This is a genomic window from Pigmentiphaga kullae (assembly GCF_004216695.1).
Classification (GTDB): domain Bacteria; phylum Pseudomonadota; class Gammaproteobacteria; order Burkholderiales; family Burkholderiaceae_B; genus Pigmentiphaga; species Pigmentiphaga kullae.
In genome coordinates this window covers 2,750,197-2,955,282 of the sequence record NZ_SGXC01000001.1, presented here as the reverse complement: position 1 = coordinate 2,955,282, position 205,086 = coordinate 2,750,197, and the positions used below count along the sequence as shown (strand labels likewise).

Annotated in this window: 185 protein-coding genes, 1 tRNA gene and 1 pseudogene; 69 read left to right on the top strand and 118 right to left on the bottom strand. The window is 66.5% G+C overall.

What is annotated here, in order from left to right; translation table 11 throughout:
• Positions 1-306 precede the first annotated feature (306 nt).
• The 7 genes from nadC to EV675_RS14190 all read right to left on the bottom strand — a co-directional run bounded on the left by nadC (position 307) and on the right by EV675_RS14190 (position 6,706).
• A complete protein-coding gene (gene nadC, locus EV675_RS14220; RefSeq protein ID WP_130357849.1) occupies positions 307-1,209 on the bottom strand; it encodes a carboxylating nicotinate-nucleotide diphosphorylase in 903 nt (300 codons plus the stop codon).
• Between the two features lie 110 nt (positions 1,210-1,319).
• The gene (locus tag EV675_RS14215; RefSeq protein ID WP_130357848.1) at positions 1,320-2,249 is read right to left on the bottom strand and encodes an NUDIX hydrolase; all 930 of its coding nucleotides are present in this window, start codon (positions 2,247-2,249) and stop codon (positions 1,320-1,322) included.
• 7 nt (positions 2,250-2,256) lie between these two features.
• Complete coding sequence (locus EV675_RS14210) at positions 2,257-2,478, bottom strand: hypothetical protein (RefSeq protein WP_087836870.1); 222 nt, start codon at positions 2,476-2,478, stop codon at positions 2,257-2,259.
• A gap of 81 nt (positions 2,479-2,559) precedes the next feature.
• Positions 2,560-4,074, bottom strand: a complete 1,515-nt coding sequence (locus tag EV675_RS14205; RefSeq protein WP_130357847.1) for a 3-hydroxyacyl-CoA dehydrogenase — start codon at positions 4,072-4,074, stop codon at positions 2,560-2,562.
• Positions 4,075-4,099: 25 nt separating this feature from the next.
• Positions 4,100-5,251, bottom strand: coding sequence for an acyl-CoA dehydrogenase family protein (locus EV675_RS14200; RefSeq protein ID WP_130357846.1), 1,152 nt, complete (start codon positions 5,249-5,251; stop codon positions 4,100-4,102).
• 11 nt (positions 5,252-5,262) lie between these two features.
• Entirely contained in the window at positions 5,263-5,904 is a 642-nt protein-coding gene (locus EV675_RS14195) for a TetR/AcrR family transcriptional regulator (RefSeq protein ID WP_130357845.1), read from the bottom strand.
• Positions 5,905-6,001: 97 nt separating this feature from the next.
• Positions 6,002-6,706 (bottom strand): riboflavin synthase subunit alpha, encoded by a 705-nt coding sequence (locus tag EV675_RS14190; protein ID WP_130357844.1) that lies wholly within the window; start codon positions 6,704-6,706, stop codon positions 6,002-6,004.
• Positions 6,707-7,015: 309 nt separating this feature from the next.
• Between EV675_RS14190 and kdpF the strand changes: the two genes are divergently transcribed.
• The 8 genes from kdpF to EV675_RS14150 all read left to right on the top strand — a co-directional run bounded on the left by kdpF (position 7,016) and on the right by EV675_RS14150 (position 16,904).
• A complete protein-coding gene (kdpF, locus tag EV675_RS14185; protein ID WP_130357843.1) occupies positions 7,016-7,105 on the top strand; it encodes a K(+)-transporting ATPase subunit F in 90 nt (29 codons plus the stop codon).
• Positions 7,105-8,814: a potassium-transporting ATPase subunit KdpA gene (gene kdpA, locus EV675_RS14180; protein WP_130357842.1), complete on the top strand. Its 1,710-nt coding sequence runs from the start codon at positions 7,105-7,107 to the stop codon at positions 8,812-8,814. Before kdpF ends, kdpA begins: the two co-directional genes overlap by 1 nt.
• 20 nt (positions 8,815-8,834) lie before the next feature.
• Positions 8,835-10,961: a potassium-transporting ATPase subunit KdpB gene (kdpB, locus tag EV675_RS14175; RefSeq protein WP_130357841.1), complete on the top strand. Its 2,127-nt coding sequence runs from the start codon at positions 8,835-8,837 to the stop codon at positions 10,959-10,961.
• A gap of 24 nt (positions 10,962-10,985) precedes the next feature.
• Positions 10,986-11,588, top strand: a complete 603-nt coding sequence (gene kdpC, locus EV675_RS14170) for a potassium-transporting ATPase subunit KdpC (RefSeq protein WP_130357840.1) — start codon at positions 10,986-10,988, stop codon at positions 11,586-11,588.
• Positions 11,589-11,615: 27 nt separating this feature from the next.
• Positions 11,616-14,405 carry a sensor histidine kinase gene (locus EV675_RS14165; protein ID WP_130357839.1) on the top strand — a complete coding sequence of 930 codons (2,790 nt, stop codon included), beginning with the start codon at positions 11,616-11,618 and terminating at the stop codon, positions 14,403-14,405.
• A complete protein-coding gene (gene kdpE, locus EV675_RS14160) occupies positions 14,378-15,070 on the top strand; it encodes a two-component system response regulator KdpE (RefSeq protein WP_130357838.1) in 693 nt (230 codons plus the stop codon). The genes EV675_RS14165 and kdpE overlap by 28 nt, the downstream gene beginning before the upstream one ends.
• Before the next feature lie 132 nt (positions 15,071-15,202).
• Positions 15,203-16,420 (top strand): GGDEF domain-containing protein, encoded by a 1,218-nt coding sequence (locus EV675_RS14155; protein ID WP_130357837.1) that lies wholly within the window; start codon positions 15,203-15,205, stop codon positions 16,418-16,420.
• 160 nt (positions 16,421-16,580) lie between these two features.
• The gene (locus tag EV675_RS14150) at positions 16,581-16,904 is read left to right on the top strand and encodes a DUF4148 domain-containing protein (protein WP_130357836.1); all 324 of its coding nucleotides are present in this window, start codon (positions 16,581-16,583) and stop codon (positions 16,902-16,904) included.
• Between the two features lie 54 nt (positions 16,905-16,958).
• On the opposite strand, the gene EV675_RS14145 is transcribed toward EV675_RS14150, so the two are convergent.
• Entirely contained in the window at positions 16,959-17,762 is an 804-nt protein-coding gene (locus EV675_RS14145) for an IclR family transcriptional regulator (RefSeq protein ID WP_165404598.1), read from the bottom strand.
• Positions 17,763-17,950: 188 nt separating this feature from the next.
• Between EV675_RS14145 and EV675_RS14140 the strand changes: the two genes are divergently transcribed.
• The 5 genes from EV675_RS14140 (at position 17,951) to EV675_RS14120 (ending at position 21,744) form a co-directional block, all read left to right on the top strand.
• On the top strand, positions 17,951-18,424 hold the full coding sequence (locus EV675_RS14140; protein ID WP_165404597.1) for a flavin reductase family protein: 474 nt from the start codon (positions 17,951-17,953) through the stop codon (positions 18,422-18,424).
• 22 nt (positions 18,425-18,446) lie between these two features.
• Entirely contained in the window at positions 18,447-18,794 is a 348-nt protein-coding gene (locus EV675_RS14135) for a VOC family protein (protein ID WP_130357833.1), read from the top strand.
• A 64-nt stretch (positions 18,795-18,858) separates the two neighbouring features.
• Positions 18,859-19,887 carry an LLM class flavin-dependent oxidoreductase gene (locus tag EV675_RS14130; RefSeq protein WP_165404596.1) on the top strand — a complete coding sequence of 343 codons (1,029 nt, stop codon included), beginning with the start codon at positions 18,859-18,861 and terminating at the stop codon, positions 19,885-19,887.
• Positions 19,888-19,891: 4 nt separating this feature from the next.
• Entirely contained in the window at positions 19,892-20,737 is an 846-nt protein-coding gene (locus EV675_RS14125; protein WP_130357831.1) for an alpha/beta fold hydrolase, read from the top strand.
• Positions 20,738-20,769: 32 nt separating this feature from the next.
• The gene (locus EV675_RS14120; protein ID WP_130357830.1) at positions 20,770-21,744 is read left to right on the top strand and encodes a tripartite tricarboxylate transporter substrate binding protein; all 975 of its coding nucleotides are present in this window, start codon (positions 20,770-20,772) and stop codon (positions 21,742-21,744) included.
• Positions 21,745-21,772: 28 nt separating this feature from the next.
• On the opposite strand, the gene EV675_RS14115 is transcribed toward EV675_RS14120, so the two are convergent.
• Together EV675_RS14115 and EV675_RS14110 are read right to left on the bottom strand one after the other, a co-directional pair.
• Entirely contained in the window at positions 21,773-23,044 is a 1,272-nt protein-coding gene (locus tag EV675_RS14115) for an MFS transporter (protein ID WP_130357829.1), read from the bottom strand.
• Between the two features lie 111 nt (positions 23,045-23,155).
• Positions 23,156-25,207 carry a putative bifunctional diguanylate cyclase/phosphodiesterase gene (locus EV675_RS14110; RefSeq protein WP_130357828.1) on the bottom strand — a complete coding sequence of 684 codons (2,052 nt, stop codon included), beginning with the start codon at positions 25,205-25,207 and terminating at the stop codon, positions 23,156-23,158.
• Positions 25,208-25,525: 318 nt separating this feature from the next.
• Between EV675_RS14110 and EV675_RS14105 the strand changes: the two genes are divergently transcribed.
• On the top strand, positions 25,526-26,602 hold the full coding sequence (locus EV675_RS14105; RefSeq protein WP_130357827.1) for a permease: 1,077 nt from the start codon (positions 25,526-25,528) through the stop codon (positions 26,600-26,602).
• Here the strand turns inward: EV675_RS14105 and EV675_RS14100 are convergent.
• The 23 genes from EV675_RS14100 to EV675_RS13990 all read right to left on the bottom strand — a co-directional run bounded on the left by EV675_RS14100 (position 26,599) and on the right by EV675_RS13990 (position 50,057).
• Complete coding sequence (locus EV675_RS14100; protein WP_130357826.1) at positions 26,599-27,507, bottom strand: LysR family transcriptional regulator; 909 nt, start codon at positions 27,505-27,507, stop codon at positions 26,599-26,601. The two genes, EV675_RS14105 and EV675_RS14100, sit on opposite strands and share 4 nt — an antisense overlap.
• Before the next feature lie 144 nt (positions 27,508-27,651).
• Entirely contained in the window at positions 27,652-28,383 is a 732-nt protein-coding gene (locus EV675_RS14095) for an ABC transporter ATP-binding protein (RefSeq protein WP_130357825.1), read from the bottom strand.
• A complete protein-coding gene (locus tag EV675_RS14090; protein WP_130357824.1) occupies positions 28,380-29,159 on the bottom strand; it encodes an ABC transporter ATP-binding protein in 780 nt (259 codons plus the stop codon). The genes EV675_RS14095 and EV675_RS14090 overlap by 4 nt, the downstream gene beginning before the upstream one ends.
• Positions 29,156-30,379, bottom strand: coding sequence for a branched-chain amino acid ABC transporter permease (locus EV675_RS14085; RefSeq protein WP_130357823.1), 1,224 nt, complete (start codon positions 30,377-30,379; stop codon positions 29,156-29,158). The genes EV675_RS14090 and EV675_RS14085 overlap by 4 nt, the downstream gene beginning before the upstream one ends.
• The gene (locus EV675_RS14080; RefSeq protein ID WP_341273600.1) at positions 30,376-31,293 is read right to left on the bottom strand and encodes a branched-chain amino acid ABC transporter permease; all 918 of its coding nucleotides are present in this window, start codon (positions 31,291-31,293) and stop codon (positions 30,376-30,378) included. Before EV675_RS14080 ends, EV675_RS14085 begins: the two co-directional genes overlap by 4 nt.
• 38 nt (positions 31,294-31,331) lie before the next feature.
• Positions 31,332-32,498 carry a branched-chain amino acid ABC transporter substrate-binding protein gene (locus EV675_RS14075; protein ID WP_130357822.1) on the bottom strand — a complete coding sequence of 389 codons (1,167 nt, stop codon included), beginning with the start codon at positions 32,496-32,498 and terminating at the stop codon, positions 31,332-31,334.
• A gap of 66 nt (positions 32,499-32,564) precedes the next feature.
• Positions 32,565-33,173 carry an amino acid synthesis family protein gene (locus tag EV675_RS14070; RefSeq protein WP_130357821.1) on the bottom strand — a complete coding sequence of 203 codons (609 nt, stop codon included), beginning with the start codon at positions 33,171-33,173 and terminating at the stop codon, positions 32,565-32,567.
• A gap of 128 nt (positions 33,174-33,301) precedes the next feature.
• A complete protein-coding gene (locus EV675_RS14065) occupies positions 33,302-34,252 on the bottom strand; it encodes a LysR family transcriptional regulator (protein WP_130357820.1) in 951 nt (316 codons plus the stop codon).
• 49 nt (positions 34,253-34,301) lie between these two features.
• Complete coding sequence (locus EV675_RS14060) at positions 34,302-35,474, bottom strand: acyl-CoA dehydrogenase family protein (RefSeq protein ID WP_130357819.1); 1,173 nt, start codon at positions 35,472-35,474, stop codon at positions 34,302-34,304.
• A gap of 13 nt (positions 35,475-35,487) precedes the next feature.
• Complete coding sequence (locus EV675_RS14055; RefSeq protein ID WP_130357818.1) at positions 35,488-36,465, bottom strand: Bug family tripartite tricarboxylate transporter substrate binding protein; 978 nt, start codon at positions 36,463-36,465, stop codon at positions 35,488-35,490.
• A gap of 23 nt (positions 36,466-36,488) precedes the next feature.
• Entirely contained in the window at positions 36,489-38,042 is a 1,554-nt protein-coding gene (locus EV675_RS14050) for a class I adenylate-forming enzyme family protein (protein ID WP_130357817.1), read from the bottom strand.
• Complete coding sequence (locus EV675_RS14045; RefSeq protein WP_130357816.1) at positions 38,039-38,521, bottom strand: MaoC/PaaZ C-terminal domain-containing protein; 483 nt, start codon at positions 38,519-38,521, stop codon at positions 38,039-38,041. Before EV675_RS14045 ends, EV675_RS14050 begins: the two co-directional genes overlap by 4 nt.
• A complete protein-coding gene (locus EV675_RS14040) occupies positions 38,518-39,630 on the bottom strand; it encodes a mandelate racemase/muconate lactonizing enzyme family protein (protein ID WP_130357815.1) in 1,113 nt (370 codons plus the stop codon). Before EV675_RS14040 ends, EV675_RS14045 begins: the two co-directional genes overlap by 4 nt.
• On the bottom strand, positions 39,630-40,604 hold the full coding sequence (locus tag EV675_RS14035) for a Bug family tripartite tricarboxylate transporter substrate binding protein (protein WP_165404595.1): 975 nt from the start codon (positions 40,602-40,604) through the stop codon (positions 39,630-39,632). Before EV675_RS14035 ends, EV675_RS14040 begins: the two co-directional genes overlap by 1 nt.
• Positions 40,605-40,634: 30 nt before the next feature.
• Entirely contained in the window at positions 40,635-41,798 is a 1,164-nt protein-coding gene (locus tag EV675_RS14030) for a CaiB/BaiF CoA transferase family protein (RefSeq protein WP_130357813.1), read from the bottom strand.
• The gene (locus tag EV675_RS14025) at positions 41,795-42,496 is read right to left on the bottom strand and encodes a dienelactone hydrolase family protein (protein WP_165404594.1); all 702 of its coding nucleotides are present in this window, start codon (positions 42,494-42,496) and stop codon (positions 41,795-41,797) included. Before EV675_RS14025 ends, EV675_RS14030 begins: the two co-directional genes overlap by 4 nt.
• Before the next feature lie 21 nt (positions 42,497-42,517).
• A complete protein-coding gene (locus EV675_RS14020) occupies positions 42,518-43,660 on the bottom strand; it encodes an acyl-CoA dehydrogenase family protein (RefSeq protein WP_165404593.1) in 1,143 nt (380 codons plus the stop codon).
• A gap of 5 nt (positions 43,661-43,665) precedes the next feature.
• On the bottom strand, positions 43,666-44,643 hold the full coding sequence (locus EV675_RS14015) for a Bug family tripartite tricarboxylate transporter substrate binding protein (protein WP_130357810.1): 978 nt from the start codon (positions 44,641-44,643) through the stop codon (positions 43,666-43,668).
• 1 nt (position 44,644) lies between these two features.
• Complete coding sequence (locus EV675_RS14010) at positions 44,645-45,445, bottom strand: citryl-CoA lyase (protein ID WP_130357809.1); 801 nt, start codon at positions 45,443-45,445, stop codon at positions 44,645-44,647.
• 161 nt (positions 45,446-45,606) lie between these two features.
• Positions 45,607-46,563, bottom strand: a complete 957-nt coding sequence (locus tag EV675_RS14005) for an ABC transporter substrate-binding protein (protein WP_130357808.1) — start codon at positions 46,561-46,563, stop codon at positions 45,607-45,609.
• A gap of 32 nt (positions 46,564-46,595) precedes the next feature.
• Positions 46,596-47,552, bottom strand: a complete 957-nt coding sequence (locus EV675_RS14000; protein WP_130357807.1) for a Bug family tripartite tricarboxylate transporter substrate binding protein — start codon at positions 47,550-47,552, stop codon at positions 46,596-46,598.
• Positions 47,553-47,589: 37 nt separating this feature from the next.
• Positions 47,590-49,044 carry an aldehyde dehydrogenase family protein gene (locus EV675_RS13995; protein WP_130357806.1) on the bottom strand — a complete coding sequence of 485 codons (1,455 nt, stop codon included), beginning with the start codon at positions 49,042-49,044 and terminating at the stop codon, positions 47,590-47,592.
• Between the two features lie 116 nt (positions 49,045-49,160).
• A complete protein-coding gene (locus EV675_RS13990; protein WP_130357805.1) occupies positions 49,161-50,057 on the bottom strand; it encodes a LysR family transcriptional regulator in 897 nt (298 codons plus the stop codon).
• A gap of 239 nt (positions 50,058-50,296) precedes the next feature.
• Between EV675_RS13990 and EV675_RS13985 the strand changes: the two genes are divergently transcribed.
• A complete protein-coding gene (locus EV675_RS13985; RefSeq protein ID WP_130357804.1) occupies positions 50,297-50,500 on the top strand; it encodes a cold-shock protein in 204 nt (67 codons plus the stop codon).
• A 100-nt stretch (positions 50,501-50,600) separates the two neighbouring features.
• On the opposite strand, the gene EV675_RS13980 is transcribed toward EV675_RS13985, so the two are convergent.
• Both EV675_RS13980 and EV675_RS13975 read right to left on the bottom strand, forming a co-directional pair.
• Positions 50,601-51,668 (bottom strand): linear amide C-N hydrolase, encoded by a 1,068-nt coding sequence (locus tag EV675_RS13980; RefSeq protein WP_130357803.1) that lies wholly within the window; start codon positions 51,666-51,668, stop codon positions 50,601-50,603.
• Between the two features lie 93 nt (positions 51,669-51,761).
• Positions 51,762-52,754 (bottom strand): Bug family tripartite tricarboxylate transporter substrate binding protein, encoded by a 993-nt coding sequence (locus EV675_RS13975; RefSeq protein ID WP_130357802.1) that lies wholly within the window; start codon positions 52,752-52,754, stop codon positions 51,762-51,764.
• A 157-nt stretch (positions 52,755-52,911) separates the two neighbouring features.
• Between EV675_RS13975 and EV675_RS13970 the strand changes: the two genes are divergently transcribed.
• Positions 52,912-54,462 carry a UbiD family decarboxylase gene (locus tag EV675_RS13970; RefSeq protein WP_130357801.1) on the top strand — a complete coding sequence of 517 codons (1,551 nt, stop codon included), beginning with the start codon at positions 52,912-52,914 and terminating at the stop codon, positions 54,460-54,462.
• Between the two features lie 81 nt (positions 54,463-54,543).
• Here the strand turns inward: EV675_RS13970 and EV675_RS13965 are convergent.
• The 5 genes from EV675_RS13965 to EV675_RS13945 form a co-directional block, all read right to left on the bottom strand.
• A tRNA-Ser gene (locus tag EV675_RS13965) sits at positions 54,544-54,634 on the bottom strand.
• Between the two features lie 91 nt (positions 54,635-54,725).
• Entirely contained in the window at positions 54,726-54,902 is a 177-nt protein-coding gene (locus tag EV675_RS13960) for a DUF1328 family protein (protein ID WP_124688512.1), read from the bottom strand.
• Positions 54,903-54,971: 69 nt separating this feature from the next.
• Complete coding sequence (gene serS, locus EV675_RS13955; protein ID WP_130357800.1) at positions 54,972-56,294, bottom strand: serine--tRNA ligase; 1,323 nt, start codon at positions 56,292-56,294, stop codon at positions 54,972-54,974.
• A gap of 101 nt (positions 56,295-56,395) precedes the next feature.
• Positions 56,396-58,147, bottom strand: coding sequence for an FAD-dependent oxidoreductase (locus EV675_RS13950; RefSeq protein WP_130357799.1), 1,752 nt, complete (start codon positions 58,145-58,147; stop codon positions 56,396-56,398).
• Positions 58,144-58,998, bottom strand: a complete 855-nt coding sequence (locus tag EV675_RS13945; protein WP_165404592.1) for a sulfurtransferase — start codon at positions 58,996-58,998, stop codon at positions 58,144-58,146. Before EV675_RS13945 ends, EV675_RS13950 begins: the two co-directional genes overlap by 4 nt.
• A 226-nt stretch (positions 58,999-59,224) precedes the next feature.
• Between EV675_RS13945 and EV675_RS13940 the strand changes: the two genes are divergently transcribed.
• A complete protein-coding gene (locus EV675_RS13940) occupies positions 59,225-60,208 on the top strand; it encodes a tripartite tricarboxylate transporter substrate binding protein (RefSeq protein ID WP_165404591.1) in 984 nt (327 codons plus the stop codon).
• A complete protein-coding gene (locus EV675_RS13935; protein WP_130357796.1) occupies positions 60,192-61,109 on the top strand; it encodes a helix-turn-helix transcriptional regulator in 918 nt (305 codons plus the stop codon). The genes EV675_RS13940 and EV675_RS13935 overlap by 17 nt, the downstream gene beginning before the upstream one ends.
• Here the strand turns inward: EV675_RS13935 and EV675_RS13930 are convergent.
• Genes EV675_RS13930 through EV675_RS13920 form a run of 3 tightly spaced genes read right to left on the bottom strand, consistent with a single transcriptional unit; the run spans position 61,106 to position 65,505 of the window.
• Positions 61,106-62,431 carry a replication-associated recombination protein A gene (locus EV675_RS13930; protein ID WP_130357795.1) on the bottom strand — a complete coding sequence of 442 codons (1,326 nt, stop codon included), beginning with the start codon at positions 62,429-62,431 and terminating at the stop codon, positions 61,106-61,108. The genes EV675_RS13935 and EV675_RS13930 overlap by 4 nt on opposite strands.
• Positions 62,432-62,449: 18 nt before the next feature.
• Complete coding sequence (gene lolA / locus EV675_RS13925; protein ID WP_242621406.1) at positions 62,450-63,127, bottom strand: outer membrane lipoprotein chaperone LolA; 678 nt, start codon at positions 63,125-63,127, stop codon at positions 62,450-62,452.
• 35 nt (positions 63,128-63,162) lie between these two features.
• A complete protein-coding gene (locus tag EV675_RS13920) occupies positions 63,163-65,505 on the bottom strand; it encodes a DNA translocase FtsK (RefSeq protein ID WP_130357794.1) in 2,343 nt (780 codons plus the stop codon).
• A 179-nt stretch (positions 65,506-65,684) separates the two neighbouring features.
• Here EV675_RS13920 and trxB point away from each other — a divergent pair, with 179 nt between their 5' ends.
• The gene (trxB, locus tag EV675_RS13915) at positions 65,685-66,641 is read left to right on the top strand and encodes a thioredoxin-disulfide reductase (protein ID WP_130357793.1); all 957 of its coding nucleotides are present in this window, start codon (positions 65,685-65,687) and stop codon (positions 66,639-66,641) included.
• 125 nt (positions 66,642-66,766) lie between these two features.
• Entirely contained in the window at positions 66,767-67,426 is a 660-nt protein-coding gene (locus EV675_RS13910) for a Smr/MutS family protein (RefSeq protein ID WP_130357792.1), read from the top strand.
• 12 nt (positions 67,427-67,438) lie between these two features.
• Here the strand turns inward: EV675_RS13910 and cysW are convergent, their stop codons facing one another.
• The 7 genes from cysW to EV675_RS13875 all read right to left on the bottom strand — a co-directional run bounded on the left by cysW (position 67,439) and on the right by EV675_RS13875 (position 74,844).
• A complete protein-coding gene (cysW, locus tag EV675_RS13905) occupies positions 67,439-68,299 on the bottom strand; it encodes a sulfate ABC transporter permease subunit CysW (RefSeq protein WP_087839845.1) in 861 nt (286 codons plus the stop codon).
• Between the two features lie 10 nt (positions 68,300-68,309).
• Positions 68,310-69,146: a sulfate ABC transporter permease subunit CysT gene (gene cysT / locus EV675_RS13900; protein WP_130357791.1), complete on the bottom strand. Its 837-nt coding sequence runs from the start codon at positions 69,144-69,146 to the stop codon at positions 68,310-68,312.
• 114 nt (positions 69,147-69,260) lie between these two features.
• Positions 69,261-70,277 carry a thiosulfate ABC transporter substrate-binding protein CysP gene (gene cysP, locus EV675_RS13895; RefSeq protein ID WP_130357790.1) on the bottom strand — a complete coding sequence of 339 codons (1,017 nt, stop codon included), beginning with the start codon at positions 70,275-70,277 and terminating at the stop codon, positions 69,261-69,263.
• Between the two features lie 148 nt (positions 70,278-70,425).
• Positions 70,426-70,764: a P-II family nitrogen regulator gene (locus EV675_RS13890; RefSeq protein ID WP_124688498.1), complete on the bottom strand. Its 339-nt coding sequence runs from the start codon at positions 70,762-70,764 to the stop codon at positions 70,426-70,428.
• Between the two features lie 78 nt (positions 70,765-70,842).
• Entirely contained in the window at positions 70,843-72,903 is a 2,061-nt protein-coding gene (locus EV675_RS13885; RefSeq protein ID WP_130358021.1) for an NAD(+) synthase, read from the bottom strand.
• Positions 72,904-72,982: 79 nt separating this feature from the next.
• Entirely contained in the window at positions 72,983-74,116 is a 1,134-nt protein-coding gene (locus tag EV675_RS13880; protein WP_130357789.1) for a GNAT family N-acetyltransferase, read from the bottom strand.
• Positions 74,113-74,844: a LytTR family transcriptional regulator DNA-binding domain-containing protein gene (locus EV675_RS13875; protein WP_165404590.1), complete on the bottom strand. Its 732-nt coding sequence runs from the start codon at positions 74,842-74,844 to the stop codon at positions 74,113-74,115. Before EV675_RS13875 ends, EV675_RS13880 begins: the two co-directional genes overlap by 4 nt.
• 67 nt (positions 74,845-74,911) lie before the next feature.
• Here EV675_RS13875 and argH point away from each other — a divergent pair, with 67 nt between their 5' ends.
• Entirely contained in the window at positions 74,912-76,333 is a 1,422-nt protein-coding gene (gene argH / locus EV675_RS13870) for an argininosuccinate lyase (RefSeq protein ID WP_130357787.1), read from the top strand.
• 32 nt (positions 76,334-76,365) lie between these two features.
• On the opposite strand, the gene EV675_RS13865 is transcribed toward argH, so the two are convergent.
• The 12 genes from EV675_RS13865 to EV675_RS13810 all read right to left on the bottom strand — a co-directional run bounded on the left by EV675_RS13865 (position 76,366) and on the right by EV675_RS13810 (position 86,370).
• Positions 76,366-76,695, bottom strand: a complete 330-nt coding sequence (locus EV675_RS13865) for a DUF192 domain-containing protein (RefSeq protein ID WP_130357786.1) — start codon at positions 76,693-76,695, stop codon at positions 76,366-76,368.
• Positions 76,696-76,699: 4 nt separating this feature from the next.
• Positions 76,700-77,563 (bottom strand): type II secretion system F family protein, encoded by an 864-nt coding sequence (locus tag EV675_RS13860; RefSeq protein ID WP_130357785.1) that lies wholly within the window; start codon positions 77,561-77,563, stop codon positions 76,700-76,702.
• Between the two features lie 55 nt (positions 77,564-77,618).
• Positions 77,619-78,473: a type II secretion system F family protein gene (locus EV675_RS13855; RefSeq protein WP_130357784.1), complete on the bottom strand. Its 855-nt coding sequence runs from the start codon at positions 78,471-78,473 to the stop codon at positions 77,619-77,621.
• The gene (locus tag EV675_RS13850; RefSeq protein WP_130357783.1) at positions 78,470-80,161 is read right to left on the bottom strand and encodes a TadA family conjugal transfer-associated ATPase; all 1,692 of its coding nucleotides are present in this window, start codon (positions 80,159-80,161) and stop codon (positions 78,470-78,472) included. Before EV675_RS13850 ends, EV675_RS13855 begins: the two co-directional genes overlap by 4 nt.
• Positions 80,161-81,582 (bottom strand): type II and III secretion system protein family protein, encoded by a 1,422-nt coding sequence (locus EV675_RS13845; RefSeq protein WP_130357782.1) that lies wholly within the window; start codon positions 81,580-81,582, stop codon positions 80,161-80,163. Before EV675_RS13845 ends, EV675_RS13850 begins: the two co-directional genes overlap by 1 nt.
• On the bottom strand, positions 81,579-82,445 hold the full coding sequence (cpaB, locus tag EV675_RS13840) for a Flp pilus assembly protein CpaB (RefSeq protein ID WP_130357781.1): 867 nt from the start codon (positions 82,443-82,445) through the stop codon (positions 81,579-81,581). The genes EV675_RS13845 and cpaB overlap by 4 nt, the downstream gene beginning before the upstream one ends.
• Positions 82,442-82,660 carry a hypothetical protein gene (locus tag EV675_RS13835; protein WP_130357780.1) on the bottom strand — a complete coding sequence of 73 codons (219 nt, stop codon included), beginning with the start codon at positions 82,658-82,660 and terminating at the stop codon, positions 82,442-82,444. Before EV675_RS13835 ends, cpaB begins: the two co-directional genes overlap by 4 nt.
• Positions 82,657-83,316 (bottom strand): hypothetical protein, encoded by a 660-nt coding sequence (locus EV675_RS13830; RefSeq protein WP_130357779.1) that lies wholly within the window; start codon positions 83,314-83,316, stop codon positions 82,657-82,659. The genes EV675_RS13835 and EV675_RS13830 overlap by 4 nt, the downstream gene beginning before the upstream one ends.
• Positions 83,313-84,053 carry a hypothetical protein gene (locus tag EV675_RS13825; RefSeq protein ID WP_130357778.1) on the bottom strand — a complete coding sequence of 247 codons (741 nt, stop codon included), beginning with the start codon at positions 84,051-84,053 and terminating at the stop codon, positions 83,313-83,315. The genes EV675_RS13830 and EV675_RS13825 overlap by 4 nt, the downstream gene beginning before the upstream one ends.
• A complete protein-coding gene (locus EV675_RS13820; RefSeq protein WP_130357777.1) occupies positions 84,026-85,357 on the bottom strand; it encodes a hypothetical protein in 1,332 nt (443 codons plus the stop codon). The genes EV675_RS13825 and EV675_RS13820 overlap by 28 nt, the downstream gene beginning before the upstream one ends.
• Complete coding sequence (locus tag EV675_RS13815; RefSeq protein ID WP_130357776.1) at positions 85,358-85,645, bottom strand: hypothetical protein; 288 nt, start codon at positions 85,643-85,645, stop codon at positions 85,358-85,360.
• Between the two features lie 146 nt (positions 85,646-85,791).
• Complete coding sequence (locus EV675_RS13810) at positions 85,792-86,370, bottom strand: BPSL1445 family SYLF domain-containing lipoprotein (protein WP_130357775.1); 579 nt, start codon at positions 86,368-86,370, stop codon at positions 85,792-85,794.
• 244 nt (positions 86,371-86,614) lie between these two features.
• Between EV675_RS13810 and EV675_RS13805 the strand changes: the two genes are divergently transcribed.
• The 5 genes from EV675_RS13805 (at position 86,615) to EV675_RS13785 (ending at position 90,649) form a co-directional block, all read left to right on the top strand.
• Entirely contained in the window at positions 86,615-87,430 is an 816-nt protein-coding gene (locus EV675_RS13805; RefSeq protein WP_130357774.1) for an alpha/beta hydrolase, read from the top strand.
• A 142-nt stretch (positions 87,431-87,572) separates the two neighbouring features.
• Positions 87,573-88,217, top strand: a complete 645-nt coding sequence (locus tag EV675_RS13800) for a YiaD family glycine zipper/OmpA-like lipoprotein (protein ID WP_130357773.1) — start codon at positions 87,573-87,575, stop codon at positions 88,215-88,217.
• Positions 88,218-88,314: 97 nt separating this feature from the next.
• A complete protein-coding gene (locus tag EV675_RS13795) occupies positions 88,315-88,872 on the top strand; it encodes a GNAT family N-acetyltransferase (protein ID WP_130357772.1) in 558 nt (185 codons plus the stop codon).
• 4 nt (positions 88,873-88,876) lie between these two features.
• Positions 88,877-89,677, top strand: a complete 801-nt coding sequence (locus tag EV675_RS13790) for a DUF72 domain-containing protein (RefSeq protein WP_130357771.1) — start codon at positions 88,877-88,879, stop codon at positions 89,675-89,677.
• An 18-nt stretch (positions 89,678-89,695) separates the two neighbouring features.
• On the top strand, positions 89,696-90,649 hold the full coding sequence (locus EV675_RS13785; protein ID WP_130357770.1) for a LysR family transcriptional regulator: 954 nt from the start codon (positions 89,696-89,698) through the stop codon (positions 90,647-90,649).
• Between the two features lie 7 nt (positions 90,650-90,656).
• Here EV675_RS13785 and EV675_RS13780 read toward each other — a convergent pair whose 3' ends face one another.
• From EV675_RS13780 to EV675_RS13770, 3 genes are all read right to left on the bottom strand, one after another.
• Entirely contained in the window at positions 90,657-91,748 is a 1,092-nt protein-coding gene (locus tag EV675_RS13780; protein ID WP_130357769.1) for a CaiB/BaiF CoA transferase family protein, read from the bottom strand.
• Between the two features lie 10 nt (positions 91,749-91,758).
• The gene (locus EV675_RS13775; RefSeq protein ID WP_130357768.1) at positions 91,759-92,736 is read right to left on the bottom strand and encodes a Bug family tripartite tricarboxylate transporter substrate binding protein; all 978 of its coding nucleotides are present in this window, start codon (positions 92,734-92,736) and stop codon (positions 91,759-91,761) included.
• Between the two features lie 132 nt (positions 92,737-92,868).
• Positions 92,869-93,438 (bottom strand): DNA-3-methyladenine glycosylase, encoded by a 570-nt coding sequence (locus tag EV675_RS13770; RefSeq protein WP_130357767.1) that lies wholly within the window; start codon positions 93,436-93,438, stop codon positions 92,869-92,871.
• Between the two features lie 147 nt (positions 93,439-93,585).
• Between EV675_RS13770 and EV675_RS13765 the strand changes: the two genes are divergently transcribed.
• Entirely contained in the window at positions 93,586-94,563 is a 978-nt protein-coding gene (locus tag EV675_RS13765; RefSeq protein WP_165404589.1) for a Bug family tripartite tricarboxylate transporter substrate binding protein, read from the top strand.
• Between the two features lie 8 nt (positions 94,564-94,571).
• Here EV675_RS13765 and EV675_RS13760 read toward each other — a convergent pair whose 3' ends face one another.
• The gene (locus EV675_RS13760; protein WP_130357765.1) at positions 94,572-95,471 is read right to left on the bottom strand and encodes a LysR family transcriptional regulator; all 900 of its coding nucleotides are present in this window, start codon (positions 95,469-95,471) and stop codon (positions 94,572-94,574) included.
• A gap of 122 nt (positions 95,472-95,593) precedes the next feature.
• On the opposite strand from EV675_RS13760, the gene EV675_RS13755 reads away from it, so the two are divergent.
• The 7 genes from EV675_RS13755 to EV675_RS13725 all read left to right on the top strand — a co-directional run bounded on the left by EV675_RS13755 (position 95,594) and on the right by EV675_RS13725 (position 101,540).
• A complete protein-coding gene (locus EV675_RS13755; protein ID WP_130357764.1) occupies positions 95,594-96,856 on the top strand; it encodes an alpha-hydroxy acid oxidase in 1,263 nt (420 codons plus the stop codon).
• An 84-nt stretch (positions 96,857-96,940) separates the two neighbouring features.
• Positions 96,941-97,327 (top strand): RidA family protein, encoded by a 387-nt coding sequence (locus EV675_RS13750; protein WP_124688473.1) that lies wholly within the window; start codon positions 96,941-96,943, stop codon positions 97,325-97,327.
• A 40-nt stretch (positions 97,328-97,367) separates the two neighbouring features.
• The gene (locus EV675_RS13745) at positions 97,368-98,252 is read left to right on the top strand and encodes a polysaccharide deacetylase family protein (protein ID WP_130357763.1); all 885 of its coding nucleotides are present in this window, start codon (positions 97,368-97,370) and stop codon (positions 98,250-98,252) included.
• A gap of 25 nt (positions 98,253-98,277) precedes the next feature.
• Entirely contained in the window at positions 98,278-99,270 is a 993-nt protein-coding gene (locus EV675_RS13740) for a Bug family tripartite tricarboxylate transporter substrate binding protein (protein WP_130357762.1), read from the top strand.
• Positions 99,271-99,286: 16 nt separating this feature from the next.
• On the top strand, positions 99,287-99,763 hold the full coding sequence (locus EV675_RS13735) for a RidA family protein (protein ID WP_124688470.1): 477 nt from the start codon (positions 99,287-99,289) through the stop codon (positions 99,761-99,763).
• 25 nt (positions 99,764-99,788) lie between these two features.
• Positions 99,789-100,757, top strand: coding sequence for a Bug family tripartite tricarboxylate transporter substrate binding protein (locus tag EV675_RS13730; RefSeq protein ID WP_130357761.1), 969 nt, complete (start codon positions 99,789-99,791; stop codon positions 100,755-100,757).
• Positions 100,758-100,766: 9 nt separating this feature from the next.
• Entirely contained in the window at positions 100,767-101,540 is a 774-nt protein-coding gene (locus tag EV675_RS13725; protein ID WP_207221953.1) for an SDR family NAD(P)-dependent oxidoreductase, read from the top strand.
• An 8-nt stretch (positions 101,541-101,548) separates the two neighbouring features.
• Here the strand turns inward: EV675_RS13725 and EV675_RS13720 are convergent, their stop codons facing one another.
• From EV675_RS13720 to EV675_RS13685, 8 genes are all read right to left on the bottom strand, one after another.
• Positions 101,549-107,824, bottom strand: coding sequence for an autotransporter outer membrane beta-barrel domain-containing protein (locus EV675_RS13720; protein ID WP_130357760.1), 6,276 nt, complete (start codon positions 107,822-107,824; stop codon positions 101,549-101,551).
• A gap of 147 nt (positions 107,825-107,971) precedes the next feature.
• A complete protein-coding gene (gene lon / locus EV675_RS13715; RefSeq protein WP_130357759.1) occupies positions 107,972-110,401 on the bottom strand; it encodes an endopeptidase La in 2,430 nt (809 codons plus the stop codon).
• A 44-nt stretch (positions 110,402-110,445) separates the two neighbouring features.
• Positions 110,446-110,850, bottom strand: a complete 405-nt coding sequence (locus EV675_RS13710; protein ID WP_130357758.1) for an Hsp20/alpha crystallin family protein — start codon at positions 110,848-110,850, stop codon at positions 110,446-110,448.
• Positions 110,851-110,998: 148 nt separating this feature from the next.
• Positions 110,999-112,513 (bottom strand): efflux transporter outer membrane subunit, encoded by a 1,515-nt coding sequence (locus EV675_RS13705; RefSeq protein WP_130357757.1) that lies wholly within the window; start codon positions 112,511-112,513, stop codon positions 110,999-111,001.
• A gap of 12 nt (positions 112,514-112,525) precedes the next feature.
• The gene (locus EV675_RS13700) at positions 112,526-113,641 is read right to left on the bottom strand and encodes an ABC transporter permease (protein WP_130357756.1); all 1,116 of its coding nucleotides are present in this window, start codon (positions 113,639-113,641) and stop codon (positions 112,526-112,528) included.
• A 2-nt stretch (positions 113,642-113,643) separates the two neighbouring features.
• Positions 113,644-114,783, bottom strand: a complete 1,140-nt coding sequence (locus tag EV675_RS13695; RefSeq protein WP_130357755.1) for an ABC transporter permease — start codon at positions 114,781-114,783, stop codon at positions 113,644-113,646.
• Positions 114,780-116,543 carry an ATP-binding cassette domain-containing protein gene (locus tag EV675_RS13690; RefSeq protein ID WP_130357754.1) on the bottom strand — a complete coding sequence of 588 codons (1,764 nt, stop codon included), beginning with the start codon at positions 116,541-116,543 and terminating at the stop codon, positions 114,780-114,782. Before EV675_RS13690 ends, EV675_RS13695 begins: the two co-directional genes overlap by 4 nt.
• Positions 116,540-117,556, bottom strand: a complete 1,017-nt coding sequence (locus EV675_RS13685; protein WP_130357753.1) for an HlyD family secretion protein — start codon at positions 117,554-117,556, stop codon at positions 116,540-116,542. Before EV675_RS13685 ends, EV675_RS13690 begins: the two co-directional genes overlap by 4 nt.
• A gap of 109 nt (positions 117,557-117,665) precedes the next feature.
• Between EV675_RS13685 and EV675_RS13680 the strand changes: the two genes are divergently transcribed.
• A complete protein-coding gene (locus EV675_RS13680) occupies positions 117,666-118,355 on the top strand; it encodes a TetR/AcrR family transcriptional regulator (protein ID WP_130357752.1) in 690 nt (229 codons plus the stop codon).
• A gap of 3 nt (positions 118,356-118,358) precedes the next feature.
• Here EV675_RS13680 and EV675_RS13675 read toward each other — a convergent pair whose 3' ends face one another.
• On the bottom strand, positions 118,359-119,351 hold the full coding sequence (locus tag EV675_RS13675; RefSeq protein ID WP_130357751.1) for a tripartite tricarboxylate transporter substrate binding protein: 993 nt from the start codon (positions 119,349-119,351) through the stop codon (positions 118,359-118,361).
• Between the two features lie 203 nt (positions 119,352-119,554).
• Here EV675_RS13675 and EV675_RS13670 point away from each other — a divergent pair, with 203 nt between their 5' ends.
• The 4 genes from EV675_RS13670 to EV675_RS13655 all read left to right on the top strand — a co-directional run bounded on the left by EV675_RS13670 (position 119,555) and on the right by EV675_RS13655 (position 127,142).
• Entirely contained in the window at positions 119,555-123,892 is a 4,338-nt protein-coding gene (locus tag EV675_RS13670; protein WP_130357750.1) for a DEAD/DEAH box helicase, read from the top strand.
• A 191-nt stretch (positions 123,893-124,083) separates the two neighbouring features.
• Entirely contained in the window at positions 124,084-125,106 is a 1,023-nt protein-coding gene (locus EV675_RS13665; RefSeq protein ID WP_130357749.1) for an amidohydrolase family protein, read from the top strand.
• Positions 125,107-125,329: 223 nt separating this feature from the next.
• Positions 125,330-126,166, top strand: coding sequence for a fumarylacetoacetate hydrolase family protein (locus tag EV675_RS13660; RefSeq protein WP_130357748.1), 837 nt, complete (start codon positions 125,330-125,332; stop codon positions 126,164-126,166).
• 34 nt (positions 126,167-126,200) lie between these two features.
• Positions 126,201-127,142: a VOC family protein gene (locus EV675_RS13655; RefSeq protein ID WP_130357747.1), complete on the top strand. Its 942-nt coding sequence runs from the start codon at positions 126,201-126,203 to the stop codon at positions 127,140-127,142.
• Positions 127,143-127,169: 27 nt separating this feature from the next.
• Here EV675_RS13655 and EV675_RS13650 read toward each other — a convergent pair whose 3' ends face one another.
• From EV675_RS13650 to EV675_RS13635, 4 genes are read right to left on the bottom strand one after another with little or no spacing between them, the layout of a single operon-like run.
• Entirely contained in the window at positions 127,170-128,582 is a 1,413-nt protein-coding gene (locus tag EV675_RS13650; protein WP_165404588.1) for an MmgE/PrpD family protein, read from the bottom strand.
• Complete coding sequence (locus EV675_RS29715; RefSeq protein WP_165404587.1) at positions 128,579-131,629, bottom strand: FAD-dependent oxidoreductase; 3,051 nt, start codon at positions 131,627-131,629, stop codon at positions 128,579-128,581. The genes EV675_RS13650 and EV675_RS29715 overlap by 4 nt, the downstream gene beginning before the upstream one ends.
• A 57-nt stretch (positions 131,630-131,686) precedes the next feature.
• Positions 131,687-132,595: an SMP-30/gluconolactonase/LRE family protein gene (locus EV675_RS13640; protein WP_130357745.1), complete on the bottom strand. Its 909-nt coding sequence runs from the start codon at positions 132,593-132,595 to the stop codon at positions 131,687-131,689.
• Positions 132,592-133,995, bottom strand: coding sequence for an MmgE/PrpD family protein (locus tag EV675_RS13635; protein WP_130357744.1), 1,404 nt, complete (start codon positions 133,993-133,995; stop codon positions 132,592-132,594). Before EV675_RS13635 ends, EV675_RS13640 begins: the two co-directional genes overlap by 4 nt.
• A gap of 260 nt (positions 133,996-134,255) precedes the next feature.
• Here EV675_RS13635 and EV675_RS13630 point away from each other — a divergent pair, with 260 nt between their 5' ends.
• The 3 genes from EV675_RS13630 to EV675_RS13620 are packed head-to-tail and all read left to right on the top strand — an operon-like array spanning position 134,256 to position 136,947.
• The gene (locus tag EV675_RS13630; protein ID WP_165404586.1) at positions 134,256-135,257 is read left to right on the top strand and encodes a Bug family tripartite tricarboxylate transporter substrate binding protein; all 1,002 of its coding nucleotides are present in this window, start codon (positions 134,256-134,258) and stop codon (positions 135,255-135,257) included.
• Positions 135,215-135,796, top strand: a complete 582-nt coding sequence (locus tag EV675_RS13625) for a Zn-ribbon domain-containing OB-fold protein (protein WP_242621405.1) — start codon at positions 135,215-135,217, stop codon at positions 135,794-135,796. Before EV675_RS13630 ends, EV675_RS13625 begins: the two co-directional genes overlap by 43 nt.
• A complete protein-coding gene (locus EV675_RS13620) occupies positions 135,793-136,947 on the top strand; it encodes an acetyl-CoA acetyltransferase (protein ID WP_130357742.1) in 1,155 nt (384 codons plus the stop codon). The genes EV675_RS13625 and EV675_RS13620 overlap by 4 nt, the downstream gene beginning before the upstream one ends.
• 31 nt (positions 136,948-136,978) lie before the next feature.
• Here EV675_RS13620 and EV675_RS13615 read toward each other — a convergent pair whose 3' ends face one another.
• The 11 genes from EV675_RS13615 to EV675_RS13565 form a co-directional block, all read right to left on the bottom strand.
• Positions 136,979-137,761: an IclR family transcriptional regulator gene (locus EV675_RS13615; protein ID WP_130357741.1), complete on the bottom strand. Its 783-nt coding sequence runs from the start codon at positions 137,759-137,761 to the stop codon at positions 136,979-136,981.
• 108 nt (positions 137,762-137,869) lie between these two features.
• The gene (pcaD, locus tag EV675_RS13610; RefSeq protein ID WP_130357740.1) at positions 137,870-138,670 is read right to left on the bottom strand and encodes a 3-oxoadipate enol-lactonase; all 801 of its coding nucleotides are present in this window, start codon (positions 138,668-138,670) and stop codon (positions 137,870-137,872) included.
• 42 nt (positions 138,671-138,712) lie between these two features.
• Complete coding sequence (locus EV675_RS13605; RefSeq protein ID WP_130357739.1) at positions 138,713-139,786, bottom strand: CobW family GTP-binding protein; 1,074 nt, start codon at positions 139,784-139,786, stop codon at positions 138,713-138,715.
• 4 nt (positions 139,787-139,790) lie between these two features.
• Complete coding sequence (locus EV675_RS13600) at positions 139,791-140,984, bottom strand: LVIVD repeat-containing protein (RefSeq protein ID WP_130357738.1); 1,194 nt, start codon at positions 140,982-140,984, stop codon at positions 139,791-139,793.
• 93 nt (positions 140,985-141,077) lie between these two features.
• Complete coding sequence (locus tag EV675_RS13595) at positions 141,078-142,094, bottom strand: Bug family tripartite tricarboxylate transporter substrate binding protein (protein ID WP_165404585.1); 1,017 nt, start codon at positions 142,092-142,094, stop codon at positions 141,078-141,080.
• Between the two features lie 129 nt (positions 142,095-142,223).
• The gene (locus EV675_RS13590; RefSeq protein WP_130357736.1) at positions 142,224-143,660 is read right to left on the bottom strand and encodes an amidase; all 1,437 of its coding nucleotides are present in this window, start codon (positions 143,658-143,660) and stop codon (positions 142,224-142,226) included.
• Complete coding sequence (locus tag EV675_RS13585) at positions 143,657-144,643, bottom strand: Bug family tripartite tricarboxylate transporter substrate binding protein (RefSeq protein WP_130357735.1); 987 nt, start codon at positions 144,641-144,643, stop codon at positions 143,657-143,659. The genes EV675_RS13590 and EV675_RS13585 overlap by 4 nt, the downstream gene beginning before the upstream one ends.
• A gap of 123 nt (positions 144,644-144,766) precedes the next feature.
• A complete protein-coding gene (locus EV675_RS13580; protein WP_165404584.1) occupies positions 144,767-145,780 on the bottom strand; it encodes a tripartite tricarboxylate transporter substrate-binding protein in 1,014 nt (337 codons plus the stop codon).
• An 83-nt stretch (positions 145,781-145,863) separates the two neighbouring features.
• Complete coding sequence (locus tag EV675_RS13575) at positions 145,864-147,198, bottom strand: MmgE/PrpD family protein (protein ID WP_130357733.1); 1,335 nt, start codon at positions 147,196-147,198, stop codon at positions 145,864-145,866.
• Between the two features lie 44 nt (positions 147,199-147,242).
• Positions 147,243-147,965 carry an alpha/beta fold hydrolase gene (locus tag EV675_RS13570; protein ID WP_207221952.1) on the bottom strand — a complete coding sequence of 241 codons (723 nt, stop codon included), beginning with the start codon at positions 147,963-147,965 and terminating at the stop codon, positions 147,243-147,245.
• 53 nt (positions 147,966-148,018) lie between these two features.
• On the bottom strand, positions 148,019-149,020 hold the full coding sequence (locus tag EV675_RS13565; RefSeq protein ID WP_130357731.1) for a Bug family tripartite tricarboxylate transporter substrate binding protein: 1,002 nt from the start codon (positions 149,018-149,020) through the stop codon (positions 148,019-148,021).
• 239 nt (positions 149,021-149,259) lie between these two features.
• On the opposite strand from EV675_RS13565, the gene EV675_RS13560 reads away from it, so the two are divergent.
• On the top strand, positions 149,260-149,961 hold the full coding sequence (locus EV675_RS13560; RefSeq protein WP_130357730.1) for a molybdate ABC transporter substrate-binding protein: 702 nt from the start codon (positions 149,260-149,262) through the stop codon (positions 149,959-149,961).
• A 9-nt stretch (positions 149,962-149,970) separates the two neighbouring features.
• Here the strand turns inward: EV675_RS13560 and EV675_RS13555 are convergent, their stop codons facing one another.
• Genes EV675_RS13555 through EV675_RS13540 form a run of 4 tightly spaced genes read right to left on the bottom strand, consistent with a single transcriptional unit; the run spans position 149,971 to position 154,898 of the window.
• Complete coding sequence (locus EV675_RS13555; RefSeq protein WP_242621404.1) at positions 149,971-150,933, bottom strand: tripartite tricarboxylate transporter substrate binding protein; 963 nt, start codon at positions 150,931-150,933, stop codon at positions 149,971-149,973.
• A 53-nt stretch (positions 150,934-150,986) separates the two neighbouring features.
• Positions 150,987-153,074 carry an acetate--CoA ligase family protein gene (locus tag EV675_RS13550; protein ID WP_242621403.1) on the bottom strand — a complete coding sequence of 696 codons (2,088 nt, stop codon included), beginning with the start codon at positions 153,072-153,074 and terminating at the stop codon, positions 150,987-150,989.
• Positions 153,074-153,877, bottom strand: a complete 804-nt coding sequence (locus EV675_RS13545) for an enoyl-CoA hydratase/isomerase family protein (protein ID WP_130357728.1) — start codon at positions 153,875-153,877, stop codon at positions 153,074-153,076. Before EV675_RS13545 ends, EV675_RS13550 begins: the two co-directional genes overlap by 1 nt.
• Before the next feature lie 37 nt (positions 153,878-153,914).
• Positions 153,915-154,898 carry a tripartite tricarboxylate transporter substrate binding protein gene (locus EV675_RS13540; protein ID WP_423213213.1) on the bottom strand — a complete coding sequence of 328 codons (984 nt, stop codon included), beginning with the start codon at positions 154,896-154,898 and terminating at the stop codon, positions 153,915-153,917.
• Between the two features lie 169 nt (positions 154,899-155,067).
• On the opposite strand from EV675_RS13540, the gene EV675_RS13535 reads away from it, so the two are divergent.
• On the top strand, positions 155,068-155,850 hold the full coding sequence (locus tag EV675_RS13535; protein WP_130357727.1) for an IclR family transcriptional regulator: 783 nt from the start codon (positions 155,068-155,070) through the stop codon (positions 155,848-155,850).
• Between the two features lie 20 nt (positions 155,851-155,870).
• Here the strand turns inward: EV675_RS13535 and EV675_RS13530 are convergent, their stop codons facing one another.
• Positions 155,871-156,752: an alpha/beta fold hydrolase gene (locus EV675_RS13530; RefSeq protein ID WP_130357726.1), complete on the bottom strand. Its 882-nt coding sequence runs from the start codon at positions 156,750-156,752 to the stop codon at positions 155,871-155,873.
• Between the two features lie 89 nt (positions 156,753-156,841).
• Between EV675_RS13530 and EV675_RS13525 the strand changes: the two genes are divergently transcribed.
• Positions 156,842-157,777: a LysR family transcriptional regulator gene (locus EV675_RS13525; RefSeq protein WP_130357725.1), complete on the top strand. Its 936-nt coding sequence runs from the start codon at positions 156,842-156,844 to the stop codon at positions 157,775-157,777.
• Here the strand turns inward: EV675_RS13525 and EV675_RS13520 are convergent.
• The 4 genes from EV675_RS13520 to EV675_RS13505 form a co-directional block, all read right to left on the bottom strand.
• Entirely contained in the window at positions 157,722-159,068 is a 1,347-nt protein-coding gene (locus EV675_RS13520; protein WP_130357724.1) for an MmgE/PrpD family protein, read from the bottom strand. The genes EV675_RS13525 and EV675_RS13520 overlap by 56 nt on opposite strands.
• A 25-nt stretch (positions 159,069-159,093) precedes the next feature.
• On the bottom strand, positions 159,094-160,089 hold the full coding sequence (locus EV675_RS13515; RefSeq protein ID WP_130357723.1) for a Bug family tripartite tricarboxylate transporter substrate binding protein: 996 nt from the start codon (positions 160,087-160,089) through the stop codon (positions 159,094-159,096).
• Between the two features lie 81 nt (positions 160,090-160,170).
• Positions 160,171-161,862: an FAD-dependent monooxygenase gene (locus tag EV675_RS13510; RefSeq protein ID WP_130357722.1), complete on the bottom strand. Its 1,692-nt coding sequence runs from the start codon at positions 161,860-161,862 to the stop codon at positions 160,171-160,173.
• 22 nt (positions 161,863-161,884) lie between these two features.
• Entirely contained in the window at positions 161,885-162,868 is a 984-nt protein-coding gene (locus EV675_RS13505; protein WP_130357721.1) for a Bug family tripartite tricarboxylate transporter substrate binding protein, read from the bottom strand.
• A 107-nt stretch (positions 162,869-162,975) separates the two neighbouring features.
• Here EV675_RS13505 and EV675_RS13500 point away from each other — a divergent pair, with 107 nt between their 5' ends.
• Positions 162,976-163,869, top strand: coding sequence for a LysR substrate-binding domain-containing protein (locus EV675_RS13500; protein WP_130357720.1), 894 nt, complete (start codon positions 162,976-162,978; stop codon positions 163,867-163,869).
• 9 nt (positions 163,870-163,878) lie between these two features.
• Here EV675_RS13500 and gtdA read toward each other — a convergent pair whose 3' ends face one another.
• Genes gtdA through EV675_RS13485 form a run of 3 tightly spaced genes read right to left on the bottom strand, consistent with a single transcriptional unit; the run spans position 163,879 to position 166,969 of the window.
• Entirely contained in the window at positions 163,879-164,910 is a 1,032-nt protein-coding gene (gtdA, locus tag EV675_RS13495) for a gentisate 1,2-dioxygenase (protein WP_130357719.1), read from the bottom strand.
• Positions 164,907-166,097, bottom strand: coding sequence for a 3-hydroxybenzoate 6-monooxygenase (locus tag EV675_RS13490; protein WP_130357718.1), 1,191 nt, complete (start codon positions 166,095-166,097; stop codon positions 164,907-164,909). Before EV675_RS13490 ends, gtdA begins: the two co-directional genes overlap by 4 nt.
• Positions 166,094-166,969, bottom strand: coding sequence for a fumarylacetoacetate hydrolase family protein (locus tag EV675_RS13485; RefSeq protein ID WP_130357717.1), 876 nt, complete (start codon positions 166,967-166,969; stop codon positions 166,094-166,096). The genes EV675_RS13490 and EV675_RS13485 overlap by 4 nt, the downstream gene beginning before the upstream one ends.
• Before the next feature lie 123 nt (positions 166,970-167,092).
• Here EV675_RS13485 and EV675_RS13480 point away from each other — a divergent pair, with 123 nt between their 5' ends.
• The 4 genes from EV675_RS13480 to EV675_RS13465 all read left to right on the top strand — a co-directional run bounded on the left by EV675_RS13480 (position 167,093) and on the right by EV675_RS13465 (position 171,067).
• Positions 167,093-167,986 carry a LysR family transcriptional regulator gene (locus EV675_RS13480; RefSeq protein WP_130357716.1) on the top strand — a complete coding sequence of 298 codons (894 nt, stop codon included), beginning with the start codon at positions 167,093-167,095 and terminating at the stop codon, positions 167,984-167,986.
• A gap of 62 nt (positions 167,987-168,048) precedes the next feature.
• Positions 168,049-168,525 (top strand): hemerythrin domain-containing protein, encoded by a 477-nt coding sequence (locus tag EV675_RS13475; protein WP_130357715.1) that lies wholly within the window; start codon positions 168,049-168,051, stop codon positions 168,523-168,525.
• A gap of 95 nt (positions 168,526-168,620) precedes the next feature.
• A complete protein-coding gene (locus tag EV675_RS13470; protein WP_130357714.1) occupies positions 168,621-169,100 on the top strand; it encodes a bacteriohemerythrin in 480 nt (159 codons plus the stop codon).
• Positions 169,101-169,123: 23 nt separating this feature from the next.
• A complete protein-coding gene (locus EV675_RS13465) occupies positions 169,124-171,067 on the top strand; it encodes an FAD-binding monooxygenase (protein ID WP_130357713.1) in 1,944 nt (647 codons plus the stop codon).
• 22 nt (positions 171,068-171,089) lie between these two features.
• On the opposite strand, the gene EV675_RS13460 is transcribed toward EV675_RS13465, so the two are convergent.
• Positions 171,090-171,833, bottom strand: coding sequence for a sulfite exporter TauE/SafE family protein (locus tag EV675_RS13460; protein ID WP_130357712.1), 744 nt, complete (start codon positions 171,831-171,833; stop codon positions 171,090-171,092).
• Between the two features lie 204 nt (positions 171,834-172,037).
• Between EV675_RS13460 and EV675_RS13455 the strand changes: the two genes are divergently transcribed.
• The 4 genes from EV675_RS13455 (at position 172,038) to EV675_RS13440 (ending at position 177,222) form a co-directional block, all read left to right on the top strand.
• Positions 172,038-172,523 carry a sigma-70 family RNA polymerase sigma factor gene (locus EV675_RS13455; RefSeq protein ID WP_130358016.1) on the top strand — a complete coding sequence of 162 codons (486 nt, stop codon included), beginning with the start codon at positions 172,038-172,040 and terminating at the stop codon, positions 172,521-172,523.
• Positions 172,520-173,473 carry a FecR domain-containing protein gene (locus tag EV675_RS13450; protein WP_130357711.1) on the top strand — a complete coding sequence of 318 codons (954 nt, stop codon included), beginning with the start codon at positions 172,520-172,522 and terminating at the stop codon, positions 173,471-173,473. Before EV675_RS13455 ends, EV675_RS13450 begins: the two co-directional genes overlap by 4 nt.
• 148 nt (positions 173,474-173,621) lie before the next feature.
• The gene (locus tag EV675_RS13445; RefSeq protein ID WP_242621445.1) at positions 173,622-176,039 is read left to right on the top strand and encodes a TonB-dependent receptor; all 2,418 of its coding nucleotides are present in this window, start codon (positions 173,622-173,624) and stop codon (positions 176,037-176,039) included.
• A 4-nt stretch (positions 176,040-176,043) separates the two neighbouring features.
• Positions 176,044-177,222, top strand: coding sequence for a PepSY-associated TM helix domain-containing protein (locus tag EV675_RS13440; protein WP_130357709.1), 1,179 nt, complete (start codon positions 176,044-176,046; stop codon positions 177,220-177,222).
• Between the two features lie 8 nt (positions 177,223-177,230).
• On the opposite strand, the gene EV675_RS13435 is transcribed toward EV675_RS13440, so the two are convergent.
• A complete protein-coding gene (locus EV675_RS13435) occupies positions 177,231-177,806 on the bottom strand; it encodes a c-type cytochrome (protein ID WP_130357708.1) in 576 nt (191 codons plus the stop codon).
• Complete coding sequence (soxC, locus tag EV675_RS13430; RefSeq protein WP_130357707.1) at positions 177,793-179,115, bottom strand: sulfite dehydrogenase; 1,323 nt, start codon at positions 179,113-179,115, stop codon at positions 177,793-177,795. Before soxC ends, EV675_RS13435 begins: the two co-directional genes overlap by 14 nt.
• A gap of 174 nt (positions 179,116-179,289) precedes the next feature.
• On the opposite strand from soxC, the gene EV675_RS13425 reads away from it, so the two are divergent.
• Positions 179,290-179,910: a TetR/AcrR family transcriptional regulator gene (locus EV675_RS13425; protein WP_165404583.1), complete on the top strand. Its 621-nt coding sequence runs from the start codon at positions 179,290-179,292 to the stop codon at positions 179,908-179,910.
• 46 nt (positions 179,911-179,956) lie between these two features.
• Here the strand turns inward: EV675_RS13425 and EV675_RS13420 are convergent, their stop codons facing one another.
• Together EV675_RS13420 and EV675_RS13415 are read right to left on the bottom strand one after the other, a co-directional pair.
• Complete coding sequence (locus tag EV675_RS13420; protein WP_165404582.1) at positions 179,957-181,129, bottom strand: FAD-dependent monooxygenase; 1,173 nt, start codon at positions 181,127-181,129, stop codon at positions 179,957-179,959.
• 68 nt (positions 181,130-181,197) lie between these two features.
• A complete protein-coding gene (locus EV675_RS13415; protein WP_130357704.1) occupies positions 181,198-182,169 on the bottom strand; it encodes a tripartite tricarboxylate transporter substrate binding protein in 972 nt (323 codons plus the stop codon).
• Positions 182,170-182,303: 134 nt separating this feature from the next.
• Here EV675_RS13415 and EV675_RS13410 point away from each other — a divergent pair, with 134 nt between their 5' ends.
• From EV675_RS13410 to EV675_RS13370, 9 genes and pseudogenes are all read left to right on the top strand, one after another.
• On the top strand, positions 182,304-183,095 hold the full coding sequence (locus EV675_RS13410; protein WP_165404581.1) for an IclR family transcriptional regulator: 792 nt from the start codon (positions 182,304-182,306) through the stop codon (positions 183,093-183,095).
• Positions 183,096-183,365: 270 nt separating this feature from the next.
• Positions 183,366-183,692, top strand: coding sequence for an ArsR/SmtB family transcription factor (locus EV675_RS13405; protein ID WP_087839902.1), 327 nt, complete (start codon positions 183,366-183,368; stop codon positions 183,690-183,692).
• Positions 183,693-183,723: 31 nt separating this feature from the next.
• Positions 183,724-184,215, top strand: coding sequence for an arsenate reductase ArsC (locus tag EV675_RS13400; protein ID WP_087839903.1), 492 nt, complete (start codon positions 183,724-183,726; stop codon positions 184,213-184,215).
• Positions 184,216-184,272: 57 nt separating this feature from the next.
• On the top strand, positions 184,273-185,292 hold the full coding sequence (gene arsB, locus EV675_RS13395; RefSeq protein WP_423213212.1) for an ACR3 family arsenite efflux transporter: 1,020 nt from the start codon (positions 184,273-184,275) through the stop codon (positions 185,290-185,292).
• Positions 185,293-185,313: 21 nt separating this feature from the next.
• Positions 185,314-185,736 (top strand): arsenate reductase (glutaredoxin), encoded by a 423-nt coding sequence (gene arsC / locus EV675_RS13390; RefSeq protein WP_130357701.1) that lies wholly within the window; start codon positions 185,314-185,316, stop codon positions 185,734-185,736.
• Positions 185,714-186,454: an arsenical resistance protein ArsH gene (gene arsH, locus EV675_RS13385; protein WP_165404580.1), complete on the top strand. Its 741-nt coding sequence runs from the start codon at positions 185,714-185,716 to the stop codon at positions 186,452-186,454. Before arsC ends, arsH begins: the two co-directional genes overlap by 23 nt.
• Before the next feature lie 299 nt (positions 186,455-186,753).
• Entirely contained in the window at positions 186,754-187,944 is a 1,191-nt protein-coding gene (locus tag EV675_RS13380; RefSeq protein WP_130357699.1) for a tyrosine-type recombinase/integrase, read from the top strand.
• A 345-nt stretch (positions 187,945-188,289) separates the two neighbouring features.
• A pseudogene (locus tag EV675_RS30290) lies at positions 188,290-188,592 on the top strand (JAB domain-containing protein); the annotation flags it as partial.
• Positions 188,593-188,642: 50 nt separating this feature from the next.
• Complete coding sequence (locus EV675_RS13370) at positions 188,643-189,281, top strand: hypothetical protein (protein ID WP_130357697.1); 639 nt, start codon at positions 188,643-188,645, stop codon at positions 189,279-189,281.
• A 500-nt stretch (positions 189,282-189,781) separates the two neighbouring features.
• Here the strand turns inward: EV675_RS13370 and EV675_RS13365 are convergent, their stop codons facing one another.
• A complete protein-coding gene (locus tag EV675_RS13365) occupies positions 189,782-190,228 on the bottom strand; it encodes an MgtC/SapB family protein (RefSeq protein ID WP_207221951.1) in 447 nt (148 codons plus the stop codon).
• Between the two features lie 289 nt (positions 190,229-190,517).
• Between EV675_RS13365 and EV675_RS30285 the strand changes: the two genes are divergently transcribed.
• On the top strand, positions 190,518-190,829 hold the full coding sequence (locus EV675_RS30285; protein ID WP_130357696.1) for a zinc-ribbon domain-containing protein: 312 nt from the start codon (positions 190,518-190,520) through the stop codon (positions 190,827-190,829).
• Between the two features lie 102 nt (positions 190,830-190,931).
• On the top strand, positions 190,932-191,858 hold the full coding sequence (locus EV675_RS13355; protein WP_130357695.1) for a cation diffusion facilitator family transporter: 927 nt from the start codon (positions 190,932-190,934) through the stop codon (positions 191,856-191,858).
• 134 nt (positions 191,859-191,992) lie between these two features.
• On the opposite strand, the gene EV675_RS13350 is transcribed toward EV675_RS13355, so the two are convergent.
• Positions 191,993-192,895 carry a LysR family transcriptional regulator gene (locus EV675_RS13350; protein WP_130357694.1) on the bottom strand — a complete coding sequence of 301 codons (903 nt, stop codon included), beginning with the start codon at positions 192,893-192,895 and terminating at the stop codon, positions 191,993-191,995.
• Positions 192,896-193,035: 140 nt separating this feature from the next.
• Between EV675_RS13350 and EV675_RS13345 the strand changes: the two genes are divergently transcribed.
• From EV675_RS13345 to EV675_RS13335, 3 genes are read left to right on the top strand one after another with little or no spacing between them, the layout of a single operon-like run.
• Positions 193,036-193,713: an RraA family protein gene (locus tag EV675_RS13345; protein WP_130357693.1), complete on the top strand. Its 678-nt coding sequence runs from the start codon at positions 193,036-193,038 to the stop codon at positions 193,711-193,713.
• Positions 193,714-193,730: 17 nt separating this feature from the next.
• Complete coding sequence (locus tag EV675_RS13340; RefSeq protein WP_130357692.1) at positions 193,731-194,384, top strand: RraA family protein; 654 nt, start codon at positions 193,731-193,733, stop codon at positions 194,382-194,384.
• Positions 194,384-195,067 (top strand): 4-carboxy-4-hydroxy-2-oxoadipate aldolase/oxaloacetate decarboxylase, encoded by a 684-nt coding sequence (locus tag EV675_RS13335; protein ID WP_130357691.1) that lies wholly within the window; start codon positions 194,384-194,386, stop codon positions 195,065-195,067. The genes EV675_RS13340 and EV675_RS13335 overlap by 1 nt, the downstream gene beginning before the upstream one ends.
• Positions 195,068-195,132: 65 nt before the next feature.
• Here EV675_RS13335 and EV675_RS13330 read toward each other — a convergent pair whose 3' ends face one another.
• The 9 genes from EV675_RS13330 to EV675_RS13290 all read right to left on the bottom strand — a co-directional run bounded on the left by EV675_RS13330 (position 195,133) and on the right by EV675_RS13290 (position 205,080).
• A complete protein-coding gene (locus EV675_RS13330) occupies positions 195,133-195,861 on the bottom strand; it encodes an IclR family transcriptional regulator (protein ID WP_130357690.1) in 729 nt (242 codons plus the stop codon).
• A 196-nt stretch (positions 195,862-196,057) separates the two neighbouring features.
• Positions 196,058-197,080: a porin gene (locus EV675_RS13325; RefSeq protein WP_165404579.1), complete on the bottom strand. Its 1,023-nt coding sequence runs from the start codon at positions 197,078-197,080 to the stop codon at positions 196,058-196,060.
• A 207-nt stretch (positions 197,081-197,287) separates the two neighbouring features.
• Positions 197,288-198,244: a PDR/VanB family oxidoreductase gene (locus tag EV675_RS13320; protein WP_130357688.1), complete on the bottom strand. Its 957-nt coding sequence runs from the start codon at positions 198,242-198,244 to the stop codon at positions 197,288-197,290.
• Between the two features lie 128 nt (positions 198,245-198,372).
• Positions 198,373-199,383, bottom strand: a complete 1,011-nt coding sequence (locus EV675_RS13315; protein ID WP_130357687.1) for a DODA-type extradiol aromatic ring-opening family dioxygenase — start codon at positions 199,381-199,383, stop codon at positions 198,373-198,375.
• 13 nt (positions 199,384-199,396) lie between these two features.
• Positions 199,397-200,488 carry an amidohydrolase family protein gene (locus EV675_RS13310; RefSeq protein ID WP_130357686.1) on the bottom strand — a complete coding sequence of 364 codons (1,092 nt, stop codon included), beginning with the start codon at positions 200,486-200,488 and terminating at the stop codon, positions 199,397-199,399.
• Between the two features lie 51 nt (positions 200,489-200,539).
• A complete protein-coding gene (locus tag EV675_RS13305; RefSeq protein ID WP_165404578.1) occupies positions 200,540-201,499 on the bottom strand; it encodes a Bug family tripartite tricarboxylate transporter substrate binding protein in 960 nt (319 codons plus the stop codon).
• A gap of 71 nt (positions 201,500-201,570) precedes the next feature.
• Positions 201,571-202,524, bottom strand: a complete 954-nt coding sequence (locus EV675_RS13300) for a Bug family tripartite tricarboxylate transporter substrate binding protein (protein WP_165404577.1) — start codon at positions 202,522-202,524, stop codon at positions 201,571-201,573.
• Positions 202,525-202,555: 31 nt separating this feature from the next.
• Complete coding sequence (locus EV675_RS13295) at positions 202,556-203,752, bottom strand: Gfo/Idh/MocA family protein (protein ID WP_130357683.1); 1,197 nt, start codon at positions 203,750-203,752, stop codon at positions 202,556-202,558.
• Entirely contained in the window at positions 203,749-205,080 is a 1,332-nt protein-coding gene (locus tag EV675_RS13290) for a Rieske 2Fe-2S domain-containing protein (RefSeq protein WP_130357682.1), read from the bottom strand. The genes EV675_RS13295 and EV675_RS13290 overlap by 4 nt, the downstream gene beginning before the upstream one ends.
• Between the last annotated feature and the right edge of the window lie 6 nt (positions 205,081-205,086).

Here is a 205,086-nt window from a genome sequence, read left to right as displayed (position 1 = left end):
TTTTACGTCTGTCAAATCGTCGTTAGCGCTGCTAATTTCGATTCGTCAGACCCCTGCTGCACTACCACCCTGCCGCAAGGCCCCTTCTTTTGGTCAACTGCTTCGCTGCGCCCGCTTATGCGTAACCGCCGCTGAAACTGCCTTCCTCACTCTTCGCACTTCCCGCTGCCCTGCGCCTGTTGCCGCTGCGGTTGCGTTGTTTGCGTCGAGAAAGAGACTATAGCACGGTTTTTCTGGCGTGTGCAACTCGGCCCCCGTGAAAGGGAAGAAAGCCGTCCCTGTGGCTTCCTTCCCTATATATAGCGACTACGCGGGCGTGTGATCCAGCCCGATGTCCAGCACGCCCACGCTGTGCGTCAGCCAGCCGATGGAGATCAGGTCCACGCCGGTGCGCGCCACGGCCGGCGCGGTCTGGGGCGTGATGCGCCCCGAGGCCTCGGTCACCGCGCGGCCGTCCACGCGGCGCACCGCCTCGGTCATGGTCTCGACGCTCATGTTGTCCAGCAGGATGGCGTCCACCTTCAGTTCCAGCGCCTCGTCCAGTTGTTCCAGCGTGTCGACTTCCAGTTCTATCATCACCAGGTGCCCCACGCCGGCCCGCGCACGCCGCACCGCCTCGGCGACACTGCCGGCGATCGCCACGTGGTTGTCCTTGATCAGCACCGCGTCGTCCAGGCCGAAGCGATGATTGGAGCCGCCGCCCACCCGGACCGCATATTTCTGCACGATGCGCATCCCCGGCATGGTCTTGCGGGTGCACACCACGCGCGACCGGGCATCGCCAATGGCGTCGACCACGGAGGCCGTCGCCGACGCAATGCCGCTCATATGGCACATGAAATTGAGCGCGGTACGTTCGGCCGTCAGCATGGCGCGCGAATTGCCCTCCACCACCGCAATGACGTCTCCCGGCTGGATACGGCTGCCGTCGGGCTTGCGCACGTCGACGCGTATGTCCGGATCGATCAGGCCGAACGCCAGGCGCGCCACGTCCGTGCCGGCGACCACGCCGGGCTGGCGGGCCACCATGGCGGTCCGGCCGCGATGTCCGGCGGGCACGATGGCGTTCGTGGTCAGGTCGCCCGCCCGGCCCAGGTCTTCCAGCAAGGTGGCGCGCACCAGGGGTTCGATCATGACCGAAGGCAACGGCGCGACGTCCCACGCTTCCTGGGCGCCTCTGCCGTGGGCGCCGGACTTATATATGCTCATTCTGAGTATTTTCCGTTGAAAAAAATCGCGGCTCTAGCCGTCTTCGTTATGCTAAGTATGAGCATAAGGGCTGTCAATACGTGGAAACCTGAAAGATACGTTCCGGTCGCTTAGTTTCCGCGAACCAGCGGGAGCTTGCTGCCGCTCAGTGCGCGCTCCAGCATCACGTCGCCGCGGAACCGGAAGAGTTTGGCCGGGCGCCCCGGCGTCTCGGTGGATTGGGCGCCGGTTTCCTCGACCAGTTGCTGCTGCTCGATGAAGCGGCGGAAGTTCTGCTTATGCAGCGACCGCCCGGCCAGCGCCTCGACGGCCTGCTGCAATTGCAGCAAGGTGAAGGCCGGCGGCATCAGTTCGAACACCACGGGGCGGTACTTGATCTTGGCCCGCAGGCGCGCGATGCCGGTAGCCAGGATGCGGCGATGGTCGTGCCGCATGGGCTGGCCCAGGTGCGGCAACCCGGTCCTGCCGGCGCGGCGGATGGCTTCGTGCACCAGCCCCGCCTCGAACAGGAGTTCGTAGCGTTGCAGGACCAGTTCCTCGTTCCAGGCACGGCCGTCCAGGCCGAAGCAGACCTCGGCCCGCTGCTGCCGGGTCCGGCGCTGGGCGGCATCGGCCCCCGCCCGGCACCATTCGCGCAAGGCACTATCGATCAGTTCTCCCAGCTCGGCCGACGGCGCGCGCCGGTCTTCCCAGGGGAAATAGCGGTACCAGCCGTGCCAGGCGGCATCGGCGCCGGAAACCGGCCCCTGCCGCGTCAGGGCCAGGTAGCTGATGGAAATGACGCGCTGCTCGGTTTTCTGCTCGGTGCGGTCGCGGTCGGCGAAGGTATAGAGCTGCTCGACGTAGCCCAGCGGGTGGTGCGTCTGCTCCTCCACCCAGGCGCGCAGGCCGGCCTGCAGCGAACGATGGCCTGATTCGAAGGGGCCGGACGGCAGCATGCGTCCATCGTGCGTGGTCAGGACCAGCGGCTCGGCATCGGTGGCGGCGACGAGCACCGCGACCAGCTCGGCCGCCAGGGGGTGTTGGCTGGCGACAGTCAAGGGCGTCTCATTTCCTGCGCAAGTCGCTCCAGTCGGCGGTGGTGATGGCCAGCACGGCCGCCACCCAGGTCACCATCATCGCCAGCCAGCCGGTATAGCTGGGGTAGCCCCTGGACAACACGTAGGCGCTGCAGCCGATCGCCACCAGCACCAGCCACGGCGCGCGACGGCGGGCATAGCTGCTGCGCGTGTCCTCGGGCTGCCGGCGGGGGTCCATGAAGAGTCCCATTACATCCTCCATCAAACAGCGCCGCATTTTAGAAGATATGGCGCCGTCCCCGCCGATCTCTTTCGTAGCCGCGCGCAGAACCTAGCGCTCGAGCAGCGACATCCCCAATTGGGCCCGGCGCTGCAGCCACAGGCTGGGTCGATAGCGCATGTCGCCGGTCACCCGCACGATGTTGCGCAGGATCTCGACGATGCGGGCGGCGCCCAGCGCGTCGCCCATGGCCAGCGGCCCCTTGGGGTAGCCCAGGCCCAGCGTGACGGCGCGGTCGATGTCCTCGGGCGTGGCGATGCCCTGCTGGGCGATCTCGCAGGCGATGTTGACGATGGTGGCGACGATGCGCTGGGCGACGAAGCCGGGCGAATCCTGCACCAGCGTCACCGGCGCGCCGTCGCTGGAGAAGCGCGCCACGGCGGCGTCCCGCCACGCCTGCGCGGTCAGCGGCGTGGCCATGAGCGTGCGGCGGCGCCCTTCCGGCAGGCCGTGCAGGATGTCCACGGCCACCGTGCGGCGGGCATCCAGGCCCTGGTCGCAGGCCGCCGTGGTGGCATCCTCGCCCAGGGGAGTGACCACGATCAGGGCATCGTCGCCAGGGCGGTCGCCCTGCTGCACCCGCGCGCCCAGGCGCTCCAGCAGCTCGACCACCTCGGCCCGGCCCTCGGGGCGCGCCGGCGACACCCAGACCTCGGGCATATGCGCGACCGACGGCGGCGGCGCCTCGGGCGCGATCTGCTTCTTGCCGTCGACATAGGCATAGAAGCCCTGGCCGGTCTTGCGGCCCAGCAGTCCGCCGGCCAGGCGCACCGTGGTCAGCGGCGACGGCCGAAAGCGCGGCTCGTCGAAGAACTGGCGGTAGATCGACTCCATCACGGGATGCGAGACGTCCAGGCCGGTCAGGTCCATCAGTTCGAAGGGCCCCATCCTGAACCCGGCCTGGCCGGTCATGATGGCATCGACCTGGGCGCAGTCGGCCACGCCCTCCTGCAGCAGCCGCAGTCCCTCGGTATTCAGGCCCCGGCCGGCGTGGTTGACGATGAAGCCGGGCATGTCCTTGGCGCGCACGGGCGTATGCCCCATGCGGCGCGCCAGCTCCGTCAGCGCGTCGCCCACCGCCGGGTCGCTGCGCAGGCCGTCGATGACTTCCACCACCTTCATCAACGGCACGGGGTTGAAGAAATGGTAGCCCGCCACGCGCGCCGGCAGCCGGCACGCCGCGGCGATCGCTGTGATGGACAGCGACGAGGTGTTCGAGGCCAGGATGCAGGCCTCGCCGACGATGTCCTCCAGTTGCCGGAACAGCCCCTGCTTGGCATCCAGCCGTTCGACGATGGCCTCGACCACGAGATCGCAGTCGCGCAGCTGCGCCAGGTCCTCGCACAGGGTCAGCGCCTGCAGCGCCGCCTCGGCCCGGGGCGCGTCCAGCCGGCCCTTCTGCACCAGCTTGTCCCAGGTGTCGCGCAGGCTGTCGCGCGCCGACGCGAGCGCCGCCTGGGCGGTGTCGTACAGATAGACGCTCAGCCCGGCCTGGGCGGCGATCTGGGCGATGCCCCGCCCCATGGCGCCCGCGCCCACTATCCCCACGCTATTGATCCGTGCCATTTATCCCTGCCTCCCTTGGCGGCCCTCAGGCCGTGTATGCCTTGATGGTTTCGCGCGCGATGACGAGCTGCTGTATTTGCGAGGTTCCCTCGTACAGGCGGAACAGGCGGACGTCGCGATAGAAGCGTTCGACCGCATACTCGGCAATGTAGCCCGATCCGCCGTGGATCTGCACGGCGCGGTCGGCCACCCGCCCCACCATCTCGGTGGAGAACAGCTTGCAGCAGGAGGCCTCCAGCGTCGTCGACTCGCCCCGGTCGCGCTTGCGGGCCGCGTCCAGCACCATGGTGCGGGCGGCGTAGGCTTCGGTCTGGCTGTCCGCGATCATGGCCTGGATCAACTGGAAGTCGGCGATGGCCTGGCCGAACTGCCTGCGTTCAGTGGCGTAGCGCACGGATTCGGCGATCAGCCGCTCGGCCATGCCGACGCAGACGGCCGAGATGTGCAGACGGCCCTTGTCCAGCACGCGCATGGCCGTGCGAAAGCCGTTTCCCTCTTCCCCGCCCAGCAAGGCGCTGGCGGGCACGCGGCAGTCGTCGAACACGATGTCGCAGGTCAAGGAACCGGCCTGGCCCATCTTGCGGTCCGGCTTGCCCAGCGTGATGCCGGGCGTGCCGGCCTCGACCAGGAAACACGAGATCGCGCCCGATCCGCGCCCTTCGCCCGTGCGGGCCATGACGGTGTACAAGCCGGCGATGGGGGCGTTGGTGATGAAGCGCTTGGTGCCGTTCAGGACGTAGTGATCGCCGTCGCGGCGCGCCGAGGTCCGCAGCGACAGGGCGTCCGACCCCGCGTCCGGTTCGGTCAGCGCGAACGATCCGACCAGTTCGCCGCTGGCCAGGCGCGGCAGGTAATGATTGCGCTGCTCGGCGGTGCCCGCCAGCACGATGGCCTGCGAGCCGATGCCGATGTTGGTGCCGGCCAGGGAACGGAAGGCGGGCGACGTGCGGCCCAGTTCCATCGCGATCAGCACTTCTTCTTCCATGTTCAGGCCCAGCCCGCCGTACTCCGGCGCGATGGACAGGCCGAACAGTCCCAGCGCCTGCATCTCCTCGCGCACCTGCGGCGGGATCACGCCGGTTTCGGCCACTTCGGCCTCGAGCGGAACCAGGCGCTCGGCCACGAACGTGCGCGTGGCCTCGATCAGCAACTTCAAGGTATCGGCATCCAACGACATGACAGTCCCCATTAGGAAGTGGCGGCCGGCCTGACGCACAGGCCGGCGGATAGAAGTTCGAAATAGTCGAGCGCGATCTGTTCGGCCGTGCTGCCGTGGCCGGGCTTGAACCAGCGCGCCATCCAGTTGAGCAGCGACAGCACGGCGCGGCCCGAGGTCACGACCTGCCCCGGCCGGAACACGCCTTCGCGCGCGCCCTGCTCCAGGATCCGGCGCAGCAGCCGCTCGTAGGCGTCGCGCAACCGCGCGGCGTCGTCGCGGTAGCTGGGGCTCATGCCGCTGAAGCCCACCAGCATGGCGACGAAGCTCCAGTAGTTGCGTTCCAGGTAGGCGGCATGCGCCGTCATGAAGACGCGCAGCTTGTCCAGCGGGGCCGGCTGGGCGTTCACCGCCGGCACGACGGCATCGGTCAGGCCTTGCAGCGCCTGGAGGATGATGGCGTCGTAGATGTCCTGCTTGGTGGCGAAGTAGTGATAGATGGCCGGCTTGGAGACACCGATGGCGGCGGCCAGCTCGCCGATGGAGCTGCTTTCGTAGCCGCTTTGCGCGAACAGCTTCGAGGCTTCCAGCAGGATGCGCTCGCGCGCGTCGGCCACCACGGGCGGGCGGCCCTGGCGGCGCCGGGGAGCGGGGCGGGAAGCGGGCGTGGACATGGCGATCGCATTTATTTACCGAACGGTAGGTAAATAATACCAGCCGCGAACAGGACCGCAACCCTCGCAAACCCGGGGGCGCGGCCCCGGGAACCGGCTACTTCAGCGACTTGGGCGCGGGGAACAGGTCTTCGAGCTCGATTCCGCGCTCTTTCAGCACGGCCTCCAGCAGCGGCTGGAGCTTGCCGAGGCTTTCCTGCACGGTCTCGCGCACGGTGTCGACCACCACCTGGGTGCCGCGCTCGATCTCGATGTTGAGGCGGTCGCCCACCTGCTTTTGCTCGAACGTGGTCATGCGCCGCGTCTCGGGAATCAGCCAGACCTCGAACCAGCCCTCGGTCCGGTTGACCTCGGCCACGGTCAGGCTGGCGCCATTGATGGCGATATAGCCCTTGGCGAAGATGTACTTGCGGAAGGCCTCGGGAATGGTGAAGCGCATGACGCGGTTCGTGTCGGAACTGCGAATGCCGGCGATGGTGGTGGTGAAGTCGACGTGGCCGGACAGCGGGTGGCCGCCGATCTCGGCGCCATCCTTGGCGGCGCGTTCGACGTTGATGCGCGAGCCCACGCCGTATTCGGACAGCGTGGTGATGTTCAGGCTCTGCAGCATGACGTCGAACGAGGCGGCCGTGGGGCTGGCGATGCCGGTAACCGTCAGGCAGACGCCGTCCACCGAGACGCTGGCGCCTATGGCCAGGTCCTGGCAGAAGCCCGGCGGGAACTCGAGCGTGAAGGTGCGCAGGCCCTCGCGGTCGTTCATGGCGGCGATCTGGGCGGTGCCCTGGATGATTCCGGTAAACACGATATTCCTCGGCGCGTGGGGATGGCGATCCCCGCATTGGTCATGGGCGATAGCTTAACGCGACCCCGCCCGCGGCGATTTTTACGCCATTTTTATACCCGCCCGCCCAAGCTATACCCCGTTTTTACGCCCGTCTCCTTACGCTGGCAGACGTCGGGCATGGGGACGAAAAGGCCGTCCCCGCCCATCGAGGAGTCCGCATCGGCGGGAAAAAATGGATCTCATCTACCTGTTGGGCCTGGTCGTCATCGCGCGCGCGACCATCGGGCTGATTCAGTTCTGCGCGGCGCTGTCGCCAGGAGAAACGCCATGACCTGGCTGCACCTGGCCGGCGCCGTGGCGGCCGCGGCCCTGTTCGTCTATCTGCTCGCCGCCCTGTTCAAGGCGGAGAAATTCTGATGGATACCAAGCTGCTTCTTCTGTTGGCGCTTTATCTCGCGGTCCTCCTGGCGATCGCGCCCTTCCTGGGCCGCTACATCCGCCTCGCCATGGATGGCGGCCCGTCGCGATGGACCGCCTGGGGCCGCCCGGCCGAACGCCTCATCTACCGGCTTGCCGGCATCGACCCGGCCCTGGAAACCGGCTGGAAGGCCTATGCCGTGGCCGCCGTGGCCTTCAACCTGGTCGGCCTGGTCGCCCTGTATGCCCTGCAACGCATGCAGGGATGGCTGCCGCTGAACCCCGCCGCGCTGGGAGCGGTGGCGCCGGACTCGGCCCTGAACACGGCGGTGAGCTTCGTCACCAACACGAACTGGCAAGGCTACGCGGGCGAGACGACCATGAGCTACCTGACCCAGATGCTGGGCCTGGGCGTGCAGAACTTCGTGTCCGCGGCCACCGGCATCGCCGTGCTGTTCGCGCTGATGCGCGGACTGGCGCGGCACAGCGCGGGCACGGTCGGCAACTTCTGGGCCGATCTGGTGCGCTCGACGCTGTACGTGCTGCTGCCCCTGTCGCTGCTGCTGGCGTTGTTCCTGGTCAGCCAGGGCGTGATCCAGAACTTCGACGCCTACCAGACCGTGCATACGCTGGAGGGCGCGTCGCAGACCCTGCCCATGGGGCCGGTGGCCTCGCAGGAAGCCATCAAGCTGCTGGGCACGAACGGCGGCGGCTTCTTCAACGCGAATTCGGCGCACCCCTTCGAAAACCCCACGGCGGCCAGCAATTTCCTGGAGATGCTGGCGATCTTCCTGATCCCCGCCGCGCTGTGCATGGCTTTCGGGGAACTGGTGGGCAGCCGCGCCCAGGGCGCGGCGATCCTGGCCGCGATGACGGTGCTGTTCGTGCTGTTCGTGCTCGCCACCGGCTACTTCGAACAACACGCCAACCCCATGCTGGCGCAGCCGGGCATCGACGCCGCGCCCTCCGCGCTGTCGGCCGGGGGGAACCTGGAAGGCAAGGAAAGCCGGTTCGGCATCGCCGCCAGCGCCCTGTTCGCGGTGGTCACGACGGCGGCCTCCTGCGGCGCGGTCAACACGATGCACGATTCGTTGACGGCGATGGGCGGTTTCTCGCCTCTGCTGCTGATGCAGTTGGGCGAAGTGGTGTTCGGCGGCGTCGGCTCCGGCCTGTACGGCATGCTGGTGTTCGCCATCACCGGCGTGTTCATCGCCGGCCTGATGATAGGCCGCACGCCCGAATACCTGGGCAAGAAGATCGAAAGCCACGACATGAAGATGGTGGCCATCGTGCTGCTGGCCACGCCGCTGCTGGTGCTGCTGGGCACGGCGGTGGCCGTGTCGCTGCCCGACGGGCAGGCGGGGATATTCAATCCGGGCGCCCACGGTTTCTCGGAAGTGCTGTACGCGCTGTCCTCGGCCGCCAACAACAACGGCAGCGCCTTCGCCGGCCTGTCCGCCAACACGCCCTTCTACAACGTGCTGCTGGCCCTGGCGATGTGGTGCGGCCGCTTCGGGATCATCGTGCCGGTGCTGGCCCTGGCCGGATCGCTGGCCTCCAAGCGGCGCATCCCCGCGGGCCCGGGCACCATGCCCACCACCGGGCCGCTGTTCGTCGTGCTGTTGATCGGCGCCGTGCTGATGGTGGGCGCGCTGACCTACATTCCCGCGCTGGCCCTGGGGCCGGTGGCGGAACACCTGCAACCCTGAACGCCTGGACGGGCATCGTCATGTCTACGCATCTGGAACCTTCCCTTCCCCACCCCGCCGCCGCGGCCCCCGCCCGGCGCGCGCTGTCGGGCATTCCGCTCGGCACGGCCCTGAAAGAGAGCCTGCTCAAGCTGCGGCCCTCGACCCAGGTCCGCAATCCGGTGATGTTCACCGTGTACGTGGGCAGCATGCTGACCACCCTGCTGTGGATCGCCGGCCTGTTCGGCCACGCGGATGCCGACACCGGCTTCATGTTCGCCGTCTCCGCCTGGCTGTGGTTCACCGTGCTGTTCGCCAACTTCGCCGAGGCGCTGGCCGAAGGGCGCGGCAAGCAGCAGGCGGCCGCGCTGCGCGGGCTGCGCACCACCGTGGTCGCGCGGGTCGTGCAGGGCGTGCCGGCCGGTACGCCCGCCACGGCCGAGGCCTATCGCGGCCACGTGACGGAACGTCCGTCCGGCAGCCTGCGCAAGGGCGACATCGTGCTGGTCGAGGCCGGCGGCACCATCCCGGGCGACGGCGAGATCATCGCCGGCATCGCCTCGGTGGACGAAAGCGCCATCACCGGCGAATCGGCGCCGGTCATACGCGAGGCCGGCGGCGACTTCTCGTCGGTGACGGGCGGCACGCGCGTGCTGTCGGACTGGATCATCGTGCAGGTCGCGGCCAACCCCGGCGAGAGCTTCCTGGACCGCATGATCGCGATGGTGGAAAGCGCGCGGCGCCAGAAGACGCCGAACGAGATCGCGCTGAACATCCTGCTGGTGGGCCTGACGCTGGTCTTCCTGCTGGTCGTCGCAACGCTGCTGCCCTTCTCGTTCTTCGCCATTTCCGCCGCCGGCCAGGGCACGGCCATCGCCATCACCGCGCTGGTCGCGCTGCTGGTCTGCCTGATCCCGACCACCATCGGCGGCCTGCTTTCGGCCATAGGCGTGGCCGGCATGAGCCGCATGATGCGCGCCAACGTGATCGCCACCTCGGGCCGGGCCGTGGAGGCGGCCGGCGACGTCGACGTGCTGCTGCTGGACAAGACCGGCACCATCACCTTCGGCAACCGCCAGGCCAGCGCCTTCCACCCGGCGCCCGGCGTGGCGGCCGACGTCCTGGCGCGCGCCGCCTGCCTGGCCTCGCAGGCCGACGAGACGCCCGAAGGCCGCAGCATCGCCGCGCTGGCGGCCCGCCAGTTGGGCCAGGCGCCCGAGGCGGCCGCCGGTGCAGTATTCGTGCCGTTCTCGGCCCATACCCGCATGAGCGGCGTGGACCTGGCGGACCGCCGCGTGCGCAAGGGCGCGGTCGACGCGATGCAGGCCTGGCTGGCCGAACAGGGCGCCACGCTGCCCGAAGCCGTGGCGCGCGCGGCGGACGACGCGGGCCGGCGCGGCAGCACGCCGCTGGTGGTGTGCGACGGCCGCGCCGCGCTGGGCGTGGTCGAGCTCAAGGACATCGTCAAGCCCGGCATGCGGGAACGGTTCGGAGAACTGCGCCGCATGGGCATCAAGACAGTGATGATCACCGGCGACAACAAGCTCACGGCGGCGGCCATCGCCGCCGAGGCCGGCGTGGACGATTTCCTGGCGCAGGCCACGCCCGAGGCCAAGCTGGCGCTGATCCGCCGCTACCAGGCCGACGGCCGGCTGGTGGCCATGACGGGAGACGGCACCAACGATGCCCCCGCGCTGGCGCAGGCCGACGTGGCGGTGGCGATGAATTCCGGCACCCAGGCCGCCAAGGAAGCCGGCAACATGGTCGACCTGGACTCGGATCCTACCAAGCTGATCGAAGTGGTCGAGACCGGCAAGCAGATGCTGATGACGCGCGGCGCGCTGACCACCTTCAGCATCGCCAACGACGTGGCCAAGTATTTCGCGATCATTCCGGCGGCCTTCGCCGGCGTCTACCCACAACTGGCGGCGCTGAACGTCATGCGGCTGGCTTCGCCGTCGTCGGCCATCCTGTCGGCCGTGGTCTTCAATGCGCTCATCATCATCGTGCTGATCCCGCTGGCCCTGAAGGGCGTGCGCTACCGGCCGCTGGGCGCGGCCGCGCTGTTGCGCCGCAACCTGCTGATCTACGGACTGGGCGGCCTGCTGGTGCCCTTCGCCGGCATCAAGCTGATCGACATGATCCTGGCCGCGGCCGGACTCGCCTGATCCTCCCGATTATCGGAGACTCTCATGACCCCTGCTACCTCTCCCGCCCGGCAACGCGTGCTGCGGCCCGCCCTGGCCGTGTTCGCGGCGCTCTCGGTCGTTACCGGCCTGCTCTATCCGCTGGCCACCACCGCCCTGGCCCGGCTGGCCTTCGCGGACCAGGCGGCCGGATCGCTCGTCCAGTCGGGGGAAACGACGGTCGGCTCGACACTGATCGGCCAGTCGTTCACCTCGCCCCGCTATTTCTGGGGCCGCCCCTCGGCCACCGCGGACCGCCCGTACAACGCGCAAGCTTCCGGCGGCTCCAACCTCGGACCGCGCAATCCCGAACTGGCGCGCCTGGCCAGCGAGCGCGCGCTGGCGCTGCGGCAGGCCGACCCCGGCAACGCCGCCCCCATTCCGGTGGACCTGGTCGCCGCCTCGGGCAGCGGCCTGGATCCCCACATCAGCGTGGCGGGGGCGCGCTACCAGGCAGGGCGCGTGGCGCGCGAGCGCGGCCTGCCCATGGACGAAGTGGAAAAACTGATCGCCGGGCATACGGAGCGGCCATTCATCGGCATACTGGGCGAACCCGTGGTAAACGTACTCCAGCTCAACCTCGCGCTGGACCGGCTGCCCCGCCCCTGATCCGCCGTCCACGCCCAGACCCCATACATGGCATCCGCCGCCCCCGGCCGTCCCGATCCCGATACCCTGCTCAGGAACCTCGATGCCGCCGGGCGGCCTGCCTCGCGCGGCAGGCTGCGCATCTATTTCGGCGCCTCGGCCGGCGTCGGCAAGACCTACGCCATGCTGGAGGCGGCGCGCCACCGGATGGAGCAAGGCGCCGACGTGGTGGCCGGCGTCGTCGAGACGCACGGGCGCAAGGAAACGATGGCCCTGCTGGCCGGCATCGCCACGCTGCCCCTGGCCGAGATCCGCTACCGCGAACGCACGCTGAAAGAGTTCGACCTGGACGGCGCGCTGGCACGGCGGCCCGCCCTGGTGCTGGTGGACGAGCTGGCCCACTCGAACGTCCCTGGCTCGCGCCACGACAAGCGATGGCAGGACGTGCACGAATTGCTCGCGGCCGGCATCGACGTCTGGACCACGCTGAACGTGCAGCATCTGGACAGCCTGAACGAGGCGGTGGGCGGCATCACCGGCGTGCGGATACGGGAGACCGTGCCCGACGCCGTGTTCGACGACGCCGACGAAATCATCCTGGTCGACACCTCGGCCGACGAGCTGCTGCGCCGCCTGCGCCAGGGCAAGGTGTACCTGCCCGAGCAGGCCCGGCACGCCGCCGGCCATTTCTTCCGCAAGGGCAACCTGATCGCGCTGCGCGAACTGGCCCTGCGGCGCACCGCGGAACATGTGGACGACGACGTGCAGGCCTACCGGCTGGACCGGGCCATCACGGATATCTGGCGCACCCGGGAGGCCGTCCTGGCCTGCGTCGCGGCCGACGACGCCGGCCACGTGGTGCGCAACGCGCATCGCCTTGCCCAGCAGCTCGATTGCGAATTGCACGTGGTCACCATCGAGAGCCTGCGCGTCCAGCCCCAGCCGGCCTCCCGGCACGACACCCTGCGGCGTGTGCTGGCGCATGCCGAGTCGCTGGGCGCACGCACCGAAGTCCTGGGCGGCACCGATCTGGTCGAGGCCGTGGTGCGCTATGCGCGGCGCCACAACATCACCAAGGTCGTGCTGGGCCGCACCGCGCCGGGCGGCCTGCGGCGCCTGCGCCTGTCGTTGTCGGGCCTGCTGTCGCGCCTGCTGGCGCCCGGCTGGATCTGGCACCGCCACAGCTTCGCCGACCTGCTGGCGGCCAATTGCCCGGAGATCGACGTGATTCGCATCGCCGCGCCGCCCCTGCCCGCGCCGGCGCGCTCGGCGGCAACGGCTCGGGCCGGCGAACGGGAGCCGCGCGGCGTCTCCCGCCTGCCGGCCTATCTCTGGGCGCTGGTGTATTGCGGCGCCGCGGCCGCGCTGTCCTCGCTCGCCTTCCCGGTACTGCACCAGACCAACATCGTCATGCTGTTCCTGCTGGCGGTGATCGGGGTGGCGCTGCGCCACGGTCGCGGGCCGGCCGCCCTGGCCTCGCTGGTCAGCGTCGGCCTGTTCGATTTCCTGTTCGTCCAGCCCCTGTGGTCCTTCGCGATCTCCGACATCCAATACGCGCTGACCTTCCTCGTCCTGCTGGCCGCGGGACTCGTGGTCGGGCAACTGACCGCAGGGCTGCGCCTGCAGGCCGAAACCTCGGTCCGCCGCGAGGCCGAGGCGCACGGGCTGTACGAATTCGCGCGCGAGCTGTCGTCGGCGCTGCAGCCGGAACAGATCGTCGAAGCCACGTCCTCGTATGTCCGCGCGGCCTTCGACACCCACTGCGTGCTGTACGTCCTGGACACCGCCGACCGTCTGCTGCCCGCGGCCGCGGCCGATGCCTCCACGGGGCTGGAGCCGGCCCTGGCGCAGTGGGCCTACGATCACGGGCAGCCCGCCGGCGCCGGCACGGCCACGCTGTCCACCAGCGCCTTCTACTACCTGCCCCTGCAGGCCTCGATGCGCACGCGGGGCGTGCTGGCGATCGCCTGCGGCGGCCGTCCCGATCTGGACGACGCGGAAAGCCGCCGGCAGATGGCGGCCTACGGCACGCTGGTGGCCATCGCGCTGGAACGCCTGCACTATGTGGAAGTCGCCCAGCACGCGCTGTTGAACGTCGAGTCCGAGAAGCTGCGCAACTCGCTGCTGGCCGCCGTCTCGCACGATCTGCGCACGCCGCTGACCAGCCTGGTCGGCACCTCCGAGACCTTGCAGCGGCAGCATCCGGAACTGCCGCGCGCGGTGCGCGACGCGCTGCACGGCCTGACGGTGCAGGCGCGCCGCATGCACGCCATGGTGGACAACATCCTCGACATGGCCCGGCTGCAAAGCGGCGATGCACCGCTGCACCGCGAATGGCAATCCATCGAGGAACTGGTCGGATCGGCGCTGGCCTACATGCGCGACGCCCTGGGCCAGCGGCGCGTCGCCGTGGGCCGCCTGTCCGACCTGCCGCTGGTGGAATGCGACGGCGTCCTGATCGAACGCGTGCTGTGCAACCTGCTCGAGAACGCCATCAAGTACACCCCCGAGTCCAGTACCCTGCGCATCGACGCCGAAATCCGCGGCGGCCAGCTTGCCACCCTGGTGACCGACGACGGCCCGGGCGTGCCGCCGGACGCCGCGGATCGCATCTTCGACAAGTTCGCCCGCGGCGAGCGCGAATCGTCCACCCCGGGCGTGGGCCTGGGCCTGGCCGTCTGCCAGGCCATCGTCCGCGCCCACGGCGGCGACATCCGGCTGGAAGCCGCGCCGGGCGGGCGCGGCGCGCGTTTCGCGTTCACCCTGCCCTTGGGCACGCCGCCGGCCATCCATCCCGAACCGGACACGCCATGTTCGACTACCGACCCAACATCCTGATCATCGAGGACGACGCGGCCATCCGCCGCTTCGTGCGCACCGCCCTGGAAGGCGAAGGCGCCGCGATATTCGAGGCCGAGACCGTGCAGCGCGGGCTGATCGAGGCCGGCACCCGGCACCCCGACCTGGTCATCCTGGACCTGGGCCTGCCCGATGCGGACGGCATGACATTGATCCGCGAACTGCGCGGCTGGACCGAGGTGCCGGTGCTGGTGCTGTCGGCCCGAGATGCCGAAAGCGACAAGATCGGCGCGCTGGACGCCGGCGCCGACGACTACCTGAGCAAGCCCTTCGGCGTGGGCGAACTCCTGGCGCGGGTGCGCGTCCTGCTGCGCCGGCACGGCCGCGGGGGAACCGGCCAGCCCGCGGAAATCCACTTCGGCGAGGTCACCCTGGACTTCGCCCGGCGCGCCGTGACCCGCCGCGGCGAGGCCGTGCACCTGACCAACCGCGAATATCGCCTGCTCGCCACCCTGGCGGCGCATCGCGGCAAGGTGCTGACGCACCGCGAACTCCTGCGCGAGGTGTGGGGGCCGGCCTACGTCGGCAACAACCATTACCTGCGCATCTACATGGGCCATCTCAGGCAGAAGCTCGAGGCCGACCCGGCCCAGCCCGCCTACCTGCTGACGGAGGTCGGCGTCGGTTACCGTTTCGCCGGCTGAACGCCTTGGCGCATCGCGCCCGCAAACGTGAACGATTCTTTACAAGCAGTTTCATTTCCGGACGCTGCTTCCTAAGATACGGCTACCTGTCCCGGCAAGGCTCCATAGACCGGGTCGTTCAGGAGTGCCAAATTGGACTCGTCCCTGCCACTTACCGCCAGCCAGGCCCTGGCGCTCGGCAATCCCGCGATGTGCCTGCTGTTCGCGCTGGGCTTCGCCTGCCTGTGGGCCCACGAGCGGCCGCGCGCCTATCTGCTGCTGTACGCCGCCGCCTTTGCCGTATACGCCGCCGGCACGCTGCTGCGCATCTTCGATCAGGCCGATGTGACGGGCGACGACCTGGCCGCCGCCGTGCTCTACGTGGGCAGCGCGCTGCTGCTTGCCCGCGGCCTGCTCGCACGCTGCGGCATCGATGCCGACGGATCGCCGCTGGGTGCGCTGGGCATCGCCATCCTGGTCCTGCTGCTGCATTTCCACATCATGCAGCACGACGTCCCCGCGTTCGCCTACACGCTGGGCGTCGGCCTGGGCGCGCTGCTGCTCCTGACCTGGATGCGGCTGGGCGCGCTGCGCCGGGGCGGCGCGGCCGACCAGGTCCTGTACTGGATGCTTCCGCTCGTTTCCGCCTGCCTGTTCCTGGGCATTTCGTGGGTCGCGGGCTCGACCGCGGTCCAGGCCGGCGCATTCGTGCAGCCCAACGCCTGGCTGCAGGCCCTTCCTCCAGCCGCTCTCGTCCTGACGCTGGGCGGGTCGCTTTTCGCCAGCGCGCTGTCCGACATCATCACGCCGCTCAAGCACGAACGCGTCACCGACCCGCTCACCCAGCTGAAGAACCGCCGCAACTTCGAAGACTTGAGCCTGGGCCGCCCGCAGCGGCATCCGGACTATCCGTTCAGCCTGGTGCTGCTGGACCTGGACACCTTCAAGGCCATCAACGACACCTATGGCCACGCCGCGGGCGACGCGACGCTGGCCGAGATGGGCAGGATCATCCGCGACTGCACCCGTACCGGCGACATGGCCTGGCGGCTGGGTGGCGACGAGTTCGCGATCCTGATGCCGGGCACCCCGGCGGCCGGGGCGGTCCAGGTGGCCGAACGCATACGCGCGCAACTGGCGACGACGCGGCTGGAAATACCCCGAGGCGATTTTTCCGTCACGGCCAGCTTCGGCATCGCCCAGTCCCGGGTGGACGAGCCGCTCTACGAACTTTTCGCCCGGACCGACATCCTGCTGTACGCCGCCAAGCGGCAGGGACGCGACCGGATCTCCTGTGCTTCCGCACCGGAACGGGGCGATCCCCGCGACACCGCGGCGCCGCGCAAGGGCGAAGAGATGCTGTCCCTCTAGCCGGCGGCCCGCCGGCCTTCGGCCCAGCCGATTGTTGGTGAAACTGGAAAAGTCATTTCCAGATCTTCGGTATTTAAAAGGATTCTTGCGCGCCCATCTTCAAAGCACGGCGGTTGACACGACGTCCAGCCGCCCGACCCCCATACTTTGGAGATATGCCATGAAAGCCATTGCCTACACCGCCGTGATCGCCGCTACTCTGTTCGGCGCCGCCGCCCATGCCGACCAGGGCAACAACTACGGCAACGATTTCCCGCCCCCCGCCATCTCGACCACGTCCCAGCTGACCCGCGCCCAGGTCCTTGAGGAACTGGCGCAGGCCAAGGCCAACGGCGGCATCGTCTACGGCCAGGAAGGCTTCCCCGACCAGACCTTCCAACAAGCCGGCAAGCCGGTCGACCGCGCGCAGGTCCGGCAGGAACGCAACGAATACAACGCGGCCAACCGCGCCGGCGGCCCGGGCGAATACCCCGCCAACCTGTAAGCGGCCACCCGTCGTTTCGCAAGCCGTGCCGGGGCGAGTCCCCGGCGCGCGCGTTCATTCGGCCCAGAGACTGGCCGGCGCGCCTAGAAGGCGCGACAACGCCCTTCCCTTTTCTCGCAGCGCCCGGACCTGGGCGCTGTCCCTGCTCGTGTCCAGCAGCGACATCGGCGACGTGATCGTCAAGCCGTAGGCAACCTCGCCGTGCACGTTCCACACGGGCACGCTGACGGCCAGATAAGTCGGCAAGGCACGCAACTCCACCACCGAATACCCTCGCTCCAGTACGGGGGCGCGAATGGCCGCCAGCCTGGCCTCGACCTCCTGCGGCGTGGGCGCCAGCCCACTCGCCTCCAACTCCCTCTTGAGCACGGGCAGCACCGCCCGGTCGGCCAGATGCGCCGCGAACACATGGCCGGCGGCCGTGTGCAGCATTTCGACCGGACCGTTGCGCAGTTCGAAGACCCGGCCGCGCACCGCCGACTGGTTGACCAGGATCACCGGACCGTTGCTCCAGATGACCACCGCCACCCCCAGGCCGGTTTCCTCGCTGAGCGCGACGGCGGCCTCGCGCACCAATTCGAAGTGATCGACGTCGCGGGCGGCGGTCATGCCGAGCGCCGCCAGGCTGGGACCCAGCCGGTACAGGCCGCGGCCGTCGCTCTTGACCATGCCGACCCGCACGAAGCTGGCGAGATAGTTGTGGGCCGCGCTGGCGGTGATGTCGGCGCGCGCCGCGATGTCTTTCAAGGCCACCGCGCCGGGGCCCATCTGGATCGCCACCAGGATGCGATAGCCGATTTCCAGGGATTGGATGCCCCGAGGCCCTGGGCCGGGTGCCGGGACGGTGCCTGCCTTCATGGGTGTCATGGATCCGATAGACCGATCAGGAAACGCGCGCCGCGTGGGGCCGAGCGTGGCGCGATTGTACCTGCCGCCCCCTCTGCCTCCGGTCCTCCTCTTGACAGGATACGGCCGCGCCCTCTACGATAAATTTAACAATATCAAATTATTCAATAATATTGAATATAGGAGCCGCCCTCATGGGTATGTCCGACTCAGTTGCCTTCAAGACGGCCATGCGGCGGGTTCCCGCCCCCGTCACGGTCATCAGCGCCGCCCATCGGGGCGAACGCCGGGGGCTGACCGCCACCGCCGTTTGCAGCGTCAGCGCCGAGCCTCCGCAATTGCTGGTATGCGTGAACAAACGGGTCCGGGCGCATGACGCCATCGGACTGGCGGGGTACTTCGGCGTCAATTACCTCAGCCATGGCCAGGCGGACGTCGCGCACGCCTTCTCCTCGCCGTCGGGCGCGCCGGGCGCGCGCTTCGAGACCGGCGACTGGACCGAGGGCGAGACCGGCGCGCCGCTGCTGCGCGATGCGCTGGCCACGTTCGAATGCAGGGTGGTCCAGGCCGTCGACGGCGGCACCCACACGCTCTATATCGGCGAGATCGTCGGCATGACCGACCGGGACGATCTGTCCCTGCTCTACAAAAGCGGCCTGTTCAGCGCCGCCTGATATCCATCTGGAGACAAGACCGATGACCGTTTCTTCCATACGCATGGGCTACCACGTCGCAAGCGACATGGCCACCCTGAGCGCCTTCTACCGCGATGCGCTGGGACTGGCTCCGCGTTTCGCCGACGGCTCCCGCTGGGCGGAGTTCCAGGCCGGCGCCTCCCGCTTCGCCCTGGCGGCGCCGCAGGAAGCCCCGCCCGATGCACGCGGCGCGGTACTCGTGTTCGCCTGCGACGACCTGGACGCAGTCCGCGCCCAGGTCCTGGCCCATGGCGGGCGGGTACTCGATCAACGCGACATGGGCAGCCATGGCCGGATCGTCACCGCCGCGGATCCCGCGGGCACCGTGTTCCAGCTGTACGCCCGCTAGGGCCCGTTCCCCCTCGCCGCCGGTTCGAGCCGGCCCCGCTTTCAACGCCTACAAGGGAAGTCCCATGAAGTTCGCCGTTTTCGACCATATGGACCGCGGTACCGTCCCCCTCGCCCAGCAGTACGAAGAAAGGCTGATCCTGACCGAAGCCTACGACCGGGGCGGTTTCCATGCCTATCATGTCGCCGAGCACCACTCGACGCCCCTGGGCATCGCGCCGTCGCCCAGCGTCTATCTGTCCGCCGTCGCCCAGCGCACCCGCAGGCTGCGCTTCGGCCCGCTGGTCTATACCCTGGGCATGCACCATCCCCTGCGGGTCATGGAAGAAATCTGCATGCTGGACCAGTTGAGCCGCGGCAGGCTCGAAGTCGGTTTCGGACGCGGCATCTCGCCCTACGAACTGGGCTACTACGGCGTCGACCCCGAACAGTCGCAGGGCATCTACCACGAGTCCTACCAGATCATCATGCAGGGGCTGACCCAGCCTGTCGTGAATTTCCAGGGCCGGCACTTCGACCTGCGCGACGTACCGGTGGAAATGCAGTGCCTGCAACGGCCCACGCCCCCGATCTGGTATGGCGCCGGCACGCCGGCCGCCACGCAGTGGACCGCGGCCAACGCGATCAACATCGTCTGCAACGGTCCCGCCACGCAGGTCCGCGCCATTACCGACCAATATCGCCTCCACTGGCAGGAACTGGGCCACGCCGCCGATGCCGTGCCCAGCCTGGGCATGAGCCGGCACGTGGTCGTGGCCGACACCGACGCGCAGGCGATGGACGCCGCCCGGCGCGCATACCGGCGCTGGTACACGCACCTGATGCATCTGTGGGTCAAGCACGGGACCCTGCCCCGGACACTGTCCTTCCCCGACAACTTCGACGACGCGCAGCGCGCCGGCCTGGGCATCGCCGGCTCGCCCGCCACGGTCCGGGACTGGATCGCCGAGGCGGCGGACCAGGCCGGCATCAACTATTTCGTCTGCCGTCTCGCCTTCGGCGACCTAACCCTTGCCGAATCCTTGCGCTCGACGGCACTGATGGCGGAGTCCGTGCTGCCCGCGCTGGCCACCCCTCTCGCCGCGGAGGCCTGATCCGATGCCCATCCTGTCAGCCGTGGACCGGCGCCTGCTCGAATCGGACCTGCCGCCGCTGCGGCACGCGCGTCTGTCTTCAGGAAGCACCCTGGAATACCGCGACACGGGACCCGGCGCCGATGCGGTCCTGCTGCTGCACGGCATCGGGTCGAGCTCGGCCGGCTATCGCGCGCAGCTGGCGGGCCTGTCCGCGCAGTGGCGGCTGCTTGCGTGGAATGCCCCCGGCTTCGGCGCCAGCACGCCGCTCGCCTTCCCGAAGCCGGACGTACACGCCTACGCCGCGGCGCTTGCCGAGCTGCTGGACGCCTTATCCCTGGACCGCGTGCATCTGGTCGCCAGTTCCTGGGGCACCTTGATCGCCCAGGCCTTCGCCGGGCGGTATCCGGCGCGGACGCGGGCAATGGTGCTTTCAGTGCCTACCCGGGGCTACGCCCATCTTCCCCCGGACGAACGCGCCCGGCGCATGGCCGAAAGGCTTGCGCCCGAGGCCAGGGCCCAGACACCCGAGGAACGCGCCCCCCGCTTGCTAGGCCCCGCCCCGGACCCGTTGGTGGTCCGGCGCTTCGGCGAACTGCAGGCGGCGGTGCATCCGGCGGGACTGGCACAGGCCACGCACATGCTGTTCGACTGCGATGCGCTTGCCCTGGCCGGCGCCGTCCATGTGCCCACGTTGATCCTGGCGGGCGGGGAAGACCGCGTCGCACCGCCCGGCGAACACGCCGAACGCCTGCGTGGCGCCCTGGATGGCGCGACGCTCGAAACGTTCGCGGGTTGCGGCCACCTGCTCAAGCTCGAAGCCCCGGACCGGTTCAACCGCAGCGTCCACGGCTTCCTGCGCCACCATTGATTGCACGACGAACACCACAGAGGAGACACCCCATGAAGCATCGCTGGTTCCACCTGACCTGGGCATGCGCCCTGGCCGTCGCCGCCGCTCCCGCCCAGGCCCAGGCTCAGTCCTGGCCCGACAAGGCGGTCCGCATCGTGCTGCCCGGACCGCCGGGCAGCAGCCCCGATCGGATCACCCGGCTGCTCGCGGACCATCTGAACAAGAAATGGAAACAGCCGGTCGTGGTCGAGAACCGCCCCGGCGGCACGACGCGGATAGGCGCGGAAATCGTCGCCCGCGCCGCCCCGGACGGCTATACCCTGCTGTCGACCTTCGTCTCGCACGGCATGGTCAAGCTGCTCTACCCCGAAACGCCCTACGACCCCATCAAGGACTTCACCCCCGTGGCGCAACTGGTCGACACGGAAACCGTCTTCGTGGTGCGCGCCGATTCCCCCTACAAGACGCTGGCGCAACTGGTCGAAGGCGTGAAGACGCGCGGCAAGCCGCTGGGCGTGGGCAACTTCGGCAACGGCTCGAGCTTTCATTTCTACAGCCTGATCCTCGGCCAGGGAGCCGGCATGGAAGTGCTGCCGGTGCCCTACAAGGGCGAAGCGCTGTCGCTGGGCGACCTGTTGGGAGGACACGTGGAATCGAGCTTCAATTCGGTCGGCACCGCCCTGCCGCATATCCGCGAAGGCAAGGTGCGCGCCCTGGCGTTGCTGGCGCCCAAGCGTTCGAAGGTCCTGCCGGAGGTCCCGACCTTCACCGAGCTGGGCTTCCCCCGCCTGCGCGAAGGCGGCTGGTTCGGCATCCTGGCGCCGGCCGGCACGCCGCGGCCGGTGATCGACAAGCTGCACGCCGACATCCAGACGGTCCTGCGCGACCCCGAGGTGACGGCATGGCTGCGCAACCAGGGGCTGGAGCCGGCCTTCGTGAGCGCGGATGCCTTCGGGCAGTCCATGCAGCGCGAGGCCGGCGAGTGGGCCAAGCTGATCAAGGAGTTCAACGTCTCGGTGAACTGACGCCCGATGCCGCCGGCGGCAAGCTTCCTCAGCCCGCCGGCACGGCGCGCGGCGCCATCAGCGTCGCGCGCCGGGGCAGGCGCATGGACAGCAGCGCGGCCGCCACCAGCAGCGTGCCGGCCGCGCCGAACGACACCCAGTGCGTGCCGAAGGTCTCGTAGCCCCAGCCGCCCAGCCACGAGCTGATCATGCCGCCGAACTGGTGCCCCAGATAGGCCCAGCCGTACAGGATGCCCACCAGCTTCACGCCGTAGACATCGGCCAGCAAGGCGGACGACAGGGCAATGCTGCCCGACCAGACGATGCCGCCCAGCGTAGCGGCGGTGTACAGCTCCCAATGCGTGCCGACCACGACCAGCGCGAAGAACCCCAGGCCGCGCACGAGATAGATCGTGGCCAGGATGTCGCGCCGGGGCAGCACGTCGGCCAGGCGTCCCAGCACCAGCGTGCTGAACACGGCCACCGCGCCGATCAGGCCGATGCCCAGCGCGCTGGTCATCGCGTCGAAGCCGTGGTCCATCAGCATGGGCACGCCGTGCGACCCCAGCAGGTTCATGCTGAAACCACAGGCGAACAGGCCCAGCGCAATCTGCCAGAAAGGCGCCGAGCGCAGCGCGTCGCCCACGCGCAGGCTGGCCGCGGCCGGTCCGGGCTGCGCGGCCTTGGCGGCGGCCCGGGCCGCCACGTCCTCGGGACGCAGGTCGGACTCGGGCGGGGCGTTGTCGCGGAAGATCAGCAGCGCGGCGGGCACCGTGAACAGGGCGAAGGCCGCCGCGAAGACCAGCATGGTCGTGCGCCAGCCCAGCCAGGCGATGAACGAGGTGAACACCGGCGTCATCAGCGCGATGCCCGCCATCGATCCGGTGGAAAGAAAGAACAGCGCCATGCCGCGCTGCCGCGTGAACCAGCGAGTCAGGATGGGCGTGAGCGCCACCGGACTGGTCAGCCCCAGCCCCACCGACTGCCCCACCCCGAACGCCAGGAAGAACGCCAGCGGATGGCGCGCCAGCACCGTGGCGATGGATGAAACCACCACCACCGCCATACCCGTCAGCAGCACGAAGCGCGTGCCGCGCGCGGCCACGAGATAGCCGGCCAGCGGCATGGCCAGGCCATAGCAGAGCATGCCGATGGCGACCATGCCGGCCAGCATGCTGCGGCTGAAGCCCAGGTCTTCGGTGATGGGAAGGAAGAACGGGCCGATGCCCATGCGCATGCCGACGGTCAGCAGCGTCAGCACCGTGGCCGCCGCCACGATGGTCCAGCCGAAATACCAGTTGCCGATGCGTTGCCCAGCCAATTGTGTCCCCTTGCCTTGATTCGTGCCGCCACGGCGCGCTGCCTGGCCTGCCGCAAGGATACCCGCAACCGCCGGGCATTGCCGTCCGCTGTCCGGTCAGCCGGTTCTTTCCTAAGGGTGCACCAGCTTGTCAGCCGCGGTGGCCAGGGATAGCTGGCCGCTGTCGACGATCTGGCGCAGCGGCGCGGGACGGCCGAGCAGGTAGCCCTGCGCTTCGTCGCAGCCCTCGTTGCGAAGCAGCGACAACTGGCCCTGGGTCTCGATGCCTTCGGCCAGCACCGGGATGTCCAGGCTCTTGCCCAGCGCCAGGACCGCGCGCACGATGGCGCGGGCCTGCGGGCTGGACTCGACCTCGCTCACGAACGAGCAGTCCAGCTTGATCTTGTCGAACGGGAAAGTGCGCAGCGTCTCGAGCGAAGAATAGCCGGTGCCGAAATCGTCCAGCGCGATGCTGACGCCCAGGGCCTTGATTTCGCGCAGCATGTGCAGCGAGCGCTCGCGGTCCGCGAACAGCGTGGACTCGGTCAGCTCGAGCTCCAGCCGCTCCGGCGGCAGCCCGGTGTCGGCCAGCACCTCCTGGATCAGCGTCGGCAGGTCGGCGTGGGCGAACTGCGCGCGCGACAGGTTGACCGCCACCTTGTAGGGCGGATCCCACGAAGCGGCGCGCGAGCACGCGTTCCTGAGCACCCATTCTCCCAGTTGCAGGATGAGGCCGTTTTCTTCGGCCAGGGGAATGAATTCGACGGGCGGAACGTAGCCGCGCCGGGGATGCAGCCAGCGCAGCAAGGCCTCGTAGCCTCGGATCTCGCGGCTCTCGACGGCGGTCTGCACCTGGTAGTGGATATCGAGCTGGCCGCTTTCGAGCGCCTCGCGCAGCTCGCTGGCCAGCGTGCGCCGGGCGCGGATCGCCTCGTCCATCGACGGCTCGTAGAAGCAGACGTTCTTCAGCATGTCCGACTTCGCGCGGTACATCGCCAGGTCGGTATTGCCGATCAGCATGCTCTTGTCGCGGGCGTCGTCGGGATAGATCGCCACGCCCAGGCTGGCGCCCGGCACGGCTTCCCAGTCCCCGACCTGGATGGGGGCGAACAGCGAGGTTTCCAGCCGCGACAGGAAATCGAGCAGTGAGCCCTCGCGCATGCGGTGGATGGCCACGAACTCGTCGCCGCCCAGCCGCGCGACGAACTCGCCTTCCTGCAGCAGGCTGCGCATCCGCTGGGCCAGCACCACCAGGACCCGGTCGCCCGCGGCGTGGCCGTGCAGGTCGTTGATTTCCTTGAAGCGATTCAGGTCGATGCCCACCAGCGCGATGCGTCCGCCCGTCTGGTCGGCCAGGTAGATCTCGTTGTCCAGGCGATCGTTGAAACTGCTGCGGTTGGGCAGTTCCGTCAGGCTGTCGGTCAGCGCCATGTGGCGCAACTGCTCCAGCGATTCCGAGCGCACGCTGTCGTCGATCAGATAGCTGGCCACGCCGGCGCCCACGATCACCAGCGCCACGCCGGCCACCGCCAGGCCCAGCGCCTGCAGCGCCTGGGGCTGCGAGAAGACGCCGTCGACCAGCATGGGCGAGACCCGGAACGCCGTCATGCCGGTGAAGTGCAGGCCGGCGATGGCCAGCCCCAGCAATCCGCCGGCGGCATACCGCATGCCGGGACGATCGAGGCGCGCCGCGGCTTGCAGCGCCAGCGCCGCGAAGACGACGGAGATCACGACCGACGCCACCAGATAGCCCATGTCCCACGACACGATGCCCTGCACCCGGTACGCCATCATGCCGGTGTAGTGCATGAGCACGATCGCAACGCCCACCACCGCGCCGCCCAGGGCGGGCGCGTACCTCAGGCGCCGGCTGCAGGCGAGCGCGAAGCCCGGCGCGGCGCCGACCACGGCCACCAGCAGCGACAGCACGGTCAGCACGGGATCGAAGGCGATCGGCACCCCAGGCTCGAAACCGATCATGGCGATGAAGTGCGTGCACCAGATTGCGGCGCCTGCCGCCACCGCCGTCAGGACATGCCATCCCAGGCGCTGCACGCCCGAGGTGCCCGCCGCGCGCTGGAACAGCCGGACCGTTACCCAGGAGCCCGCGCAGCAGATCAGGACCGCGAGGAGCACCAGCCAGGGATTGTGGCTGTAGACGATACATCCCAAGACGGTCATCATGGCGGGTCGCGTTTCCTGCGCGGTGATGGCCGCGCCCAATAAAAAAGCCCATGCGATCACGGGCTGGAACGACGTTGCGGCGCAAGGGTTGGCGGGGGCTTCCCCGGGGCTCGCACAGCCGGCGATTGTAAGTGATTTTGTCTACCGGACTGCATCGGTTCGCCCGTAACGTCAATAGTTGCAGTTCCGATGACTATTTGTAAAAATGGTAGGCCACCGACTCGATCGGGAATCGTGGCCGCCAAAAGGGAAGATTCGCGCAGCCACTAAAATAGTGCCTCTTCGCCAACATCGGCACCTTGCGCCCCCCCCCCCCTCATGAGTACCCACGCCTCCACACGCCCCGCCCCCCACCCCGCCTGGGCCATCGCGGTGTTCGCGCTGATCGCGATCGCCGGCCTCTTCTACGTGAAGTGGTCGCCCTATTACGACCGCGCTTTCGTGGCGGCCGACACGCACTCCATCGGCCAGTCCATCCTGATGGGCAAGCAGTCCGCCCCGCCCGCGCCGTCCATGCAGGCGGCGCTCGACTACGCGGTGGCCTACGGCCTGGCGATCTGGAAGGCCATGGTGCTGGGCCTGCTGCTGGGGTCGGGCGTGCAGGCCCTGCTGCCGCGCGCCTGGATATTGCGCATGCTGGGCGGCACCGGCCTGGGTAGCGTCGTGGCCGGCGGCCTGCTTTCCCTGCCCGGCATGATGTGCACCTGCTGCGCCGCGCCGGTTGTGGCCGGACTGCGCAAGTGCCAGGCCGCGCCCGGCAGCGCGGCCGCGTTCTGGCTGGGCAATACCGTGCTCAACCCCGCCACGCTGATCTTCATGGGCTTCGTGCTGGGCTGGCACTGGATGGGCCTGCGCCTGGGGCTGGGCGTGGTGATGGTGTTCGGCCTGGGCTGGCTGCTCAACCGCATGAGCCGGGGCCGCGCCGGCACCTTCGACGGCGCGCAGATGCAAGCCATGCAGGCCGCGGGCGGCGCGGACCTGGAAGACGCGCACGTCTTCCGGCGCTGGATGCGCATCCTGGCCCGCATGACGCTGCGCCTGCTGCCCGAGTACATCGTGCTGGTCCTGCTGCTGGGCGCCGCGCGCGCCTGGCTGTTCCCGGAAGTCGGCGCCGGCGTGGACAACAGCGTGCTGTGGATCGTCGGCCTGGCCGTGGCCGGCATGCTGTTCGTCATCCCCACCGCCGGCGAAGTCCCCATCGTGCAGGCGATGCTGTCGCTGGGCATGGCCGCCGGCCCCGCCGCCGCGCTGATCATGACCCTGCCGCCCATCAGCCTGCCGTCGCTGGCGATGGTGGCGAAGTCGTTCAGGCCGGTGGAACTGGCCGTGCTGGTCGCGGGCGTGGCGGGAATCGGAGTGGTGGGCGGGGGGCTGGCGGTGGCGCTGGGATTCTAGGCAGAGGCCGTCTCTATCCTGTCCTGCAGATACGCCGCGATCGTCTCGAACACCACCCGGATATGCGGCAGATACTGCATGTCGCGCTGCACGCTGGCGAACAGCGGCACCTCGGAATACCGGTCCTCGATGATCTTGACCAGCCCCAGCGACTCCGCGTTGGCGTAGGAAGGCAGCATCACGATGCCCAGCCCCTCCTGCGCAGCGAACATCTGCGAGAACATGCTGGTCGCCCGGAAGCCTATCCTGGGCTTCTCGATGATGCTCTCCAGCCAGCGCGCGGCGGGCAGGTACATCGGGTCGTCGATGTAGCCGATGAAGAGATCGTCGGCCAGATCTTCGGGACCGGCAATCACGCGCTCCCCCAGGTACGCGGGACTGGCGTAGAGATGGAACGGCACCTGGGCCACCCCGTGCGTGGTCAGGGACGCGGAAGGCGGTTCGAAGAAACTGACGAAGATGTCGGCTTCGCGCCGGGCGACATCGACGAAATTGGACGTGGTCACGAGATGGACCTCGAGCCCCGGGTGCCTGTCCAGCAGGGCCTTCGCGGCGCGGGCGATGAGCAGCGCGCCCACGCCTTCCATCGAGGCGATCAGGACGCGTCCGCTGACCGACTGCCCCTGCGCGGTGATGCCCTGGATCTCGTGGAGCATGGCTTCCATGCGTTCCAGCCGGACCAGCACGTCGCGCCCCATGGGAGTGAGCTGCAAGCCCTTGCGGTCGCGCTTGAACAGCGCGGAGCCGGCGCTGTACTCGACCTGCGCCAGCCGGCGGCTGACCGTGGACTGGTCCACGCCCAGGCGCCTGGCGGCCGACTCCAGCGAACCGCCCCGGGCGACCTCGAGCAGGGCACGCAGCTGATCCCAGCCGAGCTGCTCGAATGAGAAAGACTTGGTGGCCATGGTCTCATGCATAGCATTCCCGGATGCCTGGCAGCCACCAGGCAAACCGGCTCGTGTGCCTTGCGCTCGATGGAGGCGGCTGCAAGCACGAGGCACGACAGGAAGTAGCGGCCTCATGTTATCAGACGCCCTGCGGGACTCCTGTCAATGCGCCGCGGCCTCGGCCCCGAAATAGGCGTTGCCGACCTCGGCGCTGCCGCGCAGGCGCTCGCCCGTTCCCTCGACGGCGACGATGCCCTGGGAGATCACATAGCCATAGTGCGAAACCTCCAGCGTCTGCTTCACGTTCTGCTCCACCAGCAGGATCGCGCAGTCGTCGCAGCACAGCTCGCGGATCAGCCTGAAATTCTCCTTGACGAACAAGGGCGACAAACCCAGCGACGGTTCGTCGATGACCAGCAGCCGCGGATTGCTCATCAGGCCCCGCCCTATCGACAGCATCGAGCGTTCGCCCCCCGACAAGGTGCCGGCGAACTGATTGCGCCGTTCGGCCAGCCGGGGGAACAAGGCCATGACCCGCTCCAGGCGGGCGGCGATTTTCGCGGGAGACCGCTCCAGGTAGGCGCCGGCCATCAGGTTGTCGAGCACGGACATGCGCGGAAAGACGCGGTTGCCCTCCGGGATGGCCGCCAGCCCCTGGGCGACGATGCGGTGGGTGTCCCATCCCGTGATGTCGTGCCCGCGGAACCGGATCCTGCCCCGGCGGACCGGGACGAGTCCGAAGATGGCCTTGATCAGCGTGCTCTTGCCCACGCCATTGGCCCCGAGCAGGCAGGTGATCCGGCCTTCCCCGGCCCGGACCGAAACGCCGTCCAGGACGTTCGCGCTGCCGTATCCCACGACGAGGTCTTCCACCTCCAGGAGCTGGCCGTTCATGCATCCTCTCCAAGATACGCCTTGCGGACCTGGGGATCGGCGACCACGGTGCGATAGCTGCCCTCGCAGATCTTCTTCCCGAAGTTCAGGACCACGCACCGCTGGCTGACCCGCTCGATGACCTGCATCTCGTGCTCGATCAGCACGATGGACAGCTCCGGCGACTCTCGCTGGAAACCGGTGACGTCGTCCATCAGCCGGAAGGTCTCGTCGTGCGTCATCCCGGCCGAGGGTTCGTCCAGCAGCAGGAGCCTGGGTTCGCCCAGCAGCGCGCGGCACAGTTCGATGCGCCGCCGGTCGATCATGTTGAAGCTGCCCGCGGGCTCGAACAGGCGGTCGGCGATGTGGGGGTTGAAGCGGGCGCACAAATCCCGCGCCGCGCCCATGAAGGCGGCGATGGACCGCAGCGCCGCCTTGCGTCCGAACAACGTGCGGAACAAGCCGTTGGGCAGCCGGTTGTGCGCGCCCACCAACAGGTTGTCGAACACCGACAGTTCCAGCATCAGCCGGCAGCGCTGGAAGCTGCGCGCAATCCCGGCGTGATTGATCTCGCTGGGCGCCTTGCGGAACAGGTCCTGGTCGCCGAAGCGGATGGCGCCCGAGGCGGGTTTGTAGAGGCCGGTCACGACGTTGAAGAAGGTCGTCTTGCCGGATCCGTTCGGCCCCAGCAATCCCACCACCTCTCCCGGGCGCACCTCCAGGCTGAAGGCATCCAGGGCCACCAGGCCACCGAAGCGCATGGTCACGTCGCTGCAAACCAGGGTGCGGTCGTTCATGAGCGTTCCTTCATCACCGAGAAATCGCGCATCCGGCGCGGCACCAGGCCCTTGGGACGGAACAGCAGGACGGCGACGACGAACACCGAAAAGATCAGCACCCGGTACTCCTGCAGAGAGTGCAGCTTCTCGGGCAACAGGATCACGAGCACCGCGGCGATCAGCGATCCCCAGCTGTTGCCGATGCCGCCCAGGATAACGATCGAAATCAGCAGCAGCGACTGCTCGAAGGTCGCGCCGGCCGGACTGACGAAGCTGGTCAGCCCGGCATACACCGCGCCGGCGATGCCGATCAGGACATTGCCGAGCAGGAAGGCCGTGATCTTCCAGCGCTGCGGATTGATGCCGAAGGTCGAGCCGACCAGCTCGTCGCTGCGCGTGGCGTCCAGGTTCACGCCTATCGCCGACCACTCGATCGCATGGGCCACCAGCGACGACAGCAGGAAGACCGCCAGCGCGAGCAGGCCATAGGCGAAGTAGAAGGACACCTCGCGCCCCGCCACCTCGAAGCCGCTGCCCATGTCCCAGCCCAGTATCGTCAAGGGCGGAACCTGCAGGCCCTGCGCGCCGCCCAGTTGCTCGTTGACCTGCAGGAAGGAGCTGCACAGAATGCCGAAGGCGATCGTGACCAGGGCCGAGTAGTAGCCGCGTGTGCGAAGCACCGGCAGCAGCAGGACCGCGCCAATCGCGGCGGCCGCCACGCCGCCTGCCAGGATGGCCAGGAAATGCGGCAGCGCCGTGCTCTTGGCCAACACCGCCAGCGTATAGCCGCCACAGGCGAAAAAGGCCGCGCCCGCGAAATTGGCCAGACCGGCCAGGCCGGTCTGGATGTTGATGCCGGCGCAGGCCGCCGCGAACAGCAGCACGGTGGAGATCATCAGCAGCGCGTAGTGTTCGCCGTGGAAGGCGATCAAGAGAACCGTCGCGGCCCCGGCGACGACCATCCGGGCGGCCCATGGGCGCCGGTCCGAGAACGCCCCCGCCTCGGCGATGATCCCGGCGCGCAGGCCCCACCACCAGAGTCCCCCGGCCGCCACCAGCGTGCCGGCCAGGGCAAGCTCCGACTCCAGGGCCAGGATGCAGGCCAGCACGAACACGCCCGCGACGGCCATCAGGACAAACGCCCCGGCCCGGCGGTCGAACCGCGAGGCGAGCGCCTGGGAACCCGGCAGGGGCCAGTCGGTTTTCTCGACTTTCCGGGCCGAAAGCTGGTGGCTCATACCCGCTCCTCGAAGCGTTCCCGCAACAACCCCGTCGGGCGGACGGCGATGATGCAGATCATCATGGTGAAGGCGAAGACGTCCTTGTAGGCGCTGGGAATGGGCAGCGCCACCGTCGCGAAGATCTGCAGGCCGGAGAACAGGAAACCGCCGACCACCGCGCCCATCAGGCTGCCCAACCCGCCGACCACCGCCGCGCAGAAGCCGATCACGCCCAGCATCAGCCCCATGTTGAACATGACCTGGCGGTAGTAGAGGCCGGACATGATGCCGGCCAGCGCGCCCAGGCACGACCCCAGCACGAAGGTCAGAATCACCACCTGCTTGAAGTCGATGCCCATGAAGCGCGCGGTCTCTTCGTCCTGCGCAACGCCGCGCACCGCCAGCCCCAGCCGCGTGCGGCTCAGCAGGAAGTGCGTGCCGAATATGGCCAGCACGCCCGCGGCCATGATGATCAGGCTGCTGACGCGCAGGCTGACGCCGCCGAGCGTCAGCAGCTGGTCGGGCAGCACCATGGGGAACGGGCTGGGATTGGAGCCACCGGGCACGAACAGCCGCAGCGCCTCGCGGATCGCTGTGCCGGTCATCAGCGTGATGAGCAGGACGTTGATCGGCGACGCCTGCCGCAGCGGCATGACCAGGTAGCGCCCGATCAGCGCGCCGGCCGCGCCGGTGGCCAGCACCGCCAGCACGATCATGCCCAGGACGGGACCCAGGCCCGTGGCCCCCGCGGCAACGGCCAGCAGAATGCCGGCCAGGCCGGCGTACCCGCCCAAGGCCACCACGTCGCCGTGCGCGAACTGGACGACGTCGACCACGCCGAAGTACAGCGAGAAGCCCACGGCGACGATCGAGTAGATCAAGCCCAGCATCAGGAAATTGACCAGATGCTGGAAAGCGAACGAGATTTCCATGTCTTGCGCCTGCCTGTTCCGGTTGATCGGGGGACGCGCTACTTCGCCTCCTTGGCGTACTTGCTATCGGGCCAGTACACCCACTTCCCGTCCTGCACCACGTACTGGTGGGCGTTGGTGATGTTCTGGCGGTGGTCGTCGAAGTTGATGACGCCGACCAGGCTGTCGTAGTTGCGCGTGGCGTTCAGCGCCTCGCGCACCTTCGCGCGGTTCGGCCCCACCTTCTCGATCGCATCCATCAACAGCTGGGCCGCGCTGTAGGCGAAGGGGCCGTAGGCGTCCGGCTCCTCCTTGAAGCCCGCGGCGCGGTAGGCCGCCAGGAACTCCTTGCCCTTGGCGTACTTGTCGATCGGCGCGCCGTTGTGGAAGGACACGACCCCTTCGGCCACCTTGGGCCCCACGCCGGCGATGAAGCCTTCGTTCAGGATGCCCGACACGCCGATGAAGGGCGTCGAGATGCCGATGCGCTGCATCTGCGCCCGGATCGCCACACCCTGCGGCGTCAGCCCGCCGAACCAGATCACGTCCGGCTTGCCGCCGGCGGCCGCCGTCAGCTCCGCCGAGAAATCCTGCTGGGTCACGTCGACGCCGTAGGATCCGGTCACCGTCACGTCGGGGTACTGCTTCAGGAACTCCGTGAAGTGCACGCTCTGACCCTTGCCATAGTCGGTCGTGTCGTAGATGACCGCTACCCGCTTGAAGCCGGCCTTGTGCACGTACTCGGCCGCCAGCTTGCCTTCGTTGATCATCGTTCCGTTGACGCGATGGATTTCCTTGTGGTTGTTGCCGTAGGTGATCTCGGGCAGGACCGCGCCCCACACCACCATGGGCAGGCCGAAGCGATGAAAGGTGTCCACGGTCACGATCGCGACCGCCGAGCAATAGTGGGCGACGGCGCCGATGATGGAACGATCGGTGGCCGCCCGGGTCACGACCTGCACGCCCACGTTCGGCTTGCATTCATCGTCCAGCTTGACCAGTTCCACCCGGTACTTCCGGGACGGATCGGCGTTGTGCTGGTCCACCGCGAGCTGGGCGGAGTTCCTGCCGCCCAGGCCGGTGGACGACACGCCGCCGGTCAGCGGTCCGATGAAAGCGATCTTGACGGTGTCCTTGGCCAGGGCATGCCCCGTGCCCAGGACGAACAGCGCAGCCATGGCGCAGCGCGCCAGCCTGACGGTGATGCCGGATTCCTCGCGATTCATGTTGTCTCCTTTGGTGGTCCGGTGCCTGACCCGTCTGCGCGGGCTGCACCGGTGGGATACGCTCCTTTACTTCCTGATGTCGGCCACGAGCCTGGCGACCTGCTCGGCGCTGGCGCCCCTGACCCGGGCATTGATCCGGACCGTGCCGAAGCCGACGAAAAGCACCAGTTCGTCGGGCAGGGGCGCGCCCGGAACAGATACCACGATCCCGTCCATGGCGTCATAGTCCCAGGCATCCTCGGCACCGCCGAACACCACGTCGATCGACGCCCCGGCGGACGCGACCTTGGCGTTGCCGGGAATCAGCGCCGGGCCCGCGCCCAGCCCCTTGCGCATCGACAGCCCGAGCCGGGGGTGGATCATGGCAGCGCCGTGCTCGGACTCGCCGTTCATGCCGACGATGATGGCCTTGCCATAGGCGCGGGGTAGCTCCTGGCCCGCGAACCGCGCCAGCACCCGCTCGGTCAGCAGCGCGCCGATCTCGGTCGAGATGTCCACCAGGTGATCCAGGTCTTCCGTCGTGGCCGCGCCCCGTCCGGCATAGGGGTTCTTGAAGACCGCCGCCGCGACGACATGGCGGGAGGGCTGACTGGCGCCCTGCCCTGCCTCGCTCAGGATTTCTCGTTCGAATACGTGCAACTGCCGGATGGTCGGCAAGGCAGAGGGGTGCCCCATGTGTCTCTCCAATTCAGGTTCTGGTCATGGCCGGGAAGGCTGGACAGAACCTTATGCCTGGAGCGGCGAGGCGTCACGCTGCATAGATGCAAGGAAGCTTGCACTTTTCCGCGTACCCGATCGGACAATCACGGCAAGTGCGGGCCCTTCTCCAGGAACAACTCCGCGAAAACGCCGCGCAGCCAGCGGGTGCCGGCATCCTGGTGGCTGCGCTCATGCCAGAACTGCTTGACCTCGAATTCCGGCACTTCGAAAGGCAGCGGCAGCATCTTGACGTGACGCCAGGGCATCATGAGGCGCGCCACGGTACCGGGGATGACCACCAGCAGTTCGGTGGCGGCCAGGATCTCGGGCACGATGGTGAAATGCGGCACGCGCAGCGCGATGTGGCGGCGCAGCCCGTTCTTCTCCAGGTATTGCTCGATCAGCGTCGTGGTCGAGGAATGCAGCGAGGCGCGGCTGTACCGTGTCCCCGCCGGCTCGATCATGATGTGCGATTCATCGCTGAAGCTCTGGAGGCCGAGCGACGCGCCGATGCGAGGGTGGTCCGACCTCAACAGACAGACATGGCGATCGCTGAACAGGCGCTGCTGGTAGAAACCCGCGCTCAATCCAGGCAGAAACCCCACCGCGAGGTCGGCATCCCCGGATTCCAGCGCTTCACGGTAGCTCTCGCGCGGCAGTTGCAGGATGCGAAGTCCGACGCCCGGCGCCACCTTCTTCAGATGCTGCATCAGGCGCGGCAGGTAGACCACTTCGCCGATGTCGCTCAACAGGATCTGGAAGATCCGCTCGGACCGCGCCGGATCGAACGCCACGGCCTCTTCCAGTCCCGCGCGCATGATGGCCAGCCCCGCGCGCACGCTGGGGGCGATGCGCTGCGCGAACGGCGTGGGCTCCATTCCGGCCTTGACGCGGACGAACAGCGGATCGCCGCACAAGTGCCGCAAGCGAGTCAGGGCATGGCTCATCGATGGCTGGGACAAGCCCACCCGCAACCCGGCCCGGGTAACGTTGCGCTCCTGCATCATCGCGTCGAAAGCCACCAGCAGGTTCAGATCGATGCTTTCGATGTTCATTGCCGCCCTCCGTGAAACGCGATCGATCGCTGGCGGCAACACGGCCTGTTCAAGTCTCGAAGCGATTGACTCCGTACCGGCCGGACAGCGCTCCCGACGCAATGATCATCCTCTGCATTTCGGAAGAACCCTCGGTAATGGTGCGGCTGCGCGCATCTCGATACATGAGTTCCAGCGGCAATTCGCGGGACAACCCCAGGCCGCCGTGGATCTGGATGGCCCGGTCGACGACGCGTATCAACATTTCGTCCGCGTAGAGCTTCACCGCGGACGCCTCGAGATGATAGTCGAGTCCGCGGTCGGCCCTCCATGCCGCATGCAGCACCATGGACCTGGCGGCATGGAGCTCCACCAGGGAATCGGCGATCATCCACTGGATGGCCTGGCGCCGGGCCAGGGGCTGCCCGAACGTGCTGCGCTCATTGGCATAGGCGATCGCCATGTCCAGGGCCCGCTGCGCGCGGCCCAGCGCTTTCGGGCCGTGGACAAGGCGGCCCATGTCGAGAAACTCGCGCGCCAGCTCCCAGCCCTGGCCCGCCGCGCCCACCATCCGGCTTGCCGGGACCCGGACATTGTCGAACAGCAGTTCCCATGGCCGGTCCGGCGACATCAGCTCGAAGCTCTGGCCCAGCCGCATGCCCGGCGTGTCCCGATCGACCAGGAAGCAGCTGATGCCCAGCTCCTGTCCATCCTTGACGGTGCGCGCGAACACCTGCGCGAAATCCGCCTTGTCGGCGCCGGTGATGAAGATCTTGGCGCCGTTGATGACGAAGTGATCGCCGTCGGCGACCGCGGTCGTCCGCATGCCGGAAGGATCCGACCCCGCCCCCGGCTCGGTCAGCGCAAAGCAGGTGCGCTTCTCTCCCCGGGCGACGGGCAGCAGGTATTCCTCCTTCTGCTCCTGGCTGCCATGGAACAATACCGGCCCCAGATAAGGCGTCAGGACGGTGGGGGCGCGAAACGAGGGGACGTTGCACCGTGCCAGTTCCTCGAACACGACACACATGCCGACCACGCCAACCCCGCCGCCTCCCACCTCTTCAGGCAGGTCGAAGGCCCAGAAGCCCAGGTCCCTGGCCTTGTCCTGCAGCCGCTGCCGGATGTCGTCGGGAATGTCATGTTCGTTGGCGTAGCGGCCTTCCAGCGGCAACAACTCCCTTTCCACGAAACGGCGCACGGCGTCGCGCAGCATGCGCAGCTCCGGTTCCAGCTCGAAATCCATCGGTCTTCTCCAGCTAGTCCAGTTTCACCTTGGCGTTGCGGATGCTCGCCTCGTACTCGGCCCGGTCCCGCGCCAGGAAACGCCCGAACTCACGCGGCCCCTGGTTCCACGGCTCGAGCCCGACACCCGTCACGTACTTGTCCAGGAAGGCCGGCTGCGAAACCACGGCCGACACGTCGGCGGCGATCCTGCTCACGACGCCGTCGGGCGTCCCCCTGGGCGCGACCAGTCCGAACCAGGCTTGCGAGACCATTTTCGGAAACCCCAGCTCCGCGAAAGTCGGCGCGCCGGGAAAGGCTGCTATCCGCTGCGGCGCTGCGACCGCCAGCAGCCGGACCTTGTCGCCCTCGACCATGGGAATGGATGGCGGCACGCCCACCCACGCCACGTCGATCTGGCCGCCAACCAGGGCGGCCATGACGTCGGCGACGCCCTTGTAGGGCACGTGATTCATCCGGATGCCCGCCAGCGAGGAAAAGGTCTCGGCGTCCAGCTGAGCCTTGCTTCCCACGCCATACGAGCCGTAGGTCGTCTCTCCCGGACGCGCCTTGGCGCGCGCCACCAGTTCCTCCACGCTGGCGAGTCCGGACTTCCTGCTGGCCAGCAGAATCTCCCGCGTCTGCACGAGATTGATCACCGGCACGAAATCCTTGACCGGATCGTAGGAAAGCTTGCGGTAGAGATACTGATTGGAGGAGAGCGTCGGATCGTTGGCCATCAGCAGCGTGTAGCCATCGGGCGCCGCCCGGGCCACGTGCTCGGCGGCGATGATGGTGTTGGCGCCGGGCCTGTTCTCGACGATGACCGGCTGCGACCAGCGCGTCGTCAGTTCCTGCGCGACTCCCCGCGCCACGACATCCGCCAGGCCGCCGGCGGTGAAAGGCACGACGATGCGTACCATCCTGGCGGGAAACGCCTCTCCCTGTACAGCTCCGGCCGCCGCGCACCCTGCCAGCGCGGCAATGCCCGCAAGAATCCTGCGTACGTTCATGCTCGTCTCCTTGGTCTGTCTGCTCAGGCGACCTGCCTGGCCTTGTTTGCCCAGTACGGCGCGCGCAATGCCTTCTTGTCGATCTTGTTCGTGCTCGGCAGGCGCGGCAGCGCGGCCATGAATTCGATGCTGCGCGGCTTCTTGTAGCTGGCGAGCCACTGGCGGCAATGTTCGATCAGCGCGCGCTCGTCGGTCTGTCCGCCCGCCTTCAGGGCGACGAAAGCCTTGACCGATTCACCCCACTTCTCGTCGGGCACGCCGATCACCGCCGCCTCCAGGACCGCGGGATGAAGCAGCAAGGCCTCCTCCACTTCCCGCGAATAGATGTTCTCGCCGCCGGAGATGATCATGTCCTTCTTGCGGTCGACGATGAACAGGTAGTGGTCCTCGTCGAAGTAGCCCAGATCGCCCGTCTTCATCCATCCGCCGTCCAGCGCCGCCGCGGTCTCCGCCGGCTTGCCCCAGTAGCCCTGCATGATGGCGGCCGAGCGCATGGCGATTTCGCCGATCCGGCCCTGCTCCAGTTCCCGGCCCTGTTCGTCGACGATCCTGATCGCCACGCCCGGTATCGGCTGGCCGGCCGACGCCATGCGGGCGGCCTGCGCCGAGTCTCCCTCCGGTTCGTGCTGGTGCTTCAGAAGAGCGGTGCCGGGCCCGTGCTCGGTCATCCCGTAGACCTGCATGAAGATCCGGCCAAGCGCGCGATGCGCCCGCCGGGACAGCGCCACCGACATCGGCGCGGAGGCATAGCAGACCGTCTGCAGGCTGGACAGATCCACGGCCTGCCTTTCCTGCTCGTCCAACAGGGCCTGGATCATGATCGGCGCGAAGTGGGCGGCCGTCACGCGATGGCGCGCCATGCTCTCCAGGATCTCGCGCGCGTCGAACCGGCGGTGCAGAACGATCGTCGCGCCGCAGGCCAGGTAGCTGAGCAGTTCGGTGGTGCCCCCTATGTGGTAGGCGGGCATGACGATGAGCATGCGATCCGTGGGCTGCGCGCCGTGCGACAACGCCAGCATGCGGGCCTGCTCCACCTGGCCGGCATTGCCCAGCATGACCCCCTTGGCCGCTCCGGTGGTGCCGCTGGTATAGATCAGGAAAGCCGTGTCGTCGTCCCGCGCGCGCAATGGCGGCGGCGCGGCGTCCGCGCGAGCGATGGCGGCCTCGTAGCCCGCCTCGCCCGCATCGCCGCCCAGTTTCATGGTCCGGGCGTGCGCCGGCAATGCCGTGCGCAGTTCGCGCACCCGGTCCTCGTATTCCTGATCGTAGACCAGCAGGGCGGGAGCGCAATCGCGCAGGATGGCGGCCTGATCCGCCGCCGACAGCCGGTAGTTCATCCCGACCGCGATGAACCCGCACATCCCGGCCACACAATACAGCTCCATGTACTCGGGGCAATTCTGGGCCAGGATCGCGATGCGATCGCCCCGCTCCAGGCCCAGGGCGAGCAGCGCGTTGCCGAGCCGCCGCACCCTTTGCCCGAACTCTCCGTGCGTCACGGCGCGGCCTTCGAAGAGAAACGCCGGACGATCGCGCAGGCAGCGTGCGTTGTGGTCGACGATGTCGCCGAGAATCATGGTTGTTCCCCCCTGGATGCAAGCCGCAGCATGGTTCCTCCATATCCTTCCTGAAACAGCTCCCCATCCGGGCCGAGCAGCTCGAAGCGTCTGTCGACGATGGCCCGCTGTCCGTCGGATGTCATCCGCTTGCCATTGATCGTCGCCCTGACATGCACCGTGTCCCCCACCCGCAACGGCCGCCGGTATCGCCACTCGGCCACGCCGGTCGCGCCGACGACGGGATCCGCGAATACGGGCAGTTGCGTCGCCATGCCCATGGCCAGCAGGATGCCGTAGGGGCCCTGGAACATCGGTCCCGGCATGCCGGCGGCACGGCAGAACTCGACATCGGCGTGTATGGGGTGCCAGTCTCCGCTCAGCATGCAGGCCAGGGAAAGATCGGTCTGCGTCAACGTGCGGGCGCTTCCCTCGTAGCGCTCGCCCACGGCCAGCTCGTCATAGGCGATGGCGCGCATGCTCATCCGGACATGGCTCATGACGGCACCCTGAAATCCTTCATCGCGTCCCAATCCACGAGTTCGGCAACGGACGGTGTCTCGGGCAGGGCCACCACGCCATCGAGGATCGCCGGCACGTCTCCGACATACTGTTCCCGCATGGACAGGAACCAGCTCAGTTCGGCCGGCAGCGAACCCGGCGGCAGGGTCGCGGCGAACTGCAGGCCGCTCCATGTGCCCATCGCGCTCTCGCCCATGAGACCCGCTACCGTGCCGGCCTGCGCCCGGGCGGCAAGATCGCGCATCGCCTGCGCATCGGAAAGGCCGAAGCGTCCCGGCTTCGCGCTCAGCATGCCGGCGCCGCGCTCCAGGAAAAGCCGGGCGTCCCGCGTCGTGATCATGCCGAAATCGACCAGCAGCGGCAGGCCCGCCTCCCGTTGCAGGGCTTCGAACGCGCCATCCGGGGACAGCGGCGAAGGATCTTCCACGACCGCCACGCCTTCCTGCGCCATGGCCCGCACGTAGTCCGCGGCCTCTTCGAACGGATAGGCGCCATTGGCATCCACATACAGGCGCGTGGCATCGCCCAGTGCCCGGCGTACCGCCGCCAGGCTGGCCCGGTCCAGATGCAGCCCCTGCCCTCCCTTGATCTTCAGGGTCCGGAAGCCATGGGCCTCCACCATGTCGGCGGCCTCGCGCGCCATGGCGTCGGGCGCCTGCCGGGTAACGGCCCAGGACACTTCGACCTCGGACCGCCCTTGCCACATCCGCCACAATGGCCGGCCCTGGCGGGACGCTTCCCAGTCCCAGCATGCGTTGTCGATCAACGCCTTGGCGACGGTGTTTCCCGGGATGGAGTCGAGCACGCCGCGCAATGTCTGCGGGCCTGCCAATCCCGTTTGCCGGACCAAGGGCTCGAACACCTCGCGCAGCGTGGCGACGAGGCTGGCGGCCGTGGCGCCGACCCATGTCGGCTTGACGACGACCTCGGCCGCCCCCGCCGCGCCGGACTCGGTCTCGATGCGCAGGATCACGAACTGCGCGGCCGCCTCGGTCATGTCGCTCCAGCGGACTTCGCGTCCATAGGCAAGGCTGCGGACGAACACATCCCAGCGCACGATGCGCTCGGCCTGGCTGCTTTCGGCCATCAGTCCACCCGCGCGCCCGACGCCTCGATCAGCGTCTTCCACTTCGGGGATTCGGCCGCGACGTAGGCGGTCAGGTCTTTGGCATCGAGGTAGTGCGGTTCCGCGCCCAGTTGCTGGAGTCTTTCATGCACGTCGGCCTGGGCCAGGATGCGTTCGACCTGCGCACTCAGGCGGTCGACGATCTGCGCGGGCGTATCCTTGGGCGCGAACAGGGCGTACCAGCCCAGCACATCGAATCCCGGATAGCCAGCCTCGGCCACGGTCGGCAGATCGGGGGCGAGCGACGTCCGTGCGCTGGACGTCACGGCCAGCGCATGCAAGCGGCCCGCCTGCACCTGCTTCATCACAGCGGGCACGGTAAAGAAGGTCATGGACACGTCGCCGGCGATGACACTCGTCACCGCGTCCGGTCCGGTCTTGTACGGCACGTGCTTGAAGCGAACCCCGGCCATGCTCTGCAGCAGGGCTCCCGCCAGGTGTCCCGACGTGCCGTTGCCGGCCGACGAATAGGTCAGCGCATCGGGCTTCTCGCGCGCCAGCGCGACGAGTTCCGCCACCGATCGCACGGGCAGCTCGCGGTTGACGACCAGCAGGTTCGGCGCGATGGCCACCATGGCGGCGGGCGGCACGTCGCGCATCGGGTCATACGGAAGGTTCTTGTACAGGTGCGGCCCGACGGAGTGCGTCGGACTACCGCTCATCAGCCATACGTAGCCGTCCGCCGGCGAACGGGCCACCTGGGCCGCGCCCACATGCCCGCCCGCCCCCGGCCTGTTCTCGACGATGAACGGCTGGCCGAAGGCCGCCTCCAGTTTTTGCGCCAGCAGGCGGGCGACAATGTCGGCGGTTCCGCCCGCCCCCGACGAGACGACGATGCGTACCGGCCGATCCGGCCACCCCGCCGCGCCGGCCTGGCCGGCGGCAACCGCCAGGCCCAGCGCACACAGCGCTCCCGTCAAGCGTGCCAACTTCATCGCCATCTCCTTCGTGCGGAACAATCCGCATCAGATGATTCGGGCCTGCCTGAGCTCGGTCATGGCGGCTTCGGAAAAACCGGCCTCCCGCAAGACTTCCTCCGTGTGCTCGCCCAGGTCGGGCGGAGGCAGGAAATTGCTGTCGTGGTCGCCGTCGTAACGAATCGCGCGATGCGCGGCGCGCAACGTGCCGTGGCGCGGATGCTGCTGCGTGTAGAAGACGTCCAGGTGGCGCACCTGCGGATCCTCGTCCAGTTCGTCCAGCGTCCGTTCCGGCGTGAACGGAACGTCATGGGCCTCGAGCCGGGGCAGCCAGTGCTCCCGCTCCCTCTGTGCGAACGCCTCGGCCAGCGTGCGCGCCAGCTCGTCGTAGCGTTCCACGCGGTCGTGGCGCGCCGGATAGGCCGCGAGCAGGTCCGGGCGGTCGATCGCCTGGACCAGGCCGCGCCAGAACTTGTCGGGCGACGAAAGATGCAGCGCAATGCGGCGCCCGTCGCGGCAGGTCAGGATGTACGACTGCGACATGGCCGCCCGGCCGTACAGGCTGGGCGGCCGGCCGGTCGCCAGCATCGAACCCAGCGGCTCGCAGGCCATGGCGATCATGGCTTCGAGCATGTTGACCTCGACCTTGCGCCCCAGGCCGGTCGATGCCCGCTCCACCAGGGCGCCCAGGATCCCCAGGCAGGCGTAGATGCCCGTCACGGCATCGGATACCGCGGGGCCGGCCACCCGCGGGTCCTCGCCGCGGTGGAACATGGACAACCATCCCGAGACGGCCTGCCCCACGTTGTCGTAGGCCGGCCGGCCCGCATAGGGGCCGCTGGCGCCGAAGCCCGTGATGGCGCAATAGACCAGGCGGGGATTGAGCCGGCGCAGACGCTCGGCGCCCAGGCCCAGCCGCTCTTCCACCCCCGGACGCATGTTCAGGAGCAGCACGTCGGCATCCTCGACCAGCTTGTCCAGCACGGCCAGCCCCTCGGGGCGGGCGTAGTCCAGCGCCAGACTGCGCTTGTTCCGGTTGTGCGCCTGGAACTGGGGACTGTAGAGCCCCCCCTTGAATGCGCGAAACGGGTCGCCGCCGGGCCGCTCGACCTTGACGACATCCGCTCCCAGTTCGGCCAGCGACATGCCGGCCAGCGGAGCGGTAATGAAATTTCCCAGGTCGAGCACCCGGATCCCTTGAAGGACTTTCATCGATTGCCCGCCCCCAGCGCGGTCCGCAGGAATGCCGTGGTCCGCTCGTGGGCCAGCGCCGCCGCCTCCAGGTCGCCGCGCGTATAGAAACCGTGCCCGACCCCGGGATAGCGGTGAAAACCTCCGCCTGCCGCGGGCGGCAGCGCGGCCTCGATGCGGGCCTGCGCCTCGGCGGACGCGTAGCGGTCCTGGTCGCCGTAGTGCAGCACCACCGGGCAGCGCAAGGCGGCCGCCTCGTCCAGATGGTCCTCCACCCCCACGCCATAGAACACGGCCGCCGCATCGACCTCCAGTCTGGCGGCGCAGCGGAATGCCAGCTTTCCTCCCAGGCACAGGCCCACCACCGCCACGCGGCCCCGGAATCCCGGCATGGCACGGATGTGCGCCGCAACCCTGCCGATGTCGGCCAGGCCCGCCTCCTCGTCGAACCGCTCCAGATACTGGAACGCGCGCTCGATGTCGGCCTTCGAATGGCTCAGCTCGACGCCCGGCTCGATGCGCCAATAGAGATCGGGCGCCAGCGCGAGATAGCCTTCGGCCGCATAGCGATCGGCGACGCCGCGTATCGCGTCGGTCACGCCGAATATCTCCTGCAGCACGATCACAGCATGGCCGTTCGGTTTCCCCGGCCGACTGACATAGGCGGCGAAACCGCGCCCGTCGCCGGCGTCGATGGTGGTCTTTGCTTCTGACATCATGGTCCTCATGCGCCTCAGTCGTCAGACGAGGTAGCTGCCCTTGAGCAGTTCCCGCGCGATGGAATTTCTATGGATCTCGGTGGTTCCGTAGCCAATGGACATGCCGCGCGCGTCGCGGAAGTAGCGCTCGAAGGGATACTCCTCCGACAGCCCGTATGCGCCGGCAAGCTGCATGGCCTGGTTGGTCACGCGCACCGCCATCTCGTTGGCATAGATCTTGGCGATGGAAACCTGCGCCACCGACTGCCGCCCCTGGTCGATGGCCTGCGCGGCCCCGTACACCAGCGCGCGCGCCGCCTCGATATCCATCGCCATGTCGGCCAGCTTCCACTGCAACCCCTGGTTCTCCGCAAGCGGGCGGCCGAACTGGGCACGGTCCTTCAGATGCTGGACGGCATGGCCCAGCGCCGCCTGGGCCAGCCCCAGGCAGATGGGCGGGTTGCCGGTGATGCGGTCGGCATCCAGCACCTGCAGCAAGTCCTTCATCCGTCCCGCCGGCAGGAGCAGGTTCTCGGCCGGCACGCGGCAGTCCTGGAAGACCAGTTCGGCCATGCCCGTCCCGCGCAGCCCCAGCAGGTCCAGATGCTTGCCCACCGAAAACCCGGGCGTGCCGCGCTCGACCAGCACCGCCCCCACGCCCTTCATGCCGGGCTCGTCGGTCAGCCGCACCAGCACCAGGAACACGTCCGCCACCTGGGCGGCGGTGCACCAGAGCTTGCTGCCATTGATCACGTAATGCTGGCCATCGCCGACGGCGCGGGTCTGCACATTGCCCACGTCGGAGCCCGCATTCGCTTCCGACATGCTCCAGGCCGCATACCGCTCCGCCTTGGCGAAGGCAGGCAGGTAGCGCTGCCTGAGCGGTTCTGATCCGATGTGCAGGATGGCGCGCGGCGTCGCGCCGTCAGTGCAGGAATACAGCATGGCCGTATTGGCGCAGGACCGCGCCAGTTGCTCCACCACCAGCACGGTCTCGAGCAGCCCCAATCCTGTCCCGCCATAGCATTCGGGCAGGAAGATGCCGGTATAGCCGTGCCCGGCCAGCACCTTCAGATTGTCGAGCGGCGGCCGATACTGCCGGTCGGCCGCCGCCGCGCCCGGCGCGAACCGTTCGCTGGCCAGTGCATGGACGGTATCCCGGATCAGCCGTTGTTCCTGAGTCAATTCCACTATTCGCCCTTTGCGCCGGTCAACTTGATGATGTGCTGGTAGTGCGCCGATTCCCGTTGCAGGAAAGCACCGAACTCCTCCGGCGTGGACGGCGCCCCCTCCACGCCCAGCTTCACGAACTGGTCCTTGACCTCGGGGCTCTCCAGCGCCTTGCGGATCTCCTTGCTCAGGCGCCCCACGATCCCCGGCGGCGTGGACGCCGGCGCCACCACCCCGTACCAGGTCATGAAGGAGAACTCCTTCAGGCCCGACTCGGCCACGGTGGGGATCTCCGGCGCGATCGCCGACCGCTCCTTGCCCGAGACGGCCAGCCCCTTGAGCCGGCCCGAACGCACGTGCGGCACCCCCGAGGACATGCCGGTGAACATCACGTCCACCTGCCCGCCCACCACATCGGCCAGGGCCGGGGCGACCCCCTTGTAGGGAACATGGGTCAGATCGATGTCGGCCAGCGCCTTCACCCACTCCATGGCCAGATAGTGCGGCGTGCCGTTCCCGATGGAGGCATAGGTGATCTTCCCGGGCCGGGCCTTGGCGGCGGCGATCAACTCCTGCACGGTGGAGACCTGCGCCTTGGGATTGGCCACCAGGATGAAAGGCACGAAGACCAGTTGGCTGACCGGCGCGAAATCCTTGACCGAGTCGTAGGACAGCTTCTGGCCGAAGAAGATGGGATTCAACGCGTGGGAATCCGTCACCAGGCCGATCGTGTAGCCGTCCCCCTCGGCCCGGGCCACCGCCTCGGTCCCGATGATGGTGCTGGCCCCGGGCCGATTCTCGACGATGACGGGCTGGCCCAGGTTCTCCGCCATCTTCTTGCCGACGGCGCGCGCCACGATGTCGGTACCGCCCCCCGCCGGATAAGGCACGATGAAGCGGATGGGCTTGTCCGGCCACTCCGCATGCGCGGTGGACATCCCCAAGCAGGCCAGGCCCGCCACCGCAACCGCCAGCCATCGCATCGATAGTCGCCGCATGTCACCCTCCTTGTCGTCCGCCCGCGGGCGGCGTGTCGTGTTCGCCAGCCTCTTCCTCGGTGCGCAGCCAGATCTCGGCGGCTACCGGGTGCGCCTGCTCCTCGACCAGATGGCCGACCAGCCCCACCGCCCGGCCCATAACCGCGATGCCACGCGCCGCGCGCCAGGAGATCCCCAGCTCGCAGCACAGCGCGCCGATGGCGCCGGTGGCATTGACGGGCAGGCTTTTGCCGTAAACCGCCTCGGCTTCCTGGCCGATGGCGCGCATCAGGTCGACATACCGTCCGGAATAACCTTCTTCTGCCGCGACCTGGAACAGGCGGCCCGTGCGCGGATCAACGGGTTTGTGCAGGTTGTGGCCGATACCCGGGACGGACTGCCTGCGGTTCCGGAAATCCGCGACCACGCCACGCGCAAGCTCTTCTGGCGAGCCCTCCGGCGTAGCGGCCCAGGCGGATTCCAGCATCCGTGCCGCGCCTTCGGCTGTACCGGCGAAAGTGGTTCCCATCCCGCACAGCCCCGCGGCCACCGCGGACTGCAGGGACTCCGGCGCCCCCAGGTAGGTCAGCCGCGCGACGATGGCCATGGGCGTCATGCCATGTTCGACCAGGGTGACGAGAATGGCGTTGAATACCCGGGATTGCCGCGCGTCGGGCAGGCGCCCGGTCAGCTCCAGGTACGCCATGTCGCCGAAATTGAGAGTGCCGATGATGTCCCGGGCCAGATCCAGGCCCTGGACGAAAATGCGTTCGGGGGTGCTGCGGCCCATGCCGCTGCGTATCGGCCGCCGGTTCCGGCTCATGTCGTCTCCTGCTCCACTTCGGTGGATGCTTTTGGGGGCGGCATGCGCCGCCTGTTGGAGACGAAAGATAGGCGCTCCTATTGGCCGGCGTCCAATAGAAGGCGGTCATTCCCTGTATGCGGGAGACTAATAGTGGTGCGAGATCGTCGGCCGGCGAAGGTTTACCAGCCCGGGAACAACTCCTCGGCGGCCGGCCGGCGCGGGATCAGGCCCTGCTCGTGCGACCAGCGGATCTGCGTCTCGATCATGTCGCGGTTGGCCTCGAAACCGTAGGGCCAGAAGTCCTGTCCCATCAGCGCCTGCGTGCTTTCGGCCTCGGCCTGCATCCACGGCAGCATGATGGGCAGCGCCTGGTGGATGGCCAGGCGATCCTGCGCCACCCGCTTGGCCTGGTCGAAGGCGGCCAGCAGCGCCCTGGGCAGGTGCGGGTTGGCCTCGGCCACGTCGCGCCGCAGCGCGATCACGTGCATGATGGGAAAACGCCGCGTGCGCGCGTAGTAGTCCTTTTCCACGTCGCGCCAGTCGGGGAACAGGCGGCCCACGCCGGCGCGCCCGAAGGCCGTCGGCGGCGTGTAGGCGATCAGCGCATCGAGCTGGCCGGCCTCCATCATCGACGACAGCGTGCGGCCCTGCGCGGCCTGAATCCTCACCCCCTTGGGCCAGTTGCGCGAATCGATCGTGTCCCGCTCCACGTGGTCCACGTCGCCGGCGAACCACTCGCAGCTACCCGGATCGAAACCGTACTCGTCCGACAGCATGCCGCGCGCGACCAGCGCCACCGTGTTGGAATACTCGCGCAGGCCGATGCGCTTGCCGCCCAGGTCGGCCGGCGTGGCAATGCCGGCGCGCACGTAGATGGCCGAGTGGCGGAACGAGCGCGACGGGAAGATCGGCAGGGCCATATAAGGGCAGCCGCCGCGCACGCTGGCGATCAGGAAATTGCTGAACGACAGCTCGGTGACCTCGTACTCGGCGGTCTGGAAGGCCTGCGAGAAGATGGTCTCGAGGTCGCCGGTGGCGAACCGGGTCTCGAAGCCCTGGACGCCGACGCTGCCGTCGACCAGGGCGCGGGTACGGTCGTAGTCGCCGACGGCGATGCGGATGGAGGGTTGGGGCATGCGGGGCCTCGTGGCGCGGGTGGATCGATGGACTATATCTTGGCGCCGGACGCCTTGATGATCTTTTCCCATTTGACGATCTCGGACTTCGTGAAATCGCCCAGCGCTTGCGGCGTGCCTCCGGCCGGCACGGCGCCCTGCTCGGCCAGCGCGGCCTTCACATCGGGCATTTGCAGGATCTTCACCATGGCGGCGTTGAGCTTGTCGATCACCGGCTTGGGCGTGCCGGCGGGCGCGTAGAGGGCGGACCAGGCCGAGGTCTCGAAGCCCGGCAGGGTCTCGGCGATGGTGGGCACGTCCGGCACCTGCGGCGCGCGCTGCGCGCTGGTCACCGCCAGAATGCGCACCTTGCCGCCCTTGACCATGGGCAGCCCGGTGGGCATATTCACGAACATCATCTCGACCTGGCCGCCGGCCAGATCGACGATGGCCGGCGCCCCGCCCTTGTACGGCACGTGCAGCACGTCGATCCCCGCCACCGACTTGAACAGCTCGGACGACAACTGGCTGGAGGTGCCCAGGCCGGTGGACGCATACGACATCTTCTTGCCTGACTTGGCGTAGGCGATCAGTTCCTGCGTGGACTTGACCGGCAGCGAAGGGCTGACCAGCAGGATGTTGGGCACGGTACCCACCAGCACCACCGGCGCCAGGTCCTTCTCCGGGTCGTAGCCCAGCTTCTCGTACAGCGTGATGTTGATCGAGACGATCTCGGACCCCATCAACAGCGTGTAGCCATCGGCGGGCGACTTGGCCACCGCCTCGACGGCGATGTTGCCGCCCGCGCCCGAGCGGTTCTCGATCAGCACCGGCTGGCCCAGCGCCTCGGCCAGCCGAGGGCCCACCGTGCGGGCGAAGAAATCCACCGTGCCGCCAGCCGGGAACGGCACCAGCATCTTGATGGGCTTGGACGGATAGGTGTCGGCGCGGGCGGTGCCCGACAGCACGGAGAAGGCGGCGATCCAGCAGAATACGGTCAAGCGTTTCATGGACAGGCTCCTGGCGTCAGTGCGGCAAGGGAAAGGATCAGGCGTAGTTGATGACCATCAGGCGGATCTCGGACATCTCGTCCATGGCGTAGCGCGTACCTTCGCGGCCGGTGCCCGACTCCTTCCACCCGCCGAAGGGCATGTTGTCGATGCGGTAGATCGGCACGTCGTTGATCATCAGGCCGCCGACCTCCCAATCCTCGATCGCGCGGAAGGCGCGGCGCAGATCCTGCGTGAAGATGCCGCCCTGCAATCCGTACTTCGAATCGGCGGCACGCCGCACCGCCTGGTCGAAATCCCGGTAACGGTTCACAGTGACGACGGGCCCGAATATCTCCTCATCCTCCACCTTCATGCCGGGTCGGGTGTCGGTCAGCACCGTCGGCATCACCACCGCGCGTTCGCGCGACCCGCCCGCCAGCACGCGCGCGCCCTGGGCCACGGCCTCGTCCACCCACGACTGGATGCGCCGGGCCGAGTTTTCGTCGATGACAGGGCCGACGTCGACGCCCTCTTCCATCGGATTGCCCACGCGGCAGGCCTTGACCTTCGCGACCAGCTTCTCGATGAAGGCATCGGCCACCGACTCCTGCACCAGGATGCGCTGCACCCCTATGCAGTACTGGCCGCCATACACCACCCCGCCCCGCACGCAGCGCGCGGCGGCCAGGTCCAGGTCGGCATCCTCGGCCACGATCACCGTGCCGTTGCCGCCCAGCTCCAGCGCCACCTTCTTGCGGCCCGCGATAGCCTTGATGTGCCAACCCACTTTGGCGCTGCCGGTGAAAGTGACCATCGCGAAGCGCTCGTCACGCACCATGGTTTCGGCAACATCCACCGGGCAATGGACGACCTCCAGCGCGCCTTCGGGCAGCCCGGCGTCGGCCAGCAGCTTCTGCAGCAGCAGCGCGGTAAGCGGCGTCTGCGGCGCCGGCTTGAGCACCACGCTGTTGCCGACCGCGATCGCCGGGGCGACCTTGTGCATCACCAGATTCAGTGGGAAATTGAAGGGCGCAATGGCCAGAATGGTCCCGATCGGAAAGCGGCGCGCGATTCCCACACGGCGGCGCATCGACGCCAGCGCCGCGTGGTCCAGGTCCGCCAGCGAGGCCGGACGGCCATCGGCGTCCGTGGTCTGGTACTCGAACACCCCGGCATCCGCGTCCAGCGGCACCTCGTCGCCATGCTGGAGCCGGGCCTCCGCGGCCGCGTTGGTCAGGTTGAAGATCGCCCGCGACACCTCGCCGCGGGCGTCATACAGCGGCTTGCCCGCCTCGGCGGCGATGGTACGCACGAACTCGTCGCGCCGCGCCTTCAGCAACTCCGCCGCCCGCGCCAGGATGTCGGCGCGCGCGAAACGCGGCAGCTTGCGCATGATCTCGAAGGCGCGCTGCGCCCGGACCATGGCCCGCTCCACGTCGGCGGCGCTGGCAACCGGCATTTCGCCCACGACGCTGCCGTCATAGGGAGACAGGATTTTCTCTAAGGTCATGCGGCAGGCTCCAGGCGTTCCATGAAAGTGCTTTCATTAAACGCGGCAGGACTGACACACGGAAGCGAGTACCAGGTGATGGCAGCGTTCTGAAAAACAGAACACCTAGAATGAGATCACCGCCCTTTGCACATCTCGAGCAGCGGCTCCAGAAAGGCCCGCGCCGCAGCCGAGAGCTTGTGGTGCCGCGCCGTGATGATGTCCAGGCTGGCCTGCCGGCATGACTTGTCCGAAACCGGCACCCCCGCCAACAATCCGGCCGCTTCTTCGTGCGCGAACGTCAGCGGCGGCATGCACGAGATCACGTCCGAACCCGCCACCAGCGTCTTGAGCAATTGCAGCGAATTGGCCACGCAGTGCACCGACAGCGCGACGCCGGCGCGCGCGGCGGCGTGATCGATCAGATAGCGGGTGCCGAAGGTCTCGTCGGGCAACACCATCCGCTCGCCGGCAAGATCCGTCATGCGCAGCGATTTGCGGCGCGCCAGCGGATGGGACGGACGGCAGATCACCTGCAAGGGCTGCGCCAGCCGGCCCTGCAGCACCAGGTCCTCGCGGCTGAGCACGTCGAACGCCAGCCCGATCTCGGCCGATTCGTCGACCACCCGGTCGGCGATCTGGTGCGTGCCGCAGACTTCCACCTGGAAATCGATGCCCGGATACGCGGCACTGAAGCGCGTCATCAGCCCTGGCAGGAAGTCCCCGGTCACGGCCTCGATCACCGCCAGCCGGACCGTGCCTCGTCGCAGGTCGGTCAAGTCGTGGAGATCGGAGCGGATGCGCTCGATGCGGTGGTCGCTGTCGCAGACGAATTCGAACAGCATGCTGCCCGCCTCGGTGGGCAGCATGCCGCGCGGCGAGCGCTCGAACAGCGGCGCGCCCAGTTCCTGCTCCAGGTTCACGATCTGGCGACTGATGGCGCTGGGGGCGACGAAAAAGAGTTCGGACGCCCGGCGCAGGGAGCCGGTGCGGACGACCTCGGCGAAGTAGCGAAGAGCCTGGGGCTGGAGCATCGGAGCGAGGGAAAATGGCGGTTTCGGAAGAATAATTGCATATCCGCCCCCGTAGCCCCCTCCCTGTCACACAATACGCCTTGACGGCAAGCGCCGCAGGCCCGATAGTGTATGCAGATCTTCAAGCGTTGCGATTCCTGCGGTTGTGTGCGATCCACCAGTGCGCCATAAATTGTTCTAGTCCCTCCTTGATCGTCTCGTCCCGGGCATGAGCCCATCTCTCCATCAAGGAAACAATTATGGAAACCGGTATCGTCAAGTGGTTCAACTCGGAAAAGGGCTTCGGCTTCATCATGCCGGACAACGGCGGCAAGGACCTGTTCGCGCATTTCTCCGAAATCCAGGGCGACGGCTACAAGTCGCTGCAGGAAAACCAGCGCGTCAGCTTTATCGCCGGCCAAGGCCCCAAGGGTCCCCAGGCGACCAAGATCACCCCGCTGTGATTCTTGGCATACGCCGGTTGGTGACGGCGTAGGTTCAAAGACGACAAGCCCTCGCAAGAGGGCTTGTTTGTTATGGGCGGTCGAAATGAGGCTGATCGATTCAGATCCCGAGGAACTTGAAAGGCGCCGCCTGCTTGAATCCGCCGTTGGCCATGCCTGAATAGATGTTCGCCTGATTCGGGCCGAGGTCGAGCTTCATCACCCGTCCGGTTTCGCGCGAGAAATCCAGCTTCGTCAGATCGACCCAGAAGATATTGGGCGTCAGCGCCGACTCGAAGAAATAGCGCTTGTGCTTGTGGTCGGCGACGGTGCGCCAGCGGGTCGAGGAAATATTGGGCTGGTCCGGCGTGGTGATGCCCAGGGGCACCGAGACGTTGCGGATGACGCTGAAGACACTGGCGATCGTCTCCAGCGGATCTTCCGTCTTGGGAATCGCGTTGACGTAGAACGCCGCCCGGGCAAACCGGTCGGAAGCCCGGTTCGTGCCGGGCAGCATGACCGTCCCGCCGATCTGCTTCCAGTATTCCTCCATCGCCAGTTGTTTGTCGAAGGTCGGCGAGTTGGTCATGACCTGGTAGTCGCGGCTGTGGTGGATGACCTGCTTGCCGTCGATGTACTCGATGATGGCGCTGTCGCCGCTGGCGTCCGAGAGCGAGAGGTGCAAGGTCGCCAGGCGGGCCTCGCCGGGGACGTTGTCGGTCACGACGGTGAAAGGCTCTTTCGCCAAGGTGTCGACCGCCTCCTGGACGGTGGCGAAGTTGTCGAGCGCGTATTGCGCCCAGGCAGCGAGCGTCAGGCCGGGCGTCTTGCCGTCGTAGGCGGGGTAGGAGGACTCGACCAGCCACAGGACATTGGCCACCAGCCCCGCTTCGTTCATGCCGTCCGTTGTCGAGATGTCATAGCCCGAGGCGATGACGCTTCCGTACTTCGAGGTCCATTGAATGGAATTCGGGCCGGCTTCGCCGGATCGCCTCATGCCGCGCGGGAACACCCACAGGTTGGTACCGACGTCGACCTTCCAGTCCATCGAACGCGCCGTGACGACATGGCCGCCGGCGCCGAGATAGACAAAGCGGGTGCAGGCTTGCGCAGCCGAAACAGCCAGCATGCTTGCGCAGGCAAGCAAGGCGGCGCAGGCTGACGCGTAGCGGGACATTCTCGGGTTCATCAAACTCTCCATCCGAAGCATCGAGCGACTTTACCGCATCGGAACCGGAAGCAGGCTCGATGCGGCGGTCGGATGGCGTGTCAGGCGGGAGATCTACTGCGGTTCTATGCCCGCGTCCTGAACGATCTTGGACCAGGTCGGAATATCCGATTGGATCAACCTGGCGAAATCGGCTTGCGAGCCGGGCATCATTTCTATGCCAACGGGCGCGAACTTCTCGTGCGTGGAAGGCAGTTTCAGCATGGCCTGCACGGCGGCGTTCAGCTTGTCCGCGATCGGCTGGGGGATGCCGGTCGGCGCAACCAGGCCGATCCAGACCGTCATCGAGAACCCGGGAATGATTTCGTTCAGCGCCGGCAGATCGGGCATGGCTTCGCTGCGCGTTTTGCCGGTGGAGGCCAGGGCGCGCAGCCGGCCGGACTGGACGTAGGGAAGCGTCGAGGTGCCGCCCTCGAACATCATGTCGATCTGACCGCCCAACAAGTCGTTCATGGCCGGGGCGCTGCCCTTGTACGGCACGTGCAGGATATTCGTGCCGGTACGGCGCGTGAGCATTTCGCCCGCCAGATGGTGGGTGCCGCCGCGGCCCAAGGAACCGTAGGTGAGTTTGCCGGGTTTGGATTTCGCCAGCGCGATCAGTTCCTGGACGGTTTTCACCGGCACGGAACTGTTGACCACGAGATAGAAAGGGGTGGAGAACATCGTGGCGATGGGCGTGAAATCCTTCGCCGGATCCACGAGCAGCCCCTTGGTCGTCAGCGGGTTCAGGATCATGCCGGTTTGCGAGCTGACGAACAGGGTGTAGCCATCGGGCGCAGCGCGGGCGGCGGCGTTGGCCCCGATGGCCTGGTTGGCGCCGGGGCGGTTCTCCACGACGACGGGCTGCCCCAGCCGGCCGGCCATGTCTTCGGCCAGGGTGCGGGTGAACGTGTCCACCAGGCCGCCGGGCGTATAGGGCACGATGAGCTTGATCATGCGGTCCGGATACCGGCCGGCCTGGTCCTGGGCGGACGCGGCAGCCGGCGCCAGCACCGCGGCAGCCAGGGCCAGCCAGATCCTGGCTCTTGTTCCAAAGCGTGTCTTCATGTCGTCTCCTCCTAGGGGCAAAGCGGGCGCTTCATACGCGCCGCGGTTGCGCTGCCATCTGCGGATGGTCGTGGCGTTTCTCTGTTGTCGAGATTAATATAAGCATATTTTATATAAAGTAAATTTACAAATATTCATCGCGCCAAGGAGGAGAAATATGAACGCGCCCGTTTCCCGCTCAGAGAGCCGCCCCGATCTACAACGATTCGGCCTGCGTACCTTTCTTGCGTCGTTGTCCGGCGACGAGCTTGAACGGCATGCCGCGCCTGCCGCGCTTGCCGATGTCGCCGCCCGCCTGGACGGCAATCCGCGCGCGGCATGGTTCGAGAACATCGAAGGCAGCAGCTTCCCCTTGTGCGGCAACGTCGCGGGCAGCCGGGCCCGCCTGGCCGCCGCCTTCGGTACCACGGCGGACAAGGTGTTGTCCGAGGTGCTCGCGCGGCTGCGCAAGCCGGGCGAGCTGGTGGAAGTGCCGCGCGCGCACGCCCCGGTGCAGGAGGTCGTGCTGACCGGCGACGAATGCGACTTGACCGCCCTGCCGGTGCATCTGCAGCATGAGTTCGACGGCGCGCCGTACATATCGGCGTCGGTGGACTTCGTCCACGATCCCTCCGCCGGGCATACGAACGTGGGCATGCGCCGCCTCATGCTGCGCGGCCGCCGGTCGGCGGGCGTGGATCTGGTCGCGCCTTCCGATTTGCGCGCCATCTACATGGCACGCGCGGAACGCGGCGAGCGCACGCCGGTGGCGTTCGCCATCGGCAGCCATCCCATCGATCAACTCGCCGCCACGCTTCGCTTCCCCGGCGACGAGCTGGCGCTGATCGCGGCCTTGCGGGCCCAGCCTTTGGGCGTCGTCAAGTGCGTCACCAACGATCTGATGGTGCCCGCCGATGCCCAGTTCATCCTCGAAGGCTATTTCGACGAGCGCGGCCATGTGGAACCCGAAGGTCCGTTCGGCGAGTTCCTCGGCTACTACGGAGCGGTAAAACGCAATCCGCTCTTCCATTTGACCGCCATCACCCATCGCCGGGACGCCATCTTCCAAACCTCCTCCATCGGCGGACCGAGCATGCACTGCACGGATACGGCGCAGCTTTGCTCCCTGCGCACGGAGGTCCTCGTGTGGAAAGCGCTCGAGTCCGCCGTGCGCGAAGTGCGGGCGGTCTACGCGCCCCCCGCGGCGGGGGGATCGTTCAACGTCCGCATCGCGTTGCAGCAACGCGTCCCGGGCGAAGCGCGCAATGCCATCGCCGCCGCATTCGGCTGCCTGGGCAACGTCAAGAATGTGTTCGTCGTCGACCCGGACATCGATATCTATTCCGACGCCCAGATGGAGTGGGCGCTGGCGACGCGTTTTCAGGCGAGCAGGGACTTGGTCGTCCAAAGCGGGTTGAGGACGGTTCCATTGGATCCTTCGCTGGAAGGTTCTCGAACGACCGACAAGACCGGATTCGACTTGACGCTGCCGTGGCTGGCGCCTGGAGCCAGGCGTCCTATCGAGCATGAAGTTCCGCATCCCCCACGGTTCGGGGCTTCGAGCCATGCTTCCCTGGAGGCTGCGCTGGAGAGCGGCCCCAAGTTTTTCGCGGAGCTTATGACCGCGGTTGGAACTCGGGATGGGCGCGAGCTTGTCCGCGGTCTGGAAGACATCGCCTCCCGGCGCACGATTGCGCGTGATGATCAGGGGCGCTATCGGTTTGGTTGATAGCCGCTTGAAGCCGCGATTATCTTGATCGCGGCAACAAAAAACCCCTTGATCGGTGAAATCAAGGGGTCATTGCAAGACTGGCGGAGAGGGTGGGATTCGAACCCACGGTACGGGGTTACCGTACGCCTGATTTCGAGTCAGGTACATTCGACCACTCTGCCACCTCTCCGTGCACCTTTCAGTGCTTGCCTGGCCCGTGGCCGGAACCAGACAACAGCCCGCAACTATAGCACAGAAATTCGCGCTGTGTCCTGCCGTCGCTAATCCGTGATTTTCTTGTACACCGTGAGCCCCAGCACCAGGAAGATCACGAACAGGATCAGGAACAGGAAGAACAGGAACTTGGCGATGGCGGCGGCGCCGGCGGCGATGCCGGTGAATCCGAACAGCGCGGCGATGATGGAAACCACGAAAAAGATCAGTGCCCACTTCAACATGGCTGGCTCCTCCGGGATGTAGGTTTTTCAACCGTAACGCACCCCGGAGGATCAGGCAGGCGACGAATGTTACGGAGTGAGTCGCTCGACCCCGCCCATGTAGGGCCGCAGGGCCTCGGGCACCACGATGCTGCCGTCGGCCTGCTGGTAGTTCTCCAAAACCGCGACCAGCGCCCGCCCCACGGCCAGTCCGGAACCGTTGAGCGTATGCAGCAGTTCGGGCTTGCCCTGAGCGTTGCGGAAGCGCGCCTGGAGGCGGCGGGCCTGGAAGGCCTCACAGTTGGACACGGAAGAAATCTCGCGATACGCGGCCTGCGCCGGCAGCCAGACTTCCAGGTCGTAGGTCTTGGCGGCGCCGAAGCCCATGTCTCCGGTGCAGAGCAGGACGACGCGGTAGGGCAGGCCGAGCTTGCGCAGCACGGCTTCGGCGTGGCCGACCATTTCTTCCAGCGCGTCGTAGGAACGCTCGGGGTGGACGATCTGCACCATCTCGACCTTGTCGAACTGGTGCTGGCGGATCATGCCGCGGGTGTCGCGGCCGGCGCTGCCGGCCTCGGAGCGAAAGCACGGGGTGTGGGCGGTCAGCTTGATGGGCAGCGATTCGGCGTTGACGATCTCGCCGCGCACGGTGTTGGTCAGGGTGATCTCGGAGGTGGAGATCAGGTAGAGGTCTTCGCGCGGCACGGCTTCGCCGTTCTCGTCGACCGATTCCCCGCCCTTGGTGACCCAGAACATGTCGTCCTTGAACTTGGGCAACTGGCCGGTGCCGACCAGGGTGGCGGTGTTGACGATGTAGGGCGTGTAGCACTCGGTGTAGCCGTGCTCGCCGGTCTGGACGTCCAGCATGAATTGCGCCAGGGCGCGGTGCAGGCGGGCGATGGGGCCGCGCATCAGGGTGAAGCGCGAGCCGGACAGCTTGACCGCGGTCTCGAAGTCCAGGCCCAGCGGTTCGCCCAGGGCGACGTGGTCCCTGGCCTCGAAGGGCAGCGGCGCGGGGTCGTTGCCGTCGCGGCTCCAGCGGCGCACCTCGACGTTGTCGTCGCTGGAGGCGCCGTTGGGTACGCTGGCGTGCGGCAGGTTGGGCACGGCCAGCAGCAGGTCCTGCAGGTCGCGCTGGATGCCGGCCAGGTCTTCCTCGAGCGCCTTCAGGCGGGCGGGAATGGCCTGGGATTCGGCCAGCACGGCGGAGGCGTCCTCGCCCTTGGCCTTGAGCATGCCGATCTGCTTGGCCAGCGCGTTGCGGCGGGCCTGCAGGGTTTCGGTCTCCGTCTGCACCGACTTGCGCCGCGACTCGAGCGAGTTGAAGCCGTCGAGGTCTAGCGTGTAGCCCCGGTCCTTGAGCCGGGCGGCCACCGCCTGGGTGTCTTTGCGCAGCAGAGCGATATCGAGCATGGGAAAAAGCCGTGTTGAGAGGGGGAAAAAGGTCGCCCCGGCGGGCGGCGCAGGAGGCCGCCCGGCCGGGGTATTCCGATTTTAGCCTCCCCGGCCCGCCTTCACCCCACGGGGGCCTCCTGCCCGGGCAGGCTCGCTGCCGCCCGGGTGTCCGGCTCCAGGGTCAGCAGGCGCCGGAGAGTGTCGCGCAGCGCCGGCCCGGCGGCGCCCTCGGCCTGTGCCGGCAGGCGGCGCGCGACGAATCCGTCGGGCCGCACCAGCACGGCGCCGCCGTCGGCCACGGGATACAGCCGGCCGAACTTGGGCTCGTCGGCCCGGTAGTGGCCGCCGGCGCCGATGTGCACGACGCGCAGGGCCACGCCCAGTTCCCGGCCCACGGCGCGGGCAGCCTGGGTCCAGGCCTGGGCATCGCGCTGCACGACCAGCGAAAAGGCGGTGCCCCACAGGTCGACGGTGGACAGCCGGCGGCCGGCGGAGTCGTACAGCCAGACGTGGGGGGCGCGCACGCCGGGCACGGTGCTTTCCTCGTAGTGCTCGAGGGTGGCGCGCGGCGGCTCGTCGCCGTCGCGGATCACGGCGGCGGAGTCGTAGACCGTGCCCAGCTGGAAGCCGGTGTGCAGCACGCTGTTGTCGCCGTGCGGCGCGACGCATTCGCGCAGGAAGGCGACGGCTTGCGGGCTGAAGGTCCCGTGCAGGCTGACGCCGGGCTCGCCCACGGCGATGGCCGCCGCGATGGCCTGGAAGTTGAGCGAGTTGTAGGTGGCCGCCTTGACGGTAAGCAGCGCCTTGCCCTTGCGCTCGACCTCGTAGGTGTCGAGCAGCGTGTCGGGCGCGGCGCCGCGCAGCACCAGGCCCAGCTTCCACGCCAGATTGTTGGCGTCCTGCACGCCGGTGTTGGCGCCGAAGCCACCCCAGGGCGAATGCCAATGGGCCGCGTCGCCCGCGAACAGGACATTGCCCTCGCGCCACTTGCGCAGCAGGCCCGTGGTGTAGTCGAAGCGGTAGACGCGAACGATCTCGACGGGCAGGTCCGGCATGCCCAGCGCGCCGCGTATCCGTTCGAGCAGCGCGGCGGTGTCGGGCAGCGTATCCTCGTCGTGGCGGAAGCTGTAGCGCCACAGCCCGGTGTCCGGATGCTTGCTGCCGAACCAGCCGGCATGGCGCGGATCCAGCACGAAGGAGTGGAAGTAGCCGTCGCGCCCCAGGGTATCGTCCAGGTCGGCGCGAAACTCGGCCAGCACCTGGTTGCCGAAGGTCGGGCCATGGTCCTCGCCCCGGCCGATACGGTTGCGCACGAAGCTGCGGGCGCCGTCGCAGGCCACGAGGTAGCGCGCCCCCACCTCCCGCAATGCGCCCGACTCGAGCTCCTTGACGGCCAGCCGCACCGCGCTGCCCTGGTCCTCGACGTCCACCACCTGGGTGCCGAAGTGCAGCGCGACGCTTTGCCAGGCGGCCGCCTGGTGGCGCAGCGCGGCCTCGTAATCCGAAGCCGGGACCTTGCGCGGATAGACGGGCGCGAGCTGCGCCCATTTATGTTCGTATTCCGCATCGGTGCCCAGCGAGGACCGGACGTCGGCCACGGGCCCCTGGGCGATGCGCACGTAGAAGCCCTGGCCGTTGGAGCGGGGAATGGACCACCCCTTGCCTTCCAGCAGTTCCCAGACGCCCCATTGCCGGTAGAGCTCGGCAGTGGATGCATGGACGTACTGGCCCTTGGGCAACACGGTGGTGCTGGGGCGCTTCTCGAACAGCGCGACGCGCAGCCCTTCCCGGCCCAGCAGATAGGCCAGCGCGAGGCCGACGGGGCCACCGCCGCAGATGGCGACGTCGACCTGTGCCATGGCTCCGTTCATGCATCTTCTCCCACCGCGCTGCGGCGCATGCGTTCCGGATCCTTGTTCCACTCGGACCACGATCCGACGTACAGCCGGGGCCGGACGCCGGCCTCGGCCATGGCCATGGCGACCAGGGCCGACAGGACGCCGCCGCCGCAGTACACCACGGCCTCGCCGCCGGGCTCGACGCCGGCCTGGGCCAGCAGCCGCGCGCGTTCCCCGGCTGGCCTGAGCCGGCCCGACGGGGTCCAGAACTCGGACGCGGCCAGATGCCGCGCGCCGGGGATATGGCCGGCCAGATAGGACGCCTCGTCCCGTGCGTCGACCAGCACGGCATCGCCGGAAAGCCGCTCGACCTCGCCCACCTCGATCTGCGGCAGATGCCCGCCGGCCAGAGGCAGCTCGTCAGGCAACTGGCGCCGCCGGGGTTCGTCGCCGCGCGCCAGCGCGCCGCCGGCGGCAATCCAGGCCTTCAGTCCGCCATCGAGCAGGAGCACCCTGGCAAGCCCGGCCCAGCGCAGCACCCACCAGCCGCGGGCAGCCAGCGCCGGGGTCGGGCCGTAGACGACGATTTCGGTATCCGGACCCACCCCCCAGTTGCGCAGCGTGGCGGCCAGTTGCCCGAGGCCGGGCAGCGGCAGGTTCCCGCTGCCCGGCGTGGGCTCCGCCGCGAATGCATCGCGGATCTGCCCATGGACGGCACCGAAGATGTGGCCGTCGCGGTACGAGCGGTATTCGATGTCCGGGTCGCCCAGGCGGACATCGACGAACAGCCTGTCGTCGTTCGGGCGGGCCAGCAGTTCCTCGGCCTGCACGAAGTCCGGTTCGAATGCGTGTCCGCCGCGGACCGATACGTGAGTCATATCCATAGTTGGAAAAGTCATTGGCATGTTGTTGGAAACGGCCCGAGCATTGTTGGCGAGCGCCCGGCCTGGCGCGTTACCGCCCGCTGAACAGCCGGTCGGGACAACGAACTGGGGGTAAATGCTGCCCGCCTGTTCAGTCCAGGGTAAGCCCGCCGCGACAGCGGCTCCTAGAATGAAATCGCCCCATACGGCCCCGATCCGATCAACCGCCAGGAGACAACGACAAGTGGTGCCGCTCCGCCTTCTCCAGACCCGCCCTCACGCCTGGGTGGCCGCCGCCCTGCTTGCGCTGGGGCAGCCCCAGCCGGCCGCCGCCCAGCCCTATCCCAGCCGCCCCATCAAGGTGGTGATGGCCTGGAGCGACGGTTTCCCCGCCAACTCCACGCGCCTGTTCGCCAAGGAACTGTCGGAACGCCTGAAGCAGCCCGTCGTGGTCGAGATTCAGCAGGGCGCGGGCGGCGAAGTCGCGGCCCGGCACGTGAAGAACGCCGCCCGCGACGGCTACACGCTACTGGCCACGGGCACCTCGGTCACGACCTCCTGGGCGCTGCGTCCGGGCAACGTCGATCCGGGCACCGACCTGCAGCCCATCGCGCAATTGGTCGCCACGCCCTACGTCATCGTCTCGCGCGCGGGCGCCTACGCCGACTTCGACAAATTCCTGGAAGGCGCCCGCGACAGCCGGAAGAAACTCAACTACGCCTCCCCCGGCGTGGGCTCGGGCATGCACTTCCTGGGCGAGATGATCAAGACCTCGGCCGGCATCGACATGGTCCACATTCCCTACGCCTCGGGCGCGCGCCAGTTGCAGGCCCTGCTGGCGGGCGACGTGGACATCGCCATCATTTCGCTGGTGACGGCGCTGCCGCAGATCAGGATCGGCAAGCTGGACGCGCTGGCGGTCAGCACCGCGACGCGCAGTCCGGAGCTGCCGGCGGTACCGACCCTGACCGAGAAGAAGCTGCGCGGCGTACCCGCCATCTCTTCCTGGATCGCGCTGTTCGGCCCGGCCGGCCTGCCCGCCGATATACTGGATGCGCTGTCCTCGCAGATCACCGCCGCCGCGGGCGACGACGACCTGCGCAAGCTCGTCGCCTCGTGGGGCGCCGAAGTCCCGGACACGCGGCGGACCAGCCTCGAACACGTCGTGCAGACCGAGAAGGCCCTGTGGTCGAAGGTGGCGAAGGAGAAGAATATTGTCGATCCCAACTGACGCCCACGATTCGCCCCACCTTTGCTATTGCGGCGGGGACTACGGCCGGGTCTCGGTCATGGCGTCGGGCGTCGAACTGGCGGACCACGCCCGCGACTGCGTGCAGGTGCTGGTGAACATGCACCAGGAACCCTTGCCCGTTCGCCTGAACGGCGGCTCGCACCGCCTGGATCCGTTCCGCGCGCTGGTCATCCACCCCCGGCAGACCTATGCCATCCCTCCCGCGCCGGGGCGCGCGCGGCATCCTGGCCAGGTCGGGTCCATCCTGATCAAGGCCTCGCCGCTGTTGAACGACAGCGCCGGGCCCGTCGGCCATGCCGGGGACGACGATCCGGTCGACATGATCACCCTGCCCGGCCCGCTGCGCGCCGATGCCATGCAACTGGTGGCGGAACTGTTCCGCGCCGGCCCCGACCCGCGAGCGGTGTCGCAGGGCGTCCGGACGCTGTACCAGGCGGCCGTGGCCCGTTCGCTGGAGAACCGGACGCGCGACGTATCCCGCGACACGGCGGTCCAGGCCAGCAGCCTGGAGGAACGCGTGGGCCGCGACGCCCGTGCCGGCCAGTTGCGCGACCTGGAGGATTTCGCCGCGTTCCGGCGCGGCGCGGATACCTACGGCGTGTCCGAGCGCTATTTCTATACCCTGTTCCGGCGCGCGACGCGGATGACGCCCCGGGCCTACTACAACATGCGACGCCTGGACGCCGCCTTCGCGCTGCTGGCCGGCGAAGCGAAAAGCATCTTCGAGATCACCTACGATCTGGGCTTCAGCGCCCCGCCCCACTTCACGCGCTTCATGAAAAGCAACACGGGCTGGACGCCGTCGGAGTACCGGCGCCGGGTGCGGGGGATGCCGCCGTCGCTGCGGCCGCATTTCGCCTGCGGCGGCGCGGCCGCCTAACCCTTCTTCGCTTCCTTGTCGAGCTCGCGCAGGAAGGCGAGCTTCTGGCCGATCTTGGCTTCCAGCCCGCGGTCGGTGGGCTGGTAGAACTTGGCGCGCAGGCCGTCCGGGAAGTAATCGACCCCGGCCGCGTAGGCGTGCGGCTCGTCGTGCGCGTAGCGGTACTGCTTGCCGTGCCCCAGTTGCTTGAGCAGCTTGGTGGGCGCGTTGCGCAGGTGCATGGGCACGGGCGCGCTGCCGTTGTCGGCGGCAAAGCGCCTGGCCATGTTGTAGGCGTTGTAGACGGCGTTGGACTTGGCGGCGCAGGCCAGGTAGACCACGGCCTGGGCCAGCGCCAGTTCGCCTTCGGGCGATCCCAGGCGCTCGTACACGTCGGCCCCCGAGGTGGCGATGTCCAGCGCGCGCGGATCGGCCAGGCCGATGTCCTCGACCGCCATGCGGATCAGGCGGCGCGAGAGGTAGCGCGGATCCGCGCCGCCATCCAGCATGCGGCAGAACCAGTACAGCGACCCGTCCGGATCCGAGCCGCGCACGGCCTTGTGCAGGGCGCTGATCTGGTCGTAGAAGGCGTCGCCGCCCTTGTCGAAGCGGCGCAGGTTCTGCGACAGCGCGGTCTCCAGCCATTCGGCGTCGACCTGCGTGCGCCCCGCCCCGCGCGCCGAATCGGCCACCACCTCGACCGCGTTGATGACGCGGCGGGCATCGCCATCAGCCCAGGCCGCCAGTTGTTCCTGCGAGGCCTCGTCGAACTCGATGTCGCCCAGCATGGCGATGGCCTTGGCGATCAGCAGCCGCAGTTCCTCGGCGCTGAGCGATTGCAGCACGTAGACCCGTGCCCGCGACAGCAGGGCCGAATTGACCTCGAACGAGGGGTTCTCGGTGGTGGCGCCGATGAAGGTGAACAGCCCGCTTTCCACGTAAGGCAGGAAGGCATCCTGCTGGGCCTTGTTGAAGCGGTGTACTTCATCGACGAACAGGATGGTGCGGCGCCCCTTCAACTGCGCCGCCTGGGCCGCGACCACCGCGTCGCGGATGTCCTTGACTCCGCCCAGCACGGCCGATATCGCGATGAACTGGGCGTCGAAGGAGTTGGCCATCAGGCGCGCCAGCGTGGTCTTGCCCACGCCCGGCGGCCCCCAGAAGATCATCGAGTGCGGCCGCCCCGACTGGAAGGCCACGCGCAGCGGCTTGCCCGGCCCCAAGAGATGGCTCTGCCCGACGACCTCGTCCAGCGTGCGCGGCCGCAGCCGCTCGGCCAGCGGCGCGGCGGCGTCGGGCACCTTGGCGGCCGGGGGCGTATCGTCGGGGAACAGGTCGGACATGGGTGGAAAGAACGCGAATCAGCGGCCGCCGGCCGGCGCCTGTCCGCCCATGCGCACCACGTCCACGCCGGCGGGCGCCTTGAAGCGGAAGCTGTCCTGCGGCAGTTGCGGATTGCGGGCGATGCCGCTGAAGGTAATGGCGGTGGTCTGGCCAAAGGCGTCCAGCAATTCCAGGCGCGCCGGCAGGCCGTCCTTGAAGGCGATGTCCACGCGCGAGAAACCCGCGTCGGGCGTCCTGGGCGTGGCGCGCAGCCACTGCAGGCCGTCGCGCTCGGGCTGCTCGGCCACGTTGAAGGACTGCTCCAGCGATCCCGATCCGAACAGGATCTGCGCCGGCGAGGAACCGATGGCCTCGCCCACGTCGCGCACCGTGACCTGGCTCAGGTCGGGGTCGTACTGAAACAACTGCTTGCCATCCGAGACAATCAGTTGTTCATAGGGCTTGGCCACTTCCCAGCGGAAGCGCCCGGGGCGCTGGAACGAGAAGCTGCCGGACTGCGCCGGCGCCGCCTGCCCCGAGGACCCGCGCGTGACTTGCGAGAAGCTGCCGCGCGCGGACTGGGTGTTGCTTGCGAAGGCGTGCAACTGGTCGATGGCGCCCGCCAGCGCGGCGCCCGGCAGGGCCAGGGCCGCGGCCAGGCCGGCGCCGGCGGCGGCGCGGGCCAGGAAGGCGGTGGTCTTGGAAACGAACATCATGGGGGACTCTCCGTAGCGCAGCGCGGCAGGACCGGTCATTCGTCCTGGCTGGCGGGGGCAAGGATTTCCCGGTTGCCGTTGGACTGCATGGCGGAAACCATACCCGAACGCTCCATCTGTTCGAGTAAGCGGGCGGCACGGTTGTAACCGATGCGCAGGTGGCGCTGCACCAGGGATATCGAGGCGCGGCGGTGCTTGAGCACCACTTCCACCGCCTGGTCGTACATGGGGTCGGATTCGGCGTCCCCCATGCCGGTCACGCTGCTCAAGCCATCGCCGGTCTCGCCCTCGATGGAGCCTTCCAGGATGCCTTCCTCGTAGTTGGGTTCGCCCTGCGCCTTCAACTGCTCGACCACCCGGTGCACTTCGTCGTCGGTGACGAAGGCTCCGTGGACGCGGGTGGGCAGGCCCGAGCCCGGCGGCATATACAGCATGTCGCCCTGGCCCAGCAGGGCTTCGGCGCCCATCTGGTCGAGGATGGTGCGCGAATCGACCTTGGACGAGACCTGGAACGAGATCCGGGTCGGGATGTTGGCCTTGATCAGGCCGGTGATCACGTCCACGCTGGGCCGCTGGGTGGCCAGGATCAGGTGGATGCCGGCGGCGCGGGCCTTCTGCGCCAGGCGGGCGATCAGCTCCTCGATCTTCTTGCCCACCACCATCATCAGGTCGGCCAGCTCGTCGATGACCACCACCACCATGGGCAGCGGCTGGAGCGGCTCGGGCGAATCGGGCGTGAGCGAGAACGGATTGGGGATGGGTTCCTCGCGCTTGATGGCGTCGTGGATCTTGGTGTTGTAGCCGGCCAGGTTGCGCACGCCCATCTTGCTCATCAGCCGATAGCGCTTGTCCATCTCGGCCACGCACCAGTTCAGCGCGTTGGCGGCCTGGCGCATATCGGTCACGACCGGCGCCAGCAGGTGCGGGATACCCTCGTAGACGCTCATTTCGAGCATCTTCGGATCGATCAGGATCAGGCGCACCTGGGTGGGATCGGCCTTGTACAGCAGCGACAGGATCATGGCGTTGATCCCCACCGACTTGCCGGAACCGGTCGTGCCCGCCACCAGCAGGTGGGGCATCTTGGCCAGGTCGGCCACCACGGGCTTGCCGGCGATGTCCTTGCCCAGCGCCATGGTCAGCACCGACGAGCTGCCATGGTAGGTCTGCGACCCCAGGATCTCGGACAGCTTGACGGTCTGGCGCCGCAGGTTGGGCAGCTCCAGGCCCATCAGGTTCTTGCCGGGGATGGTCTCGACCACCCGGATGCTGACCAGGCTAAGCGCCCGCGCCAGGTCCTTGGCCAGGTTGACGATCTGGCTGCCCTTGACGCCCACCGCCGGCTCGATCTCGTAGCGGGTGATGACCGGGCCGGGCTGCGCGGTGACCACGGAAACCTGGACGCCGAAGTCGGCCAGCTTCTTCTCGATCAGGCGCGAGGTGAACTCCAGGGTCTCGGTGGAAACGGTTTCCTGGGCCGGCGGCGGCGGATCGAGCAGGCTGAGCGGCGGCAACTGGCTGTCGGTGATCTCGGCGAACAGTGCCTGCTGCTTTTCCTTCTCGACGCGTTCGGACTTGGGCACCACGGTAACCGCCGGCTCGATGCGCACGGGCTGTTCGTGGACCAGCTTTTCCTGCTTGGCCACCACGACCTCGGCGCGGGCCTGCACGGCCACCTCGCCCACCTTGCGGTCCTCGCGGGCCTGCCAGGAATTCCGGATGCCGCGCAGCCCCAGTTCCAGCCAGGAGCCGATCTTCTCGGCCACCACCAGCCACGAGAAGCCGAAGAACAGGCTGGCGCCGATGGCGAACAGGACCAGCAGCAGCAAGGTCGCGCCGGTATAGCCGAACGAGGACGAGGCGTACTTGGCGATGCTCTCGCCTATCATGCCGCCGCTGCCGTGCGGCAGGGATTCGCCGAAGGACCGCAGGCGCAGCGCCTCGAGGCCCACCGAGCCGACCATGAGGGCGAAAAAGCCCAGGCCCTGTTCCCAGCGCACCCGCTGGGGCACGTCGGATTCGGAGCCGCCGCGCAGGAACTGGTGGGCCAGGCGCAGGTAGCTGGCGTAGACGCGCTGCAACAACAGCACGACGAACCACCAGGCCGAGGCACCGATCAGGAACAGGATGAGGTCGGCCAGCCAGGCGCCGAAGCGGCCCCCGCTGTTGTGGACATGGTCGATCTGCACGGCGTGCGACCACCCCGGATCGCCCGAGTTGTAGGTGGCCAGCACCAGGGTCAGATAGACGGCCAGGGCGGCGAACAGGATCCAGCGCGCCTCGCGGAACAGGCGGGACAGGCGGCCGGGCAAGGCACCGGTCGAATTGCCGGTGTTCTGCGAATTGCGGGTATTCCCCGCGGTAGCGGTACGTGCCATGGGCTGATTATAAGTGGCCGGCGCCCGATCAAGCTCCCCGGGGCTATCGCAGCCATAGAAATATACAATTCCGTTCGCCCCGTCCCCGGCAGGCTCCAGGGTTGAAAACGCGAGGGGACGGGATCACCTATGATGACGGTTGCAAATCGGGCGCTCGGCGCCAGGAAATTGTTGAGATCATGAGCCAAGACAAACACGCCAAAGTCCTCGTCCTCGGGTCGGGGCCGGCCGGGTATACCGCCGCCGTCTACGCCGCCCGGGCCAACCTCTCGCCCATGCTGATCACCGGTGTCGAACAGGGTGGCCAGTTGATGACGACGACCGAGGTGGACAACTGGCCCGCCGACGTGAACGGCGTGCAGGGGCCGGAGCTGATGCAGCGCTTCCAGCAGCATGCCGAGCGTTTCAATACCGACATCGTCTTCGACCACATCCATACCGCGCACCTGGACCAGCGGCCGTTCAAGCTGGTCGGCGACTCGGGCACCTACACCTGCGACGCGCTGGTCATCGCCACCGGCGCCTCGGCCAAGTACCTGGGCCTGCCGTCGGAAGAAAACTACAAGGGCCGCGGCGTCTCGGGCTGCGCGACCTGCGACGGGTTCTTCTACAAGAACCAGGACGTCGCCGTGGTCGGCGGCGGCAACACCGCCGTGGAAGAAGCGTTGTACCTGGCCAACATCTGCCGCACCGTCACCCTGATCCACCGCCGCGACAAATTCCGCGCCGAGCCCATCATGGTCGACAAGCTCAACGAGAAGGTCCAGGAAGGCCGCGTGATCCTGAAGCTCTTCAACGAGCTGCAGGAAGTGCTGGGCGACGATTCGGGCGTGACCGGGGCGCGGCTGCGCGACAACCAGACCGGCCAGACCGAGGACATCGCCGTCACCGGCGTCTTCATCGCCATCGGCCACCAGCCCAACACCGGCATCTTCAAGGGCCAGGTGGAAATGAAGGACGACTACATCATCACCCGCAGCGGCCTGAACGGGCTGGCCACGATGACCTCGGTCCCCGGCGTGTTCGCCGCCGGCGACGTGCAGGACCACGTGTACCGCCAGGCCATCACCAGCGCCGGCACCGGGTGCATGGCGGCCCTGGACGCCCAGCGCTGGTTGGACGGCGAAATGGTGTAGTCAGCCCCCCCTACGCGCTTACGCGCGCCCCCCAGGGGGCGATGCGGGTGGACCGGCAAAGCCGGATCCACCGCATCCTGGAGTAAACATAGGCTGGCGGGCGATGGGACAGTAAAGGGGCTGAAATGGGCAAATCCAGTAGCAGTAGCGGCCTCTCAGGTCTGAAAGCGTTGCAGCGGGAGTTGCAGGAGCAGCGGCTGGCGGCGGAGGCCGCTGAGCGGGAGGCTCGGCGGCGGGCGGAGGAAGCCCGGCGGGCGGCGGTCGAGTTTCGGGCGCTGGTCGGCGGGGTGGTGCCGCTGAAGGACACGGGCAGGGTCGATCCCTCGCCGGTCGCGCCCGCTCCCCTGCCCTACAAGCGCTGGGAAGACGAATCCGAGGTGCTGCGGGAATCCATTTCCGACGACTACGGCGCCGACTGGCTGATCGATACCGACGACACGCTGTCCTACCGCCGCACCGGCCTGGGACAGGACATCGTGCGCAAGCTGCGGCGCGGCCAGTGGACGGTGCAGGCCCAGCTCGACCTGCACGGCCACCGGGTGGAAGAGGCCCGCGAGGCGCTGGGGGAATTCCTGCGCGCCTGCGTGAAACAGGAGATGCGCTGCGTGCGCATCATCCATGGCAAGGGGCTGGGATCGAAGAACCGCACGCCCATCCTGAAGGAAAAAGTGCGGCGCTGGCTGGTGCAGAAGGAAGAAGTGCTGGCCTTCGTCGAGGCCCGTGCCAACGACGGCGGTTCGGGCGTGGTGCTGGTGCTGCTGCGGGGCCCGGACCGGCCGGCCTGACCCCTTTTCCCGTCAGCGCTTGGTCATCGCCTCGGGCGAGAAATGCGCCGGCGTATCGTCGCGCCGCTTCTGGCGCCACTCCATGATGGTCTTGAGCAGCAGCGTCAGCATGGCCATGCAGGCCAGCAGCGCCGCGGCCGTGAAGGCGGCGGCGGTCTTGTAGTCGTTGTTGAGCTGTTCGACCAGCAAAGGCAGCGTCAGGGTCTGGTTCATGATGGTGCCGGACACCACCGACACCGCGCCGAACTCGCCCACCGCCCGGGCATTGGTGATGACGATGCCGTACAGCAGCGCCCACTTGATGTTGGGCAGGGTCACGCGCCGGAAGATCTGCCAGCCGGACGCGCCCAGCGACAGCGCCGCGATTTCCTCGTCGGCGCCCTGGGCCTGCATCAGCGGGATCAGGATGCGGGCCACGTAGGGCGAGGTCACGAACACCGTCACCATGATGATGCCGGGCCAGGCGAACATCAGCTGGATGTCGTGGCTGTACAGCCACTTGCCCAGCGTGCTTTCCAGCCCGTAGACGACCAGGTAACACAGGCCCGCCACCACGGGCGAGGTCGCGTAGGGGATGTCGACCAGGGTGGTCAGCAGCCGCCGGCCGAAGAAATCGTAGTGGGTCACGCACCAGGCCAGCAGGATGCCGAACACCAGGTTGATCGGCACCGTCGCCAGCGTGGTCAGCACGGTCAGGCCGATCGCGTGCTTCATGAAGTCTTCGTCCAGGTTCTGGGCCAGCAGGCTCCAGCCGCCCGACAGCGCCTGCGAGAAGATCAGCGCCAGCGGCACGACCAGGATCAGCACCGTCAGCACGATGCCCAGCGCGATCAGCAACCATTGATGGACGAGAGTGGGCCGTTTGTTGGTCATGGCAATCGTGTCAGGTGCGGCGGAGCAGTCGTCCCTGGACGACCTGCAAGAGGAACAGCAGCAGCAGCGAGGCGATCAGCACCACCGAGGCGATGGCGGCCGCGGCGGGATAGTCGAACTCCTGCAGGCGCACGAAGATCATCAGCGACGTGATCTCGGTCTGGAACGGGATGTTGCCGGCGATCATGATGACCGCTCCGAACTCGCCCAGGCTGCGGATGAAGGCCTGCGAGGCGCCGGAGATCAGCGCCGGCACCAGGCTGGGCAGCAGTACGCGCCAGAAGGTCTGCCAGCGCGTGGCGCCCAGCGTGGAAGCGGCTTCCTCGAACTCGGGCTCGAGGTCTTCCAGTACGGGCTGCAGCGAGCGCACGATGAACGGCAGGCTGGTGAAGATCATGGCCACCACCAGCCCGGGGTAGGCATACGAAATCTTGATGCCCAGCGGCTCGAACCAGCGCCCCAGCCAGCCGTTGGGCACGAACAGCGCCGATAGCGTGATGCCGGCCACCGCCGTGGGCAGGGCGAACGGCAGGTCGACCAGCGCATCGATCAGCCGCCGGCCGGGAAAATCGTAGCGCGAGACGATCCATGCCAGCACGAAGCCTATCCCGGTCACGATGACGGTCGAGTAGAACGCCCCCGACACCGTGACCTTGTAGCTCTGCACCACGCGGGGATCGGAGATGGCCCGCCAGTATTGGGCCCAGGTCATGTCGCCGACGTACAGCAGCAGGGCCGACACGGGCACCAGGATGACCAGGCTGAGGAACAGCACCGAGAAGCCAAAGCTCGGCACGAAGCCGGGCAGGACCGGCGGACGGCGGAAAAATCGGAAGGACGGATTCACGGCGTAGGCGGCGGGATCGGGGCGGAAGCGACGAAGCGCGGCCCCCCTGCGGGGTGGCCGCGCCTTGCCGGGAAGGATTGTACGGCACCGGCCCGGAGACCGGTGCCGCCACGATCAGCGCTTGGCCAGCAACTGGTCCAGCACGCCGTTGGAACCGAAGTGGTTTTTGGTGATGTCGTCCCAGGAACCCAGCACCTTGGTCGGATCGATCAGGCGCACCTTGGAATAGCGGTCGGCCACGACCTTGGCGACGTCGGGGTGGTTGACCCGGTAATTGAAGGTGGTCAGCAGCAGCTGGATCTCGCGGGTGTACTGGTAGTTCAGGTATTCGGTGGCGAGCTGGCGGGTGCCCTTCTCGTCCACGACCTTGTCCACCACGGCCACCGGGAACTCGGCCAGCACGGACACCGGCGGCACGACGACTTCATAGCCGCCCGCCTTGAATTCCTCGCCCTTGGCGATGTTGATCACTTCCGACTCGAAGGTCAGCAGCACGTCGCCCTGCCCGTTCTGCGCGAACGCCACGGTCGCGCCGCGCCCGCCGGTGGGAAAGTTGACGACGTTGTGCAGTACCTTGCCGACGAACTGCTTGATCTTCTCCTGGTCGCCGCCGAACTTCTCGTTGGCGTACAGCCAGGCGCCCAGGTAGGTGTAGCGCGCGTTGCCCGAGGTCTTGGGGTTCGGGAACACCAGCTTGACGTCGTCGCGCACCAGGTCGTCCCAGTTCTTGACGTTCTTGGGATTGCCCTTGCGCACCAGGAAGGCGATGGTGCTGTAGTACGGCGAGCTGTTGTTCGGGAAAGCCTTCTGCCAGTCCTTGCGCAGCAATCCGCGCTGGGCCAGGATGTCGACGTCGGGCACCTGGTTGAAGGTCACGACGTCGACCTTCTTGCCCTGGATGATGTCCTGCGCCTGGCGCGAGGTGCCGGCGAACGACTGGTCGATCTTGACGTCGTGGCCGCTCTTGGCCTTCCAATACGCCTGGAACTTGGGATTGACCGCGGCGAACACCTCGCGGGCAACGTCGTACGAGGCGTTCAGCAGCGGTTTGTCCTGGGCTTGCGCCGTCCCCGTCACTGCCGTGAGCAGCGCGGCCGACGTGGCCGCGAGCACGATGATCTTCTTGAACATGAAACGGCGTCCTTCTTCTGACTATGTGGATGCGAGAGACGTAAACGTAACAAATCCACATATGTCATCAAACCATATATTCATCATTTCTTTATTCTTGTGAGAAATATATGGCGGACGCAACGGGCGGCGGCCGCCGCCCGGCCGGTCAGACCGCGGCTTCGCCGGTCTCGCCGGTGCGGATGCGGATGACCTGTTCGACGGGCGTGACGAAGATCTTGCCGTCGCCGATCTTGCCCGTGCGCGCCACGCGGATGATGGCTTCCACGGCCTGGTCGACCAGTTCGTCGGCGATCACCAGTTCGATGCGGATCTTGGGCAGGAAGTCCACCACGTATTCGGCGCCGCGATAGAGCTCGGTATGGCCCTTCTGGCGGCCGAAGCCCTTGACCTCCGTCACGGTCAGACCATTGACGCCGACCTGGGCCAGCGCTTCGCGCACCTCGTCGAGCTTGAACGGTTTGATGATGGCGGTGACTTGCTTCATGGCTGGACCTTTGTGGAAACGCTGGCGGAAATGGCGAAGATGCGATGATCGGGATTGTAGCCGGCCGGGCGCCCGCCCTCAGCCGTGCGGTGGGGCATCGGGAATGTTCGCGAGGTCGGCCTTCCAGACGACCTCTTCCGAATCGCTGGGCGCGCGCCAGTCGCCGCGCGGCGACAGCGAGCCGCCCGAGCCGACCTTGGGCGCGTTGGGCACGCACGAACGCTTGAACTGGCTGGTCTTGAAGAACCGGTGCACGAAGATGCCCAGGTTGCGCTTGATGGCAGCCAGCTCGTACTGGTTGCGCGGCACGTGCGCTTCCTCGGGCCAGTCGCCGCGCTCGCGGTCGTGCCAGGCCGCCAGCGCCAGGAAAGCGACCTTCGAGGGCGCGAAGCCATAGCGCAGGATGTAGTACAGGTTGAAGTCCTGCAGCTCGTAGGGCCCGATGAACTGTTCGGTCCGCTGCGCGGGCGCGCCGTCGGTCTTGCCCGGCACCAGCTCGGGACTGATCTCGGTGCCCAGGATGTCCAGCAGCACCTGGCTGCCGTCGCCCACCTTGCCCGTCTCGGCCACCCAGCGCACCAGGTGGGTGATCAGGGTCTTGGGCACGCTGGCGTTGACGTTGTAGTGCGACATGTGGTCGCCCACGCCATAGGTGCACCAACCCAGCGCCAATTCGCTCAGGTCGCCGGTGCCGATCACGATGGCGTTGTGGAAATTGGCCAGCCGGAACAGGTGGCTGGTGCGCTCGCCGGCCTGCACGTTCTCGAAGGTGATGTCGTAGACCTCCTGGCCCGAGGCGTACGGGTGCCCGATGTCCTGGAGCATCTGCGCGCAGCTGGGCCGGATGTCGATCTCCATGGCCGTGCAGCCGACCACGCGCATCAGCGCGCGTGCCTGCTGCAGGGTACGTTCGCTGGTGGCGAAGCCCGGCATGGTCACGCCGATGATGTTCGCGCGCGGCAGGTTCAGGCGGTCCATGGCCTTGGCGCAGACCAGCAGCGCATGGGTCGAGTCCAGTCCCCCGGACACGCCGATCACCACCTTGTCCATGCCTATGGCCGAGAGCCGCTGCACCAGCGCCTGGACCTGGATGTTGTAGACCTCGTCGCAGCGTTCGTCGCGGCGCCGGCGGTCGGCCGGCACGTAGGGGAAGCGCTCGACCCGGCGCCGCAGCGCCAGGGGCTGGTCCGCGGCCAGGCCGATCTCGAAGGCCACGGTCTGGAAGCGCTCGGCCTCGGCCTTGTGGCGCAGCACCGACTGGCCGAACGTCGTCTGTCGCATGCGCTCGTGCGACAGGCGCTCGAGATCGACGTCGGCCAGGATCAGGTGCGAATCGTCCAGGAAACGGCCGGACTCGGCCAGCAGCTCGCCGTTCTCGTAGATGATGGACTGGCCGTCCCAGGCCAGGTCGGTGGACGATTCGCCCCGCCCCGCCGAGGTGTACAGGTAGGCGGCCAGGCAGCGCGCCGACTGCTGGCTGACCAGTTGGTGGCGGTATCCCGACTTGCCCACCACGATGTTCGACGCCGACAGGTTCACCAGCACGCTGGCCCCCGCCAGCGCCGCGAACGACGACGGCGGGATGGGCACCCACACGTCCTCGCAGATTTCCACGTGAAAGCGCAGCCCCGGCACGTCGGCCACCTCGAACAGCTGGGCCGGCCCGAAAGGCGCCCGCTGGCCGGCCAGTTCGACCTGGGTGGCCACCGTGCAGTCGCCGGAGGTGAACTGGCGCGCTTCGTAGAACTCGCCGTAGTTGGGCAGGTAGGTCTTGGGCACGACGCCCAGGATGCGTCCCCGCGCCACCACCACGGCGCAGTTGAACAGGGAATGGTTCACCCTTAGCGGCAGCCCCACGATGAGCGCGGCGGGCAGCGCGGCGGACCCGGCCACGATGTCGCCCAGCGCCCGTTCGCAGGCCTCCAGCAGCGCCCCCTGGTGGAACAGGTCGTCGCAGGTGTAGGCGGAAATACCCAGCTCGGGAAACGCCACCAGCGCCGCCCCCTGCGCCGCCGCCTGCCGCGCCAGGTCCAGCGTCTGCGCCGCGTTGAACGCGGGATCGGCCACCCGGCAGCGGGGCACGCCCACGGCCACCCGCGCGAATCCGTGCGCGTAGAGGTTGAAGAAATTGCCTTTCATCGTGTAAGTCAGTGCCAAGGAGTAGCTCACATCATAAGGCCGATGGCCCGCCGGCGTCCCGGCCACCGCCCTGCCCCGGTCAGCCGGCCGGAGCCTTGAAGGGCGTGTGCGACTCCAGTTCGTCCAGGTACCGGTTCATGCCGCGGGTCTCGCGGTCCAGGAAATCGGCGATGGCGGCGGCGAAGCGTTCGTCGGCCACCCAGTGCGCCGACCAGGTGGGCACCGGCAGGAGGCCGCGCGACATCTTGTGCACGCCCTGGGCGCCGCCCTCGAAATGGGCGATGCCGTGGGCGATGCAATAGTCGATCGCCTGCAGGTAGCAGGTCTCGAAGTGCAGGCCCGATACGAAGTCCACGCAGCCCCAGTAGCGGCCGTACAGGGTGTCGCCGGCGGCCACGTTCAACGCGCAGGCGACCGGTTCGCCCTGCCGTTCGGCCATGACCAGCAGCAGCGCCTCGGGCATGGCCGCGTGCAGTGCCTCGAAGAAGGCCGGCTTCAGGTAGGGCGAGGACCAATGATTGGCATAGGTGGCGGCGTAGCAGCGGTAGAAGAAAGCCAGGTCGTCGGCGGAGATGGCCGCGCCGCGCAGGTGCCGGAAGCGTATGCCCGCCTGCTCGACCTTCTTGCGGTCCTGGCGGATTTTCTTGCGCTTGTCGTGGTTCATGGCGCCCAGGAAGGCGTCGAAGCTGGCGTAGCCGTCGTTGCGCCAATGGAACTGGACTCCCTCGCGCAGCATGTAGCCCGCCTCGCGCAGCGCCCGCAGATCCTCGTCGCGGGGAAACAGCACGTGCAGCGACGAGACGCCCGCCTGCCGCGCGACCTCGATCGCGGCACGGGCCAGCAGCACCCGGTCCTCGTGGGCCGCCGCCAGCAGCCGCGGACCGCCCACGGGCGTGAACGGCACGGCGCACAGCAGCTTGGGGTAGTACGGCAGGCCATGGCGCTCGAAGGCTTCCGCCCAGGCCTGGTCGAACACGTATTCGCCGCGGGAATGGGACTTCACGTACAGCGGCATGGCACCCACCAGTTCGCCCGCCCGCCGCAGCACCAGGCAGGTGGGCTGCCAGCCCGTGCGCCGGACGGCGCAGCCGGTGGCCTGCAGGCCGTGCAGGTAGGCGTGGGAGACGAAGGGGTTGCCGGCGGCCAGGGCATCCCAGGCGGCCGGATCGAGGGTGCCCAGGTCGTCGATCAGTTCGACGGCGGTATCGGTCAAATCGCCTCCGGGGAAAAGGACGGGGCCGCCCGGCCTTGCGGCAGACAGCGCCGCACCAGCGGCCAGCGCCGGCGCGCCACCGCGATACGGTCGGGCACGCCATGCAGCAGCAGTTCCCAATAGGGATCGGCATCCCCCCCGGTAAGTTCCGGGGTGACAAGGCGCGCGCCGGCAATGGCCGAGCGGGCCACCAGCGCGTTGCGATGGACCTGGACGAAGCGTTCGGGGAAGGCGCGCGACAAGTCGGCCAGGGCGCGATCGGTCAGGAATTCGCCCTGGCGGGTGCGCAGGTTGACGTACTTGCCGTCGGCGCGCAGGTAGAGCACCTCGTCCACCGGCACCGCTACCGTGCCCTCGCGCCCCTGGGCCATCAGGGCGCCGGAGGTGTCTGCGGCGCCCAGCGCGCGCCGCAGCGCCTGTTCCAGCCGGTCGATGCGTATGGGCGGCACCAGCAGGTCGGCCGCACGCAGTTGCCGTGCCTGGGGAAGGCTGTCCAGCGAGGGCAGGAGCAGTACCAGCCGGGGACCCGACCGTTCCCAGGCCCGCGCCAGCGCGTATCCCTGGGCGTCTGGCAGGCCCAGGTCGAGCAGCGCCACGCCGGGAACCGGATCCGCCCGCCGCGCCGGGTCGGCGCCCACGGCGGGCGGCAAGAGATGCAGCGGCAAACGCCTGGCCAGCGCCCTGAGCTGCGCCGACAGGCGGCGGCAGAACGCCGCGTCCCGCCCCACGACCAACACTCCGGGCGAGCCCGTTCCCGATACAGTAACCGCCATAACCCGCTTTATAATCCGCGCCATGTCCAAATCGACCGACCCCCGCCCCCAAGACCAGTTCGCCAAGAAGGCCGAAGCCTGGTCAGCCCGGTTCTCCGAGCCGGTGTCCGACCTCGTCAAACGGTACACCGCTTCGGTGGACTTCGACAAACGCCTGGCCAAGTTCGACATCCAAGGTTCGCTGGCGCATGCCGACATGCTGCACGCCGTCGGCATCCTGACCCAGCAGGACCTTGCCGACATCCGCCGCGGCATGGCCGCCATCGAGACCGAGATCGACGCCGGCCGCTTCGAGTGGCTGCTCGACCTGGAAGACGTCCACCTGAACATCGAGCGCCGCCTGACCGAACTGGTGGGCGACGCCGGCAAGCGCCTGCACACCGGCCGCTCGCGCAACGACCAGGTCGCCACCGACATCCGGCTGTGGCTGCGCGCCGAGATCGACACGCTGACCGACCTGCTGCGCCAGCTGCGCCACGCGCTGGCCACGCTCGCGCTGCAGCACGCCGACACCATCCTGCCCGGCTTCACCCACCTGCAGGTCGCGCAGCCCGTCACCTTCGGCCACCACCTGCTGGCCTATGCCGAAATGTTCGGCCGCGACGCCGAGCGCCTGGCCGACTGCCGCAAGCGGGTCAACCGCCTGCCGCTGGGCGCCGCCGCGCTGGCCGGCACGTCCTACCCCATCGACCGCGAACGCGTGGCCCGCACGCTGGGCTTCGACGGCGTGTGCCGCAACTCGCTGGACGCCGTGTCCGACCGCGACTTCGCGATCGAGTTCTGCGCCGCCGGCGCGCTGGTCATGACGCACATCTCGCGCCTGTCGGAAGAACTGGTGCTGTGGATGAGCCCGCGCGTGGGCTTCATCGACCTGGCCGACCGCTTCTGCACCGGCAGTTCCATCATGCCGCAGAAGAAAAACCCCGACGTGCCGGAACTGGCGCGCGGCAAGACCGGCCGCGTCAACGGCCACCTGGTGGCGCTGCTGACCCTGATGAAGGGACAGCCCCTGGCCTACAACAAGGACAACCAGGAAGACAAGGAAGGCCTGTTCGACACCGCCGACACCGTGCGCGACACCCTGCGCATCTTCGTCGACATGGCCGGCGGCATCCAGGTCAAGCCGGACGCCATGCGCGCCGCCGCGCTGCAAGGCTTCTCCACCGCCACCGACCTGGCCGACTACCTGGTCAAGAAGGGCGTGCCCTTCCGCGACGCCCACGAAGCGGTCGCGCTGGCCGTGCGCGCCTGCGTGGAACGCGGCTGCGACCTGGCCGACCTGTCGGTGGACGAGCTGCGCGCCTTCCACCCCCTGGTGGGCGAGGACATCCATGCCGTGCTGACGCTGGAAGGCTCGGTGGCATCGCGGTCGCACATCGGCGGCACCGCCCCGGCCCGCGTGCGCGAGGAAGCGCAGCGCGTGCTGGACGAGACGCGCGGCTGACGCCCTAGGGTGCGGCACTCGCCGCACCCGTCTCATGCGCCGGACCGCTGGCGGGTCGATACGCGGTTCCGGCTCATTCTTTCCCCCTGCTTCCATCCCAGCCTTGCGGCTTCCCCGGCCGCCAGTTCCAACACGCCCCACGCGCGCCAGCAGCAGGCCGCCCTTCCCGGGCGCAATGCCGGCACGATGCGCAGTACCCGGCCCCGCTTGTCCACGAAAACGGCGTCGATGGGCCAGGCCATGCCGACGGTGTGTACGGCCCGGCAAGGCACGATCCACAGGCCGTCGCCCGGCCCGGGCGGGGCCTGCCCCAGCCATCCCCGCAAACGGTCCTGGCAAGAGGTCGCGCGGCGCCAGCCCATGCCGCTACCAGCCCGTGTCCATGAGCTTGACCGCGATCGGAAAACCGATCACGACGAAGGAACACGGGAAGATGCAGGCGATCAGGGGCAGCAGCATCCTGACCGGCGCCTCCAGCGCCAGGCGCTCGGCGCGCAGAAAGCGTTCGGCGCGCCGCTGGTCGGACTGCGCACGCAGGATGGGCGCGAGGTTCATGCCCAGCGCGTCGGCCTGGGCCAGCGTGCCGGTCCAGGCGCGTATCTCGGGGATATCCAGGCGGTCGGCCATGTCCTTGAGCGCGCGCGTGCGCGGCACGCCGGTGCGCACGTCGCCCAGCACGCGGCGCAGTTCGTCGCGCAGCGGTCCGGGCGGCCCCTTCTGAACCGCCTGTTGCAGGGCCGCGCCCGCGTGCAGGCCGGCCTCGACGCACAGGGTCGTCATGTCCAGCACGAACGGCAGGGCCCGCAGGATATCCCGCCGCCTGCGGCGCATCCGGTCGCGCAGCCAGAGGCTCGGATAGGCCGCGCCCGCCGCCGCGCCGGCCCCGCCCCATGCGGCCAGGGCGGGAAAGCCGGCCCACGTAGCCGCCAGCAGCGCGGCGGCCAGTCCGCCTGCGCAGGCACACAGCACCTGCGCTCCCACGATGTGCACGGGTGCCAGGCCGTGGCGCAGTCCGGCCTGGACCAGCCGGGACTCGATGCGGCGGCGGCGCTGCCACGACAGCCAGCGCCGGCCGTAGTGGGCGGCCGCCGAGACCAGGGGCCAGGCCAACCGGAACGCGCGCGGCGGCGCCTCGGCCGTCCGGTCAGGCAAGGCGGGCGGATCGATGACCAGCAGGCAGGCCAGTGCCGCCAGGGCCGCCACGGCCACGCCGATCAGCAGCGCGGTCATGCCCACGCCGGCCTCGTGGGAGCGCCGGTTCCCTCGGGGGATTCCCGCTCGCGCTTCATATGTCGATCCGGACGATGCGGGCAATCATCCACAGCCCGAGGATGTCCAGCGCCGCGACCAGGACCAGCACGGCCCATCCCTCGGGAGTGGTCCACAGGCGCTCCATGGCCTCGGGCTCCAGGCGGTGCAGCGCGGCCAGCAGCAGCCAGGGCAGCGCCCCCACCACCCTGGCCTGCAGCCGGCCCTGGGCCGTCAATGCCCGTACCCGCCCCTCCATGTGCAGCCGTGCGCGCACGGTCGCGCCTATGCGCTCCAGCGTCTCGGCCAGGTTGCCGCCGGTGTCGGCGGCGATCCGCAGCGCCGACGCAACCAGGCTGGCCGCTTCGGTGGGCATGCGCGCATGCAGGTTCGCCAGCGACTGGTCCATGCCGACGCCGAAGCGCTGCTCGCGCATCAGCAGCGTGAACTCCTGTGCCAGCGGCGCCTCGCTTTCGGCCGCGATCTGGCGCAGGCCGGCCTGCAGGCTGGCGCCGGCCCGCAAGGCGCTGGCCAGGGCCAGCAGCGCATCGGGCAGTTGCGCATCGAACCTGCGCATGCGGCGCGTGCGCAGATGGCGGGCGGCCTGGCGCGGCAGCCATGCCCCGGCCGCCGCCCCGGCAAGGGCGAAGCCCCAGCTTTGCGCGAACCACCCGCAGGCGGCGGCCAGCACGCCGATCACCGCCACGTGCGCCACCCACAGCTGGTTCACGTCGACGAACAGGAAGAACTCGCTCATGCGGACGCGCGCGGTCTCGGTGAACACCGCCCGGTAGCGCGCGATGCTGTCACGCACCAGTCCGCAGGCGATCCACACCAGCAGCGACACGCAAACCAGTACCGCGCCGGCGATGGCCGCGTCGATGGCGTTCATGCCAGGCTCCTGGGCCCGTCCGGCGCCGGCGTGCGCTCGCAGAACCATTGCGGGGAAATGGCCACGCCGCCAGCCCGCCATTCGTCCAGGAAACTGGGCATCAGTTCGCAGCCCTGGAAGTACCCGGCGCCGTCGGACGCGCCGGCATCCGGCCGCTCGAAGCGGAACAGCTCCTGCAGCTGGATGCGGCCGCTCTCGATACCGCTGACCTCGACGATGGCGGTCACCCGCCGCTGCCCGGCGGCGCTGCGGCCCTGTTGGACCACGATGTCGACCGCCGAGGCGATCTGCTCGCGTATGGCGGCCAGCGGCAGGTCCATGCCCGCCATCAGCACCAGGGTCTCGAGCCGCGACATCGCGTCGCGCGGCGTGTTGGCATGCAACGTCGTCAACGAACCCTCGTGGCCGGTGTTCATCGCCTGCAGCATGTCCAATGCCTCGGCACCCCGGCACTCGCCCACGACGATGCGGTCGGGCCGCATGCGCAGCGCGTTGCGCACCAGGTCGCGGATAGAAACCGCGCCCCGCCCCTCCAGGTTGGCAGGCCGCGCCTCCAGCGCGACCAGGTGCTCGTGCGCCAGGCGCAGTTCGGCGGCATCCTCGATGGTGATGACGCGCTCTGCCGGCGGAATGAAATTCGACAGGATGTTGAGCAGCGTCGTCTTGCCCGAGCCGGTACCGCCCGAAACGATGACGTTCTTGCGCCGCTCCACGCACAGTCTCAGGAACCCCGCCATGTGCGCATCCAGCGAACCGCCTTCCACCATGTCCGTCATCCGCAGGCGGCGGGAGGGAAACTTGCGGATGGTCAGGGCCGGCCCCTTCAACGCCAGCGGCGCGATGATCGCGTTCACCCGCGAGCCGTCGCGCAGCCTGGCGTCGACCATGGGCGAGCTCTCGTCGATGCGACGCCCCAGCGGCGAGACGATGCGCTCGATCACCCCCAGGACCGACTGGTCGCTGCTGAACACCGCCGGATGCCGGCGCAGGACGCCGCCGCGTTCGACATAAAGCTCATCGTGCCGGTTGACCATGATCTCGGAAATGTCCGGATCGGCCAGCAAGGACTCCAGCGGTCCCAGCCCGACCGCCTCGTCCACCACCTGCCGGCGCAGCGTGCCGCGGTCCAGGCCCGCGGGGATCTCGGCATCGGCATCCTGCACCAGCGCCTCCAGCAGCCGGTCAGCCTCCTGCCGCAAGGCCGCGTCGCTCATCGCGGACACATCCCGGCGGCGCAGGTCCAGGGCCTCCAGCAGGCGCGCATGCAGCCGGCGCCGCCATTCGACCATCGCCGCCTCGTGGGAGTGGACCGCCGCGGACCGGGCGGCCGGGGGGGCCGGCATGCCCGCCGACACGGGCGCGGGCGGACCGCCTTCCCGCGAGACATCTTTCCCCGAAGCCCCCATGGACCGCACGCGCAACATCACGGCGCCGACGACGATCTCGTCCTCGGGCAACAGCGGTCCGTATTGCAGGATGCGGCGGCCGTTGACCAAGGTGCCGCCCAGCGACCCCAGGTCTTCCACGAATACGCCTTCGATCCGCTCGTCCAGCCGGGCATGCCTGCGCGCGACCCGCCAGTGGCGCAGGCGGATCTCGCATACGTCGCCGCGCCCGATCACCGCGGGCGACGCCACGCTCAGCGAGGTCCCATGGCCCTCGTCGGTCAGGATTTCCACCTCCAGCATCATCGCTCCATGAAAGATACGTCGGGCCGCACGGGCACGTTCAGCCGCTCCGGCCCGAAGGTCTGGTCCAGCACCCGATGCCCGCGGTCGATGCGTTCCAGCAGATCGGGATTGCGCTGGGTGACGACGGTCGGGGTCACGAAGATGGCCAGTTCGGTCTCGCGCCTCTGGAATCTGCGCGAGCCGAACAGCGGCCCGAGGATGGGCAGGCTGGACAGGCCGGGCAAGCCGTCCAGGTCCTGGGACTGCTCGCGCGACAGGAAGCCGCTCAGCACCAGCGTCTCGCCCGAACGCACGTTGAACTCCGTGGCGGTCCTGCGGACCTTGAGCGCGGGGCCGCCCGTGGTCGTCACGGACGGATCCACGGCGCTGACCTCGACGTCGATGACGGACCGCACCGTGCCGCCGGCATCGACCCGGGGCGCGATCTCCAGCGTGACGCCGTAGGGCTTGAAGGTGGTGTTCGACGCGCCGTTCCTGTCCACCGTCGCATAGGGCACTTCCCCGCCCGCAAGGAAGCGCGCGGTGGAGCCGCTGCGCGCCGACAGCTGCGGCTGGGCCAGGATGACCGCCTCGCCGCTCTGGGCCATGGCCTGGATGCGCGCGGACAACAGGGCGTTCATGCCCAGGTATCCCGCGGGGGACGTGGCCGGGAACGGCAGCGCGACGGGGCCGCCCCCGGGCCGCTGCCCGGCGTCGCCGGCGGCCGCCCGCAAGGGCCGCCCCACCGCGGCGTCCCAGGCCAGGCCCGCGTTCAGGCCGCCGGTGCTGGCGCCGTCCCAGCGCACCCCCAGTTCGCGCAGCCGCGAGCGCGGCATCTCGACCACCTTGACGTCCATCATCACCATGCGTTCCCAGCCGAGCCGTCCGGTGAAATCGACGACCTGCGGATAACGGCGGGCCAGCAGCGCGATGCGCGCCTGATCGGCGTCGCTCAGGTCGTCGCCTTCCACGATGACCTTGTCGCCGACGAGCCGGCTGCGGACCGAAGGCATGCCGGCGAGAAAGGCTTCGATCTCGCGCTGCACCCGCGAGGACTGCCCCGGCACCACGGTGATACGCATGCGCCGCATCGCGCCGTCGCGGTCCCAGATGACCAGCGACGAGGTGCCGGCCGCATTGGCGAACACCACCACCTCCCGGTCGTCGGCCGTGGCGGCGTTGATGACGCGGCCATTGCCCACGGCCACCCGCCCCACGCCCGGCGCCGGGAACACCTGGGTCTCGCCTATGTACATCTCGACGTCCGGGAGATCCTGGCCGGCGGGGAAAGGCGGTGCCGGCGTCGGCACTGCCTCTTGCTCGAGCCAGGCCGGCCAGTCGGCGGCGGCCGTCCCCGCGGCCCGCGCCCCGCCGTCCAGCACGGCAAACGCGATGCCGAGGCCTCCTCGCACGACCCGCTTCACCACGGCCGCTCTCATGGCTGGCCCCCCTGCTCCGCCCCGGACTCCGCCAGCCCCGGAATGCGGCGCGGTGCCCGGTCGCCATAGATGATCGTTGCACCCGTCTGCCGGCGCGGCTCGGGCGGCTCGCCGTCTCCCAGCCCCAGCAAGGAAGCCAGCCCGCCCGTCACGCGTCCGGGAGCCGGGCTGCCGTCTCCCGGACGGCGCAGCATGGCGGTCAGGACACCGCCATCGCGAGCGATGATGAGCTTGACCGCCTCTTCCGGCGCCGCATCCAGCGTCACGGTGGAGAACGCGCCGCGCGGCGCTTCGCCCCCGGCTCCCGGCGTCTCGGTCTGGTGTCCCGTGGCCAGCACGCGCATCCGTTGCAGCAGGGGCATGGTCGTCCGCTTGCCACGATGATCGAAGGAAACGTACAGGTCGATGAGATCTCCGGGTTGCACCAGGCCCGACACCGAACTGATCTCGTCCACCGGTATGGTCACCGCCCGGCGCCCCTCGCCCAGGCGCTCGGCCAGCGGGGCCGCGCGCCCTGCCTCCAGGTGCAGGGGCAGCAGCGGTTCGCCGGCCCGTACACGGTGGGCCAGCACGCCGCCGTCGAAATCGCCGAACCGGTCGGGTTCGATGGCGCCGGACGGCGCCCACTCGGCCGGCATCTCGCGCACCGCCACCAGGTCCGCCGACAGGCGCCGGCCGGCATCGAGGTCGGTCGCGGCCACCACCAGCGCGACGCGCGACGCGCGCGCTCCGGCCTCGATGGCATCGATGCGCCCCTGGATCTGGCGCTGGCCCAGCCATGCGGCCAGGCCTCCGGCGGCCAGCGCCACCGCCAGCACCCACCATTTCCGGTCCACGCGCAAACGGGGCAGGCGGGGCGTCATAGCGGCAGGGCCAGCGAAGCGGCGAAACGCTGGTGGAAACCTCGCAGGGCGTCGAGCAGCCACGCCAGCAAGCCTCCCCCTTCGCCGAACCAGCCCGCGCCGGCCACGCCGGCCAGCAGCATGGCCACGACCAGATATTCCACCGCGGATTGCCCGCGCTGCCCGCGCGCGCCCCGGGCCCTGCCGGCCACGATCATGATTCTTGGCTCCTTCATTCGCCCGTCTCGATCTCGACCGCGAGCAGGCCGCTTCCCTGTTCCCGTGCCACCACCACGAGCTGCAATACCCGCCGCGCGCGGCGCCACTCCATCAGCCCACCGCCGGGCCCGGCGCGCCATCCGAGCGCGGTCAACCGGGCTTGCAGCAGCCGGGAGAAGGTCGCGCTGTCGGCCGCATGGGCGTAAAGCTGGTGAGCCACCTTCCCCCGCTCGTCCCGGGTCTGCAGATCCAGCAGCAGCGTTGCGCCCGGCGGCATCCATTCGGCGGGCAAGGCGCGCATCCCCGCCTTGGCATCGAGGCCGACAGCCAGGACGCCGTGCGTCGTGCCGGACGTGGACCGGCGAAGCTGCATCAGCCAGGGACGGCCGTCCCGGACGCCGCTCAGCATCACGCCATCGGACAAGGGCAGCACCCAGGGGTCCAGGCCGGGCTGCCGCGCCACACCGTCGGCGACCTCGAGCGGAGCCTGCCGGATCTCGAACAAGCGGATGTCCATGCGCACGCCGTTCACGCGCACGCGGCCTCCCCAGCCCCGGTCCACCGCACCGGGCGGCATGCTGGGCTGGGCCGCTGCCGCGTGGCTCCATAGCAGGCCCATGGCAAGCACGACGCAGCCGCGCACCGGCGGGCGGCACCGCCCCCTTCCCGTCATCGAGCGTCTCCCGCAAGATCCGCCGGCAGCAGCCCCTTCCAGGCCGAGAGCCAATCGAACTGCGGCGGCGGACGGCCCCAGGGCCGGTCGACGCGCGACATCGCCGACAAGGCCCGGCCCGCCTGCTCCGTGCGCCGCGCGGCGTCGCTCCATGCCCTGGGCGCGCGGGCGATGCGCGCCTGGACATCCCCGTCGTCCCGGGCATGGCCGGCATCCGCAAGGATTGCGAACCTGCTGGACAGCCGTGCCTCGGCTCGCCACCCGCCCAACTTGGCCACCGGCGCAAGATCGGGTCGCACCGACACCCGCCCCGCCACCAGCCCCGGATACGCCGGCAGCAATTCCCCCCTGAGCATGCGCGCCGGCTCGGCAGTACCCCCGGGCTGTGCCTGCTCGGGCAACTGGCCGGCGGCTTGCCGGACCTCCGTGGAAAACCGCCCAGGCTGGTCGGGCAGCAGCGCGGAACCATCGTGGTTGCGCCAGCGATGGCGTTCAGGCTGGAAGAAATAGGCCTGCGTTCGCTCGCGGACGTCCCGCGGCGCCTCCTGCGCCACGACGAAGGCAAGATGACGCCCCGCGAACTCGGTCTGCAGCGCGAGGTCCTGCAATCGCCCCAGGGCCGAGCCCAGTACCCACAACGCCCCGAGCCCGCCCAGCGCGAGCAGGGCTTCGGCCACGGCCTGGCCGCCCTGGCGATCGATGCGCGCGATCACCGCGGCGCCCCCTGCCGGCGCCATGCCTGCTGGCGTTCCGCCGCCACGACGGGGCTCAGGCCGGCCTGCCAGTAAGGCATGAACAGGCTGGGCGGTTCCGCCCTCCCATCGGCGCGCGCCACGGGCCGGCGATAGTAGGTCGACGCGGCGCTGACAGCGGCCAACCCGCCCGCGGCGCGCGTGGCCCTGACCGCGAAGCGCAGGGTCGGCTCGGCGGCCCGCTTGCCGGCGATCCCGGCGAACGACGGCATCCCCCTGCCCTGCCACGCCACGCCTTGCGACAGCGCGAACGAATTGGCAAGCGGATTGGCCGCGCCATCCAGCAGGTTCCAGTCGGTATGCCCACGCACCCAGCGCCAGAAATCCTGGTCGGAGAAATCCTCGGGAGGCTCGTCCACGTGCGGCAGATCGTCGTCCGCCAGCGAGGCATCGCTCTTGGCGCTGCCCCAGCCCATGGGATATTCGCGGTAGTAGCAGCCTATCCATCGATTGGACCGCAGCGCATGGAAAGACAGCGTATCCACCGACCGCCAGGCGTCCAGCCCCATGAGCGAAGTCGCGCCCCGGCGCCGCAGCTCGTGCCGCAGCCAGGGGCATCGCCATTCCGTTGGCAACAGGCTGCGACGGTCGTGATCGCGCGGCGCAAGGAACCCGTAGTGCGCATTGGCCTCCTCCACCATGCCCTTGAGCCGGACCCGGGAGGCGCCTCCGTGCCGCACCACGAACCCCGGCAGCGTATCGGCCAGCAGGGCCGCGTCCAGACGCGTCGCGCCGTCGTCATCGTGGGCCGCCAACACGGCCTGCATCGTCCGCATGCGGACATCGGCCAGCGATTGCTGCACGGCCGCCTGTGCACGCACCAGGACGTCGTGCACGACGCGATCGTGTTCGGCGAAGGCCCGCGCCAGCGCGCCGTCCTCCCAGCCCGCGGCGACGCCTCTGCCGGCCGCGCCTGCGGCGCTCCGGTAGGCCCGGCCATGCGCGGCGCCGAACAGGCCGCCGATCAGGCTGGCGGGTGGATTGGAAGACGCCAGCCGGCGGGCCTGCGTATCGCCGAACCGGGCCCACGAGGCCAGCGTGATGGCATGCGCCATGCCCACCTGGTGGGCCACCAGCGCGCGATTGGCATAGGCAAGAAAATTCAGGCTCCGGGCCTGGACCAGCGCGCCGCTATAGGCCGCCGCGTCCAGCGCGCGGGTCAGCCGGACCTTCTCGCGCAGCAGTTGCCCGCCGTTGAAGAACTGCACCAGCCCCGCGGCCGCCGCGGCGAGCAGCGCCACCGCCAGCACCAGTGCCTGTCCGGCCTGCGAGCGATCCGCGGCGCGCATCTAGTTCGCGCCCGCCTGGGCGGCATTGCCGGTGAAGGACTTGAGCGAACGCGCCGAAGTCTGGGACCGGGCGCCCTTGGCCGCGGTCTGGGCGGCGCGCGATTCGGCCGAACCATCCTCGCCCGCCAGTTCTCGCGCCATGGCGGCCGTCTGGGAACGGACCACCTGCCCGAACAGCTGGTAGACGGCGATCGCGGCCACGGCCACGAGCGCGACGATGACGACGTACTCCACCATGGACTGGCCGCGCTGCCGACGCCGCCGGGCGGAGAAAAGGGGAAGAGACATGGGCGGGACTCCACCCTCGCGCGCCGGGCGCCGTGCCCGGCCGTCCGCGAAGGTGCCGCCAGTTTCCGGGGGCTGCCCCGCACCGGCAATGCGAGGATCCCGCGACGGACAGGAAGGTCATCCCCGTCCGCCGGCCAGAACAAACGCTACAGGTCCAGCTTGGAAATCTTGGTGCCCTCGACCGTCAGGCCGGCCATCAGACCCGCGTTGGTCAGCGCGAACGCCACGACGGGGGCGCGGGCGGTGTTGGTGTCGATGCCGGCATTGACGCCCGCCTTGACCACGGCCACCGATCCATCCACACCCGCGGTCCAGCCCTTGCTGGACTTGAAGCGGTCGAGCTCGGCCTGGTTCATGAACATGAACACCAGCGCCTTGGACTGCGCCCCGGCCTGGAAGCCGAACGAGCCGCTGGCGGTGCTGTAGTAGCCGGTGGTGCGTCCGCCCTCGCGCAGGGCGCCTTCGCCGTACTCGCCGCCGACGATGAAGCCGGCATTGATCACGCTGGGGAATACCAGGATGCCGCGGGCCTTGTTGCCCAGCTCGCGCGAACCGTTGACCGTGGAATAGAGCCGGTTCAGCGTTTCGTTGACCCCGGAATCGATCCGGCTGCGCTTGGCGGCGGGCGAGCTGTCGCCGCTCTTGTTGGGATCGGTGGTGGTACAACCCGCGGCAACCAGCAGGCCGGCGGTGGCGGTGGCGTAGAGGAACTGACGACGTTTCATGCTCTCTCTCCTTGAGTGAGCTTGCCGGCAAGCAGCTTCCGGGGAAGGGTCGTGGCCCGCCGCGGCAAGCACAGCCATTCTGCCGGATATACGTCAAAACCGCGAATGCAAACGTAACCTGGCTGTTGCAGCCGGCCGTCGCTCCCAGCGCACGCCCCAGGGAAAGACGGAAAAACGCCAAGTGTGCGAAGATCGGGCCGTAACGATCAAACAGGACGTCCGCCCTACCGGGCGAGCCCCGCCCATGTCCGGATTCGACGTTCAAGACCTGGAGTTCCCCGCCTTCGACGGCCAGGCGCTGCCAGGGCGCCTTTACCGTCCCCGCTGCCACGCCCCCGTCCCCCTGTTGGTCGACGTGCACGGCGGCGCCTGGATCCGCGGCAACCGCCTGAACAACGCCTCCATGCACGAGGCGCTGGCCGACGAGGGCATCGCCACTTTCGCGCTGGATTTCCGCATGCCGCCGCAGGCGGCGGCCGACGTCACCTTCGCCGACGTCCACGCCGGCCTGGACTGGGCCCGCCGGCACGCGGGCGAACTGGGCAGCCGGGCCGAATGGGTGGGCGGCCTGGGAACGTCCAGCGGCGGCCACCTGCTGATGCTGAACGCGTTGCTGGGGGGCGCGCCCGGCACGACGGCGCCGGCCCCCGCGCCGCTGGTCGGCTACGTGGCAGCCTGCTGGCCCATCCTCGACCCACTGGCGCGCTACCGGATGGCCCGCGATCGCCGCCTCTCGCAGTTGTTGGACGCGCACCACGCCTTCTGGACTGGCGAAACCGCCATGGAACGGGACAACCCGCACCTGATCGTCGAGCGCGGCGAGGCCCGCCACCTGCCGCCCATGCTGCTGATACAGGGCACGGCCGACGCCAACGTCGACCATTTCCGTGCCGATGCCTTCGGCGAACAGTACCGACGGGCAGGCGGAGCGATCGACGTCCTGAAATACGACGACGAACCCCACATGTTCATCACCGTCGAGCCGGATTCCCCCGCGTCCCTGCACGCCATGGACCGCATCCGGCACTTCGTGCGCAACCAGTGCCGCGCCGCCGGCTGAACGCCGGCGCTGGAATGTAAACCATCCTCAAAACGTACAAAATGTTGCGTTTCCCGGTCACATGGAAGGGCTAACATCAGCCAGGCTAAAGCGTCGTGAATACATAACGACGCCCTTGCCCAGTCCACTCCAGGAGGTCAACATGAAAACCAACACTCTCTCCAAAATTGCCCTGGTCGCGGCGCTTGGCGTCTTCGTCGCCGGTTGCGCCAACCAGCAGCACACCAACACGGCCATCGGCGCCGGCGGCGGAGCCGCCCTGGGAGCCGGGCTGGGGGCGCTGCTGGGCAACTCCAAGGGCGCGGCCATCGGCGCCGGCCTGGGCGCCGTGGCGGGCGGGCTGGTCGGCTACAACTGGAAGACCGTCAAGCAGGACGTCGAGAAGTCCGGTTCCAAGGACCTGGGCATCGACATGACCGAGCAGAACGACGGCTCGCTGAAGGTCAACGTGCCCAGCAGCGTCTCGTTCGACACCGGCAGCTACGCGCTCAAGCCCGCCCTGCTACCCGTGCTGGACAGCGTCGCCAAGACCCTGAACGAGCACCCCGAGCTGCGCGCCAAGGCCGTCGGCCACACCGACAACACCGGCCAGATGTCGCTCAACCAGACCCTGTCGCAGAACCGTGCGCAGGCGGTGGCCAACTACCTGGCGAACAAGGGCGTCTCGCCCGCGCGCCTGACCACCGAAGGCCGCGGCCCCAACGACCCGATCGCCAGCAACGACACGGTGGAAGGCCGCGCCGCCAACCGCCGCACCGAGATCTACCTGTACGCCACCAAGAACTGACCGGCGATGGCGCCGCCCCCATGCGGGGCGGCGGCGTTCTTGGGTAAAGTAATGGCTTGCGCCCGGCCGCAGCCGGCCCCCAGGAACGTCCATCGCCATGTCCAGCCCTTCCGCCCTTCCTTCGCCCGCGCTCGTCGTCCGCGACGCCTGCGACGCCGACCTGGTTGCCATCCAGGCCATTTATGCCTTCCATGTCCTGAACGGCATCGCCAGCTTCGAGGAAGTCCCGCCCACGGTGGAAGAGATGCGCGCCCGCCGCGCCGCCGTGCTCGGGCAGGGCCTGCCCTACCTGGTGGCCGAACAGGACGGCGTGGTCGTCGGCTACAGCTATGCCGGCAGCTACCGACCGCGGCCCGCCTACCGCCACACCATAGAAAACTCCGTCTACGTCGCCGACGGCACTGGCGGGCGCGGCATCGGGATCGCCCTGCTGCGGGAACTGATCGCGCGCTGCCAGAACGGGCCGTGGCGCCAGATGGTGGCCGTCATCGGCAACAGCGGCAACGCCGCCTCCATCGCCCTGCACCGCAAGGTCGGGTTCGAGCACGCCGGCGTGCTGCGCAGCGTCGGCTTCAAGCATGGCCGCTGGGTCGATACCGTCATGATGCAGTTGCCGCTGGGCCAGGGCGACCGCAGCCTGCCCGGCGGTCCATGAAGCCATGGGCGACATGCGCGTGGGCATCTCCGGCTGGCGCTACCCTCCCTGGCGGGGCGTGTTCTATCCGGACGACCTGCCGCAGCGGCTGGAGCTGGCCTACGCCTCGCGCGAGTTCTCGACCATAGAGCTGAACGGTTCGTTCTATGCGCTGCAGACGCCGGAACGCTACGCGCGCTGGCATGCGGATACCCCCAAGGGTTTCCTGTTCAGCGTGAAGGCGCCGCGCTACATGACCCACATCCTGCGTCTCAAGGAAGTCGAGCGGCCGCTGGCCAACTTCCTGGCTTCGGGCATCTTCGAGCTCAAGGACAAGCTGGGTCCCATCCTGTGGCAGTTCCCGCCCAGCATGCGTTTCGATCCGGCGCGATTCGAAGCCTTCTTCAAGGCCCTGCCGCGCGATCTGAAGCACGCGGTCGAGATCCGCCACGACAGTTTCATCGACCCGGCCTTCACCGACATGCTGCGGCACTACGGCATGGCGCTGGTGGTGGCGGACACGGCCGGCAAGTGGCCGTATCGCGAAGACGTCACCGCCGATTTCGTCTACATCCGCCTGCACGGCGACCAGGAGCTGTACGTCAGCGGCTACACCGACACGGCGCTGGACGACTGGGCCCGGCGCATCCGGGCCTGGGCGCGCGGCGGCGAACCGCGCGGCGCCCGCCGCATCGACGGCAAGGCGCCGCGCCGTGCCACGGGGCGCCACGTGTACTGCTACTTCGACAACGACGCCAAGGTGGAAGCGCCACGCAACGCCAAGACCCTGATGGACAAACTGGGGCTGCCCATGCGGGCGTCCTGAGCCTTTCCACGAGACGCCGTGAACACCGACAGCAGACGCAACCGCAGCGACCAGCTACGCATCAAGCACCTGCGCCTGCTGGAACTGGTGGCCGAACACCATTCGCTGGCCGCGGTGGCGCAGGCCCTGCACCTGAGCCAGCCCACCGTGACGAGCATGGTACAGACGCTGGAGGAAGTCTTCGGCACCACGCTGATCGAGCGCAGCGCGCGCGGGGGCAGCCTGACCGACGCCGGCAGCCTGGCGCTGCGGCAACTGCGCATCGCGCTGGCCTCGTTCGACACGGCGCTGGAAAGCGTGGTCCTGGGCAGCACGCCGCTGGTGCGCGTCGGCGTCCTGCCGCTGCTCGACGCCTGGCTGCTGCCGCAGGCCATGGCGCGGATGGAAGCCACCGGCACCCTGCCCCGCATCGCCATCACGCATGGCGGCATCAACGTGCTGTACGGCGGCCTGGACCGCAGCGAGATCGATTGCGCGATCTGCCACCTGGACGAGCTACCCGTGCAGGGCGGCCACCTGACCGACCTGCACATCGAACCCCTGCACGAGGAAAGCCGGCTGTTCGCCTGCGCGACGGACCATCCGCTCGCGCAGCATGCCTCGCTGCGGCTGGGCGATCTGGCGAACCAGGAATGGATCGTCCCGCCCAAGGCATCCCAGGCCCGCCGGGTGCTCGAGCGCGTGTTCCTGGGGGCCGGCCTGGTGCCGCCGGAGCCCCGCGTCGAATCCTTCCCCTATCACACGAATCTGGAAGTCGTGGCGGCCACCCGCATGCTGACCTTCGCGCCGTCGTCGCCGGTCCGCCACTATGCCGAGATGGGCCGTGTGCACATCCTGCCCATTGCCGACGATATCCCCGTCAGCCGGCTGGCCTTCCTGGCGCGCCAGCCCGTGATGCAGTTGCCCGGCGTCGAACCGCTGCGCCAGGCCGTGGTCTGGGCGGCCCGGCAAATGGCCGGACGGACGACCTGAACGCGGATCACGCCCAGGCGCGGAACCCCAGTCCCGGCACCACCGCGCTGTCCTCGCCATCCTTGATCACCACCGGCTCCAGCGCGCCGCTGGCCACGGCGTCGGCGGCGAATTCCGCCACCGACCGGACCTTGGACGCCGGCACGCCCGCCTGCGCCAGCCGCTGTTCGAGCCGCGCCGCGTCCCATCCTGCTATCCGTTCCCGCAGGCGCGACTTGAGCAGCATGGGGTCCTTGGCCCGGAGAAAGGAAACCTGTTCGCCGGGCTCGGCCGCTCCATCGAACAAAGCCGGATCGGTGGCCAATTCGCCCAGGTCCAACACCTCCAGCAGGCGGGAGAACTGCGCGGGCGTATTGGCGCCCAGCGCGATCCAACCGTCGCGCGCCTGGAAAAAATCGGCGGCGGGGCTGCCCGAATAGCCCTGGTTGCCGACCCGGCGCGGCGACACGCCCTTGGTCAGGGCCTCGACCGCATAGCTGTACATCAGCTGCATGGACGCCGCCGCCATGGACACGTCGAGCAGGATGCTGCGGCCGTCGCGATTGCGCTGGTGCAGGGCGCTGACGATGGCCAGCGCCCCGAGCATGCCCGTGGCCGCGTCCACGACCGGAAAGCCGGTCTTGATGGGGTCGTCGCCTTCGACGCCGCCCATCATCGCCATCCCCGTCATGGCCTGCACCACGTGGTCGTAGGCCGGCCGGTCGGCCCAGGGCCCGGTCCGGCCAAAGCCCGAGATCGAGCAATAGACGATGCGCGGATTGACCTCGCGGATCGCTTCATAGCCCAGCCCGTGCCGCTCCAGCGATCCAGGCCGGAAGTTGTCCACGAACACGTCGGCCTCGCGCGCCATCGCCAGGACCTCGGCGCGTCCTTCTTCGGTGCGGAAGTCCAGCGCCACGCAGCGCTTGCCGCCATTGAGCGAAAGGAAGGCCGACGGCCCGCGCTCGGACCGGCGCAGCACGTCGCCGCCGGCGGGTTTCTCGATCTTGACGACGTCGGCGCCCATCTGGGCCAGGTAGAAGGTTGCCAGGGGGCCGGCGATGACGTGCGAGAAGTCCAGCACGCGCACGCCCGCCAGCGGCAGGAAAGCTTGGTTCATGGGATGGAGCCTAGAATTGAACGATCTTGGAAGCGCGCACGATGCGCGAGAACTTGGCGGTTTCCTTCGTGAGGAAGTCGGCGAAATCGTCCGCCGTGGGCGACAGCTCGACCGGCGATCCGTTCTTGTCGAAGAACGCGTTCAGGTCGCCGCGCTTGAAGGTCTCGTGGATCGAGCGGTTCAGCTTGGCCACGATGTCCGCGGGCATGCCCGCCGGTCCCCAGACGCCGTTCCACGACTCGATCACCGTGTCGTCGTTGCCCAGCGCTTCCTTCAGCGTCGGCACGCCGGGAAGGATGGGCAGGCGCCTGGCCGAGGTCACGCCCAGCACGCGCACGGCGCCCGACTCGACCTGCGGCAGCGCCGCCGTCACGACGGGAAAACAGAACTGCGTCTGCCCGCCCAGCAGTGAAGGCACGAGGTCCACCGAGCCGCGATAGGGCACGTGGACCACGTCGATGCCGGTGGCCGTGGCCAGCGCGGCGCCCGCCAGGTGCGAGCCCGTGCCCACGCCACCCGAGGCGAAGTTCAGCTTGCCCGGGGACTGGCGCGCGGCCGCCAGGATGTCCTGGATCGACCGATAGGGCGAGGTTCCCGCCACGGCCAGCACGAAGGGGTTCATGTTGATCAGCGACACGGGCGCCAGGCTCTTCAGCACGTCCACGCCCACGGCGGGATTGATCAGCTTGTTCGTGATCATGGGCGAGCCGCCGAACAGCAGCGTGTAGCCGTCCGCCTTGGCCTGCGAGACCGACACCGCGCCCAGCGTGCCGCCCGCGCCCACCTTGTTCTCGACGAACACGCTCTGCCCCACCTGGCTGCCCAGCGCCTCGGCGAATTTCCTGGCCAGCAGGTCGACGCCGCCGCCGGCGGCATAGGGCACGACGAGCCGGATCGGACGGTCGGGATAGGTATCGGCCGGGGCGGCCTGGCTTGCTGCCGGAACGAGGCAGCAGGCCAGCGCCGCGGCAAGTATGCGTGCGCGCATGGCGGGTCTCCGTTATGGGTTATGGGCATGAATGCCGGATGAACGCGATTGTGGCCGCGCCCGCCCCCCGCAACAATTCGAAAATCGGGAACCCGCCTTCGGCTTTTTCTATGGGCCGCGGCGCACGGCGGTTCAACGCCGGGGAAACGGCTTGCTCAGGAAGCGCGAGCCGGCCATGCCGAAACGCCACGGCACGTCCAGCGCCTTCGAGATGCCGATGCGCGGACCGACGGCGATGTCCGGCTCGCCCTCGCGCGCCACCAGTTCGAACGGCGGGCGATCGAGCCGCATGCCGTCGAAGCCGCGATCGATGCCCAGGGCCTGTCCCACACGCCCCGGCCCCGAGCACAGCAGCCTTGGGTCCTGCACGCCGCGCCGCGCGCGCATGACGTCCAGGCCATGGGTCGGTTCCAGCGCGCGTATCAGCACCCCCGCGCCATGGCCGGATTCGCGGCAGACCAGGTTCAGGCACCAGTGAATGCCGTACGAGCGGTAGACATAGGCCCTGCCCGGTTCGCCGAACATCGAGGCGTTGCGCGGCGTCGGCCCCGAGAAGCTGTGCGAGGCGGGATCTTCCCTGTCGTAGGCCTCGGCCTCCACGATGCGTCCGCCCACGCCGTCCACCAGCAGGGTCACGCCGATCAGCAGCGGGCCGACTTCGGCCGACGGGGCGTGGAAATCGATATGGGCAAGGTGCAGCATGGGGACATCCGTTCTCGCGGCGAGAACAGAGTGTATCCGCTGGGGCGATTGCCGCCCGGCGCCGATCTCCCGATACTTTTGCCGACACCCGCGAGCCTCCGGCACGAAGCGGGGCCCACCTTCCCTTGCTCGAAAGGATACGCACTCATGGATAGACGCCAGGCCCTACAGACGATGGCCGGCGCGGCAGGCTGCGCGCTGCTGCCCGCGATGCCCGCCCACGCCCAGTCCTACCCCGCCCGCCCGGTGCGCTGGCTGGTGCCTTTCCCGCCGGGCGGCACCATGGACCAGGTGGTGCGCGCCGTCGCGCAAGGCATGCAGGGCCGGTTCGGCCAGACCCTGGTCATCGAGAACAAACCCGGCGCGGGCACGGTCATCGCCGTCGACCAGGTGGCGAAGTCCGCCCCCGACGGCTACACGCTGGTCACGGTGGCCAACAGCTTCACCATCAATCCCTCGCTGTACGCCAAGCTGCCCTACGACACCGAGCACGGCTTCACGCCGGTCGCCCTGCTGGGCGCCACCGCCAACATCCTGGTGGGCCGGCCCGGGCTCGAGCCCAAGACGCTGCCGCAGTTGATCGCCTATGCCAGGCGGCACCCTGGCAAGCTGACCTATGCCTCGTTCGGCACGGGTACCTCGGCCCACCTGGCGGGCGAGATGCTCAAGCAGATGGCGGGCGTGGACATCCTGCACGTGCCCTACAAGGGCGGCGTGCCGGCGCTGACCGACATCCTGGGCGGACAGGTGGACCTGATGATCAACAACCTGCCCGACATGCTGCCCTACCTGGCCAACGGCAAGCTGCGCGGCTATGGCGTCACGTCCAGGACGCGCTCCGCGCTGGCGCCCGACCTGCCCACCATCGCCGAACAGGGCTATCCGGATTTCGAGACCAACTCGTGGTACGGCGTGCTCGCCCCCGCCGGCACGCCGGCCGCGGTGGTCGCATACCTGAACCAGGCGATCAACGGGTCGCTGGAGGCTTCCTCCACTCGGACCACGCTGGGCGGCATGGGCTTTGACGTCGCCCCCGGCGCCCCGTCTCAGCTGGGCGCGCTGATCGCGAAGGACCTGAAACTCAACGCGAAGCTGGTCCGCGACGCGAACATCAAGCTCGACTAGGCGCCGTCCTACAGCAGCCGGTTCCGTGCCGAAAAGTCGATGGCCTGGCGGGCGATGGCCAGCATGCCAGGCACCACCGGCCGCGTATCGTCCCGCCGCCAGCGGAACGAATAGGGCAAGGGCCCCAGCGCGGGCGAACTCTTGAGCACGCGTATGCGGCCGCGCCGGGCCAGCTCGGCGGCCCAGGCGGCGGGCAGCATCCCCACGCCCACGCCTTCGCTGACCAGGCCGGCGATCGCGCCCCAGTTGTTGCAGATCAGGCGCTGGCGGACATCCAGTCCGCTGTCGTTCAGCCAGTCGTCCAGCAGCCGCGTGGTGCCGGCGCCCAGCGCCAGCGTGATCAGGGGATAGGCGTCCAGCAGACGGTCGCTCATCGCGTTCGCACCGGGTTCGGTGTCCGACGCGATCACCCACGAGAAGCGGGCCTCGCCTATCCGTTCGGAGCAGATGTCCGGCCGGGGCGAACGGCCCGCGATCACGGCGCAATCGAGCTGGCCGCTTTCCAGCCCGTGCTCCAGCGCGGCTCCTACCTCCACCATGGGCTCGACCACCAGGTCGGGATGCTCTTTCCGGGCCAGCTTCAGCAGCCGGGGCAGCCAGGTCAGCGCCGTCAGTTCTCCCACGCCGATCCGGCACCGGCCGGCCAGGCCGGTATCCACCGCCACGCAGCGCCGCACGGCTTCGGCTTCCTGCAACAGATTCCACGCCCGGGGAACCAGCCTGCGCCCGGCCTCGCTCAGTTCCGCCTTGTGGCCGGAACGGTCGAACAGGCCCACGCCCAGCGACTGTTCGAGTTCGTTGATGCGCTTGGACAGCGAGGAAATGGACAGGTGCAGCCGCTCGGCCGCGATGGCGAAGCTGGCGCAGGTGGCCGCCCAGTAGAAGGCCTCGAGTTGCTTGAGCGTCATGGCAGGGAGGGCGGATCTAGTTTCGAAAAAGCGAAATGGCTTATTGGAATTTTATCGCTTTCTTCATACAACTGGCGTCCGTAGAGTGGCGTCGACTGGAACTTCCGCACGCCGCGATCCCGATGAGCGCCAACGCCGATCCCACACCTACGTCTCCGCCGCTGGATGCCGCCCCGGCCCGGCCGTCCTCGCGGCCGGCCGGACTGGACGAGCCGCGCATCCTGCGCGAGGCCCTGTGCCTGGACGACTTCGAGGAACTGGCTCGGCGGCGCCTGCCCCGCCCCATCTTCGGCTACGTCGCCGGCGCCGCCGAGCGCAACAGCTCGCTGCGCGACAACGCCTCGGCCTTCGCCGAATACGGATTCGTTCCCCGTACCCTGGTCGACGTGTCCCGGCGCAGCCAGTCCATCACGCTGTTCGGCACGCGCTATGCGCGTCCCTTCGGCATCGCCCCCATGGGCATCAACGCGCTGTCGGCCTACCGGGGCGACATCGTGCTGGCCGCCGGCGCCGCCGAGGCCGACATGCCGTCGATCATGAGCGGCAGCTCGCTGATCCCGCTCGAAGACGTCGCCCGCCACGCGCCGGGCACCTGGTTCCAGGCCTATCTGCCCGGCGACGTGACGCGCATCGATCCGCTGATCGACCGCGTGGCGCAGGCCGGCTACCGCACCCTGGTGCTGACCGTGGACATCCCGGTCATGGCCAATCGCGAGAACAACCTGCGCACGGGTTTCTCCACGCCGCTGCGTCCCAGCCTGCGGCTGGCCTGGGACGGCGTGAGCCATCCGCGCTGGCTGTGCGGCACCTTCCTGCGCACGCTGGCCCGGCACGGCATGCCGCATTTCGAGAACTCGTTCGCCTCCCGCGGCGCCCCCATCCTGTCCGCCCGCGTCATGCGCGACTTCACCGCGCGCGACCACCTGAACTGGGAACACGTGGCCCGCATCCGCCGGCGCTGGCAAGGGCACCTGGTGCTCAAGGGCATCCTGCACCCCGTCGATGCCGCGCGCGCCCGCGAACAGGGCGTGGACGGCGTCATCGTGTCCAACCACGGCGGCCGGCAACTGGACGGCGCGGTGTCGCCGCTGCGCGTCCTGCCCGCCATCGTCGAGGCGGCGGGCGGCCTGGCGGTCATGATGGACGGCGGCGTGCGCCGCGGCACCGACGTGCTCAAGGCGCTGGCGCTGGGCGCCCGCTGCGTGTTCGTGGGCCGGCCCTTCAATTACGCGATGGCGGTGGCCGGTGGTGCGGGCGTGCGCCATGCCGTCCGGCTGCTGGGCGACGAAGTGGACCGCGGCATGGCCATGCTGGGCGTCAACACGCTGGACGAACTGGACGCCGGCTTCCTCGCGCCCATGGGTGCAGGCAGCCGCGCCACCTGAAGGACAACGACCACCTTTTCGCGACGGGCCCCGCGCCCGCCGACTCCTCAACCCCTGAACCACCGAACACGGAGATTTCCCGCCATGGCCAAGACCGTCATCTACAGCCCCAACGTCACCCGCACCAAGGCGCCGCACGCCCATGCCGTGCGCACCGGCAACCTCGTCTTCGTGTCGGGCTGCCCCGCCTACTTCGGCGAGATGCAATTGGCCAAGGGCGACTTTCCGGCCCAGATGCGCCAATGCCTGACCAACCTGAAGAACATCCTGGAAGAGGCCGGCTCCAGCCTGGAGAAGGTGGTCAAGGTCAACATCTTCCTGGACCGCCGGGCCGACTTCGACGAGATGAACGAGGTCTATCGCGAGTTCTTCGGCAACGACCCCATGCAATGGCCCGCCCGCACCACCGTCGAGGCCCGCCTGCCGCGCAAGGACTTCCTGCTCGAGATCGAATGCGTGGCGGAAGTCTGATCCGCCTGCCCGCCTCCCTTCCCATCGCAAGGACCGCCCCATGCCCGCACCCACCCTAGACGTCCATGCCGGAGGCCAGGAATACCTCCTGCCTCCCGATTTCCTCTGGCCCGGCGGCAAGCGCATCGCCGTGTTCTTCCGTGTCGCCTGCGAAGGGTGGTCGGACGGCGCCTGGCCATCGCTGGGGCCGATGGGCAATCCGCTCAAGCCCGGCGTGCCGGACCTGAACGCGCTGGGGTGGGTGGAATACGGCATGCGGCGCGGCATCCACCGCATCCTGGACATCCTGGAACAGCACGACATCCGCAGCACGATGATCATCTGCGGCGTGCTGGCCGAGCGCTATCCCGAAGTGGTGCGCCGCATCGCCGATGCCGGGCATGAAATCGTCGCCCATTCGTACGGCATGGACGTGATCCCCGCCTACCTGGACGAGGAACAGGAACGCGCCAACCTGGCGCGCACCACGGCGCTGTTCGAAAAAGCCACCGGCCGCCGGCCGCAGGGCTGGATCAGCCCGCGCGCCACGCCCAGCCCGCGCACCGCGCGCATGCTGGCCGAGGCCGGCTACGAATGGCATGGCGACACCATGAACGACGACCTGCCTTACCTGGTCCGGTTCGGCGACCGCGAGATCGCCGCCTTCCCCGGCGGCATGGAGTTGAACGACACGCCCATGTACATCCGCTACGGTAATTCGCCGCGGATGATGGTCGAGATGTTCGACGACTGGCTGGACTACGTGCGCACGCGGGAGAAGGGCGCCGTGCGCATCGACCCGTCCATCCATGCCCACGTGTTCGGCCGCATCACCGGCATCCATGTGTTCGAGCAACTGATCGAGAAGGCCAAGGCCGCCGACGACATCTGGATAGGCACGCGCCAGGAAGCCATCGCCCACGTGCGCGCCGCCATCCGGCGCTGATCTCCTTCCCACCCCGGAGGTTTCCATGAGCACCCGCCACCCCCTCACCCGGCGCGCCCTGCTGGCCGCCGCGCTTTCGACGCTGGCCTGCGGCGGCACGCCCGCCCTGGCGCAGGCGCCCTTTCCCGACCGGCCCCTGAAGCTGGTGATCGGCTTCGCGCCCGGCGGCTCGACCGACGTCGTGGGCCGGCTGATCGCGCAGAAGATGTCCGTCGAACTCGGCAAGCCCGTGGTCGTCATCAATCGTCCCGGCGCCTCGGGCGCCATCGGCACCACCGAAGTGGCGCGCGCCGAACCCGACGGCTACACGGTGCTGGTGAACATCGTGACCACCGCGGTCATCAATCCGCTGACGCAGAAGAACCTGCAATACGATCCCGTCAAGGACCTGCAGCCGGTCGCCATGGTGGGCAAGCTGCCCAACGTGATCATCCTGAACAAGAACGTGCCCGCGCGCAATCTGCAGGAATTCATCGCCTGGGCCAAGGCCAACCCCGGCAAGGTGACCTTCGGCACGGGCGGCGCCGGCGGCGTGCAGCACCTGTCGGGCGAACTGCTGGCCAAGATGGCCGGCATCCAGATGACGCACGTGCCGTACAAGGGCGCCGCGCCCGCCATCCAGGACCTGCTGGCCGGCAACATCACCGCCGTGTTCGACAACGTCACCGGTCCGATCAGCCTGATCAAGGCCGGACAGGTCACGGCCCTGGGCGTGACCACGGAAGAACGCATCGCCGTGCTGCCCGACGTGCCGACCATCGCCGAATCCGGCCTGCCCGCGTTCAAGAATTCGAGCTGGATCTCGATCTTCACCCGAGCGGGCGTGCCGCCCGCCGTGCTCGCCCGCCTGGAGTCGGCCGTGCTGGCCGCCGCGCGCGACCCCGAGACGGTGGCCAAGCTCAAGGAGCTCGGCGCCGTCCCCTCGCCCATGAACACCGCCGAACTCGACCGGTTCTGGCGTTCCGAATTCACCTACTGGCGCGACGCCATCAAGGCCGCCAACCTCTCTCTCGAATGACAAGGAAGCAAGCACCATGTCCGCCATCGAAACCCGCCTGAAGGAACTGGGCATCACGCTGCCCGACGCCCCGGTCATCAAGGCCAACCCGGCCCTGGTCCCCGGCGTGGCCGCCGGCGGCTTGTTCTTCTGCCAGGGCACCCTGGGCCATACCAACGGCGACTTCCCCTACCTGGGCAAGGTCGGCGACAAGGTCACGGTGGAAGAGGCCTACCAGTCGGCCCGGCTGTGCGCCATCAACCACCTGGCCCAGGCCAAGGCGGTACTGAAGGATCTCGATCGCATCGTGCGCGTCGTGCAACTGGTGGTCTACGTGAACGGCGCGCCGGGTTTCGAGCGCGCCCCCTACGTCTCCAACGGCGCCTCCGACCTGTTCGTCGAAGTCTTCGGCCCGGAACGCGCCGCCATGGCGCGCGCCAGCCTGAGCGTGCCGGACCTGATCTACACCGCGCCGGTCGAGACCTTGTGCACCTTCGAAATCACGCCGGCGTGACCGCCCCCACGCGACAGGACTCCCCATGAAATCCACCCTACGCATCGCGGCCGCCGCCGGCCTCATGGCGGCCGCGGCCTGCGCCGCCGCCCAGGACTACCCCACCAAGCCCATCCGCCTGATCAGCGCTTGGACGCCCGGCGGCGCCAACGACATCCTGGCCCGCGCGCTGGGCCAGGTCATCTCGCAGCGCTTCGGCCAGCCCGTGGTGATCGAGAACCGTCCCGGCGCCTCGGGCACGATAGGCACCGCCCACGTCGCCCAATCGCCCGCGGACGGCTACACGATCACGCTGGGCAGCATGCCGTCGTACTCCACGGCGCCCAGCATGTTCCCTGACCTGCGCTACGACCCCATCAAGGACCTGGTGCCCATTGCCTTCGTGGCCATCGTCCCCAACGTGCTCGTGGTCAATCCGTCGCTGCCGGTCAAGTCCGTGCCCGAACTGCTGGCCTACGCCAAGGCCCATCCCGGCAAGCTGGCCTTCTCGTCCGTCGGCAACGGCTCGTCGTCGCACCTGGGCGGCGAACTGTTCAAGCTGATGGGCCACGTGGACATGACCCACGTGCCGTACAAGGGCACGGCGCCGGCGCTGGTCGACCTGGTGGGCGGCCGCGTCCAGCTCGCCTTCGAGAACATGCCCGCGCTGCTGCCCCTGATCAACGGCGGCCAGCTGCGCGCGCTCGCGGTCACGTCCCGCTCGCGCTCGGCCCTGCTGCCCCAGGTCCCGACCGTGGACGAGGCGGGATTGAAGGGCTACGAGATCGGCGCCTGGTACATGATGTTCGCGCCCGCCGGCACCCCGCGCAAGGTCGTGGACAAGCTGAACGAGGCGGTCAACGCCGGGCTCCAGCAGCCGGACATCCGCCAGCGCCTGAAGGACCTCGGCGCCGAGATCGTCGGAGGCACGCCGGAACAGGCCGCGGACTTCCTGAAACGCGACCTGGCGCGCTGGACCGACGTCATCAAGCAGGCCCACATCGTCTTCAACTAGGATCCGCCCATGAACGCTTCCCTGTGGGACACCATGCGGCTGGACGGCCGCACCGCGCTGGTGACGGGCGCCGGCAAGGGCCTGGGCCGGGCCATCGCGATGGGGCTGGCGCAGGCCGGCGCCAACGTGGCGCTGCTGGCGCGCACGGCACGCGACGTCGAGGCGGCCTGCGAGGAAATCCGCGCGACCGGCGCCCGCGCGCTGCCGCTGGCCGCCGACGCGACCGACTCCGCCCAGGTCGATCGCGCCGTCGCGGCCGTGCTCGATGAATTCGGCACGCTGGACATCCTGGTGCACTCGGCCGGGGGCAGCCAGCGCAAGCCCGTGCTGGAACTGGCCGACGACGAATGGAAGCGCCTGATCGGCGCCAACCTGGATTCGACCTTCTATGTCTGCCGCGCGGCGGGTCGGGTCATGCACGCGCAAGGCCGCGGCTCCATCATCAACATCGCCTCGGCCGCCGGGCTGCGCGGCCGGCCCAACAATTCCCCCTATAGCGCGGCCAAGGCGGCCATGATCAACTTCTCGCGCGCGCTGGCCATGGAGTGGGCGCCGCAAGGCATCCGCGTCAACACCCTGGCGCCGGGACGCTTCCTGACGCCGCTGACCGAAGCGGAGATGAGCGATCCGGCCAGGCACGCCGCCTTCGTCAGGAACGTACCGCTGGGCCGGATCGGGCGTCCCGAGGAATTGAAGGAGATCGTGGTCTGGCTGGCCTCCGATGCCTCGGCGTTCGTGACCGGCTCGACCATCGTGATCGACGGCGGGCAGACGTTGCTTTAGGCGCCGCCCTAGAACCGCACACCCAGCTTCAAGCTGGCCGTCTGCGCCACCAGGTGCTGGCCCGCCTGGATCCCGTACTCCGCCCGCAGCGACCACGCATCGGCCGACATCACCTCGACACCGGCCGTCGCGCTGCCGAATACTCCCGGCACACGCGTCGACAGCGTGAACGCATCCTGCGGCGCCACCGCCAGCCGCACATCGGTCGACACCTTGCGCCCCGCCACCACCCCCACGCCCAGCGCGAGATAGGGACGCGCGACCGCCTTGCCCATACTGACCTTGCCGCCGAACTCGATGCTGGGTGTCAGCACCGCGCTCCACCGGTCGCTGGCGTCGTGGACCAGATCGAAGGGTCCCGCCCCCGACTCCCTGTAGCCGGGCGTGCGATCGTAGATAAGGTCCAGGTCCGCATACGGCTTGGCGTACCAGTCGCCGAACGAGAACTGATAGGCGGCCCGGGCGCGCGCCGCCAACTGGTAGGAATCGGGCTTGCTGGTCGCCCGCGCGGCCATGCCCGGCAGCACGATGCTTCGCGCCTGGTCCGACTCCTCGTAGCCGCCCATCAGCGCGCCGGCGAACTGCCAGGCCCCGATCTGCCGCTTCAGCGCCAGGCCGGCATGGAAACTGTCGCTGGCGATGCGCACGGTGTTGTCCGCGGAATAGGTGTTGGTGCGGCTGTAGCTGGCCGAGGCCCCCAGGAACCAGTCCGGCGCCAGTTGGCGCTGCACACCGAACTGAACCGTGGTCTGCCGGTTGTCGTAGCCCGCGCCGTCGGCGGACGCCGAACGGTCGAAGCGGCCGCCTATCACACGCGCCCATGCGCATTCGCCCTCGGCCAGCTGGACGCTTTGATCGCTGAAGTAGGGACAGCTCATCATCCGGTCCAGCGCCGAGTGCAGTTCGTAGGTGCGGTTGCTCGCGCGGCTAAGCGCCGCGTCGGAGGCTACTGCGCCCAGCGCCTTCACGTAGGCATCCGTGCCTTCCAGCCGGGCAAAGGGATCGAACAGCGTCGTCAGGCCGCGGTCGCCACGGTCCCACAGGGTTTGCAGGTAGCCGGCGATGCTGGCCTGGTTCGCGGTCAGGCCCAGGTTCTGCGGACGGAAATTCGCCTTGGGCGTGACCCACAGCTGGCCGTCGCCGGTCAGCGACACGTCGTAGTTGACGACCGGCGATTGCCCGGCAGGATTGAACGCGCCCGTGGGCGTGACGTCGAACTGGGCGATCAGCATGGGCTGGCCGCCGGCCAGGTTGCGGCCCAGCACGAGCAGGCTGCCGCCGAGCTGCGCCGGCCCGCTCACGCCGATCACGTCGGCCAGCCCGCCCGCGCTGAAATCGACGTCGGCCTGGAAGACGCCTCCCGGCGCCTGCGTGAACCCCTGCATGAACGTCGTCTGGTACGCGCCGTGCTGGTCGACCGGACCGCCCGGGTTGAACACGCCCTGGTTGACCAGGGAGGCATCCAGCCGCTGGCCGCTGGCCAGCACCGCCCCCGGGTGATTGACGAAGGAGCCGTGGGCAGCGTCGCCGCTCGTGACGCTGCCGATGAACAGGCCGTAGTTGTCCACGGCCACCCGGCCGGACGCATCGATCGCGGTCGCGCCGGAAATCAGGCCCTGGTTGGAGACCGTGGTGGCGTTGTCGGTGATCGTCCGGATCGCCGTACCGCCGGCCAGGTCCGCGTACACGGCCGACGACGCGCCCACGCCGATCGTGACGGCACCGCCACTGTTCTGCGCCGCGCTGCCGGCGCTTACCGCCAGGATGGCCGGCGCGCCGCCGCCCTGCGCGGTGACCAGCGACCCCGTGCCCAGCCCGATGTTGATCGCGCCGCCGGCACTGCCCGCTCCGCCGCCGCTGCCTCGCACCTGGATGCCCGCTTCCGAGAAGACGGCGCCGCCGCCCAGGCTGAGCGCGGCGATGGCCGGCGCATTCCGGCCCTGCGTGGCCACCATCACTCCCACCTGCACGTCGACCGCGCCGCCATTGCCGCCGCCCCCCGCCACGTCGACGGTCTTGACCAGGTTGTCGTCGTAGCTGACCGAGGAAAAGTCCCCGGCCAGGCCTCCGCCCCCGCCCACGCTCTGCGCCAGCACGCCGATGGCGCCCGCGCCTTCGGTCAGCACGGAACCTTCGACGTTCACGTTGACCGCGCCCCCCGCGCCCGAGCCCTGCGACGCCGGTGCGGCCAGCGTCGTGCTTCCCGCTCGCGTCGACAGGCCGGCCATCCCACCCCCGCCGCCCACGCTCTGCGCCAGCACGCCCACGGCATTCCTGCCCCGGGTATTGACGGAACTGTTGGCCACCACGTGCGCATCGACCTGGCCTCCATCTCCGGTCGCGCCGCCCAGCGCCCCCAGCGCGACGCTGGCAGGTGCCTGGGCCTGTCCGCCACTGAGCAGGCCCACGTATCCGCCCCCCGCGCCCACGCTCTGCGCCAGCACGCCGAAGGCCAGGTCGCCGGAGGTCTGGACCACCGTGTGGACGATCGTGCTCGCGCCTTCGTCATACTTGCCGGTGGTCACGGCAACGTGTCCGCCGTCGGTCCGTATGGCCTCCTGGTTCGACGCATCCATTCCCAGCGTCACCTGCGCCGGCGCCAGCAGCGGCGCCGCCGCCGCGCTGCTGGCCAGCGTCGCCGCGCCGCCCCCGCCGCCCACGCTCTGGGCCATCACGCCATGGGACAGCACGCCGGACGTGACGATGTTGCCGCCGGTCGTAGTGACCGTCGCGTCGCCGGCGTCGATGGGGGGAATCGAGAACCCGCCCACCACACCGATCTTCCCGCCCAGCGAAACCACCGGCGCCTGTGCCGTGCTCCCGGCAGCCAGCCCCGCGGCATCCAGGCCGTCCATGCTGATCGAGGCCAGTCCCCCACCGCCGCTTACGCTCTGGGCGATCACCGCCGGCGCGTCGTCGCCCTGCGTGCGAACCTGCCCCGTCGTGACCGAGGCACCGCCGCCGCTCATCACCGCCGCCTCCGAAACGAAACCCGACAAGGTCCGGTTGCCCCCCATCGTGATCGTCAGCGGCGCGCCCGTCTGTCCCGCCGGGGTAAGCAGCCCGCCGGCTCCGGCCAGGAAGCTGGACACCTCGGCCTTGCCGCCGCCCCCGCCCACGCTTTGCGCCACGATGCCGGGCGCATGGTCGCCCATCGTCGTCACCACGCTGCCCGCCGCACTGGCGTCGACGGTGGCCAGGCCGCCATTGCCGCCGCCCCCTCCGCCGCCCCCCACGGTCACGTTGATGTTGCGGGTCAGGGACATGCCCTTGGACGCCAGCAGTTCGGCGATCTTGTTGATCTTCTCCAGGATCTCGGCGGCCTGGTCGCCACCATGCGCTTTCGCCAGTTCGGCCAGGTCCTGCTCCGATACCGTGCCCACGCCCCCGCCGCCGCCCACGCTCTGCGCCAGGATGGCGGACGCGGCCTTGCCGGTGGTCGAAACCGTCCCGGTATTGGTCACCTGCACCGCGCCCCCCTGCCCGCCGTCGCCGGCATTCCCGCCCACCGCCAGATTGGTGCCTATCGAGGGCGCCAGCGAGACCACGTTGCTGACGCCTTCGTTGGCGGCCTTCAGCAGGGTGTCGATGGCGGACAACAGGCTGGACGCGCCCGCCGAACCGATGGCGCCGGACCGCCCGCCGCTGCCGGCGACGCTTTGCGCGACGATGCCCGCCGACGCCAGGCCGTGGGTCGCGATGGCGCCGTCGTTGGCGATCGTGACGTTGCCGCCGTTGCCGCCACTGCCGCCGTTGCCGCCGACCCGGGCATCGAGCGCGTAGCTCAGGCCGCCGAACGAGATCGAGTGAGGCGCCTCCTCCAGCCATTCGGAAACCTTGGTCAGCGTCTCCAGGAATGCCGTGGGCGAGCTGACCACGGGTTCGAACGAACGCTCGGTCTCCTGCTGGACGAGGCCGCCGTTGCCGCCCCCGCCGCCCACGCTTTGCGCCAGCACGGCGATGGCATGGTCACCGGTGGTGGTGATCGCGCCGCCGCCCCGGTTGTGCACCGAGACCGCGCCGCCGTGTCCGCCGCTGCCGCCCTCGCCGCCGGTCGTGACGCCGTAGCTGATGGTGAAGCTGGATGCGCCTATGGTCGTCGGCCGCAGCGGCGCGGCCGCCACGCCGCCGTTGCCGCCTCCGCCGCCGCTGCTTTGCGCGAAGATGCCGTGGCTCTCGTGTCCGGTGGTGGCCACCGTGCCGGCGTTGTCGATGTCGACCTCTCCGGCGTTGCCCGCCGAACCGCCGCGGCCCCCCACGGTGACGTGGATGCTGGCCGTGCCCGACGGGATGTCCGGCCCCAGTTCCGGCGCGATGGTCGCCTGCACGGACTCCGCGAAGGCGCCGTTGCCGCCTCCGCCCCCGACCGACCGGCCGACCACCGCGCTGCTGACGGCGCCCGCGGTCGCGACCGAGCTGCCCGGATCGAGCTCGATGTCGACATGCCCACCCGCGCCGCCCGCCCCGCCGTCTCCGCCGGTGGAAAGCGCGACCCCGGCCAGCACGCCCACCGAGGCCGCCTTGGCCGACCCGCCGTGCCCACCGCCACCGCCTATGCTTTGCAGCATCACGCCGGTGGAGCCGGCGCCCTGCGTGGAAATCCGTCCGGACGACGTCAGCGAGAGTTCGCCGCCATCGCCGGCGACACCGCCCCGGCCGCCCACCGCCATCGATACGATCAGGCCGGTGCTGTCGGCATCGCCACCCACCCCGCCGCCACCGCCGGCGCTCTGCATGATCACCGCGCCGCTCTGGTCGCGCGTGGTGGAGATGCTGCCGGTGTTGGTCACGCGGCCGGCGCCGCCATTGCCTCCGCCGCCGCCGTTGCCGCCCACGACGAACCACCCCGCGGCCTGCGCGCCGTCGCCGCCCTGGCCTCCGGACGCCTGGGCGACGATGCCGAAGGAACCCGTGCCCGTGGTCCCGTCGTCGTCTTCGGCCCCCGCGCCGGCGATGGCGATGGAACCGCTGTTGGTGATGTCGTAGGCCAGCGCGCCCACGCCGCCGCCGGCGCCGCCGCTGCCGCTGTGGCCCGACAGGCCGCCGTCCCCGCCCTTGCCGCCGTCGCCGCCGGCGACCCGGACCTGGATGCCGTTGGAGTAATCGCCGTAGGTGGCGATCCGGCCCGAATTGGTGATCGAGACGCCGCTGGCCGAGCCGCCGTCGCCGCCGTCGTGCCCGGACGACCAGGATCCGGCGCCGCCATCCCCCCCTCTGCCGCCCAGACTGCTGGCCAGGATGGCGGCGGACGACGTGCCGCGCGTCGTGATGGCGCCCGCGTTCGAGACCGTCACGTGTCCGGCGTTCCCGCCTCGATTGGCGCGCACGTCCTGGGCCGGCGTACCCTGCTCGCCGCCTTCCGCGCCTCCGCCCTGGCCGCCCTGGGTACGCGCGATCACGCCTGCCGTGCCCGTGCCGTTGGTGGTGACGGAACTGCTGTCGTCGATGCTGACGCTGACGTCGCCGGTATCGCCGCCCTGCCCCGCCGTGCTGTGCCCGCCGCCAACGCCGCCGTGAAAGCCGTCCCCGCCCTGGCCCCCCACGGACTGGGCCAGTATGCCGGCGGTCTCCGACTGCCCCGTGCTGCCGGACACCGTTACGGACGATCCGTAGCTCAGGGTCACGCTGGCCGCGCCCGCATTGCCGCCGCGTCCGGAATCGCCGGACGGCAGGGCGTCCCGGATCGAGGGCTCCTGGCCCACACCGCCCAGGGAATCGACCCATATGCCGTAGACCCCGGCGGTGATCCCCGTGCCCGAGACCACGACACCCGCGTCGTGGCCGTCTCCGGCATCGCCGTAGCGCCGCCCTCCGCTCTGGATCGCCCACCTGCCGCCATTGCCGCCGTGCGAGGCGGCGCGCAGCCCGATTTCGCCGCTGCGCAGGGTGCTGTACAGCAGGTCGTAGCCCAGCGTCGCGCCTTGCCCGCCGTTGCCCCCCCAGTGGTTGTAGTTCGTATCGTCCGGATCGGTGGAGCCTTCGCCGTTGCCGCCATGGCCGCCGCTCACGTCCACGAAGACCGCGGTGCCAGTGCCGATCGAGACGTTCAGCGACGAATCGGACGCCCCGACGAAATCGGTACCGTTGCTGCCGTCCGAACCGTTGTGGTCATGGCAGCAGGAGCCATCCGTGCCCCGGTAGTCGTGGACGACCTGGGCCTGCACGGTCCCGGCCAGCGACGACAGGGCGGCAAGCACGGCCGCCGCCACGAGATTGGGCCGGAACAGCGGGCGGATGAAGCCGCCGGCGGCGGCCGGGGTCGGCAAATACGGAGACGTCGTCATATGCGTACAGGTCCCATGCGCGAGAACTCGGCAAACGACCGAAACCGTGCGTTTGTCGTACGCGAACGATCTTATTTGTCAGGATCCCGACACCGCAACCCCGGCGGACGAATCGACATTCCCAGCCGACGAATGACCATCCGGCCATCAACCGGCGACGGTCTCCCCCTGCTTTTCCGCCGGCGTCACCGCGCGGATCGCATCCTCGACCGTCTCCAGGAAAATGAACTGGAGCTGCTTGCGCGATTCTTCGGGAATGTCGTCGACGTCCTTGCGGTTGCGCGCCGGCAACAGCACGGTCTTGATGCCGGCCCGCAACGCGGCCAGTACCTTTTCCTTGATGCCCCCGACCGGCAGCACCAGCCCGCGCAGGCTGATCTCGCCCGTCATCGCCCGGTCCGCGGGGACCGGCTTGTCGGTCATCAGCGAGGTCAGCGCGACGAACATGGCCACCCCGGCGCTGGGGCCGTCCTTGGGAATCGCGCCCGCGGGCACGTGGACATGGATGTCGTTGTGCTCGAACAGCGCGGGATCGACGTTCATCGAAGCCGCCCGGCCCTTGAGCAGCGTCAGGGCCGCCTGCACGCTTTCGCGCATCACCTCGCCCAGTTGCCCGGTCAGGATCAGCCTGCCGCTGCCCGGCGTGCGGCTGGCCTCGATGAACAGGATGTCGCCTCCGACCGGCGTCCAGGCGAGGCCCGTGGCCACGCCCGGCATGCCGGTGCGCATGGCGATCTCGCTTTCGAAGCGCGGCGCGCCCAGGATCGCGTGCACCTCGTCCACGTCGATGCGCACGTGCTGCGCGGTCCCTTCGGCCACGCTCATGGCGGCATGGCGGAAGGTGCTGCCGATTTCCCGCTCGAGATTGCGCACGCCCGCCTCGCGGGTATAGCCGTTGATCACCTCGTGGATGGCCGCGTCGGTGATCTCGCTTTGCGCGGGCGTCAGGCCATTGGCCTCGAGCTGGCGCGGCACCAGGTAGCGGCGCGCGATCTGGGCCTTCTCTTCCTCGGTGTAGCCCGGCAGCGTGATGATCTCCATGCGGTCGCGCAGCGGACCGGGGATGCCGTCGAGCACGTTGGCCGTCGCGATGAACAGGACCTTGGAAAGATCGAACGGCACGCCCAGGTAGTTGTCGCGGAAAGTGTCGTGCTGCTCGGGATCGAGCACCTCCAGCAGCGCGGCGGCGGGATCGCCCTGCGCGCTGGCGCCCAGCTTGTCCACCTCGTCCAGCATCATCACGCAGTTGTTGGAACCCGCCTTGTGAATGGCCTGGATCACGTTGCCCGGCAGCGCGCCGATGTAGGTGCGCCGATGGCCGCGTATCTCGGCCTCGTCGTGCACGCCGCCCAGGCTCAGCCGCACGAACTTGCGTCCTGTGGCCTTGGCGATGCTCTGGCCCAGCGAAGTCTTGCCCACCCCCGGCGGCCCCGAGAAGCACAGCACCGGGCTCTTGCCGGTGGGATTGAGCTTGCGCACGGCCAGGTATTCCAGGATGCGGCGCTTGATCTTGTCGAGCCCGTAGTGGTCCTCGTCCAGGATGCGGCGGGCTTCGGCGATGTCGATGCGGTCCTCGGTGGACACCGACCAGGGCAGCTCGATCAGCCAGTCCAGGTAGGTGCGGATCATCGAATATTCGCCCGATGCCTCGGGTATGCCCTCGAGCCGCTTGAGTTCCTTGCGCGCCTGCTTCTCGGCCTCTTCCGGCATTCCTGCCTGGGCGATGCGCTCGCCCAGCTCCGCCAGTTCGGCGCCGTTGCCCTCGGTCTCGCCCAGTTCCTGCTGGATGGTCTTGAGCTGCTCGCGCAGCATCACCTCGCGCTGGCGATCCTCGAAGCGCGCCTTGGTCTGCTGGTCGATGTCGCGGCTGATGCGCAGCACCTCGATCTGGTGCATCATCAGAGCCAGCACCTTGTCGGCCCGGGCCACGACGTCCACGGTCTCGAGCACGTCCTGCTTTTCCTCGGGCTTGATCTCCATCAGCCCGGCGATGAAATCCGTCAGCAGCGGCGCCGATGTCATGTTCTGGATCGAGCCGGCCAGTTCCGCCGGCGCCTGCGGCAGCAGTTGCAGGATGTCCAGCGCGCGCGCCTTGAGCTGGATCAGGCGCGCCTCGATGTCCGAGGTCATGATCTCGGGATCCTCGAAGCGCTGGACCCGCGCCACCATGAACGGATAGCCCTGCAGCAGTTCGATGATGCGGAAACGCTGCACGCCCTGGCAGATGACGTGATGCGTGCCGTCGGGCGTGGTCACGTAGCGCATCACGTTGGCCACGGTCCCCATGGGATGGAGGTCGCCGTCGCCCAGTTCCTCGGCCTCCGCGTCGCGCTGCAGCACCACCCCGACCTGGCGGCTGGCCCGCGCGGCTTCCTGCGCGCCGCGCACGGTGCTGTCGCGGCCGATGGAAATAGGCGCCACCAATCCCGGGAAAAGCACGAGATTGCGCACCGGGATCAGCGTCAGCGCGTCCGACGGCAGCGCGATCGACGGCGCGGGCCCCTGGTTCGCGGGCTGAGCGCCCTGCGCCTCCTGCCGTTCCTGCCCCGATTGTTGGTCTCGAAATTCGTTTGCCATGGCTTCTTACCTGTCCCCGGTTCGAGTTGCGGCGTGCCGCCGGTCTATCCCAGTCTGAGCAGGGTCAGCAGGAGGCAGCCATCCACCATCCTGTGTTCCCGGATTTCGAAGGCGCCCGGCGGCAGCGCGATGCGCCGCTCGAAGCGGCCGTAGGGAATTTCTATGCGGCGGATGTGGGCCTCGGCCGGCGCGGGCAAGGGGCGCTCGCCCACCACGGTCAGCATCGCACCGTCGATCAGCACCTGGACCTGGTCGGGCGCGACGCCGGGCAGCGCGACCAGCACCGACAAGGCGCGGCCGGTCTCGAAGATGTCGATGGGGGGCTCCCAGGTGGGCCCCTGGGGGCCGCCGTGGCCCGGACGGAAGAACTGGCGGTGCAGGTTGTCCGCCTGCTCCAGCAGCCTGACCGCGTCGATCCACATGGCATTGGACGGTTTGCGATAGATCATGGTCCTTGTCCTTGCTCGGGGCGCCCCGATGGCTCCAAATTAAGGCGGCAGGCGGCATCTGGCAATAGGGGATGGAAAGGCAGCACCCTGCCGCCGGGCCGGAAAGCAGGCGGGGCGCGGGCTCGCGGATTCGTAACAGATGTCGCGATCAGGAGCCTGGAGCCCGCGGCGCGACCTGCCCGCCCCCGCCTATGGCCTTGTAGACCGCGACCAGCCCGATCCGCAGCTGGCTGTCGCTTTGCGCGAGGTCGCGCCTGGCCTGCAACAGGGTCCGCCGGGCGTCGAGCTCCGGCAGAAAATCGGTCAGCCCGCCGGCGTGGCGTGCCCGGGCCAGGTCGAGGGCGTCGCCGCTCGCGCGCAGCTTGCGCTGCAATTCCAGATTGCGCCGGCGTTCGGCGGCATAACCGGTCAAGGCATCGTCGATTTCCTGCCACGCACGCAGTACCGTCTGCTGGTAGGACACCGCCGCCTCCTGCTGCGCCAGTTCGCGCAGCGCCACGGTGCTGCGGCGGCGCCCCTGGTCGAACAGCGGCAGCGACAGGCTGGGTCCGACCGACCAGCGCCGGCTGCCCCATTCGCCGAACTTGCCGTCCTTGAACGACTCGTAGCCGAAGCTCGCGCCCAGCACGATGCGCGGATACAGGTCGGCCGTGGCGATGCCGATGTCGGCCGTGGCCGCGTGCAGCCGGGCCTCGGCCGCGCGTATGTCGGGCCGGCGCAGCGCCACCTGGGAAGGCAGCCCCAGCGCCAGATCTGGCATGGCGGCATCCGCGTCCCGCGCTTCGCTCAGCACGTCCCGCAGCGCGCCGGGCGGCTGGCCGACCAGGAGTCCGATGCGGTTGGCCGCCGCGGCCTCCTGTGCGCGCAGGGGTGCCAGCCGCCCGCTCAGGTCGGCCAGCAGCGCCTCCTGCCGCGATACGTCCAGCGCGTCGATCTGCCCGCCGTCCCGCCGCGCCCGCAGGATGTCCTGGGACGCCTGGGCCGTGGCGATGTCCTCTTGCAGCCACCGCAACTGCGTCTGGGCGCCGCGCAGCTCGAAATAATTGCGGGCGATCTCGCTCGCCACCGACAGCCGCGCCTGCGCCGTCGCCGCCGCCGACGCGTCCACGTCGGCCTCGGCCGCCTCGATCGATCGCGCGACCCGTCCCCACAAGTCGATTTCCCAGGACGCATCGAAGCCCGCCTGGTACAGCGTGAACGGATCGCTCAGCACCGAGACGAGCTGCTCACGGTTGTTCGGCGCAATGGCGTCGAGCATGCGGGTGCCGGCGCCGTACTCGCTCTGGCGCTGGCGCGACACGCCCGCCGACAGGCCCACGTCCGGCCCCCGCTGCGCGGCCACGGTCTGCCGCATGAGCCGGCTCTGGGCGAAGCGCAGCGCCGCGGTGCGCAGGTCCGGACTGGCCTCGCGCGCCTGGTCCAGCAGCGCGTCCAGCCGCGCATCGTGGAAGGACTCCCACCAGCGGTCCGGCGGCGCCGCCGTGGAGATGGGATCGCGCAGGCTGTCTGGACCGCTGCGCCAGCTGTCCCAATCGGCCGGCTGCGCGGCCGTGGGCGCCAGGAAATCCGGGCCCACGGCCGCGCAGCCGGCCAGGACCGACGCGAGCACGGCCGCTTGCAGGAAGGGACGGGCCCCGGGCCGGCGGATGGGATCGCATGCCATGCTTGCCTCCAGTCAAACCAGACGATGGCGAAACAGCCACGCCGCCAGCGGCAGCGTGACCGCGCCCAGGACGAACATGGGCACGAGGTTGCGCCACAACGACAGCAGCCCGGCGCCCTCCAGGTACACCCGCTGCACGAGATCGATGGCAAAGCGCAGCGGATTGGCCAGGGTCGCGAACTGCAGCGCGTCGGGCATGTTGCGCACCGGCGTGGCCAGGCCCGACAGCAGCATGAGCGGCATGATCAGCACGAAGGTGTAGAGCATGGCCTGCTGCATGTTGACCGAGACCGCGGAGATGGACAGCCCTATCCCCACGCAGGCCACGGTGAAGATCGCCAGGCCCGCGTACAGCGTCGCGAGCGATCCGGCCATGGGAATGCGGAACCAAAACAGCGCGACGCACAGGATGATGGACGACTGCACCAGGCCGATCAGGACCGGAGGCACGGCCTTCCCCAGCATGATCTCCATGGGCGTGTAGGGCGTCACCAGCAACTGGTCGAACGTGCCCTGCTCGCGCTCGCGCGCGACCGAGAGCGCGGTCAGCATCAGGGTCTGCATCATGCTGAGCGCGGCGATCAGGGCCGGCATGATGTTCCAGCGCGTCTCGAGGTTGGGGTTGTACCAGACGCGCGGCACGGCGGTAACCGGCATGCCGCCGCCGCGCAGCTCGGCGTTGTAGGCCGCCACGATCTCGGCGACGTGGGCCGACGCCTGGCCCGCGGTGGTCGAGTTGCGGCCATCCAGGATGAGCTGCAAAGGGGCATTCCGGCCCTGAGCCAGGCGGGCCTCGAAGTCCGGTCCGAATTGCAGGACCAGCAGCGCGTCGCCGGCGTCCACCACGCGCGCGATATCGCGGGGCGCGGTCAGCGTGGCGACGCGGTGGAAGACCCCGGTGCCGTCCAGGCGCGCCAGCAGCCGGGCCGACGCCGCGCCCTGGCTCTGGTCCAGCACGGCGTACGGCACGTTCGTCAGGTTGTAGGTCGCGGCATAGCCGAACACGAAACTCTGGAGCAAGGCGGGAACGACCAGGATGGCCCGGTTGGCGGGGTCCTTCAGGATGGCCAGCAATTCCTTGCGGCACAGCTGGACCAGGCGCTGCCAGAAGTCGATGAAGGCGTCCATGCTCAATCCAGCCTCTTGCGCGTGACCAGCCGCGCCGCGCCCAGCAGCACGACGGCGTAGGCCGCCAGGATGGCGCAGTTCCTGGCGATCAGCGGCCAGTTGTTGCCGGCCAGGAACAGCGACTTTATCAATTCCATGAAATAGGTGGCCGGCAGGATCTGTCCGATGACCCGTATGGCCGTGGGTACGTTGCGCAGGTCGAACATGAATCCGGACAGCATCAGGGCCGGCAGGAAGCTCGCGATCAGGGCCACCTGGCTGGCCAGGAACTGGTTGCGGGTCACCGACGAGATCACCAGGCCGATGCCCAGCGCGACGAACAGATAGAGCATGGCGCTAAGCAGCAGGACCGGCAGCGATCCGTACATGGGCACGTGGAACAGGAAGGCCGCCGCGGCCAGGCACAGTGCCAGCCCTATCATCCCCACGCAGAAATAGGGAATGATCTTGGCCAGCAGCACTTCCACCGGCCGCACCGGCGTGACGAACAGCGACTCCAGCGTGCCCCGCTCCCATTCGCGCGCCATGACGAGCGCGGTCAGGAAGGCCCCGACCAGCGTCATGATGAGCACGATCAGCCCCGGCACCAGATACCAGGTGCTGTCGTTGGCGGCGTTGAACCACATGCGGTCGACCGCCTGGACCTGGCCCATGGCCGGCCGCGCGGCCTCGCCGCGGTCGGCCCGTTTCTGGCTCCACGACGCCAGCGCGCCGACGACGTAGCCGCGTATCATCGTCGCGCGGCTGGCGTCCGCGCCTTGCAGCAGGACCTGCACCTGCGCATCGCCGGCGGCCAGCCGCCGCGAGAAGTCCGCCGGCACCAGCACGGCGGCGTCCACCTCCCGGGCGCGCATCAGGGCGTAGGCCTCGTGCGCCGACCCGACCACGCGCGGCGCCAGGTATCCCGGCGTGGACAGTCCTGCCACCACGTCGCGCGCGACCGGCGAGGCATCGTCCAGCACCACCGCCACGGGCGCGTTCTTCACGTCCAGCGACAGCCCATAGCCGAAGATCAGGATCAGGACGATGGGCAGCGCGATGCCCATCATCAGGTTGGCGCGGTCGCGCAGCAACTGGCGCACCTCCTTGCGGGTCAGCGAGACCAGGCGACGCCAGAAACCGCTGGAAAAGGATGCGCTCATGCCTGGGCCTCCGCGGTCTCGCGCTTGCGGCCACGCTCGACGATGCCGATGAACGCCTCTTCCATGTTCATGCGATGCGCGTCCGTCTCGCCCGCCTGCCTACGCACCTGCTGCGGCGTGCCCAACGCCAGCAGCCGCCCGGCATCCTGGATGACGATGCGGTCGCAGTACTCCGCCTCTTCCATGAAGTGCGTGGTCACGACGATGGTCGTGCCGTCGGCGGCCAGCGTCGTGATCCGGCGCCAGAACTCGCGCCGCGCCAGCGCATCGGCGCCGCTGGTGGGTTCGTCCAGGAACAGGATGTCGGGCTCGTGCAGCAGGCCGACCGCCATCGCCAGCCGCTGCCGGTAGCCACCAGGCAGGCGCCCGCTGGCCGCCTGCGCCTGGGCCTCCAGGCCGAACTGCGCCAGCACCGCCGCGATGCGCGCGCGCAGGCGCTCGCCGTGCAGGCCGTAGGCGCTGCCGAAGAACGTCAGGTTTTCCATCACGCTCAGGTTGCCGTACAGCGCGAACCGCTGCGACACGTAGCCGACCCGGCGCCGGGCCCGCGCGGGCGCGGTCCGCAGGTCCACGCCCGCCACCCGCAGGAAACCGCTGCTGGCGGGCAGCAGGCCGCACAGCATGCGGAAGGTCGTCGTCTTGCCCGCGCCGTTGGGGCCGAGCAGTCCGAATATCTCGCCCTTGTTCACCGTGAAGCTGGTGCGGTCCACGGCGACGAAATCGCCGAACTTGCGCACCAGGTCACGGACCTCGATGATGGGCTCATCGCTGGCGGCCTGCGCGTACGGCGCAGTCGACGGCGCCGCCGCGCCCGCCTTCGGCTGGCGTTCCCGCAGCAGCACCATGAAGCCGTCTTCCAGCCGGGCCTCGGCCGGCCGCCAGGCCCGCGCGTGCCCCGGCTGTTGCGCGGTTTCCTTCCGCTGCGCCTGGCGGCGGATCACCCGCACCTCGCCACCTTGGGGCACGGCATCGATGATGCGGTCCGTGTCGTCGAGCAGGCGCGCCTGCAACAGCCGCGCCGGCTCGCCCGGCGGCGGCGACGCCACGAAGCACAGCCCCTGCGCCGGACGGCGGATGTCCTCGGGCCGGCCCTGCGCCAGCAGCCTGCCCTCATGCAGCACAAACACCCGGGCACAGCGTTCGGCTTCGTCCAGGTAGGTGGTGCTGACGATGACGGACAGGCGCTCGTCGTCGACCAATTGCTGGACGATCTGCCACAGCTCCCGGCGCGACAAGGGGTCCACGCCCACCGTGGGCTCGTCCAGCAGCAGCAGTTCCGGCGACCGGACCAGCGTGCAGGCCAGCCCCAGCTTCTGCTTCATGCCGCCCGACAGCTTGCCCGCGGGGCGGGCGGTGAAGCGGCCGAGATCGGTCATCTCCAGCAGGCGGGCATAGCGCCCGCGCCGTTGTTCCCGGGACACGCCGTGCAGGTCCGCGTACAGGTCCAGGTTCTCCTGCACGCTCAGGTCCTCGTACAGGCCGAATCGCTGGGGCATGTAGCTGATGCGATTCTGCACCGCCTGCGGATCCGCGGCGACATCGACGTCCAGCACCCGCAGCGATCCCTCCGGCTTCATCAGGCCGGCGACCAGCCGCAGCAGGGTCGTCTTGCCCGCCCCGTCCGGCCCGACCAGCGCGGTCAGCGCGCCGGCGGGCGCGTCCAGCGAGATGCCGTCCAGCGCCACGGTCTCGCGTCCCCCGCGCGCGGCGGGAAAACGCTTGCGCACGTCGCGCGCCACGACGACGGCGGCTTCGCTCATCTGGCCGGCGCTCCGTCGCCCTGCCGGTCCGGCGCGATGCGCACGGTGGCCGGCATGCCCAGCCGCAGCCGGTCCTGCGGGTCGTCCACCAGCACGCGCATCTCGTAGACCAGGCTGGTCCGCAGTTCCTCGGTCTGTACGTTCCTGGGCGTGAATTCGGCCACCGACGAGATGTAGCCGATACGTCCGGCGATGGGCCGGTCGGGCTGGCTGTCGGTGAAGACATCGGCCGCCATGCCCGGCCTGACGCGCCCCAGCTGCGGCTCCGACACATAGACGCGCACCCATTTGGGATCGGTCACCGCCAGCGTGTAGGCGGGACGCTGGGGCGAGGCCATGTCGCCGGGTTCCAGCAGCCGGGCGCGCACGACGGCGTCGGTCGGCGCCTTCAATTCGGTCTGTTCCAGGCGGTAGGCGATCAGCGCCAGCTCGGCCCGCGAGACCTCCAGTTGCGCCTCGGCCTGCGCGATGTCTTCCTTGCGCGGTCCGACACGCGCCAGTTGCAGCCCTTTGCTGCGATTGTCCCATTGCGCGCGCGCCACCCGCAGGCGCGACTCGGCATTGTCCAGGTCCTGCTGGCTGACCCCGCGTCCGCCGGTGTTCGCGGCGATGCCACGGAGGCGCGCCAGTTGCTGCTGCGCCAGTTCGGCTTCCGCCTGGGCCGACGCCACCTGCGCCTGCGCCTGGGCCACTTCCTCGGGCCGGGTGCCGTTGCGCAGCCGCAGCAGCGCCTGCTCCTGCACGGCGATACGCGCGCGGGCCTGGGCCTCCTGCAAACGCAGCGAACGATCATCCAGCACCGCCAGGACGTCGCCGGCCTTGACACGGTCGCCTTCCTCGACCCGCATCCGGGCCACCCTGTCGCTGCCGTCGAACGCCAGCGCCACCTGCCGGATATCGACGTTGCCGTAGAGCGTCAGGCCATCCCGGGCGGGCGCGGGGCGCAAGGCATACCACGCCGCCCCCGCCAGCACCACCGCTACCAGCACGCCACCTGCCAGCACCTTCTTCATCGCCGCCGCCCTTTGGAAACCGTCGGTCGGCAAATTATATAACTCAAATTTCAATTTGATGTATGATTTTTACGTGTCCACTTGCGCGCCCTTTCCGGCGCCTTTCCGCATGGCCGTCACGTCCCGTTCGTCGATACCCGTCCGCGCGCCGCGCACGGATGGCGAAGCCACCCGCGCCCGCATCCTGGAGACGGCCGGGCAACTGTTCGCCGAACGGGGCTACGCGGACACCACCAGCAAAGCCATCTGCGAGCGGGCGCAATGCAACATGGCCGCGGTCAACTACCATTTCGGCAGCCGCGACGGCCTCTACCTGGCTTTATTGAAGGAAGTCCACAAACACTTGGTCAGCCTGGACTATCTGACGCGGCTGGCGCACAGCGCTCAGCCCCCACGGCACAAGCTGGAAATTTTCCTGGATGGCCTGACCGCCAGCCTGCTCAATGCCGACAGCTGGCACATCCGCCTGTGGGCGCGCGAGGTGCTGGCGCCCTCGCCCCACCTGGCCGGCATCATCGATACCGAGGCGCTGCCGAAATTCGGGCTCATCAGCGCCATCATCGGCGAGATCACCGGCATCCCCGCGGGGGACCCGGCGCTGACCCGCTGCGTGCTGAGCGTCATGGCGCCCTGCATGGTGCTGCTGATCGTCCATCGCGACATGAACAGCCCCATCCAGGCGCTGTTCCAGCAGCCGGCGGCGGACCTGGCCGCGCACCTGAAGACCTATGCGTTCGCGGGGCTGGACGCCATCGTCGCCGCGCGCGCCCCGCGCCGGCCCACGCGCAGGGCGCGCTAGGACCTATTCCCCTTGCAGGCCGTGGCGCGCGACCACGTCCTTCCAGCGCGCGAATTCCTTGCGGTTCAGCTCGGCGAATTCCTCGGGCGAAGTCAGCACGACGTCGTAGCCCTTCTCCAGCAGGTCCTTGCGCATCTGCGGCGCGCCCATGATGGCGCCGATCTCGTCATGCAGGCGCTGGACGATGGCCTTGGGCGTACCCGCCGGCGCGTACATGCCCACCCAGATCGACAGGTCGTAGTCGGGGTAGCCCGACTCGGCCACGGTGGGCAGGTCGGGTACCAGCTGCGAGCGCAGCTTGCCGGTCTGCGCCATGGGCTTGAGTTTGCCCGATGCCACGTTCGCGCGCGAGGCCTCGACCGTGCTGATCAGCATGGTCGAGCTGTTCTGCATGACGTCCATGGCCGCCACGCCCATGCCATTGGCCGGGATGTGGCGCATCTTCGTTCCCAGCATGTCCTGCAGCACCAGGGAATACAGATGGGTGGTCGAGCCCGGGCCCGGCGAACTGTAGCTGACCTCGTCGCCCATTTTCTTCAGGTAGGCGACGAACTCCGGAAAGGTCTTGGCCGGCACGGACGGATGCGTCAGCACCAGCATCTGGCCCGAGGCGATCTGCCCGATGGGCGCGAAATCCCTGACCGGGTCGTAGGGTGTCTTGCGCGAGGCCGGCGTGATGACGTGCGTGTTCAGGGACATCATGAGCGTGTAGCCGTCGGGCGCGGCCTTGGCCACATAGGCCGTGCCGATGGCGGCCGCCGCGCCGGGCTTGTTCTCGACCACCACGCTCTGGCCCAGCCGCGCCGCCAGCTTCTCGGACAACAGGCGCGACAGCGTGTCGGCGCTCGTGCCCGGGGTATACGGCACGACGATCCTGACGGGCCGGGACGGATAGCCGCCCTCCGCCTTGCCCGCCGCCTGGCCCTGGGCCGTCGCGGCCGCCAACGCCAACGTCACGGCGAGCGCGAGCCGCGTGGGGAAAAGGACGCCTTTCATGCTTGTGTCTCCTGACGATGTTCTGGGTCGCCCGCCGCGGCCGGTTCATGCCGGCTCACGACTCCTGCGCGCACTCTAACACACATATAGTATGTTTTTATAAACAGTTAGGGTTTTCTAGGGAGGCTGCGCGGTAACGATGGCCATGGACCACGTCATGGCCCCAGGTTGCGATGCGCGGCGCCGCCCCCATATAGTCGGGCATGACCATCGCCCGCCATCCCGTCGACGCGCTGCACGGCTTCCACCCCGCCGTGGCCGCGTGGTTCCGCCAGGCATTCGGCTCGGCCACGGAGGCCCAGCGCCGCGCCTGGCCGCACATCCGCGCCGGCCGCTCGACGCTGGTGGCCGCCCCCACCGGTTCGGGCAAGACCCTGACCGCCTTCCTGGCCGCCATCGACGAACTGGTACGGATGGGGGTGGATGCCGGCGGCGTGCTGCCGGACGCCACCATGGTGGTGTACGTCTCGCCGCTGAAGGCGCTGTCCAACGACATCCGCATCAACCTGCAGGCGCCGCTCGAAGGCATCGCCGCGGAACTGCAGCGCCTGGGCCTGCCCGATCCCGGCATCCGCACCGCCGTGCGCACCGGCGACACCGAGGCCCAGGCCAGGCAGGCGATGCGCAAGCGCCCGCCCCACATCCTGGTGACCACGCCCGAGTCGCTGTACGTGTTGCTGGGTTCGGACAGCGGACGCCGCATGCTGGCCGACGTGCGCAGCGTGATCGTGGACGAGATCCACGCCATGGCGGGCAACAAGCGGGGCAGCCACCTGGCCCTGACGCTGGAACGGCTGGATGCGCTGTGCGGCAGACGGCCCGTGCGCATCGGACTGTCGGCCACGCAGAAGCCGCTGTCGGCCGTGGCGCGCTTCCTGGCCGGCCCCGCCCACGCCGACGCCTGCGAGATCGTCGACATCGGCCATGCGCGGCGCCGCGACCTGGACCTGGAACTGCCCCCCGTGCCGCTGGAGGCCGTCATGGCCACCGACGTCTGGGACCGGGTGTACGACCGCATGGCGGAGTTGGTAGCGCAGCACCGCACCACGCTGGTCTTCGTCAACACCCGCCGCATGGCCGAGCGGGCCGCCCGCCACCTGGCCGAGCGCCTGGGCGAGGCAGCGGTGGCCGCCCACCACGGCAGCCTGGCCAAGGAACACCGGCTCGATGCCGAGCAGCGGCTCAAGCGCGGCGAACTGCGCGTGCTGATCGCCACCGCCTCGCTCGAGCTGGGCATAGACATCGGCGACGTGGACCTGGTCTGCCAGGTCGGTTCGCCGCGCACGATCTCGGCCTTCCTGCAGCGGGTGGGCCGCTCGGGCCACCACGTGGGCGGGATTCCCAAGGGGCGCCTGTTCCCCACCTCGCGCGACGAGCTGATCGAATGCGCGGCCCTGCTGGACTGCGTGCGGCGCGACGAACTGGACGCCCTGCACGTGCCTGTCGCGCCGCTGGACGTGCTGGCCCAGCAACTGGTGGCCGAGGTGGCCTGCCAGGAGTGGAGCGAGGAAGCGCTGTACGCGCTGGTGCGGCGCGCGGCGCCCTATGCGGACCTGGAGCGCCCGGCTTTCGACGCCGTGCTGCGCATGCTGGCCGAGGGCTATACCGGCCGCCAGGGCGTGCGCGCGGCCTACCTGCACCGCGACCTGGTCGCGGGCGCCCTGCGCGGCCGGCGCGGCAGCAAGCTGACCGCGGTCACCTCGGGCGGCACCATTCCCGACAACGCCGACTACACCGTGCTGCTGGAGCCGCAGGGCCTGATGGTGGGCACGGTCAACGAGGACTTCGCGGTCGAAAGCCTGGCCGGCGACGTCTTCCAGCTGGGAAATACGTCCTACCGCATCCTGCGCGTGGAAGCCGGCCGCGTCCGTGTCGAGGACGCGCACGGCGCCGCCCCCAGCATCCCGTTCTGGCTGGGCGAGGCGCCCGGCCGCAGCGACGAACTGTCGACCGGCGTCTCGCGCCTGCGCGCCCGGGTCGACCGACTGCTGGCGCGCCCGGGTCAGGCTGCGCCCGACATCGAGGGCGCCATCCAGGCGCTGATGGACGAGATCGGCCTGAACGCGTCGGCGGCGCGCCAGATCGTCGAATACCTGGCCCGCGCGAAGGCGGCGCTGGGCCGGCTGCCCACCCATGACACCCTGGTCATGGAACGCTTCTTCGACGAATCGGGCGGCATGCAGCTGGTGGTGCACTCCCCTTTCGGCAGCCGGCTCAACCGCGCATGGGGCCTGGCCCTGCGCAAGCGCTTCTGCCGCAGCTTCAACTTCGAGCTGCAGGCCGCGGCCACCGAGGACGCCATCGTGCTGTCGCTGTCCACCAGCCACAGCTTCCCGCTGGACGAAGTCTGGCGCTACCTGCGCTCGAACACGGCCGAGCACCTGCTGGTGCAGGCCTTGCTGGACGCGCCGCTGTTCAACGTGCGCTGGCGCTGGAACGCCACCACCGCGCTGGCGCTGCCGCGCTACGTCGGCGGTCGCAAGGTCGCGCCGCAATTACAGCGCATGAAAAGCGACGACCTGCTGGCCGCGGTCTTCCCCGACCAGGCCGCCTGCCTGGAGAACGTGGTCGGGGAACGCGAGATTCCCGACCATCCGCTGGTCGCGCAGACCATCGGCGACTGCCTGCACGAGGCGATGGACGCCGAAGGCTGGCTCGGCCTGCTGCGCCGGATCGAGAAGCAGCAGGTCGAGTTGGTGGCGCGCGACCTGCCCACCCCGTCGCCCCTGGCCATGGAGATACTAAGCGCGCGGCCCTACGCCTTCCTGGACGATGCGCCGCTGGAGGAACGCCGCACGCAGGCCGTGATGGCGCGCCGCTGGACCGACCCCGAGTCGGCGGACGACCTGGGCGCCCTGGACGCCGGCGCCATCGAAGCGGTGGCCGCCGAAGCCTGGCCCGACGTGCGCGGCACCGATGAAATGCAGGAAGCCCTGGCCAGCCTGGCCTGCGTGACCGAGGCCGAGGCGGCGGCCAACGACGGCTGGCTCGGCTGGCTGGACCCCCTGGCCCGGGAAGGCCGGGCAACGCGGCTGCGCGTGCGGCCGGACGCCGCCCTGTGGGTGCCGGTCGAGCGCCTGGCCTGCGTGCGCGCGCTTTACCCGGACGCCCGCGCCGAACCGGACATCGCCCCGCCCGCCGGCTGCGACGAACCGTGGGAAGCCGAGGCCGCCCTGGTCGAAGTCGTGCGCGCGCGGCTGACCGGATTCGGCCCGCTCGAGCTGCCGCGCATCGCCGCGGATCTCCTGCTGCCCGAGGCCGACGTGGCCGTGGCGCTGGCCCGGCTGGAAGCCGAAGGTTACGTCATGCGCGGCCGCTTCCATCCGCAGGCGCGGGGGGAAGAATGGTGCGAACGGCACCTGCTGGCCCGCATCCACCGCTACACCATCAAGCGCCTGCGCCGCGAGATCGAACCGGTCGAGCGGCAGGACTTCATGCGCTTCCTGCTGGAATGGCAGCACGTCGCGCCGGAGGCCCGGCTGCACGGCCCCGGCTCGCTGCCGCAGGTCATCGACCAGTTGGAGGGCTACGAGGCCGCCGCCGGCGCCTGGGAAGCGGACATCCTGCCGGCGCGGCTGGAGGCCTATTCCCCCGGCTGGCTGGACGACCTGAGCCAGGCCGGCAAGGCTGTCTGGATGCGCCTGGCCGGCCAGGGCAAGGCCGCGGCCAGCCCGGTTCGCGCCACCCCCATGGTGCTGCTGCCGCGACGCCATCTGGGCCCCTGGCAGGCACTGGTGCCACCGGACCACCAGGCCGAGCTGTCGCCGCGCGCGCAGCGGGCCCATGACGCGCTGGCCAGCCATGGCGCCATGTTCTTCGACGAGTTGCTGGGCGACACCCGGCTGCTGCCCAACGAACTGGAGACCGCGCTGGGCGAACTGGTCGCGGCGGGCGCCGCCAACGCCGACAGCTACGCCGGCCTGCGCGCGCTGCTGGTCCCCGCGTCCCAACGCACCGCCCACCAGCGGCGGCGCTCGCGCCACGGCACGGCCCTGAACCAGATGGACCAGGCCGGCCGCTGGGCGCTGCTGCGCCGGCCCGCCGCCCCCGCACCCGTGGCGCCCGGCAAGCGCCAGCGCACGGACCCGCAAGTCCTGGAACACATCGCCCAGGTCCTCTTGCGCCGCTACGGCGTCGTGTTCTGGCGCCTGCTGGAACGCGAGGCGCGATGGCTGCCGCCGTGGCGCGAACTGCTGCCCGTGCTCCACCGCCTGGAGGCCCGCGGCGACGTACGGGGCGGCCGCTTCGTGGCCGGTCTGGCGGGCGAACAGTTCGCGCTGCCCGAGGCCATTCCGCTGCTGCGCGGCATCCGTCGCCGCGAGCCCGGCGGCGAACTGGCCTGCGTCTGCGCCGCCGATCCGCTGAACCTGGCGGGCGTGCTGCTGCCCGGCGAAAAGATTCCCGCGCTGGCGGGCAATCGCGTTCTGTACCGCGACGGACTGCCCGTGGCCGCCGCCGTCGCGGGCGACATCCGCTATCTGGTCGAGGCCGCGCCCGACGAACGCGAACGGCTGCGCGCGGCGCTGGTGGCGCGGCACTGAAACCCGCCGGCGGCCCGCCCGGCCGCGCAAACACGAAAAGCAGAAATGCGGAAAACAGCGGGTATCGCGCCAGGGCAAGCGGCTACAATCGTGCGTTGCGTATGCGGCCCCCGGGCTGCCCGGATTCTCCCCCATCGATGGCCCCGCGGCCCCGGCCGACGCCATCCTTCGTCACACAGGAATTGCGCAGCATGATCATCGATTGCCACGGTCACTACACGACCTCGCCTGCCGCCCACAACCAATGGCGCGACCAGCAGAAGGCCAACTTCAAGGCCGGCGGCGACATCGACCCCGCCTATCCCGATATCTCCGACGACCAGATCCGCGAGACCATCGAGCAGAACCAGCTGCGCCTCCTGCGTGAACGCGGCGCCGACATGACCATCTTCTCGCCGCGCGCCTCCGCCATGGAGCCCCACGTCGGCAACGAGAACGTCAGCCAGGTCTGGGCCCGCCGCTCGAACGACCTGATCAAGCGCGTCGTCGACCTGTACCCCGAGACCTTCATCGGCGTCTGCCAGCTGCCGCAATCGCCCGGCGTCTCCATCGCCAGCTCCATCGCCGAACTCGAGCGCTGCGTCACCGAACTGGGCTTCGTCGGCTGCAACCTCAACCCCGATCCCTCGGGCGGCAGCTTCAGCGCCCCGCCGCTGACCGACCGTTCGTGGTACCCGTTCTTCGAAAAGATGGTCGAGCTGGACGTACCGGCCATGATCCACGTCTCGGGTTCGTGCAACTGCGCGATGCACGCCACCGGCGCCTACTACCTGGCCGCCGACACCATCGCCTTCATGCAGTTCATCGAAGGCGACCTGTTCCGCGACTTCCCGACGCTGCGCTTCATCATCCCCCATGGCGGCGGCGCCGTGCCCTACCACTGGGGCCGCTACCGCGGACTGGCCGACATGCTCAAGCGCCCGCCGCTGGCCGAGCACGTGATGAAGAACGTCTACTTCGACACCTGCGTCTACCACCAGCCCGGCATCGACCTGATGTTCGAGGTCATCGACGTCGACAACATCCTGTTCGGCTCGGAAATGGTGGGCGCGGTGCGCGGCATCGACCCGCAGACGGGTTTCTACTTCGATGATACCAAGCGCTACATCGACGCGCTGGACATCCCGGCCGAAGACAAGCGCAAGGTGTTCGAGCTGAACGCGCGCCGGGTCTATCCGCGCCTGGATGCGCAACTGAAGGCACGGGGGCTGTAAGCCGCGCTTCCCCGCTTGCCTGACGGGGCCTGCCGGCGTCATCGACGATGCGCCGGCAGGCCCCGTGCGCATTCTGGCCCTCAACGGCCACCGATACCTGGCAGGCATCGGTGGAGAAAACCCGCTATCTTTTCCCCATCGCTTTCCCCCTTTACGCTTGCATCGGGCACAAGGGCGTGCTCATTCTTCCCGCACGCCCCTACAACAGAGACAGGAATCCCCGATGCGCTACGTCCGCTTCCTCCACGACGGCAATAAATACCTCGGCACCCGCGAGGGCAACAAGATCCGGATCCTGGGCGAGGAATCGATCGAATCCCTGCTGGCCGCCGGCACCGACCTCGAAACCTACGCCGGCACCCACGGCGGCGGCAAACTGGTGGACGAGGCCGACGTCGCCTACCTGCCCGTCGTCGAGCATCCGGCCAAGATCTTCTGCATCGGCCTGAACTACGCCGACCACACCAAGGAAAGCAAGTACGAGCAGCCCGCCTACCCCACCATCTTCCCCCGCTACGACACCAGCCTGGTCGGCCATGGCCAACCCATCGTCCGCCCGCGCGTGTCCGACTCCCTGGACTTCGAGGGCGAACTGGCGGTGATTCTCAAGCGCGGGGGCCGGCACATCAGGAAGGAAGACGCGCTCGACTGCATTGCCGGCTATGCCCTGTTCAACGACGGCTCGGTGCGCGAATACCAGTTCCTGTCCCCGCAATGGACGGTGGGCAAGAACTTCGACGCCACCGGCGCCTTCGGTCCGGAACTGGTCACCGCCAGCGAAGTGCCGCCCGCGGCGCGCGGCCTGCGCCTGGAAACGCGCCTGAACGGCGAAGTGGTCCAGTCGGCCAGCACCGACGACATGATCTTCGACATCCCCACGCTGATCAGCGTCATCAGCGAGGCGATCACGCTGGAACCCAGCGACGTCATCGTCACCGGCACGCCCGCCGGCATAGGCTGGGCCCGCACGCCCAAGCTGCTGATGCGCGCCGGCGATGTCTGCGAAATATCGGTGACCGGCTTCGCCACCCTGCGCAACCCGATCGCCGACGAAGCCTGAACGTCCGGCCACGGCCGCACGACGGAGGAGACCCATGAGCATACAGACCCAGCATGGCGCGGGCACCCGGCAAGCCGCGGTGCATTCCATCGACCATTACGCGCTGACGGTACCGGACCTGGCCGTGGCCCGCCATTTCCACGAAGCCTTCGGCCTCGCGGTCGAAGCCGAAGGCGATGGCCTGGCGCTGCGGGCGCGGGACGGGCACGTCTCGGCGCGCATCCATGCGGGCCCGCGCAAGGCGCTGGCCTACCTCAGCTTCAACTGCTATGCCGACGACCTGGCGGCCATCCGCGCCCGCCTGGACCAGGCCGGCGTCGCGGCGGCCACCGACGCGCCGCGCGCCACCGCCGAAGGCATCTGGTTCCACGACATGGACGGCAACCTGATCCAGGTCAAGGCCGGCCCCAAGATCACGCCGGACGCCAAGAGCCCGCTGGACGATATCCACGTGCAAGCCGACGCGCGCGGCGCCCGCTTCCGCAGCCAGGTCGCGCAGGTCCGCCCGCGCCGCCTGTCCCACGTACTGCTGTTCACGCCCGACGTCTCGCGTGCGCTGGCTTTCTATGAAAAGACGCTGGGCCTGCGGCTGTCCGACCGTTCCGGCGAAGGCATCGCCTTCACCCATGCGCCGCACGGCTGCGATCATCATCTGGTCGCCTTCGCGCGGAGTTCGGCGCGCGGCTGGCATCACGCGGCCTGGGACGTGGCCAGCATCGACCAGGTCGGCCAGGGGGCGGCGCAGATGGCCGCCGCGGGCTACACGCGCGGTTGGGGAACGGGCCGGCACGTGCTGGGCTCGAACTTCTTCCACTACGTGCGCGACCCGTGGGGCTCGTACTGCGAGTTCTCGGCCGACATCGACTACATCTCGGCCGGGCGTGAATGGCCATCGGGGGACTTTCCGCCCGAGGACAGTCTGTATCAGTGGGGGCCGGACGTGCCGCCGGACTTCATTCACAACACCGAGGCTTGAAAGCGGCAGGCGCGCATCACGCGCGCCTTAGCGCACGTCCCTCCAGAAGGACCCCATATCGTCGGACAGCTCCAGTTGCCGAAGGAAGGCAAACAACCTTTCCGCCCCCTCCCGGCTGATCCCCCCGTACGCGGTGCAGTCAAGGAACTTCTCGCGCAGATCGCCCCATGAGAGTTCCCGCGACGGATGCCCGGGATGAATCGTGATGCGATGGACGGCCCGCTTGCCTGAAACGTCTTCGGCCTCCACCTCGACGACGCCCTTGCCGCCGGGAAGCTCCCCGCCCTCGGCCAACGGATCGGGATCGGCGCACGCCTCGTCCTCCCAGGCCCTGATGCGCCCAAGCAAGGCCTTGATCCCGGGGCGCGCCACGGCTTCGTCGCTGAAGGTACCCAACGAGTAGCCGCCATCCAGCACGCCGGCCGCCAACACGTACTCCAGGCTGAATTTTCCCTGCAGTCCCGTCAGGGGTTCCGGGAAGACCGCGCTTTGCATCCCCCCTGGAGGCATCCGGCATGTGAGGCCGCGCAGCGAAGACCCATCCAGACCCAGCTGCCTTCGCACCTCGAGGACCGCGAACATGCCCCGCTGAAGCGCGTTGTAGCACGCGAACTTTCTGAGTCCCACCCCCGGCTCTTCGATGATCCAGGGGGCCGCCAAGGTCCCCGCGACCGACGACGGGTCCGACTCCGGCGTCCCATATGCTTCGAAAAAACCCGCGCTCCCTTCCAAGGCATCGGATGCGGCGGAGAACCCCGCCTCCGCCATGTTGACCGCGGCAATCGCACTCCTTGCCGCCCATCCGCTGTGCACGGGCTTGGTCATCGTTCCGAAATTGCGCCGGATACTGCTGGACATCGAGGCAGCTATCCCCAGGGCCGCGCACGTCGTCCCCTCGTCCAGCCGCCGGAGGCTGGCGACCGTGGCCACACCCGAGAAAACTCCCAGCGATCCGGTTCCATGGAACCCACGGTCATAGTGGCCTTTGGTGATGCCCTGCCCCAGACGACCTCCGACCTCGATCCCGACCGCATGCGCGGCCACCAGGTCCAGTCCGGTGACACGACTCCGCTGCATCTCGCAAATCGCCGCGCCCAGAATGATCGCACTCGGATGACCGGGCATGATAGCGACGACATCATCGAAGTCGAGCGCGGCGGCCAACGTTCCGCAGACGAACGCCGCCATTTCGCCGCCATAGCGCCTGGCGGTTCCTGGAACGACGACGCCGTCGGCCGAGCGGGCCGATTCGGCATAGGCCCACAATGGCGCGCACAAGTCGCTGCCCAGCCCCGCGAGCATGACACCCGAAGTATCCGTAAGAATCTTCTTGGATCGCTCGATGACACGAGGTGGCAGGTCGTCCGGCTTCTTCGATGCAATGAACGTGGCGAGCTGCTGTGTCAGCTGCGGCATGGTCTTCTCTTTCGTCGTGGTCATGGTTTCCTTGCCCATTGGCCGATACTGCTGTTCAAACGCGCGGCGTAGCTCGCAGCCTCTCTGCCGGCGATGCGGCCCATGACCAGGCAGTTGGTCAACGAGGCTCCTCCCAGGTAGTCATGGCGGAACAGACATCCGGCCATCTCGCCCGCCGCATACAAGCCCTGGATGCACGATCCGTCCCTGTTCCGCACCCGTGCGGACACATCGATTTCCACCCCCCCGAACGTAAGGGTGATCGCGGGCTGCAAAGGCGAGAAGGCGAAGAACGGCGGGTGTGCGATGGGCCACGCCCACGCAGTCTTGGGCGGCTCCGCCGACATGGCGGCCGTGCCATCGATCGCGGCATTGAACTGCTGAATAGTCGCCTTGAGTCCGGCGGGCTGCACGCCTATCTGCACGGCCAGCTCATCGACGGTGTCGGCGCGCGCCACTGGCAGCCCCATGTTCCCATAGGTCTTCAATGCGGTCTCGACGCCGGGCAGCTCCAGCATCGCGCTGTCCACGATGACCGAGACCCGCTGTTGCGGCTGCCGCAAGGCGGCCTTCCCGTTCGCGACATAGCCTTTTGACTCGTCCACATAGCGCTCGCCCCTGGCATTGACCGCAATCGCATAGGGAATGGCCCTGGACGGGTTACCGCCTCCAGGAAGCTCCGGACAAACGGCGGCCACATGCAGGGAGGCGAGCCCTTCCATGCGAGCCACGCTCGCACCGGCGCGAGCAGCCAGGTCGATCGCTTCTCCTTGAGCCGTATCAACGCCTCTCACCATCAGGGCGTCAGCCCCTTCCCCCACCCACTGCTTCAGCCACGCCTTGTTGCCCGCGTAACCGCCCCCCGCCAGGATGACCGCGCTCGCCTTTTCGCGTCGTTTTTTCCCCTGGGCATCCCTGATCTCCACCCCACGGACCGCGCCGCCATCGTCCACGATGATCTCCAACACCTCGGTCTGGAACCGCACCGACACGCCGGCGGCTTCCAGGGCCGCGTGCAACCTGGAGACCAGCGCTGGCATGCCAACGAACTGCCCCGGCGCCAAGGGATGCACACTGCAGCGATAGGGCGGAGAACACGGGTACGCGGGCAGGAACTCGGCGCCGAGATCCTGGATCCAGCGAATAGATGGCAGCGCATGCCGTGCAAGCACTTCGAAAAGCTGAACGTTGCCCTCGCCATGCGTGCACTCGGCCAGGGACTCCACGAACGCCTTTTCCGCATCGGCGCCCTGCCCGGACGGCGCAAGAAAGGCGCCGCCACAGACACGCGTGTTGCCCCCCGCGACGGCTGGCTCGAACTTCTCGAAAAGCACGACCTGCGCCCCGGATGTGCGGGCCTCCAGCGCGGCTGCGATACCGGCCATGCCGCTCCCGACGACGACTACCGGGCCGGCGCCCGAAGTTTGCTCCGGCGCGGACGAAGCAGGAGCATCCCGTTCGACGTCCACGGCCGCCGCCATGATCCGGGCAAGATCCTCCCGCAGCTTCTGCTTCGCGACCTTGTGCGTGGGAGTGTAGGGAAGCTCGTCGGTCATCCAGATATAGCGCGGCACCTTGAACGCGGGAAGCCGCTCTCTGCACCAGTCCAGCACATCCCATGCCGAGACTTCGGCGCCTTGCCGTTTGGCCACGCATACGAGAATCTCGTCCTCTCCCCATTCCGACGGCGCGGCAATCGCCGCCGCCTCGTAGACCAGGGGATGGGAAGCAAGCACCCGGTCGATCTCCTGCCCCGAGATGTTCTCTCCTCTGCGGCGAATGACATCCTTCCGGCGGCCCACGAACCAGTAGTAGCCGTCGATATCTCTCTTGACGAGATCTCCCGTCTTGAACCACTCCCCTTCGAACGATTCGCGCGTCTGCCCGGGTTCGTCGAAGTAGCCCTGCATCACCGCCGGATGCTTCACCCAGAACTCGCCTGGAACACCGTCGGGAACATCGTTTCCCTGTTCGTCGACGATACGCGCCGTTGCCCATTTCACGTCAGGATCGGGATGCTCGCCAAGCAGCCCCATGGATCCGGTCTTATCGGGTCCCACCCACGGCGTGCAGCAGACGCCCGGAATCTCCGTCATGCCGAACCCGCTCACCAGCCGCGAAATGCCAAACTCGACGCGAAAGCACTCCTGCACGTCGGCACGCGCGCCGTACACGGACTCGAGTACGTGATCCCCGCGAAACTCGTGGCGAGGGCGGGCTCGCAGGATGCGGCCCACCGATTCGATGACGTTGACTGTCGTCGCCCTGGATTCCGCCGCGACATCCCAGAAACGGGATGCCGAGAACCTGGACTGCAGCAGCACGCCAGCGCCCGCCGCCAGCGCACCCGTCAATGAATAGAACAGCGCATTGGTATGAAACAACGGAAGAATGGTCAGCACTCTGTCCTCGGGCTGCAGCCACAAGCGCGCCACGTTCGCCTCGCCGGCAAGCAGGAAGTTCCGCTGGCTATGCATGACGCCTTTTGGAAAACCCGTGGTTCCGGAAGTAAAAATGATCAGGCAGGTCGCATCCGACCTGGGAACGGGCAGCTCGCCGTTCCCGCGCGCCGACATGAGCGCCTGCCACATCGCTCCGCCGTCGTCCGCCCCGTCGATACGGACCAGCCATGGGCAGGCCTGAAGACCACGGACGGCATCCGACACCGCCGGCAGGGTTTCCGCGGTGACGAATGCCCCCGAAACCCGGCTTTTTTCCAGCATGTAGCGCAGGCTTTCCAAGCCGGCCTCCGGGTTCAACGGAACGAGCGTTGCGTTGATCCTGGTCAACGCAAAAAGCAGCAAGACGTGGGCCGCATGATTGCGGGCCACGATCGCCACCCGGTCGCCATCTCGCACCCCCCGCTCGAACAAGCCACGGGCGAGCCTGTCGACGGTTCGCAGGAATCCGGCATGGGAATGCACGACTCCTTCAAACTCCAGGAAAAGCTCCGCCTGGCGGCGGGACTCCCGGCTCTTCAATGCACCATACAACGTGTAATCGTGCGCTGGGTACAGACGTAAGACATCCAGCGGTGCTCGTCTTTGCAACATGCCTCGCTCCTGCTTCATGGCTTGTTTCCGGGGATGCTCGGCAGCGCACCCCACCATCTCTATGGCCGCTGGTCGTTATGCATGCGGCAACCTACCCCGCCGGTTCGTTCGGACCTTGAATAGATGCCCCTGCATCGAGGTCACGAACAAGGTGCACATGTCTTCTCCGCCGAAACAAAGATTCGTCGGCATCTGAGCGGGAACCCGATGCGTCTCGAGAACACGCCCCTCGGGTGAAAAGACATAGATCATCGGACCGCTCCCCGCCTGCGCCCACCCCGCGCAGGCAAGAATGTTCCCGTCTTCGTCCAGGCACATTCCGTCTATGCCCCGATGGACGCCGCGGTCGTCTTCGCCCCAGGTAAACAGCGTCTCGTAGTCGCCCAGCGCCCCGGACGCCAGAATCGGATATGCCCTCAGCTCTCGGACGCGCCCACGCTCGAAATGACTCTCCGCGACGTACAAGGTCCGCTCGTCGGCCGACAGCAGCACGCCGTTCGGTTTGGTCGTATCGAACGTAGCCCTGCGAACCTGGTAGATTCCATCCTCGTGAGGTCGGGCACTGAGCACCGACATATGGCCAAGCTCCTCCACCTCCCCATCAGGCAGATTCCCTGCTGGATTCCAGGGATCAGAGAACCAGATGGTCCCATCCCTGGCAATGGCGAGATCATTGGGCGTATTGAGGCGCCGCCCATCGAGGGAAGTAATCACATCAGTCTGCGCGCTCCCGTCTGCGGCCAGCTTCACAATGGAGCGGCCCCCGGAACAACAGCCGAAAAGCGCGCCGTTCGTGTCATAAGCCAGACCATTGATCTGGTTGGTTCCCGACCTCCAGATGTCCACGCTCCCCGTTCCCGGTTCGTACTTCAGGATGAGGCCTGCTCGGATGTGCGTGAACAGCAGCTTCCCGCCGTCCCAGACCGGTCCTTCGGTAAGCGGGATCTCGCAGGGACCGTACAAACGCTCGAATTCCCAATTCATGGCGTCTCCTCGGACAGCGGACGTATCGCGGGCTCTTCCACCACCAGCGCATCGAAAATGGTGTCGACGGACGGCAACTGGTCGATACCGAGCAGCAACCCCAACGCTTCTCGGGCCTGTCGCTCCGGCAAGGTCCGGGTAGCCAGCGATAGAAACTTGGCATGGATCTCATCCGGGGCCAGCGGATTCAGCAGGTGGCCACGGGGATACCGCGCTTCCTCGGCCAAGGTCCGTCCGTCCCTCGTAACGATCTCGATGCGGCAAGGGGACGTTTCCGGAAACCCCAGGGAAAACGCAGGATCTGCGCGAAGCTCCAGTTTGTCGGCCACGGCATGAATGCGCGTGTCGACCAGCCGTTCCCGATCAAACGCCGCGTCGGTGAAAACGCCATCGACCAGAACGGCCGAAACGATGTAGGGAATGCTGTGATCGGCCGATGCTCGCGTGGCCGGCCGCCATTTCCCGGGATCCCGTTCGGAAAGGCCCTTGGCCTCGTAGACGTGGACGACGACCTTCTCGATTTCATCGTGACGGACGTTCGCCGCGAGCCGCGTGGCCAGTTCGATGGCGGTCTGCGCGTGGTAGTAGCACAGATAGGGCTTGAGATGGGAACGCTCCACGGCGTGGCCTGCACCCTCGCCGCGCTCACCGCGAGGCCAGTCCCGGACGCCGAAGTGATCCTGCATACCGGCGGCTCCCGAGAACGGCCGTGCCGGCCCTTCGAAACCCGCCCGCGCCAGATAGGCGCAGAACACCCCGTCCCGGGCGGCATAAGGCGCGGCGCTCCCCTTCCACGACGACAGTTCCCCGCGGCGGGTCACGATCATCCCGTGATTCGCCGTCATCGCAATGGACAGAGCCTGCGCGGTGCTCTGCCTGTCGAGCCCCAGCAACTTCGCGGCGCCGGCGGCGCTGCCGACAGCCGTATAGAGCGTATGGTCCCAACCGGTCTCCCGAGTCTGAGTCAGCTGAAAAATGGTCTCATAGGCCTCATAGGCGGCCACCACGGCGGCAATCGCCTCGCGTCCCGTGCGGCGCTCGGCGTCCGCGACGGCAAGCACCGCCGGCACCACGTCGCTTGGATGTCCGCCGCCCCCGAGATACGTATCGTTGCCATCCATGTATCTGGCGGCCATGCAGTTGGCGAAGGCTGCCAGTTCGGCCAAGGCATGGTCGCGGGTTCCGAGTATCCTGGCGCCGCCTTCGGCCGGAAGCGCCCGTCTGGCCAGAGCCCTGGCTGCCCCGCAGATGGGTTCTGGCCAGGCAGCCATTGCGCACCCCAGGACATCCACGATTCTGGATATACAAGCTTGAACGGTGGAGTGGGAGAGACTTCCGTAGGAGATGTCGGCAACCGCCCGGGTCAGCGACGCCAGCGCTGCGTCTACTTCTTGATTCATGTATTCCCCTCTCGCGCCCTGGAGCACAACGCTCGGCCAATTCGCGCAGCGGAATGAATTCTATAGACGCAACAGTGCGTTCGTTATCCACAATGTGGACGCTCTTTCACACCGAAAACGAGTCCTGGTTTTCCCCAGTAATGAATTCCCCGACAGGCCACATTGTGGAACTTTTGGATGAGCTTGTTCGATCAGAATCGCCTCTCGCATACGACGGCTGGCGGCCAGGCCCGTTCGATCAATACGTGGAGACGACAACCATGAAACAGACGATAGACACTTGGAGTAAACATGCGCAGTCAACCCTCCGGCTCGCGGCCTGCTTAGCCACGCTCTCCGTCGTCATTCCTGATGTCCATGCGTCTACCTATCCCAGCGAAGCGGTGAGGATCGTCGTTCCCTATGCCGCAGGCGGCGCGAACGACACGCTCGGCCGCGTCATTGCGCAGGGTCTGGGAGAGGTATTCAAGCAGACGTTCTATGTGGACAATCGACCGGGCGCGGGACAAGTCATCGGCACGGACTACGTCGTGCGTGCCGCGCCGAACGGCTCCACGCTTCTTCTAGGCGGCGTGACGCACGCCATCAACGCAAGCCTGCTGAGCAAGCTGCCCTACGATTCGGTAAAAAGCCTGACCCCCGCGGTCGTCCTGGCAACGTCGCCCCTGGTATGCGTCACCTCCGCGGCGCAGGGCATCAAGGACATGCGATCGCTCGTCAGGGCCGCCAGGGAAAATCCGAACAAATTTTCGTACGCATCCTCGGGAAACGGCGCCCCCGGACACCTCACCGTCGAAAGCATCAAGCACGCGACGGGCATCTCCATGCTGCACGTCCCTTACAAAGGAGCGTCCCAGCCGACGACGGATCTGCTCAGCGGCCGGGTCCACTTCTACTGCGTCAGCCCCATTCCCGTTCTTCCCTACATCAAGGACGGCTCCCTGGTCGCCCTGGCGGTCACGACATCCGAACGCTCGCCAGTTCTACCCGATGTTCCAACCTTGCGTGAAACAGGCATCGACGTGCCGGACATCGGAACCTGGTACGCGCTTTTCGCCCCCGCCGGTACGCCCGCCGAGATCGTGGAAAAAATCAACGAGGCTGGCCGTCAAGTCCTGCAGCAACCCAATGTTCAGAAGACGCTGCGCGAGAACGGCTTGACAGCCATCGGAAATTCACGCGACGAAGCCTCTCGCTACCTGATCACCGAGATAGGGAAATGGCGTTCGATGATCCATGCAGCGGGCATTCGGCCCGATTGACCCCGACAAACCTGACGACACTCGAACACATGAGAAAAATCCGCTCGAGCTTCCGCCCTGAAAGCGGCGTCACCCTCGACAACGGCCAGCAGACACAAGGCCGATTTTTCGGCAGATACGCACTCGTGGCAATGAACGGCGCCTCGCTGCCCACGGCGGCACGACTCGATGAGTCTCCCTACGCGACATTCGTCCGGCACTGCAAGGACGGCGAACTTCCCTACCAGGTGTGCACAGTCACAGGAAAGCCGGTTTTCTACCCGAGGGTCGCCGGCCCTGAGACAGGCTCGGATCTCGAATGGAGAATCAGCGGCGGGCGGGGAACGGTCTACGCATCGACTGTCGTTTTCCGCGATGGACAGGCATCTCACAACGTGGCGCTCATCGACCTGGACGAAGGTTTCCGCATGATGAGCCGGGTCGACGGCGTTCCTCCTCTGGCCGTGCAGATAGGCATGAGAGTCAAGGTCAGGATGCTGCAGATCGACGGCCACGCCGCGCCGCTTCCCGTCTTCTTTCCACTGGAGGAAGTCCGATGAGCGCCTTGCAACGGGGCAGCATTGCGATTGTCGGCGCCGCCGAATCCGATCTTGGAAAGGTCGCGGAAGGAATGAGTCCGGCGGATCTGATGGCTCAGGCCACGGTCCGGGCCTTGGCCGACTGTGGGTTGAAGCTCGGGGATATCGACGGCCTGTTCGGCGCAGCCAGCCAGATGCGCAACCCCACGCTCCAACTGCGCGAATATCTCGGCATCCGGCCTCGATACCAGGATGGAACGCACATCGGCGGAACCTCGTTCCAATCGCATCTGATACGCGCTCAGGCCGCGATCGAGGCGGGTCTTTGCAACGTGGCGCTGATTGCCTATGGAAGCACTCAGCGCTCCGTAGGCAGGGCCCAGGCCAGCCCCAGAGAAAGCAATCCCTACGAGACGCCCTATCGCCCCTTTCTTCCGTCGAGCGCCTACGCGCTGTCGGCATCGCGCCACATGCACCTTTATGGGACCACGCGCGAGCAGCTCGCCGCGGTCGCGGTCGAGGCGCGCCGCTGGGCGGGGTTGAACCCGCAGGCCTGGCATAGGGAGCCGCTGACGATAGAGGACGTATTGAACGCGAAGATGGTCAGCCATCCATTCACCGTCCGCGACATATGCCTGGTCACGGACGGAGGAGGCGCATTGATCGTCACATCCGCCGCCAGAGCCCGCACATTGGCCAAGCCCCCCGTCTTCGTCCTGGGTTCGGGCGAGTGCCTCAGCCACCACTCCATTTCGAGCATGCCGGATGTGACCGTAACGCCCGCCGCGTTCTCCGGCCCGAAGGCCTTCGAAATGGCCGGCCTCGGTCCGTCCGACATCGGCGTACTCGGTCTTTACGACGCCTTTACCATCAACCCGATCATGTTCCTGGAGGATCTGGGATTCTGCCCGAAAGGCGAAGGCGGTCCATGCTTCGTCGATCAAGCGACAGGAACGGACAGCTCCCTCAAGATCAACACCAATGGCGGAGGCCTGTCTTACTGCCATCCCGGAATGTATGGCATCTTTCTATTGATCGAAGCGGTACGGCAGTTGCGCGGAGAGCGCGGCCCGGCCCAGGTCGAGGACTGTCAGACGGCGCTCGTGCACGGCAACGGCGTTGTCTATTCCGCTGGAACGACCGTCATCCTGGGAACCGGGGATTCGCTCTGAAACAGGGTTGGCGGCAGTCAACCCTTGGCCGCTACCAATAGTAGTTCTCGGTCAAGCGTTCGATCTGCCTGGCGCTTTCACGCAAAAGGTCCACGAGCTCCTGGGTCCTCTTGATGGTTAGACAGCTTGCCACGGAAGCCACGCTGACTGCGGCAACGGGCCCGGAGCGCGGACTGATGATCGCCACGCCTATTGCCTGGATGCCTGCAAAGCCATGCACATCGTGCAAGGCATAGCCCAAGGCATGTGTCCTCCGGATGAACCTGCGCAGGGTACTCAGCGTCAGCCCTTTGTAGTTGCCGAGCTGCGATTGGACCGACAGGAGCAGGGACTCCCGTTCGGCTTCGCCCATCGCGCTGAGAATGGCCAGGCCGCCCGCCCCGACCCCCAAGGGACGGCGGTCCCCTACGCCAACCGAATAAATCTTGATCGGACACGCGCCGTCGGTCCGGATAAGGCACACCGCCTCCGAACCGATACGCTGATTCAGGTAGAACGTATCGCCTGTTTCCCTCGCCATCCGTTCAAGGATAGGCTGGGTGATCTCACGCAGGTTGAAGGTCTTCGATGCCGCCAACCCCAGAGCGACTGCTCCGTGGCCGAGATGATAGCGGCGCGACTCATCCTGAAAAAGCAGTCCCTCCGCAACCAGGGACCTGGCAATACGATGCACCGTCGGCCGCTCGAGCGACAACAGTTCCGACAACTCCACCAGCCTGAGCCCCGCCGAGTTGTGCTCGGCCACCACTCTCAACATTGCCGCGGCCCGGCCGATGCTCTGTGTTCCGGTCCGCTCGATCGACTGCCGCGGCATATCCGTTTCCTCTGTCGCCACGAATGGCCTTCAAGAGAGACAGCATGACGGGCACCGGCTGACCTTGCAATACCCCCGGCACGCCTTGCGTCGCTAATCCGGCCGCGGCTACCGAGATGCGCATGCGTCGAGAAACATGCGCAAGGCGCGGTTGAATCGTCCGGGCTGCTCTATGCAGGTCATGTGCGCGGCATCCGCGATCACGACAAGCGTCGAACTCGGAAGGTTCCTGTGCATTTCAAGCGAAGCGGCAAGCGGTGTACCGATATCGTGCTCCCCGACGATCACGAGCACGGGACATTGAATCCGGGGAAGCAACTCCGTCGTATGCACGGTCGCAATGGCTGCGCAGCAGCCAGTCCAACCCTCAACCGAAGTAGCACCGATCGTCGCCGCCACCTCGGCCACGACGCCAGGATTGTCGTCGCGGAAGCGCTGGGTGAACCAGCGTCCGATCGCGGGTTGCACGAGAGCTTGTACGCCTTGCTCGCGAGCGACGCGGATACGCTCGTCCCAGACCGCTTGCGGCGTGGCGTCGTGTTGGCTCGTGGTATCCGCCAATACAAGCGCCTGCACGCGCTCCGGGTACTTGAGCGCGAATGTCTGGCCGATCATTCCCCCCATCGAAAATCCGATCCAGGCGGCCTTTCCGATACCCAGGTGATCCATGAGATCGGCGGCATCGTCGGCCAACTGGTCCAGTGTGTACGGCGCCTGCCCCGCCATGCTGGCTCCATGCCCGCGGGTGTCGTATCGCAGCACCCTATAGCATTGAGTCAATGCCGGCATCTGCGGATCCCACATCGAAACGTCACAGCCAAGCGAATGCGAAAGGATCAGCCAAGGCCCCCGTTCGCCATCGATGGCGTAGTGGATGGTGGGGGCTCCTGCCCGCTCGAGTTTGCTCATGATTTCCATTGGAAGTAATACTCTCAATCCATCCGCGCCCGATCAGAAGGCGTGGCCGAAACCCAGATTTCGGGCGGCCTCGAAGACGCCCCTGAGAGATCCGATATCCATGCCCCGCGCGATGAAAACGATACGCGACGTGGTATCCGCGCCCGGCCAGCGGTCCAGCGTGACAGGGTCGTGGAATATGTGACCGACCCCCTGAACCACGACCGGGCTACCTTCGACGTTGACGATTCCCTTGACCCGGAGCAGATCCTTCCCGCGCAGGCCAATGAGCATTTCCATCGCCGCGGAAAAGGCGGGCCAGGAGAACGGTTGCTCGAAGCGGACAGACAACGTCTTGACAAGGGGATCGTGCCGGCCGACCAAGCGATGGCCAAGATAAGGGGCCTCGGCCTCGGCTTCGGCATCCCGCTCCGGATCGAAGCCAAGATCTCGCAGGAATTGCTGCGGACGCTCGCCCACCCGAGCGCTGTCCAGGCCGATGCCGGTCAGATCGGAGGGATGAATCTGCCCCATGTTGCAGAAGCGAATTCGGGCTTGTGCGTTGATCGCGCGGATCATTGGCGTCAAACTGGCCAAGGAAGCCGGATCGGAGAGATCCTTCTTCGTGATGAAGATCCTGTCGGCAAGGGCAATCTGACGCTCGGTTTCGGGCGACGAAGCGAGCTGGTCGAATGCATTGACCGCATCGACCAGCGTCACCACACCATCGAGGCGATAGCGCGCGTTCAACATGGAGTCGGTGATGAGCGTCTGTATCACGGGCCCCGGATCGGCCAATCCCGTCGTCTCCACGATCACGCGATCGAAATCCGGAATCGCCCCTGCGCGCCGGTCTCCGATCAATTCTCGAAGCGTCTCCTGCAAATCGGTGCGCACGGCGCAACAAAGGCAGCCATTGGCCATCAAACTCACGCTCTCGGACGACGCGCGGACCAGATCGTCGTCGATACCTATTTCCCCTATCTCGTTGATGACGACCGCCGCTCTCCCCGTGTCCGGATGCGAAAGAAGATGCCGGACCAGCGTAGTCTTGCCTGCCCCGAGCGAGCCGGTGATCAAGGTGATGGGGATTTTTCCCGCCAGCGGATCGTGATCGGTCGTCGCCATGGGATCAGAAATTCGCTTCCAGGATGTAAAGGCCGCCGTTGTAGCGGTCAACCGTGTAGATCACCCGCCGTTCGTCCACATATACATCATTGAGCTGGATCGCGCCCCTGGGCGCCAGAGGCGGCGTCGCCGGAACGAAATACGCGACTTCCTCCACCTGGTAGGGGTTGGTGGCATCGTAGACCCTGACCCCGGCGTTGAAAAAGGTACCGACAAGATGCGTCTGCGACTGGAATGAGCACGGAAGCGGCAGATTCTCGTGCAGATTGTGGGCTCCCGAGAAGCCGCCTCGTTTGGCGAACGTCTCGTAAGGCGGTGCGGGAAAGGTCGAGATGGGAACTGGATTGCTCTCCAGGCGCGCGTCTACCATCCACACCAGCTTCGGCCAGTCCGTCGCGTCGTTCTTCACCGCCTCGTCGGTGACGACCCACAGATCGCGGTCGAACAACGGCAGCACGGTATGCGTGAAGCCATTGAACGGCGGCGAGTGGTTCCAATGCGATACCAAACGAATATCCGACAGATCGGAAATATCCAACACAATTGCGCCGCCGTCGATATACCCGACGTATGCACGGTCCGGACGCTGCGGAAAGACATTGGTGTTGTGCGCGCGGAATCCGTTGTCAAAAAGCGCGGGCAATCTCCCCGGCGAGGGCGCGTCGTCGCCTTCCCGGGTCCCCGGGTACCACCATCGGCCGACTTCCCGGGGCTTCGTCGGATCGGACACGTCCACGATCCGATAGAACTGATCGTCCTTCGGATTGCGAGGCTGGAAGTCGGGCGCCCCCGAAGCCATGTGCACGGTCTTGCCATCAACGAACCATACCGCATGCACGCCACGGGACCACGGTCCCGAACAATCGAAATGCGAAAGCAGGCGGGGAGCCTCCGGCTTGCTGATGTCGAACACGTCGAAACCCGCGGGCTTCAGGCCGGCTTCCTTGACCTGACGCGCCACCACCATCAGATTGCCGACGACGTCGAGCGAATTCGCGCGCACCTTCATATGCGGCAATTCCGTCTGAACGATCAAGCGCGGGTTTCGCGGATCGCTGACGTCCACGCCCGAGAAATCCTTCGGAGCGGCTTCGTGAGCCATCCACAGTATCCGTCTCCCGTCGTCCGCCAACTGGATGGCAATACCCTCGCCCAGACCACCGAAGCCCTCGAGCTCATGATGAGAGAGCAACTTCATGTTGTGCGACATCACACGGCCGGAATACGGCCTTTGACCCTGGAAACTAGTGACCATTGCGGAATTCTGAAAAGATGAAGAATGGCGCGGCGATCAGTCCACGCGCGTGCCGATCGCGGAAATGAGCTTGGACCATTTCGCGTATTCCTGATGCATCAGCCTGGACGCCTCCGCGCTCCCTCCGAACAGCGCCTGGACGCCGACTTGTTCAAGCTGGGCCTGCAACTCGGGAGTCCGCAGCGCATTGTCCAGGGCCGCCTGCAATCTGCTGGTCACGACCTTGGGCGTCTTTTCCGGGGCAAGCGCCACATACCAGGTCGACACCGCATAGTTGCGCACGCCGCTCTCCGCCATCGTGGGAACATCGCGCAGCACGGCGGCACGGCTCTGCCCCGTCTGGGCCAGCGCCTTCAACCGCCCGGAGCGAATCGGCTCCAGACCGTTGGTAATCGGTTGCATGGTCAAATCGGTCAAGCCGGCCATCGTGTCGGCCATCGCCTGCCCACTGCCCCGATAGGGCACGTGCAGATAATTCAGATTGCTCATGGAGCGAAGCAGATCCATGGCCAGGTGCGATGAACTGCCGTTCCCCGAACTTGCGAACTTGAGCGTGTCGGGCTGCGTCTTCGCGTGCGCCTGCAACCCGGCGATGTCGTGGACCGGAAGCTTGGGATTGGCAAGCAACACCAGAGGCGCCTCGCCGATCAGGCCGATGGGTTCGAACTTATCCCATTGGTATCGGACCTTGCTGTAAAGACTGGGATTGATGACCACACCCGGGGTATTGACCAGAATCGTATAGCCATCCGGCGCCGCGGCCGCAAGAGCTTCCATGGCCACGTTGCTTCCCGCGCCCGTGCGATTCTCGACAACGAAGTGCCAACCGGTCTTCTTTTCGATCGCGTTCGTGACCAGTCTGGTCACCACGTCATTGGTGCCGCCAGCGGGAAAGCCGACCAGCACCCTGATTGGACGCGATGGATAGGCGTCCAGGGCGCTGGCTGGCAATGCTCCCACGGCAAGCACGCCGACAAGCGTCAGACGGGCTAGAGGCTTGAATCCGAAAGGGGTTGAACGCTGCGCGGACGCAGCGCGTGCAAGGTTGAACACGGGAGTCTCCGAATGGCTGTTTCTCGAATCGCGAGCCTCTTGACGGGCTACTGTGGCGGTGCGCACATCAGGCGCAGCCTTGCGTCGAGAATATGCCCGACGCTGGAGAGGGACAACACATCACTTCCACTAGATGGAACTACTTCCTTTGCCCTGTGACGACCTCACGGTCAACGGGACTCTATAGCCGGACAGTCCCGCGTGTTCAATCGCAATCAGGGCGGCAACCAACCCCACATCCCGTCCCAACCCTGCCGAGACGGACAGGCCTATCGGCAATCCAGTACCGTTCACGCCAACGGGAATGCTCGCGGAGGGCAGTCCGGTCAGACTGAAAGGGACTCGCGCCTGGCGGTCGTACGACGCGCGGATCGCAACCGGATCGTCGATTCGGCATGGGAAACCAAAGCTGGACAGAGAAACAGCAACGTCGACTTCGTCAAGCGCTTCCGACAAACTGCTCCTCAGTTCATCTTGCTCTTGCTTCGCAAGAATGTAATCACTGGCCGCCAAGCTCCGTCCCTGACCGATACGGTCACGCGTTCTCTGCCCAAACATCGATGGGTGCAGGTCAATTTCAAGGCCGTGATAGGCATACGCTTCACCATAAACGATGCTTTTCGAACAAGCGATGAACCGACCAAGCGGCGGAACCGTCACTTTCCTGATAGCGGCTCCTTCGGAAGCCAGGCCTCGGATGAGAGCCTCCAGCGCCGTGGCGAATGCCGGATCGACGCCTCCGGGGTCGTCCGAGAACTCATCGATGACGCCGACCACCAGGCCTCGCAAGCCATTCATCGTCGAACCTGCCGCCGGGATGCGATAGGCGTGCGCTTGAACAGACGACGTGGAAATGGCCCGCATGAGGTGAGGAAGATCCACTGCCGACCGCGTCAGCACCCCCACATGATCGCAACTTTTCGATAGCGGGACGATACCCCTGGTCGAGACCGCCCCGTACGACGGCTTGAATCCGTAGACTCCGCAGGCGCTCGCCGGATGGCGCACCGAGCCGCCCGTATCCGTACCCAGGGAAAAGTAGGCCATGCCGCTCGCGACGGCCACTCCCGATCCGCTGGAGGATCCACCAGGATGCAGATCGGAGTTCCAGGGATTCCGTGCCGGCGGCCAGGGAAGATCCAGCGAAGGTCCACCCGTTGCAAGCTCGTGCAGACTGTTCTTCCCAACCAGGATTGCGCCCGCGTTGCGCAAGGAATCTGCAACGTCGCTGTTGTCGCTGGCGATTGCATCCCGGCGCGACATGGAATGACAAGTCGTGGGCAGCCCCTGGACATCAATATTGTCTTTCAGCGAGAATGGGACGCCCTCCAGGACACCTTTCGGATCGCCGGACAGCCGGTTCGCAGCCCTCCGCGCGGACTCCCAGTACGTCGCGATGAAAGCGCCCAGACGTTCATCATGCATCGCCGCCTGCGCCTGGCAAGCCTGAACCGCCTCCGCTCTTGAAAGCTCCCCATGCTGGAAGGCCTCCAGCAGCCGGCTCAACGACCAGAAACACACCTCATCCTCGGCTCTGGATTCCCCGGCCATCGATGGCTCGATCATTTGATCCCTTCCTCGGCTATCAGCCTGGCCCACCTGACCCGTTCCGTCGCGACAAAGTTGTCGATTTCACGCGCCGTCTGATGACGGGGTGTCACGCCTATGTCGGCAAGCGCGCTCCTGACCTTTGGAGACCGGAGGGTCTGGTCGAATCCGCGACTCAGCACCTCAGCCACGCTGTCCGGCACACCTTTTGGCGCAAAGACCCCATACCACCCGACCACATCGAACCCCGGAAAGCCTTGCTCCGCGATGGTCGGGACGTTGGGCAGCACGGGAACACGCCTGGCGGAGGTCACCCCGAGCGGAATCAGACTTCCCGCCTCGATGTGCTTGAAACATAGTGGAATGTTGCAGAACATCATGTCGACGCGGCCGGTCAGCAAGTCCGACAGCAATGTCGATCCATCTCGGTAGGGAACATGGACAAGGTCCAGCTTCGTCACGGACTTGAATAGTTCGCCCGAGAGATGGACAGTTCCGCCCACGCCCGTCGAAGCGAAGCTCCTCGTCCTGCCTCGAGAGCCTTCAATGAACTCCTTCAAGCTTTTCGCCCCAGTCTTTTGGCTGACCACCAGGACGTTGGGTATGTCCCCTATCATGGCCACGGCGCGAAAATCTCGCTGCGGGTCATACTTCAGGTTCTGGTTCAAGACGACATTGACGGCGTTCGTGCTGGCAGTACCGAGCATGAGCGTGTAGCCATCCGGCTTGCTCGAAGCGACATAGGACGCACCGATATTCCCGTCCGCGCCGGACTTGTTCTCGACGATGACCGGCGTTCTCAGCGCCTGGGGCAAGTCGGCCGCAAGCAACCGGGCAAGCAGGTCGGTCGTGCTGCCCGGCCCCCACGGGACGACCCAATGCACGGCCCTGATCGGAAACTCGGAGCTCTGCTGTGCATAGGAGGGAGTTGCCACGCCGATGCAGAAGCTTAGACAGACCTGCGGGATCAATCGAGGAAAACACGCCAGTTCGACACTCATGAAGGCTCCGTTGTCTAGTCGTTTTATGGGAACGCTGACTGGGAACCTTACGCTCGGCGCAAATTGGACGCCAATACGAAAAACGACTGACACTTATTCGGGACTGGCTTCGTCGATACCAGGTCACTGCGGAACTATGTTGGCCGCCTTGGCGATACGCGCGTACTTCGCCACCTCGGCTTCCAGCAGGCTTCGGAACTCGTTCGGCCCACCAGCCGCCACCGTCACGCCCATGGCCTCGAGCTGTTGCCGCACTTTCGGCAGCCCAAGTATCCCGGTCATGTCCTTGTTCAACTGCGTCACCACGGCGGCAGGCGTACGCGCGGACACCAACAGCCCGTACCAGAAGCTCCATTCGTAGCCAGGCACACCGGCTTCGGCGGCGGTCGGCACGTCGGGCATGTCGGAAACGCGGCGGGAACCCGTCACGGCGAGCGCCCTCACCCTGCCGTCCTTCACCAGGCCGGCCGCGGAAACATAGGGGGCAATGTGAAACTGCACGCGACCCGCAACGACCTCAGCAATCGCCTCGCCGACGCTCTTGTACGGGATGTTTACCGCGTCGATACCTGCCTGTTGGCAGAACAGGGCGGCGGCGAAGTGCGAACTGCTCCCGACGCCCGCCGACGAGTAGCTTAGCGAGCCGGGCCGGGACCTGCCCTGCGCCACCATCTCGGCCAGGCTCCTTGCCGGCAGGTTGTGCGGCGCCACGATCAGCGCGGGCCCGTCGCCAATCAACGTAACGGGAGCGAAGTCGCGCAGCGTGTCGTAGCCCACGTTGCTGAAGACGGCCGGGGCCGTGGCATGGGCGGGCGATACGCTCAGGAGCGTGCCGCCATCGGCCGGCGCGGCCAGCACGGCCCGCGCCGCCAGCGTGCCGCCCACCCCGGTCTTGTTCTCGACCACGGCGGTCAGCCCCCAGCGCTCGGAGAGCGAGGCGGCGATGAGACGAGCCGCGGCATCGGGAATGCCCCCCGCGCCGAACCCGACGACGAAGCGATAACTGGGAAGAGCGGGACGAGGCAGTTCGCCGACTGCCCCGGCCTGCGCCCAGCCCGGGGCGGCAAGCCAGGCAGCCGTGGGCAGCCATTGCAGCACTTGGCGGCGAATCGGACTGTGGGCACGTAAACGGTTCACTTTTCTGTCTCCTTGATAATGGGGACCTGCCCGGTGGGAACCGAGCGGTCGAGGGGTTGCGAACATTCCTTCGGAATGTCCGCCTATCCGATCCGGGGCGCGGCTTCGCGATTCTCCAGCGACCACAATTCCTCAAGCAGGGTCCTGGCTCCGCGGTCTCCCAAGGCCGGGCTCGCCAATTCGATGAATTTTTCGGAAAGCTCCGAATCCGATAGCGGGCACTCGGGATCTCCCTTTCTATCCGCCTGATAGTGCTCGATGACCGTTCCTTGCGATGTCGTGAGCCGGACGCGCGCGGAGCGCTTGCCTGGGAAGTTCCTGTCAAGCTCGTCGTCGACGTGCACCTCGATCTTCTCCATCAGCGCTCTGACCTGCGGGTCGCGCAAGCGCGCCGGATCGTAGGCGGCGAGGCGGACGCTGCCGTGCACCAGCGCGGTAGCGACGACGAACCGCAAGCTGAACTTCGCTTCATTCTCGGTCGAGGGATTCATGTAGCACGCGATGTCCACAGCCGGACGGTACGTCGACACGCTTACCGAAACGATCTCCTCGGCTTGCCGTTGGAAGCGCTCGCGCAATGCCAGCGCGGCGTCGATCGCGGCAAAGGTGTGCCCGCATCCGATATGGTTCTTGAATGTCAGGCGGGTAATGTGGAACTCCCTGCCCAGCGACTGGCCGATTGCGCTCCAGTCGGGGTTTGCGCTCATCGCAACCCCGATGCCCGCGTCGCCGTCAAGAATGCTTTCGCTTCCGGTAACGCCCTCGGCCGCCAGTTGTGCCGCGAAGAGCCCCGCTTCAGCCGCGCGCCCCGCGTGAAACGGCTTGGACATCGAGTCGGAACGAAACGCCTGCTGAAGGCCGGCGGCGAATGTTCCAACGGTGGCCAACGCGTGCGAAAACCGGTCCGCGTCGAGTTTGAAGGCCGAACCCGCTGCGCCTGCCGCGCCAAAGCCGCCGACCGTACCGGTACTGTGCCAATACTTGTAGTGGTCCCGCCCCAGGATCACGCCGATACGAGTGGAGAGCTCGTACCCCAGCACGACGGAACGGAGAAAATCCAACCCGCTTGCCCCAACGGAAGTCGATGCCGCATGCGCGGCGGCGATCGTCGCCGCTCCGGGGTGATACATCGCATCGCGGAAACTGTCGTCGATCTCGGCGGCATGCGCGGCAGTGCCCAAGTACAGGGCCGCGGCCCTGGGCGTCGCGGCTCGTCCACCCGCGATGCGGGCGCGACCGCGGCCCAGGTCGTCCGCCAGCACCCGCTCCAGCATCCGCACCGGCGGAGTGGCAAGTCCGGGAAACAGCGAGGCGTACCAATCTATGACTGCCCGCTTGGCATGGTGCACGACCTCGGCATCCAGGGATGAATGGACATACTCGGCGGCATGGTTGGCTAAAGTCCTGATTGCGGACATACGACTCTCTCCTGGAAACAATCACTTTCCCCAGACCTTGGGGATCACCCCGTCAAGCCGATTAGCGCCTCGGACAGCTCCATGGGCTTGTCGATCATCGGATCATGACCACAGCCATGCATGACGAGGGTCTGCCACCCAGGATCCGCCTTGCATGATTCGTAAGCCTGGTCGAATACCGGCTGCGGAAACTCCGGGGTACGCACATAGAGCTTCCGTTTCACCCGCTCCCGCGCCCCGGTCAGCTTGACCGGCTGCAATGAAACGCCAAGAGGCTGAGGCGTGATCCTGGCATTCACCCACGCGATATCCGCGGGGCTCTGGATTTTCAACCCGGCGCCAGTTGGACCGGGCCGGGCGACGTCGCCGCTCGCCACGGCCTCGTCGATCGCCGCCTGCTGCACCGGTGTCGTCAGGTCGTAGCCACGCTGACCATCCCGTGGCAAGAACGCGTCAACGAACGCTATCGCGGCCAATCGACTCTCGACTCGCTCCGCAGCTCCGGATATGACCCATCCGCCATAGGAATGCCCGACGAGAATCGCATCGCTGATGTCTTCCCATTCGAAGAGATTTGCGACATCCATGATGTGAGTGTCGAGCACCACCTCCTTTGAAAGCAGATGACACCGATCGCCCAAGCCAGTCAATGTCGGCGTGAAGACGCGATGCCCGGCTGCAGTCAAGATGTCCCGGACCCGCGACCACGCCCATCCGCCATGCCCCGCGCCATGTACCAGCACAAAATCTCTACCACGTTGCGGCATCCGCATTCTCCCTTGCTGCTTGATGACACGTTGATTCCGCGGAACCACGGCGGTTACTCCGCTTTGATTCCAGTTCTTGCCACGATGCTCTCCCACTCCACTCGTTGCCTGGCGAGTACGGCACCGAAGTCGATGTCGCTCACGTCAGGATCGACGCCCAGGTTGGCGAACGCGGCACGGGCCTCGGCGGACTTCGATACGGTGGCCACGGCCCGCTTGAGCTTTTCGACGATCTCCGGCGGCGTACCGGCTGGCGCCATCAGGCCGTAGTAGCTGGTCGACGGCATGCCCGCCAAGCCCACTTCATCCATCGTGGGCACATTCGGGATCTCGGCCTGCCGGCGCGTTCCCGTCACGGCTATGGCCTTGACCTTTCCGGACTGGATGTATGGCAGCAGCGCGGACTTGTTGTTGAAGGTCATCTGGATATGCCCCCCGATCAGGTCCAGGATTGCCGGACCGCCTCCCTTGTAGGGGACGAACAAAATATCCGTTGCCGTCAGTTGCTTGAACATTTCAATGGCGAAGTGCGGCGCGATTCCCGAAGCGCCACCTGCGCTGATCTTTCCTGGCTTCGCCTTGGCGTATGAAACGAACTCTTGAACCGAGTTGACCGGAAGGCCTGGCGAAACCGCCATGATCAGGGAATCGGACGAAAACGCTGCAATCGGAATAAAGTCCTTTACGGGGTCGTAGTCAAGATTCTTGTTCAATGCCGGCAGCACCACGTTCAGGTTCGTGCTGCCCACCAAGAGCGAATAGCCGTCGGGGCTGGCCTTCGCCGCGGTTTTCGAGCCTATTCGACCATTCGCGCCAGCGACGTTCTCAACATAGACGGAGCGCTTGAGTACATTGGCCAGATGGGAGGCAAAAACACGCGAAGACGTATCGTTGGGACCTCCCGGGGGGAAGGGGACGATAAGCTTGACCGCGCGCTCGGGATAGTTCGCGGCTGGCCCCTGGGCAGCCGCAGCCGCGCAGATCGGTAGCGCCAACGCCAAGGCGCCGCAGAAAAAAGGCTTGATCCCATGAAAACCGCCATGATTTTTTTCCATCGTCTGTCCCTTCCATAGTTTCTTTCTAGACCGCGGCAGCCCTTGCGTGTCCTTGTAGGCCGAACTCTACGACCCGATGGCAGAACAAGCATCACATCAATTTCACTGGATGGAACTACTTGAAGGGGGTTTCGTTTCTGTCCACGCTTGATTCAATTCCACTGTCCGGAACGTGACGATGGTCTCGAGATGGCAGGTTCCCGGATACTTCTCGTTTGATTCACTCCTGCCAAGAGACCATGCGCACCGACCACCAGACGATCTCCATTTTTGCGCCGGAGGCTTTCCAACTGGCCTTGCAGCAGCTCGCCGAGCAATTCCGGAACGCGACCGGCATCACGGCCACCTTGACGTTGAATCCCGTGGCGGGACCCTCGGCCGATACATTGGTCAATCGCCTACGCGCCGGACAACAGCCCGATGTGGCGCTGCTTCCCACTGCTGCCCTGGACATGGCCCCGGATATCTGGTCGACGCGAGCCACCGCCTTCCGATCGCCGATCGCAATAGCGGTGCCTGGCAGTTCAGCGCGGCCGGACATATCTTCCCCGGAAAGGCTGCGCGATGTCCTGCTGGGAGTTGGCTCGATTGCGCATTCGGCTGCCGGAAGCGGCGCGTACGTTTCAGGGCCGCTCCTGAATGCCCTGGGCATACGCGAACAGACGGCCCATAAGCTGCGCCTGATCGAAGGCCGGTCGGTGGGACAGGCATTGGCCGAAGGAGAAGCCGAGATCGGTTTTCAGCAATTGGCCGAGTTGCTCGGCGTGCCTGGCATCGCCGTCCTGGGTCCACTGCCGGCCGAGCTTCAGAAGACCACCGAGATCATTGCCCTCGCGCGGGAAACGGGCGAGCATTGGGTTCGATATCTCCAGACCGCGGAAGCCGCGTCATGCATGGTAAAGGGCGGAGTCGAGCCCCCGCTCGAGACGCCGCCGGCCTGACCCCGCGGTTCATTCCGCCCGTACGCCCTGCGCCCGGACGACCTGCGCCCACTTCACCTGCTCTGCGCGGATGACGCGCGCGGTCGCCTCCGGGCCATCGAGGGTGAGGAGCATGCCTTCGCTTCTGGCTCGCTTGCGGAACGCCTCGGCATCAGCCGCCCGCCGCGCCGCCTCATGCAACCGCGCAACGATTGCCGAGGGAGTCCCCGCCGGCGCCAGCAGCCCGTACCAGACGTCGGCCTCGAAGCCGGGCACCCCGGACTCTGCCAGCGTGGGCACGTCCGGCAGCAATGGGGAACGGCGGGCGCTCGTCACGGCCAGGGGCTTCAGGGACCCGCTCGCGATGGACGGCGCCACGCTGGGCAGCGTGCCGAACGCGATATCGATCTGGCCCGCCAGCACATCCGCGATGACTGGAGTCGCTCCCCGGTACGGGATATGCGTCATTGAAATGTCGGCGGTCGTCTTCAGCAGCTCAGCAGACAGATGCGTGGAGGTGCCATTGCCGGCCGAGCCGTAGTTGAGCTTGCCGGGCGTGGCCCTCGCCTGCCTGATCACTTCCTCGCCGGAGGCCAGCGGACTGGTCATACGAGTGACCATGACGTTGGGCGCACGGCCGATCAGGGCGATGGGGGCGAATGCCGTGTCGGCGGCATACGGCAATTGCGGCACGAGGCTGGGAACGATCGCCACCGCGCTCGTGGTCAGCAGTATCGTATATCCGTCGGGTGGACTCTTGGCCACCATGTCATTGCCTATGACGGTGCCCGCGCCAGGTTTGTTGAGCACGATCACCGGCTGGCCCAGCTCCTTGCCCATGCCCTCGCCCAACGCCCTGGCCAGCGCGTCGGTGCCGCCGCCCGCGGGAAAGGGAACGACCACACGCAGCGGGCGCGTGGGAAAATCCTGTGCAAGGCACGGCACCGATGCCGCAAACAGCACAAGGCCGGTCAGGTACGTCGCAGTCCTCAAGGTGTACTCCTCCGTGTCGTTATTTTTCGTGTTCTGGTTGCCGTCCCGGCCGCTCAGGCCAAGACGGCGACACCGTCGGCCGCTCTGACGCCCTGCCCCTGCGGCAGCACGAACACCGGATTGATCTCGGCCTCGATCAACCTGTCCCCCAATTGAGCCACCATCCACGAGAAGGCCACGATGGCGTCCAACAGGCCATCGACATCGGCCTTCGGCCGGCCCCGATAGCCATCCAGCAGCGGCCAGCTCTTCAACTCCCGAACCATGGCATCGGCCTCTTGGCGAGCGAGTCCCTTGCCCGGCGCCAGCATGCGGATGCTCGTATCGTTGAAGAGTTCGGCGGTGACGCCGCCCATGCCCAGAAGAATGGCGCTTCCCAACGCATCGCGACGCATGCCCAGGATGAGTTCCACGCCCCCTCCCACCATTTCCTGCACCAGATAACGGTCAGGCCGAACCCCGGCGCGCGCCTCGACTTCCGCCGCCATCGCCTCCAGGCGCTCGCCCACGGCCTCCGGGGCCAGATTGACCGCCACCCCGCCAACGTCGCTCTTGTGCGTGATCTGGCTGGAAAGCATCTTCAGCACCACGCGCGCACCCAGCGCCGAAGCGGCCTGGTCAGCCTGCGCCGGGCTGGCGACGACCGACTCGCGCACCCCCGGAATACCGAATCGGGCGAACAACTGCTTGGCTTGATGCTCGTCCAGCGCTCCGACGGGCAGGGCATCGACCGCGACCGGCTCGCGGTCTTCATCCTCCGGCCCCGGATCGCCCCGCCACTGGCCGACCCGCAACATGCCGCGCAGTGCCGCGCGGCAACTCTCCGCGGCGGCAAACGCCGGCACCCCATGGCGGGTCAATATCCGCCCCACGGCCGGCGCATGCGGACTCACATAGGCGATCACGGGCTTGGTCGAGTTGGGTAGGCACTCCTGGATGGCGCCCGCCATGAGTTCCGGCATGGCCAGGCTGGACGAGCCGACGATGACGACCAGCGCGTCATAGCTAGGGCTGGCTTGCAACGCATTGATCGCCCCCTTCAACAACTCCGGCTTCAAACCGGCCAGCGTAACGTCGATGGGATTGCGATCCAGCACTGCATGGTCGCCGGTTTGCAAGGACCGGAGCGCCGCGGCGGTCCGGTCGTCGGGCACGGGGGTCTCGAAGCCCGCCATGCCGAGTTCGTCGGATACCAGCGTTCCCGCGCCCCCGGTCGAAGTCAGGATGGCCACCCTGTTGCCGGCCAGACGCCTGCCCGTGGCCAGCGCTGCGGGAATGTCCAGCAGGTCGCTGAAGGTCTGAGCCCGTATCACGCCCACTTGGCTGAAGAACGCGTCGTACATCCGGTCGGCTCCCGCCATGGCCCCGGTGTGCGACACCGCCGCCTGCGCGCCCGCTTCCGAGCGGCCGATCTTGAACGCGACCACCGGCTTGCCGGCGCGGGCCGCCTTCAGCGCCGCCGCCCGGAACTTCTCGGGATTCCTGATCGTCTCCACGTACAAGGCGATCACGCGAGTGGCCTCGTCATCGGCAAGATGGTCGACAAAGTCGGCCAGCTCCAGGTCGACCTCGTTGCTGGTCGAGATCAGCTTCGACAGGCCTATGCCACGTGCGCTGGCGCGCGACAGCAGCGCGCCCAGGATGCCGCCGCTCTGCGACACCACGCCGACCGATCCGACGGGGAAATGGTCCATCTCCAGCGCCCCGGTGGCCGACAGCACGATACGATCGGTCAGGTTGACCAGCCCGATGGTATTCGGTCCGAGAATACGCATGGCGCCCGCGGCTTCCAGCAACTGAGCCTGGCGCCGCGCCCCCTCGCCGCCGGTTTCGGTATAACCGCTTGCCAGCACGATGGCGGCCGCGGCGCCCCGCTCCGCCAGCTCACGAACCGCGAGATGCGCGCGCTCCGCGCCGAGCAGGACGATACCCACGTCGGGTACCTCTGGCAGGGCGGAGACGTCGGCATAGCACGGCAGGTTTCCGATCTGACCGACTCTCGGGTTGACCGGAAGAATGCGGCCGTCGTAACCATGCTTGAGCAGATAGGCAACAGGACGGCCCGAGGTCTTGCCGGCATCGGCAGAAGCACCGATTACCGCGACGCTGCGCGGGCGGAGAAGGCGGGAGATGGCATCCATCACGACTGCTCCTTGGTGGTGCCTGCTCCCCGGCCGAGGAATCTCTCGACGGCCTCCCGATGCTCGCTGCTTGTGTAGCAGATACCCTGGGCCTGACTGCCTTGGGCGAAGACCTGATCGGCGGACAGTTCGAAGGTCTGATTGAGAATGGTCTTGGTCAAGGCGAGCGCCGTCGCCGAGCCCTGACTCATCTCGGCCGCCCAGGCACGCGCATCGGCCACCAGCGTCTCGGCCGAAGTCGTCCTGTCGACGATGCCCAGCTTCGCCGCTTCGTCCACGCCAATCTTGCGCCCGCTGAAAATCAGCGACTTGGCCATCGGCAGGCCCACGCGCCGGGGAAGGAAATACATGCCTCCGCCATCGGGCACGATGCCCCGATGAATGTAGGACCACGAAAAGTTGGCCCACTCGCTGGCGATGATGAAATCGCATGCCAGGGCGGTGTCCGCCCCCAAGCCGGAGGCCGCGCCGTTGACCGCGGCAATCGTAGGCTTGGGCATGGTGTGGAGCAAGGCCTGCGCGTGATGCACGCGCTGCTGGCGATGCCAGCCGTTGAAGCCGATTTCCCCTGTCGGGGCGTTCATTCGCTGCTCCATGCCGGCGATATCGCCTCCGGCGCAGAACCCCTTTCCAGCTCCGGTCAACACCAGCGCGCGAATGCTGCGATCGGCGGCCACGTGTTCCAGCGCGTCGATCAGTTCGGTACGCATGGCATCGCTGATGGCATTGCGCTTCTCGGGCCGATCCAGCGTAAGCGTCGCGACCGAGGCGTCGACCTGCAGATTTATCAATGAATACGTCATGATGCTTCCAGCTTCGTTGGGCGCAGCCAGCGGCTGCTCAGTTTGGCTTGATGCGGTTTTCCTGGACGACCTTGCGCCACCGCTTCTCTTCGGCTGCCACGTAGGATTCGAGTTCAGCCGGATCGCCCGCGCGGATCCCGAGCCCCTCCTTTTCCACCTTCTCCCGGAACTCGGGGCTTCTGGCGGCATGCCTGGCCGCCTGGTTGAGACGATCGATGATCTCGGGCGGCGTCCCGGCCGGCGCATACAGTCCGTACCAGCTCTCGACCATGTAGCCGGGCACCGTTTCGCCCAGCGGCGCCACGCCTTCGAAGGAAGGCGACGGCCTGGCGCTCGTCACCGCCAGCGCGCGGAATTTGCCGCTTTCGACGAAGCCCGAGGTGGCGGCCGCCGTACCGAACATCATGTCCACCTGCCCGCCAAGCACGTCCGTGATCGCCGGACCCGCCCCCTTGTAAGGCACATGAGTCAGCTCTACCTTGGCAAGATTGCTGAACATCTCGCCGGCCAGGTGAGCCGAGGTCCCGATTCCCTGCGATGCATAAGTCAGTTTGCCTGGGTTCGCCTTGGCGGCCGCGATCAGTTCGCCGACCGACTTGTAGGGGCTCTCGGCCCGAACGACCAGCACATTGGGCCCCGAGCCGATCAGGATGATCGGCGCGAAGGCCGTGGCATGCGCATACGGCAGCTTTGGCTGCAGGCTGGGATTGACCGCATGGGCGAACGATGCGATCAGGATCGTGTAGCCATCCGCCGGGCTCTTGGCCACGGCGTCCGTGCCGATCATCGTGCCCGCGCCCGGCTTGTTCTCCACCACGACCGACTTGCCCAGGTCCTTGCTCATCTCGGCGCCCAGGGTGCGCGCGATCAGGTCCGTCCCTCCGCCAGGAGTGAAGGGGACGACCAGCCGGATGGGGCGTTCCGGATAGACGGCCCAGGCCCCTTGAACCACCAGCATGCCTGCCAACATTCCCGCCAGCACATGTCGCCGCGCGGTCCAGCTCCCGAATGAATACGACATCTTCGTCTCCTGTTGTGCCCTTTCGCCTGTGCCGAAGCGTTCCCCGACGCTCGCCTCAAGGGCTGTCTCGATAGACGCAAGCTTAGGTTCCATCTCGCTGGCGCGCAGTTGCTAAATTCCACTGAATGGAACAAAATCGCGCAAACTTATGAGGTGAATCGGAGACTTCATGGAAGGTCCACGCAAGCCGGGACGATCTCCCAACAACCGTTCCCTTGAACGAGGCATCGAAATCCTGAGAGCATTCCGGCAAGGGTCGGCCACTCTGGGAAATGCCGAACTGGCCGAGCGCAGCGGACTGTCGAAGTCCACCGTCAGCCGCCTGACTCAGACACTCGTCCGCAGCGGCGTGCTGCAATTCGACGACACCAGCCGGGCATACCGCCTCGCCCCCGCCGTACTCAGCCTGGCGCACGCGATGCGTACCGGGTCGCGCGTGCTGCAGCTGGCCGCGCCCAGGATGCGTGCCTTGGCGGAAACGCACAGAATCAATGTGGGGCTGGCGGCGCCGGACCGCGACGAGATGGTTTACCTGGAATCGATACGCTATGCGCGCCGCGCGGCCTTGCGGCACGTCGTATCGGGGCAGCGCGTGCCGATGGAGCTGACCTCGCTGGGGCGCGCGTATCTGGCGACGCTGAACGAAGCGGAACTCAAGCCCCTGCTGGAAGCGTTCAAGCGGCGGCGCGGCCGGAACTGGCCGGCCCTGGCCCGGGAAATCGGCGAAGCCGGGAACAGCGTACGCCTGCGAAGCTACTGTGCCGCGGCATGGCAACCCGAAGTGGTGGCCGTGGCGACGCCGCTGCGGATCGGCCACGACGTCTACGCGCTCAATGTCAGCACGTCGACCAGCGAACCCCTGGCCAGCACCGCGAAGTCCCTGGCCGCCCCGCTGCTGTCCCTGGCCGCGGACATACGCGCAGCGGTCGAAGACTATGCGTTCGCGCCCTGACGCGCTTGGCGGCGGTCAGCTCAGAGCGCCAGGCCGAAGCGCTCCCGCAGATAGTCCAGGATCGCTTGCAGCACGGCGTGAGGCTGCTCGGGCAAAAGCGCATGGCCGGCATCGCGAATGGTGAGGTTGGTGACCCGTTCTCCCAGCTCGTCCCGCAGCACGTTCGCATAGCGGGGGGGAGCCACCACATCGAATTCGGCCTGTACGTTCAGTATGGGCGCGCTGCCGCCCGCGAAGAACTCCTCCACGGGCGTTCGCCGCTGCGCGAGCGTCTGCATGGCCATCAGTTGCCGGTTGAAGCCGGTCAGCCATGGCGTGGGATCGCTGCCTGGCGCGAAGAAGACTCGCCGCAGATGCTCCAGCCGCTGCGCATCGGGCAGATCCGGATCCGCGCTGCCTTCGATCGATGCGCGTATGTCCGGCGGAATCGGCACCGCGTCCACTCCCCGCGGCACCTTGCCGGCTGAGCCGGCAAGCAGGATCAAGCCCTTGACCAGATGGGGGAAATCACTCGCCACGGTCCGGGCGATCCAGTTGCCATGAGCATGGCCGATCAGGATGGCGGAACCCGCGGACTCGCGCTCGATCACCGCGGCGATGTCACCAGCCCAGTCGTGCAGGGTCTTGCCTTCCAAGGGGCCGGTGCTGCCGCCATTTCCCCTCGGCTCGGGACACAGGGTTCGCAAGCCGCGCGCCGCCAGCGGCTCGGCCAGCTCGGCCATGTCCTCGGCGCCACGCCCCAGCGAAGGCAACAATACAACGAGCGGCCCCTGCCCCCTCGCGAACACTTCTATCGCTATCTCACTATCCCGCGCCACGACATGGCGGGTGGTCTGGCATCGAAGCGATTCGGTAGACCGGCGGCGAATTTCCTCAATGCGATTCTGCTCTTGTGTGATCATGTCACTCTACGAAAAATAGATAAATCAAACAGCCGACGGCGACTGGCGCCATCTCCACACTTGTCTCGAACGGCTGAGGGAGGCCACGCATGGACATTCGACAAATCCGCTACTTCGTCACGGTGGCCGAAGAACTGAGTTTCACGCGCGCCGCCGAAAAACTGCACATCTCCCAACCTCCTCTGTCCCAGCACATCAAGTCGCTGGAAGAAGAACTGGGCATCGAGCTGCTCTTCAGGAATCGGCGCGAGGTCAAACTCACCGACGCGGGCCGGGTCTTCCTGCTGGAGGCCCGCAAGGTCCTGGAACACTTGAACGTCGCGGTCAACAGCACCTTGCGCACTGCCCGGGGGGACACGGGAGTCCTGCGGCTGGGCATGGCGACCTCCGCGGCCTTCAACGTGATGCCCGACGTCGTCGAGCGGATACGCGCCCGCTTTCCCCAGGTCGAGATCCTGGTCTCCGACATGGAGTCCAAGGAACAGATACGCATGGTTGCCGAGGAACGACTGGACATCGGTTTCATCCATGCGGCCCCCCTCGTCCGGGGATTGCGCAGTACGCCGCTGTTCTCCGAGCCTTACGCCGCCGCCATGCGCGAGGACGACGCCCTGGCGGGGCTCGCGAAACTCACGATGGCGGACCTGGCCGGGCGTCCGCTCATCGCGTTCTCCCGCGCCCACACGCCCAGCCTGGCGGACTCGCTGGTCACGGCATGCCTGGCGGCGGGATTCAATCCGCAGATCGCCCACACCGCTCGGCATCCGTTCACCATGCTGCAGATGGTCGGCATGGGACTGGGCATCGCCCTGGTCCCCGCGTCGTTCGCCCGCACCCACTTTCCCGGCGTGCGGTTCGTTCACGTGGACGACACCTCCAGGCAGGTAACCATCAATGCGGTCTGGCTGGAGCGGACGGCGTCGACGCTGGTGCGCCGGATCGTCACCGAAGTACTCGAACATGATGGCGTCAGTCCGCAGCCGTCGACAGCATCTCGTCGATCGGAGTTTCGCCAAATCCGATGAAACGCCGCGCGATGAACGCCGCTCGCTCCGGCCCCAGGCGCGGATGCGTCAGCGCCTCGAACTTGCTTCGTATGCCATCGGCCCTGCCGGGATTGCCCGCTCCGCCGGACGGATTGTCCACGTCCACACGCACCGGTCCCGTATCGGTATCCACTTCGACCCAACCGCAGAACTCCCGGGGATAACGCGCATCCAGATCCGGGTCCCTTACGATGTCGATGCGGTTCGCGAGGTCGACGATCAGGGGATCGTTCAAGTGCCGGGGCGAGAACTGATCCGGCAACACCGCGCCATCCAGCAGCGCGACAGCCAGCGCGTAGCGGGCGCTCATCTGCGCATTCAGGGCGGTACCGGGAACATAGGGGTATCCACATTGCACGTCGACGACCGACGCCATGCCGGCGCGAACGCGCGCCCCCTGTCGCCATCGCTCCCGCAGCGCCAGCGCGGCATCGACATGGGGATGAACGCTGCCACAGCAGCCATAAGGCTTGAAGTTGGTCTCCCGTGCGTGCCAGCGGTCTCCCAGCGCCAGCGTCAACTGGGCCGGCTCCGGGCAGTCGCTGAATGCGCGCAGCCATCCGCCGTCCTCTGCTTCGTACAACGAAGCCGGGCCCGTCAGGCCGAGCCCGGCCATCTCGGCGGACATGACGCCCGCGTGCGCCGCCCGCCCCGGATGAAACCGCTTGCTATCGGTTCCGTCGACCGAGAAGGCGTACAGCCCGCCGGACTGCGTACCGGCCAACCCCAGCGCCCAGGCCGTGCGTTCGGCGTCCAGGCCCAGGATCACGGCTGCCGCCGCGGCCGCCCCCAGGGGGCCGCACACGGCAGTCAGGTGCCACCCCCGCAGGCGGGCATGAGCCGGGACCAGCGCCAACGAAGACCGGATGGCAACCTCGTAGCCGGCGGCTAGCGCGACTTCCATGCGCTGCATGCTGGCCCCCCGCGCTTCTCCCACTGCGAACACGGTAGGCAGCATGACTGCGCCCAGGTGCAGCTTCGCGTTGTGGAAGTCGTCGAGTTCGTAGGCATGCGCGGCCGCGCCATTGACCAGGGCGGCGTCGGCGGCGCGCAGGCGCCTCCGCGTTCCCCACACGGTAGCCCCGTCCGCGCCGGCGGCGCCGCCGGCGACGGCCCAGTCCCGGATCGCTCGCGTCCAGGGCAGGTCCGCACCGGCCAGGGCCGCGCCGAATGTGTCCAGCCCCAGCAGCCGCAAGGTCATGCGGACGTCCTCGGGCACCATCGAAGGTGCCAGGCCGGCCACCCACGATGCAACGGTACGAGTAATCATGGCGGTATCTTGCAAGGCGTGCCGTTCAGAAGGAAATTTTGATGTTGGCTTCTTTCACCGCCTTGCCGATGGACTCGATGTCCTTGCGGATCATGGCGCGAAACTCCTCGGGCGAGGACTGCGTGGGAACGAAGGACAGATCGTTGAAGCGAGCTTTCAGCCCCGCCGTTCCGACGGCCCGCGCCACTTCCCGGTTCAGCGTCGCGACCACGTCCGCGGGCATGCCGGCCGGCCCCCATATCCCGTACCAGGACAACACCTCGAAATCGGGAATGCCGCTTTCGGCCACGGTCGGCACGTCGGGCATCTGGGCCACGCGGTTCTTGCTCGTCACCGCAATGGCGCGCAGGCGCCCGCCGGCGACGAAGGGATGAACGCCCGGCATGGGCGATATCGCCGCCGAGACGTGCCCGCCCACCACGTCGGTCAACTGCGGGACCGCGCCCTTGTAGGCAATGATTTCCATGTCCAGCTTCAGCGCGCGATTGACCATCTCCTCGCTCAGATGGCTTGTCGTTCCCAGGCCCGAGGTCGCCCAGGTGTACTTTCCCGGCGACGTTTTCGCCAACTGCGCAAGCTCGCCCAGCGTCTTGGCCGGCACATCGTTGTTCACCGCCACGACCAGAGGGACATAGCCGATCTGTGCCACAGGCGTGAAATCCTTCTGCGCGTCGTAGGTAGGCTTGGCCACCACCAGCGGCATGTAGACCTGGCTGGAAGCATTGAACAGCAGCGTATAGCCATCCGCCTTGGCGCGCTGGACCGCCGCCGAACCGATCAGGCCCGAGGCGCCCGCGTGGTTCTCGATCACGATGGGCTGGCCCAGTTGTTTCTGCAGTTGTTCGGCGACCAGCCTGCCCACGGTGTCGATCGAGCCGCCCGGGGTATAGGGAATCACCATCTTGATGGGCTTGGAAGGGTAGGCCTGCGCCATGCAGGCCTGTCCGGCCAGCGCGGCCGCCAATCCCAGCGCGGCACGCAGCGCCATCCGGCGGCGATTGTCGTGTCTCATCGTCATCATTGTGTCTCCGTCAGTGTCTTCTGCTGGCGAACACTCTAATGAGCGCTGAAACGACCGTCTAATACCGTATTCGACGAACAGTTATAGGGAACCGGCTTGCTCCGCCCTCCTCCCCGTCGCCCGGGCCATCGGCGATCGGGCATCGGCTCCCGCGCCGCCCCGCCAGGCGATGTGATGATCCGGCCGGATCAATACGCGCTCCGCGCCATAAAGCATTCGCGCGGCGGCATCGTCGATCTCCAGCACTTCCAGGCCCATGCCGTACTCGTCCGCCACACCGTGCCACGCCTCGCGCTCGGCGGCCGGCAGCACGCCGAAGGCAAGCAGCGTGAAGTCGCGTCCGAACAAGTCGAACAACACCTTGCCGCGCACGACGGCATGCGGCGCGCGCGACCCCGGCAAGGCCAGCGGTTCGTAGCGATTCGGATCGTCTTGCGGCGCGGGGCCGGACTCGGCCGCGACGATGGGGCTGTCCAGGTAGCGCACGCCCAGTTGCAGGCCGGGGATATTGAACTCGCTGGCCACGTGCACGGCCAGGCGGCGGCCGAGTTCGGCGCGCGCCTGGACCCCGGCCTCGCCGGCCGCCTCGATGTCGGCGCCGGCGCGCAGGTTGCCGATGCTGTCCGCCATGCGGCGCGCGAAGGCCGTATTGCGCAGCGCCATGGGCCGGCGCTCGCGCTCGTAGCTGTCCAGCAGCGCGGGCGGCGCAGCGCCCTGGATCACGGCAGCCAGCTTCCAGCCCAGGTTCACCACGTCGTCGATCGAGGTGTTGTAGCCCATCCCACCCGTGGGCGTGAAAAGGTGCGCGGCGTCGCCCGCCAGGAACACGCGGCCCGCGCCCATCCGGTCCGCCACCAGCGTATAGCCGGCCACCCACGGCAGGCGGTCGATCAGTTCGAAGTCGAATTCCCTGCCCACCACGGCATGCGCGGTGGCGACCGCGTCGATGTCGGCGGGTTCCTGCCCCGGCGCCAGCTGGACGGCCAACAGAAAAGTCTCGATGCCGTCCACGGCGATCAGCAGGCCGCGCTGGCGCGCGTTCACGGCCCAGTACTGCCAGGCGTGCTGCTTGCCGATTGCTTCATAGAGACTCCTGGACCGGAAATAGATGGACAGCATCTGGCCGCCGAAGAAGTCGCGCTGTTCGCTGCCCTGCCCCGAATAGGCCACGCCCAGCGACTTGCGCACCAGGCTGCGGGGGCCGTCGCACCCGACCAGATAGCGCGCTTCCAGCCGCCACGCCTGGCCGCCTCCTTCGGGCTCGACCACGGCGGTAACGCCCTGGTCGTCCTGTTCGACGGCAACCGCGCGCTGGCCCAGGCACAACCGCACGCTCGGATAGGCGGCAGCGCGCCGGCGCAGCACGGGCTCGATCAGCATCTGCTGCACGCGGTGCGGCAGTTCGGGCGTGGGCCATGCATCGCTGCCGTAGTCGCCGGCATTGCCCGAGGCATGACCGCCGGCCTCGCTGCGCCGCGCCGCGTCGCCCCGGCTCGGAATCCTGAAGCGCGCCAGTTCATACTCCGCCAGCTGCGTGCAATAGACCACGTCCTGGGGGTAGTCCGGCGGCAGGCCCAGGGCCCGGATTTCGTCGGAAAAGCCGCGCCGGCGATAGTGCTCCATGGTCCGGGCCGAGGTCGCGTTGGCCTTGGGAAAGGCCGGCGGATCGGCATCTTCCTCCAGCAGGACGCAGGGAATGTCCCGGCACCCGAGTTCGATCGCCAGCATCAGGCCGGCCGGACCGCCGCCGACGATGGCGACTTCTGTCTGCATGGTATTCACGATGAAGCGTCCTTCAGTCCGTCGTCGCCCCCGTGCGCCGTACCATCTCGGCATAGCGGGGCGTGTCCTTGCGCATCCACTCGGACACCGTCGCGCCGGGAACGGCGGCGGGCACGAATCCGAACGTGGCCATCTTGGTCTTGACCTCGGGCACGTCCAGCGCCGCGCGCACCGCGCGCGAGACCGCCTCGACCCGCTCGGCCGGCGTGCCTGCCGGCGCCACCAGGGCCACCCAGGTGGACGCATCCACGCCCCGGGGGCCGCCGGCCTCCTCCAGCGTGGGCACGTCGGGCAGCGCCGACGACCGGGCCCCGTCGGCCACCGCCAGCACGCGCAGCTTGCCGGCCTGGATCAGGGCCCCGGCGGTGGCGTACGACCCCAGTGCCCAGGTCACCTCGCCGTTGGCCACGGCCGCATACAGTTGCGCGGTGTCCTTGAACGGCACGTGCAGCATCTGCGTGCCCGTGGCCGCCTCGACCTGCGCCGCGCCCAGGTGGCCGGGACTGCCGACCGCCCACGAGCCGTACGTCACCTTGCCCGGCGAAGCCTGCGCCGCCGCGATCAGCTCCGGCACCGACTTGATCGGGCTGCCGCCCGAGACCACCACGAAGAACGAGGTCCGGTACAACCCGCCGACCGGCACATAGTCCTTGACGGGGTCGTAGGGCAGCTTGCGGAACAGGCTGGGGTTGATGGCCATGTGCCCCACGTCGACCACGCCCAGGTCGTAGCCGGTGGGGGCCGCGCGGCGCACCGCCTCCATCGAGATGAAGCCGTTGCCGCCGGGCCGGGGTTCCACCACCACGGCCTGACCCCAGTCCTTGGACAATTGCTCGCCCACCATGCGGGCCACGGCGTCGGGACCGCTGCCCGCCGGGAACGGGCTCAGCAGCCGCACGGGCCGGGTGGGAAAGGCATCCGGCTGCGCCGCGCCGGCGGCCAGGGGCTGCAAGGCCATGACGCAGAACAGCGCCGCCGCGAATCGGGATAGGGTCATCGTTGGTCTCCGTGATGGGGTACTTGTTGTGGGAGACGAGTCTAGGTAAGGTCAGTGCTTACAGAAAGATGGCAAAATCCTCCCATCGATACCTAGGCGTTATCGACATGAAACTACACCACCTGCGCGACTTCGTCGCCATCGCCGACGCGCACAGCGTGCGCGGCGCCGCGCGGGCATTGGGCCTGGCCCAGCCCGCCCTGACCCGCAGCCTGCGCGAACTGGAAGGCGAACTGGGCACGCCCTTGCTGGAGCGGCACGCGCGCGGCGTGGTGCTGACCCCCATCGGCCAGGCCTTCTACGGCCGCGCGCACGCCGCCATGGCCGAACTCCAGCGCGGGCGCGAGGAAGTGGCCCAGCTGCTGGGCACCCCGTCGGGCACCGTCACCGTGGGCCTGTCCAGCGCGGTCTGGCTGGTCATGGCGGCCCAGGCGCACCAGGGCTTTCGCAAGAAATATCCCGGCGTGCGGCTGCGCATGATGGAAGGCTTCTTCTCCATGCTGGAAGGCCGCCTGCAGGACGGCACCCTGGATTTCTTCATCGGCCCCCGGCCCGCGCGCCCCATCGGCGACGGCTACAAGGTCGACCTGCTGTTCCACAACGAGCGGGTGGTCGTGGGCCGCAAGGGCCACCCCCGGCGCCATGCCACCAGCCTGGCCGAACTGGTCGGCGAGGACTGGGTCCTGACGGGCGTGCGCGAACGGGTGGAAGCGGAGTTCGAGGATGCCTTCGCCAGCCAGGGGCTGCCCCCGCCGGTGCCCATGACCCAGGCCGAATCCATGGTGGGCGTGGCGGCGCTGCTCAGCTCGACCGATGCGCTCGCCATGCTGCCGCGGCAGTGGCTGCAGGCCCGCCTGTTCGAAGGGGTGATCGAGGCCATCCCGGTGCGCGAGCACATCGAGGGCCCGGACATCGTGCAGATCTCGCGCGCCGGCGTACCCTTGACGCCGGCGGCGGCCTATCTGTCCACCTTGTTCGAACGCGCCGCGGTCGCGATGTGACCGCGGCCCTCAGCCCGCCTGCTCGCGCCAGATGTCCAGGCTCTGCTGCGCCGGCCGGTCCGAGAAACTGAACAGGACGGTATCGGCATCCGCATGCAGGGTGTAGGGCATCCATGACGGGCAGACGAACACGTCGCGCTGGCCAAAGCGCAGTTCCCGTCCGCCTATGCGGCACGTCCCGCTGCCTTCCCGCACGGCATAGACGGTGGCGTCGGTCGAACGATAGGCCGCGCCGTCGAAACCGGCCGGCAGGTACTGCAGGAACGTACCCATGGTCGGCATGGGCCACCCGCCGGTGACGGGGTTGACGTATTGCAGCTTGTGGCCCCAGCACGGATGCGGCGCCTGCGACCGCGCGAAGGCCAGCAAGGCCTCGCGGCTGCGCGCGTACGGGTACCAGCACAGCGGCGAGGTCCGGCTGGCCGGCTCGAAACCCACCGGCTTCATCGTCGCGCCGAAGGCCGCCAGGTTGTCCGCGCCATCGCCGCCCTGCCCCGACGGCGCGGCCTCGCCCTTCTCCATGAATTGCGCGTCGAACAGTTCCACGATGGGCACGTCCAGCCCGTCCAGCCAGACCATGGGCTCGTCGGAAGGATTGCCGTGGTCATGGAAGGCCCACGACGGGGTGATGACGAAGTCCCCCTCCTCCATCGCGATCCGGCGTCCGTCCACCGCCGTATAGGCGCCCTTGCCCTGCAGGACGAAACGCATGGCCGACTGCGAGTGGCGATGCGGCGGCGCCACCTCGCCGGGCAGGATGAGCTGCAGCCCCGCATACAGGCTGTGCGTGATGCGGGACCGCCCGCGCAACCCCGGGTTCTCCAGCACCAGGACCCGGCGCTCGGCCTCTTCTGCGCTGATCAGGCCGCCCGCGTCCCGCAGGTAAGGCCACATGGTTTCCCAAGGCCAATGGCAAGGCTGGCAGGGCGTGGACGGCGTAGGGGTGATCAGGCCGTGCAGCACTTCCCACAGCGGCGTGCAATGGCTGGCGTCGATGCGGCCGTAGAACGCCTCGCGCCGCGCGCGCATGTCGTCCGTCATCGCGGAATCTCCTTCGGGTCGTACATCCAGGCCATGCTTTCCATGGTCTGCTCCGCCGTCCTGGCGCCCAGGAACGCATTGCGCAGGTCGCGCGTGGCGCCCGCGGCGTGGTAGGCATGGCCGTAGAGCCGCGCCGTCAACTGCGTGCGGGCGGTGCGCAGGTAGCGTGCCTGCTGGTAGTCCAGGAACGCGGCGGCCATGTCGCCCCGGTGGGCCTGCACCTTGCCGGCCAGGCACACGGCGTCTTCCATGGCCATGCAGGCGCCCTGCGCCAGGTATTGCAGCATCGGATGCGCGGCATCGCCCAGCAGCGTGACCCGCCCCTTGCTCCAGTTGGCCACCGGCTCGCGGTCGCACAACACCCACATGCGCCAGGATTCGATCTTCTCGAGCATGCCCAGGACCAGGGGATGCGCGCCCTGGAAGCGCAGGTGCAGTTCCTCCGGGTCGCCGTAGGTGTCCCAGCCGTCCTCGTAGCGATCGCTGTGGAACACCGCCACCAGGTTGAACAGCTCGTTGCCCCGCAAGGGATAGTGGACCAGGTGATACTTGGGCCCCATCCACACCACCATGGCGTTCAGCCGGTTGCTGTCCGGCACCTCGTCGGCGCGCAGCACCGCGCGGTAGGCGATGTGGCCCGAGACGCGGGGCTTGCCGTCGCCCACGATGCCCGCGCGGAGGGTGGACCAGAGCCCGTCGGCGCCGATCAGCGCCGCGCCGGAGTACGTTTGCCCTTGATGGGTACGGACCACGACGCCATCCGGCGTTTCCTCGTGGTCCTGCACCTTGGTGGCGGCATGCAGCGTGACGCGCCCGCTTTCCCGGCAGGCTTCCAGCAGGATCGCATGCAGGTCCGCACGGTGGATCAGTCCGTAGGGCCGGCCGAAGCGCTGCGGAAACAGGCGGGCGACAGGCAATTGCACCAGCCGTTCGCCGGACAGCGCGTCCATCGCGACGATGTCGTCGGGAAACGAAGCCAGCCGGTTCACCTTGTCGGTGATGCCCAGCGCATCGAAAGTATGGAAGGCGTTGGGGCCCAGCTGGATGCCGGCGCCGATTTCCTTGAAGGTCTCGGTCTGCTCGAACACCGTCGCCGGGCGTCCGGCGCGCGCCAGCGCCAGCGCCGCCGCCAGGCCGCCTATGCCGCCGCCCGACACCAGGACCCGGGAAGTATCGTCCGCGCTCATGCCGGGTCTCCCGCCTGCGCCTGGCGCACGGCCACCGTCATCCGGCCCACGCCCGCCACCTCGACGTCGATGACGTCGCCCGCCTCGACCGGCCCAACGCCTTCCGGCGTCCCCGTGTACAACAGGTCGCCGGGATGCAGCGTATAGAACGACGAGGCCAGCTCGATCAGCTCGGGAATCCCCAGCACGAGATCCCGGGTATTGGCCCGCTGGCGCGGCTGGCCGTTCACGGTCAGCCAGAAATCCAGGTTGGCCGGGTCCGGCACTTCGTCCGGCGTCGCCATCCACGGCCCCAGGACCGAGTAGGTGTCGATGGATTTGCGCAGGCTGCGCTCCTCCGGCCCACGGGTGGTCATGTCCAGCCCCACGCAATAGCCCGCGATGTACTCGTGGGCGCGCGCGGCGGGAATGTCGCGGCCGCGCCGGCCGATGACGACCACGACCTCGGCTTCGTGGTCGTTGCGGCGGTCGGGATGCTTGAGCGCGACGCCCGCGGCCGGACCGACCAGGGAACTGGTGGCCTTCAGGAACAGGCCCACACGCTGGATTTCGCCGACCTGGTTGCGGTGGTGGATTTGCGCGTCGCCCCGGGCTTCGTCCAGGTGCTTCAGGTAGTTGACCGGCGCCGCGACGATCTTCCCGGGACTGGCCACCGGACTCAACAGGGACACGTCCTTGAGCGGCACGCTGGGCGCCCCGGGCAACAGATCGCGTATGCATCGCTGTACCGCGTCCAGGTTGGCGATCAGCGGGTCGAAAGACGGCAGCGGGTAGGTGTGGGCGGGCAGTATGGCCAGGGCGGGCGTGACGTCGCGGACCCGATCCCCTTCCACCAGTCCGAGCCGGTTCGCGTCGAAGCGGCAAAGCAGCATGTGTGTCTCCTTGCGGGAATGTCAGGCAGGAAGACTAGGCATGCCGCACTATTGCGTCAATCGACTAGAATTTATTCGCTGTATTTAAAAATACAATACCCTGTTCCCGACCCGACGGTGCCCATGAGCAAACTCGACCTGACCGACCTGCGCCTTTTGCAATCGCTGGGCCGGACCGGCACGGTGTCGGCCACGGCCGATGAACTGGGCCTGAGCCAGCCTTCGGTCAGCATCCGCCTGGGCAGGCTGCGCCGGCACTTCAAGGATCCGCTGTTCGTGCGCACGTCCGCCGGCATGGTGCCCACGCCCCGGGCGGCCTCGCTGACACCGGCGCTGCAAGGCGCGCTGGCCCTGTTCGACGGCCGCGAAGGCCGGGAGCCGGACTTCGACCCCGCAACGTCCGACCGGGTGTTCCGCATCTGCATGACCAACACCGGCCAGATGGTCGTCCTGGCCCGCCTGCTCAACCGCCTGGCCGACGTCGCGCCCCACGTGCGCCTGGAAGTGCGGGACCTGGACCCGGACACGCCGCGCCGCCTGGAAACAGGCGATGCCGACCTGGCCATGGGCTACACGACCAGCATGCAGGCGGGCTTCCACCAGCAGACGCTGTTCAGCGAACACTACGTCTGCCTGGTCCGCGCCGGCCATCCGCGCGTCAAGTCCAGGCTGACGAAGTCGCAATTCCTGTCCGAGTCCCACGTGGCCGTCATGACCACCGGCACGGCCCACTGGCTGCTGGACAAGGCGATCGACGACGCCGGCATCGCCCGCAAGACGGCCTTGTGGGTGCCCTCGTTCCTGGGCCTGGAAGAAATCGTCGCCAGGACCGACCTGCTCGCGCTGGCCCCCATCCACCTGGCGCGCCTGCTGGCCGCCCATGGAACCATCCGCTACCTGGCGGTGCCGTTCGAGCTGCCGTCCTACCTCGTGCGCCAGTACTGGCACGAACGCTACCACCGCGATGCCGGCTGCAAATGGCTGCGGGCGATGGCCGCCAGCGTATTCCGCGAATAGCCGGGCATGGCGATTGCTAAGGGTTCTCACCTCGGTGAGAGGGGCACTCTGGAGAAATTCCCATGAACAAATCGACCCTGCCCGCCCCGCAAAAGGCCGCCCTGAGCCTGCTGCTGGACGACCATCGCAACGCCAAAAAGCTGTTCAAGCAATTCAAGGAAGCCGGATCCGGCGCCGAAAAGGAAGAAATCGCCCAGACGGTCTGTAAGGAATTGACCATCCATACCATGCTGGAAGAGGAAATCTTCTACCCCCTGGTGCGGCGGGAAGGCGGCCAGCCCTTCGCCGACCTGCTGGACGAAGCCATCGTCGAGCACGCCAGCGCCAAGGACCTGATCGCGCAGATTCAGGCCATGCGCCCCGCCGACGAGATGTACGACGCCAAGGTCACGGTCTTGTGCGAATACATCAACCATCACGTCAAGGAAGAAGAAGAGGAACTGTTTCCCAAGATCGTCAACAAGAAGATCGATCTGCGGGAAGCGGCCGACATGATGGCGGCGCGCAAGGAAGAACTGATGGGCACCGTTGCGGCCTGACGGCCGGGCAGCCGGGCGGGAGGCTTCGCCGCCCCGGCTGCCCGCAAAAGCGGGGTACCATGTCCACCTGCTTGTCGAAACCACCTAGAAGCCCCATGAAGCAAGAACCGACTTTGCGCGACGACAGCGCTCCTCGCCCGGAAAGCGACACCAGCTTCCTTTGGTCCGATGCCCGGCTGCTCGGATTCCATCCCATGGACGAGTCGCACAAGGAGTTCTACGACGTCGCCTTCCGTCTGCTGACCTGTACCCAGGACTCCGCGCCAGCGGCGCTGGATGCGTTCGAGGAACACGTCAAATCGCACTTCGGCCAGGAAGAAGAGTGGATGCGCACCACCGAGTTTCCGCCGTCCGACTGCCACGTGCAGGAACACGAGGCCGTGATGAAGTCCACCCGCGAGGTACGCGAACTGTTCCTGAGCGGACAGGCCGACGTGGCGCTGGTGCACGACTTCGCCATGCACCTGTTCCAATGGTTCCCCGGCCATGCCGACTACCTGGACGCGGCGCTGGCCGCCTGGATGAGCAAGCGCGCCTACGGCGGCAAGCCCATCGTGCTGCGGCGCAAGATGTAACACCCGGCCGGATCGGACTAGCCATGCAATTCCACCTGAACGGGTTCAAACCCGGCGACCCCGACATCTCCGAACCCGCCGGGCAAGGCGCAGCCCCGCGCGCCGACGCGCTGCCGGGCGAGGTCGACATCCTGATCGTGGGCAGCGGCCCCACCGGCCTGACCCTGGCCACGCAGCTGGCGGCCTTTCCCGACCTGAAGACCTGCATCGTCGAACAAAAGCCCGGGCCGCTGCGCCTGGGCCAAGCCGACGGCATCGCCTGTCGGACGGTCGAAATGTTCGAGGCCTTCGACTTCAGCCAGCGCGTGCTGAAGGAAGCCTATTGGGTGAACGAGACCTCGTTCTGGAAACCCGACGACGCACAGCGCGACCGCATCGCGCGCAGCGGCCGTATCCAGGACACCGAGGACGGGCTGTCCGAGTTCCCTCACGTGATCCTGAACCAGGCCCGCGTCCACGACTTCTACCTGGACGTCATGCGCAACGCGCCATCCCGGCTCGAACCCCACTACTCGCGCCGCCTGCTGGACCTGGCCGTGGCGCAAGCCCCGGCCGGCGGCGCCCCCACCCACCCGGTCACGGCGCGCTTCGAACGCACCGACCCGGGACACGAGGGCCAGATCGAGACCGTGCGCGCCCGCTTCGCGGTCGGCTGCGACGGCGCCCACAGCGCGGTGCGCAAGTCGCTGGGCCGCGCGCTGCACGGCGAATCGGCCAACCAGGCCTGGGGCGTGATGGACGTGCTGGCCATCACCGACTTCCCCGACATCCGCATCAAGTCGGCCATCCATTCTGCCAGCGAAGGCAGCGTGCTGATCATCCCGCGCGAGGGCGGCTATCTGGTGCGCCTGTACATCGAACTCGACAAACTGAACGAGAACGAGCGCGTCGCCAGCCGGCAGATCACCTCCGACCGCCTGATCGCCGCCGCCCAGCGCATCCTGCACCCCTACACCCTGGACGTGAAGGAGGTCGCCTGGTGGTCCGTGTACGAGATCGGCCAGCGCCTGTGCGACAAATTCGACGACGTGCCCGAACAGGAAGAGCACGCCCGCCTGCCGCGCGTCTTCATCGCCGGCGACGCCTGCCACACCCACAGCCCCAAGGCGGGCCAGGGCATGAACGTCTCGATGCAGGACGGCTTCAACCTGGGCTGGAAACTCGCCGCCGTGCTGCGCGGCCAGAGCACGCCGCAGATCCTGCACACTTACTCCAAGGAACGCCAGACCGTCGCCAAGGAACTGATCGACTTCGATCGCGAGTTCGCCAAGATGTTCAGCGCCGCCCCCAAGGATCCTTCCAGGGACGACAGCGAAGGCATCGACCCGGCCGAGTTCCAGCGCTATTTCGTCAAGCAGGGGCGCTTCACCGCCGGCACCGAAACCCGCTACTACCCGTCCGTCATCAGCGCCGAACCCACCCATCAGGAACTGGCGCTCGGCCTCGTCATCGGCATGCGCTTCCATTCCGCCCCGGTCATCCGGCTGGCCGATGCCAAGCCCATGCACCTGGGCCACGCGGTCAAGGCCGACGGCCGCTGGCGCGTATTCGCCTTCGCCGATGCCGCGGACCCCGCCGCGTCGTCCTCGGCCATCGGCGAACTGTGCCGCTTCCTGGGCGAATCCGAACACTCGCCCGTCAGGAAATACACGCCCGCGGGCGCCGACGCCGACGCCGTGATCGACGTGCGCGCGGTCTTCCAGCAAGCCCACCGCGCGCTGGCGCTCGAGGCCATGCCGGCCTTCCTGCTGCCGCGCAAGGGACGCTACGGACTGATCGACTACGAAAAGATGTTCTGCCCCGACCTGAAAACCGGCCAGGACATCTTCGACCTGCGCGGCATCGACCGCCGGCGCGGCTGCGTGGTGATCGTGCGGCCCGACCAGTACGTGGCGCACGTGCTGCCGCTGGATGCCCACGCGGAACTGGCGGGGTTCTTCGACGGCTTCATGGTGGAAGCAGACTAGGACGACGGCGGCGCGCCACCGGCTACATCATGGAAGCCACGCCCTGGATCAGATAGACGGTTCCGATGCCCAGCACGATCGTCCGGGTCCAGCGACGGAACTGCGCGTCGGTGATGCGTTCCAGCACGGCCCGGCTCAATGACGTGCCGGCGACGGCGCATCCGATCAGCACCACCCAGTGCCACCACTGCGCCGACAGCTCCGCCGCGCCCAGCGCGCCGCCGAAATACGCCAGCTTCGAGGTGTGCCCCAGCACCTGGCACGTCGCCTTCGTCGCCACCACGGTCCGGCGGTCCATGGAGGTCGAACGCACGAAGAAGATATCCAGCAGCGGACCCGTGACGCCGCTCAGCAGATGCATCACCTGGCACACGAAGCCGCATATCTCGGCCGCCATGCGCCGCTCGGCCTGAGGCGCCAGGCGGGCCGGCACGGCCAGCGCGATGAAGGGACTCAGCCCCAGGACGATCAGCGCCAGGCTGCGGCTGGGAACGAACCGGACGCTGAACATCAGCGCGAACGCGACGGCGGCCCCCATGGCGAACCGCCCCACGATCCGCCAATCGGTATGGGCGCGCCACAGGACCGCGCGCCAGACGTTCGACGCCAGCAAGGCCACGCTTTGCACGACCATCGCAGCCGTGACCGGCATCAGCAACAGCAAGGCGCCCATCAGCACCATGCCGCCCGCCATGCCGAACACGCCCGACAGGAATGAAGCGAACACGGTCAAGAGGCTGACGATGGCGAAAATTCCAGCCGTCATGGCTGCTCCCCCAGTGGGAACCGTTTTATTACGGTTCTTTTTTCCGCCGGGGAGTATAGCCCCCGCGGCCTTGCTGGCCGCCCTGCAAGAACAATAATGCGAATCGATATCATTTTATGCAAAAATAGGAGAATTTCCTTGACCCTGTAAGGGGAACGCGTGTCCCGACCTGCCGACAGTGCCGCCAGTCAAGCGCTCGGCGGCATCTACACCCAGCACAGCCAGTGGCTGGTTGCCTGGCTGCAAAGAAAGCTTGGCAATCGCTCCGACGCCGCGGACATCGCCCAGGACACCTTCACCCGCATCTGGGCAGGCGCCAGGACGCAGGCCATCCAGGACATCCGTGAACCCCGGGCCTACCTGACGACCGTGGCCAAGCGCCTGGTCGTCAACCACCTCGAACGCCAGTCGCTGCAACAGGCCTACCTGGCATCCCTGCACCTCTTGCCCGAGAACACCGTGCCGTCGGTAGAGGCCCGGGCGATCCTGCTGGAAACGCTGGAGGAACTGGACGCGCTGCTGGACGAACTGCCTGCCAAGGCCCGCACGGCCTTCCTGCTGTCCCAGCTGGAAGGCCTGTCCTACGAGGAAATCGCCGCGCACATGCAGGTCAGCGTGCGCACGGTCACGCGCTACATGGCACAGGGCTTCAGGCAGTGCCTGCAAGTCATGCTGGCCAGCGGAACATGACCGCCGTCGACGCGCGCATCCTCGACGAAGCCGCGCACTGGCTCGCGCGCCGGCACGCTTCCGATTTCAGCGAATCGGAACACGCGGAGCTGCTGCGCTGGCGCGGCCAGAGCTCCATCCACGAACACGTCTGGCAACAGGCCGAACGCCTGAAGGAACGGATGAACGCGCTGCCCGCCCCGATGGGCATGGCCGTGCTGGACAGGCCCCGCCGCACGGCCAGCCGCCGGCATTTCCTCAAGACCGCCGCGCTGGCCATCGGCGCGCCAGCGCTGGGCTGGCTGGCGTATCGCCGCCTTCCCTGGCAAGCCTGGAATGCCGACTTCAGGACCGCCACCGGGGAACGGCGGTCGGTCACGCTGGCCGATGGCAGCAGCATCCTGCTGAACACGGCCTCGGCCCTCAGCGCGAACTTCGATGGCGCATCCCGGCGGGTGCGCCTGCACGCCGGGGAGATCCTGGTCGAGACCGCGCATCCGGCCCGATACGCGGACCAACCCTTCATCGTCCAGACCGACGATGGGGAGATGCAGGCCCTGGGCACCCGCTTCCTGGTCCGGACGCACGGCCAGGGCACCACGCTTGCGGTGCTGGACGGAGCGGTCAGGATAGCCCCCGCCCGGTCGACGCGGGGCACCATCGTCCAGGCCGGAGAACGCGCCGAATTCGACAGCCAGGCGGTCCGCCCCGTGGCGGCGCTTGCGCCCGCAGCGGACGCCTGGACCCAGGGCGTGCTCTATGCGCAAGACATGCGGCTCGAGGACTTCCTGGCCGAACTGGCCCGCTACCGGCCCGGCATCCTGCAGTGCGCCCCGGATGCCGCGGACCTGCGGGTCTCCGGCAGCTTCCAATTGAACGACACCTCCCGCATCCTGGATCTCCTGACCCGCACGCTGCCCGTGCGGACGGAAGAACGGACCCGCTACTGGGTCAGGGTGGCCCGCCGCTAGATCTCTGTCCGGTTTTTGGATCTCGCCTGTCATATCCACTGAGCCTGCCTGCAACGGGCCACGACAGCCACGAGGATTCCACGACATGCCCCAACACCGCGCCCGCCACCCGCGCCCCGCTCCGCGCCGCCTTGCCGCCGTCCTCGGCATGAGCGTCCTGGCCTTCCATGGACCGTCCGCGCTGGCCGCCGCGCCCGCCGCCGGCCAGGTCCAGAAGGCCTATCGCATTCCCGCGGGGCCGCTGGCGCCCGCCCTGATGCAGTTCGCGGCCCAGGCCGGCGTCAACCTCAGCGTCGATTCGGCCCAATTGCGCGGGATGGCCACCCCGGGCCTGTCCGGCTCGTTCTCCGTCGAGGACGGTTTCGCGCGGCTGCTGGAGCAGAGCGGCCTGCGGTTGCGGCGGATGGGGGAAGGCAACTACGCCCTGGAGCCCGTCCCTGGCGTGCGGGCGGCCGAGACGGCAGCGGCCGCCACCGAAACGACGGAACTCGCCACCGTCACCGTCAGTGCGCGCACGCAGAACAACCTCACGGCGCCCGCCAGGCAGGTCACGGTGCTGGAAGGCGAGGAAATCCAGCAGTTGCGCCAGGGTTCCGACAGCCTGGCGACGATGCTGAGCAAGGCCGTCCCCGGCATGGCCGATTCCAGCCACACCATCACGGACTACGGCCAGACCCTGCGCGGCCGGAACATGCTGGTACTGGTCGATGGCGTTCCGCTGAACACCAATCGCGATTCGTCCCGGAACCTCGCCAACATCAATCCCGCCGACATCGAACAGATCGAGGTGCTTCGGGGCAGCAGCGCCATCTATGGCAGCGGCGCCGCCGGCGGCATCGTCTCCATCCGCACCAAGCGCCCCTCGGGCGAAACCAAGGCCGAGACCATCGTCAGCGGCGTGACGCCCTTGTCGCGGCTGGGCGGCGCGGGGCTGGGCGGCGAGGTGCAGCACTACCTGTCGGGCGGCGGCGACGTGGTCGACTACTCCGTCAGCCTGGGCGCACGCCACGTGGGCGGCTCGTACGACGGGGACGGCCATCGCATCGCCCCGGAGCCCAGCCAGGGCGACATGTTCGACGCCAACATCTACAACGCCTCGGCCAAGGTGGGATTCAAGCTGGCCGAGGACCAGCGGCTGCAACTGTCGGCCAGCCGCTACGACGCCCGGCAGGACACGAAGTACGCCTCGGACCCGTCGGTGGCCAAGCTGCCCCCCGGGTCCGTGCCGGCCAAGTCCATCAAGGGGCTCCAGCTCGACAAGCAGAACCAGATCCAGAACACCATACTGGGGCTGGACTACGAAAACAGGAACGTGGCGGGCAGCACGCTGGCCGCGCAGCTCTACTACCGCGATTTCTTCACGCGCTTCTCGCCGTTCGACGCGCGCGCCGTTCCCGTGCGCGGCGGCAACGTCGACCAGGCCATGCAGAATTCGAAGGTCTTCGGCGGACGGTTGACGGTGAAAACGCCCCTGGGCCAGGACCGGAACACCCTGCTGGTCTGGGGCGCGGACTTCAACCACGAGCGGACCGACATGCCGCTCGACATCTTCGACCCCGCGGCCTATGACGCCAGCGGCGGCCTGGTCTTCAGGAAGACCGGCCGCCTGATGTACATGCCGCCGCTCACGACGCGCAGCCTGGGCGCCTTCGCCCAGGCACAGCACAAGTTCAACGACCGCTGGTCCATCGAGGGCGGCGCCCGCTACGAGCGCTCCCGGGCCAGCTTCGACGACTTCACGCCCCTGTCGCAGTCGCGCGTCGCCAACCCCCAGTCGGTGGCCGGAGGCGCGGTGAACTACGGCGCCTGGACCTTCAACCTGGGCACGGTCTTCACCCCGGTCAAGGGCCAGGAGTTCTATGCCTCGTACAGCCAGGGCTTCGAGCTGCCCGACATCGGCGTCGTGCTGCGCAATGCCTCGCCCAGCTTCAATATCGGCAACTCCAACCTGAAGCCCATCAAGACGGATACCTACGAACTCGGCTGGCGCGGGCGCTTCGAAAACCTGCGGACCAGCCTGAGCGTCTTCCAGTCGCGGTCCGATCTGGGAGCGGTGCAAAGCTTCAACAACGGACTGACCCTGCTCCGGACCAAGGAAAAGATCCATGGCGTGGAAGCCAGCCTGGACTACTTCAGCGACGACGACCGCTGGAGCGCGGGCGGCAGCTTCACGTGGATGAAAGGCCGCGAGCTTCCCCAGAACGCCATCGCCTATCAGGACATGACCGGCTTCCGGATCCCGCCGCTGAAACTGACCGCCTATGCCGAGTACCGCCCCAACGGCAGCTGGAGCCACCGGATCCAGATGACCTCGTACGCGTCCCGGGACTACCGCCTGAACGGCCAGAACAGCTTCGGACGCTACGATGCCAAGGGCTACACCACGGTGGATCTGGTCAGCCACTGGCGCATCGACGCCAAGAACCGGGTCTCGCTGGGCATCGAGAACCTGTTCAACCGCCACTATTACCCGCTCTACAGCCAGCTCCTGCGCAGCAACAACAACACCAGCCACCTGCCCGCGGCCGGCACGGTCCTGAGAATCAGCTACGCCCACACCTGGTAGCGCGATGAAGGCGTTTCTTCGCGGGCTGCACCGCTGGTGCGGCCTGGCCATCGCCCTGTTCGTCGCGATCACCGCCCTGACGGGCAGCCTGATCGCCTTCGAGCACGAACTGGATGCGTGGCTGAATCCCGCGCTGTTCAAGACCGGCGACACGCGCCCCGCCCTGCCCTTCGACACGCTGCTGGCGCGGATCGAATCGCAGGACGGCCGCATCCGGGTGACGCAGCTGCCGCTGGACACGCCGCCGGGCCAGGCCAGCGAAGTCCAGGTCGAGGCCCGGCCCGGCGCCGCCGTCGGCTTCGACCGCCTGTTCGTCGACCCCGCGTCCGGCCGCATCCTGGGCACGCGCAAATGGGGCGCCTGGAACTGGGATCGCGCCCACTTGATGCCCTGGCTCAACCGCTTCCACCGGAACCTGGCGCTGCCCGGCCCATGGGGCGGCCGGCTGCTTGGATGGGTCAGCGTCGCCTGGCTGCTCATCTCGCTGGCGGGTGTGTACCTGACCTTGCCCACCCGTGGGGGGCGGCCATGGCGGGCCGCCTGGCGCATGAGCCCCGGCGCGCGCGGGCTGAAGCTGGTGAACGACCTGCACCGGACCATCGGCCTGTGGACGCTGGCGGTGGCCCTGCCCATCGCCTTCACCGGCATCTACCTCGGCCTGGGCAACGAAGTGTTCAAGCCCATCGCCAGCCTGTTCGGCCCGGTCAGCCCGCATCCGGTCGCGACGCGGGCACCGGTGTCGGCGCCCTCTCCGGCGCCTCCCATCAGCCCCCTGCAGAGCGTCGTCCTGGCGCGGGCACTGCTGCCGGAAGGCACCCGGGACTACGAGCCCTGGTACTTCGGACACCTGGCCTCGCGCGGCATGTACCGGGTCGCGTTCAAGGAAAAGGATCTGCGCGAATCCGCCCTGCGCGTGCGCTACGAACAGGTCTTCATCGACGACAGGACCGGGGAACTGGCAGGACGCTTCGGCTATGCCAGCGGCACGCCGGTGGACCGGTTCCTGGTCTGGCAGTATCCGGTCCACTCCGGCAAGGTGCTGGGCCCCCTGGGCCGGGCGCTGGTCGCGCTGGGCGGGGCGCTCATCGCCCTGCTATGCGTCGTGGGGGTGATGAGATATGGAATGAGGACGGCGGCGCCCCGGATGTCCTCGAATACCGCGAGCGCCGGCCGTGGTCGATGAGGCCTGGCCTATTTCTTCGAGAGACAGTCCTTCATGCAACGGACGCCCTTCACGTCGGGGCGGTCGTCGACATAGAAGTTGTCGCGATTGGGCATCTTGACCTTGGCCAGGCTGCCGGCGTCCACCGTGGCGTTCGCCGGCAGGATGCCATTCTTGTGCAACAGGTAGGCCGTCACGCTGTAGACGTCGTCGCTGGACATCGACTGGGGAGCCTGGAACGGCATCGCCCGGCGGATGTAATCGAACAGCGTGGTGGCGTAGGGCCAATAGCTACCGATGGTCTTGAGCGGCTTGTCGGTGGTCAGGCTGCCCACGCCGCCGGCCAGCGCGGGCCCCAGCCCTCCCTCCAGCTTCACGCCATGGCAGGCCACGCACATGGCCTGGTAGACCTTTTCCCCCTGGGCCACGGTTCCCTTTCCGCGTGGCAGCCCCTTGCCGTCCACCGACACGTCTATGTCCCAGCCGGCAAGCTCTTCCTTGCTCAAGTGCCGGCCGAGGTTTTCATAGCCGGCCTGGCTCGCGGCCGGGGCCAGCGCCGCGCAAAACCCGAGGGCCGCGGCGATGATGGCGTTACGCGCGTCCATTGGTCACCTCCCCGCTGGCGGCGATCCGCCATGGTTGAACCGAGTTGTTGTGGTAGAAGGAAACCTTCCCCCTGACCGAGATGAGCTGCTCCAGCGTGGGCTGCACGTAGCCGGTTTCGTCCATCGCCCGGCTCATGATCACCAGTTCCTTGCCGTTCCACTCGAAGGGCGCCCGGAACGCCGTCAACGCCTTCGAACGCACCGGCTCCTGCAAAGTGGCGGGATACCAGCTGTTGCCGCCATCGATGGACACATCGACACCCGTGATCTTTCCACGGCCGCTCCAGGCGATTCCCCGCATCTCGTGCGTCCCCTTGCGAGTCAGGCGATGCGTGCCCGAGGGAGACGTGATGATCGACTTGCACTCCATGACGAACGAGAACTTGCGCGCGCGGCCGTCGCCCATCAAATCCGTGTACTTGGCCGTTTCTTCCCGCGTATAGCCCGGCTGGTCCGTCACGTGCAGGCGACGCAGCCACTTGATGCTCATGTTCCCCTCGAAACCCGGCACGAAAAGCCGGATGGGGTAGCCCTGCTCCGGACGTAGGCGCTCGCCGTTCTGGCTGTAGGCGATGAGCACATCGTCCAGGCACTTCTCGATCGGAATGCTGCGTGTCATGGCGGCGCCATCGGCGCCTTCGGCCACGATCCATTTCGCCTTCGGATCCAGGCCCGCGCGATTCAAGAGCGTCTTGAGCGGAACCCCCGTCCACTCCGCGCAGCTGACGAGGCCGGCCACCTCGGCCGCGGTCTTTCCGTAAGGCGGCAGGAACGAAGGGTTCCCCGAACACTCCAGGAAATAGACATGGCTTTCACTGGGAAACTGCCGCAGCTCCTGCACCTCGAAGATCATCGGATTCTTCACCAACCCGTGGATCATCAGGCGGTGCTGACGCGGGTCGATTTCCGGAACGCCCGCATGGTGCCGTTCATAGAACAGCCCATTGGGGGTGATGGTGCCATCCAGTTCCTGTAGCGGCGTCGTGCTGTAGGCGGACATCGGCTCCTTGAGGCCCGGGTACAGCTTTCTTGTCGCCTCCGTCTCGAACTTCGACGGTACCCCGTAGGGCGAGGCCGTGGGCGCGCCCAGGGATTTCGTCCATGCCGGCACATTCGGCGGCAGATTCTTCTTCGCTACGTCCGGCGCGGCCGCGGTCGCGCCCGATTGGGCCATGGCCGACTCCGACAGCGCCATGGTCGCCAGCGAGGTGGCCACCGCGGTGCTCCGCGCCAGGAACTGCCGCCTGCCGCCGGCAGCCGCCTCGACCGGCTCCGCCAGCGCACTGCCTGCGTTGTCTCGACTATTCATGCTCCCTCCTTGTCTCGTCCGGATCCCACCGATCCCAGCCCTTCAAATCCCACAGACCGACCGATCGGTCGGTCTGCCATGCGGAGTGTACATGAGCCGGCGAGCCGCGCCCACCCCGGCTCCCATTACAATTCCCGCTGATATCGACAAGGCAGTGCGCCCACAACCATCGTGGTGAACAGGAAAACGGAAGAGCTGGCCGCCAACCGCGATCGGATATTGGCCGGCGCGGCGGCGCTTTTCGCCCATCGAGGGTTCCATGCCGTGGGCATGAGCGAACTGTGCGCGGCGCTGAGCCTCAGCCGCGGGGCGTTCTACCACTACTTCCCCAGCAAGGAGGACTTGCTGGAGGAAATATGCCGGCGCTACATGGCCAAGCTGCTCCAGCAGGCCAAGCTGGCCAAGGCCGAGATCGCCGACCCGGCGCTGCGGCTGCGGCGCCTGGGCGCCGAACTCATCGACGTCATCGGCGCCCATCGCGACGAACTGGCCGTCTGCTTCCGGGAAACCCTGTCCCTGAGCGACGACCGGCGCCAGGCGGTGCTGGCGTTGCATGCCAGCTACGAGAGGATCTGGAAGGAAACGCTGATCGAAGGCGAAAAGACCGGCGTCTTCGCGCCGTACTCGCGCTTCCGGCTCAAGGCGCTGCTGGGCATGTATTACTACAGCTATCTGTGGATCGACCCGGCCTCGCCGTCGGCGATGCACCAGACGCACGAGGCATTCGAGTCCATCCTGGCGACGGTCAGCGCGGCGCGGCCGGGCACGATGCTCCACCGCGCGCCGTCTTCATGAAGCCCATGGCTTTGGCGGGTGCCAGACGCCGGCACTCTGGCAAATCTCAAACAGGCAGCTTCGCAACGTCGTAGCCATAGATCCAATCCACCGGCAGCGGCGGCGGGGGTGGCGTCAACTGGTTATTGCGGAATTGATCGCGGGCCTGCAGTTGTACCTTTGCGGCTCGCGGTTGGCGTTCGCGCTGATAAGCCAGCAGCGCGCTGTCCAGATCGCCGCGTCCGTAGTCGAGAAAATGCGCCAGGGCGTAGCCGTCCTCCATCGAGACGGCGGCCCCTTGTGCGAGCGTCGGCATCATCGGATGCGCGGCATCGCCCAGCAATGTGATCCGACCACGCCCCCATTCCTGCAACGGGTCACGATCCCGGATTCCCCACTTGTAGACTTCCTGCGCGCGCGACATCACATCGAGCATACCCGGATGCCAACCCGCATAGGCTTTCAGCATATCGTCGATACGGCTGGGCACGGCCCAGTTCTCTTCCGCCCAATCGTCCTTGGCCACTCGGCCGGCAAAAATGTTGAGCAGTTCTCCCTTGCGCAGCGGATAGAAAAGAACATGCCCCGTTGGCCCGAGCCAGCCCGTATATTCGGAACCATCCAGAGGGACTGGCAGCGACGCCGACGCATCGCGCAATGCTTGCATGGGAAGAATGATGCGCCAGCAAATCTGGTGCGTGAAGCGCGCCTCGCGTTCGCCGAAAAGACACCTCGCGACCCGAGAGTGAATACCGTCGGCGCCAACCACCACATCGGCCTCGACTTGCCGGCCATCCGTCAAGGAGATTACCGCCCCTGACTTCGTGTTTTCGACCGATGCGCACTCCGCGTCGGTGTGGATGGTCCCTTCGGGCACAAGGCTGGCCAATAGCGAGTGAAGATCCGCCCGGTGCGCGGTGTGATAGCTCGCGCCATATTGCGCCCGCATGGCCGCGGGCAATGGCACGCGGTCTCGCACGGTGCCGTCGTCCCACTTGATGGACAGACGCACGGACGGCTCCGGGGCAAAGCGTCCGAAAGCCTCTTCTACGCCCAGCGCGCGCAACACCTTCACCGCATTCGGCGCCATCTGCAATCCCGCCCCCACCTCGCCGAGGTGCGAAGCCCGCTCATAGACCGAGACTTCGAAGCCTCGCTGATGCAAGGCTGCCGCCGCGGTCAGGCCGCCGATCCCAGCCCCGACCAGGGCCACCCTCGGCGCTCGGGAGATGGAAGACATGTGCATGGAAAATCCTTTGATGATGAAAAGTGTCGCCAGGCCGATTCGAAGGGTATGAGCCGTCCCGTTCAGGAAGCATCGACGGTGATGCCGCCGGCGCGAATCACCTGCTCCCAACCGCGGCGGTTCTCGTCAAGGAAGCGGCGAAAGTCCTGCGGGCTGCCGTCGAAGGTTTCCGAGCCCTGCTCGAGGTAACGTTGGGACACGTCCTGCCTGCGCATGGCCTTGTTCACGATTGCATTCAATCTTGCAATCACGGGTTGCGGAGTACCCGCCGGAGCCATGATGCCCAGCCATCCCACCGCCTCGTAATCCTTGAGGCCGGCCTCTTGAGCCGTCGCGACATCGGGCAGAACGGCAAGACGTTTGTTGCCTGTCACCGCCATCGCATTGAGCTTGCCGGCCTTGATATACGGCAAGGCTCCCTGCAGATCGCTGATCAGGAAATGGGTCTCGCCGCTGATCACCGACATGATGGCCGGGGCGTAGCCCTTATAGGGAACGTGTACCACCTTGGTTGAGGTCTGCTGGGCGAGCCGCTCGACAGCCAGGTGCGAGAAACTTCCAAGCCCCACCGACGAATAGCTCAACTTGTCCGGATTTCGGCGCGCGTATTGGACGAGGTCAGGCAGGTTGCGGGCAGGGACCGAGGGATGCGTGACGATCACCCCGGGCACCACCACCGCCAGCGCCACCGGGGTCAGTTCCTTGTCCACGTCGTAGGGAAGTTTCTTGTACAGCGCAGGATTGGTTGAAATGTTGGTGCTGCCCAGCAACAAGGTATAGCCGTCCGCCGGTGCCTTGGCGACCAGGGTGGTTCCTATGATGGCGGCCCCCCCTGCACGATTCTCGACGACGACCGATTGCCCGAGCTCTTCCGACATTTCTGCGGCTATCAACCGCGCTGTCGCATCCGCAACGCCACCGGGCGCGAACGGCACGACGATTCGCAAAGGACGCTCGGGATAGGTCGCGGCAGCATGCCCGCCCCCTATGGCAAACATCAGCAGCCACGCTCCACGGCGAGGGAATTTCCTCATGTCTCCATCCTCTTGGGGAAATGGTCGCGGTTCATTCCACGAATTTATACAATGTATAAATTAATAATACTAAGTATAAATTTATTGTACGAGCTAAACTTGGCATGTCAAGACACACGCCACACACTGCCCTCATGGACGACGAATCGACTACGCGGGAGCCGCGCCGCATCAAATCCATCGAAGTCGGATTCCGGATTCTTCGGCTCTTGGAACAGGCACAGGAAAAACTGCTTCTGCGGGACATCGCTGTAGGGGTAGGCATGCCTGCCAGCAATGCGCATCTCTACCTGGCGAGCTTCCTGCATGAAGGGGTCGTCGAGCGGGACGCGGCTACCGGCCGCTACGGGCTCGGCCCCTTCGCCGTGCAACTCGGCTCCGCGGCGCTACGACAGTCCAGCCTGGTCGAACGAGCCAAGGACCTTCTCAGTCAATTGCGCACGCAGACGCGCCACTCGGTATTCCTGGCTGTATGGGGCAACCGCGGACCGACCATCGTTTTCAAGATCGACGGCGACGAATACGGCCCCATGGGAGTACGCGTCGGACATGTGCTGCCTCTACTCAGCACCGCCACCGGGCGCGTATTCCTGTCGTGGCTCCCCGCCGAGCAGACGGGACAGCTCGTGGAGCAGGAGCGGTCGTCCAGTGTCAGCCTGGCCGGAAACTTCGACGCACGGATACGCGACGCAACCATCGTCGATATTGCGAAAGACGTCCGGCGCGACGGAATCGCGCGCACCGACTCAGCCATGAGCGGCGGATTTTCCGCGGCATCGGCGCCGGTGTTCGATCAAATGCGGCAACTGTGCGCCGCGATCACCACTCTCGGGCCAGAGCCCGACGACACAGCCGTTGCCCAATTCGAAGAAGCGCTGCGCAATACGGCCGACGAACTGTCGCGCAGGTTGGGAGCACCCCGTTAGAGCGCGGGAAAGTGGCAATGGCTGCCAACGTCTGCGCGTAGCGCGAAATGAGTTGCAGAAAAGCGTAAAAATCAAGGCCCTTTGAGTTCCCGATGAAATCAAAGGGCCTGCGGTTGCGCCCGGCGCATTCTCCACAATTGCTTCAACGATCATCATGTCCGTCAAGTGAAACTTCAGCCGTTCACCTGACGCAACTGGCACCGTTCCGCTTTCCAAAACCTGCAACATATTATTCACACAATAATTCAATGAATGTTGTATCGTAGAATAATGAACGAGATCCAAGCCATCAATGCGCTCTCCGCCTTGGCCCATGCCCAACGGCTGCGAACCTTTCGCGCCCTGGTCGTGGCAGGGCCGGCCGGACTGACGCCAAGCACCCTGGCAGACCAGCTCCAGGTCGCCCGCAATACCCTGTCCTTTCACCTGAAAGAGTTGGCGCACGCTGGCCTGGTGACCGTGGAGCAACAGGGGCGCAACCTGATCTATCGCGCCGACTTCGCCCAGATGAACGGGCTGCTCGGCTATTTGACCGAACACTGCTGCCAGGGCGCCGCCTGTGAAATCTCCGGCGCCGACGCATGCACCGCATGTTGATTTCCCAATGAACTGCGCTCGCGAGACCCCCATGGAAAACAAGGCCTACAACGTTCTGTTCATCTGCACCGGCAATTCGGCTCGATCCATCCTGGCTGAAGGCTTGCTCAACGGACTGGGCAAGGGACGCTTCCGCGCATACTCGGCCGGCAGCCACCCCAAAGGCGAAGTGCACCCACAGGCACTGGTTACCTTGGAGCGCCTGGCTTTGCCGACCACGGGATATCGCAGCAAGAACTGGGACGAATTTGCGCGTGCCGATGCCCCGCCGCTCGATTTCATCTTCACCGTCTGCGACAACGCGGCGGGAGAGGTTTGCCCGATCTGGCCGGGCAAGCCGGTATCGGCCCATTGGGGCGTGCCCGACCCCGCCGCGGTGGAAGGGGATGATGAACAGCGCAAGGCCTTCCACGATGCAGCCATCGCGCTCAAACGCCGCATCGAGCTATTCCTGGCGCTGCCGATCCAGAAGCTGGACGGTATGTCTTTGCAGCACGAGCTGCAGAGCATCGGCAAGCGGTAAGGGGCTGGCATGTCTGCGCAGAATCCCGCGCTGGGATGTGCCACACCGGCGCCTTCAATGAGCATTTTCGAGCGCTACCTCACCGTCTGGGTGCTGCTGTGCATCGTCATCGGTATCGCAGCAGGCCAGATCGCCCCCGGCATCTTCCAAGCGATCGGACACATGGAGGTCGCCCAGGTCAACCTGCCCGTGGGCCTGCTCATCTGGATCATGGTGATCCCGATGTTGGTCAAGGTGGATTTCGCTGCGTTGGGCCAGGTGCGCCGGCACTGGCGCGGCATCGGCGTCACCCTGTTCGTCAACTGGGCGGTCAAGCCCTTTTCCATGGCCTTCCTGGGCTGGCTGTTCGTGCGGCAGGTATTCGCCCCCTGGCTGCCGCAGGACCAGCTCGACAGCTACATCGCCGGCTTGATCCTGCTGGCCGCCGCGCCCTGCACCGCGATGGTGTTCGTCTGGAGCCGACTCACCGGCGGCGATCCCGTGTTCACGCTTTCGCAAGTAGCGCTGAACGACGCCATCATGGTGTTTGCGTTCGCGCCCATCGTCGGCCTGCTGCTGGGAATCTCGTCCATCACCGTACCCTGGGATACCTTGCTGACTTCGGTCGTGCTCTACATCGTCATCCCCGTGCTCCTGTCGCAGCTCTGGCGGCGCGCGCTGCTCAAGCGGGGCCAAGCCGCCTTCGAGCGCGCCATGGCCCGCATCGGCCCGCTGTCCATCGCGGCCCTGCTACTGACGCTGGTCCTGCTGTTCGCGTTCCAGGGCCAAGCCATCATCCAGCAACCGCTGGTCATCGCCATGCTGGCCGTCCCCATCCTGATCCAGGTCTTCTTCAACTCCAGCCTGGCCTACTGGCTCAACCGGCGTGTCGGCGAGAAACACGACATCGCCTGCCCCTCCGCCCTCATCGGCGCATCAAATTTCTTCGAGCTGGCCGTGGCGGCCGCGATCGCCCTGTTCGGCTTCCAGTCCGGCGCTGCATTGGCGACCGTGGTAGGCGTGCTGATCGAAGTTCCCGTCATGCTGCTGGTGGTGCGCGTCGTCAACCGGTCCCGTAACTGGTACGAGCGTGCCTAACATCCCACCTGGACCGCTCCCATGAGCAACGTCACCATCTATCACAACCCGGCTTGCGGCACGTCGCGCAACACGCTCGCCATGATCCGCAACAGCGGCGAAGAACCCACCGTTATCGAATACCTGAACGAACCACCGTCGCGCGAAACGCTCGCTCGGCTGATCTCCGACGCGGAACTGACAGTCCGGGAGGCGTTGCGCGTCAAGGGCACACCCTACGACGAGCTGGGCCTGGACGACCCAAAGTGGACCGACGAACAGTTGCTCGACTTCATCGGTAAGCATCCGATCCTGATGAACCGGCCTTTCGTGGTGACGCCGCTCGGCACCCGCCTGTGCCGGCCGTCCGAAGCAGTGCTGGACATCCTGCCTCGTCCACAGCAAGGGGCGTACACGAAGGAAGACGGCCAGGTCGTCGTGGATGCGGAGGGCCGTCGTGTCTGAACGTTGGCCAGACTTGCCGAATATTGACGAAACGCTTTTCACTCGTCCGGAGCTGGGCCAGTTTCAGTTCCCCTCGTCGCGGTCAGGGCAACCGCCCAGATTCCTGGTGCTATATGGCTCCGTTCGTCAACGGTCATACAGCCGGCTTCTGGCTCAAGAAGCCGGCCGGCTCCTCCAGGCCCTGGGCGGAGAGACCCGGATTTTCAACCCTGTCGGACTTCCCCTTCCGGACAGCGTACCGGACTCCGACGCCAAGGTCCAAGAGCTGCGCGATCTCGTCCAATGGGCCGACGGCATGGTCTGGGTCTCGCCGGAGCGCCACGGCGCGATGACCGGCATCATGAAGGCCCAAATCGATTGGATCCCTCTATCCCTCGGCGCCGTCCGTCCTACACAGGGCAAAACGCTGGCGGTCATGGAGGTATCGGGCGGCTCGCAATCGTTCAATGCCGTCAACCAGATGCGGCTCCTGGGGCGCTGGATGCGGATGCTCACGATTCCCAACCAGTCTTCGGTGCCCAAGGCCTTCCTGGAGTTCGACGAGGCAGGACGCATGCAGCCGTCGAGCTACTACGACCGCGTGGTGGATGTCATGGAGGAACTGATGAAGTTCACGCTGCTCACACGCGGTGTTCGGGACTACCTGGTGGATCGATACAGCGAACGGAAAGAGAGTGCGGAGGAACTATCGAAGCGCGTGAATCAGCGATCGATCTGACGAACCAAGCATCACCGGGCTTCTCATTCAGGCGCAACACTTTGGCTCACGCCAGGCGACGGCGGGCAAAGAAAAAGCCGCTTTCCCTGGGGAGAAGCGGCTTTTTGGGCAACGGGCGCTAACCATTGCGGTGTCCTTGGCGGACAGGGTGTCATTCGAACTAAATTCCACCACGTTCCAGAAAAACAAAAATACCCAATAAATTCAATATGTTATAATATTTTCATTCCCTGCTGATCCACAGCAATCCTGTCAAAGCAAGCATCAATTTGATAGTTGTTTTGATAGTTGGAGTGAACATGACACGCACCACAAATCGACTGAACAGCCTGGGAGTGACCAGGCAGTCGAAGCCCGGCTTGTACAGCGACGGCAATGGCCTGTATCTACAGGTCACCGCTGCCGGAGTTAAGTCGTGGCTATTTCGTTATATGAAAAAAGGCAAGGCGCGCGGTATGGGCCTTGGGCCTACCCATCTCGTGTCACTGGCGGAAGCGAGAACCAAAGCCCTGGAGTGCCGCAGGCAATTGCTCGCAGGCGAAGATCCTCTCGAGTCGAAAAGCGCTGCCAAGCATACCGAGCAACTTCTTGAACTCCACAGCAAAACTTTTGACGAGTGTGCAACTGCCTACATCGCTACGCACGAGAGAGCCTGGAAGAGCGAAAAGCATGCGGCTCAATGGCAAAGTACGTTGAACACGTATGCCTCGCCTGTATTTGGAAAGCTGCCCGCTTCAAAAATCGACACGACTCTGGTGATGAAGGCGGTAGAGCCAATTTGGGCAACCAAGACCGAAACCGCTAGCCGGCTTCGGGGTCGGATTGAAGCCGTGCTCGACTGGGCTGCGGTTCGCGGATATAGACAAGGCGAGAACCCCGCACGCTGGAAAGGCCATCTTGATCATCTGCTACCCAAGCGGTCCAAAGTCCAGAAGGTCGAACACCATCCAGCTCTACCCTACCAGGAGCTGACCTCCTTCATGAAGAAGCTGCGGGAACTTAACGGCAACGCAGCACGCGCCCTGGAACTACTGATTCTGACTGCAACGAGAACCTCCGAGACGATCGAAGCGACCTGGGACGAGGTTGACTTCGAGTCCAAAACTTGGACGATTCCAGCTTTGCGGATGAAGGCAGGCCAAGAACATCGAGTACCTCTTTCACTAGCGGCTCTGACCTTACTCGAAAAACAGAAGACGATCTCAACCACTGCTTTCGTTTTTGAGGGTGGCAAAGCTGGAAAGCCCCTTTCGAACATGGCACTTCTACAGTTGCTGAAACGGATGGGCCGAGACGACCTCACAGCACATGGCTTTAGATCGACCTTTCGGGATTGGGTTGGTGAGACCACATCATTCCCGCGCGAACTAGCGGAAGCTGCGTTGGCCCACACATTGCGCAATAAAACTGAAGCGGCCTACGCGCGGGGGGACCTTCTTCAGAAGCGTGCGGAACTGATGGAAGCCTGGTCTAGCTTCGCCGGTGCATAAGCCTTTGCACGAACCGCTTCCCTAGCTTCAAGTCTTCGTTTCCCGGCCGCGCCATTCCGGCAGCAGCCATTTCCCGATCACCATATCAAAGCAGATGGACTGGCTAAGGTCATCCCATCTGCACGAGCTTGTCAATCATGGATGAAAAACACAATCTCGCCGACAGAACTGATCAACTATTCGTATCAGAGGCGAGTGGATTACGCTTAGCGACAGCCAATGAGATCGTAGCCGCATCGCGCACTGCCATCTTGTCGCTCCGACCAAAGGGAGCAACAATGGATTCGCCGACGCTTGTCGGACGTTTCGCAGGCCAAGCTCGCATGACTAGCCAACGAAGTATTTCTAGCCGTCTTGCTTGACACTCGACCACGGCTGCTAGGGTGGGTCGTACTGTCAGAAGGTACGGTGAACCAGGAAGCGGTCTATCCGCGCCACCTATTAGAATCTGTATTGAGCAGTAGAGCAACAAACGTCGTAGTGGCTCACAATCACCCCTCAGGCAAGCTAAGACCGAGCCACGCAGGTATAGCGTTAACGCGCAAGCTTTCTGAAGGATTAGAAATTCTCGACGTTCGCCTACTTGATCACGTCATTGTCGGCTACGGCGCATCAGCTTCGATGGCGGAAGGTGGCTACGTTGATTAAAGCTACCGCATAAATGCCTATTAGTGGGTCATCCGATCTCCGTGAGAATCATGTATACGTTGCTTCCTACTATAGTCGGTTTAGTAATAGTCGCACCTCTTATGACTCTACTCATCCATGGCTGGCCTGTGAACGATTCCGTTGAATGGGCCGCTTGGGTACATATGATCGTGACGGTCGGTGCTGTAGGAGTGGCTTGGATTAGCATCCAACATCAGGTTCAAACAAATACGAATGCGATGGCGGAAAGCCGTCGCCAACTTCAACATGAGCTACTGCAAGTGTGCGCTGACGCCACAGCGGGAGCAGCCGCTTCAATGAAAAGCTATGCAAAAAAGATTTCCGAGGGGCAACATCCAATTCATATAGAACGTCTGCGCGATATTCAAGAGACGTTCCGCATATTTCTTACTAAAGACCTTCCGCTACCCGCTATGGCTCCGATACTCATAGTATTACGTGAAATTGCGTATCACATTGCGGCCATCGAATTATTAAATTCAAATCAGAACTCTCTAAGCACAAGAGGACTTCGCGCCTATGGCCGTGCCGGCCTCGTTGATAACCAGGCTCGCATCCTACTCCAACTGACAGAGACTTGGAGATCAGCAAACAACAAACCGGCCCCTGAAAACCTTGCATTGAAAGACGGTGCTTTACCGGAAGTTCGGTCGCCAAGCACGAATTAGAAAAATTATCGTGAAAATAACCGCTACGCGCGACGGCCCGGTTATATCGCTCATACTTGATCCGCATCCGCTGACTCGGCGCTTCATCGCGCCCCCCCCGTGCACGTTTATCGGATAACGGACACAGGCCTCGGCATTCTCAATGGTGGAAACAGTTGGCTCGGTAGACGCCTCAGAGTCGATCGACAGCGCCCGCCCAATCAAGCGTTAACAGCCCCCTCGCGCTCCCACCATCGACTCGCATCGACCCGCACGCGGACTGCCGGATTGCACGCAGGCGTTCAACTTCGAAATCAGCGCCGGTGCGCCCAGCGGCCCAACTTAGAATGAGGCTCGGAAGGGGTAAATTGCGTTGACCGTGAATAGTGTCAACCAGACACAAGTGAGAAGCTAATCAACCATCGAGAACACGACGTCGGCGCCCTCGCATTCGCTGGAAACCTCACACCACGAAGGCACTCTTGATCCCGTCATAGCGGTTCATTAGCGGCCACTTTTTACTATTTTTGAGCTCTTACCATCTGCTTAAATTGAGAGAGAGAACGTAAAGTTGCAAAAGTCACTACGCTCAGCACGACCGCAATATCGTACAAACCGTAGCCAACAGCGCCTCCTAGCGCTCCAGTCGCCCATAAGCTTGCTGCCGTCGCAGTGCCGGAAGCATGAAATCCCCGTTTGAGAATTGCGCCACCGCCGATAAATCCCACGCCGGTAATCAACCCTTCGAGGATACGAGCTTGTCCGATCGAGGTTTCACCCAACACCCGGATAGCGATCAGTACGAAGCCACAGGCGGCGATCGCAACCAGCGGAAACGTCCTTAAGCCAGCACTTCGCTCTTGGCCTTCGCGATCCCATCCAATAGGCAGCGCCAAAGCGTATGCGATCGCTAAGTCGATTAGATGCGAAGCCACTTCCATCCAGTCCAGCGCCGCAAATCTCATCATGGAAATCCATCCACCATATTGATAGAAAATTGACAGAACATTGACAACAACCGGTGTAGCATTACTTAAAAAGATGCACCAACTAACGGCGTGAGCCTGACCATTAGTATTTCACAAATGACGTTACGTCCCTCTGCCAAGGCAATTTTAAGACTAAGATAGTTCTGTGCGAAAGTAAAAATTTGATCAGAACGTAGGGTGTTGCTAAATCTTCTCAGTAATAATTCGCCAGCATTGGCGTAACCTCTATTACCTATAACAAACCGCTGATTTCGCGTTAGGAGATTACATGGGATCCCATTTTCTCGACCGTCTTCTTGGCCGCCGGACTGGCGAGTATGAGGGACACCATAAAAAAAACTCGCGTGGGCATGGGTATGAGACCGATCACTCAACACCAACCGCGGTTCAGCGCTTGTTAGTTTGCCCTAACTGCCGCTCCGACAACGCGTCCACCAGCCACTTTTGCGCCAATTGCGGCCAGCGCTTTGGACTGCTCGAAGCAACGTGTCCAGAGTGCAACGCACCTATTGCAGCCCACTCCAAGTTCTGTTCGTCTTGTGGCAAGGCGGTTGCTTTTACTGGTTCACAAGCCAGGTGACAACCTTTATTTGTCGGTCTACTTGGCAGCCTACATTCTGACCAAGCCGAGGCTAAGACGCGCGCGCATTCCATTGATAGATAAAGGCTACGGGACAAGAGAATGAAAGAGGTCGATGTGCCCGCAAGCAGTTCACAGAACGAAGTAACTCTAACCGCAGCGGGTCGACACAAAAGCCGCCTATCCGTCGCTCTATTGCTAACAACAACCTTCATGGCAGTGGAAATTGTTGGCGGTTTGTGGACAAATAGCCTCGCACTGCTAGCAGACGCAGCGCACATGATGACGGACGCAGGCGGCTTAGCGCTGGCTTTAATCGCGATTCGCTTTTCGCAGCGACCAAGGACACCGCGAAACACGTTCGGCTATGTACGTACGGAAGTACTGTCAGCGTTGATCAACGCCGTGGTTCTGTTGCTTCTGACGATTTATATTGTCTATGAAGCCTACCAGCGATTTCTAGACCCACCGGATGTGGTGGGATGGCCGATGTTAGTCGTTGCTGTTGTGGGCTTAAGCGTGAACCTGATCAGTATGAAGTTACTGTCCACGGGCTCCGCGGAGAGCCTTAACGTCAAAGGTGCTTACTTCGAGGTGCTTGCAGACATGCTTGGTTCCCTCGGCGTAATTGTTGCAGCACTCGTAGTGGTTATAACCGGCTGGCAGCTTGCAGATCCGATTATCGGGGCAGGTATAGGACTACTAATTGTTCCGCGCACATGGATTTTGCTGAAGCAGGCGACCCACATTCTCATGGAGGGCACACCACCGGAAATTGACATGACATTGCTTGAAAAGGCGCTGCTCGATATTCCAGGGGTGATCGCAATACACGATCTCCACGTTTGGACGATCACATCTGGTGCTGATGCGATGAGCGGTCATCTCGTAGTCGCAGACATGGCGTCCGCGCAGACGACGCTCGCTGCAGCGCGCGATGCGTTGAGAACAAGTTTCGGCTTGATACACTCAACGATTCAAATAGAGGACAAAGCGTTGCAGAACACCGAGGTCAAGCGCACGTTTTAGTGACAGGCGCCCCCCCCAGGTGGCACACAATACGCCAACACTGGTGCTTGACCGCTGAGTACGGTCGGAGCTGGACGGTTGAGAGCGAAAGCAGGCAGGTTGGACGCACGCTGAACCCGGTCCATGCCATTCACCTACCGATCCACCTGAAAAATGCGCGAGAAGTCACATGTCTGTCGCGTTAGCTCCATGAGCGATGCCGTCAATGCGCTCCGGTTCGAAACCCGACGCATCGCTACGTACCGTATTGGCGGGGGGGACGGCTTCGTTCTGAGAACGTCAAGAGCGCCCTCTTCGATCCATTGAGCAAAGCACCGGCGTGGCAAGTAGCTGATGCCGAGCCCGGAGACCGTCATCCCCATCAGGGCGATTACGCTGTCGCTAACGATCACGTCGCTTGGCACAAGGGCCAAGGACTTGAACCAACGCTCATAGACCAACCCTGTCCCGGACTTGTTTCCCTGGATGAGGAGTGTGTAAGTCGCTAGCTCCTGCATGGCGATCGGCTGCTTCGTTGGCGCAAGTCCCCTCTTGCACATCCACGCATTCTCTACTACGCCCACAGGTTGATAGGCGAATCTCCTGTCGGCTAACACATCTGAGACCACTGCGAAGTCGATTTCGTCCGCCATCAACTTATCCCTCAAGACAATACTGAGATCGACGACGGGCTCGAGTGTGACTTTGGGATAGTGCAGCTGGACGAGCCTCACCCAACGAGGGAGCCACGTCATCGCACTGAGCTCGGTGACGCCGATCCGAACGCGGCGCCTAATAGTCTCGGGATAGGTGAACTGCTCGATGGCGCTGTCTCTACGCGCCAGCATCTCTTTCGCAAGCGTATACATGTCTTCGCCTCGACCGGTAAGACGGGCGGTCCGCTGAGCGCGATCGAACAACTCAGCGCCGTACTCCATCTCGAGCTCCTGCACCCTTTTGGAAACTGCCGACTGGGTGGTGTTCAGTTTCCGCGCGGCGGCGGCAAACCCGCCGAGTTGAACGATCCAGTAAATCGCTTCCAACTGTTTGAACGTCATTCAGAGCCCGCAATACATTCTATAAGTAGATAGAATCTTATCGAAAAATATCGCTTTTTAAAATGTTGTTCATTCCCTAGTATTGGCTCCAACGGGTTGCGAACCGAAACCGATCGTGGTGACTATTGGAGAGGAATGCTGTGCCAAAAGAACTTGGAGACGATGACTACCTCTTGAGGCTGGGACGACTGGACTGTTGTGCCGTTTCCGATGCACTCGACAAACTAGGTCTACCGGCCAGCGTAAGCAGCCTCGGCCGCTTGGCAACCGACAAGCGCATTGCTGGCCGGGTGGTGACCGTGAAATTGGTCGCAGCGGCTGATCAGCGCGAAGCATCAGCAACACCGAAACACCTCGGTGCGACTGCCATAGAAGCCGCCTCTTCCGGCGATGTGATCGTCGTTGAGCAGCGAACCGGGATCACCGCAGGCAGCTGGGGAGGAATTCTCACGCTGGGGGCAAAGCTACGTGGCATTGCCGGCGTTATTTCTGATGGCCTAGTGCGTGACCTTGACGAGGCGCGCGCTTACGATTTTCCCGTCTTCGCACGCGGATCAACGGCCAGAACTGCGCGTAGCCGCGTCGTTGAGGCATATACCAACCAGCCTATCTGCATCGATGAAGTCACGGTAGCCCCCGGGGATTACGTCGTCGCTGACGCCAGCGGGGTAGCGTTCATTCCTGCGGGACAAATCGCGCCCGTACTCGACGCTGCCGAGATGATCGCAGGGCGCGAAGCCGCGATGACCAAGTCCTTGTTGTCGAGCCAACCTATCGGGCAGGTGATGGGTGCGGATTATGAACATATGTTGCGCTAGAAATTGGAGGGAGAAAGATGACTGATCAGAATGTGGTTCGCGCCGAACGCCTAGACACCGCGACGCTCAGCGATGCACTTGATCGCCTGGGTTTGAACGGACAGTGCCAAGGCATCAAACCGCGATCAACGGCGTTCCGGATCACTGGCCGCGCCTGGACTCTGCTTTACGGACCCGCGGCCTCGCCCGCAGGCACAGTCGGTGACTACATCGACGATATCGAGCCCGGTAGCGTGGTCGTTCTCGACAACGGCGGTCGTTCCGATGCAACAGTGTGGGGCGACATTCTGACGGAAGTCGCCTCGCGTCGGGGTGTCGCCGGCACGGTTATCGATGGCGTCAACCGCGATGTCTCGCTCTGCCTCGAACTCGGCTACCCCGTTTACAGCCGGGATAGTTGGATGCGTACAGGTAAGGATCGGGTGCAAGTCGAGGCGACAGGCGTACCCGTCAACATTGGCAACGTCCGCGTTTGTCCGGGCGACTTGATTCGGGGCGATGCCGATGGGGTTGTTGTCATAGCACGTGAGCATGAAGAAGCAGTCCTGGAGGCGGCAGAATCGATCCAGGAATCCGAAGACGCTATCCGTACGGCAGTTCGAAACGGAATGAGTCTACGAGAGGCGCGCGCGCAGTACCGCTACCACTCGCTGCAAACCCGGGAGAAGTAATGAATACATACGCATTCCATGCAGAACTCGCCCGCCCTTCCGGGCCAACGATAAAGAACGACATACAACGTGTCGACACTGTACTGATCGAGGCAGCTCGAGGGTTGCCGGCATCTACCCTTCATGAAGCGGCTGGACGCATTGGCGTGCTCCCTCCTGAGATAAAGCCAGTGGCAACAGGTATGAAAATCTGCGGCCCGGCCTTGACCGTCCACTCGCCGAGCGGCGACAACCTGTGGTTGCACAGGGCGCTCTACGTTGCGAAGCCTGGAGACATTCTTGTCGTTCATGTCAGCTACGGCTTCGATTACGGCTATTGGGGTGAGATCATGTCTTGCGCCGCGACAGCTCGCGGCTTAGGCGGGTTGGTGATTGATGGTTGCGTACGCGATGGTGCCACTTTGGCAACCTCGAGCTTTCCTGTTGCTGCACGCGGGCTGTGCATGAGGGGTACCGGTAAAGATATTGGGGCAAGGGGTTGGATTAATTATCCCCTGATGATGGGCGACATTGTCATTGAAGCTGGCGACCTGATCGTTGGCGACGCAGACGGGGTCGTAGCGATCCCTCGGGTATCCGCCAGGCAGGTGATCGACGACTCTCTAGCCCGAGAGATCAAAGAGGCGAATGTGATGGCTCGCTTACGAGAGGGAGAACGTACGCTTGAAATCTACGACTTCTGACCAACGTTGGCATCGCGACAAAGATGCCTAGTGGCTTGACTGACGGCTCCGCCGGCCAGGCAGTGCTAGAACATCCGATCGGCCCCCGCGCATACCCGCAGAAGAGTCTTCACCATTTCGTTCAAACGGGGCTCAATACGTGATACAGGCCCCACCACAACAAATGCGAGGGGGTCATCCATCTCGATAGTCGAGGAGATAGACATGACGTCGGACGCTCCCTCCCCCCGCCTCAGCCACCATTTCCTCGTCAGCCCTTCGTTTACCGAAGCAAGAATGGATCCGTCGCTCGCGGAGGCAAGCATCTTTTGCCGCTCGTTCAGGCGAGCAATGGTCTCCAATCGCGCAACCAGAGGCATCGCGGCGAGCATTGCCGGCCCGCTAGCCGTACGCCAGAATTCCTTGATATCGCCGACTTGCCCGCTGTAGCGGATATCCTTGGCGCTCTCGGAAATACCGAGATAGATGATTTGCACGCCCAAACGTTTGGCAAGCAACGCCGTCTCTCCTGTCTCATCGCGAAGCTCCTGCAAGAATGGCTGAAATCGCTCGACGGTTCTGTCTGCCGAGGAAATCAGCTTCGCCTTTTGCAGCCACCTGGAGGTTGGGTAATAAGCCTTTCGACAGTTGACCTCGTAGAGATAACCCCTTGCTATTAACGTCTTGATCAGCTTTGCCGTGGTGGAAATTGGCATCTGGACCGCACGCGAAAGCTCGGACAACGTCAGAGGTTCGAGTCGCTCCGCGAAGGTTTCGAATATCAACAGGGCCCGGTCTGCGGTGCGCGCGATCATGATTGCTCCTTCACAAACGGGCGACCGGTTGCCAATTGCAGCATGCAGCGTCCGTGAGTCCTGATTACACCGTGGCGAAGCCGCCTACGCTCGCAAGTGAAGTTTCGCGACTACGCCACGGCACTCTAGTTGCGCAATTCCACGTGGGAAAACTACCTACATATTTCTCCCATAATGGCTCGACGCTTCCGCCCCTTCAGAAGGAATGCCAGACTCCGAGAGCCAGCTGCTGCCGCTTTTCGTCTTTGGATACCGTGAAATTCTGCGTCTTGTTGTGAGCAAAGAACGAATAAAGCATCGTTCTCTTTGAGAGGCTGTAGGTATAGCCAACAGCGGCTATCCTCACGTCCGCAGATGTGAGCCACTGTACACCGGCCATCACGCGTCCCTTCCCAACTGGCGCCGACACTCCCATCGAGTAAGCGTTGTCGTCATTGCGCGCTGCTGTTAGCCATCCAGTATTCCCGATCGCACTCCCACTCGGCTGGGTTACCGCATCTTGAATGCGATTGTATCCACCATGCAATCGCAACAGGCCAAAGTCATAGGAAGCGCCAACTATGATCGACTTCGGGTCTCTGGCCCCACCGCTCCCTTGTTTGCTATGGAGATAATTGGCCACAGCGCTGAGACTCCCGGATGTATATCTAGCGGCCAAGTCCAGCGAGCGCACATTGTTTGCTGCACCTGGCACCTCGCTACCGTTGACGGAAAAGCTATATCCGCCGCTGAACTGCAAACCTTTCATGGCCGGCGTCTCGTAGTAGACAGAGTTATCGACCCTGCCACTACCGAATGGCGCTTCGTCAAACGCGAAGGTTGAGTAGACACCGCTAAGGATGAAACTGAGACCGAACGGGCTGACGATCGTCGGTGTCCATTTCTGCCCCAGATTGGTTGTCCTGCCCAGCCATATAGCCCCCCAACCCGGATTGCGCAATCCGACATGAGCTTCGCGCCCAAACAGGCGGCCGCCATTCCCTGCCATACCTGAGTCGGTGGAGAAGCCATTCTCCAGGGTGAAGAACGCGCTCGTGGCGCCGCCCAGGCTTTCTACCCCCCGCATACCAAAGCGGGACGGAGCATACAAACCGCTGTCGACACCCGCGCGAGTCGGTGCTCCATCAAGTTTGTCGATGATGACGCCCGCATCGACCATTCCGTACAACGTGACGCTTTGAGCGCCGGCGCTACAAGCGAACCCTGCCAGCACAGCCACGACAGCACATCGAACCATACCTACCCCCAAGCAAGTGATTTATAGAGTCGTCATCCAAGCGAACTCGCGATTGTGCCGAGCTCATCAGATAAACTTTTTGCCACGCATTGTGCGCAGTTGATACGCCGATTCATCATCTTGTCTGCCGGGGACAGGGGTCAATTCATTTTGGACCGCTTGCATATACAGAGAAAATAATTGGTGCTCTCAGAGGTCCAACGTCAGAGCGGCTCCCCTGCACCCTGAGACGCACGGCATCATGACCTTGCCATCGGTTCGCTCTCGCTCACTCAGTATGAAGTCGCGATGATCGGGAGTGCCCTCCAGAACCTTCACCTCACATGCACCGCATATGCCTTCCCGGCAGCTGTAGGGAAGATCGATGCCGACATCCAGCAACGCGTCGAGAAGTACGATGCCAGGAAAGACATTCAAAGTTCTCCCAGACTGCTTCAGGTGAACGTCGTACCCACTCTTCTGACTCGACTCGACCTCGTCTGCGGCGGCGAACCGCTCGATGTGAACGTTCGCGTAGCCGAGATCTCGGCAAGCTGCCTCGAAGGCCTCCAACATCGGCGCAGGGCCGCAGCAGTAGTAATGTGCGTCACTGTCCCGACCTTTCAACAGTTCAGGCAGTCTGGCAGCATGCCCCGTCTCATCATCGAAGTGCAGAGTAACGGGTGAGTCGGACATGGAAAGCTCAGTCACGAAGGCGGCGACCCTCCTGGATCTCGCGCAGTAGATCAGTTCAACCGGTCTGCCGATGTCGCGGAGCCTATCGAACATGCAAAGGATGGGCGTAACGCCAATTCCACCTGCCACCAGCACTGAACTTTTGGCCCCCTCGTCCAGCTCGAAATGGTTGCGCGGACCCGAAATATCGATTCTGGATCCCACGCGCAGGTGCTCGTGGATGTAGCGCGATCCGCCCCGACTCTTGCGGTCATTCATCACCCCAACGACATATCGGCTGCGGTCTGCAGGGCTACTGCACAACGAGTAGCTGCGGACCATGTCATTGGGTAGGTGGAGATCAAGATGCGCACCAGCCGAGAACCGCGGTAGGGATTCGCCAAGGACGGCTCGTAATTCAACACTGACGATGCCTTCCGCCTCTAGGCGAATGGCGTGAACGACAACGGTCGTTCGCGCAGAACTGTTCATGATTGCTTCTGATTAAAGGATTCGTCAGATGACCCAAGTCGGCGCTCGCGCGGTTGTAGCAGGACTGCGCAGCAGCACCCGTCGAAAGGACCGAGGAATAGCGCTGCAGCGTTCGCGCTCTCCCTACGTCAGGCTTCCTTGCTCCAGTATGCAAAGCCCATTGCGTTTCCTGTTCCAGCTTCGGAGCGATAGCACGGGACATAGTCGACCAGCTTGCCTCGGAGGCCCTGTTGAGACATGGCAGCCATAACAGGTATCCAGTTCTTGATCTCGGAAGTACCGGACTGGAAGTGAGTCTCTGGCAACGCTTGCAGGGATGACAGATCGCCGTCCTTGATGCTCTCGATCACAAGCCGATCGATCTCTTCATCAATCACGAAATGGCTCAGGCCGCCTGAGGCGATCAGTGCGACGCGTTCGTCGCCAGGCCATGACTCGATGGCTCGAGCCAGAGAGTAGCCGAGCTCGCTGCAGCGCTGAGCGGTGGGCTGATTGGGCGGATAAAACGTATTGGTGAACACAGGCACCGAGGGCACAACGTTGTCGCGCATGATCTGCCGGTAAACGAATCCGTAGGCATGAGGCACTGTCTGAGTCAACTGCGGAAACTCCTTCAGAGCAGCCACATCGAACCCGTCTCTCATCGCTGACAGAATCAAATGCCTTGCGAGTTCACCATGCCCCGGATACTCGGCACCACCTTCCGGGATTCGACCGCGCATTGCCACGTCCAGCCCAGGCGCCCTGGGCTTGCTTGGATCGCGCTTCGGTTCGTGGTTCAGTATGGTTTCGCCCCAGTACATTGCGAACGCCGGAATATTCGCGTCGGTAAATAGCTCCATCTGGTCATTGCCAACGATGATCGCGATATCGGGATTCGCTCGATGGAAAACCTCGGCCAGATTGGCAATGGCAGCTTGGCAGGCGCTGTGTCGCGACTGCCAGACCTCGGGGCGGATCTGCTCTTCCAGCCCCTCCGAACGCCTCAATCGGGAGAGCCCATCGAAAGAGTAGGTACTGCCCCGGTACGCGTGGTGGAGTTCCGCCTTGTCGGCCTCCACTCTCTGCCCCCATTTTTCCGGCGGCGTTGATAGCATGGGGCCGTGGGAACTGGCGATGCCAAGTACGATTTCTGCCATGATGTCATCGATGCTAGAAGAACACGCGCTCAAGAAGCGGGAAGGCCCGGCGAACGTTGTCGTGCACCATCTTCACCCGATCGTCATCATTGAGGAAGTCGAAGTGATCGAGCATTGCGAGCACATCATCGCTGGGTTTACCCGTTTCCGGATTGAGAACGCCGGAGCCTGAGCCTGGCACCTCTGTGCCGAACACCATCCGATTCGCGCCACGCTGTCTGATTGCGGTACCCAAGAAGTATGGATCGTAGGCACACGTATCGAAGAACAGATTCTTGCTGAGATCGGGCTTCGCATCCTCTACCCGTCCGAAGCTCTGTCCCACCTGGCCTCCCGCCTGTTGACCGCTGGGACGTACAAGGCTGTCCTCGCCATGTTCCGCAGCCAGGGCGTTCATGGGACCGCCATGATCCAGCATCCGACGTAACGCACCGCCGCAGTGGCATACAACGACACGCAGCTTCGGGTGTCGCTGGAACACATCGCTGTATTCGAGCAACTGTACCGCGAGTGCTTCCTCGGTGAGGTTGTTGTACTGGTAAGAGTGCGGGATGCGCTCAACGCGCGGATCGCGTGTCAGGGACGGATGCACAACCAAGGTTGCATCGAGCTCCTCGGCCTTCTCATACAAAGGAAACCAGTACTCGTTGTCCATCCCTGGCGTGGTGCGATCGCCGCCGGGATCCGGATTAACGATGGCACCAACGAAGCCGAGGTCCTTGATACAACGCTCGAGTTCCGGAAGAGCCGCAGTCACCGGCTGGTGGGCATTCTGCGGCAGTTGTGCGATACCTACGAACCGCTTCGGATGCAGCCTGCACTGCGAAGCAATAAGGTCATTGGTTGTTTTGGTCCACTTCTCCACAACAAAGGGACGCTCCCAATGCATCATTGCCACGGGCCGGGGTGACAGCAACTGCACATCGATATTTCTTTCGTCCATCATGCTCAAGTGGCGTTCCTGAGCTGCCGCCATGGCAGCTTCCGGAATCGCCAAGTCGTACTTCGTGGTACGCAATGACATGAGGTTCATGGCAAACGCGCGAAAATGGGGTGGCGTCGAGATATGCCCATGCGCGTCAATGACCAGCTTGCCTTTGTACATGTTCGATCCTGATTTGAGATAATGAGACAGATTGCACAGTGAGCTTCAGCGCTACTGCAGCATGATGCTGTTGCGCTTGATGACCGGCCTCCACCGCTCAACCTCGCCCAACATGAATTTCCGAAATTCATCCTGGCTCTGTATGGCCGGTTCGAAACCCTGCTTCCTGAATCCATTGCCGACTTCAGAGTCCTGAAGTGCCTTCGCAATCTGGGCGTGAATGGCATTGGCGACAGCGGGCGGCGTTCTTGCCGTTGTCGCAACGCCCATCCATCCAATGGTGCTGAAATCGACGCCCTGCTCTTTCAGAGTGGGAAGATCGGGCAATTGGATGGCGCGCTCCGAGCCGAAAGCTGCGATTGCCCTCAAGCGGTGCGCCTGGATCATCGTGACGGCTGTCTGGACTGGAAGCGCCGCGATTTGAATGTTGTCGCTGATCAGTGCGGCGACGACTTGGGGGATGCCCCCGAAGGGTACGTGCACGACGTCGGCCCCACCGCGTGAGAATAAATCGGCCAGAGACAGATGCTGCCCGCTACCGACACCCGATGTCCCATATGCATACTTTGAGCCGTTGGCGGCGACCTCTTGCAGCAAGCCTTTGGCATCTTGAGCCTTGACCGAATTGCTGACCACCAGCACCGTGTGTCCATGCGCAGCCAGCGTAATCGGCTTCAAATCATTGAATGGGTCATAGGGCATCTCCTTGAAGAGGAGCGTATTGACATCCATCGGCCCCGACGACGCGAACACCAACGTATGACCATCGGGTTTAGCCTTCGCCACCATGTTCGTACCCACCATGGCACTAGCACCCGGACGATTGTCGACAATGAAAGTCTGCCCCGTGTTCTCGCTGACCTTGCTGAAGAGCGTCCGGGCGAGGCCATCGGGCGTCGAGCCGGCACTGTACGGAACGACAACTCGAACTGCTCTCTCGGGCCACGCCTGAGCGAACAGCGGACCGGGCAGAATTAGTACTGCGGCCAAACAGGCGATCGTCTTATTCACACTCGTCTCCTTTCTACGCTTCATGAATTCCGGCAGTACGCAACACGCCAGAGATGGGTTGGCGCGATTGTCTACTGCAGTGCGATGTTGTTTCTCTTGATCAGCGGCTCCCACTCCCGATAGTCGGCGAGCAGAAAGTCCCGGAACTCAGTCGGGTTGCGTACCAGGACGTCGTAGCCGATCTGGCGAAAACCGTCGATTACCCGCTGGTCCTTCAGTGCGACGGCAATATGCTTGTAGATCTGTTCCACCACCGCGGACGGCGTTTTTCCAGGCGCGGCCACTCCCATCCAGCCATTGGCACTTAGATTCACGCCAGCTTCCTTGAAAGTTGGGATGTCTGGCATCCAGCTGCCGCGATTTGCTCCCAAGGTAGCGATAGCGCGAAGGCCGTGGGCTCGACTGGCCGCCGCTGCCATTTCAATCGGAAGCAGCGCCATTTGAATGTTGTTACTGATGAGTCCGGACACTGTCTGAGGCGATCCACTGAACGGGATGTGTACGATTTCCGTATCCCTCGTTATGTCGGCCATCGCCAGATGAGCCTGGGTGCCGATCCCAGATGAGCCATACGCCATCTTGGCTCCATTGGCTCGGACTTCCGCGAGCAGCTCCTTCATGTTCTTGGCTTTCACCGACTCGCTAACCAGCAGCACCAATTGACCTTGTGCCACGCTACACACCGGGGTCAAATCTTGAAATGGGTCATAGGGCATCTTCTTGAAGAGAAGCGCGTTCACGTTCAGCGGGCCCGCTGCTGCAAAGACCAGCGTGCTTCCGTCTGGCTTGGCCCGGGCAACAACACCGGTTCCAAGCATCGCGCTCGCACCGGGTCGGTTATCGACAATGAAAGTTTGGCCTGTGTTTTCTCCGACCTTGTTGAACAGCACGCGGGCGAGGCTGTCCACCACCGAACCGGCGCTGTAAGGGACGATGATGCGCACACTGCGATCTGGCCAGGCCTGCGCCAAGCAAGCCCCCGGGACAGCTATCATTGCAAAGATACAGACGATGATTCGGTTCATGGCTGCCGATTTCCCTGAGGGATGATTGAGGTTATTGACTGACATGTCGGCGCTGCAGATCGGCGATGGAGATCTCCCGGCGCTGGCGCGCCGACTCATGAACTGCGAGGCAGACTCTCAGCGTCTCTCGAGCAAAGGCACCGTCGTGCAACGGCCTGACATCATCGAGAACGGCGGCACACAGCTCATCGATGACATTCGTTCGACCATCCTGCCCTCCAACCAGCGGCAAGGTCGTCATCCCCTCATCCGAGTAAACCGCGATGCCATCGGGCGCAATTTTGAGGTCGGCGTTCTGACAACTCACGACCATCAGACCGAAATGGGGCTGATACCGCGACTCTCCCGCCAGGAAGGCGCCTCCATAGCCATACTCGCGTTGCCGCAGTTCAAGCTCATCTTTCGCGTCGGCCAGTCCTTCCCAAGCTTTTCGCGCCTTGCCATGCTGAGGCTTCTTGGGCTTTCCGCTCGAGCTGATCCACTGATGCAACTCATCGCTATCAAAGTGGTCGTAACCGCTATAGACCAGGCTTGCCGTGACACCCGACTCAAAGTCGATGAAGACCGTATAGCTACCTTCTGTTGGTCTGCGAGGATCAAGGATCGCCGTCGATGCGCGTACGCTTCGTACCGGAGAGTCAGCGATAGTTCTGGCCACATCGACCTGATGCGGCAATTGATTGAACAGCACTCCCCCGCCTTTGCTCGTATCCAGTTCCTCCTCTCTTCGAGGACGGTAAAGGAAGTTGGTGTAGTTCCACATTGAAAGCATCGACAGCCGTCCGTATTCTCCGGAAGTCGTCGCTTGCCGCATTCGCAAAACCGGAAGATCGAAGCCATGGGTATGGCCCACGATCATCACGACATTGTTGCGGCGTGCTTCCTGCTCCATGACGTCGCAATCATCCAACGAGAGTGCCATCGGCTTCTCGACGATGATGTGTTTCCCGCGACGGGCCGCCTCGACCGCGTGCTCGAGGTGGAACTGATGCGGCGTCGCGATGTAGACGGCGTCGACTTCGTCCCGTCCTATCAGATCCAGAGCGTTGTCGACCGCTGGCAATCCTTTATCAGACGTGAAGCGCCGCCGTAGCTCTGCATTGACGTCTGCAGCTCCCGCCAGCACTGCCCGGGGGTGATCGCAAAGTGCGGGCACCATCGCGGCACCAGCAATGCCCAAGCCGATGACACCTACCCGTAGCGGGGGAACCGTTTTGGGGTCGCTCATTGGTTGCCGCCATTGTGCACAGGAGCGCGCATGACTTGTCCGAACTGCGAGACGAAAGAATTAAAGTCGTCGTATTCAGAGAACTCGCTGAGTGCTCTTACCGCATACGTATCACCAGGGGGAACAGGACTAATGGATTCCGCCCTCAGATCCCGAGCAACCTTGAGTAGCCGTCTGCGGGCAGCGACAATCGCCGCGTCGGCCGCAACAAGATGTTCGATAGACCTGTCCACGGTTTGCCCCAGCGCACCGCGCTGCATGGATTCCTGAAGTGAGCGGTCTTGTTCATTCGCCCCCCAGATACCAGTGAAGTTCATGAACTTCTGGTGATTTCGGTCGACGAGGTAGTCATTGTCGATATTGGCGTCAGGCAAGAACGTATCGATCCGCTGCCCCCCAGCCAAAGTCACAGTAGTTCGCGTGGCCCTGGGAGGAAAGCCCTTTCCACTTTCAATGAGCCCCAACTCTCGACTGCTGAGAGATGCATCCACCCGATACGAGACCGCGAATGTCGTAACATTGTCGTCGTCAACAGGAACCCAAATCCGCCCCCCACCCACGGTAAAGTTAGTACCGGTCGACCTCGGTACCGCGCTGTATGTTGGAAGCAACCAGTGCGTGACTCGCCAGTAGTGACGGTTGTCGAGACTACGCCGCGCGCCGCTCATAAAACCATACGGCGTCTCCTTGATCGCAACGTGCGGGGCACCGTCAGCGCTTGCGATACGCACGCTCTTGTTGTTGCCGACGTCCGCGTACTCCTTATGCAAGAAGCTAATGTGAGAGGAATCGATTTCCCCTTCCACGCCTTGCATGAAATTGGAGCGCTGCAACCACCGGGATACATGCACGTGCTCTGAAGGCAGGCCCAACCATTCGAAACTTGGCATGTCCGGTGTGCTCTCCGGGGGGCCCATGTAGACCCACACCAAACCGCCTTGCTCCCGCGTCGGATACCCGGAAATACTCAAACGCGAACGCAGTCCTTCTCCATCGCGTTCGCCTGCGTTCGGCGCCTCCATGCACTTGCCATCAACGCCGAACTTCCAGCCGTGGTAAGGACACCGTATCCCCTCCTCTTCATTTCTTCCGAAGAACAACGGCGCACGCCTGTGCGAACAGTAAGCCCCGATAATTCCAACGCTTCCACTGGAGTTGCGGAACGCAATAAGGTCCTCCCCCAGGATGCGGAGTCGAACCGGCACTCCGTCGCTCTCAGGAAGCTCACGAGACAGCAAGGCCGGCAGCCAGAACCGTCGAAACAGATCCCCCATCAACGTACCCGGGCCGACGCGGGTAAGTTCTTCGTTGTCTTTGATACTCAGCATAGTGAC

Coding starts and splice junctions, on each gene's coding strand:
- nadC (WP_130357849.1), bottom strand. CDS start 1,209: ATGAGCATATATAAGTCCGGCGCCCACGGCAGAGGCGCCCAGGAAGCG.
- EV675_RS14210 (WP_087836870.1), bottom strand. CDS start 2,478: ATGGGACTCTTCATGGACCCCCGCCGGCAGCCCGAGGACACGCGCAGC.
- EV675_RS14205 (WP_130357847.1), bottom strand. CDS start 4,074: ATGGCACGGATCAATAGCGTGGGGATAGTGGGCGCGGGCGCCATGGGG.
- EV675_RS14200 (WP_130357846.1), bottom strand. CDS start 5,251: ATGTCGTTGGATGCCGATACCTTGAAGTTGCTGATCGAGGCCACGCGC.
- EV675_RS14195 (WP_130357845.1), bottom strand. CDS start 5,904: ATGTCCACGCCCGCTTCCCGCCCCGCTCCCCGGCGCCGCCAGGGCCGC.
- kdpF (WP_130357843.1), top strand. CDS start 7,016: ATGACCTGGCTGCACCTGGCCGGCGCCGTGGCGGCCGCGGCCCTGTTC.
- kdpA (WP_130357842.1), top strand. CDS start 7,105: ATGGATACCAAGCTGCTTCTTCTGTTGGCGCTTTATCTCGCGGTCCTC.
- kdpB (WP_130357841.1), top strand. CDS start 8,835: ATGTCTACGCATCTGGAACCTTCCCTTCCCCACCCCGCCGCCGCGGCC.
- kdpC (WP_130357840.1), top strand. CDS start 10,986: ATGACCCCTGCTACCTCTCCCGCCCGGCAACGCGTGCTGCGGCCCGCC.
- EV675_RS14165 (WP_130357839.1), top strand. CDS start 11,616: ATGGCATCCGCCGCCCCCGGCCGTCCCGATCCCGATACCCTGCTCAGG.
- kdpE (WP_130357838.1), top strand. CDS start 14,378: ATGTTCGACTACCGACCCAACATCCTGATCATCGAGGACGACGCGGCC.
- EV675_RS14150 (WP_130357836.1), top strand. CDS start 16,581: ATGAAAGCCATTGCCTACACCGCCGTGATCGCCGCTACTCTGTTCGGC.
- EV675_RS14145 (WP_165404598.1), bottom strand. CDS start 17,762: ATGAAGGCAGGCACCGTCCCGGCACCCGGCCCAGGGCCTCGGGGCATC.
- EV675_RS14140 (WP_165404597.1), top strand. CDS start 17,951: ATGTCCGACTCAGTTGCCTTCAAGACGGCCATGCGGCGGGTTCCCGCC.
- EV675_RS14135 (WP_130357833.1), top strand. CDS start 18,447: ATGACCGTTTCTTCCATACGCATGGGCTACCACGTCGCAAGCGACATG.
- EV675_RS14130 (WP_165404596.1), top strand. CDS start 18,859: ATGAAGTTCGCCGTTTTCGACCATATGGACCGCGGTACCGTCCCCCTC.
- EV675_RS14125 (WP_130357831.1), top strand. CDS start 19,892: ATGCCCATCCTGTCAGCCGTGGACCGGCGCCTGCTCGAATCGGACCTG.
- EV675_RS14120 (WP_130357830.1), top strand. CDS start 20,770: ATGAAGCATCGCTGGTTCCACCTGACCTGGGCATGCGCCCTGGCCGTC.
- EV675_RS14110 (WP_130357828.1), bottom strand. CDS start 25,207: ATGATGACCGTCTTGGGATGTATCGTCTACAGCCACAATCCCTGGCTG.
- EV675_RS14105 (WP_130357827.1), top strand. CDS start 25,526: ATGAGTACCCACGCCTCCACACGCCCCGCCCCCCACCCCGCCTGGGCC.
- EV675_RS14100 (WP_130357826.1), bottom strand. CDS start 27,507: ATGGCCACCAAGTCTTTCTCATTCGAGCAGCTCGGCTGGGATCAGCTG.
- EV675_RS14095 (WP_130357825.1), bottom strand. CDS start 28,383: ATGAACGGCCAGCTCCTGGAGGTGGAAGACCTCGTCGTGGGATACGGC.
- EV675_RS14090 (WP_130357824.1), bottom strand. CDS start 29,159: ATGAACGACCGCACCCTGGTTTGCAGCGACGTGACCATGCGCTTCGGT.
- EV675_RS14085 (WP_130357823.1), bottom strand. CDS start 30,379: ATGAGCCACCAGCTTTCGGCCCGGAAAGTCGAGAAAACCGACTGGCCC.
- EV675_RS14080 (WP_341273600.1), bottom strand. CDS start 31,293: ATGGAAATCTCGTTCGCTTTCCAGCATCTGGTCAATTTCCTGATGCTG.
- EV675_RS14075 (WP_130357822.1), bottom strand. CDS start 32,498: ATGAATCGCGAGGAATCCGGCATCACCGTCAGGCTGGCGCGCTGCGCC.
- EV675_RS14070 (WP_130357821.1), bottom strand. CDS start 33,173: ATGGGGCACCCCTCTGCCTTGCCGACCATCCGGCAGTTGCACGTATTC.
- EV675_RS14065 (WP_130357820.1), bottom strand. CDS start 34,252: ATGAACATCGAAAGCATCGATCTGAACCTGCTGGTGGCTTTCGACGCG.
- EV675_RS14060 (WP_130357819.1), bottom strand. CDS start 35,474: ATGGATTTCGAGCTGGAACCGGAGCTGCGCATGCTGCGCGACGCCGTG.
- EV675_RS14055 (WP_130357818.1), bottom strand. CDS start 36,465: ATGAACGTACGCAGGATTCTTGCGGGCATTGCCGCGCTGGCAGGGTGC.
- EV675_RS14050 (WP_130357817.1), bottom strand. CDS start 38,042: ATGATTCTCGGCGACATCGTCGACCACAACGCACGCTGCCTGCGCGAT.
- EV675_RS14045 (WP_130357816.1), bottom strand. CDS start 38,521: ATGAGCCATGTCCGGATGAGCATGCGCGCCATCGCCTATGACGAGCTG.
- EV675_RS14040 (WP_130357815.1), bottom strand. CDS start 39,630: ATGGCCGAAAGCAGCCAGGCCGAGCGCATCGTGCGCTGGGATGTGTTC.
- EV675_RS14035 (WP_165404595.1), bottom strand. CDS start 40,604: ATGAAGTTGGCACGCTTGACGGGAGCGCTGTGTGCGCTGGGCCTGGCG.
- EV675_RS14030 (WP_130357813.1), bottom strand. CDS start 41,798: ATGAAAGTCCTTCAAGGGATCCGGGTGCTCGACCTGGGAAATTTCATT.
- EV675_RS14025 (WP_165404594.1), bottom strand. CDS start 42,496: ATGATGTCAGAAGCAAAGACCACCATCGACGCCGGCGACGGGCGCGGT.
- EV675_RS14015 (WP_130357810.1), bottom strand. CDS start 44,643: ATGCGGCGACTATCGATGCGATGGCTGGCGGTTGCGGTGGCGGGCCTG.
- EV675_RS14010 (WP_130357809.1), bottom strand. CDS start 45,445: ATGAGCCGGAACCGGCGGCCGATACGCAGCGGCATGGGCCGCAGCACC.
- EV675_RS14005 (WP_130357808.1), bottom strand. CDS start 46,563: ATGCCCCAACCCTCCATCCGCATCGCCGTCGGCGACTACGACCGTACC.
- EV675_RS14000 (WP_130357807.1), bottom strand. CDS start 47,552: ATGAAACGCTTGACCGTATTCTGCTGGATCGCCGCCTTCTCCGTGCTG.
- EV675_RS13995 (WP_130357806.1), bottom strand. CDS start 49,044: ATGACCTTAGAGAAAATCCTGTCTCCCTATGACGGCAGCGTCGTGGGC.
- EV675_RS13990 (WP_130357805.1), bottom strand. CDS start 50,057: ATGCTCCAGCCCCAGGCTCTTCGCTACTTCGCCGAGGTCGTCCGCACC.
- EV675_RS13985 (WP_130357804.1), top strand. CDS start 50,297: ATGGAAACCGGTATCGTCAAGTGGTTCAACTCGGAAAAGGGCTTCGGC.
- EV675_RS13980 (WP_130357803.1), bottom strand. CDS start 51,668: ATGAACCCGAGAATGTCCCGCTACGCGTCAGCCTGCGCCGCCTTGCTT.
- EV675_RS13975 (WP_130357802.1), bottom strand. CDS start 52,754: ATGAAGACACGCTTTGGAACAAGAGCCAGGATCTGGCTGGCCCTGGCT.
- EV675_RS13970 (WP_130357801.1), top strand. CDS start 52,912: ATGAACGCGCCCGTTTCCCGCTCAGAGAGCCGCCCCGATCTACAACGA.
- EV675_RS13960 (WP_124688512.1), bottom strand. CDS start 54,902: ATGTTGAAGTGGGCACTGATCTTTTTCGTGGTTTCCATCATCGCCGCG.
- serS (WP_130357800.1), bottom strand. CDS start 56,294: ATGCTCGATATCGCTCTGCTGCGCAAAGACACCCAGGCGGTGGCCGCC.
- EV675_RS13950 (WP_130357799.1), bottom strand. CDS start 58,147: ATGAACGGAGCCATGGCACAGGTCGACGTCGCCATCTGCGGCGGTGGC.
- EV675_RS13945 (WP_165404592.1), bottom strand. CDS start 58,998: ATGGATATGACTCACGTATCGGTCCGCGGCGGACACGCATTCGAACCG.
- EV675_RS13930 (WP_130357795.1), bottom strand. CDS start 62,431: ATGTCCGACCTGTTCCCCGACGATACGCCCCCGGCCGCCAAGGTGCCC.
- lolA (WP_242621406.1), bottom strand. CDS start 63,127: ATGATGTTCGTTTCCAAGACCACCGCCTTCCTGGCCCGCGCCGCCGCC.
- EV675_RS13920 (WP_130357794.1), bottom strand. CDS start 65,505: ATGGCACGTACCGCTACCGCGGGGAATACCCGCAATTCGCAGAACACC.
- trxB (WP_130357793.1), top strand. CDS start 65,685: ATGAGCCAAGACAAACACGCCAAAGTCCTCGTCCTCGGGTCGGGGCCG.
- EV675_RS13910 (WP_130357792.1), top strand. CDS start 66,767: ATGGGCAAATCCAGTAGCAGTAGCGGCCTCTCAGGTCTGAAAGCGTTG.
- cysW (WP_087839845.1), bottom strand. CDS start 68,299: ATGACCAACAAACGGCCCACTCTCGTCCATCAATGGTTGCTGATCGCG.
- cysP (WP_130357790.1), bottom strand. CDS start 70,277: ATGTTCAAGAAGATCATCGTGCTCGCGGCCACGTCGGCCGCGCTGCTC.
- EV675_RS13890 (WP_124688498.1), bottom strand. CDS start 70,764: ATGAAGCAAGTCACCGCCATCATCAAACCGTTCAAGCTCGACGAGGTG.
- EV675_RS13885 (WP_130358021.1), bottom strand. CDS start 72,903: ATGAAAGGCAATTTCTTCAACCTCTACGCGCACGGATTCGCGCGGGTG.
- argH (WP_130357787.1), top strand. CDS start 74,912: ATGTCCAAATCGACCGACCCCCGCCCCCAAGACCAGTTCGCCAAGAAG.
- EV675_RS13865 (WP_130357786.1), bottom strand. CDS start 76,695: ATGGGCTGGCGCCGCGCGACCTCTTGCCAGGACCGTTTGCGGGGATGG.
- EV675_RS13860 (WP_130357785.1), bottom strand. CDS start 77,563: ATGACCGCGCTGCTGATCGGCGTGGCCGTGGCGGCCCTGGCGGCACTG.
- EV675_RS13855 (WP_130357784.1), bottom strand. CDS start 78,473: ATGAACGCCATCGACGCGGCCATCGCCGGCGCGGTACTGGTTTGCGTG.
- EV675_RS13850 (WP_130357783.1), bottom strand. CDS start 80,161: ATGCTGGAGGTGGAAATCCTGACCGACGAGGGCCATGGGACCTCGCTG.
- EV675_RS13845 (WP_130357782.1), bottom strand. CDS start 81,582: ATGAGAGCGGCCGTGGTGAAGCGGGTCGTGCGAGGAGGCCTCGGCATC.
- cpaB (WP_130357781.1), bottom strand. CDS start 82,445: ATGACGCCCCGCCTGCCCCGTTTGCGCGTGGACCGGAAATGGTGGGTG.
- EV675_RS13835 (WP_130357780.1), bottom strand. CDS start 82,660: ATGAAGGAGCCAAGAATCATGATCGTGGCCGGCAGGGCCCGGGGCGCG.
- EV675_RS13830 (WP_130357779.1), bottom strand. CDS start 83,316: ATGACGGGAAGGGGGCGGTGCCGCCCGCCGGTGCGCGGCTGCGTCGTG.
- EV675_RS13825 (WP_130357778.1), bottom strand. CDS start 84,053: ATGGCGCCGGCAGGGGGCGCCGCGGTGATCGCGCGCATCGATCGCCAG.
- EV675_RS13820 (WP_130357777.1), bottom strand. CDS start 85,357: ATGCGCGCCGCGGATCGCTCGCAGGCCGGACAGGCACTGGTGCTGGCG.
- EV675_RS13815 (WP_130357776.1), bottom strand. CDS start 85,645: ATGTCTCTTCCCCTTTTCTCCGCCCGGCGGCGTCGGCAGCGCGGCCAG.
- EV675_RS13810 (WP_130357775.1), bottom strand. CDS start 86,370: ATGAAACGTCGTCAGTTCCTCTACGCCACCGCCACCGCCGGCCTGCTG.
- EV675_RS13805 (WP_130357774.1), top strand. CDS start 86,615: ATGTCCGGATTCGACGTTCAAGACCTGGAGTTCCCCGCCTTCGACGGC.
- EV675_RS13800 (WP_130357773.1), top strand. CDS start 87,573: ATGAAAACCAACACTCTCTCCAAAATTGCCCTGGTCGCGGCGCTTGGC.
- EV675_RS13795 (WP_130357772.1), top strand. CDS start 88,315: ATGTCCAGCCCTTCCGCCCTTCCTTCGCCCGCGCTCGTCGTCCGCGAC.
- EV675_RS13790 (WP_130357771.1), top strand. CDS start 88,877: ATGGGCGACATGCGCGTGGGCATCTCCGGCTGGCGCTACCCTCCCTGG.
- EV675_RS13780 (WP_130357769.1), bottom strand. CDS start 91,748: ATGAACCAAGCTTTCCTGCCGCTGGCGGGCGTGCGCGTGCTGGACTTC.
- EV675_RS13775 (WP_130357768.1), bottom strand. CDS start 92,736: ATGCGCGCACGCATACTTGCCGCGGCGCTGGCCTGCTGCCTCGTTCCG.
- EV675_RS13770 (WP_130357767.1), bottom strand. CDS start 93,438: ATGCTGCACCTTGCCCATATCGATTTCCACGCCCCGTCGGCCGAAGTC.
- EV675_RS13765 (WP_165404589.1), top strand. CDS start 93,586: ATGGATAGACGCCAGGCCCTACAGACGATGGCCGGCGCGGCAGGCTGC.
- EV675_RS13760 (WP_130357765.1), bottom strand. CDS start 95,471: ATGACGCTCAAGCAACTCGAGGCCTTCTACTGGGCGGCCACCTGCGCC.
- EV675_RS13755 (WP_130357764.1), top strand. CDS start 95,594: ATGAGCGCCAACGCCGATCCCACACCTACGTCTCCGCCGCTGGATGCC.
- EV675_RS13750 (WP_124688473.1), top strand. CDS start 96,941: ATGGCCAAGACCGTCATCTACAGCCCCAACGTCACCCGCACCAAGGCG.
- EV675_RS13745 (WP_130357763.1), top strand. CDS start 97,368: ATGCCCGCACCCACCCTAGACGTCCATGCCGGAGGCCAGGAATACCTC.
- EV675_RS13740 (WP_130357762.1), top strand. CDS start 98,278: ATGAGCACCCGCCACCCCCTCACCCGGCGCGCCCTGCTGGCCGCCGCG.
- EV675_RS13735 (WP_124688470.1), top strand. CDS start 99,287: ATGTCCGCCATCGAAACCCGCCTGAAGGAACTGGGCATCACGCTGCCC.
- EV675_RS13730 (WP_130357761.1), top strand. CDS start 99,789: ATGAAATCCACCCTACGCATCGCGGCCGCCGCCGGCCTCATGGCGGCC.
- EV675_RS13725 (WP_207221953.1), top strand. CDS start 100,767: ATGAACGCTTCCCTGTGGGACACCATGCGGCTGGACGGCCGCACCGCG.
- EV675_RS13720 (WP_130357760.1), bottom strand. CDS start 107,824: ATGACGACGTCTCCGTATTTGCCGACCCCGGCCGCCGCCGGCGGCTTC.
- lon (WP_130357759.1), bottom strand. CDS start 110,401: ATGGCAAACGAATTTCGAGACCAACAATCGGGGCAGGAACGGCAGGAG.
- EV675_RS13710 (WP_130357758.1), bottom strand. CDS start 110,850: ATGATCTATCGCAAACCGTCCAATGCCATGTGGATCGACGCGGTCAGG.
- EV675_RS13705 (WP_130357757.1), bottom strand. CDS start 112,513: ATGGCATGCGATCCCATCCGCCGGCCCGGGGCCCGTCCCTTCCTGCAA.
- EV675_RS13700 (WP_130357756.1), bottom strand. CDS start 113,641: ATGGACGCCTTCATCGACTTCTGGCAGCGCCTGGTCCAGCTGTGCCGC.
- EV675_RS13695 (WP_130357755.1), bottom strand. CDS start 114,783: ATGAGCGCATCCTTTTCCAGCGGTTTCTGGCGTCGCCTGGTCTCGCTG.
- EV675_RS13690 (WP_130357754.1), bottom strand. CDS start 116,543: ATGAGCGAAGCCGCCGTCGTCGTGGCGCGCGACGTGCGCAAGCGTTTT.
- EV675_RS13685 (WP_130357753.1), bottom strand. CDS start 117,556: ATGAAGAAGGTGCTGGCAGGTGGCGTGCTGGTAGCGGTGGTGCTGGCG.
- EV675_RS13680 (WP_130357752.1), top strand. CDS start 117,666: ATGGCCGTCACGTCCCGTTCGTCGATACCCGTCCGCGCGCCGCGCACG.
- EV675_RS13675 (WP_130357751.1), bottom strand. CDS start 119,351: ATGAAAGGCGTCCTTTTCCCCACGCGGCTCGCGCTCGCCGTGACGTTG.
- EV675_RS13670 (WP_130357750.1), top strand. CDS start 119,555: ATGACCATCGCCCGCCATCCCGTCGACGCGCTGCACGGCTTCCACCCC.
- EV675_RS13665 (WP_130357749.1), top strand. CDS start 124,084: ATGATCATCGATTGCCACGGTCACTACACGACCTCGCCTGCCGCCCAC.
- EV675_RS13660 (WP_130357748.1), top strand. CDS start 125,330: ATGCGCTACGTCCGCTTCCTCCACGACGGCAATAAATACCTCGGCACC.
- EV675_RS13655 (WP_130357747.1), top strand. CDS start 126,201: ATGAGCATACAGACCCAGCATGGCGCGGGCACCCGGCAAGCCGCGGTG.
- EV675_RS13650 (WP_165404588.1), bottom strand. CDS start 128,582: ATGACCACGACGAAAGAGAAGACCATGCCGCAGCTGACACAGCAGCTC.
- EV675_RS29715 (WP_165404587.1), bottom strand. CDS start 131,629: ATGAAGCAGGAGCGAGGCATGTTGCAAAGACGAGCACCGCTGGATGTC.
- EV675_RS13640 (WP_130357745.1), bottom strand. CDS start 132,595: ATGAATTGGGAATTCGAGCGTTTGTACGGTCCCTGCGAGATCCCGCTT.
- EV675_RS13635 (WP_130357744.1), bottom strand. CDS start 133,995: ATGAATCAAGAAGTAGACGCAGCGCTGGCGTCGCTGACCCGGGCGGTT.
- EV675_RS13630 (WP_165404586.1), top strand. CDS start 134,256: ATGAAACAGACGATAGACACTTGGAGTAAACATGCGCAGTCAACCCTC.
- EV675_RS13625 (WP_242621405.1), top strand. CDS start 135,215: ATGGCGTTCGATGATCCATGCAGCGGGCATTCGGCCCGATTGACCCCG.
- EV675_RS13620 (WP_130357742.1), top strand. CDS start 135,793: ATGAGCGCCTTGCAACGGGGCAGCATTGCGATTGTCGGCGCCGCCGAA.
- EV675_RS13615 (WP_130357741.1), bottom strand. CDS start 137,761: ATGCCGCGGCAGTCGATCGAGCGGACCGGAACACAGAGCATCGGCCGG.
- pcaD (WP_130357740.1), bottom strand. CDS start 138,670: ATGAGCAAACTCGAGCGGGCAGGAGCCCCCACCATCCACTACGCCATC.
- EV675_RS13605 (WP_130357739.1), bottom strand. CDS start 139,786: ATGGCGACGACCGATCACGATCCGCTGGCGGGAAAAATCCCCATCACC.
- EV675_RS13600 (WP_130357738.1), bottom strand. CDS start 140,984: ATGAAGTTGCTCTCTCATCATGAGCTCGAGGGCTTCGGTGGTCTGGGC.
- EV675_RS13590 (WP_130357736.1), bottom strand. CDS start 143,660: ATGATCGAGCCATCGATGGCCGGGGAATCCAGAGCCGAGGATGAGGTG.
- EV675_RS13585 (WP_130357735.1), bottom strand. CDS start 144,643: ATGAGTGTCGAACTGGCGTGTTTTCCTCGATTGATCCCGCAGGTCTGT.
- EV675_RS13575 (WP_130357733.1), bottom strand. CDS start 147,198: ATGTCCGCAATCAGGACTTTAGCCAACCATGCCGCCGAGTATGTCCAT.
- EV675_RS13570 (WP_207221952.1), bottom strand. CDS start 147,965: ATGCCGCAACGTGGTAGAGATTTTGTGCTGGTACATGGCGCGGGGCAT.
- EV675_RS13565 (WP_130357731.1), bottom strand. CDS start 149,020: ATGGAAAAAAATCATGGCGGTTTTCATGGGATCAAGCCTTTTTTCTGC.
- EV675_RS13560 (WP_130357730.1), top strand. CDS start 149,260: ATGCGCACCGACCACCAGACGATCTCCATTTTTGCGCCGGAGGCTTTC.
- EV675_RS13550 (WP_242621403.1), bottom strand. CDS start 153,074: ATGGATGCCATCTCCCGCCTTCTCCGCCCGCGCAGCGTCGCGGTAATC.
- EV675_RS13545 (WP_130357728.1), bottom strand. CDS start 153,877: ATGACGTATTCATTGATAAATCTGCAGGTCGACGCCTCGGTCGCGACG.
- EV675_RS13540 (WP_423213213.1), bottom strand. CDS start 154,898: ATGTCGTATTCATTCGGGAGCTGGACCGCGCGGCGACATGTGCTGGCG.
- EV675_RS13535 (WP_130357727.1), top strand. CDS start 155,068: ATGGAAGGTCCACGCAAGCCGGGACGATCTCCCAACAACCGTTCCCTT.
- EV675_RS13530 (WP_130357726.1), bottom strand. CDS start 156,752: ATGATCACACAAGAGCAGAATCGCATTGAGGAAATTCGCCGCCGGTCT.
- EV675_RS13525 (WP_130357725.1), top strand. CDS start 156,842: ATGGACATTCGACAAATCCGCTACTTCGTCACGGTGGCCGAAGAACTG.
- EV675_RS13520 (WP_130357724.1), bottom strand. CDS start 159,068: ATGATTACTCGTACCGTTGCATCGTGGGTGGCCGGCCTGGCACCTTCG.
- EV675_RS13515 (WP_130357723.1), bottom strand. CDS start 160,089: ATGATGACGATGAGACACGACAATCGCCGCCGGATGGCGCTGCGTGCC.
- EV675_RS13510 (WP_130357722.1), bottom strand. CDS start 161,862: ATGCAGACAGAAGTCGCCATCGTCGGCGGCGGTCCGGCCGGCCTGATG.
- EV675_RS13505 (WP_130357721.1), bottom strand. CDS start 162,868: ATGACCCTATCCCGATTCGCGGCGGCGCTGTTCTGCGTCATGGCCTTG.
- EV675_RS13500 (WP_130357720.1), top strand. CDS start 162,976: ATGAAACTACACCACCTGCGCGACTTCGTCGCCATCGCCGACGCGCAC.
- gtdA (WP_130357719.1), bottom strand. CDS start 164,910: ATGACGGACGACATGCGCGCGCGGCGCGAGGCGTTCTACGGCCGCATC.
- EV675_RS13490 (WP_130357718.1), bottom strand. CDS start 166,097: ATGAGCGCGGACGATACTTCCCGGGTCCTGGTGTCGGGCGGCGGCATA.
- EV675_RS13485 (WP_130357717.1), bottom strand. CDS start 166,969: ATGCTGCTTTGCCGCTTCGACGCGAACCGGCTCGGACTGGTGGAAGGG.
- EV675_RS13480 (WP_130357716.1), top strand. CDS start 167,093: ATGAGCAAACTCGACCTGACCGACCTGCGCCTTTTGCAATCGCTGGGC.
- EV675_RS13475 (WP_130357715.1), top strand. CDS start 168,049: ATGAACAAATCGACCCTGCCCGCCCCGCAAAAGGCCGCCCTGAGCCTG.
- EV675_RS13470 (WP_130357714.1), top strand. CDS start 168,621: ATGAAGCAAGAACCGACTTTGCGCGACGACAGCGCTCCTCGCCCGGAA.
- EV675_RS13465 (WP_130357713.1), top strand. CDS start 169,124: ATGCAATTCCACCTGAACGGGTTCAAACCCGGCGACCCCGACATCTCC.
- EV675_RS13460 (WP_130357712.1), bottom strand. CDS start 171,833: ATGACGGCTGGAATTTTCGCCATCGTCAGCCTCTTGACCGTGTTCGCT.
- EV675_RS13450 (WP_130357711.1), top strand. CDS start 172,520: ATGACCGCCGTCGACGCGCGCATCCTCGACGAAGCCGCGCACTGGCTC.
- EV675_RS13445 (WP_242621445.1), top strand. CDS start 173,622: ATGAGCGTCCTGGCCTTCCATGGACCGTCCGCGCTGGCCGCCGCGCCC.
- EV675_RS13440 (WP_130357709.1), top strand. CDS start 176,044: ATGAAGGCGTTTCTTCGCGGGCTGCACCGCTGGTGCGGCCTGGCCATC.
- EV675_RS13435 (WP_130357708.1), bottom strand. CDS start 177,806: ATGGACGCGCGTAACGCCATCATCGCCGCGGCCCTCGGGTTTTGCGCG.
- soxC (WP_130357707.1), bottom strand. CDS start 179,115: ATGAATAGTCGAGACAACGCAGGCAGTGCGCTGGCGGAGCCGGTCGAG.
- EV675_RS13420 (WP_165404582.1), bottom strand. CDS start 181,129: ATGTCTTCCATCTCCCGAGCGCCGAGGGTGGCCCTGGTCGGGGCTGGG.
- EV675_RS13415 (WP_130357704.1), bottom strand. CDS start 182,169: ATGAGGAAATTCCCTCGCCGTGGAGCGTGGCTGCTGATGTTTGCCATA.
- EV675_RS13410 (WP_165404581.1), top strand. CDS start 182,304: ATGGACGACGAATCGACTACGCGGGAGCCGCGCCGCATCAAATCCATC.
- EV675_RS13405 (WP_087839902.1), top strand. CDS start 183,366: ATGAACGAGATCCAAGCCATCAATGCGCTCTCCGCCTTGGCCCATGCC.
- EV675_RS13400 (WP_087839903.1), top strand. CDS start 183,724: ATGGAAAACAAGGCCTACAACGTTCTGTTCATCTGCACCGGCAATTCG.
- arsB (WP_423213212.1), top strand. CDS start 184,273: ATGAGCATTTTCGAGCGCTACCTCACCGTCTGGGTGCTGCTGTGCATC.
- arsC (WP_130357701.1), top strand. CDS start 185,314: ATGAGCAACGTCACCATCTATCACAACCCGGCTTGCGGCACGTCGCGC.
- arsH (WP_165404580.1), top strand. CDS start 185,714: ATGCGGAGGGCCGTCGTGTCTGAACGTTGGCCAGACTTGCCGAATATT.
- EV675_RS13380 (WP_130357699.1), top strand. CDS start 186,754: ATGACACGCACCACAAATCGACTGAACAGCCTGGGAGTGACCAGGCAG.
- EV675_RS13370 (WP_130357697.1), top strand. CDS start 188,643: ATGTATACGTTGCTTCCTACTATAGTCGGTTTAGTAATAGTCGCACCT.
- EV675_RS13365 (WP_207221951.1), bottom strand. CDS start 190,228: ATGATGAGATTTGCGGCGCTGGACTGGATGGAAGTGGCTTCGCATCTA.
- EV675_RS30285 (WP_130357696.1), top strand. CDS start 190,518: ATGGGATCCCATTTTCTCGACCGTCTTCTTGGCCGCCGGACTGGCGAG.
- EV675_RS13355 (WP_130357695.1), top strand. CDS start 190,932: ATGAAAGAGGTCGATGTGCCCGCAAGCAGTTCACAGAACGAAGTAACT.
- EV675_RS13350 (WP_130357694.1), bottom strand. CDS start 192,895: ATGACGTTCAAACAGTTGGAAGCGATTTACTGGATCGTTCAACTCGGC.
- EV675_RS13340 (WP_130357692.1), top strand. CDS start 193,731: ATGACTGATCAGAATGTGGTTCGCGCCGAACGCCTAGACACCGCGACG.
- EV675_RS13335 (WP_130357691.1), top strand. CDS start 194,384: ATGAATACATACGCATTCCATGCAGAACTCGCCCGCCCTTCCGGGCCA.
- EV675_RS13330 (WP_130357690.1), bottom strand. CDS start 195,861: ATGATCGCGCGCACCGCAGACCGGGCCCTGTTGATATTCGAAACCTTC.
- EV675_RS13320 (WP_130357688.1), bottom strand. CDS start 198,244: ATGAACAGTTCTGCGCGAACGACCGTTGTCGTTCACGCCATTCGCCTA.
- EV675_RS13315 (WP_130357687.1), bottom strand. CDS start 199,383: ATGGCAGAAATCGTACTTGGCATCGCCAGTTCCCACGGCCCCATGCTA.
- EV675_RS13310 (WP_130357686.1), bottom strand. CDS start 200,488: ATGTACAAAGGCAAGCTGGTCATTGACGCGCATGGGCATATCTCGACG.
- EV675_RS13300 (WP_165404577.1), bottom strand. CDS start 202,524: ATGAACCGAATCATCGTCTGTATCTTTGCAATGATAGCTGTCCCGGGG.
- EV675_RS13295 (WP_130357683.1), bottom strand. CDS start 203,752: ATGAGCGACCCCAAAACGGTTCCCCCGCTACGGGTAGGTGTCATCGGC.
- EV675_RS13290 (WP_130357682.1), bottom strand. CDS start 205,080: ATGCTGAGTATCAAAGACAACGAAGAACTTACCCGCGTCGGCCCGGGT.